Raw genomic sequence first — 230686 nt, forward strand, 5'->3', positions numbered from 1 at the left:
ATTCCGAACTCAGAAGTGAAACGTATTAGCGCCGATGGTAGTGTGGGGCTTCCCCATGTGAGAGTAGGACACTGCCAGGTCCCATTAAGAAGAACCCGCCTAACGGCGGGTTTTTTGCGTTTGGACGAAAGAAAACATAATGGGGTCAGAGTCGTGACTCTGACCCCATTATTTGTAAGCTGTCAGTATTTATAGACATTCTTATTCGATAAAAGCCTTAATAGAATCGACTTACTTTTAGCAATGTTCAGGTTTTTTGGTAAACTCTTGCGAATATCATTTTAGTCGAAGTAAATAGGACGAACTAATGGCCGTATTCGGTACAGTATTCATGCCACAAATGGCGCTTGCTACCTTTGTCAACGATAAGTGGACTGACACCGAATTTGTCAGTGCAGACAGTATTTCACTTCACCCTGGTGCACACGTGCTTCACTACTCAAGTACATGCTTTGAAGGTTTAAAAGCATTTAAGCATGAAGATGGCAGCATCAATATATTCAGAATGGATAAGAACATTGAGCGCTTTGCTCAAAGTAGCCGCCTTTTAAATTTGCCTGAAATAGATAAAGCGCAAGTTGAAAAGATGATTATCGATATTGTTGCAAAGTATGCCTCTGAGGTTCCAGAGCCTCCTGGTTCTATGTACATTCGTCCTACCCACATTGGTACAGAAGCATCTATTGGCAAGGCTGCAGCACCGTCAGCAGATTCGATGCTATACGTATTATTGTCTCCAGTGGGTGATTACTTTGCGGGCGGAGCAAAGCCGCTTCGCTTGTTACTAGACGAAACAGGGATGCGCTGTGCGCCGCATATGGGAATGGTAAAAAGTGGCGGTAATTATGCCAGTGCATTACCACCTATTCTGAAAGCCCGCGCAGAAGTTCAGGCTGATCAAATACTATTTTGTCCTAATGGTGACGTTCAAGAAACTGGTGCAGCAAACTTCTTACTTATTGACGGTGATGAGATCATTACAAAAGGCTTGGACTCTAGCTTCTTACACGGCGTAACCCGTGCAACCGTTCTGCAAATTGCTAAAGATCACGGCATGAAAGTTAGTGAGCGTGATATTACAGTTGAAGAGCTATTAGAACGCGCTGCAAAACCAAATACAGAAGCGGCGCTGTCTGGTACAGCGGCTGTGCTTACGCCAGTGGGTACTTTTATTCATAACGACAAAGAGTATCAGGTTGGAAGCGGCGAAGCTGGCCCGGTCACTATGAAACTTAGACAGGCGTTAAATGATATCCAATGGGGTAAAGCCGAAGATACCCACAACTGGCTAGTCAAAGTGCCAAACTAAACTAGTCATAATCAGATGCCCATAAAAAAGCCTGCTTAAGCAGGCTTTTTAGTATTTAAAAGGTTTACGCTTATTTCGCTTGGCCTTGTTTAGCAACTGCATCCATCATTGCTTTAATTGCATCAGCATCGCCAAGATACTCTTTAGAGATTGGCTTAAGGTTTTCATCTAGTTCGTATACTAGTGGCACACCTGTAGGGATGTTAAGACCTAATACTTCTTCGTCTGACATACCATCTAAATACTTAACAAGCGCGCGAAGGCTGTTGCCATGGGCCGCGATAATTACGCGCTTACCAGCTTGGATGTCTGGGCGAATAACGTCGTGCCAGTAAGGTAATACACGTTCGATAGTAAGTTTCAGGCTTTCACCACGTGGCAAAATATCAGCATCTACATTGTTATAACGAGCGTCGTGACCAGGGAAGTGTTCACTGTCGTCTTCAACTGCCGGAGGTGGAATATCGAAGCTACGACGCCAGATTTTCACTTGCTCTTCGCCGTGCTTAGCAGCAGTTTCCGCTTTGTCTAGACCGGTCAGAGCACCGTAGTGACGCTCGTTCAGGCGCCAGTGACGTTCAACTGGAAGGTAGTGTTGACCCATTTCTTCAAGGGCAATATTAAGCGTTTTGATTGCGCGAAGAAGTACAGACGTATATGCCTGATCAAATGTAAATCCAGCATCTTTAAGAAGCTGACCTGCGGTCTTTGCTTGTGCTACACCAGTGTCGGTCAAGTCAACGTCGTGCCAGCCCGTGAAACGATTTTCCAAGTTCCACTGACTTTCTCCATGACGAATAAGTACCAATTTATACATAGTTGGGTTACCTGCGGCGTTAAAGTGAAATAGTCTGAGATAATTCCAGAAGTTGGACGTTCAGACGTATATTTAAAAACTGCTGTTATCATCCTTGATTGGCGCTTAAAAATCCAGTTTAAGCGGTTATAAAATCGCAGGTAAGACGTGTCTTTGCCGTTCAGTTAAGAGATTTATTAAATAAACCGTGTCAGGTCTGGATGGGCAACTTTTATCCACTCTTTCATTGATGGTTCTTCAATAAAGCTAAAATCTTCAAAATCAAACCCTGGCGCGACTGTACAACCGACAAGTGAGTAGTCACCCATAGTTGTAGCCCCTTGAAAATTGCCCGCTTCAACGACTTCAACATAATCGTTGTTGCCACCACCTATACGGCGTTCCCATAACTGCTGTTTTTCAATTTGGAATAGCTGGAGTGGGGCACCTTCGTAGTGATTCCACACTTCATCGTGTAAAACGCGATGAAAGCGACTGACTTGGCCCTTAAGTAAAAGAAAATAGATATGGGTGAGTGCTGGACGACTGGCACCATGGACATAGGATGTAGTCTTATTTTCTGAACGAAAAACCTGACGATAAAAACCTCCCTCGGGATGAGGTTCTAGGTTGTATTTCTTAATAAGCGGATGGGTCATGATAACTTCGTATTGTTGTTATTGCTTTTTTACCGGTGCTCGTTTTTCAATGACTTTCTGAGCATGTATCAAGGTATTAGGCGTTTAGCGTGGTAATAAGCATACCGCTTGCAAGATTATAAGAAAACAGGGGTGTTATATATTTGTAAACGTGGGATTGTCTGATATGCAATCCGAACAAAAGCTCTTTGGGTCAGCACAGGTTAAAAGATTTTATCTGCACATTAAGTGGTATTTTTCTCACTGGCTCATTTTCGCTGCTATGAAGCACTTTCTCAGCTCATCACTTTAAAAGCAAAGAACTACGGGTAAAACGAGCATTACCGTTAACTAATCAAAGGTGAACTTTTTTTCACGTTCAGGCCGTACAAACTTACAAATAAGGCGACGGATTTAACACGTCGCTCGTTTCTTGCATTGGCAAAATTGAAACGTAGACAATATTCATGAACAGGCAAAGAAGGATGAGAGCGTATGACATATAAGTCTTTTTCGCAGCTTGAAGTAAACGGCAAAAACTTCAAGGCGGTCAATTTCGACAGTATAGGTAATCAGTATGCGCTCGACCGGCTACCTTTTTGTATCAAAATTCTTCTCGAGAACTTAATACGACATGAAGATGAAGAGTTTGTTTCTAGTGGTGATATTGAGCAAGTAGCTAAGTGGGATACTGAAAACCACGCTGATCACGAAGTATCTTTTGTTCCTGCACGAGTTATTCTTCAAGACTTTACCGGCGTTCCTGCAATAGTCGATTTAGCGGCTATGCGAGATGCAGTTAATCGCTTGGGAGGCGATGCGCAAGCAATTAACCCGCTAAACCCAGTTGAGCTGGTCATTGACCACTCCGTGATGGTTGATCATTTCGCTGAAGAGAATGCATTAGAAAAGAATACCGATATAGAGATTGAGCGCAATAAAGAGCGCTATCAGTTTCTAAAGTGGGGGCAGTCTAGTTTTGATAACTTTAAAGTTGTCCCTCCAGGTCGCGGTATCGTGCACCAAGTTAACCTTGAGTATCTGGCTCGCTGTGCGTTCACTAAAGAGCAAGATGGTGAGACCTTGGTTTATCCAGATACCCTTGTGGGTACCGATTCTCACACCACTATGATTAATGGCCTTGGCGTACTTGGCTGGGGTGTGGGTGGTATTGAAGCGGAAGCGGCAATGCTAGGTCAACCCGTTACTATGCTATTGCCGAAAGTAGTAGGCTTTAGATTGTCCGGGAAATTACCTGCTGGTGTCACTGCTACTGACATGGTGCTAACTATCACACAGCAATTGCGTGAGCACGGCGTTGTTGGAAAGTTTGTAGAGTTCTATGGACCGGGTCTTAAGCATCTTACTACGGCAGATCGCGCAACAATTGCAAACATGGCACCTGAATATGGTGCAACGTGCGGAATCTTCCCTATTGATGATGTAGCGCTAGACTACCTTCGACTCACCGGACGAGACGAGGATCAAATTGCCCTTGTTGAGGAATATGCGAAATTCAGTCACTTATGGCACGACGACCACTCAAAAGATGCGCAGTATCATGAGACCCTTGAACTAAACTTGGACGACGTTGTTCCTTCACTAGCTGGACCGAAACGCCCACAAGATCGCATTGCCCTAGATAAGGCAGCAGAAGCATTTAATGAATGGCATCGTTCGCAAATTGATGTGAAAGTACTAGATGAAGAAACCGATTTAATTGCTGAGGCTGGGCTGGGTTCCAGTGATGATGTTGATGAAGACCATGATTCTTTTGTCGAATTCAGAGGTAACAAGTTTAACTTAGAGGATGGTGCAATTGTAATCGCTGCTATCACCAGTTGTACTAACACGTCGAATCCATCAGTACTTGTTGGTGCAGGCTTACTTGCTAAGAAAGCCGCGGAAAAAGGATTAACACGCAAGCCGTGGGTTAAAACATCATTAGCGCCTGGCTCACAGGTTGTTACTCAATATCTAGAAGATGCTGGTCTTATGGACCCGTTAGAATCCCTCGGGTTTAACTTGGTGGGCTATGGCTGTACAACCTGTATCGGCAACTCTGGTCCACTACCTGATGCCATTACTGATGCTATTAGAAAGGCGAAACTTACAGTTACTTCGGTGCTATCCGGTAACCGTAACTTCGAAGGCCGTATTCACCCTGATGTAGCTGCTAACTATCTTGCATCACCGCCTTTAGTAGTCGCCTATGCGTTAGCAGGGAACATGAATATAGATATCACTAAAGAGCCTCTGGGTCAGGGAAGTGATGGCTCACCTGTTTACCTAAGAGACATTTGGCCTACTGAAGACGAAATTCAGCAATATATTGCTGAAAACGTAACGGGTGACCTATTTAAAGAAAAATATGCGGATGTGTTTAAAGGCGCCGGCGAATGGAATGAGCTAGAAGTGAGTAAAACATCTGTCTATGACTGGCCAGAGTCGACTTATATCAAGCATCCACCTTTCTTTGAAGTAATGGGTAAAGAGCCGGAAGCCTTAACAGCAATCGAAAATGCACGATGCTTAGTGAAAGTTGGTGACTCAATCACAACAGACCATATTTCACCTGCGGGGGCCATCGCAAATGATAGCCCAGCAGGAGAGTACCTTCAGGAACAAGGTGTTGAGCCTAAAGATTTCAACTCTTATGGCTCTCGCCGCGGTAACCATGAGGTTATGATGAGAGGGACGTTTGCGAACGTTCGTCTTCAAAACCAACTGGCGCCGGGTACACGAGGCAGTGCGACAACCCATTACCCGAGCGGCGACAGCATGTCTATCTTCCACGCTGCTATGCGCTATAAAGATGACGGTGTACCAGCAGTTGTCATTGGTGGTAAGGAGTACGGCACTGGCTCAAGTCGAGACTGGGCAGCTAAAGGGCCGTCTCTTATGGGCGTGAAGGCTGTGCTAGCGGAAAGCTATGAGCGTATTCACCGCTCTAACCTAATAGGAATGGGTATTCTGCCGCTTCAATTTAAATCTGGTGACAGTGCGAGTTCTTTAGAGCTTAAGGGCAATGAGTCTTTTTCTATTGATACCGTCGAACGCGGGCAGACCGAGGTTGAAGTAAAAGCTGTATCAGACGAGGGGCATACAACTACCTTTATGATGGACATCAGAATCGATACATCTAACGAATTTACTTACTTCGAAAACGGAGGAATTCTTCATTACGTTATTCGAGAGTATTTAAAACGATAAGCGTTTATAAGATTAAGGCTGCGATTAATTCGCAGCCTTTTTATTTATGGCACCCCGTAAGGGCATTTACTCACCGCCAATAATTTGGACTTGTGCTATATCAGTATCGCCTTTTAACACTTTGAAAATTGCATCTTGCACAAGGGTGCGCATACCATCTTTGGCCGCTTGTGATTTCATTTCTGAAACGCTGGCTTCTTTATATACCATTGAGCGAAGCTCTGGCGTCATCCCCAATAATTCGTGCACACCTGTTCTGCCTTTATAACCTGTGTTTCCACATTCTTCACAGCCTTTGGCTCTGTAGAGTTCAAGTGGGGCCTGAATATTCAGTTCTGACAAGTGCTCTTGGCCATATTGACGTTCAATAAACGCCATGTCTTTTTCGCTTGCAACATACTTCTCTTTACAATTGCCGCATAAGGTTCTTATAAGTCGCTGGGCCAATATCCCTACGCATGCGTCTGAGAAGTTTACCGGATCAAGACCTAAGTCAAGTAAACGAGTGATGGTTTCTGGCGCTGAGTTAGTATGCAGCGTTGAAAGTACTAAGTGACCAGTAAGTGACGCTTCAATGCCCGCGTGAGCGGTTTCCTTATCACGCATCTCACCAATAAGAATGATGTCCGGGTCTGCACGTAAGAATGCCCGAAGTGCTGCGGCAAAGTTAAAGCCAATTTTAGGGCTTACCTGAACCTGTTGCAGACCAGGTTGAGTAATTTCTACTGGGTCTTCAGCCGTCCAAATTTTCTTTTCAGGCGTATTTAGATATCCCAAAATGGCGTGAAGCGTAGTGGTTTTACCGGAACCTGTAGGACCTACAACAAGCAGGATGCCGTGTGGCTTTTTAATCATTTCTTCCAACCTTGTGCGGTTGGTGGGGGCCAAATTCATCTTGTCGATAGGCATCGCACCGCCTGATGCCAAAATACGCATTACTACACCTTCACCGGCGACGGTGGGGATAGTAGCCACACGCACTTCTACGAGTTTACCGTTCATTCTAAATGCGAGCTTGCCATCCTGCGGTACGCGTTTCTCTGCAATATTAAGATTCGACATTATCTTAATACGCGCAATCACCGCGTTATGATGCGAGTGAGGTACCTGGTTCATATCGCGGCATACGCCATCCACGCGCATGCGCACCCGAGTAGGCGCATTCTTTTCAGGGTCTATATGAATATCTGAGGCGTTTAAACGTTTAGCATCGTGCAGTATACGACTTACCAAGCGGACAACTGCTGGCGCATCGTCTGAAAGCTCATCAATCTGGTCTTCATTGTCATCGGTAGATGAGCCAATTTCATCAAGGATGTCGCTCATTTCACCAGGGCCGCCGCCACCGCTATTCTCCCCTAAATATTGAAGAATAAGGTTAGGTAAACTTACCGCGATTTCGTAGCTATCTATGCCCATAGCGCTTTCAATTTCCATTAAGAGCGCGGCATTGTTTGGCTCAGCCATTAGCACAATGGGTTTATCGTGTGCATCGGCGATAACTGCAACATAGTTTCGCTTAAGGTAAGAAACGTTTAAGCGACTTTCGTTTTCAAACCTGTGATATTTTTCCGGCAGGTAAGAAATGAACGGCACCTGATAGTGAATGGAAAGAGAGTTACCAATTTCATCTTCCGATATACGATGTTCAGATACTAACCGCTGCACTAAGGCGCGAATGTCTGGTGTGGTCGCTTGTATATCTGCAAGGGTCGCTTCTTCTAGCAAGCTTTTGTGAACTAAAAGATCAAACGGGTTATTGGTGCCGCCTAACTCGAATCTGAATTTATCACCAAGAATTAACGCTAATGCATTCCCACGCTTGAGGTCCTCTTCGGTAAACCCGCCGCTTTCCTTATTAATGATCTGAATTACACCCATTAACACCCCAGCGTTCATTATTGGTACGCAAAGAATGTTTTGAGTTCTAAAGTCATTGTCTTTATCGAATTTATCGGCAAAGCGAAGACGAGGGTGAATGCTTTGAAGTAGGGTAGGGTTGTACGGGTCATCAATGACAACAGGCTTTTGTGAAAGCGCAACGTAGCCAGCAATAGACATGGGGCTAATCGGTACTTTTATCTCTAGGGTTTCTTTACCTGTTTTAAATCTGGCGACTAGGTCTTGGTGTTGACGACGGCGTTGAAAAATACTCATGCGTGTGGCGTCAAACAAGCCAAGTATCATAGGTTCTAATAGGCTGTAGGCATCTAACAACGTAGAGTGGTTATTTAAGATGCGCTTTATTTGTGCAAATGTTTGCTGGTTATTTACTACTTCCATATTCTCGCTACTAATAATGTTGGCGCCTATTCCTTTACGCTTTTGACGCTATAAGCATGTTTTACGCTAGGGTATCAAGATATCCTGTTACCATAAAACCAACAATACTACTTATAGACAGTTACATACACTGTTATAGCGTAAAAATATGTGTATAAAAAGCAAACTGCCTCTTGCATTGCCCTCTGCTTTCTGTATAATTCGCGCCCACTGCCCGTTTAGGGTATGAAGTTTTTAGCCGCAACCTCACTGCTTTTAGGGTGGTTGCCGAAGTAACGGATTCATCATTACTGATTAGCCTGTTGCTGGCGTGCTAGAAAAAAGAACAGGGTTCCGATAGGGAACCATCGGTTTACGCACATCTTTTCTTTCCGGAATTAATGGAAGAGAAAAGGTGAATTTTTTTGTTCTTTCGATTGGAGCTTAATCGATGCCAAATCAAAGAATTCGCATTCGTTTGAAAGCGTTTGATCACAAGTTGATCGATCAGTCTACGGCTGAAATCGTTGAAACTGCGAAACGCACTGGTGCTCAGGTAAGTGGTCCTATTCCTCTACCTACTCGCAAAGAACGCTATACAGTTCTGATTTCTCCGCACGTTAACAAAGACGCGCGTGATCAATATGAAATCCGTACTCACAAGCGTTTGGTAGACATCATCGAGCCAACTGATAAAACAGTTGACGCGTTGATGCGTTTGGACTTGGCTGCTGGCGTTGATGTTCAAATCAGCCTGGGCTAATAAGAGAGGGTTATAACAATGGCGATTGGTCTAGTCGGTCGTAAAGTGGGTATGACTCGCATCTTCACTGAAGATGGTACGTCTATCCCTGTGACTGTTATTGAAGCGACCCCAAACCGCGTTACTCAGCTTCGTACTGAGGAAACTGACGGTTATCGCGCTCTTCAGGTTACTGCTGGAACTAAGAAAGCTAACCGCATCAACAAAGCTGAAGCAGGTCACTTTGCTAAAGCTGGTGTTGAAGCTGGACGCACTCTAGTAGAATTCCGCCTAGAAGAAAACGAAGGTGCCGATATTGAAGTAGGCAGTGAAATCACTGTTGAAATCTTTAACGACACTAAAAAGATTGATGTAACTGGTACATCAAAAGGTAAAGGTTTCCAAGGTGCAATCAAACGCTGGAACTTCAGTTCACAGCGTATGACACACGGTAACTCTTTGTCACACCGCGCACCTGGTTCAATTGGTCAAAACCAATCACCAGGTAAAGTATTCAAAGGCAAGAAAATGGCTGGTCAGCTTGGTAACAAGCAAGTGACTACTCAGTCTTTGGAAGTTGTACGTGTTGACGTAGAGAACGGCCTTATCCTAGTTAAAGGTGCCGTACCTGGCGCAACTGGCAACGATGTAATCGTAAAGCCAGCTGTTAAAGCGTAACGTCTGGGGAGTGAACTGATGGAATTAACATTGAAAGACGCGCAAAGCGCTCTTGAAGTATCCGAAGCGACCTTTGGACGTGAATTCAACGAAGCCCTGGTACACCAGGTAGTTGTAGCTTACGGTGCAGGCGCTCGTCAGGGTACAAAAGCGCAGAAAACTCGCGCTGAAGTTCGTGGTGGCGGTAAGAAGCCATGGCGTCAAAAAGGTACTGGCCGTGCACGTGCTGGTACAATCCGTAGCCCAATTTGGGTTGGCGGTGGCCGTGCTTTCGCAGCAAAGCCTCGTGACTTTGACCAAAAAGTTAACAAGAAAATGTATCGCGGTGCACTTAAGAGCATCTTGTCTGAACTAATCCGTCAAGACCGTTTGGTTGTTGTAGAGAAGTTCGGTGTTGACGCACCTAAGACTAAAGCTCTTATTTCTGCACTTAACGAATATGAACTAAATGATGTTCTAATCGTTACTCCAGAAGTTGATGAGAACTTGTTCCTAGCGGCGCGCAACTTGTACAAAGTTGACGTACGTGACGTAGCAGGCATCGACCCAGTGAGCTTGATTGCATTTGAAAAAGTGCTAATTACTGCTGATGCGGTTAAACAACTTGAGGAGGCGTTAGCATGAAAGAAGAACGTCTACTGAAGGTGCTAGTAGCACCTCACGTTTCAGAAAAGTCTACAATGGCTGCTGAAGCGAACAACACAGTTGTATTTAAAGTAGCTAAAGACGCGAACAAAGCTGAAATCAAAGCTGCAGTTGAAAAACTGTTTGAAGTTGAAGTTGAAGGTGTTCGTACTGTGAACGTTAAGGGTAAAACCAAGCGTCACGGCATGTCTTTCGGTAAGCGCAGCGACTGGAAAAAGGCCTACGTGGTTCTTAAAGAAGGTCAGGACATCGACTTTGTCGGTGGTGCTGAGTAAGAAGGGGATTAGAAATGCCATTATTGAAAGCTAAGCCAACTTCTGCCGGTCGTCGTCACGTTGTTCAGGTCGTAAATCCTGACCTGCACAAAGGTGCACCGTACGCACCTTTGCTTGAAAAGAACAGCAAATCTGGCGGTCGTAACAACAATGGTCGTATTACCACTCGTCACATTGGTGGTGGTCATAAGCAACACTACCGTGTAATCGACTTTAAACGCAACAAAGACGGCATTCCAGCCAAAGTTGAGCGTTTAGAATACGATCCAAACCGTTCTGCAAACATTGCACTAGTATTGTACGCAGACGGTGAACGTCGTTACATTCTGGCTCCAAAGGGTATGAAAGCAGGTGATGCAATCCAGTCTGGTTCGGGCGCTCCGATCAAGTCTGGTAACACGCTACCTATGCGTAACATCCCTGTAGGTACTGTTGTACACGCAATTGAAATGAAGCCTGGCAAGGGTGCACAAATCGCACGTTCTGCTGGTGCTTACGCTCAGATCCTAGCACGTGACGGAAACTACGTTACTCTACGTCTACGCTCTGGCGAAATGCGTAAAGTTCTTTCTGATTGCCGCGCCACCATTGGTGAAGTTGGTAATGCAGAACACATGCTTCGTTCACTAGGTAAAGCTGGTGCTACACGCTGGCGTGGTGTTCGTCCTACCGTTCGTGGTGTTGCCATGAACCCGGTTGATCACCCACACGGTGGTGGTGAAGGTCGTACATCAGGCGGTCGTCACCCAGTAACTCCTTGGGGTGTTCCTACCAAAGGTAAGAAAACCCGAAGCAACAAGCGTACTGATAAGCTTATCGTACGTCGTCGAAACAAGTAATAGCGAGGATTCACCATGCCACGTTCTCTCAAGAAAGGTCCTTTTATTGACCTTCACTTGCTGAAGAAGGTAGAGGCTGCAGTGGAAAAGAACGAACGTAAACCAATCAAAACTTGGTCTCGTCGTTCTATGATCATCCCAGATATGATTGGGTTGACCATTGCGGTCCATAACGGTCGCCAACATGTACCTGTCATTATTAGTGACGAAATGGTCGGCCACAAGTTGGGCGAATTTGCGCCAACGCGTACTTACCGCGGCCATGTCGCGGATAAGAAAGCTAAACGTTAAGGGGTAGGAAGATGGAAGCATTAGCTAAACACCGTTTTGCCCGCACGTCGGCTCAAAAGGCACGCTTGGTTGCGGATCAAATTCGCGGTTTACACGTAGAGAAAGCTTTAGAAGTTCTTGCGTACAGCCCGAAGAAAAGCGCAGCGCTAGTAAAGAAAGTTTTGGAATCTGCGATTGCTAACGCAGAGCACAACGAAGGCGCGGACATCGACGAGCTAGTCGTTGCCAAGGTTTTCGTTGACGAAGGTCCAACTATGAAACGCATCAAGCCACGTGCTAAAGGCCGTGCTGATCGTATCTTTAAGCGCAGCAGTCACATCACTGTGGTTGTAGCGGATAACTAGGAGTAGATAATGGGACAGAAGGTACATCCTACAGGTATACGCCTGGGTATCAGCAAACCATGGACTTCTACCTGGTACGCTAATACTGCAGACTATGCAGACAACCTGTATAACGATCATCAGGTACGTCAGTATCTGACTAAGCAACTTAAGAACGCTTCACTTTCTAAAATCGTGATCGAGCGTCCTGCTAAGAGCATCCGTGTGACTATTCACACTGCTCGTCCAGGCGTAGTAATCGGTAAGAAAGGTGAAGACGTAGAAAAGCTGCGTAACTACGTATCTAAGCTAGCCGGTGTGCCAGCTCAGATCAACATCGCTGAAGTACGTAAGCCAGAGCTAGATGGTCAGCTAGTAGCTGACAGCATCTCTAGCCAGCTAGAGCGTCGTGTTATGTTCCGTCGTGCTATGAAGCGCGCAGTACAAAACGCAATGCGTCTAGGCGCGAAAGGTATTAAAGTTGAAGTTAGCGGCCGTTTGGGCGGTGCAGAGATTGCACGTTCTGAATGGTATCGTGAAGGTCGCGTTCCTCTGCACACTTTCCGTGCGGACATCGATTACGCAACCTCTGAAGCGTCAACTACTTACGGTATCATCGGCGTTAAAGTATGGATCTTCAAAGGTGAAGTTCTAGGTGGTCTACCTACAACTCAAGAGCAAGCACCAGCTGCTCAACCTAAGAAGAAAGGCCGCAACGCTAAGCGAGAGGGCTAATCATGTTACAACCAAAACGCATGAAGTTCCGTAAGATGCACAAAGGCCGCAACCGCGGCTTCGCAGCGGGTAGCACTGTTGCCTTTGGTACTTACGGCCTTAAAGCAGTTGGCCGTGGTCGAATGACTGCGCGCCAAATCGAAGCAGCGCGTCGTGCTATGACTCGTCACGTTAAGCGTCAAGGTAAAATTTGGATTCGAGTTTTCCCTGACAAGCCAATTACTGAGAAGCCTCTTGAAGTGCGTCAAGGTAAAGGTAAAGGTAACGTTGAGTACTGGGTATGCCAAATTCAGCCTGGTCGTGTTCTTTACGAGATGGAAGGTGTTCCTGAAAATCTTGCACGCGAAGCGTTTGAATTGGCAGCGGCTAAACTGCCATTTAAAACAACCTTTGTAACTCGGACGGTGATGTAATGAAAGCGACTGAACTGAAAGACAAAAGCGTAGAAGAGCTGAACGCAGAGTTGATTAACCTGCTACGCGAACAGTTCAACCTACGCATGCAGCACACAACAGGTCAGCTTGAAAAAACTGATCAGTTGAGAAAAGTACGTCGTAACATCGCGCGTGTTAAAACCATTCTGACTCAAAAGGCTGATGCGTAATGACTGAGCAAAAAATTCGTACAGTACAAGGTCGTGTGGTTAGCAACAAGATGGATAAAACCATCACTGTTGTAGTTGAACGTTTTGTTAAGCACCCAATCTACGGGAAGTTCATCAAGCGCTCTACTAAGCTTCACGCCCACGACGAAAACAACGTGTGCAACCAAGGTGACGTAGTAACAGTACGTGAATGTCGCCCGCTATCTAAGAACAAATCTTGGATGCTAGTTGACGTTGTTGAAAAAGCTGGCGTTTAATCGCTAACTTTTTTCAAAGTCTTAAAAAAGCCGCTTTCGAGCGGCTTTTTTGTTTTCTTTGACCTGTCCAAAAAAGCACTCACGCTTCCTTTCACTTACGCGTACACAATCTGGTGGTAGAGCGCGGCATACTCTCTTGCCATATTCTCTATGCTGAAGTGTGTTTTCACATGCTGATGAAGTGCTTTGCCTAATGCTTTTTTTTGCTCGGGTTCCGCTATCAATGAGCTTACTGCTTGCACAAGTCCGCTGACATCTCCAGGACTTACCATCAAACCCGTTTCCTTGTGTTTTATAATTTCCGGAATTCCGCCAACGGGGGTTGATACAACAGCACATTTGCTTATCCCTGCTTGAAGAAGTATAACGCCAAGGCCTTCAGCGTAAGCGGGGTGAACCAGCGCGTCTATATTTGGCAATATGCTAGCGACGTCGTTAGTAAACCCGCACAGCTTTACGCTACTGTGCAGGTTGTACTTGTCGATTAGCGACTTATAGTGTTCTTCTTGCGAGCCCTTACCAAAAAGAAGGCAAGTTAGGTTATTGAATTGCGTTGTTAGCTCACGCATAGCGAGTATCAAATCGGCTTGCCCTTTGCGGGGGATATATTGTGCAAAATTAGCGATAACGAAGTGGTGCTGAGGAATAGTAAACTCACTCTTCAACCACTGCTGGTCAGCCGGCTGTCCGTATTCTTCCTGGTCAACGGCAGAGTGAATAACTCCTTGGTATTTTACCTTTTCGCAATGCTTTGAGACAACCTTGCGCACACCTTCCGATATGCTTATTACCGCTTCGTACTCTCGATATTTAAAGCGGGCCAATTTACTTTCAGTATTATCTACACGTCGGGTACATACTGCCGGTATTCCAGTGAATTTTGCTGCTAGTGCGCCCCAGACATCAGCGCCGCGTCTACTATGTACGTGAATCACATCGGGCTTAATACGTTTTACAGCATCAAGTAAACGCTTAAAGCCCATTAGGTCGGTATCGCCTTTGTAGTCAATAGAGAAAGTTTTACAGCGGTCAAAACTGTAATGACTGATTTCGCTGTTAGCAGCACAAACAAGCTGTTGGGTAAACCCACTGTCTTTATCTAGCGCATCGATAAGATAAGTTACTTGCTTCGCACCACCGTATAAATGCCTTCCCAATTCGATATGCAAAACGCTTATGTTGAAAGAATGCTGGTTGCTCATACTAGTGGCTTATGTATGGTTTAAGCTGATTAAAGACTTGTTCAGGTGTAACGAGCGTCATGCAGTCAAAGCGGCCATTGCATGTGGGTTTTCGTTTACACGGGGCGCAAAGCATGTCTTTAAAAAGTACATGGGTATATGCATTGTCGGTTATAGTGTAGGGTCTTGTTGAACCAAAAATGGCAATAGTAGGTTTTTTATAGCTTGTAGCTAAATGGGTAAGACCCGTATCTACGCCAACAAATGCATGGCAAAGTGATAGCACGCTCACGGACTCCTCTAAGCTAATTTTTCCTGCCAGCGAAATTACCCCGTTACACTCGAAGGTTAAGGCTTCAGCTTTTGCAGCATCACCAGGGCCTCCTAAAATGGCTATAGGTAAATTAGAATGTTTGCGTACTTTGTGAATTAAACTTTGCCAGTGTTCAGAAGGCCAATGCTTTTGAGGGCGAGTGGTAAAAGGCGCGATGGCTATAAAGGGTTGTGTTAAGCCTAAGTGACTAGTTTTCGATATCGCTGACTGCATAGCAGCGCTACTTGATCTGATGCACATTTCATAGTCTGAGCTATCATTGTTTTCAGCGCTGCAAAGTGAATATAGTGTTTTAGCGAGATGTCGATATTCGCTGCTAATTTGTTGTGATGTTGGCTTATCTAGCGCGAGAGTGAGCAATCTTTGGCTATTTTCCTTGCTCTTAAAACCTATTCGCTCTGAAGCACCACTGATGTAAGCGAAAAAGGCACTTTTCAACAGACCTTGCGCTTCAATTGCCACTTTGAAGTTCTTTTCTCTGAGCTGTTTTCTAAACGCTTTTATAGTTTTAAAAAGCGCCCAGTATTTTTTAGCCTTTAACAGCGCTCGCCATTCGGTTTTTGGCCACGCAATAACGTGGTCGACATAAGGCTGACTGCTAACTAGCGCGACATAGGGGGCTTCTACTAGCCAAGTTAATTCAACAGGTTTACCGTATTGGGAATAACTTTGCTTTATGCTAGACGGTAGGCCAGAAGCCATTACAATATCGCCAATTGCGCTAAGCCTGATAAAAAGAATTTGTTGTACGTCTTTAGGCATTAGAATAGGCTTTCAAAATTCACGTGAAGCTAACTAGCTAGCAATATCATCACAGTTTGACGACACTTTAATGACGCACATTGTATTAACGGTTATGTATGCGTTTATGTTTACCATTAAGGACAATTTATGTTTGCTGCCGAGCGTAACGGCTACAAACCCACACTTATCGAAGATATATGCCGATGGGGATATTCGCTGATATTAGTGTTCATTATTCCCTTCGCCTTTTTACAGTTGATGCTAAGAGGTACCACTAGAAACCAAGACTATAACCGCAGAAGGTTTGAACGCTTTGGGTTCGTCGCACATGCACCTAAAAAAGACGGATACTTATTTCACTGCGTTTCAGTGGGAGAGGTGGTCGCGGCTTCTTGTTTAATTAAGCGCATCATGGCCGACGAGCCCGATTGCCAAATTACGGTGACCACCACTACGCCTACGGGCTCTGCGCGGGTTCGGGCAATCTTTGGTGACAGCGTGCATCACTTTTACTTACCTTACGATCTGCATATGGCTATGGCAGGAATGCTTAAAAGAATTCAGCCCAAAGCTGTGCTAATTACCGAGGTAGAGTTATGGCCTAACCTTATCCACGCATGCTGGAAACGGGATATACCTGTAATGGTCGTTAACGCCCGTATGACCGACAGGTCTGCCAGACGTTATAAAAAGATTGGTAAGTTGTTTAACCCTATGCTCGCTAAGCTTTACCATATTTGTGCCCAAGGGCAGCGCGACTTCGCAAATTACGCGTGGCTTGGTGTGCCCGATAAAAAGCTAACACTTACTAACAACATCAAATTCGACCAAGTAGCCTCTGCTACCGCGCCGGAGCATCCTTTTTTAGGTTTGAATCGAGCAGATTACCCCATACTTGTAGCGGGGAGTACCCATGACCTTGAAGAAGAAGCGGTACTTCAAGCAGCAAAAGAGTTGTGGCAACAAAGCCCTTCCTTCAAAGTAATTATTGTTCCGCGTCACCCTGAGCGTTTCGATACGGTAGCTAAGCTTATTGAAGCTAGGTCGCTACCCTTTGTTCGAAGTTCTCAAGTGCAATCTGTACCAGAAGATACCAATGTTGTGTTACTCGATGAGATGGGAAAATTAAATGATGCCTATGCGGTGGCTTCTTTCGCCTTTGTTGGTGGCTCCATAGCTGATAGAGGGGGTCACAATGCCCTAGAGCCTGCAAGCTTTTCTATTCCAATAATAATGGGCCCTCACACTTATAATAATCCGGTTATCTGCAGTTACTTGGAAGAGTGCGGCGCCTTGGTAAAAGTGGAAAGCGGAGAAACAATATCAACAGTTCTTAATAGATGGCTCCACAACCCGAATGAGCGAGAAAACGCAGGACGAGCTGGCCGTAAAGTACTAGAGGAAAATAGCGGTGCTCTTGAGGCTACAGTTCAGTGCATACGAAAATACGTTAACTAATTGTTTTGATTGAAAAATGAACCCCTAAATGGTGCGCCTTATGCACCTAAATGGGGTTTTCTAAGAAGTAGCAGTAAAGCTAGAGCGCGTAAATTAATGTAAGGTTATGTAAATTATGGTTTTTATTAATTTGGTCTACTCTTTGCTATAAAGGCTACGACAGCGTAACGGCAGTAAAATCCAAATAAATATGCACCTTTAAAAAAGGGCACTGTGTTACGTGTTCTCCAGGGAGAGACCTCCTGCCGAGAGGCAGGAGGTTTTCTTACTTTTACTCTTCTATTTTTTGTTCAAGCTCTGGCTCAATCAAGCTGATAACACGCCAGCCAGCTTTAGGCTGAATACTGTTGCCGTTAATAAAGGTGTAGCTTTTACCTTCGGCGTTAATAGCAATAAGCGGCGTAGCCCGTTCACCATACTGCTTCGTATACTGCTCAAAGGTAAACTCTTCTGAAAGCCGGGTCGTTTTAACCGCAGATTCACGGGCAATGGCTGACGCTAAATAGCCATAGGTAACCCCCTCATCAAATAACGTAAGCTTTTTGGCATACTGTTCGCTAACTTGGTGACTAGGTCTCGTAGACTGTTCATTGTTGGTTAGCGCCCACACTTTGTCTTTACCCATAGTGTACTCAAAGTGATAAGCAATAAGCGGGTTCAATTGTTTGTAGGGCGACATTATCAATACAGTGCCAAAGGTGTTTAAATCGAGATGTCGAGCAGCATGATCGGACATAGGATTACCGAAATACACCGGAATATCCATCATGCGCGCTTCTCTAATGGCATCCCAGTTAGTATCTGCAATAGTCACGTCCAATTTTTGATTCAACATCTCACACGCAAGGGCGCGATTGAATTTGCTACCTCCAAAAATAAGGTAGCCAGTAGGCGCCGGCGCTCTAACCTTAAGAAGAGATGCAACACTGCGAGAGGTAAGACTTTGCACTACAACCGTCGCGATAATCACCATAAAGACGATAGGAACGATAATGCCTGCTCCTTCATAGCCAATTTCTTCAAGCTTAAGAGAGAACAAGGCTGAGACTGCTGCAGCAACAATACCGCGTGGGGCAATCCAACTTAGCAACGCTAACTCATTAAGCTTAAGTCCAGTACCAATGGACGATGCTAATACTGACAGGGGACGGGCTATAAACATAATAGCGGCTAGCACGACAATAGAGCCCCAGCCTACATCGATGACAGACTGTAAGTTCAGTCGCGTGGCAAGCAGTATAAATAAGCCTGAAATAAGTAAAACGCTTAGGGTTTCTTTAAATTCGAGGATGTCTTCTACATCAACATCTTTCATATTGGCCAACACCATGCCAGAGATGGTCACCGCTAGAAGGCCCGATTCATGCGCTACGTAGTTTGAGGCTGCAAATACACCTAAAATAACGGTTAACACAGCGGTGTTAAGCAGATAGTGGGGGATCCATTCTTTACGAATAGATAGGCCCAATAAATAGCCTGAGGCAAGCCCCAATACCGACCCTATACCAACGGTTTTTCCAAAGGCAATGAGCGTATGGGTGATAGCTGTTTCTTGTGACGCTACGATGAATTCGAATACCAGTACCGCTAACAAGGCCCCAATGGGATCGATAACAATACCTTCCCAACGTAAGATATTGGCTAGATTGGTTTTAGGTCGTACAGTCCTTAGCATGGGAACAATAACGGTAGGTCCAGTTACAGTAACAATTGCACCGAACAAAAAGGACAACTGCCATGAAAGGTCTAGGCTATAGTGTGCGGCTGTGGCCGCAACCACCCAGGTGACTAATACACCGATAGAGCATAGATTCCTCACCATATTGCCATGGCCCGCAATATCACCAAATTTTAGTGTCAGTGAGCCTTCGAACAGGATAATGGCAACAGAAAGAGAAACGACGGGAAACAATAAATCGCCGAATAGGTCGTCCGCATTAAGCACACCGAATACCGGGCCGACAACAATACCGACTATTAAGAGTGGCAAAATTGCAGGAAGCCTTACCTTATAAGCTAAGTACTGGCATGTTATTGACAGCAGTCCTACTGCAACGAGTGAAAGAAGCGGGTCTGACAAATTGAATCCTTATCGCGTTATTATTTATCCATCCTATATCAGCCTAATTATTTGTCATATAGAGACTTTAGGCCAAGCATTAGCTCATAGCGATATACGCTGAGGTTTGAAGTTTAGACCAATAGACCATTTTTAGCCCGCTAAATACATATTCGATGTTTAAAAGCTTTGGTACTATTACAAGAGATTACTGGTCTTTTAGGAGCGACTTTTTGAACTCTTTTTCTAAACTTGCACTTTTAATGTCAGCGCTTTTACTAGCGTCTGCATGTGCGAATCAATACCCTACCTCGGGCGCTTCGTTTAACGTTAAGAGTGTTGTGGAATTGCCTGAAGAGCTTTCGGAAACGTCGGGTTTGTTTTGTGAAATTGATAGTATGTATTCGCTTAATGACTCAGGCAACGCACCGGTAATTTACCGTATCAATTACCAAGGTGAGATAACCGAGCGGACGCGTTTACCATTGACCAATAGAGACTGGGAAGCAATAACCGCTGACGACACGTCGTTTTACATTGCAGATGTCGGAAACAATAAAGGAAAAAGAGAGAAGGTTGAAGTTCACAAAGTAAATCGCCGTAACGCAAACGATATAACTACCTTCACGCTAAAATATGCAGGCAATAATGCTTCGAGCAATATTCCTTACGCACACGATTTCGATTCAGAGGCCATGGTCAAGTATGGTAATGAACTGCTTCTGTTCTCAAAAAGCTGGAGAACGGGCATTACTCATGTTTACAAGGTCAACGAAGGGGAAGCAGAACAAACCATCAGCCCCTTTGCATCGATTGAAGGCCTACCAGGTGTAGTAACGGGCGTTGATTTCGACCGTCATCAAGGCAAGTTCGTTATCACAGGGTATAAATCAGATCCCTTTGGCAATTTCGCAACCTTTATCGCGCAAATTTCACAAGACTATACGCTTCTTGATATATGGCCATTAGAGCAATACAAGCAAGTTGAAGGTGTATGCGTGGATAACAAGGGCACCTATTGGTTTAGTGAGGAAGCAACGGAAGGACGCAAAGCTTCACTATCTAGCGCTGAAGTAACACAAAGATAAGCGAAATTCGGTCGTTATTGCTTGGTTAAGACCGTGAACAGTTCTACTGTCATTAACAGTATTCATTCTTTTTAAGTTATCTTTTAGCTGTTGTTAGTAAAATGGCTAATACCCAACTGGCCGTACTAGCGTCTATACTGAAATTGTTATCGAACAAGTTGTAGCCAACCACAATTTCAGAGGCAACCAAAATGAGACGTTTACACCAGTCCTTTTTAGCAATGTGTGTTTGCCCATGTTTATTAATGGCAGGGGCAGCTAATGCTTCCGTGGTTGAAAAGGCGCAGCAATGGCTCAACAAATATTCAGATAGCGATGATACCTTTTCTCTAACCCTCACAAAAAATAAGATTAAATTCAAAGGCTGCAAGCAGAAACAATATCAATTAGCGTTCAGCCAAAAACTAGCGCCTACGTTTAATATTGAAGCTATTGTGCACTACAATAAAGGGCTTCTTGACTATGGTGTTCTATCTCAGCGCGTCAAAAGCCACGAATTTGAAGTAGTCAGCTGGTGGGATAGAGGAGGCTACCGCCTAGGATTGAGCCACAAAGTTCGCCCTCGCCATGAAATGCGTATTCCTGTCGCCGATACGATCAGACTACCAACTAGCACAACGGCTGGGCTGTACGTTGAAGTTCCGTTTAACGAAGATAAACACTTACTTACTGTAGGAGCCTTAAGAGAGTCGTGGGAGAGTGATGGTGCGTCACTTCAACTACCATGGCGTTCAAGCCGCGATAATCAAGTTAAGTTGCAATACGCCATCACCTTCTAAATGATGGCGTATAAGGTTTTGTTACTAACCGCTTAGCGCGTAAAGTAATAGAGGCTATTTATAATTTAAACCTGCTCACTTCTAGCGAAAGTTCCTGCGCCAGTTCGTCAAGTTTGTCACTTACATTCACCAATATTTGCGTTGCATTTAAAGTTTCCTCACTAGATGCACTAATATCGTTAATGTTTCGGTTTATATCTTCAACCACAGTTGCTTGCTCTTCGGTAGCAGTCGCTACTTGTGTATTCACATCATTGATATGAGCAATCTCTTCGGCAATATCTTGAAGCAATTTATCAATCTCAGTGGTTGCGGTTACTACATCAGTAGTGCGCGCACGGCTTGATTCCATTTGCGAAACCGCAGATTTGGAGTCCTGCTGGAATTTGTCAATTTTAACCTGTATTTCATCAGTCGCTTGGGCGGCACGTTGCGCCAAAGTTCGAACCTCATCGGCAACAACCGAGAAGCCTCGACCGTGATCGCCAGCCCGCGCTGCTTCAATTGCAGCATTAAGCGCAAGTAGGTTAGTTTGCTCCGAAATACCTCTTATCGTATCAAGGATTCCGCCAATGGCTGCTGTATGTTCATCTAGCGACTGAATAACGCGTGATACATCTTGAATTTGCTCTGACAGGCCGTTTATCGCATGCACCGCACGCTGAGTAATTTCGCGGCCGTGAGCCGAGTTGGTGGTTGCCAAGTTAGCATTTTGGGCTGCATGAGTAGCAGACTGAGCCACCTCATTTACCGTGCTGCCCATCTCTGTTAATGCCGCAGCTGCCTGCAACGTCTGATCCCGTTGGCTTTTAGTAGAGCTCTCAGTTTGATGAGACTGCTTTGCTACATCCTGAGCCGATGCTTTTAATGCATGGCTTGTTTTAGCTACTTGAGAGATAGTGCCGTGAAGGTGGTCGATAAAGTTATTAAACCCTTCTACTAAGCGGGCAATTTCTTTTTGTTCAGGCATAGGAATTCGCGAGCGCAGGTCGCCTTGACCTCTGCCAAGCTGTTGGAAGACATCCGCGAGTGATTCAAGTGGTTTAGTAAGCGTTCCAGCTAGCCATATTCCGATAAATGCAAAAGCACCGGCAATTATCAACGCCCATATAATGATTTGGCGGCTACCAGCATCTAAGGATGCATAAAGTTCGTGCTCGGGTACTTGCGCTACTACGTACCAACCCGCCTTTTCCACATAGGTACTGGCAAATAACTGAGTATCGCCTGCTGAGTCGCTGGTGGCCATAGCGAAACCCTGACGATTAAGCAGTTGCCCCGCTGTGTTCGAATCACTTATTGACGCTAATTTGGCTTTGCCCAGTAACTCGGTATTGGGGTGCGCGATAATAGTGCCGCTACCGTCTACAAGAAAGACAAATCCGGTTTGCGCAATTTTAACGGCATTGATAATACCTAATAACTCATCTACCGATTTAGCGACACCCGACATACCTCTGCCGTTTACTTGCTGATAATTCGCAAACAGGCGGTAACCCTGTCCGGGTTCGTTGTACAAACTCAGCGAGATGGGTTCGCCACTATTTTTGTAAGCGAAAAACCATCCATCGAACTCATCGTTTTGAAGCACACGCAAAAAGCCATCTTGGTTCCAATATTTGTAGGTGGTTCTGTCTACAAACGAGGCTACCGTTAAATCATTAAATTCAACGATATTATTTAGATAGCCCAGTAGGCGACGTTCGCCTGCCGAATCGGCGCCAGCTGATGACCAAGCGAGAATATCCGGGTTAGAGGCAATGCTGTGTGCTACGGTAAGCATCACGCTAGCCTCTCTGTCTACGCGGTTGCCAACCTGTTTCAGTAAAGAAGGGAGCTGTAGTTCTTCCATGTTCTCTTTAACGAGATCACGGGCAATCCATTGGCTAATTGAACCTACAAGAATTGCAGCAGCCAGTACCGCTACAATAAGAGAAATAATGAGTTTTTGTTTAATACTGAAAGTCATGACTTTCGACCACGTAAGTTAATGCTGAAAATTAATTGATCAAAGTTGACGTTACATTGCAGGCACAGCGACGTCTGGCACTGAATCCTAGGCGGGTCAGTACTACTTTATGATTCTTACGCTAATGCTTTTATTATTTTTAAAGCGCAGAGAAGTTATCGACCTATTCTTTGCAAAGTTTATACTTTTTGCTAATAAAAAGGGTAAATTGATTGTGAGGCATAATTGACCAACAGGTCAACAAAAAATATTAGCCTTTACATATGTAGGGGATAAATAAAAAGGCTCTCGTATTTGTTATAACAAATACGAGAGCCTAAGCATTTCAGAAACGGATTTGGTTAGTCGCAGGCGTTAACTTAGCCTGCTGCTGCCGCCGTTTCGCTTATTCTTTATTTTCCTGAGGAATAGGGAAACCACGGTCACGCATCAATGCGTCTACCTTGGCGTCACGACCACGGAACTTGCGATATGCTTCAGCTGGATCCATTGCGTTACGTACGGCGAATAGATATTTTACTAAGCGATCGCCTACTTCTTTATCGTAGAAACCACCCGGTGCTTCCATAAAGGCTTCTGCTGCGTCAGCGGTTAGCACTTCTGCCCACATGTAACCATAATAGGCCGCTGCATAACCTTCGCCTGAGAATACGTGGCCGAAATGAGGTGAGCGGTGACGCATAACAATTTCTTCCGGCATGTCTAGCTTCTTAAGCTCTTCACGCTCAAAAGTGTCAGGGTCAATCTTGCTAGGATCGGTAGTGTGGTACTTCAGATCCATGATGGCTGAAGCCATGTACTCGGTCGTTTTAAAGCCTTCGTTGAAGGTTGAAGCCTTTTTAATTTTCTCTACCAGCTCAGCAGGAATAGGCTCACCTGTTTCGTGGTGAACCAGGTAGTTGTTGATAACCTCATCGGTAGTTAACCAACGCTCTAGCAACTGAGACTGGAACTCAGTGTAATCGCGTACACCAGAATGCGACGACGGGTATTCTACATCAGACGCCAAGAAGTGAAGTGCATGACCAAATTCGTGGAAGTAGGTTTCAGCATCATCCCACGAAATAAGTGTAGCTTCGCCATCAGCACCTTTCACGAAGTTCGAGTTGTTAGAAGACAATACGGTTTTCTTGCCATCAAAGGTAGTGTAAGAGCGGTATGTAGTTGCCCAAGCACCAGAGCGCTTACCCTGACGTGAGAATGGGTCAAGGTACCAAAGACCGATATGCTCACCGCTGTCTTTGTCAGTTACTTCCCATACTTTCACGTCTTCGTGGAAAACGGGTACTTTGCCTTCTTCAACAGGTGTGAAGTTGAAGTTGAATAAGCGACCTGCAACGTAAAACATCGCTTCGCGAAGCTTATCAAGCTGTAAGTACTGCTTTACTTCGTTTGAATCTAGGTCGTACTTCGCCTGGCGCACTTTTTCTGCATAGAAGCGGTAGTCCCATGGCGCAATAGTGATCTCTGCACCCTCTTCATCGGCAATGGCCTGCATGTCGGCCACTTCTTCTTCAACGCGAGCAATAGCGGCAGGCCATACTTTCATCATCAGATCCATGGCGTTTTCTGGGTTCTTCGCCATACGATCTTCTAAACGCCACTGTGCGTAGTTTTCGTAACCTAATAGCTCAACGCGCTCGTCACGAAGAGTTAAGATGCGTTTAATAATGTCGTTGTTATCAAACTCGTCAGCATTGTCACCGCGGTTGTAGTAAGTACGCCATACTTTCTCGCGAAGCTCTCGATTGGTGGAGTATGTTAAAAACGGGTCCATTGATGAACGCGTATTGGTAATTGCATATTTACCTTCTTCGCCGCGAGACTCGGCTGCCGCTTTTGCTGCCTTAACAAATGAGGCAGGCAAACCGTCAAGCTGGTCTTCAGTAATATAGGTAACGTAGTTTTCTTCGTCTGCTAGTACATTGTTAGAAAACTTAGTGTGTAGTGTAGCAAGCTCTTGGTTAATTTCAGCATAGCGCTTCTTCGCTTCGCCATCTAAGGTCGCGCCATTGCGTGCGAAGCTATTGTAGGTCATCCATGTTATACGCTGTTCTTCTGGCGTAAGTGAATCTAACTCGTCAGATTCATATACCGTTTTAACTCTTTCAAAAAGCTTTTCGTTTTGCGTAATTTGTGTGAAGAAAGCCGATAGTTTAGGCGACATTTCTGCCTGAATTTCGCGGAATTCAGGGCTAGACTTGTTTGAGCTCCAAATGCCGTAATAGGTGAATACGCGACCAAGTTCTGCACCTGCACGCTCCATTTCTACAATAACGTTTTCAAACGTTGGTGGCGCTTCATTATTCGCGATAGCTTCAATTTCTTTAAGATTCAATTCCATTGCTTTTTCTAGCGCAGGCTTTAAATCTTCCAAATTCATCTTATCAAAAGCAGGTACACCGCCATAGGGGCCTTTAAACTCTTGAAGCAGAACGTTATCAAACTGTGCTTGTTGAGATGCCGTTGTATTTTGCACTTCTGTGCTAGACGTTTCTGGTGCCTTTTGTTCTGAACATGCACCAAGTGCAACCACAACCGCTATCGCGGTAAGTGATGTTTTAAATTTACCCATGAGTTTTCCTGTCTGTTTTTATCTATAGGTTTTTTGACAAAAACCATCTTAAGATAATGTAAAAATAAGTTAAATGCTCTTTAACGTAATTCCTTGCAGTACAGCGGTTTGGAGGGGAAATCGTACTGGTATGCAATTCGTCGAAATTGCACAAATTTTGATTGGCTTTACGCTGGTTGGAAATTACACTGCGCGCGTTCTGAATTAGCTGTATTCCACAGCACGTAAACCACTGACTTATTTACTGTGATCACCATGTTTGAATTACTTCTTCACGGGTTTCCCGTAGCATTCGCCTTGGCCTCCTTTTGGTCCAATACTGAACGCAAATTACTGCTGCTGAATTTAGGGTTATGTATTGCTATTGGTTCTCTTTTGGCTTTTGAGCAAGCATGGGGAGGCGTCGTAGTTATTACGGTAGCAGGAATGAGTACCAGCTATCGCATAATAAAAAATAAGCTCCTGTCGCCTATTGCAACTTACATTACTTTAATCACTATGATGGTGATTGTACTGACAGTAAATAATTTAACCGGTAAAACCTCGCTGATTGAGGCTATGCCTGTGTTAACGTTTATGGCTTATCGCTTTGGTGAGCTGCATTGTAAAGAAGCAGGCCTTCGCGTGTGTATGATTATTGGCTCCATCAATTTCACTGCATACGGTGTTATTACCCAAACCTGGGGATTAGCCATTACCGAAGCGCTGTTTGCAGTATCAAACCTGTGGTATTACATGAAGCTAAGACGTGCCATGCGCATTAGCCCTGTTTAGTTTTGTGTTTAAACCAATTTAAATGTGAAAAGAGTTTAGCCGTTGAATATATAGCCACTTTGTGATTTATTTATCGTCAAAATGGAATAAAACTCACAGGGAAGACTATGCAACGCAAACCCATCGATAAAGCACTACTATTCGGTGTTCCGGCTTTTCTACTCGCACTTTTCATTCTAAACATATATGCAGACGGTGAAGTGAAACTAGCGGCTGCCATTGGTAGTATAGGGTTATGTGTTAGTTATTATTCTTTTTTAAGAAGCGGCTGTGTCAGCAGAAGGTACCCTATCGAGGATTTGATAGAGAAAGATGGCGAGTCCTTGGTCTTTCGTTATTTTCACCGTCATGACCGCCAGCCACTAAAAGTGAACGCTGACACAATTTATGCGCTTAATTATTCTAACCAATATCTAGGGGTAATTTTAGATAGGAATGGCAGAGGATTTGATTTTCACTATCCACACAAGGAAGCCGTAATAAAAGCTAGGCTTCAAGAAGTACTTGGTGAAGATGGGTTCAATAACGTGAAAAAGAATGTCTAAATAAAGCGAAAAAAGTGTAGAGCGAGAACCGACCAAATCAAAGCCCGAGAGTAATGTTACTGTCGGGCTTTTTCATTTCATTAGCGCAAAGACTTACGCGAATACCACGGTTTTGTTTCTGTGAATAATTACGCGGTCTTCTAAATGGTAGCGCACACCGTGAGCCAGTGCGGTTACTTCACAGTCTTTACCTTTGCGCACCATATCAGCTGCGCTGTCGCTATGGCTGATACGTTTAACGCTTTGCTCAATGATTGGGCCTTCATCTAAATCTTTGGTGACGTAATGACAGGTTGCGCCAATTAGTTTTACGCCGCGATCATAGGCTTGTTGATATGGCTTAGCACCGGCAAAGCTAGGTAGGAAGCTGTGGTGAATATTAATGGCTTTACCTTCCAGCTCTTGGCATAGCGTATCAGGTAAAATCTGCATGAAACGGGCAAGCACGGTCAAATCAATTTTGTATTCTTGAAGTAAGGTAGTGATTTGCGCGAACGCCGCGTCTTTGCCTAACGCCTTAAAGTCTACCCAATGGAAAGGGACTTTATACCAGTCAGCAAATTGTTTCATTTGCGGGTGGTTGCCAATAATCACTGGAATATCACAGTGCAGCTCGCCAGTATGCCAGCGATGAAGCAGGTCAACTAAACAGTGAGATTCGAGGCTCGCTAACAAAGCAACGCGCTGTTTTTTGTCTGAGTCACTGAGTTTCCAGTTCATCTGATACTCGTTAGCAAGTGGGGTGAACTCTTCAACGAAGCTTTGGTGATCTAACTTAAGCGAATCGGTACTAATTTCATGGCGCATAAAAAAGCGGCCAGTTTGTAAATCGGTATGATGGCTGGCTTCAACGATGGTTGCGTTGTGGTCGGCTAAAAATTGCGACACGCTGGCAACTAGCCCTATTTGGTCAGGGCAGTCTATAACTAATCTAAATGTTTGTTGCATGTGGGCAGTGTGAATAAAAAAACAGGCTATCTTTTTACCCGTGGCGCTAAGCGTTGTAAAGGCTATAGGCAATTTAAAACCAGCTTAAATTGCTATAACTCATAATCACACTCAGTCATTGCTCTCAGCCTTTACTTTCAGTCATCAGGGCTGCTTAGCTATGAAAGGTATTTTTTATAGCGGTACAGATGCATATAACCCAGCTTGGCAGTACATTTTCCTTATTCGCCGCTCTTTACTAGCCTCTTTTACTCATCTGTAATACCGCGGCGAAGTTTCTCTCTTACCGACATATTGTGTTTCAACGGCCAAGATTGACGAATAGGGTAGGTCACCCCCTGCGGCGTAGTCACAGATTCAAATAGGTGAAATGCTGAAATATGAACGTCTACGCTCGGGCTGTAAAGCGGTAGCGGCAATGTCGACGTAGCCTTTCTTACAAGAGTGACGTGAGGCTTATACTCTCTGCTTTCTACTTCGATTGCTGCTTTACGGGCCGCTTTTCTCGACAATTTAGCGAGTTCATTAAGTGCCTTTGGTGTTTCAGTGGGTGCAGCAAAGAGTATTTTAGGTCCATTCCATAACCCGGTAGCATTAAGAGTTAGAGAAAATGGTTCACTGACGAGCTGGTCGAGTTCATACACAAGCGCTTCGTGCTGACGGTGATTTATTTCGCCTAAAAAGCAAAGCGTGATATGAAAGTTTGCTGCTGGCACTGCATAAGGTATTGCAGGCCCCTGGCCGTTGATGTGTTCGTTACGCTTGTTGCCAGACTTACGAGTACGAGTCACCTCGCTTTTCACCCATTGACGAGGCATTACTTCAGGCAACGCCTGTTGACGCCAGCTATCTAGAGCAAGTTTTTCTGTGGCGCTAAGATCTAAACCAATAAAGCTTCGCATAGCTTTCCTCCTTTAAATTTGCCCTATCTATGTACATTAAACAGTAGTGCAGCCCACGAGTTTAAGAAGGCAGCGAACGTCCGTACGACAATAAGTTTATCATGGCGCTGCGGACGAGTTCCAAAACAAGTCGCGCGTATTGAATATTTACCAAATTTAAAAAAATAGCTGTGATGTTCGAGTGCATTGTTTACATCAGGTACACTATACCCACCAACTTATAACACCTTTATGCCCTTTATGTTACAGCCGTTTTCTCACCTACCCGCTTATGAACTTGTTACGCCGCTACAAGAAGCCGTAGCTACTAACAACATCATTATAGGGGCGCCTCCGGGGGCAGGGAAATCTACTGTACTGCCTTTGTCACTGCTGCAATCTTCGCTAAAGGGAAAAATACTGCTTATGCAGCCACGCCGGGTGGTGGTAAGAAATCTTGCTGACCACTTAGCAAAACAGTTAAACGAAAATGTGGGTGAAACAGTTGGCTATCGTATAAAGGGCGAGTCGAAGACGTCGTCAGCTACTCGGCTTGAGATAATAACCGAGGGCGTGTTAACGCGCATGATTCAGCAAGACCCAGAGCTTACCGGCGTAGATGCTATTGTCTTCGATGAATTTCATGAACGCAGTATTCATAGTGACTTTGGTTTGGCGCTGGCACTTGAAGTCCAGTCTGGGCTTCGCGATGACTTACGCCTAGTGGTGATGTCGGCAACCTTGGATATTGCGCCACTTCAAACATTGCTTAATGGGTTTAGCATACTGCCACTAGCGAACTTGGAAACGCAAGGTCGTATGTTTCCTGTTGATGTTCGCTACACCCAAGATGTGCAGGCTTATGAGTTAGTACCGAAAATCAGTAATCTCATAAAACAGGCAGTAAGTGAGCACGATGGTGATATTTTAGTGTTCCTTCCCGGCCGAGGAAGCATAAATGCTGTTGCCAGAGAAATAAAAGGGGTAGCTGAAAGTGCGGACATAGCCGTTCACATGCTTTATGGCGCTTTAGGAAAATCAGCGCAACAAGCAGCCATAGCGCCAGACCCGCAGGGCAAGCGAAAAATCATATTATCTACCAATATTGCAGAGACAAGTTTAACCATTGAAGGCGTGACAGTGGTTATTGATAGTCTGTGGGAGAACAGTGCTCAGTATCATCCTTCAAGCGATATTACCGCGCTTACCCAGCAACGTATTTCACAAGCATCTGCCACTCAAAGAGCAGGGCGAGCAGGACGGGTCATGGCCGGTACCTGCTATAGGTTATGCACTAAAAGCAGCTTCGAGCGTTTAGCTAAACACAATGCGGCGCAAATTGAAAAAGAGGATTTAAGCAGCTTCTTGCTTGATACTCTGGCGTGGGGTAGCAGCCCAGAGTCCTTGGCATTGTTGACGAAGCCTACACAAGCGCAGCAGCAGGTGGCACAACAAAAGCTTTGCCGAGTTAATGCTGTTTCAAAGGCAAACATTACCCCTTATGGAAGAGCGTTGGCCCAGTTGCCTTGTCAGCCCCATTTAGCCCATTTATTGCTAACGGCAAAAACAGGCGTAGACGGGCTAAGTGCTGATGAAAATAGCGCGCTTCGCTTTGCTGCGCCGTTTGTTGTGGCAATAAGCGAAAGCAATATTAATGTGAGTGGTGTCACAAACGTAATGGATGCTTTGCTTCATGCTAATAGCAGCACTCGCAATCAGCTAATACAACAAGCTTCTCGTTATGCGCGCTATGTGCAAAGCGAGCAGGGCAAAGCGCAGACTTTCACGCCCGACATCAATACATTAGACGAACGCGCCCTTGGCCTTTGTATCGCCATCGCATTTCCTTTGCAGGTGGGCTACAGGCGCAATGCGCCGAACGGTAATAGCGGTAACTCTGGTAATTCGAAAGCCGTAATAAAAGGGGCTGCACGAAGCAGTGCTTCTCACTCTCATATTATTGAGTACAAGTTGGCGAGTGGGAAGGGGGCTGAGCTAACCGCTACAGCCGGTAATACATTTTCCAATGAAAGCGAGAAAGATAATGAACCTTGGATAGCGGTGCTTGAGGGACAGCTAATTAAAAGCACAGTGGCAATACGCCTAGCTGAGCGTGTCCCCGAGCGCTGGTTGCGTTTAGCTTTCCCTGACGCATTTAGCGAAAAGCGTAGTGTTATTCTTAACAACGACACTGGCGTGATGGAAGCTAGAGTAAGTACGGGGTTTTATGACATAACGCTAAATAGTGCGCCAGTATCCGGTCAAGAAAAAAGCCGCGAAAAAGCGTTTTGGGATAGCGCAATGTGCGATGCTTGGTTTGCCTATCTCGATACCTTGCCGTTATCCCATTGGCCACTGTCGGATGCCGATTGGCAATGGTGGCGAAGAGTTCTGATGGCCGCAAAGCTCAATCTACCGCAAGATAAAGCTTTTGACGAACCAGATCCCTGGCCATTGTCATTAAGCGAACTGGTGCATAAGGCAAAAGACAGCCTAGTGCCTGTTTTAAAAAGCTGTAAAAGTATTAAAAACCTCAAGCAGTTACCCTGGAAGACAGCCTTAAATAATGGGTTATCTTGGCCTCAGCAAGACGCATTGGCTACGCTTTTGCCCACTCACGTGACTATTCCAACGGGCAGAGAGGCTAGCTTAGATTATCGCGACAATGGGGATGTGGTGCTGTCGGTCAAAATGCCAGAATTGTATTCGCAAAGCACTCCATTAACCTTAGCGGGTGAGCGAGTGACTGTTGTTTGCGAACTGTTGTCGCCAGCTGGTAGGCCACTGCAAACCACCAGTGATTTAGGTGCGTTTTGGCAAGGCAGCTATAAGGAAATACAAAAAGAGATGAAGGGGCGTTACCCCAAGCACTTTTGGCCGGATGATCCTGCCAATGCATTGCCGACCAGTAAGACAAAAAAACATATGTAGCCGCTACTGCGGCCATACCTCTTACTGTTTTTTAGTTGATTGTTGTGTATTTCAAACACCAGTAATTGCTTATATGCCAGTTTCTTACACAGTCTGTTTTTAACGACAGTGGTTACATATTAAAAACTAAGCTAAGTTGATGGCAGCAATTACAAACTTTTATTTAGGTAACGTTACGCTATGAAATTATCCCGTTTAGCCACAGCAGGCTTTTTGTTTGCTACATCTTTAAGCGCTCAGGCTCACGATTTTTGGTTAGAGCCAGCAAGCTACCGTTCACAAGAGCCAAGTGCTGTTGCCTTGCAGTTTAAAGTGGGCCATAAAGAAGATACCTCTCATTGGAACCTGTCCTGGGATAGGATAGTCGCGTTGCGCACTTATTCTTCTGACGGCGTGAGTGATATGGCCGCCAGCGTAGTACCTAAAACGTCAATGCTGCCCGGCATGGCTAAAACGGTCGAGCTTTCACCTGGCACTCACGTTATAGGGTTTGAGAGCTATCATGCTACTAGTGTACTAAAAGCGAAGAAATTTAATCAGTATGCAAAAGATGAAGGCTTAACTGAGATATTAAGCTATCGCGAGACGAGAGGGCAGAACGATATTGCCGGAAAAGAGCTTTATTCAAGAAAAGCGAAAACCATTGTGCAAGTGGGTGAGTCAACAACGGACAATGCGCTTAAACCCATAGGGCATACGCTAGAAATAGTGCCCCTTGAACACCCTTATAAACTTTCAGATAACACTCTATCTGTTCAGGTGTTATTCAAAGGAAAGCCCTTAAGCAATGCACTTATCGATGCAGCCTCCTTGGTTGATCACAGCGCCGAAGTGCAAGCGGTTAAAACTGACAGTGAAGGAAAGGCGACGTTTAAGCTTAATGTCGAAGGGCCTGTTATGCTAAATACGGTTTGGGGCGTACCCCTTACAAATAGCTCTGCAGCAGATTTTGAAACTTACTTTTCAAGCCTAACGTTTGAATACGTTCAGTAACCAATAAGCTGAACGTTTTTTACCTTACCGGTTACTGAAAATACCAAATGATTAATGCGCCCCTAAAAGGGCGCTGTTTTAATCAAGATTAAGAGGTAGCCTTGCTTGCAAGGTCAATGTTAAGGGCTGCCATTACTTCTAGACCTGGAAACCCATCTGCGATCATATTATTGCTAATTTGGTAGTTGCGGATACCCTCGCGAGTGGCAGGGCCAATGATGCCGTCGGGTTTACCCACATCGAAGCCTAAATTATTCAGCTTACTTTGAAGCGCAATAATGTCTTTGCGACTGTAGGCGGGGAGATCAGGTAAGGTTGCTTTAATACCAGACGCCCCAGCGATGCGGTCGGCCAATACGCCTACGGCGATGGCATAAAACTCGGAGTTGTTCCAACGCATAATAACGCGGAAGTTCTTATAAGCGATAAAGGCTGGGCCGTTATGTCCTGCAGGCACAATAACGTAAGCTGTGGTATCGTCTTCGCCCAGCGCTGAACCATCGGCTTTCTTCACGCCTTGAGCATTCCATTCGCTAAGAGGTTTTCTATTTTTATAGCCAGACTCTTGATAGTCAAAATTCTCAGGCAACTGCACTTCACGACCCCAGCGGAAGCTGCGCTCCCAACCTAGGCTTGCAAGGAAGTTTGCGGCAGAAGATAACGCATCTTCTTCACTTGCCCACAAGTTGATTTGTCCGTCGTCGTCACCGTCAATGGCGTAATGGGTATAGGCCGAAGGCATAAACTGAGTGTGGCCCATAGCGCCAGCCCACGATCCAATCATGTCCTCTTTTTGCAGCTTCTCCCGTTCCATTAGCTTCACGGCCACAAGGAACTCTTGGGTAAAGTACTTACTTCTTCGTTTATCACAAGCCAGAGTGGCAAGAGAATCAAGTACCGGCATTTTGCCTTTGTAAGAGCCAAAGTTTGTTTCTAAGCCCCAGAAAGCGAGCAGGTAGTGAGGAGGCACGCCGTACTTATCACTTAGTTTGTGCAAAAGCGCTTCGTGCTTAGCGTACATCTCTTTGCCTTTTTCAGTGCGCCAATCGGTAACGCGCTTACTAAAGTATCCTGGAAAGGTTTGTACAAATTCGGGTTGGCTTCGGTCTAGCTCTATCACACGGTCTTGGTGGACAAGACGAGGAAATACATTATCGATAGTCTGCTGGCTAACCCCTTCTTGCTTGGCTTTATCTGCAAGTACGGCGGTGCAGCTAGCAAATTGCTCATTGGCATACGCGGAGTTAATCGACGCACTAGCAATAAGCAGAGCCAAAGATGTACGCATAAATGAGGGGTAAGACTTGGTCTTCTTAGGTGAACGGTCAGAAAGAAAAGAAGACTTAAATGAAGCTAAGCGCATAGTACGATTCCTGTGTTACTTGCCAGCATGCTATCGCATTGTGACCGTGAAACGCGAGTAAAATTCACTTTTCGTAGTGCGTATAGACGTACTTTATCCCGCATCTGTAGTTAATGGGCAATAGGTGTGCATATTTGGAAACAGTTGTTGAGCGGCGGCCCGAATGGTAATGTTGATACTATTAAAACTAACGTTTTAAGCAACGTTCGTTAAATCTATATCGCAAAGCATGCGATGTCATCTTCAATGATCTTCATGGCGTTTTCACGTGGCAAAAAGACAGACACAAAACAAATCATCTTCAAAAAGTAAAGCAAGCAACAAGGATAAGAGCTCAGCCAAGCGCTCGTGGTTTTTTAAGCTGTTTTGGCGAGTCACTTTAATTGGCTTGGTCGTGCTTGGGGCTTATGCGTTTTATCTCGACGCACAAATTAAACATGCGTTTTCGGGTAACAAATGGGAAGTACCTGCGCAAATTTTCGCACGCCCGTTAGAAGTGAGTAAAGGCGAGGAGATCACGCCACAAGAAGTCATTGATGAACTGAATTTGCTGGGCTATCGCAAGGTAACCTTTGCTGACAGTAGCGGTGAGTACAGCTATCAAAACAAGGTGTTAACCGTGCAGCGCCGAGGGTTTCAGTTCCCTGAAGGCGCTGAGCCTCTTCGACATTTGGTAATAACGTGGGAAGGTGCACGCATTGGGGAAATCTATGACAAATCGCAAGGGCGCCCTTATGGTTCTGTAAAACTTGAACCTTGGTTAGTGACGCGTATGACAAGCGGTTCGCAAGAAGACCGAATGCTTGTGACCCTTGATACTATTCCTGAAATGTTACCTAAAGCGCTGACGCTGGTGGAAGATCGCAATTTTTATAACCACCATGGTGTTGCACCACTTTCAATATTGCGCGCCCTAATGGCGAATATTGCTGCTGGTCGTACGGTTCAAGGTGGCAGCACGCTGACGCAGCAGCTGGTTAAAAACATGTTTTTAACCCGAGAGCGCTCAATTGTGCGTAAGGCAAAAGAAGCTATCATGGCGGTGATCATTGACGCACGCTACAGCAAATCAGAAATAATTGAAGCTTATTTGAACGAAGTGTTTTTAGGTCAAAACGGCGACATGGCCGTGCATGGTTTTGGACTTGCCAGCTATTTCTACTTTGACCGACCAGCCAACGAGTTAAGCACGCCTGAAATAGCCACGCTTGTTGCCATTATTAAAGGCCCATCTTATTACAACCCCCGCAAATATGCCGAGCGCACAAAAGAGCGTCGTGACTTAGTGCTGCGCATGCTGTTTGATGAAAATGAAATAAGCCGTCAAGACTACGAACGCTTCGTGAATATGCCGTTAGGGCTTGCCAGTGGTGCGAGTTTAGCAAGCGGCAAACATCCTGCTTTCATGGAGCAGGTACGTCGAGAGCTTAATGAAATTTTAGCAGAGCCAAGTTTAAGAGACTCGGGCGTTAAAGTGTTTACAACATTGGATATTGTCGCCCAGCGCAGGACAGAAAAAGCACTGTCGGGCACCTTGAATGGCCTGCAAAAAGATAGAAGCGTTCCATTGCAAGGTGCCATGGTAGTCACCGACAGCGCAAGTGGTGAAGTGCGCGCGATTGTGGGCGGTAAAGACTTTGCGTTCAAAGGCTTCAATCGGGCGCTTGACGCGAAACGCCCAATAGGCTCGTTGATTAAACCTGCGGTTTACCTAACCGCATTAGAAGACCCAACACAGTTTAACTTGGCAACACCGCTTAAAGACGAACCCATTACCCTTGAAAGTCGAAATGGAAACACGTGGTCGCCGCAAAACTACGATAAAGAGTTCAGAGGTCAAGTGCCTTTACTTCAAGGGCTAGTTGAATCTTTGAACGTGCCAACAGTTAATTTAGGCATGCAGATAGGCCTAGATGCGTTAGCTGATACTATTGAGCGCTTAGGGGTTACTACTCCGGTAGATAAAGTACCGTCGTTAACCCTAGGCGCATTCGAACTTACACCGTTTAGCACTAATCAAATGTATCAAACCCTATCTAACGACGGGCGCTATATACCCCTTCATACAGTGACATCTGTAGTGACAGCGGATAACGCGTTGCTTTGGAAAAAAGCGGAGTTCTTTAGCCAGCGAACTGATGAGGCTGCTACCTATTTGCTTAATTACGCTTTGTATAAGGTAACCACAGAAGGCACTGCGAAGCGCATCGGTTGGAACTTTGGTAATGTGAATATGGCAGGTAAAACGGGAACCACAGATGACTACCGCGATAGCTGGTTTAGCGGCTTCGATAGAAACAATGTGGTTACGGTTTGGGTAGGTAACGACGATAATAAACCCGTTAACTTAACCGGTGCCGGTGGTGCGCTTCCCGTGTTCATTAATTACATGAAGTCTCAATCACCTAAATCATTATCAAGACGTTTCCCGAAAGGTCTGGGCATTGCGCATTTCGATGCAAAAACCGGGGCGGTAGTGGTTGCAGGTTGTGCGGGCAGTTTGAGCGTACCGGCTATTTTGGATGTGCTTCCTCCACCGCAGCAAGACTGCTCAGGCCGTCCTGTAGATGAAAATAGCGATAAAGATGAAAAAAGCTGGTGGGAACGGATATTTGGATAAAAAAACTCCAGTAAGAAGATAGAAAACACAATCACTTGGCTGAGATACTGTCAGTGCTTTCTATCTCCCTCTGGAGTAAAAGGCCCAGGGAAGGCAAATCTTTTAGCGGTAGTCGGTTAGGTTTCTATTTGTTTTTATTGCGTTTTCAGTGACCTTTTTGAAGGAATAGGCGCGCTGTTGAAAACACCAGCGCACTTACGGCAAACGCAATAACCGGCCCGAGTACTACCATAAATAGGGTTGCGGCGGTTAACATGTGCACTCTCCTTATGCGTCGTTATCGTCTGAGTTGGCAGGCTCAATCGGTGTAATAGTGATGTCAGCAACCAATGCATTTGCCTCTTCTACTTCTGGCTCAAACGTATGGCTTGCAGTTAATACGTCATAAGTCACGCCTAGTTCCAAGTTCTGCTTTACGTCGTGCATGGCGCTTTCAACGATAAAATCTGTATGCGAAAGAATGTTGTTCTGAGAGTCGTCAGCAAACGCTGATGCGCCCAATACGCTAGTTGCTAAAGTTAGTGCAGTGAAAGTTTTGCGACCGATAAACATAGTAATCTCCTAAAAAGTAAGTTAGACACTGCACTTGAACATACTGCGTGGCAGCTATCATGTTGCTAAAGGTTTCGATAATAAGTCGTTATCAATTAACAATTAGTTTATAGCGAGGGATGTGCCAACTCGTTAAAATTGTTTATCTCATTGAAATAATTGGGTTTTAATTTTCTTGGGGAAATGAGTGAAAAGTTTATCTATTACAAAAATACTAAAATTTAGTGCTTTTTATATGGGGGTGGTCAAAATGACTAACGCAACGTTTTTGCGAGCGTATGCTAAGGCATCTTTTGTCAGATATAGAGTTAAACAGAGGGGTAGCAGTACAGGAAGCCGCGACACCCTCGCTTAAAAGAGAAAGTGAGAAAGCAATGTAAAAAGGCTAAACAAAAAGATAAAGCATAGAGCACGGCCTTAAGACTTTTTGCCTTTAAACTTCGCGACCATTGTCACAACTAACGCAATGATCACACCAGCAGCAATACCAACAACACCATCAGCAAGTATAGACATAACCAGCGATGCGTCTGGGATCAGCGTGGTAAACCAGTCGGTAAAAATATGTAAAAAGCCTATGCTATGAGTAAGGATTCCGCCGCCCACTAAGAACATAGCCACCGTACCTACTACCGCAAGGGTTTTCATTAGCGCGGGCGCGGTAACCAGCAATGCTCTGCCGATAAATCGTTGAAGGGTGTTCATTGAACCTGTTAGTGACTTGCGAAGCATGTAAAGGCCCACATCGTCCATTTTAACTAAGCCCGCGACTAGCCCATATACGCCAAGGGTAATCGCTAAGCTTAGTGCCACTAACACGCCAATTTGCGTTGTAAGCGTGGCATCTGTCACGGTACCTAACGCGATAACAATGATTTCAGCGGAGAGTATAAAGTCCGTGCGAATAGCGCCTTTAATTTTATCTTTCTCAAAAGCTACCATGTCAACATCTTCGTGGGTGAGCGCTTCTATTCTGGCTTCTCGTGTTTTTTCTTCATCTTCATGGGGAAGATATTTGTGCAGGAGTTTTTCTGCACCTTCAAAACATAAATATAATCCGCCCAGTACCAAAAGGACGGTTATAAGTGAGGGCACAAAAGCACTGATGGCTAATGCCGCAGGAACCAATATCGCTTTATTAATAAGAGAGCCTTTTGCTACTGCCCATACAACAGGTAGCTCTCGGTCTGCTTTAACCCCTTGGACTTGGTCGGCATTTACCGCTAAATCATCTCCTAAAACCCCCGCTGTTTTTTGCGCAGCTACTTTTGACATGGTAGCGATGTCATCCATTAGCGTTGCAATATCATCAAGTAGGGCAAGTAAGTTAGCTGCGGCCACAGTGATTTTCCTTGTATTCGTTGTTATTAAGTGTGCTGTTTTTGTGTTTCACTAACATAGCAAATCGGCAATCGATAAGTAGTTGCGGCATACAAAGAATACGCGCAGGGTCTTACCTTTGGCAACTTATGAATAGTACGACTTCAGATAAAAGGTTGAAATCAGTGTGAGTAACGATAGCGAAATAAATCAAGAGACAGCACTTCCCTCACTTTCAATTCGTTCTTATACCAGAAAAGCACGCAGTCACGCTCACCCATTTTATCAGTTAGTATTGCCTGTAAATGGGCATATAGAAATAGCACAAGACGATTTTACAGGCAGCGTCGGTGTAGGGGAGGGAGTGTGTATAGCGCCATTCGAGGTACATAGTTTTAGTGCAAACGAAAATGCAAAGTTTATGGTCGCCGACTTACTTTCAGTACCGGTACAGTTGCAAGACAAACACAATCCTATTTTTCAGGTTAATACCGCCCTTCAAGCTTTCTTAAGCTTTGTCGAAGTGCAATTAACGAATTACGCGTTTTACGGACAGGATGAAATGACCGCGTTATTTCAGGTGTTACTGGCGAAAAGCGAGGTGGGCGGGGGAACAGACAAGCGGATCACCCAAGTAATAAGCCATATACATAGTGACTTAGGGGCATCGCATTCGTTGCAGTTGCTTTCAGAGATGGCCTGTATGGGAACCACACAGTTCAAAACTCGGTTTAAACAAACCACTGGTCTTAGCTTACGTGATTACCTAGTGAAGATAAGGATGGAGAAAGCCAAAGCACTGCTTAGAAACACCGATACGCCTATGTCGAGCATAGCTCAATCAACGGGGTACGAAGATGTTGCTGCATTCAGCCGCCGATTCAAAGCCTATTTCGGGCAACCACCAAAGTCTTTTAAAAGAAAGTAATCACGCCTTGCTAAAGGGGGACACTAGTCGGCTACGGACTATCGCAAAAAAGAGCATGGCAAAAATCAATACGCGCTAGTTTCGCTCTTCATCTTTGGGCAGTTTATTCACTCTCGCATCTATAAAACGTTTGTGATCGTCCATTTTGGTGCATTTTAAAGTGCCTCCGGCAAAACCGCTTAATATCGCCAAGGTTTTATTGGTCGTACTGCTACAGTTTACTTGTTTTGACGGGCGTCTATTTTCACTAGCTTGCATTTCTTGTGTACTTGGCCCGCTTAATATAGGGCTATCTTTTCGTTCTTGGAAATTCCTTGCTGCTTGCTCTGCGTCTTCAGCTACTTTTTCACTGTTGTATTTTTCAAAATAAAGCGCAGCGCCATCTTTGACCGATAAATTTAACGAACCCGCGCGACGATTTGCATCTTTTGAAAGAGTCGGCGTTGGTGGCGTAGTAATTGGCTTATTTTCTACCTGGGCTTGCTGTATTTCGGGCTCAGCAACTTTCTGCTGCTTTGCTTCAGGAATTTCAGAAATTTTAGTTTTACTATCAGGTGCTTCGGTGGATTGAGTGACATCAGACTTCAGTTCAATTTCTTGCCTTTTAGCGGAAGCATCGACTGCTTTAGTGTCTTCTAATTCGGCTTGGATTGAGGGGCGCGGAGTTGGAGGGTAGTATAGTCTGGCACTAATCTCAGGTGTTCGCTCTGAAACATTTACACGAGCTTTTTGATTATCAATACTCAATTGAGAAAGTAAGACAACCAAAATCACCCCAAATACGTGAACACCACATGAAACTAATAGCGGTCGCCACGCCGCTTTTTTGGCAACGGAGTGGTGCTCTGTACTGCGTTCTGGCGCAAAGAAAGAAGGCGTGATAGTTGTCATAGTAAACAACAGACCATTCACGCTATCGAATAGTTCCATCCTAATTTCATCGCACTTATTAGTCACCTTACCTCAGCAATTTTCTCGACCGCTTCATAATTGGGCATTTTTTAACGGGTGCACCATAAATGTGCATTATTTTTGTGCATGATCATCTTCCTTGTAAGTATATGTCTGATTTATATGAAGAAACATTTGTGGCATGGCTCTTGGTTTATCTTCCCATAGTTGGAAACACGACCATAAATCACAGAATAACCAAAACAAACTGGGAGCAACTCATGAAACTAGTCACAGCGATCATCAAGCCGTTCAAGCTAGATGATGTTCGTGAAGCCATTTCAGAAATCGGTATCGACGGCTTGACCGTGACCGAAGTGAAGGGCTTTGGACGTCAAAAAGGACACACTGAACTTTACCGTGGAGCGGAATATCAGGTGGATTTTCTACCTAAAGTCAAACTGGAAATTGCTGTTCAGGATGATCAAGTAGAGCGCCTGGTAGAAGCCATCGTTGGCGCTGCCAAAACAGGCAAAATTGGAGACGGCAAGGTGTTTGTTTACGACCTTGAGCACGCCGTTCGTATTCGAACTGGTGAGTCGGATAGCGACGCGCTGTAAGCCACAACGATATATTTGCGGAGAAAACCATAATGGAAATCACTTTTGAACTTGGGTATGCGCTAGATACCTTTTATTTTCTAATCTGCGGTGCACTGGTTATGTGGATGGCTGCAGGTTTTGCGATGCTTGAAGCTGGTCTTGTTCGAGCGAAAAACACCACAGAAATTCTAACTAAAAACGTGGCACTATTTGCAATTGCTTGCACCATGTACATGATTTGCGGCTACGGCATTATGTACGGCGGCGGCGACTGGGGTCCATTCTTAAGCGGTATTATGGGTGACGGCGCAACAGGTGTAGCTGAAGATCCAGCAACATACGCTCCTTCTGCTGACTTCTTCTTCCAAGTAGTATTTGTTGCAACAGCAATGTCTATCGTTTCTGGTGCGGTTGCTGAGCGTATGAAGCTTTGGGCATTCCTAGCATTCGCGGTTGTTATGACAGGTTTTATCTACCCAATGGAAGGTGCTTGGACGTGGGGCGGCGAAGCGGTATTCGGTATGTATACGCTTGGCGACCTAGGTTTCTCTGACTTTGCTGGCTCTGGTATTGTTCACATGGCCGGTGCGGCTGCGGCGCTTGCTGGTGTGCTTGTACTTGGTGCTCGTAAAGGCAAATACACTGCAGACGGCAAAGTAAATGCTATCCCTGGTGCTAACCTGCCGCTGGCAACATTAGGTACATTCATCCTTTGGATGGGTTGGTTTGGTTTTAACGGTGGTTCAGTACTGGCTACTGCAACTGTTGAAAGTGCAAACTCAGTAGCAATCGTATTTATGAACACGAATGCTGCAGCTGCGGGTGGTGCAATTGCTGCACTTATCGTTGCACGTATTCTATTCGGTAAAGCTGACCTAACTATGGTACTTAACGGTGCGCTTGCGGGTCTTGTTGCTATCACTGCAGAGCCATCAACGCCAACGCCTCTTCAAGCGACTCTATTTGGCGGCCTAGGCGGTATCCTAGTAGTACTTAGCATTGTTGCACTAGACAAGCTTAAGATTGACGATCCAGTGGGCGCAATTTCAGTTCACGGCGTGGTTGGTCTTCTAGGTCTAATCCTTGTACCTTTCACAAATGACGGTTCAAGCATCTCTGGTCAGCTAATTGGTGCCGCGACTATCTTTGTATGGGTATTTGTCGTGAGCCTAGTGGTATGGCTAGTGATTAAAGCGGTAATGGGTGTACGTGTGAGCGAAGAAGAAGAGTTCGACGGCGTAGACATGAGCGAGTGCGGTCTGGAAGCATACCCAGACTTTACAAGCGGCCGCTCGTAAGAGAGTCTCGATTAGGCAAATGAAATAACAATAATAATGCCTTATTACTTCGTTTAAGCCCCGCAGTTGCGGGGCTTTTTTCGTTTAAAGTCATGTACTTTTTAGTTGCTATAAGACTAAAGAAAAGGCCCTAGGCGTAATGTGACAATAACGCTACACTATGTTTTCAGGGGCTTAGGTTTTCAGGGGCTTAGGTTTTCAAGGGCTTAGGTTTTCAAGAGCTTAGGTTTTAAAGGGTTTAGGCTAGATTTATCAACGGCAACGTTTTTGTAAAAGGATAGTTATGACTGTAAGTGTGCGACTACTACCTTTGATATTGGCTTTTTTCAGTATCAATTGTTTGGGCTATGACAGAATAACGGGGCAACCCTTTGCAAGTCGCTCAGAAGTTATTGCGAAGAACGGCATGGCGGCCACTAGCCAACCATTAGCCACGCAAGTGGCTTTGGATATTTTAAAACAAGGTGGTAGCGCGGTTGACGCAGCCATTGCGGCCAACGCCATGTTGGGGTTAGTTGAGCCTACAGGTAGCGGTATTGGCGGCGACCTATTTGCCATTGTGTGGGATGCAAAAGAAGAAAAGCTGGTGGGGTTAAACGCTTCTGGCCGATCGCCGAGACAATTAACCAAAGCGGTGTTTGCCGAGCGTGGTTTGCATCAAATTCCAAAATTTGGTCCTCTGCCCGTATCTGTCCCTGGTGCTGTAGACGGTTGGTTCGCGCTACACGAGAAATTTGGCAAACTGCCTATGTCAGCGTTGCTCACGCCATCTATCAAATATGCCCGTGAAGGCTTTCCGGTTTCCGAGGTCATTGCTTACTACTGGCAGATGAATCAAGAACGAATTGGCCATTACGATGGCTTTGCTGAAACCTTTCTTATCAATGGTAAGGTACCGCAGAAGGGGGACATTTTTAAAAACCCCGGGTTAGCCGTGACCTATGAAAAGATAGCAACTGGGGGGCGTGATGCCTTTTATAAAGGGGATATCGCCCGTACTATCGATGCTTATATGAAGTCCCAAGGGGGCTTTTTGTCATACCAGGATTTGTCTTCACATACCTCTGAGTGGGTAGAGCCTGTTTCCGCTAACTATCGCGGCTACGATGTATGGGAGCTTCCGCCAAACGGACAAGGCATCGCGGCACTACAGATTCTTAATGTGCTAGAACGTTACGATATCGAAGGAATGGGGTTTAACTCAGCTGACTACATCCATACCTTTGTGGAAGCCAAAAAACTTGCCTTTGAAGACCGCGCTAAGTTCTACGCTGATCCAGATTTTAATGAGATTCCCGTCGATTGGCTGATTTCAAAAGAATATGCCGCTGAGCGGCAAAAGCTGATTGACAGCGAACGCGCTGCAAATCGTGTTGATGCGGGCATTTATGAAGGAGATACCATTTACCTTACCGTTGCTGATAAAGAGGGCAACATGGTGTCTTTGATTCAAAGCAACTACCGCGGCATGGGATCAGGAATGACACCGCCTGGACTGGGTTTTATTCTCCAAAACAGAGGTGAGATGTTTACCCTTGAAGAAGGGCACTTTAACGAATATCGCCCAGGAAAGCGTCCATTTCACACTATTATTCCTGCTTTCGTAACAAGAAACGGCAACCCCGTGATGAGCTTTGGGGTGATGGGCGGCGGGACACAGCCGCAAATGCACGCACAAATTATTGTGAATATTCTCGACTTCGGTATGAATTTACAAGAAGCGGGAGATGCGCCTCGCATACTGCACAGTGGTTCAAGTAGCCCAACTGGGGCGCTTATGACCGATGGCGGCTATGTGAGCTTAGAGTCTGGCTTTAGTGAAACCGTTCAACGAGAACTCATGGAGCGAGGGCATAAGCTGCAGCGCGTTATAGGCGCATTTGGTGGTTACCAAGCCATTGCTTGGGATGAGCAAAAAGGTGTCTATTTTGGCGCATCAGAAACGCGAAAAGATGGACAAGCAGCGGGCTATTAAGCACACTAGAGTAAATAATAAGCGATTGATTATCTGCTCAATAAAACTTAGCTTCACTTGAAAAGGTTTTTAAGTTTGAAGTAGTTGCTACAATTGATAAAAAGGTTCGCAATACAAAGCGTGACGAATGTTCGTCAGCAGCGAAGCGTCATAGTAAAACGTTAATAACAAAAAGAGCGGCAATGACACAACCACAAAAAGGTCTCTGCGCTGAGCCTAACTTACATGCACAGTATTTGTTACTGAACGTAATTGACGATGATAGCCAAGCCGTGCGCGCAAAATTGTCTCGCGTGCTGGATATTTTTGAGCACTTCGAGAATGAGCATTACGAGGCTATGGTTACAGGGGTAGTAGCCATAGGTACGGGTTATTGGGCAGAAGTCTATCCGGGTTTGATACCCGTTGAACTTGCCCCCTTTCCCGATATGCAGTGTGAAGACAGAAGTGCGCCCACCATGCCCTGTGATCTCTTTATTCAAATACGTGCTGATAGGTTAGATATCTGCCACGCCGTTGGCATTGAAGTGATGGACCTATTGCGTATTCATGTAGAGCTTGTTGAACAGATAAGAGGGTTTAGATATTTAGATGGGCGTGACCTCAATGGGTATCTTTATGGCGCGGATAACCCTCGTGGTATGAAGCGCAGAAAAGTGGGGGTTATCGGGGAAGATGACCCTGATTTTAGCGGTGGCAGCTATGTTCACGTACAGCGTTATCGCCATGATTTAAGGCGCTGGAACAGCCTCTCAAGCCGCCAGCAAGAGCAGGTTATGGGCACAACGCAAGAGCACAACTTAGTCAGTAGTGAGCAGTCAGAGTCGTCACACAATGTAAGAGCAAGTACGGTCGCCCCAGATGGCGACGAGCCAAGACTAATAAAGCAAGGCATGCCTTACGGCGATATGATATCTCAGGGGTTATTCTTTGTAAGTTGTAGTGCGAGCGCGCGGCCTTTTAAACAAATGCTGCATAGCCAGATATACGGCAACGGTGAAGGCGACTACGACCGCTGGCTAGACTTCACCAGTGCCGAAACAGGTGCTGCTTTCTTCGCACCCTCGGTGACCTTTATTCGGCAACAAGCGAAGCTTTCGGAAAACTGAGAGTGTTGAATCAATGCTGAACTTCATTAGAAGCCGGAATAACCCAGCAGGTTGTTAGTCGCTTAAAGGTGTTAAAGCGAAAAATGCTAAAGAACCAAAGCGCCGTCCCAGTCAGTAGCAAGATCTAAGTTTTTGTAGATACGGCACACATCTAAGTGGTGATGTACAAGTGAGTCATTGGGGCTTATGGCTAGGGCCGTTTCAAAGTATGCAATAGATTCGTCCCATTGCTGATTGATTCTACACGCCAGACCCGCCGCTATTTTCGTTTGCACCGCAAGCTTCTTCTCTTGTTCTTTTTCTGGCAGGTGGCTGAGAATTTCATATATCTCGATAGGCGATTTTCGTCCTTTAACTCTGACCCAGTCAAGTAAGCGGGTTCTAAGGGAGTCGTTAGGGCCGATAATTTGTAGCACCTGAGCGCTTACAATAATATCTGCTTGGTATTTAGGCGTTAGGGCTTCTAGTCGGGAGGCGATATTTACACTATCGCCTATAACCGTGGTATCCATTCTATCCTCCGAGCCAACGGTTCCCATAATGACTTGGCCGAAATGAATACCTATCCCCATATTTATGGCTTCGTAGTCGCAGTTTTTCCGGTGCCCGTTATAAATCGTTAATGCTTTACGTAAATCCAACGCTGCTTGTACCGCATCTAACGCTTTTTCTTTGGGCGTGCCGCCTTGATGGTCGAATAGCGCCATGATGCCATCGCCCATAAACTTGTCGATAAAGCCTCGGTTTTGGTGAATAGGGTCATTCATTCGCGTGAAATACGAATTTAGAAAATTCATCAGTTCTTGCGGGGTAATACGCTCAGAAAAACCTGCAAAGCCACGAATATCACAAAACATGATGGCAACATCGTTTTCAGCAGCATAGCCCAGTTCCAATGAATCTACATCGGTGGTAGCCATATGTTCAACGAACTGACGGGGTACAAATTTCTGAAAAGTTTGGGTAAGTTTTGAGGCTTCATCAGCAGCGGCCTGAAACCGGGCTTCGTCTGCAGCCTGCAGTGTTGCTTCATACTTACTCGAATTGCGGGATAGGGCTTTTCTCAGTCGATATTTGAAGCGCCTGCTTCGCCTGACATAAAGAATACTTATAACAGTGCTATAAACAGTAAGTGCAACAAGCGCGCTTATTTGCCAGTCCATTGTTAATCACACCTTTTAATTTCCTACAGAAAAACAGCAAAAATGCGGTCAATAATCATGCTGCCAAGAAAGTATAAAGGATAATTCGGCGTTAACACATTACTTTTAATTACATTTACAAAAAGTGTTAGCGCCGATTTTTAATTAACGGTAAGGGGCAATTAACTTATAGGGTTGAGAACACTTTATCTGCCGCAGTCAAAGTTTTTTCAATGACCTCAGCATCGTGTGCTTTCGAGACAAAACCTGCTTCATAGGAAGCGGGAGCCAAATAAACACCTTGTTCTAACATACCGTGATAAAACTTATTGAATTGCTCGGTATTACAGTTAATCGCCTGCTTGTAGTTAGTGACTTTCTCTACGTCTGTAAAGAATATCCCAAACATACTGCCAGCAATATTAGTAGTTAGACTAATATTGTGTTTGTCAGCTAGCGCCTGAAATCCATCGACGAGTTTTTGTGTATTCTCAAAGATAGAATCGTAAAGACCAGGCTGTTTGATTTGGGTTAACGCAGCAAGTCCTGCCGCCATAGCAACAGGGTTACCCGAAAGTGTACCGGCTTGGTAGATAGGGCCGGTTGGGGCAATATGAGTAATGATGTCGCGGCGACCACCGAAACAGCCCACAGGCATACCACCACCGATAACTTTACCCAAGCAAGTTAGGTCTGGTTTTACGTTGTAGCGTTCCTGTGCACCGCCACGAGAAACGCGGAACCCTGTCATCACTTCGTCAAATATAAGTACGCTGCCGTACTCATCACAGATAGTGCGAAGCCCTTCAAGGAAGCCTTCTACTGGGGGGATGCAGTTCATGTTGCCAGCGACTGGTTCAACAATAATACACGCAATATCATCGCCGTGAGCTGCAAAAATTTCTTTTACGCTATCTAGGTTATTGTATTCAACCGTTAGCGTGTGCTCGGCTACGTTGGCAGGGACGCCCGGAGAGCTAGGCACTCCAAGGGTTAATGCGCCAGAGCCTGCTTTCACTAAAAGTGAATCGGCATGACCGTGATAGCAGCCTTCAAACTTAACGATTTTGTTGCGGCTAGTGTAGCCGCGGGCTAGGCGAATGGCTGACATGGTGGCCTCTGTGCCAGAGTTAACCATGCGTACCATTTCCATAGATGGCACCAACTCGCTAACAAGTTCGGCCATGATCACTTCCGCTTCGGTTGGGGCACCGAATGAAAGGCCACTGTATGAAGCTTCAATCACTGCTTCGCGGATTTTTGCATTGTTATGACCTAGTACCATCGGCCCCCAAGATTGGATGTAGTCAATGTATTGCTTACCATCCGCATCCCACATATAAGCGCCATCAGCTTTGGAAATGAAGCGGGGTGTGCCGCCTACCGCTTTAAATGCGCGAACAGGTGAGTTTACGCCACCGGGAATGGTTCTTTGGGCGCGGGTAAATAGGGCTTCAGATTTTTGCATGTAATTACTTACTCTTATTGCTGTACCAAACAACATCGCGCTCATACTTGGTCAGAAGGTTTTCTACACCAAGGGTTAGCGCAAACAGGGCCATTCTTACAAGCACACCATTGTCGGTTTGCCTAAAAATAGCGAGGTTTGGATTAAGGTTTAGATCGTTATCTAATTCGTTGGCTTCCATACGTGAGTCACGAGGAAGTGGATGCATAATAACGGTCTTCGACTGAAAGTGTTTCGTGTAAATCGACTGATTTAAGCGGAACTTACCTCGGTATTTGTTCGCTTCTTCTTGAGAAGGGAAGCGCTCTTCTTGAATACGAGTTTGATAGCATATATCCGCATCCATATTTCCTTCGAGCGTATCGGTAATAGTAAGCTGGTGTCCAGCATTCTCAATGGCATCAATAACTGGCTGAGGCATAGCCAGCTCTTTCGGCGATATCAGCGTGAAGCGAATATTCTTAAACAGGCATAATAGGCGTGATAAAGAGTGTACTGTTCGACCGTATCGCAGATCGCCAATCATTGCGATATGTAATCCATCAATACCGTGACCGTTGTACTCAAGCTCACGTTTAATGGTAAATAGGTCTAAAAGTGCTTGGGTGGGGTGTTCGTTTGCGCCGTCTCCCCCATTAATTACAGGCACTCGACTACCTTCTGCAAACTCAGCGACGGAGCCGGCTGCAGGGTGTCGCATGGCTATAATATCAGAATAGCCGCTGAGCACTCGGGCGGTATCATAAAGTGATTCGCCTTTAGCAAGTGCAGAGCTCGACATGCCTGTAGTTTCTCTTACTTCGCCGCCTAAAAGATTAAAAGCGGTACCAAAGCTCACGCGGGTACGCGTACTTGGTTCGAAGAAAAGATTTCCGAGAATAGCGCCGTCTAATACGGTAGTGCGCTTTTGCCGCTTCGCATAAGGCTTCATGGAATTGGCGACTGAGAAGACTTTCTCAATGGCCTCGCGATCAAATTGATTAACCGAAAGAATGTGGTTACCGGTAAAGTCAGACATGCGCTTCTCAATCATCAACGAAAACGCCGCTAGTTTATAATACCGCTGGGGTTAAGTCATTAGCGCAAGGTTAATCTTACCTAACGTTTTTCTCGGTTTGACCAATTGGTAAAATAGCACTTGTGCTGTTTGAAATGGCTAGGATAATTTTCAGCTTTTACCACTTTGCTGCGTGCAATGAGTAAACAGCAGCAGAATTTTCTCAGCGGCACTGTCAACGTGGGCTGTGATTTCGGCGTCTTCTAGCGGAGACTGTATGCCGCATAACATCATGGTGTGGTATTCGCCTTTAAGTAGAGCGCAATAATCCACGGCTAGCTGCTGCGCATCATCAGCGCTTAAGCTACCTTGTCCAAATTTTTCTATCACTGTGCTAAGTGTGGCGAGCGACGCTTCAGGACCTGCTTGATAAAACAAGGTGGCTACGTGTGGGCTATTTACCGCTTCGGCGATAATTACGCGAAATATAGCGATAGCTTCAGGGTCTTGTAACAGGCGTACAAACTGACACCCCACTTTTTGCAAGCATTCAAACAGTGAAAGCGAGCCTAAGGAGGCGTCGATAAGCTGCTGAGTGTCGAGTTGATACGAGCGACATTTTGAAGAGATAGCGGCTTTAAACAGAGCATCTTTGCTCTCGAAATGAGAGTAAACCGTTTGTTTAGACACTCCTGAGGCCTTAGCCACGGTGTCCATTGACGTACTAGCAAACCCTTCTTTTAAAAACAAGCAAGACGCCGCGTGCAATATAAGATGATATTTCTCTTCACTTTTGGGACGGCCTTGCTTTTTGATGTTAGCCACGTACGTTCTCACTTTATTGCAGAATATTTAAATATCAAACTGGACGGTCTAGTATTTATATACTAGCATAGCACAATAAGTATGCAAATATAGCCTAAAGCACACGCCTAATTGGTTAAAGGAACTGTTATGACTGCTGCAAATACCCCATCTAAAAATGGCAAATTCACGTTACTTATTTCGATTGCCGTTTTTACAGCTGCACTGGTGGTATTACTGATGACTGCTGGTTTGGGGAATGCAACGCAAACGCCGGAGGCAAGACTACCCGTTGCGGTCTCAACAGGTACGGTCACCATTCAATCAGGCTTTGAAACGCCTATTAATGTGTTTGGTTTAGTTGAATCACCTAAGGCCACATCTTTATCTTTTGATGTCGCTGGTCAAGTTACCCGAATGCTTGTTGAAGAAGGGGATGTAGTCAGCAAAGGCGATATTCTTGCTCACCAAGATTTGCAGCGTCTAAATGCAAGGAAGCGAGAGCTACAAGCAGCGCTTGAGCGAGCAAATGCTGACCTTGCACTTGCTAAAGTTAATAGTGATAGAACCACGTCATTGGTGGAGAGAAAGCTAGAGTCAGCACAACGACTGGATGAAGCAAAAGCGAACTTAAATGTAGCGAAAGCGCAGGTTAGCGAAATGCAAGCTGCGCTCGAATCTCTCAATGTAGAGATCGCAAAAACTACGCTCGTTTCGCCTTTTGATGGTGTTGTTAATCGCCGATTTTTTGATGAAGGCAGTGTGGTGAGTGCAGGAAGCCCTGTATTTGGCATTACGAGTATCGACAACTACCAAGCGCGTTTTGCGGTACCTGCTGATGTCGTAGAGCAGTTTGATGTTAATGAACCCGTACTTGTGCGTGTTGGTGATATCGATGTTGCGGGAACGGTATCTCAGCGACTTCCAGTACGAAACGTGCAGACTCGAACCATAGATATCCTAGTCACACTTAATAGTAACGAACAGGTTCGCCCTGGCGATATGGCAATTCTGTCTGCCTTCCGCTCCCATTCTGAAACAGGCGCTTGGCTTCCTGTAAACGCGCTAAGTAATGGCCTAAGAGGCTTATGGAGGGTTTTTGTTTTATCCAGTGAGTCAAACGCCACCATAGAAGCGCGCGTTGTCGAGGTGGTGTACACAGATGGAAATAAAGCGTTCGTTCGCGGCGCGCTCAAAAATGGCGATGTCTATGTTAATGAGGGCACCCATAAATTAGCGCCGGGGCAAATGGTAGCTATACCTAGCCAACAACATGCTGGGGCGCGTTAATGAAGTCATTTAACTTCGATACTGATAAATCCTACCCCTGGTACACGCTCTTTTACCGACGGGGCCATTTGCTGGTTTTAAGTCTATTGATTTTGATTACCGCAGGGTTATCGGCTTTGGGCTCATTACCGCGAATAGAAGACCCTCGAATTGATACAAGAAATGCGCTAATTATTACCCAGTATCCTGGCGCATCAGCCGAGCGAGTTGAAGCCTTAGTCAGCGACGTACTGGAAGACAGGTTAAGGGAAATATTTGAGATTAAGGAAGTGAAATCTACCTCTCGTGCTGGGATTTCTATCATATTAATTGAAACACAGGACTGGATAGACAACACCAGTAACGAGCAGCTATTTAGCGAGATCCGCGATGCAATAGATGCTGCCGCTGAGTCATTTCCAGAAGGCGCAATGGCGCCAATATTCGATGAAAAACGCGGCGCGACTGCTTTCACCTTATTGCTTTCTGTACGTGCCGACCATTTTGATAATACACCTATTACACTTACCGCTCGTTTGGCTCAGGAACTTACCGACCGACTTCGCAATGTTAACGGTACTGAGTTAGTGCGTGTATACGGCGCACCGCAGGAAGAAATTAGTGTCAACATAGACCCTATTAAGCTTGCTGCTACAGGCCTTACATTGCAGCAGGTAAGCAATACAATCAGTCGTGCCGACCCCAAGTTGCCTGCAGGTATGTTGAATACCGAACAAAGTAACCTGCGCTTTACGGTGGGAGAGGGCTTAAATGGTGTAAACATGATAGCGTCAATTCCTCTTGTTAATGAACAGGGGCGCTATTTGAGAGTTGAAGATGTTGCGTCGGTAGAACGCAGTTACACCACCCCACGAGGTGAAATAGCCTTTTTAAATGGTGAAGAGTCTATCTTTGTAGCCGCCCGCATGCAGCCATCATTGCGTTCTGACGTGTGGACAAAAAATGCATTAGCGGTGGTAGAGCAGTTTAATAAAGATTTCAGCGGAACCTTAACCGCTACGGTGGCATTTGAGCAAAATGAATATACTGCCACGCGCCTTGCCGACCTATCGATGAATTTATTGATGGGGTGTGCGGTTGTCATGATGGTTATTCTACTTTTCATGGGGTTTCGCGCAGCATGGATTGTGGGGTTAGCACTGCCATTGTGCGCCGCTTTTGCGTTGTTTTCATTGAGCTTTTACAACGAGCAAATACACCAAATGTCAATCTTCGGCATGATCATCGCCATCGGCCTGCTTATTGATAATGCTATCGTAATTACTGATGAAATACGCATTAACTTACAAGACCCTAACCTAACGCGGGTAGGAGCTATGGCAAAAAGTGTGTCTCACTTATTTGCGCCACTTTTAGCTTCAACACTTACGACTATTCTCGGCTTTATGCCTATCTTTCTTCTTGATGGAAATATAGGTGATTTCGTAGGGCCAATAGCGATAAGCGTGGTCATGGCGCTCATTGGCTCCCTGTTTATTTCACTGACTATTATTGCCGCGCTAGCCGCACGATTTTTACCAAAGCACGACAATGCATCCCAAGGTAAAGCCGTATCCAAATCGTGGTGGAAAGTGGGTCTTCAAGCGCCGCAGTTAAGCCTAGCTTTTAAACGGCAGTTAGGTCGTTGGATAAAACAGCCCATTCTCGTGCTACCGGTTGTTGCCATACTTTGCCTGTCTGGCTTTGTGCTGTCTTCGACATTGGCCAATGTGTTCTTCCCAAGCGCAGATAGAGACCAGTTTGAAGTTTATCTGTGGACGAAAGAAGGAAGCAGCATTGACAACACTACCCACTACGTTAAAGAAATTGATGCCGCTATTCGCTCCGAGCAAGGTGTAAAGCAGGTTAGCTGGTTGGTGGGCGGCTCTGCCCCTTCGGTGTATTACAATCAAATGATGACTCGCGATAACATGCCTTATTTTGCTAATGCCGTGGTTTCTACCCACACGGTAGATGAAGCGGTAGCGCTGGTGGGTGAGTTACAACATTCTCTCGATAGCGAATATCCTGAGGTACAAATTGTAGTACGAGCATTTGGGCAAGGTCCGCCAATTGCCGCGCCGGTAGAAGTCGAAATATTTGGCCCAGATCTTAATATACTGAATGACCTAGGCGATAAAGTTCGTATGTTGATGTCACAAGTTGACGGCATATCTCAGTCCATCACCAGTATCTCTATGGGCGAGCCCGAACTTAAAATCAATGCCGATAGCGATAACTTATCTTACCTTGGCTTAACCCTTTCTGAGCTTGCTAATCAAATGCAGGTTAATTTCTCGGGGATCACCGGTGGCTCGATACTGGAGAGCACAGAAGAAATTCCGGTTAGGGTAAGGCTGGATGAGGCCTACAGACAAAACGTAACGGGTGTGGATGCTATGCCCATACCTGTAGCCGGTGACAATGCAATCTCGTGGTCACCACTGGCGGCGGTTACTAATTTAACGCTACAGCCTGCAACTAGCAGCATTACCCGTGTTGACGGAGAAAGGCTTAACCGCATTCAGGCGTTTTTACTGCCAGGCGTGCCGGCAATTGATGCCAGTAATCAGTTAAGAGACTTGCTTGAAAGCCAACTTGAACTGCCCGAGGGCTATAGAATTCACTTGGCGGGCGATGCAGATGAACAGCAGCAAGCGCTAGGCAAGCTTGCCACTTATGCGCCTGTTTTATTGGTTTTAATGATAACCACGCTCATATTGACGTTCACAAGTCTGCGTATGGCCGGTGTTATCGCACTTGTCGCGATACTTTCAGTGGGACTAGGAATGTTTAGTTTGTGGATTTCAGGCTTGCCAGTAGGATTCAACCCTTTACTTGGCTGTGCAGGGCTTATTGGTGTTGCAATTAACGGTTCGATAGTGGTCATTGCTGCAATCAATGCTAATCCCAAAGCAAAGCAAGGCGATACCAAGGCCATTGTTGAAGAAACCATGAGCTGTAGCCGGCACATACTCTCGACAACCTTTACAACGGTAGGCGGTTTAATTCCACTGTTGTTATTTAGCGAGGGGAGCTTCTGGCCGCCATTGGCTGTTGTGCTCGCAGGTGGAGTTGGTTTTTCGGTTATCTTGTCGTTAGTATTTACACCAACCATAGTGGCGGCATTTCAACGATATCGTTATAGAAACCACACATTAGTTTAATTTTGCGGTTAAACTATCCCTTTCTAATGAGCGTATTATAAGGGTGTATCAGCGTATGCGAAAACCACATCCAATATTGCGCTGGTGGCAGACTGACTGCGTGAAATGTAAACGGGTCAGACTCTATATCGTTTGGGCCATAATTATGTTGGTGGTGTACTTGTATGTCTGGCACTAGTGTTGAACCTATTTATATCCGAGCTGCGTCAAAAAGTAACGGCATCACTAGCCTGGTATTGGGCAGTGTAGGACTTTTCGTCGCAGCCTTGTGGCTGGCCTTTTTGCCAGATTGGTTGTTTTTAGCCGGTATTTTTCTGACAAGTGCGGCACTAGTGTGTTTGCTAGTGGGTTATTTTAAGGTACGCGAGCCAGACTTCAGCTTAGAAATAGCCAGAGATTACATCACCTATCGCCACCGCCTCGGCAGTTGGCGAATTCACTGGGACAACCTCCAGCGTGCAGATTGCCCACGTGTGCGCCATGGATTAGATCACGTTCCCTTAGAAACAGTCGGCTTCAAAATAAAAAGCTATACTGATTTTTTAAATACAATATCACCTAGGCTTGCTACACACTTACTGATGGAGCAGCGACCTCTGCTAATGCAAAATACCGACGAAAACTGCGCGTCGGGAAGTTGTTACGAACAATCAATGTTTGACGATAAGCAATACGTTATGGAAGACGGTACTATCATTAAAGGAATAAAAGCCATGTTAGCTCATCGTATGGTAGAGCTTCGAAAACGTCTCGGTTTTGATATTTTTATAGCCAGCTCAGAGTTAGATAGAGACGCCAGCGAATTTGCTAGGTTAATCGCTGACTGTCAGCAATCACGGAAGTTTTTCCAAAAGGAAAACGCCACGCAATAACCAGTGCTATATGCGTGGCAAATAATTTGTTATACGCTAGGCTTACTCTCCCGTAACACTTTCTCTGCTTCAGCGATAAGTGCAGGTAAATGCTCATCAACAAGTTTATGCTGGCCTAACTTGAGCGCGCTTTCAGTATCATTCGCCAAATGCTGCATGCGCGGCAAGCCAGTATAACAACATGCACCATGAAGCTTGTGTACCTCGGTCTTTAGCTCTTTATAATCTTTTTCTTCCCACAGCGTTGAAAGTAATACAATGGTTTCTGGGAGCAGCTCTATAAAGCCGTCTAACATTTCTTTCGCGGTGTCTTGGTTTTGATTGGCACGTTTTAGCGCAAGCTGCCAGTCAACTGAGGGAAGCTCTATTTCCCCTGGTTCAATGCTGTGGCACCAGGATTTAATTAGATTAATAAGTAATTCTACTTCGATAGGCTTAGGAAGATAATCATCCATACCTGATGCGAGTAATCGCTCCTGTTCTTCCTTAAATGCGTGAGCGGTGACAGCGATAATAGGCGTACCCATATTTACAGGAGATTTACGAATTTCCCTAGTTGCTTGTACACCATCCATCCCAGGCATCTGAACGTCCATTAAAATCAGGTCGAACTCTTGTGTCTGACACTGATTTACCGCATCTTGCCCGCTAATAGTTGTAATGAGTTCTACAGGTGAATGGTCAAGCCATGTATGCAGAAGTTTCAGGTTCATTTCCATGTCATCAACAGCCAATATTTTCACGTTAGGCAAACTGCTGATCTTCTCTTGCATGGCATTTTTCGCAGGCGTAGCGTGCTGGTTTACCAAGCTATCTAACTTAGTCAACGTTATTGGCATACGTATCTGAGAATGGAAGTGCTGCGATAGGCTTGGATATTGAGCGTACGGCTCGGGGCCAGAGTACCAGAGAATTCGTTTTGTGGCTGGAAACTGTACAAATCGACTTAGGTAAGTATCACGCAATGCCATTTTGCTTACCGGTACCGTTGCCATGAAGAAGTCATATTGACCGTTTAGCGTAGCTAAATAATCTAACGATTCCACTGAGGTAACCTTGGCACCTAAAATCGACAACATATTAGCGCTTGAGCGGCGTGTTGCAGGAATGGGGTCGAAAATAACAACGCTTTTCTCTTTCCAATCTTCGCTGCTCGTCAATGAATACTTTTGGCTAAGCTGATTCATACGAAGAGAAACGCTAAACGTAGAGCCCTGGCCCAGCACACTCTTAAGCGAAAGGTCTCCGTTCATCAGGCGAACGAGTTCCCTGCTAATAACAAGGCCTAATCCTGTACCTTGGTAATTTCGATTTAGTGCATCGTCTACCTGTGAAAACGCGCTGAAGAGCTTTTTCCTGTCTTGACGACTAATACCAATTCCCGTGTCTTCAACAACAATATTTAATTCGTGGATACCATGAGGAAGCGAGCGCCCGCTTGCTGAGAATGTAATGGCTCCACTAGAGGTAAACTTAAGCGCGTTACTGAGTAAGTTGTTTAGCACTTGCTTGATGCGAAATACATCGCCAATAAGTTTTTCAGGCAGCGGATTTAAGTCGAAAACGAACTCAATGCGCTTGCTGTGCGAAGATTTGGCCATAATAGTGACCATCTCTTCGAGCAGTTTATTAGGCGAAAAAGGTTGGTTGTTTATTTGAAGTTTGCCCGCTTCAATTTTTGAAAAGTCGAGTACGTCGTTAACAATCGTGAGCAAGTTTTCAGCTGCAGTATTAACGATCCGAACCTGCTCTTGTTGGTCCGTAGGTAGCAATGCGTTATTAAGTTCTTTGCTAAACCCCAATATTGCATTTAGCGGCGTGCGTATCTCATGACTCATGTTTGCAAGGAATTGAGATTTTACGTTACTGGCCTTGATGGCGTCTTTTCGCGCAATGTCTAAGCGTGCATTCTGCTCTTCAATAAGCTCAACATTATTGCGTAAATCATCAGTTGCTTGTTCTACTTCGCTTTCAAGCTGGCTTCGACTTTTCTCCATGAGTGCAAAAGAAAAAAGTCCAGCTTCTAGGAAAACGCCAACTTGGAAGCAGTAGGTAGTAAAGTCGTTAGAGGGCAGCACACCGATAAGGCTTAACATGCCAATAATGGCACCGGTAGCAAGCATACCCCATGCAAAAATAAAGTAGCGTGCAGGTCTGAAATTATTGAGGAAGGCCTCCACCCCTGCGTAGATGTAGCTCAAAATCGCTACCAGCCCTACGCCATATACCAGGTTGTTCTTCCAGATAGAGGGAAGAAGATCGACAAAGCACACGAGTCCAGTGAGTGCTTGGCACACTAATAATAAGTTTATAATAGGATGCGCAGTGGGCGAGTGCTTTTCGGTTTCTAAAAAGGTCATGGTGAACAAGCCTGAACTGATACCGATAATGACGAATATCAATTCCGAATGACCGACTAGCCAAGAGGGAATTCCTTGAGTAAATAAGAGGTGTGTATGACCGCCCCACACGAACTGCCATAAGATCACCGCTAATATGTATCCAACGTAAGCAATCAGGCTTTTCTCTTTTACGCCGAAAAATAAGGCCAAATTATAAATGGCAAGTATGAGTAAGCCACCGTAAAAAAAGCCCCAGAGCAAACTGTCCATTTGGAAATAACTGCTGTGTAAAGGCTCAGCTTGTATGCGAAGTGGAGCGATGAGACTTGATGAATGACTCTCAATGCGTATGTAAAGGTCAACGGGGTCGCTGTTAGCAAGTTCAACCCGAAAGGTAGGAACCCGAAAACGCTGCTCTTTTTGCGCCTTACCTTGATGACTTTGACTAATCACCTTTCCATTTTGTACTAAATAGAAATCAACGTTATCGAGCTGACTAAAGTTTATTGAAAATACCCAGTTCTTGTCGTTTGAAACATTGGCAACGGATGTTAGCAACCACATACCATTATTGCGAAAGCCAAAGTTAGGGTTTCCGTGAGGATGCATAAGAAAGTCGTTTCGTCTTCTTGATACATCCCCAATGGTAAGCTGGTAATCGGTTTCGAATAGAAAGTACAGCGAGTCTGATAAATCTAACGTACTTTGTTCGTCAAAAAGCTGCTCGATATGTTGAGCTTGGGAACAAGAAGGCCAGAAGCTAGCTAGCAAAATAAATAGGAAAGAAAGTGCGCGAAAGATTGCCATATTATTCTGTACTTTAACTACCGTTTAGATAAGGGTTTTATTATTTTTAGGGCGAATATTGAACGGAAACTTCAACTTTTTCTATTTAAACACTCTATTTGCAGAATAACAAAGCAAACCATTAACACATTGATAGCGTTTACATTGCAAGGCTCTTTGCTAAATAGCAAAGACGGTGAGGCATTGGCTATTTGAAAAGTGATGACAATTGTTTTCAAAGATTGCACACAAATGCGGTTTACCCCACAATAGCCTAAACGCTCGCGTGCATTCAGTAAGTAGTGCGCTACAACACAACGAGAATGGCGGCCTTTCTATTACGAGCGCATTGGTATTAATAACAAAACGAAAAAACTATCATGAGTGACGAGATCATCATTAATCGCGATGGGGTAGAGCAACTTCCTCTTCGACGTTTCACCGAAGACGCTTATCTAAACTATTCCATGTACGTCATCATGGACCGTGCTCTTCCGCATATTTCCGATGGTTTAAAGCCGGTACAGCGACGTATTATTTATGCGATGTCCGATTTAGGCTTAAGCGCGAATGCAAAATATAAAAAGTCTGCCAGAACCGTAGGTGACGTACTTGGTAAATTTCATCCACATGGTGACTCTGCCTGCTACGAAGCCATGGTGCTTATGGCGCAGCCTTTCTCATATCGCTATCCCTTGGTTGACGGTCAGGGGAACTGGGGCGCACCGGATGATCCTAAATCGTTTGCGGCCATGCGTTATACCGAAGCTAAACTTTCTCGATTCTCGGAAGTGCTGTTAAACGAGCTTGGCCAAGGCACGGTAGACTGGGTGCCCAACTTCGACGGTACGTTAGAAGAACCAAGTGTATTACCTGCCCGTTTACCGCATATTCTGCTTAACGGTGTGACAGGTATTGCAGTAGGTATGGCCACTGATATTCCACCGCACAATGTAAGAGAGTTGGCTAACGCATGCGCTATGCTGCTGGACAACAGTAAAGCTGAGCTTAGCGACGTCCTAGAACATGTTAATGGGCCAGACTACCCCACTGAAGCCGAAATTATTACGCCAAAAGCCGATATTAAAAAGCTTTACGAGACTGGGCGTGGCTCAATAAAAATGCGTGCTGTCTACGGCGAAGAGAATGGGGATGTGGTCATTACTGCTCTACCTCATCAGGCGTCTGGCGCCAAGATCCTAGAGCAAATAGCTTCGCAAATGCAGGCGAAAAAGCTGCCAATGGTAAGTGACCTTCGGGATGAGTCGGATCACGAAAATCCAACTCGCTTAGTTATTACTCCTCGTTCAAATCGCATTGACGTTACCCAATTAATGCAGCATTTGTTTGCAACTACCGACCTTGAGAAAAATTACCGCGTTAACCTGAACATGATAGGCCTAGACGGTCGCCCTCAGGTTAAAGACTTGCGTACTATTTTATCTGAGTGGTTGCAGTATCGAAAAGATACAGTGACACGACGTTTGCAGTATCGCTTAGATAAAGTATTGGCGCGTCTACATATTTTAGAAGGTTTGTTAATTGCGTTTTTAAATATCGATGAAGTTATCGAAATTATTCGTACTTATGACAAACCCAAGCCTGAGCTGATGTCGCGTTTTGGTTTAAGTGATAAACAGGCCGAAGCCATTTTAGAGCTGAAACTTCGCCATCTAGCTAAATTAGAAGAAATGAAAATTAAGGGCGAGCAGGACGAGCTAGCTGCCGAGCGTGACAAGCTACAGCAACTGCTTGGCTCAGACCGTCGCCTTAAGACCCTCATTAAAAAAGAAATCCTTGCTGACGCTGAGAAATACGGTGACGACAGGCGTTCACCTATTGTCGAGCGTAGCGAGGCTAAAGCGCTGTCTGAAAAAGAGTTAGTGCCTGCGGAATCAGTTACAGTTGTACTTTCAGAAAAAGGCTGGGCACGTTGTGCAAAAGGTCACGATATTGATGCTGAAGGGCTAAGCTATAAAGCGGGTGATGCTTATTTATCTAGCGCCGAAGGCAAAAGTAATCAGCCTGCCGTATTTATGGATAGCTCAGGGCGAACATTCTCGTGCGACGCTCACGGACTTCCCTCTGCACGAAGTCAAGGCGAGCCTTTAACCGGGCGCTTTAGTATTGTTGGTGGGGAATCCTTCCAGCACGTGATTATGGCGCAAGACGAGAGTAAGTTCTTGGTGGGGTCTGATGCGGGCTATGGCTTCGTCGGCACATTCAAAGATATGGTTAGCAAGAATAAAGCGGGTAAAGCCTACTTGTCATTGCCTACAGCAGCGAAAGTAATGAAACCAATGCCAGTGACTAACCCTGACTCTGATTGGTGTTTAAGTATTTCTAACGAAGGGCGTATGCTTATGTTCCCGCTTCGCGATTTGCCAAGTTTAGGCAAAGGAAAAGGAAATAAGCTGATCAATATTCCTTCAGCAAAATCACAGTCTCGTGAAGAGTATGTCAAAGTGCTGACCGTTGTGCCTGATGGCGCGGCCATTAAGGTTGGAGCAGGGAAGCGCAATATGACGTTAAGTGCTGAAGACCTTACCCATTATCAAGGGGAAAGGGGCCGTAGGGGGAATAAATTGCCTCGCGGTTTACAGCGGGTGGATAGCGTAGAAGTAGTGCTATCAAATAAAGACGAAGCACCTGAAGATTTGTCATAAAGTTTAAGTTGTTCTTATGCTTAGGTGAACTACACTCATTAAAGGAATGAATGAGGAATTTACATGTTAGGCATAGTTTTTACATCGTTAATCGACATGCTCGAGGAGAAGGTTTCTCCTGAGTTCGCTGATGATGTCATCATGGAAGCTGGGTTAGAGAACGACGGAGCTTATACCGCAGTGGGTTATTACCCGTTTGAACAGATGCAACGCCTGGTAGGTGTGCTGGTAGAGAGAACGGGTAAATCTGCTAACGAACTCTTATACGATTTTGGTTTTTATTTATTCGGTAAGTTAGGGGCCGTACACGGTGACGTATTAGCCAATACCAATAACATGCTAGACATGTTGGAGCACTTGGACGGCGATATCCATGTCCAGGTTAAAAAGCTTTATCCTGACGCAGACCTCCCGCGTTTTAAGGTGCTGTCACGCACAGACACCTCCATGCGCCTACAATATTACTCTGAAAGAGAGTTATATCCCCTAGCTGAGGGCTTGATGGACGCAGCAGCAGCCTATTACAACTGCAAACTTGAAAGGGAAACCCATCAACTAGAAACGCCTCACACATACGAATTTAGCATATCTCTTGTTGTTTAACGGGGGATGTAATGTCAAACGATACATCCATTGGCAAATCCGTTAATAACGACGCTTTAGCTTTAATTGAGCGTCGTTTAAAGCGAGAGCGAAATGCCAGAGAGCAAGCCGAAAGTTTGCTCAGAGAAAAGACCCAAAGCTTATATGCTACTTTGCAAAAGAGCCAGCGTGCGCAAAAGGACCTAGAACTTGCCCTTTGGGCTTCGCAAGAGTCATTTTGGAGTTGGGAGGCGCAAAGCGACATAATGGAGATTCGCTCTTTCTCTCTTCACTCACAAAGTGTATCTACGTGGTCGGGCACCTTAATTCAGCTTCTTGAACGGGTCCATGAGGACGATTTGGAAGGGCTTCAGTTTCACTGGACCATGGCACTTCACGGCAATCGCGATCGCGTTGAATTTTCCTTTCGTTTAATGCTAGAAAATAGCTACCAATGGGTAAGGTTACGCGGCCGTGTACTAGAGCGGGGTAGCGCGGGCGAAGCACTGCACATTGTGGGAACGACCAAAGATATCACCCAGCAGCGCAAAGCCGAACAATCTTTCCATTTAATGGCCTCTGCGTTCGCTAGTTCAAGAGAGCCGATGTTAGTCCTCTCTCCCGACCTTATTATTACAGAGTGTAATGATGCCTTTATCCATTTACTTGGTATGTCAGTAAAAGAGCAATGTGTAGGGGTGAATTTCAATCAAATATTTATCGCTGAGAAAGTTGATAAAGCGCAATTGGCCATCGATAAGCAAGTTCGATTTGAGTCAAAAATAAAAAACCAAAGCGGCGAAATGAAAGTGGTAGATATTTCTGTGGCTTTGTTCGAAACCTATCAACAAACCTCGACTTATTTAATCGCAACAATGCGCGACATTAGCGATAGAAAGCGCAACGAGGCCAAGCTACGTCAACTCGCCTTGCACGATGAATTGACCGGTCTTTCTAATCGTAACTCGCTACGTGAGTCTATTTCAGTGTTAGTGAAAAAAGTGCAGCCTTTTTCTCTCGTGTTTATCGACCTAGATGGGTTTAAAGCCATAAATGATAACGCGGGGCATGAAAGAGGCGATGCCGAGTTGCAGCGCATGGGAGCATTACTTACCGGTATGTTCGGCCCCATTGGTGAAGTTGGCAGGTGGGGAGGCGATGAGTTTATTGCCGTAGTACCTGACCAAAATATTGAAGAAATTGCCGAGCGCTCACAGGAACTTATCAGCCAAATTGAAGAAGACGCCATCGCTGTAAAAGGGACGGAGCTAAGGCTGTCGGCCAGTATTGGCATTGCAGAATTTCCAGATCACAGTAACAACATTGAAGGCTTAGTGCAGTGTGCCGATGCAGCAATGTATCGCGCCAAAGAGCTTGGGAAAGGGCAAACCTTTGTGTATGAACCCGGGCTTTATGAAAGCATGACGCAGCAGGTCAGTATGGTGAATGATTTACGCAAGGCCGTAGAAAACCACCTTCTTGATTTTTATATTCAGGGTAAATATGACTTAAATGGCGTTTTAAAAGGTGGTGAAGTGTTGTGCCGCTGGATCTCTGGACTGCACGGTGTCGTATCGCCAGCAGTGTTTATCCCCATAGCAGAAGAGCACAAGCTAGATAGCGCCATTGGTTTACAAGCGCTAGAGGCTGCCTGTGACTATATTTCGATAATGGAGTCGCAACAAGGCGAAGCTATTCCGCTGTCGGTAAATATTAGTGCTAACCAAATGCTCGACCCGGAATTTCCCGACCAAGCAGCCTCTATTTGCCTGGATAACAATATATCCCCAGAATTTATAGAATTAGAGCTCACTGAGTCGGTGTTTATTCGGGACGAAAAATCAGCGCTAAGAGCATTAAATGCACTTAGAGAGAGTGGGTTTAGATTGTCTTTAGATGATTTTGGCAGTGGCTTCTCATCACTTAGCTACCTGAGGAGTTTTCAGTTTGAGGTGGTCAAGGTGGATAAAAGCTTAATTCAAGGTATTCACCAAGATAGCAAAGCAAACGCGCTTTTTAATGGTCTGATAGCCATGCTAAAGAGTTTGCAAATAGATGTGGTGGCTGAAGGGGTAGAATTAGAGTCTTATCTACCTTTTATGGAGCAAGCAGATATCAAGTTAATGCAGGGTTTTTACTTTGATAAACCTATGCCTTACGACCAGTTTCTTGCTAGGCATACCACTGAGCCTAATCGTTAATGTCTTCTGTAAAGCGCAAACAAAAAAAGCCCTAACGGGCTTTTTTTAGTGACTAAGCAAGCGCGTTACTTAGCATTTGTACTTTCAAAGATTTTATCTGCTGATGCAGCAACAAAGCCTTTATAAAGTTTACCGTCAGGCATTTCATAGCGCTGTGCGAATTCATAAAAACAGCTTGGAATAGCCACAGTCTCATCGCTAAATGCTACGTCAGCACGGTCAGCCATAGTCGACGATTGGGCTAAAAATACGTCTGGACCGCCTTTGATCTCGCCGCCTGAGGTGTTTAGCACAAAGCCTGCTTCTTTAAGCAATGTATTTACGTCGGTAAGCTCGTCAGTACGGGTTAAGTGATTAACACTTACCGTAAAGTGGTTAGCACGAAAGCCCCATGCTGCCATCCACGCCGCGTATTCTGACTCGTTAAGCAGTGTGTCGTACTCTACTTTAGTCACGTCCCAATGTTTACCCGAGTACAAGAAGTTATCTGCATCCACTACAGATTCAGGCATTTGATCAACAAGCTTTTTAATAATTGTTTGAGCTGCCTCAGACAATTCATTTACACGTAGCTCGCTGATAAATACTTTTGGTTTAGTATCGTCAGGGTGCTCAAAGTGCTTTGCAGTCAGCTTTTTAGCTTCAAAGTCATAGTCGCCTTTCGCTTCATAACCCAATGCTAAGAAGTGTGCGGCAAGCTTGTCTAAGCGAGTTTTATCTAAAGCGAACGTTCTAAAAGCCACATGGTCGTTAACGATATCGTTCGTGTTTTCTTCACCTGCCAAAAGTGCATGGATTTTATGCGCTGAGGGAGTGATAGTTACGTAATCGTCCCACATGTTGCTAAACAACGTATCGATGTTGCTATGCATAATGATAGGGTCCTTTCTGTCGTCGACTATTTCTTAGTGAATAGTTCGTATAGGGTTAGTGCTTAATCGGCCGACGCACTCAGCATCGGCCTTTATATCGCTTTAAAAGCTTAGCTTACATCGACAAGCCTGGGCTTAATTTGCCCGGCATAGTGACTTTGTCTAGCTCTACGGAAGCTACTGGGTATGCACAGTAGTCAGCGGCATAAAACGCGCTTGCTCTGTGGTTACCACTATCGCCCACACCGCCAAACGGCGCAGCGCTGCTTGCACCAGTAATAGGTCTGTTCCAGTTTACGATGCCCGCACGTATACGCGCGAAGAAGTAACGATAGTCTTCTTCGTTGTCACCTAGAAGACCTGCTGACAAACCAAAGCTAGTGTTATTCGCTTCCTCAATGGCAGCGTCGAAGTCGCTGTAGCGAACTACTTTAAGTAGTGGACCAAAGTGTTCTTCGTCTGGCAGCGAAGCAAGCATGTCGGTAACGTCAATAATGCCTGGGGTAGCAAAACCTTTGCTTTCGTCTTTTTGTTCAAGGCGAACTAACACGTTACCACCAAGGTCTTCAAGTTCTTGCTGCGCTTTCACCATAAGTGCAGCGGCGTTGCTTGAGATCATAGCACCCATAAACGGCTGGTCTTCAGCATCGTAATCGCCAACTTTAATGTTTTTGGTTACTTCGATTAAGCGAGCAAGGATTGCGTCACCTTGTGCATCGGCTGGTAAGAATAGACGACGTGCACACGTACAGCGCTGACCTGAAGTTATGAAAGCAGATTGCACGATATCGTGTACTGCCGCATCAACATCAGCCACGTCTTTCACAATAAGTGGGTTGTTACCACCCATTTCAAGCGCCAAGATTTTGCCCGGGTGTCCTGCGAACTGCTCGTGAAGGATTTTTCCAGTACGAGAACTACCTGTGAAGAACAGACCATCGATGTCGTTATGCGACGCCAACGCTTTGCCTGTTTCAACCTCACCTTGTACTAGGTTAAGTACGCCCGCTGGCAGGCCAGCAGCGTCCCATAGTTTTACCATTTCTTGTGCAACCATAGGCGTCAAATCGCTTGGCTTAAACACAACAGTGTTTCCTGCAATAAGGGCCGGAACAATGTGTCCGTTTGGCAGGTGACCAGGGAAGTTGTATGGGCCGAACACAGCAACAACGCCGTGAGGCTTGTGGCGAATAAAGGCTTTACCAACAGGCATTGGATTTTCAACGTTACCCGTGCGCTCAAAGTAGGCTTTTTCAGAAATACCAATTTTGCCCATCATGGCGCCTACTTCAGTGGCGGTTTCCCACTCTGGTTTGCCCGTTTCTTTAGCCATAACTTTGGCTAGATGCGCTTTCGCTTCTTCTAGCTTAGTGCCATAAACCTTGATGATTTCTAGACGCTCTTCAACGGTTTTCATGCTCCACGCTACAAGTGCAGTTCGAGCGGCGTTAATTGCGTCATCAATTTGAGCGGCAGTCGCAGACTTACCTTCCCAAATTACTTCGTTTTTTGCAGGGTCAACTGACGTTAAGTCGTGACCTTGTCCGGCAACCCATTCACCGTTGATAAAATGTGTATGTAGCATAGTGGGTGTCCTTTTAATCTCTGAATGTAACGGGGGCAAAGCGTACGTGCTCTCCCTCTTTGACATTCAATGCAGCAGCGGCTTGGCGAGATAGCACGGCAACTTGCTTTTCTTCGCTTACCGTCATCTCGGTGGCGACTGCACGAAAATCAGATACTGATGTATTAATGATGTAGTGCGTTTGCCCTTGGGCAGCAGCGCTATCGTCAATCAAAACAGGCAATTTTAAACTCGACTGAGCCGTGCGGATGTGGCTCAAGTTTGCTTCTACCGTTGGGCCTGCGTCGAAAATGTCTACGTAGCCGCGGCAAGAAAAGCCTTCTTCTTCTAAAAGCTGAAGTGCAGGACGTGTTTTGTCGTGGACTTCGCCAATGACTTCTTGCGCTTCTTTGCTAAGCAGATTTACGTATATCGGGTACTTTGGCATAAGCTCAGCAATAAACACTTTATTACCAATGCCAGTTAAGTAGTCGGCAGTAGGAAAATCCATCGAGAAGAAGTGGGTTTCCAACCACTCCCAAAACGGTGAGCGTCCTTCTTCATCACTTACACCGCGCATTTCAGCTATGACTGTCTCTGAAAAGCGTTCACGGTGCTCCATCATGAACAAGAATCGAACCTTTGAAAGAAAGCGGCCGTTAATGCCGCCACGGGCTTGTTCGCGAAGAAACAGGGTACATATCTCAGTAACGCCGGTGTAATCATTACAAAACGTTAGAATGTCTACCGTATTGTGAATGTTCAGCTCGCGCGAGGCATGCACGACTTTGCTAAGGTGGTAATGATAGAACGCGTCATCTATACCAACAGCCGCTTCAATACCTGTTGTTCCCACTACCTGTCCGGTAGTGGTATCTTCCATTACAAACAAGTATGACTCATCGCCAGGTTCAGTTACGTTTGGCTTGTTGAACGCGGTTTCTGCACGATCGATTTTACGCTGCAGCAATTCGTCGTTGACAGGTAAAGACGTAAAGCCAATACCTGATTCAACGGCGATTTCTTTAAGCGCGTTATAGTCGGCCTTCGTGATAGGGCGAATGATATTCATGTTCGCTACTCGTGTTGTAATTATTCGGCGTTTACAACGGCAGCAACGGCGCGTTCAAAACGTGCAAGACCTTCTTTAATGTCTTCATCAGGAATAACCAGTGAAGGTGCAAAACGAATAACGTTCATGCCAGCGACAAGACACATAAGGTTCTCTTTAGTTGCAGCCATCATGAAGTCGCGTGCACGGCCTTGGTATTTCTCATTCAATGCACAACCTAACAACATGCCTTGACCACGTACTTCTTCAAATACGTTGTACTTGTCATTGATAGCGCCAAGTAATTCGCGGAAAAGGGCTTCTTTCTTAAGCACGCCTTCAAGCACTTCTGGCTGGTTTACGATATCTAACGCTTTTTCCGCAACCGCACAGGCCAGTGGGTTACCGCCGTAAGTACTACCGTGGGTACCTGGCTTAAGGTGTGCTGCAATATCATTCGTTGTTAGCATGGCGCCAATTGGGAAGCCGCCACCAAGTGACTTAGCGGTAGTTAAAATATCTGGTGTTACGCCAAGACCCATATATGCGTAAAGGTGACCGGTACGACCCACGCCCGATTGTACCTCATCGAAAATTAGCAGAGCATTGTGCTTGTCACATAGCTCACGAACGCCTTTTACGAAATCTGCATCAGGTGGAATGATTCCGCCTTCCCCTTGAAGCGGCTCCATCATTACTGCACAAGTTTTATCTGAAATTAGTGCTTCAAAGGCAGCTAGGTCATTGTAGTCGCAGTGATCAACAGCGCCTGGCTTAGGACCAAAACCATCAGAGTAAGCCGCTTGACCACCTACCGTTACGGTAAAGAAGGTACGACCATGGAAACCTTTATTAAAAGCAATGATTTGATTCTTGTCTTCACCGTGCTTATCAAGTGCCCAACGACGAGCAAGCTTAAGTGCCGCTTCGTTAGCTTCCGCACCAGAGTTGGCAAAGTAAACTTTGTCAGAGAAAGTTGCATCGTTAAGCTTTTTAGCAAGGCGAAGCGCAGGTTCGTTAGTAAATACGTTGCTTAGATGCCAAAGCTTGCTGCCTTGTTCATTAAGTGCCTTAACTAGCTCAGGATGGCAGTGACCTAAAACGTTTACTGCAATACCACCTGCAAAGTCGATGTACTCAGCTCCATCTTGATCCCATACGCGTGAACCTTCACCTCGAACAGGTACCATACCTGCTGGGTTATAGTTAGGAACCATTACATCATCAAATGTAGCGCGAGTTACGTTCATCTTTGTTACCTCTGCATTGGGCGCCAATCGCCTGCTTGTCTAATCAATGCGCACGTTTCATACGTGCTGCGTGAGTCGATAAGCACTAATTTGGCGCATAAAAACTAATCGGATTTGATTTACAGTATGCCATTTTTTTTAACATTTGTCTTCTATGCAAAGGGCTGCAGCCCTTTATTTATAAGGACTGTGGCTTAATTTGCAGGAAAAGTGAATAACTATTAACTACTGGGCTATATCATTAAGTAATAATCAATTTTTACGTTAAGAAAAGCGCCGCGTGGTGGTTTTGTGGTGCTTTAACAGAATAAAAGGGAGTAATGCGCCGTGACAAACTTGCCTGTTTACCCGTGCTGAAAACAGGCAAAGTACTGAGGTACGGCCGATATTTTTGAGTATCAGACATCAACTACGAAAAAAGTGCATAACCAATGCATGAATATCCATAAAATATTTCACGTTTAGTGCACTATTTTGCGTGATTGGTGTTCTAAATGAGTAGGGTGTAGCTAAAAGCTCTAGTAACTATCTTCATTTTTCACCAACGGAAGGGTGAAGATATCCGTGCTTTTAAGTGCCTCAAGTGCACCCGCAGGGTATTTTTGTTCAGCGAAAAGTGGTTTAACTTCTTTAATGTCGACAAGCTTTAACTGATGCAACATGCGTATTTGCGTATAAGCACGTGCTTGGTGCAGTATTTTGCTCAAGGTCTTGGCCTGCGCAGGCTGTTTATCAGCACATGCACGCATTGGCTGTGCAATTGGCAGACGGGTAAAGTGCATCCACTCCAAAATATCTGCGCTTATTGCATCAGCAAATTCTTGCTGTAAGGCAATAAGGTGGTTTGCTGATGGCGCAATTTTTAGCAAAGCCTCGTGCCGTTTTTGTTCTTTATCTTTTTGACACTCTTGCAGCAGGTGCAGCTGAATTTTATCAAACAGCTTAAAGTAAAGCCGCGTCACGGCGCAACGGCCTAAGTTACTTACCATTGCCAACACGTAGGCTTGATTTTTATTCAGGTCGCTTAATGTAGCAAGGCGCTTAGCGGTCAGCGCAATGCCCGTAGAGTACTGCGTTAGTTTTTGTTTTATCAACGGGTATGGATCGGTAATTTGAGGCATGGCACGCTTTAATATCAACGAGGGGATTAGCGTACGCAAGTTTTCGATACCTAAAAAGCTTAAAGCGGTACGTAAGGTTTCAACAACAATAATACGTCCCCGCGAGTCTTTTCGCCTAAATCTGGGCGTATTTACTACTACAATAAGTTCGTCGTAAAGCCACGGCATAGTGGCGACTATAGGCTCGAGCTTTGACACTGAGCATGCTTTGACAGATAAGGCATCTAATAGCTCACCAATGTTTTCAGGCAAGTTAAGCACTTTCTGAACGAGTTCATCGGTATAGCTGAGTTGTTCAGTAAGTTCACCAAGCAAAATCTCGTGAAGGTGGTGGCTAACCGATTCTAAATAAGAGGCTTCTGTTTTTTCCTGTAGGCGCTTGTTTTCAATTGCGACTTTTTCAACGTGAAGTAAAAGCCTACGTGCGTCACCCTGTTCTGACTGTTCGAAGCTGACTTGGCCCACCTTACGCTTTCCTAGCATTTCAAGCACGCGCTCGGGTGATACGATCATATTTTCAAATCGATCATCTATCGTCGGCGGTGTGGTTGCCCCCATGGTCATATTAAAAGCACTCCTGCTCATAACTTTTTGGTGAACGGCGATATTATCGTACATTAGGGGCCTTTATAACGTTAGCTACGGTAATGATGAAAATGTAGCTACCACTTAAAAGCACAGTTAGCACCCTGCAATGATTGATATCGCTTATGTAGTTTTCAACATAACGCTCAGTTAGCGCTTGGCTAAACTTGATTATGAAAAGTTAAACGAAAAATCAGTGAATTGCGAATTTTAACGGCCTTCAAGCGCAACCTTTTACACTATGTAGGGTATCGGCAATACACCTGTAGACTTAAACCTTTTTATGATGAAGAAAAGCTTCAAGCACGCTGTGACCGTGTTCGGTAAGTAATGATTCAGGGTGATACTGAACACCCCATATAGGGTAGCGATTATGGGAAACTGCCATAATTTCTTTTGTACCCGCCGCTGTCTCACACCAAGCATCGACGCGTAGTGATGGCGGTAAAGATTCAGGGCTTAATACTAATGAATGGTAGCGGGTTACGTTAAAGGTGTTTGGTAGCCCTTCAAATAGCCCTGTGTTGTGATGGGACAATGCTGAAACTTTACCGTGTTTTATTTCCTGGGCGCCTACCACTTCTGCACCAAAAACTTGTCCTATGGCTTGATGACCTAAGCAAACGCCCATTATGGGAATTTTACCGGCAAAATGCTCTATCGCAGATAAACTGATACCCGCTTCGTTAGGCGTGCAAGGGCCTGGCGAGATAACAAGCTGAGAAGGTGCTAAGCGCGATACATCGTCAAGATTGAGGGCGTTGTTTCGCACTACTTCAACGTCAGCACCAAGTTCTGTGAAATACCTAGCAAGGTTATGAGTGAACGAATCGAAATTATCAATTAACAGCAACACAGCAGTGTTAATCCTTGGTATATCTATAAAGCAATGGTTGTGACATGAAGCGCTTTATTAACGCTTCATGTCTTTTACGTACAGTATTTAAGTTACGGCTTTGGAATAAAACCCACTGCTTTGTAAACTTTGGCCAGTGTCTCTGCTGCGCGGGCTGATGCTTTTTCCGCACCTTGGCGCATAACGTCGTCTAAGTACGCTCTATCCGCACGAATTTCAGCGTAGCGGGTTTGGATAGGTTCAAGTAAAGATACCACGGCATCTGCAACATCGCCTTTTAAGTGACCGTACATTTTGTCGGTATATTCAGGCTCAAGCTCTTTTACCGATTTACCCGTTGCTAATGAAAGCAGGGTAAGTAAGTTAGATACCCCTGGTTTCTCGGTCGGGTTGAAGTATATATTAGCTTGTTCGTCAGAGTCGGTTACCGCGCGTTTAATCTTCTTAGCCAGCTTCTTAGGATCTTCTAACAGACCAATGAAGTTATTGGGGTTGTTGTCTGACTTAGACATTTTCTTTTCTGGTTCTTGCAGGCTCATGATACGAGCACCGAACTCTGGAATATAAGGGGCAGGTAAACGGAATACGTCGCCATATAGGTTATTCACGCGGGTAGCAATGTCCCGTGTTAACTCAAGGTGTTGCTTTTGATCTTCACCCACAGGGACTTTATCCGCTTGATAAAGCAAGATATCTGCTGCTTGAAGCACAGGGTAGCTGTACAAGCCCACATTGATGTTGTTCTCGTTTTTCGCAGACTTATCTTTAAACTGTGTCATGCGGTTTAGCTCGCCCATTTGAGCATAGCAATTTAATACCCAAGACAGCTGCGCATGTTCAGGGACATGTGATTGCAAAAATAGCGTACTCTTTTGTGGGTCAATACCGCAAGCTAGATAAAGAGAAAGGCCGTCTAGACAGGCTTCGGCAAGCTGCTTTGGATCTTGCCTTACGGTGATCGCATGCAAATCGACAATCATGTATAAGCAGTCGTGATCGTCTTGCATGGAAACCCACTGTTTAAGTGCACCCATATAGTTGCCAAGGGTAAGTTGTCCTGAAGGCTGGCAGCCACTTAATACAACGGGTTTATTACTCATTTCTATTTACCTGTAATACGTTAAATTCTGTTAAAAACTAAGCTTTAGACAACGATGAAAGTTCATCGCGCATTTGCGTAATCACATCGCTGTAATCGGGTTGGGAGAAAATGGCTGAACCAGCCACAAACATATCTGCACCAGCTTCTGCTATTGCGCGAATGTTATCGACTTTTACGCCACCGTCAATTTCAATTCGAATATCATAGCCGCTTTCTAGTACACGCTGCTTTACCGCACGTACCTTATCTAGGGTACTGGGGATAAACTTCTGGCCGCCAAAACCAGGATTCACCGACATTATAAGAATATGGTGTAGTTTATCCATAACATGATCTAGGTAGTGTAGCGGCGTAGCCGGATTAAATACCAAACCGGGTTTGCAGCCTGCATCAATAATGAGCTGAAGAGAGCGGTCTATATGTTCAGATGCTTCTGGGTGAAAGCTTATGTAGCTTGCGCCCGCGTTAGCGAATTTCTCAATAAGGTCATCTACTGGCTTTACCATAAGGTGAACATCAATCGGCGCGGTTATACCGTAATTTCTCAATGCTTCGCAAATCATTGGCCCAAACGTAAGGTTTGGCACATAGTGGTTATCCATCACATCGAAATGCACCACATCGGCGCCTGCGTCTAATACTTTTTCTACGTCTTCACCAAGTCTGGCGAAGTCGGCAGAGAGTATTGATGGGGCAATTAAAAAGGGTTTCATTACGTGTCCTTCAAGTCAAAAAACAATAAGGTGCGTTGCCACTTACGATATAAGGTTGCGAAAGTTTACCCAAAACCATGCTTTTTTACTATGTAAAGGGCACATCAAGGATGATTTGACATAAATTTAAGACAGACAACGGTAAAGCGTGTCGCTGCCCAATTTTGGTGAGGCTGCGTTTTATTGGTGCGTTTTTAAGCGGTCTTCCCACTGAGTAAATTACGGGAGTATTAAGTGTTTATTATTTAAGTTATTACATATCAATGGTTTATGATTTTTTCGGCAAGCTTTTTTAATGAACCATAAATGGGCATCAACTTTGCGTTATCCAGTCCAAAAAGAAAACACAGACAGAAAAAACGAATTACAACAAGTTTGAATTTGACTGGAGAACACACATGAAAACATCTACAAAAAGAACCCTACTTGCCGCTGCTATTTCTTCAGCGTGTCTACTAACTGCAATGCCTAGCTATGCTGAAGGCGAGTTTACTGCCAATGCTAGTGCAACCAGCAACTACATTTGGCGTGGTCTAACACAGACAACTAACGAAGCTGCTGTACAGGGCGGTATCGACTACGCACACGAAAGCGGCTTCTATGCAGGTACGTGGGCGTCTAACGTGAATTACGGTGCAGGTGACGAATATTCATACGAGCACGATATGTATTTTGGTTTTGCTGGCGAGTCTGACGGCATTGCGTATGATTTTGGTTACCTTTATTACAACTACGATGATGAAGCGAACTTCGACTTCGCAGAATTATACGGCTCGGTAGGTATGGGTGGTTTAAGCCTTACCGTTTACTTGCTAGCTCACACTGAAGCTGATGAAGGCGAAGAGCAGGACTTTGGTTTTGCGCAAGCGTCTTATACGACTGTTGGCTACACCACTGAAATTTTAAATGGCACTGAACTTGGTTTCCACGTTGGTTATCACGAAGGTGATTTCGCTGAAGCGTTTAACGGCGTAGAAGGTTACATGGACTACGGTATTTCAATCGCGAAAGACGGATTTAGCTTTGCAATTACAGGCACTGATCTTGATGATATGGGCGGTGACGACGAATATGATAACGATGCAGTTAAATTTACTGTTGCTTATTCAGTAGATTTCGAGCTTTAAAGATTAATCTAAGAGGCCTAAGGATAGGCCTCTTAACCTAAACGTTGAGTAGTAAAAGCCTAATGTATTTGCATTAGGCTTTTCAATTTAAAACGCAACTCATTTTTAACTTGTTCGTTACTTGCTTTTGATTATAATGAGATTAAATTTTAAACGAGTGTAAGGGGTATTCAGGATGAAAGTTCTTCCTTTTTTTGCGATTTGCGGAGCCGTCGCCCTAGTTAGCGTGGCCGTTACAAACCCGCCAAGCTCACGCTCGTCTGTTTGTGAATTTCAGCCTGTTACCGAGTTTAATCCAAAGCTTCCTGCAAGCCACATTCAAAACCAATGCGCCCGTCATCAAGAGGGAGTTGAAGAGGTTAGCTGGCTGTCATGGATAGCAGGAAAATCACCGTCCTTTCAATTTCACTTTTTAGATTTACTAGAGTTGCTTCACAGCGACGATGGTAATCGGGATTTCACTTCACCTTCAAACGACTCTTAAGGGGATATTATGCAATCTGGTACTGGTTTTTGGTCAGTTCTAGGTAGTGTAGTGGCAAGTTTGTTTGGTGTTCAAAGCCATAAAAATTATGAACGTGACTTTACTAAAGGTACCTTTATCAGCTTTGCTGTTATAGGCGTTATTTTAGTCGTGGTATTTGTCGTATCACTCTTCATGTTTGTAAAGTGGTATACAGGCTACGGCTGATAACCCCCTCACACTGAGTAAAAGCGCTTCATCGCTTCAAATCGTTGTTTTTTTTAAGCTTTTATCTCGCAATAACTATTTAGCAGAAGAGGGCTGAGCTACTTTTTTCTTGCGTGTTTTTCGCTTGGGAACAACTTTCACGGGAGGGAAATAAGCCAATATTTCATCTACTGGCTGTCGCTTCGCACCATTTTGACTAATCGAGCGTTTAACTGACAGCATGCTAAAGTCTGCACCTTGATATAAAGCACGAGTTAGCGGTAAATCGTGGTTCGATATCAAAACCGGTATACCGCGTTTTTTAGAAGCTCGGGTGGCCAATTCTGCCAGTTTTTCTTGGGACTCTTGCCCAAAACTTCGCGCCGCATAACTGGTGAAGGCTGCTGTCTTGCTAATAGGTGCGTATGGAGGATCGCAATAAATAACATTGCCTCGCCTAGCCCTTGAAAAAACCTTCTCAAACGGTAGGCAGGTAAAAGTGGCCTTTTGTGATTTTTCAGAAAACACAAACATTTCGTCTTCTGGAAAGTAGGGCTTTTTGTACCGGCCAAAAGGCACATTAAAACGACCTTGAAGACTATATCGACACAAACCGTTGTAGCCGTGGCGGTTCAAATAGAGAAAAAGAATAGCGCGATAGTATTCGTCTTGCGTGCCGTTGAACTCTTCACGCAGGTCATAGTACATCTTCTCTTCATTGCGGCTCCCGTCAAAAAACGCACGCGCATCGTTAATAAGCGCATCGGGTTGGGCTTTTAAGAAGTTGTATAAGTTAATGAGGTCAGGGTTGATGTCATTAAGCAGGTAGCGTTTGTATTGCGTATTCAGAAATACAGATCCAGCACCAACAAACGGTTCTATGAGTTTGTTAGCTTGCGGTAATCTGGCCTGAATGTGCTCAACCAAGCTGTATTTGCCACCGGCCCACTTTAAAAAGGCACGGTTCTTTTTCTGCATCATGCTTAAACGTTACTACCTAGACGGAATGAAGACGGTGGTTTTTCCTTGCGCCGCCGTTCCAAGGGAAAGGGTCGTCTTTATACTTTTATGCTGATCAGTATCAGATATCACCACGCTAAAGGTAGATTGTAACTTTCATCAGTAAAACGGACAACCAACAAGTGTCGCAAGAGTGGAATTTAGCTAAATTATCAGAACTAGTTAGGCGTTTCTCACTTCGAAATGGCCTAATTTTGCGCTGTTTCTATTTCAGCTAGGATCTGACTACCTCGTTTTATAAACGCATTTTGTTTGCCAGGATATTCAGGTAAGGCTGCGCGAGTTTTCTGTGCTTGCGATAGTGAGGGGTAAACTTCTCGGAACACAACCACAAACCAATCGCCGCCGTAGCGTTCAGTTTTATAAATGCGGGTTTGCTCTACAAGATTGTTTTCACGCAAGAACGCATTGAGCACCGATTCGCTTTTCATCGCTAGCATTTGAATGGCGTAATCGTTAGCGTCAATCCATTGGTTTGCCTGCAGTGATGTTTGGTTTACATTCTCGTTGCTTAGCGCCGTATCAGTGCTTTGCGTGTTCGTTAGTGCTGTTTGTGTATTCTCTGCAGCCGTTTGCTCAGTACTTTCACCTCGACTAGCCTCGACAGAGGAAGAGTTACTGCTTTGCGCCCTTGAAGTAATACTACTATTATCGCCTTCTGTTTCAGACAAAGAACCTGCATCAGGTAATGATGATACTGCGCTTTCCCAGTCGGTAATTAGCGAATCATTGTCTGCTATTTCGTTTTCCACTGGCTTATCAAGGGTTGATTGACCGGTTAGCTCAGGTGCTGCACTTGGTGTCGAGACAATTTCCACATTACCAGTTTGTGCGCTAACGTCACTTTGCATTTCAGCAGCGGTGACTTCTCTGCTTTTTTCTTCGTCAGCAGTAAGCCTTTCGTCATCATTGCCGTCAGCAATTAGCTTGTTATAGGCTGACCCCGGTTCAACCTGAGTTTGATTAGATTCAAGAGATTGCTGGCTAATAGGAGAGAAAATTGATGCGAGCTTTTCACCGTACTGCCAATAAATAAGGCCAGAGAATGTGGCTAGAAACACCAGAGCTACACCAGCATAAAACCATTTTGTTTTTAGCGGGTTAGTAAATGTCTTAGTATTTTCACGTTGTCTATTCTCTAAATGGGCCTGAAACGCTTCTCTTCGGGAAGCTATCATTTTATCGAGATCTGACTCGTAATTAGGCTGCTCGCTAATCACAGACTGGCTGCTAATAATAAGCGGTGTTTCAGTATTTTTAGCTGGAAGCCATTGTTTAGCGCGCTCAGCCCATGCGTTATTTGCAAATAAAAGCACATTTAAATGCTGTTTGTTTCCAGCAAATCGACTTTGTAATACCAAATCCCACAGCTCTTGTAACAGTGCATCAGGAAGGTTATGGGCTTGGGTGATAGCAATTAGAATTGGGCCTTCGTGGCTATTCAAATCGGAAAGTAACTCATTGAGGGGACGAACAAAGCTTCCCACTACTTGACCGAGCAGCTGCCGACAAAGCTGTCTACGATAGTCAGAAGGGTCCATATTATCTTGCGCGGTCAAATACGCAATTTCGGTATCGTCGTGCTGTTGAAAGACAAAGGCTTCAAGGGTTTTTTGTTGTTGAGCAATAGACTCACCGCTGACAAAGATCAGCTGAGAGGAATAGTTAACCAGATATTCCAAACGTTCATGCAGTTCACTTTGCATGGGAGTTTGCCCTTATTCAACGTTGCTTTAAAACTCGTCTAGCAACGCACCTTGTTATTAGTTCCCAAGTCTGGGGAATAATGAAAGAGCACGCTGCCTGTTTGTCGTGAACGCGATTGATTAAGAGAGAATGTCAGTAAGGATGGCGTCGGTGACGTCTTTAGTAACAACCGCTTTGCCAATGCCTTGAGGAAGTACAAATCGAATACTGCCGGCTTCCACTTTCTTATCGCGTTTCATGTGCTTAACATAGTCGTCTTTCGTCATGCTACTAGGCCCTGCAATAGGCAGTGAGAAAGCTTCAAATAGCGCTGTCACGCGTCGTGTTTCTGACGCTTCAAACCATGTTAATGCTTCAGCAGCTTTACAAGCAATTATAGTACCAGCGGCTACCGCTTCGCCGTGTAGCCAGTTACCATAGCCTTGTTCAGCTTCAATAGCATGACCAAACGTGTGGCCTAAGTTAAGAATGGCGCGTAAACCACCTTCCCGTTCGTCTTTCGCAACCACATCTGCTTTTATTTCGCAGCAGCGAGAGATGGCGTAGGTAAGGATTTCAGTATCAAGAGACGTAAGTGCGTTAACGTTTTCTTCAAGCCACGTAAAAAACGGTGCATCGTAGATAATGCCGTATTTAATAACTTCTGCCATACCAGCAGCAAATTCTCTCGGGGGTAGTGTTGCCAGCGAGTCGGTATCGATAGCAACATAAACAGGTTGGTAGAACGCACCAATCATGTTTTTACCTAGAGGGTGGTTTACCGCTGTTTTCCCGCCTACCGAGGAATCAACTTGGGAAAGCAGGGTAGTGGGCACTTGAATAAAAGGTACACCGCGTTGGTAAGTCGCTGCAACGAAGCCTGTGAGGTCTCCTATCACACCACCGCCAAGGGCAATAAGCGTTGTATCTCTTGCTGCATTAAGCTCGAGAAGACGGGTCATGACCACTTCGAACTGTTCTAAATTCTTATACTGTTCGCCGTCGGGCAGAATAATGGTTTCAACTTGAACGTCACCACATGCTGCTTTAGCGGTTTCTAAGTAAAGGGGCGCAACGGTCTCGTTTGTTACGATAACCGCCAGCGGGCCTTTTATGTAGGCACTAAAAAGGCCGGGTTGCGAAAGCAGCCCAGCCTCTATCTGTATAGGATAGCTACGTTCTCCAAGTTCCACAGTTAAGGTTGACATTGGCGTAGCACCTCCTATTACATATTTAATTTATAGACCGATTTTACTGATAATTTGATTTGCTACAGCACGCGCACTTTGGTCGTCTGTATCAACAATGTAATCAGCTACTTCTTCGTAAAGCGGGTTGCGCATTTCTGCAAGATCGCGAAGAACTTGTTCTGGATCTTCGTTTTGTAGCAAAGGACGACGTTTGTCGCGTTGTGTACGTGCAACTTGCTTATCGATTGTGGTTTGAAGGTAAACAACAATGCCGCGAGCAGATAAACGATTACGCACCGCTTTAGTTACAATAGAACCGCCGCCAGTGGCAAGTACAATACCTTGCTTATCTGTCAAATCGTTAATGACGTTCTCTTCACGATTGCGGAAACCGTCTTCGCCTTCTAAGTCGAAGATCCAAGCGATATCTGCACCTGTACGGCGCTCAATTTCCTGATCCGAATCAAAAAAATCTAGGTGAAGTTCGTCTGCCAGATGTCTACCGATGGTACTTTTGCCAGCACCCATTGGGCCAACTAAAAAGATATTACGTTTTTCAGCCATATTTGCTTATATCACAACTTAATCATGTTAGGGGCAGTGCACTGTTGCCTTACCAGCCTACCCATTGACTCGTGCCTATTTAGTGTCCAATAAGCACCACTCCTTAAACCTCGCTTAAATTTCGAGGCGGGGATTATCTCAGTTTCATGCAAGGCGATGCAAGTTTTGTTACTAACAAATAGCGTATACCTGTAAATTTAGTTACAAAAAAAGCCTTAAAACAAAAAAAGCGCATTAAAATGCGCGTTTTTTGGGAGGTGAAATTTTACTTATGGCCTTTCAGTTACAATTTTAGGTGTAACAAAGATAAGTAGCTCTCGCTTCTGTTGAAGCTGCGAGGTATTTCTAAATAAAGCGCCTATAAAAGGTAAATCACCAAATAAAGGTACCTTTGATACGCCGTCCGAACTGGTCTGTTGGAAAATTCCGCCAAGTACGATAGTTTCACCATTTTCTACCAATACCTGGGTTTTGATTTCCTGGGTATCTATGGCTACCGCATCACCGGTTGATGTAGACACAGTCTCACCGCGCGTGTCTTGGGTTACCACTAAATCCAAAATTATGCGATTGTCTGGCGTAATGTGCGGAGTAACTTTAAGCGATAGCACGGCCTTTTTGAATTCTACCGATGTTGCACCGCTCGACGTCGCTTGAACGTAAGGAATTTCCGTACCTTGTTCAATATACGCTTCGTGCTGATTAGCCACGGTAATACGAGGGCTTGCAATAATCTCACCCTTGTTCTCTGATTCCAACGCAGAAAGTTCGAGATCGAGAATGGTACCGTCTACCAAACTTGCAATTTGAAAGCCAATACTTCCCGCTGCGCTGGTCACTGGAAGGTTCACATTAAGACGGTTATCAATGCTAGGCACCACGCCTCCGGCAATGGTATCGGCCGCTTCAAGGGTGCCTGATACGCCGTTATCATCCTGGCGGTCGCTGAAGCCCCACCGAACGCCTAACTGCTCGTCAACATCATCAAGTACAGTAACCATGCGACTCTCTATCAGCACTTGCTTCACGGGAATATCTAAAGCATTGATGGTTTTTCTAGCTTCATCAATAGACGCTAAGGTATCGCGAATAAGTAATGTATTGGTTCGTTCATCCACGGTAACGCCGCCACGATCGGAAAGGATTCCACCTTCGGTAGATTTCAATATAGTGGCTAACGCTGTAGCTTTAGCATAGTTGACCGAAATATTTACCGTATGTAGTGGGGCTAAATCCGACACTTGTTTCTTAGACTGAAGCGCTTGTGTTTCTCGTGCAGACAATTCTTCGGCAGGCGCGATTAATAAAATGTTGCCTTCTAAGCGTTTGTCTAAGCCTTTAACGCGTAAAATCATATCTAGCGCCTGGTCCCACGGCACGCCAGATAAGCTAATAGTGACGTTGCCTGATACGGTGTCAGTCGTTACAAGGTTAAAACCGTTTACCTGCGCGATAATTTGTAGAACCTGCCTTACAGGAACATCTTGAAAGTCTAATGAAATCGGGTCGCCTGTGTATTGTTTCTCTGCGCCCAACGCTTCTTGTTGCTCGATGTCCATCGGCGAAATTGCTACGCGCAGTACACTGTCTTTTACCGTATTTTTAACGGTAACTTGGCCAGAGTAGTTAATCTCAATACGTGCATCATTTTCATCTTCAAAGGTTTCGATGGTTGAAACAACAGTGCCAAAATCGGCCACGCTAAGTTCAACGAGCTGATCTTCAGCTAAAGCGGTATTGGTGAGCGTAAGAGACACTTTTCCCTGCGATTCAATAAGCTGTACTTTTGGGGCTGTACCAACGAACTCCACCAAGGTTACTGCCGTACTATTGGGCGCTTGGGTAAAGTCTATATTCGTAACCGTAGTAGTGGGAGCCGTTTCATTTTGCTTTGCGTTGGGATCTACCAGTAGGGGCTCTTGTGCTTTGACGGGGTGAGATACCAAAAAAGTAAATGAGAATATTGCAGCGACAGCAAAAGCCAGCCAATACCATCTAGGTGCTCTTCGAGTGAGAGACTTATTAAAAATGTATCGTTCGGCCATGCTTACTCTCCCGCCTTCGATGCTGTAGTCATTGTTGTTGTTTTCCTTTGCCAGCAGCCTGCACCATCAGGTAATAATTGTTCAATAGTAATTGAGTCGGTGCTAATTTGCATAATTTTGCCATAAAACAGCCCGATACGACTCCCTACTTTAGCTTTATGTAACGCGCCATCGTTGCTTTTTAATAATGCCCACTTTTCCCCCTTAACGGCAAAGTTGCCAGCAAGTGCAAGGGCATCTACACCATAAGCCTCCAATGCTTCCTTAGTGCGTTGAAAGTTGGGTTGTAGACAGTTTTCTACCCTTGCTTTAGCTACCGGCGCCGTATTTTTTCGCGGACGGTCGAAAGGGCTTCTAAGCGTACTTGCAGTATAGCTAAATGGAGGGTGTGTTTTGAATTCTGGGTAGGGTTCTATTTGAGGCTGTGCGCGCTCCTTAACACTTTGTGTGTAGGCCTGAAGATCGTCAAGCTTAGGCGAACAGCCTGTTATAAGTAATACGATTAAAAGAGATAAAAGCGAACGAATCATTGTTCATCTCCTTCAATATCTGAAGCATTTTCAGAGCGATAGGTTTTAGCTTGTAATTTAAGAGATAAACCGCCTACTTCGCGCTTAATATCAAAGTCGTGTAGCGTAACAATACGAGGTAAGTCGGCTACTTTAGACACGAATTCGCCGAAGTTATGATAACCTCCGCTTACTTCCATTTCGATAGGAAGCTCGGTGTAGAATTCCTTTGGTACTTCTTGTTGCCAGTTAAGGAGTTCAAACGTTAGCCCAGCTGACGTACCCACGTACGTGATGTCATCAAGCAGGCCTGGCGTTTCGTTACTGGTTGGCAGACTTTTCAGCATGGAAGAGAAGTCTTCTTTTATCTTTGCAAGTTGTTCCTCATACGCTTCTAAATTAGCCGCAATGCGATATTTAGCCTCAAACTGCAGTTTCAGCTCTTGCTCCTTTAGCTCGGCGGCATCCATAATCGGTAGTTTAGGGCTTACCAAGGTGTAGTAGCTTATTGCACCTACCAATATGGCAAGAAACGCAGCGACAACTATGCGGACTTCGTTCGGCCAAATTGCGATTTGTTCAAAGTCGAGTTCGTTGAGTTCTTTTAGTTTCGAGACATCAAACTTCATGATTCCTTCGCCTCACTACTTACGATTTCTAAGGGAGCAACGTTCGGGTTTATCGAAAACGTAAGCGTAAAGTTGCTAATCGCTCTAGCCGCGCTGCTGTCAGATTTTATGGTAGAAAGCTCTGCGCCCACGAATACTTTTGAATTATCTAGTGCGCGCATAAAATCTGATAAGCGGTTGTTTGAGTCGCTAATCCCTTCTATCGTGATGATGTTATTGGTTCTTGTCATAGATTCGAAAGCCACACCTTGGGGGACCAGCTTGGCAAGCTCATCAAATACAATAGGGGCCACGTTACGGTTTGCTTGTAGTTGCTCAATGAGTGCCATACGCTGCTCAACCGCACTCTTTCTTTCTTTTACTTTTTTAATCTCACCAATTTGCGCATCAAGCACGGCTATTTCACGTTCAAGGTATTGGTTACGCGAGTTTTGATTATTAATCTGCTGGTCGATAGCTTGACCAATAAACCAAAAAATTAAGCCCACAATAGCAGCAACCGCAACTAGGCCTGCCAAGTATTGTTGCTTTTGATGTTGGCGCTGCTTTTCTCGCCAAGGCAGTAAATTTACATGTGCCATGGCGTGAAGCTCCGGCTCGCCAGACCCGCTGCTATTGCAAGCTGAGGTGCAATTTTACTAAGTCGTGCAGTATCTAGTTTTGGGTTTATAGTCATATTACTAAATGGGTTGAAGCAATCTACTTCAAGGCCTAAGTCTTGTTTCAGAATGTCTACCAGTGGTTCGATGGTCGCTGCGCCACCACTTAACAGAATTTTCTTTGGTCGCTCAGCATGCAAGGTGCTCATGTACATCTGAAGAGCGCGGTTAATATTCTGCTGAAGGTTAGCTGCAAAAATGGGAAGGGTGTCTTCTACCCAATTGCCTGAAAGCGTCCCGTCTAGTAACTGACGCTCTGCCACCTCTCTTTCGACCATATGGATGGCACTAATATCATTGATCAGTTGGTTAAGCCCAAATGCATGCTCTTTCGTGTAAATCACATCACCGTTTTTAATCACGCATATTTGAAGCAACGAGGCGCCCACATTTATGCAGCAAAGCGGTTCATCTTCAGCTTGCGGAGCGTGGAAAAAATCCAATGCATTACCGATAGCGTAATTTTCCATATCGACAATTTTAGGCTCGAAGTTAGCCTCTCTTGCTAGCAACAACCTACTGTCGACGAGATCTTTATGAGCGGCCGTTAATAAAACATTGACCTTACCAGTGTGAGTCGCGCTTGGCCCCATTTCTTCAAAATCTAAATAGACCTCCTCAAGGGGGTAGGGAATAAGACTATCTGCTTCTATCTCAATTTGATTTTCAAGGTCGTAATCGTTTTGCTCAGGTTCCATATAGACTATTTTGCTAATAACAGACGTTCCCGCTACTGCTACATTCGCCAGCTTTAACTTTGTTTTTAACGATTTACGGATTTTTTTCAGCGCAACGCTAACCGATTCATAATCTTTAATATCTCGCTCTGAAAAAGCGATCTTTGAGATGGGTTCGCAGGCATACCCTTGAAGGACGAACCCGTCTTTTGATTGTTCTAGCCACACCGCTTTTATTTGACGCGTGCCTATGTCTAAGCCCACAATGGGCGGCAGCTTTTTTTTGAACAGCGATTTCATTTACAAGTGTCCAGTTTCAAAGGTAGTTGCTCTAAAGTACAATATTACTCTATTAGTATTGTGCGTATGGTTCTACAGATAACACATACGTATAGAATATACGTCATTTCAACAAAATGTCTTGGTATCCGTTACAGTGAAGTACATTAAACCACTTTTTTTATTTAGCTTTCTATCAGGCCTTCTTGGTTTTGCAGCACTGGTAGGTATTTACTTTTATATCAAACCTGACCTACCAAGTGTTACTGTACTTAAGGATGTACAACTGCAAACCCCTATGCAGATATACACTAAAGATGGAAAACTTATTTCACAATATGGAGTTAAACGGCGGATCCCGGTAAAACTTGAGGAAGTTCCGCAAGAATTAATTGACGCCATACTGGCTACTGAAGATAGCCGCTTCTACGAACATCACGGCATTGACCCCATTGGTATTGTACGTGCTGCAGTAAGTCTAGTACTTACGGGCGAAAAGCGTCAGGGCGCAAGTACATTAACTATGCAGCTAGCAAGAGGGTTCTTTCTGAGCCGTGAAAAGACCTACGTTCGAAAAATAAAAGAAATTTTCATTGCGCTGCATATGGAGCAAGAACTTTCCAAACAAGAAATATTAGAGCTGTATCTAAACAAAATTGAGTTAGGGCACAGGGCGTTTGGATTTGGTGCTGCTGCTCAGGTGTATTATGGCAAACCGCTAGACGAACTTTCTTTAGCGCAAATTGCCACTATTGCTGGTCTGCCCAAAGCCCCCTCGGTACTTAACCCTGTAAGCGGCCCAGAGCGTTCGGTTGAGCGTCGACGTGTTGTACTTCTTCGAATGTTAGATGAAGAATACATAACTAAAGCCCAGTTCGATGAAGCGGCTAATGCGCCGGTTACAGCTAAGAAACACGGAGCCGAGATAGAAGTTGATGCGCCATATTTAGCAGATACCATTTACAATGAAATGGTCGAAATTTATGGGAAAGAAGAAGCGGAAACGGGCGGTTACCAAGTTTACGCTACAGCAACGTCTGACCTGCAACTTGCGGCACAACGCGCAGTGGTGAGAAACCTTCATGATTACGATGAGCGTCATGGGTATAAAGGCCCGTTGGGGTACTTATGGGATATCCCTAAGCAAGAAGGTAAAGATGACGTCATTCCCCAGCTTTCCTTAAGCTTTGACGTAAGTAATAAAACAACACGAGAAGGGTGGGACAACGAATCACTCATGCGTGTGCTTGAAGAAATTCCTCATATCAAACCCTTATTACCGTCTGTAGTTACAAAGGTAAATGATCAGTCAATCGATGTGCTTGCCGTTGATGGAAGAACCATTACGGTAGAGTGGGACGGCCTCGATTGGGCTAGACGCTACATTACGGATTTTAGGCAGGGTAGTGACCCTAAAACCGCCTCAGATGTAACCCAAGAAGGCGCAGTAATTTATATCAGGCAGCAAGAAGGGCAGTGGCGTATTTCGCAAATTCCAGAAGTAAGCGGTGCCTTTATTGCGCTTAATCCTCAAAATGGCGCTGTTGAAGCTGTAGTTGGCGGCTATAGCTTTTACCAAAGTCAATTTAATAGGGCGACCCAGGCAAAACGACAGGTGGGTTCGAATATTAAGCCTTTTGTTTATTCAGCAGCAATAGACAGTGGTTACACACTTGCGTCAATTATAAACGATGCGCCTATAAACCAATGGAATGCCGCTACCGGCGTCGCTTGGCGACCGCAAAACTCACCGGCAGAGTACGATGGCCCAATAAGAATGCGCAAAGCCTTGGGCAAATCTAAAAACGTGGTATCGGTACGTTTACTACGTGGTGTTGGTCTAAGAGAAACGGCAGATTATTTAACCCGATTTGGTTTCAATAAAGACGACATTCCATTAGATGAAACCGTATCTCTAGGTTCGAGTTCACACACCCCACTTGAAGTCGTAAGAGGTATGTCGGTCATCGCGAACGGCGGTTACTTAGTAAACCCTCATTTCATTAGCAAAGTACTTGATGAAAACGGCGATGAACTTTGGAAAGCAAACCCTGTGTGGGCATGTAATCGTTGCGAAAACCAAAGCGAGCAAGAAATGCTGCCTGAAGACGAAGAAGCGGATATTGAAGCCTTGCTAGCCGCTGAGTTAAACCAAGATATCTTACTAGGTGACGCCGACCTTGATGAAAACACTGAAAAAGCGATAGCGCCTCAGGTCATTACGGCTCAAAATGCCTTCTTAGTTTCAGAGATGATGCGTACGGCTGTTCGAGCAAATGGAAATTGGAGCAAAAAGACCTATTGGTTAGGCACAGGTTGGCGTGCTCGAAATATTCTGCAGCGCACCGATATTGCTGGTAAAACAGGCACAACGAACGATTCACGAGATACCTGGTTCAGTGGTTTCCATAAAGATTTGGTGGCAACGACCTGGGTTGGGTTTGACAATATGGGCCGTCAACTGGGACGTGCCACACGTAATCAAAATTTGATTAATAAGGACCCTGAGAAGTTCAACTGGATTGGTAACGCTTTGATTGGTATCGAAGATGGCGCGAAAGCGGCGGAGCCTGCATGGATAAGATTTATGCAGCACGCCCTTGAAAATAAACCGCATACGCCTATGCCCGTACCAGAGAATATAGTGCGTGTTCGCATTGATCGTACCAGTGGAAAGTTGACCAGACGTACAGACCATACGACACTATTCGAATATTTCCTGCAAGGTACGGAACCAACCACTTACGTTCGCGATGACGAAGTGTTAGATCCAGCCACGCAGGACAAGACAACTGCGCCAGAGCCAGAAGAAATATTCTAATTATAAAAAAGCACGCTGTGTGCGTGCTGCTTTAGGCGAAGGCGATGTATTTGCCCTGAACTCATTATCGGAAAACCAATGTCAGAAGATTCACAGCGATATCTTTATATTCCTCATGCCGGCCCATCTTTGCTGGAAACCCCCCTACTGAATAAAGGCAGTGCGTTCACAGCACGTGAGCGTGCGGCCTTTAACTTAACTGGTCTAGTGCCTCCACGGTATGAAACGATTGAAGAGCAGGTTGAGCGTGCTTATATGCAATACAGCAGCTTTGACGAAGCACTAAACAAGCATATTTATCTGCGCGCTATTCAAGATAACAATGAAACCTTGTTTTATCGTCTGATTCAAAAGCACATTGATGAAATGATGCCTATCATCTACACCCCAACTGTAGGTGATGCATGCGAACAGTTTTCTGACATTTATCGCAGTTCACGCGGCTTGTTTGTGTCTTATGAAGAACGTCATCAGCTAGATGACATCGTTCGCAATGCGACAAAGCGCAAAGTGAAAGTGATTGTTGTGACTGACGGTGAGCGCATTCTAGGCTTGGGTGACCAAGGTATAGGTGGTATGGGCATTCCTATCGGAAAGCTATCGCTTTACACCGCTTGCGGGGGAATTAGCCCTGCGTATACTTTACCAGTGATGTTAGATGTAGGAACTAACAACGAAAAACTGCTTAATGACCCTATGTACATGGGCGCGCGCCACCCGCGTATAGGGCAGGAAGAGTACGACGAATTTGTTGATATGTTCATCAATGCGGTGAAGCGACGCTGGCCTGACGTGATGATTCAATTTGAAGATTTTGCACAGCCAAATGCTATGCCGCTATTAAACCGCTATCGCAACGACGTGTGCTGTTTTAACGACGATATTCAAGGCACCGCTGCAGTTACTCTTGGCACTATTCTGGCGGCGTGTAAAACCAAGCAGCAAAAGCTAAGAGACATGAAAGTTGTGTTCGTTGGGGCGGGCTCTGCGGGCTGTGGTATTGCTGAAATGCTAATTCAGCAAATGGTATTTGAAGGCCTTACTGACGAACAAGCGCGTAAGCAAGTGTTTATGATTGACCGTTTTGGTTTGGTAACTGAAGGCATGGAAGGTTTGCGCGACTTTCAACAAAAACTTCAGCAGAAGAATGCCGATTTGGCAGATTGGACATTCAGCGGTGACTACGCCTCTTTGTTAGATGTGATGCACTGCGCGAAACCAGACGTACTTATTGGTGTTTCAGGTCAGCCAGGCCTATTCACTGAGCAAGTTATCCGTGCCATGAAGCAAGGTTGCGAACTGCCGATTATTTTCCCGTTAAGCAACCCTTCTCGCCAGGTTGAAGCGCGTCCAGAGCAAGTAATTGAATGGACCGAAGGTGAGGTTATTATTGCAACCGGTAGCCCGTTTAAGCCTGTTGAGTACAATGGCAATGTCATCCCTATTGCTCAGTGTAATAACTCTTATATTTTCCCTGGTATTGGTCTTGGTGTTGTTGCATCAAAAGCGAAGTTAATTAGCGATGAAATGCTAATGGCAGCAAGTAATGCTCTGGCGGCAGCGTCGCCATTAGTCAACACCGGTCAAGGTTCATTATTGCCACCACTTGCAGCTATCGCGGAAATTAGCCGTGAGATCGCTTTTGAAGTAGGAAAAGTAGCGATGGAGCAGGGGCTAGCCTTGGAAATGTCTGACGACGCACTGCGCGCCAGCATTGAGCGAAACTTCTGGAAAGCTGAATATCGCCCTTATAAGCGGGTAAGCATTTAATCTGCACAAAACTTTAAAAAAGCAGGTGAAACCTGCTTTTTTGTGCCTATAAATTAGGTTTTCTCCATTACTTTTCTATCATTAACAGAAATAACCAAACGTAATTTGTTTGCTTTTTATCCACCTCGCGAAGTAATCGTTAACCAATGTAAAATGGTGTTGCTTATGCGCAACATTTCCTTCATCCCTCCCACTTCTTTTATTGCCTTGTTATTATTAAATTGTTGATATTTATAGTTTAATTTTAATTGGCACAATGATTGATAAACCTCTTGTCAGTTACAAAAAGGAGCAAGAGGTGTTATTGATGACAAAGTTAAAAAACAAGGTAAGTCCTTTCTGCACACGAGTTATTAAGCGCTCATTCTCTACGTCGTTAGTTATGGCAGCTCTTGCAACACTGTCCGCTTGTGATGCAACTAATGTTGATGTTGTAGCACATGATGTAAAGGCTACGGAAAAAGCTATCGAACCTGCTTCGAAAAGCCCTGTTGATGAACAAAGTGAAATGTTTGTTTACTTGGATGAATCCGACCTAATTGACGCCTACTACAAGGTTAAGTAACTCGAAATTATACGTTTACATGCTATCGATATAGCCACCGTTTCTGCTGTTAAATCTTATCGGTGGGTATCGATTAGTACCAGTTTGCGGGCAATGGACTGCTCGCCTTTTATTGTTAAAGCCGTGCTTTGTATCTCTGCAAAGTGCGGCTTTTTTTATGTCAGTAACCGTATATCCCCGTTTATTAGTCGACAGTGATGAGCTATAAGTCTTTAAAAGCTGTTCTTAATAGCTATGTATTGCAGTAACTTAATAAATAAAGAAACTATAAGGATTTGCTATGTCGACAGAAGATAACTACACACCGCCAGAAGTTTGGACCCAAGCTGAAGATGATGGTAACAAGTGGGCAAGTATTAATCGTCCTGTGTCTGGCGCTACCCACGAAAAGGATCGTCCGATTGGCGAACATGGTTTGCAGCTTTACTCGTTAGCCACGCCTAACGGTCAGAAAGTGACTATCATGCTAGAAGAGCTGTTGGCAGCAGGTGTAAGTGAAGCAGAGTACGACGCTTGGCTTATAAATATTGGTGAGGGCGAGCAGTTTTCTTCAGGGTTTGTTGACGTAAACCCCAACAGTAAAATTCCGGCAATGGTCGATACTACAACGTCACCAGAAACCAAGCTTTTTGAATCCGGTTCAATTTTGGTTTACCTGGCAGAAAAGTTCGGTAAGTTCATACCGCAAGACGCCCATGCTAAAGCCGAGTGTTTCAACTGGCTATTTTGGCAGGTAGGCTCGGCGCCTTACTTAGGTGGCGGCTTCGGGCACTTCTATAGCTATGCACCTTACCCAATGGAATATCCTATCAATCGCTTTACTATGGAAACTAAGCGCCAGCTAGACGTGCTAGATAAGCACTTAGCAAATAATGAGTTTATGACGGGAAGTGAATACAGCATTGCAGATATGGCTATATGGCCATGGTACGGCAATTTAGTGCTTGGCAACCTATACGACGCAGCAACGTTTCTTCAAGTACACGAGTACACCAACTTGGTACGATGGGCTGAACAGCTAGAGCAACGAGAAGGCGTCAAACGAGGTCGTATTGTCAACAAAACCTGGGGCGATGACGGCCAGCTAGCAAACCGCCACAGCGCAAAAGATATCGACGACGCCCTCGCCAACACCTAAATAATGGGGTCAGAGTCCGGACTCTGACCCCAATTTTTAAATGAGCTCTGCCACACTTTTAAGATAAGCTTGTTGAAGTGGTGTGAAATCCCACTCATTCAGGGCCTCATTAAATTCAAAGTTGCCCACACGGCCTCGCCAGCGTTCGTTAGGCGCTGCAGACCAGTTTTTCATATACACTAACTTTCCATGCAGGCAGTGTAACACTTCAAGTTTTGGTGCTTCTGCCGCACTGTAAGTTACATGTTCAAAGACAATAGCGCCTTCTTCACAGTCTTGGTCAAAAAATACAAAACCCCGGTACCCTCCCTTTTCGGTAATGGTAATGAGTGATGCATATTCTTTACTCTCGGACACTTTTCTCAGCGCCGGCAAATAGCCATCAACTCGCTTAATTTGAAGCCCTTTTGATTTGTGATGCCATTGCCAACCTGAACTGCCCATAAAAGTTAACTCGTTGTTTTTATTGTTAATACGCCAAAGCGTTTCAAAGGTATTCCAAGACGCAAAGGCAATGATGCACAACATTATAAAACCGGTGATGAATATGAGTGGCTTTGTCATGGTGCAAGCCCTTATTCGTTTGCGAATATTTAGTTTCTTATTTACGAAAAAAGCACACGTCTAGACTTTTATTGCAAAAAAGTAATTCGCTCTGTTCTATCCCTTTATAGCTTCTGTCGAACTCAGATAGTCTACACGTGGGCTGAATAATCCATAGAATCTGTAAACTTCACCAGCTTTTAAGATGCCAAACAATAGCGACAAATAGCTTCAGCTATTCCCAGTCATACAAAGCTCGCCGGTGCTTACCTTCGTCATACGAAGCTCCAATAGCAAAAACGGATATGTAAAAACTTCCATCTGATAACGAGTGTTTTAGCGTGATTTAAAAACACGATTATCATTATCTATTTTGTTTACTTTAATTGTTTAGATGAATCGGCGATTATCTTTTTAAACGAAAAAGGTGATTAACAAAAACGTTGTTGGTTACTTATGTTATGCCCAGTTTTGGCGAGACAATTAGTAAAGCTAAAAAGAGGGCGAGAAAAGAACTAGAAGGAATTCGCAATGAGTAAGTGTCCATTTTCAGGTACAGCTATAAACCCTACCACGCTAACGTCTAGCAATGGTGCGCCCGTTGCCAATGACAATCAAAGTCGAACCGCGGGTCCTCGCGGCCCCGTTACTTTCGACAACCATTATTTGTTCGAGAAGCTTGCGCACTTTAACCGCGAGCGAATTCCAGAGCGCGTAGTTCACGCCAGAGGCAGCGCAGCATATGGTACGTTTACGCTAACTAAAAGTTTGTCTGATTATACTATTGCCGACTTCTTGCAAAAAGAAGGGCAAAAGACCGATGTGTTCTTGCGATTTTCTACGGTAGGTGGTGGTCAAGATTCAAGTGATTACGCCCGTGACCCACGTGGTTTTTCTGTGAAGTTTTACACCGAACAGGGTAACTGGGATATGGTGGGGAACAACACGCCCGTATTCTTCTTGCGAGACGGCATTAAGTTCCCTGACTTCATACACAGCCAGAAGAAGAACCCACGTACTAACTTGCCAGATCCGCAGGCGGTATATGAGTTTTGGGCAAACAACCCTCAGTCATTACATCAATCAACAATTTTGATGTCTGACCGCGGTATTCCGCTTTCCTATCGCCACGTGAATGGCTATAGCTCACATACTTTAAGCTTTTGGAATAACGCAGGTGAGCGCTATTGGGTGAAATGGCACTTTAAAACTAATCAAGGTATTAAAACACTCACTAACGAAGAAGCAGCGAAAATGCCTGCCTTTGGTGCGCAACAAGACCTTGTTGAAAGTATTGATAACGGTGATTTTCCAACGTGGACAGTAAACGTGCAGATCATGACCGAAGAGGAAGCTCGTAATTATCATATCAACCCGTTTGACTTGACCAAAGTATGGCCGCACAGCGACTTCCCATTAATTGAAGTAGGACAGTTGGAGTTGAACCGCAATGTTGATAACTACTTTGCAGAAACTGAGCAAGCAGCGTTCGCGCCGAGCAATTTGGTACCGGGTATTGGTGCGTCGCCAGACAGAATGCTTCAAGCACGATTAATTGGATATCAAGATGCGCACAGATACCGCATTGGTGCAAACTACAACCAGATACCGGTAAACGCACCACGTTGTCCAGTACACAATTATCAGCGAGATGGCGCTTTTGCAGGGATCAACCCAGCGCTTGCGGGAGGTGGAGCAAACTTCTATCCGAATAATCGAGCGCGAATTGGTGAGCCTGCTGAAATGTCAGAGGTACAAGAGCCACCGATGCCATTAGAGCAAGATGCATGGTTAGACATTTATGATAACCGTGATGAAGACAACTACTCTCAGGCAGGTGATCTGTACCGCATTATGAGTGAAGATCAAAAGCAGCAGTTAGTAAACAATATCGCTGATGGTTTAAGCCAAGCGACTCAAGATGTTCAAGAAGCCATGTTCGTTCAATACGACTTAGCAGATAGTGACTACGGGGCTCGTGTTAGAAAGGCGGTAGCCAGCAGATAAAGTAAATGGGGTCAGAGTTAATTTTGGAAAATGTACTCTGACCCCGTTTTGTTACTGGGTCGCGACTAGGGCGTAAACGTGTAAGCGAATGGCCTGAAGTGCGCGTTCTTTCCAATTGTTCCAAGTAATGCGGTTGCTAATTTCGTGCTGGTTTAAGGTAATGTACCCGTGATTTAGCGCCCAAACCTGCATAGCCACATCTTGCTTTTCTTCGACAGACAAATCTTTTTTAATCAGCGCCGCGGTAAGCTTAGTTAGCGTGATAAACGCTTTTTCACCTGCCTCGATAGCTTCATCCGATGGCGTATAGTCTTTCAAATTAGAAGCAAAAATTAGTCGATAATGAGCCGCGTGAGTTTCTGAAAACGTTAAAATACGCTCGCAGCCATTAATCACTTTTTCCGCCGCAGTATTGCCATCCGCCGCCAACATTTCACGCTCTACCAATCCAAAACCTTCAATATAGAGCGCATCTAGGATGCCCTGCTTACCTTTAAAATGGCTATAAATGCCGATAGTAGACATACCAGCGCCTTCGGCTATAGCACGCACGCTCAGCGCATTTGTACCGCCTTTTAAAAACAGTGCTGAAGCAGCATCTAAGATCTTTTGTCGGGTATCTTTTTTCATTTACACATCATTTACATGTTGCGCAATATAACACCGTTATGTAGAGTGGGTTAATAACGCTGTTATATCTCTTGGTTTAACACTTAACCTGCCTGCCCGCAGGTTATTCATAAGGACACTATATATGAAAACTGAGCAATTAACCTGCGATTATTTGATTGTAGGCGCTGGCGCGGTAGGGATGGCATTCGCCGATGTACTGCTCCACGAAACAAACGCCAACATTTTGATTGTAGATAAAAATGCGAAGCCCGGCGGGCATTGGAACTACGCTTACCCCTTCGTCACCCTACACCAGCCTTCAGCGTTCTATGGTGTGTGCTCAAAAGAGCTTAATCGGGGCGTAATCGACAAGTGCGGAATGAATGAAGGCCTAATGGGGTTAGCTTCAGGGCAAGAAGTTAGCGCGTATTTCGATGCGGTCATGAATGAAACCTTTTTACCTTCAAGTCGTGTGCAGTATTACCCGCTTTGCGAATACAAAGGAAATAAACAGTTTGTATCAACCTTAAATGGCAAGCACTATAACGTCACCGTGAACAAGAAAATTGTTGATGCCACTTATTTAAATACCAATATTCCACTTACCCATACTCCAAGCTTTACTCGCGACAACGATGTTGCATTTACGCCTGTTAATACCGTGGTTGAAAATATCGAAGGCTTTGATAACTACGTGGTGGTCGGTGGTGGTAAAACAGGTATTGATACCTGCCTATGGCTGCTCGAAAACCATGTGGCCCCAAATAACATCCATTGGGTGGTATCGCGAGATGCGTGGTTACTTAACCGTAAAAATACCCAACCCTTGGATGACTTCTTCTTCGACTCTATTGGGGCGCAAGCGAATCAGATGGAAGCTATTGCTGCGTCAACTTCCATTGAAGATATGTTCGACAAATTGGAAGAGCGCGGTGTTTTACTGCGCATTGATAAGGAAGTAAGACCGAGTATGTTCCACGGCGCAACGGTGAGCGAATTGGAGCTAAAAGCTTTACAAACGCTTCCGTCTATCGTTAGGGAAGGTCGGGTTAAGCATATCAGCCGCGATAAACTCCAATTTGAAAATACAACATGGAGTATGCCGGATAACGCCCTTGTTATTGATTGTTCTGCCTCAGCGTTGACTAATTTAGAGATGAAAGCGGTGTTTGATGGCGACACCATCACCCCTCAAACAGTGCGTGCCTATCAACCTGTTTTTAGTGCGGCTCTTATTGCCCACGTTGAGGCTGCCTACAGCGATGAACAACAAAAGCAGATGCTGACACAAGTGGTCCCGCTGCCTAATCGGGACGTCGATTGGTTGCCAATGACAGCCGCCATGTTACGAAATATGCAGATTTGGGGTGAAGATTCAGCGCTTAAAGCGTGGATCTACCATTGTCGGCTGGATGGCTTTTCAAAAATAGTACACGGCGTGGCAAAAGACGATATGCAAAAAATGCAGGTATTAGGGCGTTTGAAAGAAGCTGCGGTACCTGCCATGCAAAAGCTGATGACCTACATACACAGCTTAAAAGCGAGCGGGCAACTTTAAGAGGTTATAAATAACGATGAAACAGTTTCAAATAGACAAAACGAACCCAAACCGCTTTCGGATAATGCAAACAGCTGATAGCCCTGATAGCACGAAGATAGAGGGAGCTGGAAAGGCGAAAAGCCTAGTAATCAAAATTGAAAGGTTCGCGTTTACTGCTAATAACCTGACCTATTATATGGTGGGTGACAAGCTTGGTTATTGGCAGTTTTTTCCACCTGTTAATACAAGTAGTAACGAAAACTGGGGCGTTATTCCTGTATGGGGCGTGGGTCAAGTAATTAGCTCTGAAAACGATGCAGTAGAAGTTCGGAGTCGTTTTCTTGGCTATTTTCCGCCTGCTGAATATTTGGTGATGGGTAATACCACAATTAATGGCAGTAACCTTATTGACTGCAGTCCTCATCGCTTGAAGTTGCCGCAAGGTTATAACGTCTATCGTCCACTACCGGCTCAAAGGAGCGATGCTAACGCTGAAGTAAACACTAAGCAGCACGAGCAAGAAAACTTTCAGATGTTGCTGTGGCCGCTATATGCAACGTCTTACTGTTTATTAGAAGTAGTCGATGCTATACCTGAGTCAAAAAGACAACAGTTATTAGTGCTAAGTGCTTCAAGCAAAACCAGTTTAGGGCTTGCTTTTGCGTTAAAAGAAGCCGGTATTAGCGCGATAGGCGTCACCTCTGAAAAGCGTGTTGCATCCCTAGAAGCATTGGGTGTATACAGCGCCGTTATTAGCTATGAACAACTGGAAATACTGCAACTGAAAAGCACTGTTGTGGTCGACATGTCCGGTAACGCTCAGGTCAAAGAGTCAATTAGACATAGACTTGGTGCGCACCTAACCAGATACATCAACGTTGGGCTTACTCATTGGCAGGATGTTAAGGCCACAAGCGATGAAGAGTTCTTCTTTGCGCCTGCTCATATACAGCAGCGCATGTCTGAGATTGGAGCTGCTGAGTACCAAAAGTTGAGTAGCGGGTTTGTATCAAAAGCCATTGCGTGGAGCGCCGGTTGGTTGAACGTTAAAGAGCGTGAAGGGTTGAGCGCATTACAAGATGACTTTAGCCAGCATCAACAAGGTCAGATTCCTTCAAATGAAGGAAGAATATACACACTTGTTTAGCGTGTAACCGAAGCACACGTTCTAAGTTCGAGCGCATTGATAAAAGCGCTCGGTCAAAGGCAATATCAAACGTATTGATTAAAGTAATCGGTGACTTTAGGCCATAAGTGCTGACATTTTCGTGAGAAAAACTTCATGTGGCCTATTTCTTTTACGTTATGAGCCTGCGGGTCGAGTTCCTCCACCTCGGCTTCCATATTGGGGAAAACGCTAATCATATCATGGACGTTGTGAATATTAGCAATGTCATCGTCATTGGCGAGTAACCACTTAGAAGGAATTTGAATAGTGTCGTAATGGTGCTGGTTAACATCACTGCCAAACCCTGTTTTTACGTAGCCTTTGCCGTTACACCATTTTTGCCATTGGCGTGCTACTTTTTTAGGTAGTGGTTCTCCCATGCCTACCCACTGTGATTTCGTATGGCCGAACAGTAAATTACTTACTGGGATATAGAAATTCATAAAGAAATGCGCTTTTAGCAAATAGCTTTTACGCATGTTTCGCAAGCTTCCTGATGAACTACCAAAGTTACAAAAAGCAGTGAGGTCGTGTACGTTATGCATCAAACCCAGTAGTTGACCACCTGCGCTATGGCCAACAAGAAAATAGGGTACATTAGGGAAATGAATCTTTAGTGCCTCTAGCACCGCCGGCATATCTTGTTCACCCCAGGTTACTAGTGATGCATCGCTTTGTTTAACGCTACCCTTTACCGACTCGCCAATACCTCGGTTATCGAACGTGATAACGCCAAACCCTTGCTCGCATAAATAAGTGGCAAATGCGCTGTAAAACTGACGTTTAATACCCGTAGCAGGACCAATCATTATGGCTGCTTTTGCAGGGCTGACTGGAGAGAAAAGGGAAGCTGCAAGCGGAGTACTATCAGCACAGGCAACAGTGATATCTTTAACACTCGTATTCTTTTGGGTGTCTTGTTGCTTTATTTTGCTCGACATGGAAAATCTCGAAAACTCATCTGGTCTAACCAGTAAACCTTCTGCACCAATAAAATGCAATATCCTAACTATTTATTTTGTTGATAGTTAGTGCTGAGTAATGAGTGAAGTGCAAGGAGAACGCAAATGCTATCGCTTAGCTGGGATAAGTAAGCGATAGCATTAACGTTTTTAAATAGATAGGTCTCACACCGTAAGGGTAAACACTTTAGAATTACGCTGGAAATTATACAGCTCTTTTTTCACGGCAGGTAAAGCACTAATGTCTGCGGGCTCAAACCCTTGTTCTAGGAACCAGTGCGCTGTTACCGTTGTTAATACAAATATGCTGTTAATACCAGCTTCTTTAGCACGCGTTCGTACTTCATCTAGAATCCGTTCGCCACGGTTTTTGCCGCGATAATCTTGGTGGGTCGCCACGCAAGCTAGTTCGGCACAGCCATCTTCTGGGTACAAATATAAAGCGGCGCAGGCGATGATCATGCCATCACGCACGATTACAATAAATTGGTTAATCTCACTTTCTAAACGCTCACGAGAACGCTTCACTAACACCCCGCTTTCTTCTAGCGGTTTTATTAGCTTTAAGATCCCGCCCACATCTTCGATGGTCGCTGCACGTAATTGCTCGTAATGGTGTTCCATAACTAGCGAGCCCGTTCCGTCGCGGGTAAACAATTCTTGAAGTAAAGCACCGTCCTTTTCAAAGCTGATACAGTGAGCGCGAGGCACACCGGCAGCTACGCTGGTGGTAAGGGCGCTTAACACCGTATCTTCCGTGGTAATGTCGCCCGCCATCATCAACTGTTCTAGCTGAGGACGTTCAATGGTGCGAAGTAAACGACCTTCGCGGTTGTATACGCCATCATAGTTTGAAAATACGATAAGTTTGTCAGCTTTAAGGGCGATAGCTGCCTGTGTAGCTACATCTTCATGGGATAAGTTAAATACTTCACCTGTTGATGAATAGCCCATAGGCGATAGCAGCACAATCGAGCCATCGTTAAGATGGTCGTTAATGCCAGTAGTATCAATACGACGCACTAAACCGGTGTTTTCAAAGTCTATACCGCCACGTACGCCCATAGGTTTGGCCACTACCAAGTTGCCCGAGCACACCCGTATTTGTGCACCATGCATGGGGGAGTTTGGAAGCCCCATAGTAAGTAGGGCTTCTACCTGTGAACGAACCGAACCTGCGGCGTCTTTTACACATTCAAGGGTTTGCTTATCGGTAATGCGCACGCCGTTTTCGAAACGGCCTTCTATACTGCGTAACGCAACACGCTGGTCTATTTGCGGTCTGGCGCCGTGCACCACTACCACACGTACGCCAAGGCTGTTCAATAGAGCGATATCTTGAATTATGTTGGGAAAATTAGGATGTTCAATGGCTTCGCCACCGAACATCAGTACAAAGGTCTTTCCCTGATGAGCATTAATGTATGGCAGTGAACTGCGAAACAGTTTTATGCCATCTTGCTGCGCTAGTACCATCTAAGTAGTTCCTTACCGCTACCCTTGCTTATCCAAGTCTTCCAGCTCTTGATACAGTGCTTTTGTCACGGTTTCTTTGCTGGTGCCGCCCAAGATATTGCGTTGATTAACGCCGTACTCTAGCTGTAGTACCGGGTATACGTCGTCTTCAATTTTATCGCAAATCGCCTGCATGTCGCTTAGCGGTAAATCTTCAATCGCACAGCCTTTATCTATGGCCTGAAGCACGACACGGCCCGCGATATCGTGGCCTGTTCTAAACGGTACCCCTTTGCCTACCAAGTAGTCGGCAAGCTCGGTTGCGTTAGAAAAGCCTTGAGTCGCCGCAGTACGACAGCGTTCTTCATTAAGCTGCAGTGAGTCGAGCACTTCGCTGGCAATGCATAAACAAATATGCCACTGATTTACCGTATCGATAGCGCCTTCTTTGTCTTCTTGCATATCTTTGTTATATGCAAGTGGAAGACCCTTCATGGTAACCAAAAGTGCTTGTAACGAGCCAAATACTCGGCCGCATTTGCCACGCATTAACTCTAGTGCATCTGGGTTCTTTTTCTGCGGCATAAGCGACGAACCAGAAGTTACGCTATCGCCCAACTGCAAGAAACCTGCTTCGCCAGAGTTATAGAAAATCATATCTTCAGCAAGACGCGATAAGTGCATCATGCTGGTGCTGGCCACAAACAAAAGTTCAAGAACGAAGTCTCTGTCCGATACGGCATCAAGGCTATTTAGGCAGGGAGAGTCGAAGCCTAACTCTTCTGCAATAGCGTGGCGGTCTACAGGAAACGTGGTACCTGCCAATGCGCCAGAGCCTAAAGGGCACTGATTCATGCGCACTTTAAGGTCGTCTAACCGGCTTAAGTCACGCTTTAGCATTTCGACGTAAGCTAAGCACCAGTGTGCGAAATGAATAGGCTGTGCACGCTGTAAGTGAGTGTAACCTGGAATAATGGCTTCTTGATGACGGCTTGCGGCATTTAGAAGTGATTTAATAACACCTAAAACATCAGCGCGAAGTGAGGCAATATGTTCTCGTACCCACAGGCGAAAGTCGGTAGCCACCTGGTCGTTACGGCTACGACCTGTGTGTAGTTTACGACCAATATCGCCAAGCTTTTCAATAAGCGCAGCTTCTACAAAGCTGTGAATATCTTCTTCGCTCGATGCGTTAAAGTCTAACTCTCCTGCATCGGCTTTCGCTTTTAACTCGCTAAGTGCTGCTTCAAGCTGGGCTTGTTCGTCAGCAGTTAGTACGCCTGCCTTTTGCAGCGCACGAGACCAGCTGATAGAGCCTTGAATATCTTGGCTTGCCATGACTTGGTCAAACGGCAGCGAGTCGTTAACCTGTTTAAACATACTACTTGCACCGGATTCAAACCGGCCACCCCACAACGCCATGCGATGCTCCTTAAATACTGTTTGTTGCCTTTGCTACCCGCGCGTAGCTGTTAAAAGCTACGCGCGGTATACAATTAACCTTGATTTTTTAGTGCTTCAATACGACTTGAAAGACTGAATAGGCGGATAAAGCCCTCAGCGTGCTTCTGGTCGTAAACATCGTCTGCACCAAAGGTAGCAAAGTCTTCAGAGTAAAGGCTGTTGGGCGATTTACGCTGGGTAACAGTAGCTTGGCCTTTATAAAGCTTAACCACTATCTCGCCTGTCACTTTCTTAGCGAAAGAAGCAGCGCCTGCAAGTAGCGCATCGTTAAGGGCAGTAAACCAACGGCCATCGTACATAACGTGTGAGAACTCAAGGCCAATTTGCTCGCGGTATTTAAGCGCCGCTTTGTCTAGCACCATGGTTTCAAGCGCTTTATACGCTTTAAGTAATACAGTGCCGCCAGGCGTTTCATAACAGCCACGAGACTTCATGCCTACAAGGCGGTTTTCAACAATGTCGATACGTCCAACACCGTGCGCTGCTGCGACTGTGTTTAGCTTAACAAGTGCTTGATAAGGCGATAATGCTTCACCATCAACGTGGGTCAGTTTACCTTCGTCAAAAGACAGGGTGACGCGCTCAGGCGTGTCTGGTGCATCTTCTGGGTCAACCGTCATGGTCCACACTTGCTTGGTAGGCTCTTGCCATGGGTCTTCAAGCTCGCCGCCTTCGTGTGAAATGTGCCATGCGTTTGCATCACGGCTGTAAATTTTTGTCGCTGACGCTGTTGTCGCAATATTACGTTCAGCTAGGTAAGCAAGTAAGTCTTCACGGCTTACCATGTCCCATTCACGCCACGGCGCGATAACGGTAAGATCAGGGGCTAGGGCGGCAAAGGTGCTTTCAAAACGCACCTGGTCGTTACCTTTACCGGTGCAACCGTGACATAGGGCGTCGGCACCTACTTTACGGGCAATCTCAACTTGCGCTTTTGCGATTACCGGGCGCGCCATTGACGTACCAAGTAAATATTCACCTTCGTATACCGCACCTGTCGTGATAGTAGGGAAGATATATTCGCTTACGAACTCTTCTTTCAAATCAACAATGTGGCACTCGCTTGCGCCAGATGCGATAGCTTTTTCATGAAGGCCTTCTAGCTCTTCATCACCTTGGCCCACATCTGCCGCAAATGCTACAACTTCACAGCCATAGTTTTCTTTGAGCCATGGAATGATGGCTGATGTATCAAGCCCGCCTGAATAGGCCAGCACGATTTTTTTTACGTTTTGCATCTATGTAATCCTTTTAAGCGTCTTTTCAGGCGCCTGCTTAGGCGTTAAGTAATTGAGTAAGAATGGCGTTTTGGCCATGCATTCTATTTTCAGCTTGCTGCATTAAGAGCGACTTGTCGCTATCAATTAACGAGCCTGTAATTTCTAGGTCGCGATGGGCAGGCTGGCAGTGCATAACATAGCTAGCACCCGTTGCCTCCATCAGTTTTTCATTTACCTGATAAGGCATGAACTTTTCTTTGATCACCTCAAGTGGAGTATCGTCACCCATTGAAAGCCATGTATCTGCATAGATAACGTCTGCGCCGTTAGCGGCACTAAGGTCTGTGCTTTCAACAATCGATACGCCCGTTTTCTCGGCAATTGCTTTGGCCTGCGCCACAATTTCAGGGGCCGCTTCGTGGCCTTCTGGTGTTACTACCACTTGGTTGCAACCTAAAAGTGCACCAACAATTAATAGTGAATGGGTCACATTATTGCCATCGCCTACATATGCCATGGTAAGACCTTCGGTCTTGCCAAAGCGTTCAAACATAGTGAGGTAATCGGCAAGGCCCTGACATGGGTGGTATTTATCGCACAATGCGTTAACTACTGGCACTTTTGCTGCCTTAGCAAAGGTCTCTAGGGTTTCGTGAGAAAACACGCGAGCGACAATAGCGTCAGCCCAGCAGGCTAGGTTAGCTGCTGTATCCACTGCATCTTCTCGACCTGCTAATTTGCCCGACTGTGCATCTAAGTACACCATATGACCGCCAAGCTTATTAATACCAATATCAAAGCTTACGCGGGTTCGCAAAGACGGTTTTTCAAACAGGGCAACAATTGATTTCCCCGCTAGCACATTACTGTAACTTGCTGGTGCTTGTTTAATTTCTACAGCCAATTGCAGCAAGTTTTTCATTGCGTCTGGTGTCCAGTCTGCAAAAGTAAGTAGGTCCTGTTTCATTGTACTTCTCCGGCATTGCCTTTTGTTGCGTCGGTGTGGTGTAAGTCAGCGTTTGTCGACTCTGAGTTTGCCAGCGCTGCGGGCAGAATTTGTGTGCCCGTTTTCTTATTTAAAATATCGTTGATATCAGCAGCCCAGCTTGCGATGTAAACCGCGCGATCTAGGCTTTCTGCAGACGCAAGTGCCGCATCTACTTTTACTTTCATTCCGTCTGTGATCACGCCTTCCTCAGCGTACTTTGAAATACTTGCAGCGTTAAGTTCGCTAATTAGCACTTTGTCGCCGTCTAGTACACCTTCAACATTAGAAAGTAATAAAAGTTCCGCGTTAAGAAGTTCAGCAATAACCGTGGCTGCTTGATCAGCATTTACATTCAGTAATCTACCTTGGGGGCTTGAACCAATAGAGCTAATTACGGGAAGTGTAGACTGCGCTAGTACGCTTTTTAGGAAAGAAGCATCAGCTGTTGAAGGTACACCTACCGCACCATATTGATCAGCTAGTGGTTCGCATACCACCATATTTCCATCTAGCAGAGATAAACCAACTGGCGTAATACCCGTGGCAAGTGCCGCTGCACAAAGCTGTTTGTTCGCAGAGCCTGCAAGTGCGCCACAGATATAAGGCATGTGCTCATCGGGCGTAACGCGAAGGCCATCAATTTTCGTACTTTGAAGACCTAGGCTTGCCATTAGGGTCTCAACCAACGGGCCGCCACCGTGCACGACCACTACGGGGCGTATGGCTTGAACTTCTTTTACGCTTAAAAATAAGCGTGTCATTGCTGCTGCATCGTCAAGCAATGCACCACCAACTTTAATTACGATAGGTGAAACACTCATAGTACTAACCCTGTTTCTACTGGTTGTTTCGTCATTATGTTTAGGCACTGTATAGCTTGAGAAGCAGCGCCTTTCATTACGTTATCTATAGCCGCTGTTACTACAGCGTATCCAGATGTTTCGTCCAGCTTCCAGTGAAGATCAACAAATGGAGTATGAGCAACGTCGTCAATTTTTGGAAAACTCTTGCGCAAACGCACAATGGGTTTATCAGCATAGGCGTCAGTGTACGCTTGTTCAAGCTGCTCGCTGGTGGTACCAGCTTTAACCTTCACGGTGACCGTTGCCAAGATACCTCTTTTGAAGTTGCCAAGGTGCGGCGTGAAGATAACGGGCGTGCCTAAATACGCTTCAATTTCAGGCGTATGACGATGACCTAACACGCCATATGCTTGAAGGCTGACCTCAAAAAAGCTGGTGGTTAAACTGGCTTTTCTACCCGCACCCGATACGCCGGAAACTGCGTTAATTACAGGGCGTACATTTGCATCAAGCAAGTTATTTTCAGCAAGTGGTTTAAGTGCACTAAGACTGGCCGTCGGGTAGCAACCCGGAACAGCAATTACATCTGCGCTGGCAATCTTTGCTTCGTGCCACTCGGCAAGACCGTAAACGGCTTGGGTTAGGCTTTCCTTTTGCGTATGAGGGAAGCCATAAAACTGTTCGAAAACTTGGGTGTCTTTCAACCTAAAAGCGCCTGATAAATCAAGTACCTTTGCTTTACCTGAAGATAGAACAGGCATCCAGTCGTGGCTTGCTTCATGAGGCGTTGCCAGAAAAATAAAATCAACACCGTTAGCCATCTCTTTCAGGGCAGCATCTGAGATAGGCGTGAGCGTAGCGTTGACATGGGCCAAGTTGCCGTGAAGCTGTGCGATATTTTTACCCGCATCGCTACTTTTCTCAGATACATAAGTACCCGCTAACTCAAGTTTTGGATGTTGATTAACCAACTGAACAAGTTGTGCACCTGTGTAACCACTGGCACCAATAATTGAAACGCTATACATAATTTAAAAATTCAATAAAAGGAGAAAAAAATCACTTTTTACCTTTGTAAACTGGTTGGGCGAATATCCTTGCCTAACCGCGACCACATTACAAAGGTAAAAAGTGTGCTACTGAATAAGCATAGATGTGCACACGCATCGTCGTGCGCTATGCATGGTGTAGCCAGCCAGGGGAGAGATAAACTCTTTATCGTTGCTAGTGGTTGAACCAACAACGCGAGTTGGTTGTGTCATCATCAATTCCTATAAAGTTACAACCCGAATTTAGGGGTTGGATGCTTTAACCGTGGACTAGTGTATCTAATTTGAATGGTTATGCAATAAAAATGTATAAATATTTTGACCTATCTTTATGCTGTTTAGCCTGTAACAAGATACTTAATAATATATTTATAGTTGTGACAGTAAGTTGACAACAAGACCAATAGAACTGAATATTTATATTTGGCGGCTAATAAGTAGTAGTTGTACTTATTTATGGCAGCGTTGCTGCTCAATAAGTTGAGAATTTAGTCTGTTTTTGCGAAGGAAAACGGGCCCTAATTGTAAAGCGCAAGTAGCGCATCAAATCAGACAGTAATAAGTGATAGGTTGCTATAGACCTAAGCAGAAGACTGTAAAAATAGGTTGTTGGGATTAAACTCGGAAAATAAAATGAGCAAACTTACTTTAGCGCTGGTTGCGCACGATCATAAGAAGCCCGAATTGCTAGCATGGGTAAAACAGCATATTGACGTGCTTAAGCAGTGTAATTTGGTGGGGACAGGAACAACGGGCGGCCTAATTGCCAGCGAAACAGGGCTAGAAGTTACACGTTATAAAAGTGGCCCGCTTGGTGGCGACCAGCAAATAGGCGCGTTGATCGCAGAAAACAAGCTAGACGCGCTATTTTTCTTTTGGGACCCTTTAAATCCAGCGCCCCATGACCCCGACGTAAAAGCGCTATTGCGGCTGTGCTCAGTGTGGAACGTACCAGTAGCCTGCACACCAGCCACGGCAGATTTAGTGATCACATCACCGCTCTTCCTATCTCCTGAATACAAGCCAGTTAAACCTAACTTCTAAGGCTTTAAGGTACACACTATTGTCGCTACGTGCGTTTGTTCAAAATAGAGGCTTTAATTTAAGCCTCGTTGAACGAATTGGTAAGTAGCGTCCGCGGCCTTATTGGCTATTCCCACCTTTATATCAGTAGTCTCGATAGACGTTGAGGCTAGTGCATTGTCATCCGAAACCAGTGAAGCACTATTTGTGTTGATCTCGTTAAGCGACGATGACACTAGAGCTTGGCCCATTGACCATAGGTTATTTGAAATACTTTGCCCAGTAACGTTTTCAACGGCTAAGTCTACAGCGTTATACATAAGGCCACCTACGCCCCCATATAAAAAGCTACCAGCCAAACTTGCCGCGGCAGCAGTGTGGCTAGAAGTAGTTGCCTCGTAAATATCAGAAACTATAGGCAGGTGGTTTGCAATATTTAAAACATCAAAGCCATCTTTAAGGTTAAGCCCGTCATCACCAAATGCGTTTGTGTATAGGGTGTCGAATAAAGTTGGGCTGGCTTCATTTTGATTAATACTAGTATTGTTGATGTCAGAAGTTGCGCTGGTAGTAGCAGTATTAGTGGTGTCGCTATTGGAGGATAACGCTTGAAATATATTGTTTTGCAATGCAGTTAATAGCGTACCTTGCATAGCGACTATAGCATCATCTGAAAGTGCATTGCTCATGTTTGTCAGTGGTGAGAGTGCATCTGCTGCAAGGCTTGCAGCACTGATAGCCTCTTCTTTATCTGCAATAGTATCCGCACTAATATCCGCAACAATATCCGATGTACCCACTGGTTCATTCATCTGGTTCTGTTGGTCAAGTAATAATGAGAAAATAGACGGCAAAGACTCGCCGCTTTTTGCCGCTTCATTATCTGACGTTGTTGAAGAATTTGTCGAATCCGTAGCTTTACTGTCATTGAAACCTGACGCTAAATCAAGTTTTGATAACAGTGCATTGAAGCCAGTTCCAACAGAGCTGGTGGTTGTGTTTTCTAAGGCCATAACATCCCCTTACCCGCAGGCATATATTTGATTTGTAAAGGTTTTGCAAATAGAGAAAGTGAACGAGATTTCTTCTGATTTGTTCGTTTAAACTTGCTCCTGTCAGGTCATGGATGGCACTTAAATTACACACTGCATAAAAAATAATACTGAGCAATGTCATGAAAGTTCGATGCCATATACACACACTTATCGCAATCTTTACACTTGGGGGTTGCGCCCAAACAATTACTGAAGAAGAGCAGGTGGTTCAAAACAGCCCTACTAACCCCAATGTGTCGCAACGGGCAGTTAGCCAAGTAGAAGACGAACCGAAACCTGGTCATCCGCGCTATTCACCACCCAGAGCGCAGCCCACACCCACTTTACATGTGCCTACCGGGTCTTTATTTAACCCTGAGCAATCAATAGGGCTTTATGAGCGTCATGCGAACTTTAAAGTAGGGGATATGATATTGGTTAAGCTCGACGAGCAGACCCAATCAGAGAAGTCTCTTGATTTTAATACCGACAAAAATACTTCGTTCGATTTGGCGCCCGTCACATTGAAACTAGGTGGTATTCGTGTTGAAGGCGACGATGTTGAAGTAGAGCATGAGCAAGACAGCGAATTTGCTAGCTCAGCTCAAACCAAACAATCAAATTCAATGAGTGGCAGCATTACTGTATATGTAACCGGTATAACCCCTGCTGGTAATTTACTTGTTACCGGAGAAAAGTGGATAACCATGAACAGGGGAAAAGAATACATTCGCTTTTCCGGAGAAGTACGTAAAAAGGACGTTGATGAAAGTAACACAGTATTGTCATCTAAAGTCGGTAACGCATTAATTGAATACAGCGGTACAGGTGATCTACAGGAAAATCAGCAGCCTACAGTAATCGGTAAACTGTTTTCAATTTTTGGTTAGTGACGAGAATTACATGTACAAGAGCCGATTACGTAAAACGCTTACTGGGTTAGTTTTATTCTCTTCATTAATCGTAATTAAGCAGCCTTGCGCTCAATGGGTACAAGGCGAATCTACTGTAGCCCTCGCAGGGGCAGAGTTAAGCGATATAAGAACCAGTGCCATACAAAACGCTATCGCAGATGCGGCTTTTCATAGTGGCAGCACGATATCAGCGCAAGATATTATGGTAGATGGTTTACTGCTTTCTAGTAAGGCAGAAATTCGCTCTCAGGGAAGAATACAGCGAGTAGAAATTATAAGTGAAACACTTAAAGACGACCTGCTTACTGTAGTGGTGAACGTTAATATTACGCCTCTGTTTAACTGTACTAATAATGGATTAGCCCATCGGATACTAGTAACAGAGTTTTCTTTAGCTTCACCGCAGCAAGCCGCTACCGGTATGCTTTATTCATTTGGTAGTCATGTATCTCAACGTTTTACACAGCAGCTCAATGGGCTTTATAGCGGCAATAGTGTTAGCCAGATTCCCGTTTCCCTCATTAACGTAAATACTTGGCTAACGTCTAGTCTCTCTGATGTCGATTTGACGGCGATGTCCACGTACCTTCGAAATGAGTATGGTCAGCAATTTGTGGTATTTGGGTTTGTTAAAGACATTTCGCTTTTTGAACAAGTGTCACAAGCAACGTCGGTATTTGAAAGCGATAGTACAGCACTTCGCAGAAACTTTACTGTTCAGGTTTACGTACTCGATACGTTTAAAGCAAAAGTTATTTTCAACGATAGCTATCACAGTGAAGCGGACTGGCCGTTCTCTCAACACGATTCTGTAGACAGTAACAATAGCCTTCTGTGGCGAAGTGATTTTGGTCGAATGGTGCTAAACACTATACACGCTGCCATTACCGATATTCATGCGTCATTACAGTGCGAAACAACCTATGCGCAAGTTATAGATATATCGCCGGACTATATTGCAATCGACCTGGGTAAAAATAGCGGTTTGATGGCAGGAGATAAATTTTCACTCGTAAAGCAACGGGCATTACCCACCCTAGGGTTATCAAGAAAATCCGGTTTATTTTCCAGTAACACCCTTACTTTAGAAGTATTTGAAGTGGCTGACGAGGTTAGCTTGCTTAAGGCTGAGCGAGGTAGTGATAGCGTACATCTTGGTGATTTTGTGACGCCACTAACCTTATCCGCAACACAAAAGTTGTCTGAGGCTCAGCCATAAAAAAGGCTGGCCGAAGCCAGCACTTTTTACGGTGGGTAAGGTGGGTAAAAAGGGTAAAAAAGGCTAAGCGTTAAGGCTTAAATAGCTCGTGTAGCTTACGTTCTTCTTCGCGCAGAGCTGCTAGTTGCGCTTGCTGCTCTGATGTTAGGACTTGAAACATGGCCTGATGCTGTCTAGCTTTTTCCACGCCGGCATTAACAAGGCTATCTTTGTATTGAGCGATAAGCGCGTCCCAAGCCTCTTCAGAGAAAGACTGGCTTTGAATTAAATCTCGCTGGGCGTCTTTAAAATTGCGTAGCGTCTCTCTATTTGTTTTCGATGTCTCTTTGAACGACTCGCGAAGCTCAGCAAGGCTTTCTATTTGTGCGTCGGTTAATTCAATGCCTTCGAACAAAAACTCCCTAGGCTTGGGTTTAGGACCTTTGCCCTCACCATCCATTCGTTTGGCAAAGTGTGCTTCTTGTTTTTTGAAAGCATCATGATGTTTCTGTCTATCTACTTCTCTTTTAGCGTCTCGAGCTAACAGAATTGCTTGCTGTTCTTCATTCAGCACCTTGTAGATGTCGTGGCGCAGTTGAGCAAAGGCAAAATGCTTTGCTTCGCGCTCTTCAATCTGGGTTTGGATAAAAGCGCTGAACTGGGCATCAGTGGCGGTAGCAAAATCTAAGTTAGGTTTTTGAATATCACCAAATTCAGGTCGAGGGTTAGCGTCTTTAAATGCGCTTACGAGTGTTTTTATTTCTTCGCGCTGCGCGTCACTTAAGCTGATGCCGCGAAGATGTTTAACAATTTCTTTTACCGGTTCGTGGTGACGCATACCAGGCCCGGCAGGATGCGCAAGTGCGAGGCCACCTAAGCCAATTGCTGCTACTGTTACACTAGCAATTAATAACTTTTTCATTGTCGTCTCCTTTTTTTCGGACATGCTAACTCTAGCGTGCGCGTCTAAAAAAGCAGTCAACGCAGTGTAAAGCTTATGTAAAGGTAATGCCGATTTGTGATTGTAAAGGTCTGAAAAGATATAGTACGCGTTTTGTCAGTGTTGTTTGTAAGCTTAAGGCGAGGCACCCCGAAAGCGTAGGTTGAGTTTTATCTAATTTACAGGCATTTTCATGAATCTAGCAGTTAAAGAGTTTAATACCATGAGTACAGATTTTCACTTGCAGTCTATCCTCGTTATTGATGATGACCTAGAGCTGACAGAAATGCTTTCCACGTATCTATCGGGTATGGGTTATCAGGTGCAAGTGCGCAACGATGGCGAAGAGGGGCTATCCGAAGCAGTGTCTGGGCGTCATTACGATCTGATATTGCTTGATGTGATGATGCCTAAAATGGATGGGTTTGACGTATTGAAAAAGCTTCGAGCAAGTCACAGTACCCCTGTGCTTATGCTTACCGCGAGAGGCGATGATTACGACCGCATCTTAGGCCTCGAGATGGGAGCCGATGACTATCTACCTAAGCCCTTTAATCATAGGGAACTCGTGGCGCGAATAAAAGCTATAGTGCGCCGACATAATTTGTCGTCTACCGGCGGAGCTGTTGAACAAGACTTATTCGTTAACGGGATCTTTTTAAGTCCTAGCAGTCAGCTGGCTAAAGTGGACGATGTCGAACTAACGCTTACCACAACGGAATTTTTAATTCTGCGACTGTTAATGCTCAATGCTGCTCAACGCGTTACGAAAGAAGAAATAAGCTTAAAGATACTGGGTAAGCCACTTCAGGCTTTTGATAGAAGTATTGATATGCACGTGAGTAACTTGCGCAAGAAAATCAGTGTAGTGGCCAGAGATGAAAAAATTAAAACCATCCGTGGTGTAGGGTATATGTTACTTGTTGGAAGCCACTAATGGTAAACCTGTTACGCAGTATAAGCCCAACCCGGGCCATTATGGGCCGATTGTTTCTTTGGTTTTGGGCAACATTTCTCGTAACCGCACTGTTGGCTATTTGGGGCAGTCGCCTTTTCTTTGAAGATCTTGAAATCGTGCCAATAAAGCCACGTGAAGTATCTGCCCTTAATCAAGTGGTGGAGAGCATTCAAAACGACCGTTTTCAAGATGCGCCATTACGCGGTGCGCTAGACCGCCATTCCAGAGCGGGAAGAGGTCGAGTGGTGGCTGTCGATACTACTGATAATCGTGTTATTTCAGGTGGTGGGCCACCGCTTCGTAATGAGGATCGAGAAGATTTACTCCGCTTAATGAGCCAAACATCACCCATAGCGGTTAAGCGAGGGGCGTTTAAAATTCTGGGCCCGGTTTTCTTTGAGCGCAACGGCACCCGATTTGCGCTTTTTTCAGTAAGATTGGAAATGCCTGAAAAGCAAACTCCTCCCGTCTTGCTGTTTCTTAGCATCGCATTGATCACCACCATATTATTGAGCTGGCTGTTTGCGAAATCACTCACTAACCCCATATTGCGAATCCAAAGCTCAGTGAAACGCATAGCAAACGGTGATTGGCAGGCGCGAGTAGGCAGAGCGGCTAAGCGTCAGGACGAGCTAGGGCAGCTTTCGCGCGACTTTAATAAAATGGCTGAGCAATTGGAGTCGATGTGGGGATCGCAAAAGCGATTGCTAGCCGATGTATCCCACGAACTTCGCTCACCGCTCGCGCGTTTGCAAATGGCGCTTGGTCTCGCCTATCAACAAAATGTAGATCCTGAAACGCTATCTCGGGTCGAGCGAGAGGCTGATCGCATGGAAGCGCTGGTAAGTCAGTTGCTTACACTAAGCCGTGCTGAAGCTGGCGAAGCAACGAAGGAAGAGCAATTGCTATCGCTAGTGCTCAACGATGTCTTTACCGATGCGAATTTTGAGGCAGCAAATAAAAACAAGCAGCTTAAAATTGATGACATTCCCACAAAGCGTGTAGTTGTCGACAGTATGATGCTCTGTCGCGCGGTTGAGAATGTTCTGCGCAATGCTATACGACATAGCGAGTTCTTAACCCATGTTTCTTTTAGCGAAGATGCGAAGCAATGGTGCATTCATATTACAGATGACGGTGAGGGACTGACTGTAGAGGAGTGCGAACGTATATTTTCACCTTTTTACCGCGCTACGCTTGCCAGAGAGCGAGAGTCAGGAGGTGTTGGGCTAGGTTTATCCATTGCAAAAGCGGCGGTTGAGTTGCATCATGGGCGCATTATCGCTGAACCTGTTGAGCGCGGTGGGCTGCGAGTAACTCTGTCATTCCCGAAGTAGTAACCTATACTTTGACAGTAGTATGTAGCTTCACAACGAGCGCAAATTGACCGTTATAGGGTATTTATGAACTGGACGTTCACGTCGGAAGAGAATTTAGCCAGCACCTTTGCCACTCACATCAACCCGTTTTGGCAGGAAAGTGTTACTGAAAGCCACTTCACCGGCAAAGATGATATAAAGGTGCGCTACGCCTACTGCATTCCTGAAACGCCGCGAGCAACTATCGTTATTTGTTCTGGGCGTATAGAGTCTTACTTAAAATACAAAGAATTTATTTACGACCTCTATCAAAATGGCTTTGCGGTTTTTATTCTTGATCACCGAGGGCAAGGCCTGTCAGACAGAATGACACGGGATCCCCAACACGGCTATGTTGCGCATTTCGATGACTATGTAGACGATTTCGTTGCCTTCGTTGAGTCTATCGTTAAGCCTATGCAACAAGGCCCTTTGTTGTTGGTTTGTCATTCGATGGGCGGCGCTATTGGTGCGCTTACGCTATTGCGTTTACCTAACTTATTTTCTAAAGCCGTGTTGGCTTCCCCCATGTTCGGGATTAAACCTTCATTGCCCAATTGGTTGGCGAACGGTTTAATTCGCACTGGTCTTGCGGTTAATAGAATGAAAAAAGCTGATGCAGGCTACTTTTTTGGGCAAACCCCGTATATCGCGTTTCCTTTTTCTTTGAATAAGCTTACCCATAGCAAATCCCGCTACTCGTTGTTTCGTGAGCTTTATGATGAAGAGCAAGATATCCAGCTTGGGGGCGTAACGACTGAGTGGTTGGCCGCAGCCCATCAGGCCATGAATAGAATTGAAACTAGTGCGGGGGCAATCACTACCCCTTCACTAGTTTTAAGCGCAGACGATGACGCCATAATAGATAATAAGCGCCAACGGCGGGTGGCACACCTAATGCCAAATGCTGAGCTCGAAATTATAACAAGGGCTTATCATGAATTATTCACCGAGTCAGACGACATTCGTGAGCGCTCACTTTCCCGAATTCTCGACTTCCTGACTGCAGAGTAGTGGTTGAATAAGAGTAGGTGATGAATTTCCGTGTTTCGTTGTAGAATACGTCGGTTATTAACAGTGAAGGTCGTTTAAAAACATGCTTGATGTCGTACTTTATCAGCCAGAGATCCCGCCAAATACGGGAAATATTATCCGTCTATGCGCAAACAGTGGGTTCACACTACATTTAATCGAGCCTTTAGGTTTTGAGTGGGACGACAAGCGAGTACGACGTGCAGGTTTAGATTATCATGAATTTGCTCACGTTAAGCGCCATGCAAACTTAGAAGCCTACCTTGAAGACGCGAAGCCGAAGCGAGTATTCGCTTGTACAACAAAAGGCAAAGCGTTTCATAGTGATGTATCGTATCAAAAAGGCGATGCACTCATATTTGGCCCTGAAACTCGCGGCTTACCGGACGATTATATTCAATCTTTACCTCCAGAACAGCGCATTCGCATTCCCATGTTGCCAGACAGTCGCAGTATGAACCTATCCAATGCGGTATCTGTGTTTGTTTATGAAAGCTGGCGTCAGTTTGGCTACGAAGGTGCCCGATAGTAGAAAGTAGGCGAAAGCTGCCTCAAGATACACCTGTTAAAAACGCCCTGTAACAAGGGCTTTTTTTATGCCTAATGTAAAGACAGTGTAAAGCCCCTTAAAGTCAGTTTTCGTTCAGCTTCGCTCATTAGTATAGCCATTGAATAGACACAAATGAGTTAGGAGTAGCATTATGAAACGCATAACACTAAGTATCATTACCGGCGTTTGTTTACTAGTGGCCGGGCAGGCTAGCGCGCACTCAGTCCATCATTCTCATGGAAAAAGAGCCAAAACTGAAACAGTAACTGTTATCTCGCAGCCCGTCCGTTCTTTGGTTGACGTAGTCATTAGCGTGCCTGAGATTGGGGTATTCGTTAACGTGTTACCGAGCGCACATAGGGTTGAGGTTGTTGATAACCACCGCTATTACGTTGCGAATAACCACTACTATCGCAAACATGGAAACCACTATGTGGTCGTAGAGTCACCCTATAAAAACGCGAAAAAAGCTAAACGCTATAAACGCAGCCAATATAGCTACCAAGGCGACAAGAAAGTTATTGTAGTAAGGGAAGGGCGTTAATTATTGGGTCATGAATGATAAGGTCGTCAGCAAGAATTAAAGCGAAGCGTAATGAGAAATTACGCTTCGTTTTTCAAATCTCGACCAAGCAAGGCTAACGCCGCCTCTTTAGGCGATTTTCCGTGATAAAGTACAGCGTATATCTGTTCGCAAATAGGCATTTCTACACCCACTTTTTTAGATAATACATGTACTTCTTCTGTATTGCGGTAACCTTCAACAACCTGACCAATTTCTTCAATGGCAACATCTACACTCTTTCCTTGGCCCAATGCCAAGCCGAAGCGTCGATTGCGCGACTGATTGTCAGTACAGGTTAATACTAAATCGCCAAGGCCTGCCATACCCATGAACGTCTCTGGATTGGCACCTAGCTTTACGCCCAAACGGGTAAGCTCTGCCAAGCCTCGGGTAATAAGGGCCGTACGCGCGTTTGCGCCAAAGCCTAGACCATCTGCTAAGCCCGCGCCTATAGCGATAACGTTTTTAACTGCGCCACCCAACTGCACACCAGTAAAATCTGAGTTTTTGTATACCCGAAAAGACTTTGCGCAATGAAGCTTTGCTGCAAACTCGTCACTTAAGGTATCGTCGGTAGAAGACAATGAAATTGCAGTAGGTAATCCCGCTACCATTTCTTTAGCGAAAGTAGGTCCGGATAAAACTGCTAAGGGATAATCTGTCCCTAGAATTTCTTCCGCCACATCGCGAAGCAAGCGCCCAGTCTTAGGTTCAAGCCCTTTAGTCGCCCAAATGATGCGTTGATGCGGTTTAAGCAATGGCTTCAAGCTTTGAAGCATAGCGGCAAATGCGTGACTAGGAACCACTACCAAGATGTCTCGGCTGGCAGCAACGACTTCTTCTAAGTTGGCATTTACAATAAGTGAATCGGGAAAAGTTGCGCCAGGAAGATATCGGCTGTTTTCTCGGTTCGCTTCCATTTCAGCAATGTGCTTTTCATCACGACCCCAAAGCAGTGTTGGGTTACCATTTCTGGCAAGACAAAAAGCAAGGGCGGTGCCATACGACCCCGCCCCCAATACTGACACTGAAACCGACTCAGAAACCGAACTCGACTTCATGTTCACCTGCTCCATGGTCACCTAATTAGGCGTCCATTTTAGGCGCTTCGCCTTGCGCTTGTTGTGCACGTTTTTGCACATAAGCCGCAAAGATAGCGTCAAAGTTAACAGGTGCAAGGTTAAGTGGAGGGAAGGTACCACGGTTAACCAAGTTAGAAATAGTCTCACGCGCATATGGGAAAAGCATGTTCGGGCAGAACGAGCCTAGCGTGTGCGCTTTGTTTTGATCTGGCATTTCGCCGATAGCAAAAATACCTGCCTGTTGAACTTCACAAAGGAAGGCTGTTTCTTCACCTAGCGTTGCAGTAACGGTAACTGAAAGTACAACTTCAAACGTATTTTCTTCTAGCTTGTTAGTGCTAGTGTCGATGTCTAGTTTAATTTCTGGCTTCCACTCTTTAGTGAAAATAGCCGGTGCGTTTGGCGATTCAAAAGAAATATCTTTTGTGTAGATACGCTGAATATTGAACTGAGCACCTTGTTGCGCTTGTGCGCCTGCTGCTTCACCTGGGTTTGTCTGATTTTCGTCAGCCATGGTATTTCCTATTTAATTGTCGTTTTAATTTAATGTAGTGCGTTGCCGTATGCGCTGACGCTTACGCTAAACCCAGCATTGGGTTTAGTTTGCTTTGTGCTTCCAAAGCCATCATATCGTCACAGCCACCAACGTGCTGATCGTCAATGAAAATTTGTGGGACAGTCCAGCCGCCATTTGCGCGTTCAATCATTTCGTCACGTAGCTCAGGCTTAACGTCTATTGGGTATTCGATAAATTCTACACCTTTTTGCGTTAACAGTGCTTTTGCACGGTGGCAGTAAGGGCAATGCCCCTTGGTGTAAAGTTCTACTTTGCTCATAAAGGTTACCTGTTATTTAGAAACGGGAAGGCTGGCACTTTGCCACGCGTTCATTCCGCCTTTTAATACATTCACATTCGCGAAGCCGTCTTTTAGCATCGCATTTGCTGTACCACGAGCCTGATTACCCATAGCGCATACTACGATAATGGGTTTGTCTTTGCTGTTTTCAAGTTTCTTGAAGTTTTTCTCACGCACTTCTTCAGGTTTAATTTGTCTGGCTCCTAAAATGTGGCCAGCTTTAAACTCTTTTGCAGGTCGTGTGTCTAACACTATCGCATCATCTTTATTAATTAAAAGCGTTGCTTCGTGTGTGCTTAATTCTTTTACCGAAGATGTCCATGTACTGATATAGCTAAATATCAACATGGCAATCAGCGCAACCCAAATACCAGCAAGAATAATATTGTTGCTAGCAAATTCTATTAGTTGATCCATTACCTCTAACCCTGTCTACAGACCATGAAAAGAGTGCAAAGTATATAGAAAAATGGGCGAGAAACCAGCTTACCTTTCAGTTAGCTAAGAGACTTTAACCATGCTTTGATCTTAAATACTTTAGATGATTGATATTACGGATAAATTGCACTGGGCATATGGGAAGCCGTCAGATACACTGGATGTTGTTATTAATAGTGGTGGTGAAATACAGCTGGTCAGGCAGTTATCACCATTGCAAAAGTAGAGGTTTTAAGCGCACGTTATGTCAGCACGTTCATTTCTTTCAGTTATCGGATGCATAGTAGCTCTGGCTGTTATGCCAATTGGAAGTGATGCGTTAGCCCAAGACAGCGAAGCTAGTGCGCAAAGAGAAAAGTTAGCAAAGCTGCAGGCTGAACTGCGTGCAAGGCAGCAAGTGCTCGAAAACAATAAAGCCAGCGCAGAAGAGCTAAAAGCTGTGCTAAAGGCGTCAGAGCTTGATATAGCGAAAGTAGCAAAAGCGTTATCTACCACTGAACAAACGCTTACAAGCGTTAAGCAAGAAGAAGCTACGCTAAAAGAAGAGCAAGATGCATTGAAAGTTGCTATTCGCAAACAGCAATCTTTACTGGCAAGTCAACTCAAAAGTGCCTTCATGGCTGGTCACTACGACTACGCTAAGATGCTTTTTTATCAAGATGATGCGCGTACTTTTGAGCGTGTTATTACCTACTATCAATACGTGGCGAAAGCGCGCCAAAAAGAAATCGAAAGTTTTAGAAGTAATGTTGCAAGACTTGAAGACGTTACCGCCGAACTCAGTGAAAAAGCATTGTCGCTAGTCGCGCTTAAAGAGGAGCAGGAAGGCCAGCGGGCAGTGCTTATCACCCGGCAAGCCGACCGCAAAGCTACGCTAAAGAAAATAAATAAAACCATTGCTTCAGAAAACCAGCGAATTGCGTCTTTGCAGGCCGATGAGAAAGCGCTAAAAGGCGCTATAGAGGCAGCCCGCATTGCAGCAGAGCGGGCCGCGCGTGCCGCTGAGTTCAGCATGAATGGACTTGCTAAGCAAAAGGGTAAACTTCCCGCACCTGTGAAAGGCAAAATACGTCATTTGTTTGGTAGTCGCCGCCAAGGGCAGATTTCTTGGAAAGGTATTGTAATTGATGGTGCTGAGGGCGATCCAGTTAACAGCATTGCGCCCGGACGAGTATTGTATGCCGACTGGCTGCGTGGTTTTGGTTTGGTTGCCATCATCGACCATGGCGAGGGTTATATGAGTGTCTATGGACACAATCAAGCATTGCTGAAACAGTCGGGTGATGAGGTTCGGCAAGGGGAACGCATTGCTCTTGTGGGTCGAAGCGGTGGTCAGGAATATCCTAATCTTTACTTTGAAATTCGCCACAAAGGCAAGGCGCTAAACCCGAAAGCTTGGCTGGATTAAACCGTTAAAGTCACGATAAAATTTAGGCAGTAACTTCAAATGTTGCTGTATCGGGCAGTGGACGTTGAGGTTTACCTTCACCTAAACCAGCGAGTTCGCCGATTTGTTTTGCGTCAAAACCCGCACTGCTAAGTGCACTTTCTAATGCTTTTCCAGGCTCGATGCCTTCGCTTTTCAATTGTTCAACAATAGATGTTGCGTCTTCACTGGTTAGTGAATCAGCGTCATATTGCTCTAAAATGGATTGCAAAGTCTGTGTTTGCTCGTCAGTAAGTGATGTTTGCTGCCCTTTTGGTGGCGGTGGTGGAGAACTTGGTCTTAGTTGTTGTGCTGTCGAAGAGTCATTAATACCTGAAATCATAGTGAAGCCTTAAATGATGAGTAGTTGTTTACCATAAAGTATCGACCTCTCTCTGATATTTTTAGTGTGTAGCGCTAGATTTACGTAATATTTACTTCCCTTTACAAAAGCTGTTTATGACTTACCTGTAGTAAGACAGTAATAAAACTCCTAGTTTTGTTGAAAGTGCGCTTGTTGTTGGTATGCTTAACCTTAAAGTGAATTCATTCACACAGTGCGCTTAATAATAATGATGAAAAACGGATGTGATCTAGATGCTTTTGCGTCTGCTAATGCCTTGTATAATCTTTGTTTTATGCGGGCTAATTAGCCCTAAAGTAAACGCAAAGTCAGACATAATAATAATATTAGATGACCTGGGATACAGGCCGTCCGATGTCGCTGCTTTTTCTCTCCCAAAAGAAATCACATTCTCCATACTTCCACAAACTCCATTGGCAGCTGAAATTGCGCACCGTGCTAAGCAAGAGGGCAGGGCGGTTATGCTTCATATGCCTATGCAAGCCCAAAATGGTAAAAACATGGGGCCGCTGGGGTTAACCACGGATATGTTTGCCGGAGCTATTACTTATAATCTGCGCAAAGCGATGAAAAGTGTGCCAAACGCAGTAGGTGTAAACAACCACATGGGCAGTGCCTTTACCGGTCAGCAAGAAGGAATGGAAGCGCTGTTAAAAGAGGTAAAGCGCCAAGGTCTCTTCTTTGTAGATAGCAGAACTACTGTGCTAACTAAAGGTGAAGAAATTGCGCAGCGTTTGGGTGTACCCAGTACAAGCAGGCAAATATTTCTCGACCACAAACTAGAGCCGTCGTTCTTGTTGAAGCAGTTTAATCATATGAAACGCATCGCTCAAAAGAATGGGCACGTTGTAGTGATTGGTCACCCTCATCCTGAAACGGTCGAGTTCTTGAAAACCCATTTACCCTCTCTTGAAAAAGAGGGTTTTACCCTTACTTCCGTAGCCGACTATTTTTCTTACGCACCTAAAGTGGCTAAACAGTTTGGTAAAGAACGGAGCCAAACAGCTCAGCTTACTCGTACAGGTGTAAACAAAACAGGCTTTGAAATAAGTGAGCAGGATAGGTTTGTTAGCAGTGAGTTTGTGCAGAGTTCCTCATATAAAGAGATAACTGAATTCAAAGAGAATACTGAATCTAAAGAGGTTACGGAACGCTCGACTACGGCGCCTAACGAGTAAAATCCTCGCCTTTTTTCTTACTTAATTAGTCTATTTTCATCTCAATAAGATCAAAATTTAATGTGGGAACGTTTCTCATTTTCGTGAGTCTGTTATAATATAACGTCTCTGGCGAATAATTCGCGTATACATTTTCAAGCACGGTGGTAATTAGAGTAATGACTCCAATTGACGAGAATCCAACAAAACTAGACAAACTTGGCATCTGGGTGTCGAGCTTGTGTGCGCTGCATTGCCTTGCGCTACCTGTTTTGGTGCCTCTGTTACCGCTTATCGGTTCTAGCTTTTTTGCCCAAGTATGGTTTGAAAGAACTATTTTGACGTTCTCACTGATTGTTGGGGCGGTAGCCTTGATTAGCGGTGCCATTCGCTACCACGGCAAATATTACCCGCTGGCACTACTGTTTACTGGTGGCGCAATTTACTGGCATAAAGATATTTTTGGGCATCATTACGAACCATTTACTATTGCGGTAGGGGCAGGGTTAATTGTAGCGGGTCACTGGATCAATATGCGCCTGTGTCGACAGTGTAAGTGCTGCAAAAACACAGTGTTTTCAGACCATCTATCTACTGAATTTAAGTAGCTAGTAAAACAGAGTTTTAAGAAACGAGCCAATGGCTCGTTTTTTTGTATCTGGTGTTTTTAAAAGAACATAGCCTCAAGAAAATACGTGATCTAATCAGATAGTGTATTAAATGCTACATTTGGCAGATTAGTAAATATGCCGGTTACCCCCCACTCTTTAAGCATTAGCATATCTCTAGGTTCGTCCACTGTATAAACGAAAACATCAAAGCCTTCCTGCAGCGCAGTTTGTACGAACAGCTTATTAACCGCGTCTAGCGCAATATTTACCGAGTAAGCACTAAGGGCTCTTGCGCTTGCCGTGCAGTCTAGTTCATAGCTTGCGGTTAAAGCGCCAAGTTTTACTTCCGGCCACAGGTGTGCAATCGCTTTAAGCCAATGGTGATTAAATGAAGAGATAAGTAGCTTGTTAACATTAACGCCGCTTTGCTGCACCGCCGCTCTAACATCTTTTACCCAGCTATCTACGTCATGCAAGTGCTTAATTTCAATGTTGCACCACTTATCATTTGGAACGCATTGAAGAGTTTCTGAAAGAGAGGGGATGCGCTCTCCATCACCAATGTCCATTTGTTTGAGGGATTGCCACGGCGTATCTAACAAATAACCTGTCTCGCGGGCTCTACGTGTAAGGGTTCTATCGTGAAAAACAATAATGCCGCTTTCGTGTTGATAAGTATCAAACTCAATGCCGTCGGCATCTTGCTCGAAGGCCAATTTAAACGCTTTTAGTGTATTTTCTGGGGCGGCTTTACTGGCGCCTCGGTGGGCAAAAATTAGCATCGACATTCCTTCCTTAAATTTCAGCGCGAATGTTACTTATCGTTCGCGCTGTGTAACTTATGGGTGTTAAGCGTTTCATAGACTGACGCCGACGTTATAAGAATGCCGCCTAGCAATGCGCTTAAACCGGGCTTTTCATTAAGCAAAATTATGGCAAGAAAGACACCGTAAAGCGGCTGCATGCAGGCAATAAGTGAGAATGTCTTTGCCCGCAAGTGACGTAGACTCGCCGCAATTAAAGCATGGGGAAGCGCGGTAAATACTGTGCCTAAAAGCAACAGCATTAGCCAAGAGCTCGTTGACGCCGAAGCTATTTCCGCACTGCCTACCGGCAACATCAGAATGCTGATAACCAAGGTCTGCCACGCCATGGCCTGTGCACCCGTATAGTGCTTAAAATGCTTACGGTGAATTAGGTTTCTAAATGAATACAAGATGGCAGAAGCAATACCGATGAGCACCCCAAGGGTAACGTCATTTTCCAACGATGTTTCAGGCACAATTAAATAAACACCAATGACTACGGTTAACGTAGATACAATGTCCTGCCACACCAGCCTAACCCGTTCGAAAAAAGGTTCAATAAGCACTGTGATAACGGGAAATGTGAATAGCGCAATCATGCCCACAGATACGCCAGCATATTGCATTGCGGCAAAATAGGTAACCCAATGTAGCGCCATTAAAAGCCCTAGACCAAGAGCGACGCCATAATCTTTTCTGGAATTTAGCTTTATTTTTTTTCCGGCCAGTTTCAAAAATGCCAGCAGGGCGATGCAAGCAAATACTGAACGCACCAAGGTAATGTCACTGGCACTAAGTGGTACAAGCCTAGAGAAAAGGGCTGTACCACCTAACAAAATGACCGTGAGATGAAGCGAAATCAGGCTTTTTTTAACAGCATCCATAAACTAGCTGTCAGCGCCCTCAGATGGTGTTTCTTTTTTTGTATCACCTGCATCGTCATCGAACTCATCGCTACTTTGCTCAGGCTCAGACGAAGCAAGGTCTTGGGAAACTATCTCTTGTGAAGATAGTTTTGAAGCCATAGGCTCACCTAGGCGAGTAACCATACCTGGGGCAATATCTTCAAAGTTGATCATGTCTTTTTCAAAACATACCACAATGGTAGAGCCCAGTTTGAATCGGCCAAGTTCGGCACCTTTTTCAAGGAAAACAGACGCTTCTGTGTCTTTTTCATATGACCAGTGCTGAACGTTTTTACCTGCAGGTGGCGTAACTGTGCCTGCCCAAACGGTCTCAATACTGGCCACAATAGTTGCGCCTACTAATACCATAGCCATTTTGCCTACAGGCGTATCAAACAGCGCCACTACACGTTCGTTACGTGCAAATAGCCCAGGTATATTTTGTGCCGTAAGCGGATTTACTGAAAACAATTCGCCTGGCACATACAGCATATCAGTTAATGTGCCCTCAACTGGCATATGAATTCTGTGATAATCGCGTGGGGCAAGGTAAATAGTAGCAAATTTACCATTTTTAAATGGTGCTGCTACTTCAGGCTTTCCGCCTAACAAGGTAGTTAAGCTAAAGTCGTGACCTTTGGCTTGGAAGATACTGTCGCTATGAATATCGCCAAACTGACTTACCGTACCGTCAACGGCGTGGATCAGTAGGTCCTCGTTTTCATCGATGGTACGTGCTTCAGGTTTAAGAGGGCGCGTGAAAAACTTATTGAAGCTTCGGTAATGCTCGGGCTTTTCATGCAGCGCTTCAGTCATATCAACATTGTATTGTTTGATAAACAGCTTGATGAAAAAGGTGGTCACGCTACCCATTTCCGCTTCTGCAAGTTTGCCCACAAGGCGTGAAAGCAGATGCTTGGGTGTAACGTATTGTAAATTAACTTTAAGCCAATCTAACACAAAATATCTCCGTTTCTTTTATGCAAGCAATAACGCATTGCATAGATAGCGTTATTGTATAGTAAGTTGTGGTAGTAAGAGTAACTTTAGGGTTATGAGTGCTTACACAAAAGCATAAGCACATGGTTCACACTGCAACATTTTCTTTACTGGTTTAGTCTCGCTACTCAATGCCAGCAAGTTCAATGTCAGTAATAAATGATGTGCTTTTCAGACGCTTCTGCAGGTTCGGCGTTTCAGCAACGTCAAAACCCTAGGGCAGTTGCTATGCCCCAGGTGGCTGACTATGGCTAGGACGCTGCTCTTCCATAGTCGTCAAAATTCTATGGTAGCTATCGAAGCGTTCAGCGCTAATTTTTCCTTCTTCTACAGCTTCTCTTAATAAGCAGCCGGGATCATTTAAGTGCTTGCAGTCTCTGAATTTGCAGCCGCCCAAATAATCTCTGAACTCAATAAAACCCCATGTAATTCTCTCGGTAGGAATATGCCACAGGCCAAATTCACGTACCCCTGGAGAATCAATTAAATCACCCCCAGCCGGTAAATGAAGCAGTTTAGCCGCTGTGGTTGTGTGTTGCCCCAGTCCTGAGTTATCTGAAATGTCACCCGTTAACTCATCCGCGTCTGGCAAAACTTGGTTAATAAGGCTCGATTTACCAACGCCCGACTGCCCTACGAAAACGCTGATATTATCGTTAAGGTATTCATTTAGTTTGCTAATGCCTTCACCGGTTTTACAACTGGTAAATAGCACTTCATAGCCTAAATTTTCGTACGTTTTAAGCTGCTCTGTAACAGTTGTGCGTTCCTCTTCACTGAGCAGCTCTACTTTATTAAGAACGATAAGCGGCGTGATACCAATGTCTTCACAGGCTACGAGATAGCGGTCGATAATATTCAGTGAAAGAGTAGGTAATATAGCGCTGACCACAATGATTCGGTCGATGTTTGCCGCAATGGGCTTAATGCCGTCGTAATAATCTGGGCGTGTAAGTACAGAATGCCTGTCTTTTACTATTTCAATAACACCCCTTACACCCGACTCAGCTTCATCTCCTTTGCTGAAAAACACCTTGTCTCCGCATACTACAGAGTCAACGGTTCGGCGAATGTGACAGCGGGATACGTCGCCACTGGCATCTTCAACGTCAGCGTGCTTACCGAAACGGCCAATCACAGTGCCACTTTCTAACGTGCTTTCATCTAGGTTGGCTGCGCCTTTAGTGGCGTGCTTTTCACGCAAGCGTTTGCTTCTGTTAGCTGCAACTTGTCGTTTCTGTCGTTGTGTAAGTTTTGGTTTTTTCGCCACGATTCTTTTCTAGTTTCACGTATACTATATCAATAATACCGTTTGTAGGGCATGGTTGCCATGCCTGTAGCGCAAAGAGGAAAGTAATGAGTAAACACGACAGTAACCTTGTTTGGATAGACATGGAAATGACAGGGTTAGATCCTGAAACCTGTGTAGTAATGGAAATTGCTACCATTGTCACTGATGCACAGCTTAATATTTTGGCAGAAGGCCCAGTGATTGCAGTACATCAAAGCGATGACGTGTTAGACAATATGGACGAGTGGTGCACACGCGTTCACGGAGAAAGCGGATTAACTGCGCGCTGCCGAGAAAGTAAAATAAGTGTAGAAGAGGCGACTGCACAAACCATTGCCTTTTTAGAGCAATGGGTAGATGCAGGTAAATCGCCACTGTGTGGAAACACCATTGGGCAAGACAGACGCTTTATGGTTAAGTACATGCCCGAGCTTGAAGCTTACTTCCACTATAGAAATATTGATGTAAGTACAATAAAAGAGCTAACGCGCCGCTGGAAGCCTGAAATATTAGATGGTTTTGAAAAGAAAGGCGTACACTTAGCCTTAGATGATATTCGCGAGTCTATTGAAGAAATGCGCTATTATCGAGAGAAAGTGTTTACGATTTAAGCATTCGAACATCGAGGTGCAAAAAAAGTAGAATTAAAGGTTGCGTTACCCCAAAATTTTTGTAAAATGCGCACCACTTCAAACGAAGTACCTCTTTTGTTGCGGGAATAGCTCAGTTGGTAGAGCACGACCTTGCCAAGGTCGGGGTCGCGAGTTCGAATCTCGTTTCCCGCTCCAAATTTTAATCTAGGTCTCTAGATTGCCTATAAGATGCACAGCATCGACTCTATGCGGGAATAGCTCAGTTGGTAGAGCACGACCTTGCCAAGGTCGGGGTCGCGAGTTCGAATCTCGTTTCCCGCTCCAAATTTTCAAACATCACAAACATCACGAAAATTTAAACATTTGCAGATGTATCAATGCGACCCCTTGAAGGGCCCGCGACCGAGTGTCGGCCATTGCCTCGCAACGAGTTCAAATCTGTTTCCCGCTCTAGACTTTTTCTTCAGTATTCATATCTCACAATCGCAGTTACTTTGTAAGTGAAAGCTATCTGAACTTTCTAATTTGTTAATGCTCAACTACTAGGTGCTTTTATGGATGGATGCATTAATGGTAGAGCCAAGGATTGATAGATATGAACTTGAGAGGAGCTGCTTCGCTCAAGTACGCCTGCCTAGTGCTTCTACTCTTCGTGCGCTTTTACTTTCACTTGGTATCAATGGGAGTTTGTTACTCGCGTTGGCATTTACCACAGAAAACCAGTCTGTAAGTAAGCAACACTTTACACCCGTATTATTAAAAGCAGTATTAGTAATGCCAACGACTGCCCCTCAAAAGACCGACATTGATTCACAACCAGTGAATGAGACTAGAACATAGCATTATTCTCTGGCTCTGGATATTAATTCTAACGCCTTTGCATCAAAATGGTGCACTCATTGTTAGGTTGTAGATTAAAGTCTATAACCAATTGAAGTGTAAATTAAAAAATCATTGCTTTATGAGTTCTTATACAGTGCGCCTGCCTCTTCTTGTGTCATTTTTTGAGATTAATTGCACTTTAAATGAATAAATACCCGTTTTGATCTGGCTTTTACCTGTTTTTATATTAGAATGCGCGCAAATTCCGGCACGTATTCTGCTGAGCCATAAGTTCTAGACCCTTTTCAGTGAATAGTAACGATAGATAAGAGTAAGGCGACCAAGAGCGAGCCGGTACGCATAATTACCCAATTTACGCTAGAAACACTCAATCAGAAGGACTCTGTTATTCCAATGGAATGGGCTAGTGACTTTTTAGTAATGTCCATTTAAAGAGAGAGAACATGCAGAATAAAAGTGCTCCTTTCCATATTTCTGCCGTAGCAGGCGCAGTATTAGCTGCTTGCTCAAGCCAAGGCGCATACGCCCAAACGGTTGCAGTAGACGAAAAACAAATTGAAAAAGTAGAAGTAACCGCAACGCGCAGAAGTGGCACCCTTCAGGAAGTGCCTATTAATATTTCTGCACTAACATCTGACGTGTTAGACCAACAGAATATTGAAGATCTTGACGGCGTAGCCCGTTGGGTTCCTGGTCTTACTGTGACAGATCAGGGCGGGAGAAACGACTCTCCAATTATCGTACGTGGTCTGAATACTAATTCATCAGGACCTGGTTCAAATGGCGGCACGGTAGCCACTTATTTTGGTGACATTCCTCTTTTCCTAAACATGCGTCTTGTTGACGTGGATCGGGTTGAAGTTCTTATTGGTCCGCAAGGTACGCTTTATGGAGCCGGTACTTTAGGTGGCGCTATACGCTACCTTCCGAAGAAAGTTGACCTAGAGTTTATGTCTGGTGAAGTAACGGGTGATGTATTCAGCATCAGCGAAAGCGATTCTCTAGGCGGAGAAAGCAGCATTGTCTTTAATGCACCTATTATTGATGGTGAATTAGCGGTACGTGCGTCACTAAACTATTTCAATAACCCTGGCTTCCTTGACTACAACTATGTAGTAAAAGAAGGCGGTGTATCGCTGCCTGACCCAGACTGGTCTAACGAAGAAGAAGTAAATAGCAACTTAAAACAGGTTGAAGATGCCAATGGCGAAGACACGCTAACCGGTCGTATCGCAGTGCGTTGGGCGCCAAACGAATGGTTTGACAGCACTTTGACTTACTTCTATCAAAAGCAAGACGTTGAAGGCCGTTCTATTACTCACTACGACTCACTTTCTTCTGAAAATCCTTTGAGCGAAGTTATTGGTGAGTATGAGTCAGCGTATCGTTATGAAGAGCCTCGCGAGAAAGAAGACGAACTTTTGAGTTTAGAAATGAGTGCCGACCTGGGCTTTGCGGAATTAGTGTCTGCGACGGGTTTATCTAACTTTAATGCAAACGGTCAGCGTGACCAAACCGACTTGCTGATTCGCTTAGACTATAGCTATGAAGAATTTCCAGCATTTTCTGCTTACACCGAAGAAGAATCTGAACGCGAAGTCTTTACACAAGAGCTTCGCTTAGTTTCGCAAACTGGCGGCCCTCTATCTTGGATAGTAGGTGGTTTTTATTACGACTTAGACAGTGAAGGCAGCAGTAAGGAATTCACGCCTAATTTTGATGTGTATGCTATCGAAGTGTGGGGCGTAGAGGGTAACTACCGTCCTGACTCGCTTGAATACTTTTCAGTAGACGAAAGCGAAGTGACTGAAAAAGCACTATTCGGCGAACTTACTTACGAGTTAACAAGAGACTGGGACGTAACATTAGGTCTGCGCGCATACCAATATGATGTCTATTCTCGTTCGGCAGTAGATTTACCGCTTTATAATTCTGTATTTGAAAGTCGAGCGTCTGATTCTATTGTACTAGATTATGGTGAGACAGAAGCTGATGATAGCGGCACGTTATTTAAGTTCAACACTAGCTATCAATTTACAGCTAGTACTATGGGTTATTTGACCATCAGTGAAGGCTTTAGAATTGGTGGCGCGAATAGCGTCGGTGCTTGCCCTGATAATGTTGACGATCTGAATAACCAAATAGTTTGTGCTACTCCTGAAGAGCAACTCTATGAGGCTGACACTACAACTAACTACGAGCTAGGCGTTAAAACCAGTTTCTTTAGAAATAAGCTTCAATTAAATACCGCGCTATTCTATGTTGACTGGCAGGACCCGCAGGTATCTGGGGCTACAATCAATGGTCAGCAGCCTATTATTGTTAACGCAGAGGGTGCAGAGTCGAAAGGGGCTGAGTTCTCGGTGCGTGGTATTATTGGCGACAATATAACGACTTATGCAACATATGCCTACACAAAAGCTGAGTTAACAGCCGACGCACCTTTCTTATTCGGCGTGTTCGATGATCAAGGTACAGAGCTTCAAGATTTCTACGATGGTAAAGAGGGTGATCGTTTACCAGGAACGGCAGAGCATCAGTTTTCATTCGGCATTACATACAGCCAAGAAGTATTTGACGACAAAATGCTAAACGTAAACTACGGTATCACTGCACAAAGTGATGTGTACACTACTGTTGGTCTACGTCAAGATGGTGAAGCGCTTCCTGGTTATGCAGTAAGTAATCTGAACGCCACTATTTCAGATGAAGACTGGTCGGTAACGCTATATATCGACAACTTATTTGATAAGTATGCGTTTACTTCAACACGTCGTAACGTAGGTGATATTGGTTTAGGTCAATTCAACGATACCCTAGAACCAAACGGTACCGAGTTACAGCGAAACTATGGTCACTATGTGTTAACACCGCGTACTGTAGGATTGATGTTTAAGTATCAATTTGGCATGTAGTATAGTTACTGCTACACGATACAATATAAGGGCGCTTACGCTTAACGTGTAAGCGCCTTTTTCGTATTAGAACGGTTTTAAAAAAAGCTAAAAATGAATACAAGTCAAACTCGTTTAGATGAGGCCCTAAGTTTTTTATCACAACGTGACTATCAGCAAGCGCATCGCTGTTGTGTAGAAGTAATTCAACAATTCGGGCCGCATGCTCACGCCTATTTTTTACTTGGCATAATTCATATTGAAATTGGCCAAATAGAAAAAGCAATCGCCTTGTTAAATAAATCTAACGAGATAGAAAACCGCCCCGTTACTTTTGCCTACCTAGCCAAATGTTTTGCGTTAAGGGGCGACATGCAGCAAGCACTAGAGCGAGTAGAGCAAGCTCCAGTGGAAAGCCTTTCTCGTGCACTCGATTTAGATACGGTTGGCGTTTCACTGTCTCGAGTCGGCCTACATGAAAAGGCTATCGCTTATTTTGAAAAAGCACTTACGCTAGCGCCAGCGAATCCGCAATACCTTTACAACTATGCTGTCAGCTGCAAGTTTGCGGGGAAGTTTGAGCTAGCCAGAAAACACTTTGAAAAGGCCATAAATAGCGAACCTCATTTTTTTCAGGCTCATTTTGCCTTGTCTGATCTTGGCGGTGTTTCAGCTGAAAATAATCATCTAGCGCGACTTGAACCCCTAGTTGAAAGGGTAGAGAAAAATTCTGATGCGCGTCTTCATATAGGGCATGCGCTTGCCAAGGAGTATGAAGCTATAGGTGATTACAGGTGTGCCTTCGAAGCGCTAAACCATGCGAAAGCACCCCAAAAGGCACGTAGCGAAAGGACACTGAAAGATTATCAGGCAATATTCAGTACTCTTCATAGTAATTTGCAGGCACAGGTAAACTCCGATTACTTTTCTGATAGTGCTTCTCAAAGTGACGCGCCTCTTTTTATAGTAGGTATGCCGCGTAGCGGTACGACGCTGGTAGAACGCATATTAAGTCATCACTCGTTGGTAGCGTCTGGAGGAGAACTACAAGACTTTGGCGTGGCTGTTAAAGAGGTAACTCAAACCAGCAGCCAACTGGTGCTCGATAAGCATACAATAGAAAGGGCATATGAATGCGATCTTTCCAAGGTTGGAGAACGCTATCTTCAGCGCACGTCATTCTTGCGACAAGATTCAAAGCACCTAGTCGACAAACTGCCGTTTAACTTTTTCTATATTGACCTAATAAGGCAGGCTCTACCAAACGCCAAAATAGTGTGCTTACTAAGAGATCCTATGGATACTTGCGTGGGTAATTTTAGACAATTGTTTTCTATCCATAGCCCTTATTACGCCTATGCTTACGACCTTGATGTCATAGGACAGCTGTATCAAAGCTTCGAAAAGTGGGTGAGAAAATTTGCTGAAACTTACCCAGATGCTATTCGCCTGCAGTCATATGAGCAACTTGCTCAGCGTCCAGAAACCGAAATTAAAGAGCTATTGGCGTTTTGCAATTTGCCTTGGGAAGAACAATGTTTGCACGTTGAAAACAATAAGCTTCCTGTATCAACAGCAAGTAAGGTTCAAGTAAGAGAGCCAATAAATACTCGTTCAATAGGTCGCTGGAAACGCTACGCGTTACAAACCGAAGCTTTGCAAAAGTCATTGGGTATTATTTAATAGAAAAATCGTAGATTCGTTTGCAACCTTTAAACGTAACGATTATGTTAACGCTATATTTACTGGTCTAACCAGATTGCATGGATTGCATAAGAGCCGAAGTATCGGCACCGCTTTCTGCAATAGCACTTTATAGAAAATGAGCGTGAACAATTATGTCAAAGAATTACGTATTAAATACTTATAACAAATTTATGAAGCTGCCCTTTGGCAAAAAGCTGTTTAGCTGGTATTCAGCCCGCAGAGCGCCTTATTTCTCAACAGTTTCCCCCCTTATTACAGACATTGAACCTAACTACTGTGAAGTGCTCATTAAAAAGCGCAAAGGGGTAGAAAATCATATCGGCACGGTTCATGTCATTGCTATTTGTAATGGTTTAGAAATGGCTATGGGCTTTATGTGTGAAGCATCAATTCCTAAAAACCTTAGGTGGATCCCAAAGGGTATGGAAGTGAAATATCCTGCAAAAGCAGACTCAGATATTCGTTGTGTTGCCGAAGTGCCAGCTGATGCGTGGAAGCCGGGTGATTTACCTATTTCTGTTAAAGCGTATAACGCCGAAGGGACCGTGGTCGTAGATGGTACTATTACTGTTTGGGTAAGCGAAAAACGCTAAACAATAACGTGCTATTTGAAGGTCGCTTTTGCGGCCTTTTTTTATGCCTAGTCACAGTTGCAATATTAAGTTTTTACGACATGCCTATTTCTAATTGACAGCATTCAAAAACACATCTAAGAATAGACTGGTAAGCGATTAAGGCGCTATATCGGAAGTCTATTTCATTCAACTTTTAAGTGGCAGCCCTCCTTTTAAGCAACACGAGGGGCCGCAATGAAAGAGGTTAAGATGTCTGTAATCACAAAAGAACAAGTCACAAGAAAACCCTTCGCAGATAAGAAGAACTATCCCTACGGCTTCGCACGCTCTGGTGATTTTTCAATTAATGAAAGCAAACTTCTACAAACTCATGGAAGTTTGTTTGCCGCTTTAGTTGACGGAAAGATCACACCAGAAAACGACGAAGAGCAAGCTTATTTGGAGTCGGCACTTGGGCACCGTGAACCCGCTACACCACAGGAAAAAGCGTGGTTAAAATACCAAGCGCGAATTAATAGACCGAAAACTGCAAGCATTTATGGCTCTAAGCGCCCGGCTGCAGAAGAAGTTGACGATGATGAAGATATAAGCGATAACAGTGACATTGATATTGATCTAGACGATTAAGCTTATGCCTTTATGCACGTTAGTGGATAAAGGCGCATCGTTCTCATTCTTAAACTTTATTGTTCACACTGTTAATTTTGTGTAAAAAAATATCCTATTTTCTGTCAAAATAAACCTTCAGTCGAAATGTCCATCCTATTTATTGCGAATATTGGGATATATATCTCACTTTTACGCAATTTGGTGTTTTATCTTCCTATTACCTTAGTTATAGTCGGGGCATCGTCAACGTACGCTGACAAACCCCCCAACCCATTACAGGAGAAAAGCACTGTGAAAATGATGTCGGGCGCAGCCATGGTGGTTGAAGCGCTAAAAGATGTAGGAGTGACACACGTGTTCGGTTACCCAGGTGGTGCCGTATTAGACATTTATGATGCGTTATTTGCGCAAGATGATGTCAAACACGTCCTCGTACGTCATGAACAGGCAGCCGCCCATATGGCGGATGGTTATGCACGTTCAACTGGCAAAACCGGCACAGTGCTCGTCACATCAGGTCCAGGCGCTACGAATACTATTACAGGTATTGCTACTGCGTACATGGACTCTATCCCGATGGTAATTTTATCGGGACAGGTGCCTTCCAAGCACATTGGTGAAGACGCATTCCAAGAAACTGACATGGTAGGGTGCTCGCGTCCTATCGTTAAGCACAGCTTCTTGGTAAAGCGCGCGGTTGATATTCCAGAAGCGATTGCTAAAGCCTATTATATCGCTAACACTGGCCGTCCTGGTCCGGTGGTTGTAGATTTGCCAAAAGATATTGTTAACGTAGCGGAAGAGCACCCTTATGTGTATCCAACTGACGTTACCATGCGCTCTTATAACCCTACCGAAAAGGGCCACCCCAAGCAGGTTAAGAAAGCGGTTGAGTCGCTACTTAAAGCAGAACGTCCGGTACTCTATGTAGGTGGTGGTGCAGTAGCGTGCGACGCATCAGAAAAAGTTATTGAATTAGCTGAGAAGCTAAATGCTCCGGTAACTTGTACGCTAATGGGCCTTGGTGCTATGCCGGGTACACACAAGCAATTTATCGGCATGCTAGGTATGCACGGTACGCTTGAAGCGAACAAGACCATGCATAACGCCGACTGCATCATTGCGCTAGGAGCACGTTTTGATGACCGTGTTACCAATAACGTTGATAAATTCTGCCCTCATGCAGACATTATCCATGTTGATATCGACCCAGCATCAATTTCTAAGACCGTCAATGCGCATATTCCTGTGGTAGGTTCGGTAGATAAAGTACTTGATCAAATTTTAAGTCAGGTAAATAAGAAAGATTTATCTGGGCAAAGCGAAAAGCTAGCCGATTGGTGGCAGCAGATAGAAACATGGCGTGCTCGTGAGTGTTTAAACTACACGCAAGGCGAAGAAGTTATTAAGCCACAGCGCGTTATCGAAGCACTGTACAAACACACCGACGGTAAAGCCTATGTAAGTTCTGACGTAGGTCAGCACCAAATGTTTGCTGCGCTTTATTACCCTTATGACAAACCGCGTCAGTGGATCAACTCAGGTGGTCTTGGCACTATGGGCTTTGGTTTGCCTGCGGCGATGGGCGTACAGTTTGCCCACCCAGGCTCAACGTCTGTGGTAGTAACCGGTGATGGCAGTATTCAAATGAATATTCAAGAGCTATCTACCTGCTTGCAGTACAACCTGCCTATTAAGATTATTTCATTGAATAACCGTGCGTTAGGTATGGTTCGTCAATGGCAGGATATGATTTATAAAGGGCGACACTCACACTCGTATATGGATTCAATGCCTGACTTTGTGAAGTTAGCAGAAGCTTACGGACATGTGGGCATTAAAGTAGACAAGCTCGAAGAGCTAGATGCAGCAATGGAGAAATGTTTCAGCTACACAGATCGCTTAGTGTTTATGGACATAGCAGTAGACCAAAACGAACACGTATATCCAATGCAAATTAAGTTTGGCGCAATGGATGACATGCGCTTAAGCAAGACGGAGCGAACCTGATGAAACGTATTATCTCTGTATTAATGGAAAACGCCCCCGGCGCACTATCTCGTATCGTTGGTGTATTCTCACAACGTGGTTACAACGTTGACTCACTGTGTGTGGCACCAACCGACGACGCGAGCCTTTCACGTCTAACGATTATCACGCACGGCGATGATAAGGTTATCGAGCAAATTACTAAGCAAGTGAACAAGCTTATTGATGTGCTAAAAGTGGTAGACCTTACTGAAGGTACCCACATTGAGCGCGAGCTTATGCTGATTAAAGTTGCGACTCGCACAGAGTCGGTACGTGCTGAAGTGAAGCGGAACTCTGATATCTTCCGTGCGCGTATTGTGGATGTGAACGTAAACAATTACACCATCGAAATTACGGGCACTACAGATAAGCTAGATGCATTTGCCACGACTATGGGGCAGTGTGCTGAAATTATCGAATCATCGCGCACCGGCGTGTGTGGGCTTGCTCGAGGTGATAGGGCGCTTCGTCCTTAAATTGAGTTGCGTAAACATCGACTCAATACTTCATAGTTAATAAACGAAAAAGGGCCCTTGCGCCCTTTTTCTTGTTAAGGAGCAACGTAGTGCGATGCAAAGTTTGTCGTGTAGGTTTAGCTATTCAAACGTGCCTTTGACCAACGCTTCGCCTTGCTTAACCAGCTGCCTGCCTTTAGCGATAACATGCACAATGTCCAGCGTTGCCTTATCGCATAGCACTATGTCAGCATCACAGCCAACCTCTATTTTTCCTTTGTGATGCAACTTGAGCCTTTTGGCTGGCGTACTACTGACAACGGCAATAGCGTTTTCTAGCGATACGTTGTGTTGTAAAACCAGAGCTTTAAATGCGTCAAATAAACTGCTTACTTTTCCCACTTCTAAGCCTACAAGCAGGCCATTATCATCAAAAACGGGAAGGCTAGCGTTGCCGTCTGAACTCATGCTTAAACAACTTGCAGGTACACCCTGATTTAAGCAGTAGGCAACGGCCTCTGCAGCGGGTATTTCGCCCTCTTCAATAAATTGCTCGTTGGTGCTGGTGGTCATATCAATAACACCGCCTTTCTGTGTCCAAGCGATTCCTGCATCTAATAAACTTTGGTTTCTATTGATGTGAGTTGGATAGAACTGGCTTGCCGGAATATCCGTGTTATCAACTACGTCGTGCAATACAGAAAGTTGGCGCTCTCCGTCGCCAGTATGAATGTAAACAATACCTGCTTTGCCAGAAATCATGCCGCCAGTTCGTGCTTGTGCTGCAACCTCTGCAAGAGCCTGGACAGTCGGTTCGGCAGCTCTATGATCGGCAATTGCGACTTCTCCGACCCCAATCATACAGTCGATTAGCACAACGTCATCAGTAACGTTGCCTGTAATGGTGCGAGCCGGAAGGTGGTAGGAGCCGGTGTAACAATACGCACTGATCCCCTCAATGTTTAGGCCTTTTGTCTTAGCCACTAAATCAGGAAGTGTTCGCGTAGTTGCATCGGTACCTAATGCACCAATAACAGTTGTTACGCCATGTAAACTAGCATCAGTCAGCGACATTTGCGGCGTACGTGTGTGAAAACCACCCTCGCCACCGCCACCAGAAATATGCACCAGACTGTCAACAAGGCCAGGCAGCGCAATCAAATTACTGCCGTCGATAATGTTTAAAGAAGGCGAATGCATCGAAATGTTAGGGGCAATATGTGCAACAGTATTGTTGGCGATTAAAATGTCTACTGTGCCTTGTGGTGAAGGTGAGTAGCACTCTATATTTTTGATAAGCGTTAGCATTTAAGAGAAACCTATTAGAACGGCGGTGATAACAGTAAGCGACGCAAGTGTGAAGAGGCCGGCGCAAAATTTTGCGATGAATTTTACCCATGTTGTCCAACTTACGCCAGCCACACCTAAACAGCCTATCAGCGAAGCAGAAGTTGGAATAATTAAGTTAGTTAGGCCATCGCCTAACTGAAAGGCTAGTACCGCAACTTGGCGAGTCACGCCCACAAGATCTGATAGCGGCGCCATTAGAGGCATAGTGATCGCAGCCTGTCCTGATCCAGAGGCAATAAAAAAATTGAAGATGCTTTGAAACAACAGCATGAGCCAAGCGCTCATTACAGAACCGGTTTGCGCTAATGTATTACCAGTGTGATGCAGCAAGGTGTTTAGCACAGAAGGTGAAGTCACCTCGTCACCGCCAAGCACTAATACAATGCCTTTGGCCATACCTACAATGAGGGCGGCAGGCAGCAGCGATTGTGCACCGCTAACAAACGCCGCACTGATATCGTTCATGCGCATACGGCCACCAACCCATGCAATGGCACCAATCAGAATTCCCATACAAAAAAACTGTGAGGCAATTTGAGGAATATAGTAAGCATGAACAATTACTCCCCACATTACCCAGTAAATACAAGCAAAAAAGGCGATCAGAATAAGTTTGTCGGTAACGGAAAAATGCGGCTCAGTGAACTCATTTGTTGATGCGGTAGATGACGTGAACTCTAAAGAAGACGCCTGTTTGCTTACTGAAGCTGCACCGTTAAATGCTTGGTTACTATTTTTTAGCTGCTTTGCATAACGCAAAGTGAAGATTAAGCCAAAAACGGTAAACATAGCCCATATGGCCAGGCGAAAATATTGGCCCGACATTAACGGCACATCAGCAATGCCTTGTGCTATAGCAACAGAGAAAGGGTTCATCCAGCTTGTAGCGAAGCCGATTTGCGTAGCCACATAAGTGACAAGCACTGCCATGATGCCGTTATAGCCCATGGCTGTCATTAGCGGCACTAGCACAATACAAAATGCAATGGCTTCCTCACCCATTCCAAATACCGCCCCACCTAATGAGAACAGCAAAAATAAAGCAGGGAGCAAGAGATTATCGGCGTGCTGGTAGCGCTTGATCAACGCCATAATACCGTTGTTGATTGCACCTGTTTGCATCACAATGCCAAAGGCGCCACCAACAATTAGAATAAAAGCGATAACACCAACTGCGGCGCCCCATTTGTCGCCGGAAACCATACCGTCAAACGCATAGTTGGCTATGCCTGTTGTGTTGCCAGTGCCATCGAATAACACAAAACCATGGCTTTCTTCTACATATCTGAAGCTATCGGCATCAAGTACGGTTTTCACGTTACCGTCTGATGTAGTGATACTTTTAGTGTCAAAGGTGCCTGCTGGCACAAGCCAAGCCACTAGCCCTGCAAGCAGTATTACAAAAAATAAGATTACGAATGCATCAGGCATTCGCGATGTTGAAGGTGAATGTTGCAACCTTACCTCCGAAAATGAAGAGGGCTTAACGCCCTCTGTTATCACTTAGTGAAAATAGTAACTAAACGCAAGCGTGTAGCGCGTGCCAAATGGGTCATGGTTAAAGGCATCAAAACCTCTACCAGAGCCATAAGCCGTAGGGGCATCTCGGTCAAATACGTTGTCGACAGTAAGGCGCAAGTCAGCATTCTCAAAGTAATAGCCCGCGCTGAGTGTTACGGTAGTCCAGCTGCTTACATCGCGGGTACCATCTTCATCTTCAATGGCGCCCAACTCGATTAACTCATCAATTTCTCTGCTGCGTAAACGAATAATATCGTCGTCATAGCTGCCAGTATAGAAAACGTAAGCACCTACGTACCAATCCTCTTGAACATAGAAAAGTTCAGCTGTAGCAACAGTTTCAGGATAAAGGAAAGTGCCCGCTAGTGATTCAATTTCATCAGAACCTGGTCTATTGCGGTCGTAGGTCAGGTAGTGAGTGCCAGAAAACCCTAGCTCCAACGTGCCGCTATCTAACTGAAAGTCATGGTCTATGTCCCAGTCGATACCTTCGAGTTCTTGAGTGCCCGTATTATCAAGCAATAAAATATGATCTCTAAATAGCGGTAACTCAGCAAAGCGGGGGTCGTCAAATTCAACCCAAGCATCTAGGATTTCAGTTAAGTTAGCGCCATCATCTTCAATGGTATTCCCTGCGCTATCGGTAACTAAACATAGGTCTTCCAAGTAAGAAATGCCAACCTCTCCCTCATCCAATACACCGCAATGGCGAAGTGAAGCATCGGTAATGGCACGGTCTAGAACCCCCGTCATGTTGGTATCGACAATGTCTTCGTGATCGAAGGTCCAGTAATCAACCGTAATCGTGGTGTTGTCAGTTGGGCTATAGGCAAAGCCAAATGAGTACGTTTCAGACTCTTCAGCGCGCAGCGCTGGGTTACCAAGTTCAAGTACGTTATTGCCGCGAACGCTACCTTGCCCCTCGCAATACAAATCTGCAACGGCGTCGTTCGCTGAACAGTCGAAAGACGCGCGAGTCGTTCGCAGCTGCACGCCTGCTTGAGTCAAAGAAGGCGCACGGAACGCTGTAGACCACGAGCCGCGCAGTACTAAGTCATCAATAGGGCGGTAGGTGAAGCCCACTTTTGGATTAAACGTGCTGCCAAAATCATTGTAGTCGTCAAAACGACCCGCAAGACTAATATCAAACTGATCGGTAATAGGAACAAAGAGTTCAGTAAAGACGCCCATCTGATTTCTGTCTGCCGCTGAGGCACTTGAACCGAATCCAAAAACATCGACAAGAAAGCTATTTTCCGCTCTCGCTTGTGAGTCTAAAGACGGCAAGTCAGTGATTTCTTCCCGTCTGAGTTCAACCCCAGCAGCTAGCAACACAGCATTGCCATTCCACTGCGCTATTTCACCGTTAATTTTGGCATCTAGGCCGAATATTTCGCTGGTTCCATCACGAGTGGGGCGTGCTTGTGTTAGGCCCAAGATAGCGTCATTTTGCGTATCGCCTACTAGGAAAGGGTTATAGGCAGGTAACAGCGCGCCGCTGCCACAGCTTAAAATATCGTTTGTGCTGTCATACTGCGCAGTCTCAACGGTATCACAGAGCTCTCCGTGAACGGCGGCTGTATATAGATAGCGGTTGTAGATACCTTGTGTTGCAATCTGTTCAGACTCACTACGAGAGTAAAGGGCGCCAGCCTCCCATTCCCACTCACCAAAGTACCCCTGTAAAGACGAAACTAGGCGAATGGCGTCAGTTTCTATTTCGACGGTACGTGGGGATACAAATCTAGCATCGTATTGAAGACCGTCAAGTTCACGACCTGCAACAGTATCAAAGGAGCCTATGAACAAGTTGTCAATAATTGCGTTACGCGCGTCGTCCTCAAGTACGTTAAGAGCATCGAGTTCTATCCATGCTCCTTCTTCATCGTTTACCTGATTAATCGGTGATGGTGTAGAGAACGACGTTGATTTGGTATGCGAGGCAAGAAGATCTGTCCGCCACGTAATGTCGTTACCTTGATAGGTATAGGTGAAGCCTCCTGACAAGGTTTCTAGCGGCGTTTCGAAATAGTCATCTTCATTGGCATAATATGCACAAATTTCCTCATCTAGCTCCGTTATTGTAAGCTCATCAGGACAGTTAGGTGCAGGCATTTCATAGCGGTCTAGTGTGCTATCAAAGTAAATGTTGGGCTGCCCTTTAGAAAGATATGAGTAACTACTTTCCAAAATAGGATCGCGGGTTTGCGAAAAATCGGTAGCGCGGATCGCTTTTCTGTCGAAGTAGTCGAAGAACGCCGTTAAATTACTGCCGTTATCAAAATTTTTACCCCACAGCATTTGAACATTGAAGGCACCATGATCATTGCCGTTGGTAGTATTCTCGTAATTAGTTTGAAGCTCTAGCCCTTCATAATCGTTTTTAAGAATATAGTTAATAACACCAGCAACGGCGTCTGCACCATAAATCGCCGATGCACCCGTTGCTAGCACTTCTACACGCTCTACCGCAGAGGCGGGAATACTATTGATATCAACAAAATTCTCAGTACCAGAAGCAAATGAACTTGCTGCAATTCTGCGTCCGTTCACAAGCGTTAATGTTGAAGAGGGCCCAATGCCTCGAAGGGACGCTGCCGCTTGACCGGGTGGTGTAGAGGTAGACGTCGCCCCACTTTGGGTAGTGTCAAATGTACCAACGCCGCCACGGGTTTGCGTCACCGTGCGCATTAGCTCTGAAATGGTAGATGCGCCTGTGCGTGCAATATCTTCTGAAGTGAGAATAGTTAGCGGCTGCGCACCTTCCATATCCGCACCGCGTATATTACTGCCGGTGACCTGAATGCGCTCTACAACTTCTTCCTCGCTTGCTTCCTGAACTGATACTGCTTGCGCCGATACAGATTGGGAAAATACAGCGCCAGATATACAAAGCGATAGGTAGCTTAGCGTGCCAACAGACACACCTATTTTGTGAAGTAACGTCGATTTTTTCATTATTGTGATCCCCATAACGCGCACGGTCTAATGCCGCTTTTTGCGCGATTCAACACTTGTTTAGATAAAAATTTGCTGCAAGGCGCAGCGTGACCGCTTCAATGAATTGAAGGGCGCAGGAGCTACTCGTCGAACCATTCCGACAAGTAAAAGTTTTGATAGCGATAGTTGCCTAGGTTGGCAGCTTTCTTAAGCATTTATAAAAACCAGTGTTGTGACGAATTATGCACTTCGTCTGAATCAAATACTGTTATACGGCGTGAACTTTACCGTTGACATTAATAATTAGTTAACACTACGGTGAATAAAAGTCAATCAATTAAATGTTCCGTTGGTTTTAATGAAAGTTATTTTTTTGCGCGCAAATTTTTACTGTTTTAAGAGTAGTTTGAAAACACTGGTGTCATTGCTTTTATGTGTTTATCTTTCTGTATTTTCGGTGTTTTGTTTCTCGGCGCCTAATCTTGTTTTGGCGGGAGGGGCATTGAAAACATGTTCGAGTATGTCAACGAAAAACTGCAGTTCGTCGTCAAACTTTGCGTCTGGGAAAGCGGAAATTTTGTACGAAATAAATCAGCAATCACTGCGTAGATATCAGGGTTTGGCGACCAAACACTCACAAAACAACGATTTTTTATATTCAAAATTAGTGAATGTATATTCATCTGAAGGTGGGCGGTTATATACAAAAAATGCGCTGCTAGATGCCCTCAATGATGCCGGGTTATCGAACAGCGATATTCGCTCCCTTTCTGATACTGACTACTTTATTTTGTTGGACTCCTTAGAAGCGCAGCAAGTAGACGAGCAAGGTAATCGATTACAAGAGCAAGTGTCGTTGGCAGATACAAAAGCTGGGGCGTCAGTTGATATCTATAACGCGTTTATTGAGGCTGCACATGCTAAACGACAGGCTAAAATTGCGAAAAAGGGGAACGCCGATACAAGCGCTCGAACGCTCATCGGTATTGTAACGGCATCGTCACGCGACCCATTTGAAGCGGTAGACTTCTACACAGGTGTTTTCCAGCAACCTAACGTAGAAGTGGTTTGGCTTCCATTAACTCCTGCTTTTCAGCAGGCCGTTTATGTTAAAAGTCTGGGAGGTCAAGGCTGTAACAATCTAGCGTTTTTCAGAGCGCAGCATTCTCTATTTGATAAAGAGAGGCTATATCCGGAGCGTACAAGTAAACAGCGTTCATGGTGTGAAGATAACCAGTTGGCTATGAATACACTGTCTAGCCTCGACGGTCTTTTTTTTAACGGCGGAGACCAAAGCAAAACCCTTGCTGCGCTAAGTACTCCGACAGGAAACCCCAGCGACTTTCTTATTGAACTGCGTGACCTCTGGCGAGACGATCAGCTAGTAGTAGGGGGGACCAGTGCAGGAACAGCAGTACAGGCTGGTGGATACAACAATCGTCGACCTGTTCCCATGTTAACAAGCGGAAATTCGATGGGCGTCTTATCCGGTGGTGTGTATGGCGTCGCTCCCACATCACAACGCTGTGAGGACAGCGCTCAATGTGAAAATCAATTAACAGATGGCGCAATGACTATTAACCCTGCTGGCGGTTTAGGACTTTTCAATTTTGGCTTACTTGATACTCACTTTTCAGAACGTGATCGCGAAGTCCGTCTGATCGCTGCCACAGCATCAAGCGGCCAATCGTTTGGCTTCGGTGTCGATGAAACTACGGCGTTGATGGTCGACGCAAAAGCGCCCTTTGAAAATGTGTCTTTCACTGTATTGGGCGAAGGCGGGGTGTTTATTGTAGATATGAGCAAAGGTAAAGAAGATATCACTCATTCTCGCAATGGCTCCAAACGCATAATTGCAGGTGAGGCGAGTTACTTACCAGCTAAGACTTCCGGACAAATAACATCGGGTGAGCTGAAACTCACAATTGAATCATCGGAAAAGCCTGCTTCTTTCAAACGCAACGAGCAGGGAAAGTGGCGACAGGAATCGGGCAACCTTTGTCGTTCTAAAGGCATGATTCGCTGGCAAAATGGTGGGAATATACACGTGTTGCAGCCTTCAGAGGCCTCGCGCTTTCACAAACTGCGTTACTGTGCTTATAGCAAGGTTCCGTTTGTAATTTACGATTAGGTTGTGTTTAAGTATCTCGCCCATAATAGGCTTCTACGCGCAAAGCTAAGCCATAAGAGGTTTTAAAATCCTCTTCACGTAGCCACAACACGAAGGGCTCTACTTCAAAGAAAAGCCAATCGCGTAACATATTGTTACGCCATCTAAACCCGCCGTAAATTTCTTCTACGCGATAGTTAGGTTGGCTCAGCCCCTCCACCATTAAGTGGGGAATAACGGCGTTATGTTGATCTACTGAAAACAAATGATGTACTTCGTGGCGCCACAACCAGTCATTTGTATTGTCTCGAAAATAAAAGCGGTTGTTTTGACGAATGAGATGTTTTTTGCTCATCTCGTATTGAACTGCCCACCCAAGTTCAGCCCCTAATCGGTCACGGGTGTAATAGTAAAGTTCGGCGTCGTATAGCATGGCCCACTGCTTGGAAAAGGCGAAGGCGTCTTTGTATCGCGTCATGGCATAGAGTTGGTCTCGGCGTCCTGCGCCAATTCTATACGAATAATGTGAATCTTGTTCTGGGCGAAACCTTAATGCAATAGTCGTCCTATCTCGGTCATTATTTCCGGTATCTCTTGCTGCCCGTATTGTATTGTTCTGCGTTTCGTCTTCATTGTCACTCAATAGTAAATCAACGCGCTCTTTTAAAGCCGGCAAACGAACACGAATACGAAAGCGTAAGTCAGTATCTGTAAGCATACTGCTTCTTGGCTCCCATGAGAGTTGAATACGGCCTTCCGCTCTTGCTTCTTTGCGTCCGGAAGTAATTGGAAGGCTGTCGCTCATAAACAAGCCATCGAGCTGTTTTACCGTAAAGTCCATAGTGTCAGTAAAACTGCGCTGCCAAATATCAAACCACTGTTCATCGTCTTGCACCTGTGCGGCAGACAGTATGTCATTTTCCGAATTGACAGAATTTGTAGTAAGGGCATGCGTAGGTTTAATAGCGTCGTGGTAAGCAGCGCTTCTACTGGTCGTGTTTACGGGTTGATTCAACGTGTGTGGAGTATTATTCAGCGTAGAAGGGGCAGAGAGCAACAAATGACAATAGACAATGGTAAGACACAGCATTGCTCACTAACTCCTTGTAAAAATTAGAATAGTTGAATGTATTTACTATTCGCTTTTAAGATATACAGAGAATGTATTGTCGATGCTAAAACGTCAATCTTTATTCATTCGAGTAAATATTCAGGTGAAAGCATTGGCGGGCAATGGCATACTGTGTACAACGATGTAATGGAGATTATTTTTATGGGTGGTATTAGTATTTGGCAGTTGCTGATCGTACTGGTTATCGTAGTGCTATTATTTGGTACAAAACGACTTAAAGGTATCGGCACTGACTTAGGCGGCGCAATCAAAGGCTTCAAAAAAGCAGTGAGCGAAGAAGACAAAGACGCCGACTTTGAGCAAAAGAAGCAAGTTGAAGAAAAGTCAGCGGCTGAGCCTGTTTCGACAAAAACACAGAGCGACGTTAAAGAAAAATCCTGATGTTTGATATCGGCTTTTGGGAGCTATTGGTAGTAGGCGTTTTGGCACTCCTTATTTTAGGGCCCGAACGACTGCCAGGTGCCATGCGCTCTACTATAAATACAATTCGCAGCGTGCGTAATGTAGCAACGGGCTTTAAGCAAGAAGTTGAGCATCAGCTGCGTGTGCATGAGTTGCATGAAAACTTGAAAAAAGCAGAGCAGCAAGGCCTTAAAGATCTTTCACCTGAACTTGAACAAAGTGTCGATGAGCTAAAAAAAGCCGCCGAGTCGGTTCAAGAACCATATAAAAAGCAATAGATGTCTGACGCTAACAATCTCATTTCTCATTTAATTGAATTACGCAGCCGTATTCTCAAAGCGCTTTTGAGCGTGCTGATCGTATTTGTGTGTCTTGCCGCTTTCGCACAAGACCTTTACCAGCTGTTAGCAATGCCATTACTTGCAACACTACCTGAAAACTCAAGTATGATTGCAACCGATGTGGCATCGCCCTTTTTCGCGCCTTTTAAACTTACCTTGGTGCTCTCGTTTTTCATTGCTATCCCCTATGTGCTTTATCAAGTGTGGGGCTTTGTTGCGCCGGGCTTATACCGAAATGAAAAACGCCTTGTTGCGCCTCTGCTTTTATCAAGTACCTTACTATTTTATGCCGGTATGGCCTTTGCCTATTTCGTTGTATTCCCTATTGCGTTCGCATTTTTCACCAGTGTGGCGCCTGAAGGAGTAACGGTAAGTACAGATATATCGAGTTACTTAAATTTCGTATTGAAACTGTTCTTCGCATTTGGGGTCTCATTCGAGATACCCATAGCTATTATTCTGATGTGTTGGACTGGCGTGACTGATGCTAAGTCGCTAAGAGCTAAACGTCCGTATGTGGTTGTAGGTGCGTTTGTAGTTGGCATGTTACTGACGCCACCAGATATTATCTCTCAGACTTTGTTAGCAATACCAATGTGGTTGCTATTCGAAGTCGGCGTTATTGTGGGTGGTTTCTACGCAGGTAAAAAGCCAAGTGACGACGAGTCAGAAGAAGTCACTGACAATACATAAAAGTTAAAAAGAGCAAGGAATAAGAATGAAAACTCGACTGATATCTATTGCCACATTATTGTGTGCTTTTGGAGCGCTTAACGTTCACGCCGAGACTGTAGCTGATGCTATGGAAAAATGCCGGAACACAGACAACAGCTTAAAGCGTTTAATTTGTTACGACAATATTGCGAAATCACTGAATCAATATGATGGCGCAGATGCATCTGTAAGCCAATTACAAGCGTACAAATCGCAGACGGTTGCTAAACCAAGATTGCAAGCTGAACCGAATACACGTCCTGCCGTAAGCAAACCTGCTACCGCAGCAGAGCCTGAAAACGACTTCGGTTTAGAACATAAACGTGATTTATCTGCTGAAGCCTCTGAGATTTCACTCACTATCGCATCGTTTAAAGACTCTCTTCGAGGTAAAAAGATTATTACGTTTAGCGATGGCTCAGTTTGGAAGCAGAGCGATAGCGCTTACTTGAAGATTGAAGAAGGTCAGCAAGTATCAATTGAAAGAGGTCTGTTAGGGTCATTCTATTTAAGCGTAGAAGGTGTTAACAAGCGCATGAAAGTAAAACGCGTTAAATAAATGTCTTGGTTCGACGCAGGCGTCAATCTGCTTGATAAGCGTTTTGACGCCGAAGAAGTCATACAACGTGCACAAGATGCCGATGTTGATAAACTGTGTGTCATTACCACTCATCCCAACGAGTGGGATACCGCGGTAGCGCTTTACGAAAAGTACCCTGATCAGTGCTGTTTCACCATTGGTGTACATCCTCATAATGCAAAAGATGTCACTGAAAGCGACTATGAGCGTTTACGTGAGCTCGCTCAACATAAAGGGTGTGTGGCTGTAGGTGAGTGCGGGTTAGACTTTAACCGTAACTTTTCACCTCAGGACGTTCAATTAGCGGTTTTTGAAGCGCAGTTAAAGTTAGCTACGTCATTGAACTTACCTGTGTACTTACATGAAAGAGATGCCTTTAACGAGCAGATTGGCTTGTTAACCCAATATATGCCGAGCTTAAAAGGGGGAATTGCCCACTGCTTTACTGGCACAACTGAACAAGTAAAAGCGTATTTGTCGTTAGGCCTTTATATTGGTATTACAGGATGGGTATGTGACGATAAGCGCGGTGCTGACTTACGTGATGCCGTAAAGCATATCCCGCTGAATAAGCTTATTCTTGAAACTGATGCCCCATATCTATTTCCAAAAACACTTCGTCCGCGAAAACGTAATAATGAGCCCGCTTTTTTGCCCCATATAGCTCAGCAATTAGGTGAATATCTTCAAGTTGACACTGATAAATTGCGTATTAGCAGTTATGCTAATAGCTGTGAGTTATTTTCTCTCAGCTAAACACGGGTTTATATGCAGACAAATCTAAAAGCGATCCGCAAGTATGATGCGGGTCTCATTCTTATTACAGCCCTTGCCGTTGTGACATTTGTCTTAGTTCTGCTTAACCTTTCACCAGCCACAAGCCTCTCCCCTCGGTTTTCACAGTTAACCTATCTCAAAGAAACTCAAGGGATGAAACTTGATTTTAATAGTGTTGTGCAAACCTCTGCTAGTGAATGGTCTCAAGTCTCGTCTCCAGTGAATTTAGGAATGGACACAAATGTGCACTGGCTTTCAATGGTGGTCGAGCCTACTCAAAGCAACCAAAGCCGGTTTCTTTTACATATAGACTATCCGCTGTTAGATAACTTGGATGTAGCTGTATATAGCCAAGTGGGTACTAAACCCATAGTGTCTTACTCTGGCGGCGACGGACAAAGCTTTGAAGATAGACCCATTGCGCACGTCAAACCCTTATTCCCCTTACCTGACAGTGCGCAATCTCTGCGCATTATTATTAAACTGCAAACATCGGGCAGCATACGCCTTCCCATTCGTATTTGGGAAGAGACAGAGTTTATAGAATACACATCAACGAGAAACTTGGTGTTAGGCATCTTCTTCGGCGTTCTGCTAGCAATGGGGGTGAGTAATGCCTTTTTAACTGTCACAACCAAAAACGTGTCTTTTTTGTTTTACTCGGGTTATGTAATCAACCTGGCGTTCACTTTAATTACGCTTCATGGCTATGGCTTTTCTTATATTTGGTCTTCGAGCACCTGGTTTCAGAGTAAGGCGATTATCGTATTTGCAAACGCTACCATTATGTTTGCCGCGTTATTTACGCGTAGCCTTCTGCCTATTAAAAATTACAGCAATAAACTGGATAACGTGACCAAAGCGATTAGTTGGATTTGCGGCCTGAGTATTGTTGCAGGTCTTGTTCTGCCTTATTGGCTAATGATAAAAGCATTTCTTTTATTGCTAAGCCTAGTGGTTATTTTTACTCTGTCTCTGGGCGTATGGCTTTCTCTTAAAGGAGAGGTGGTAGCTCGCTACTTTACTATTGCATGGGGCTTCCTACTAATTAGCGGGCTGAGTGCAAGTTTAGATAATGTAAATATTATTCAGCTACCTATATCATCGAATAACTTGCTGATTATCGGGGGGACGGTTGAAGCCCTTATTTTGGCGCTAATCTTAGCGATTAATTACAGCCACAGTCGTGACGACCTAATTAATGCTCAGCAGTTTGCCCTTGAACAAGAAAAGCAGGCGAATACCGCTAAGGAAAATTTGTTGGAAGTGCAAAAGCGCTACCAAGATGATCTTGAATATAAAGTTCAGGAGCGAACGCTCGAGTTAGAGATAACACTGCGTGAGCTTTCCGATGTGAATCAAGAGCTAGAAAGGCTTAACGCAATAGACCCGCTTACAGGGGCCCATAACCGCCGCCACTTTGATAAACGATTGCGGTCGGAGGGAAGGCGCAGCCGCCGTGAGCAAACGCCTTTATCACTGATCATTGTTGACGTGGATCACTTTAAAAAAATTAACGACGAATATGGACACGACGGTGGAGATGCGTGCTTAATTCACGTGACAAATGTCTTTCAAAAACTCATCCATCGCCCAACAGATGATTTGTGTCGCATAGGTGGTGAAGAGTTCGCCATTATATTGCCTAATACCGATTTAAGCGGCGCGTACCACGTTGCTGAGAATATCCGACATAGCTTAGAAAACAGTCCACTTGAATACGAGGGACAAGTAATTAAGCTAACCGCCAGCGCAGGTGTTTCTACAACCATTATCGCGGATGAAGAGCACGCGCAAAGTTTATTTAAATATGCTGATGACTGCCTGTACGAAGCGAAAGCTTCAGGGCGAAACACAGTAATACACAAACATTTACAGGAAAAACTATGACGTCTTCACCTTTCCCTCTCCGTCGTATGCGTAGACTACGTGCCAAAGATGCGTTAAGAGGGCTTGTGGCAGAGCACAGGCTAACTACGGATGATTTAATCTACCCCGTCTTTGTGTTGCCTGGTGATAACGCGAGGGAAGCCGTACCCTCTATGCCTGGTGTTGAAAGACTTTCTATTGATTTGCTAGTGCAAGAAACGGCGAAATGGGTAGAGCTGGGCATTAGAACGATTGCACTTTTCCCTGTAACACCTATGTCGCTTAAAACCGAATGCGCCAGTGAAGCATTTAATCCTGACGGCCTTGCTCAACAAGCTATGAGGGCGCTTAAAAAGGCGTTCCCTGAAGTCATGCTGATGTCTGATATTGCATTAGACCCTTTCACGTCTCATGGACAAGATGGTCTTTTAGATGAAACGGGTTATGTGATGAACGACGAAACCGTTGAGGTTCTCATCAAGCAAGCTTTGTCACATGCCGAAGCTGGTGCTGACATTGTTGCGCCTTCTGACATGATGGATGGCCGCATTGGCAGCATTCGTAAGGCACTTGAAGAAGCAGGCCATATCAATACATGTATTATGGCTTACTCGGCAAAATACGCCTCGGCTTACTATGGTCCATTTCGCGATGCAGTCGGCTCTGCTGCAAACATCAAAGGTGGTAACAAGAAAACCTATCAAATGGACCCTGCGAACACTGATGAGGCGCTTCATGAAATTGCCCTTGATATAGAAGAGGGCGCGGACATGGTAATGGTGAAGCCCGGCATGCCCTATTTAGATGTAGTACGACGCTGCAAAGATGAATTTAAAGTGCCAACGTTTGCCTACCAAGTAAGTGGCGAGTACGCTATGCATCAAGCTGCCTTTGCTAACGGCTGGCTCAACGAAGAGGCGGTAATTTTAGAGTCTTTACTTGCATTTAAACGCGCTGGGGCAGATGGCATCTTAACCTATTTTGCACCTAAAGTTGCGGAGCTTTTAGCAAAGCAAAATGGTCAATAGACATTAAAATTAAGTGATATCAAACTGCGTATTCCAACAAAAAGCCGTGCTTAGCACGGCTTTTTTAAGTATAGAATGTTGATGTGAGTATTTACTTACACACAAGCTCACACCCAGCTTTATGCTGTAGCCAGCACTCGTTAGCTAACTCAGCATTAATTAAAGGGTGAGACTTTAACCAGTTTTCGGGGAAAGTAAGTGTCCACTTACTATCATCACATTGTAGCGAAACTTCGGGAATATGTTTGTTTTGGCGGCGTAGACATAAAACTACCGCTATGCGTAGTACTCGAAGCATGCCTTTTAACATAGGGCGATAGTCTTCGTGGTACTTGTCAAAAATGTCTGCATCAATCGTTAAACGATGCTGCGCAACAAGGTCGCGAATTGCTGATCGCTGCAAGCGCGTAAACCCCGGTAAATCAATATGACTTAAAATATATTCACCGTGTTCGTGATGGCGTTTATATTCAATATGAAGACCAATTTCATGCAACTGTGCAGCGGCCCCTAAAATAGTTTCCGTATCTAGATGGCAAATATTTTGTTGAGCACAAAGCTGGTGGCATAAAGCTAGCGCCACGTGGCGAACAGAGTTAGCGTGGTTTTTATCAACGTGATAACGCTGCTTTGCTTGGTTGAGCGTTTGTTGGCGTCTATCGTTTTCAGTAACGTTATCTAACATCCCGTAGATAAGCCCTTCGCGCAATGCCCCGCCAGAAATATTCATATGCTTGATATTCAGCGCTTCAAACAAGCTGATAAGAATCGCCAACCCAGAAGGAAAAATAGCTTTTCTATTATCTTCTAATCCGTCGATATCAAGGCTTTTAATATTGCCGCATTCGATACACTGCTTTTCCAAGTGATACAGATAATCTAAGCGAATGGCATCGCTGATACCCTGTGCTACCAAAATCTCGGTAATCGCCTGCGGCGTCCCCGACGCACCTAAGCAATTCTCCCAGTCGAAACATAAAAAAGCGCTTGATACATCATCAATCAGTGCATGGGCCGCTTTTTTAGCATTTTCGAAGTTGTCTTGGGTTATGGTGCCGCCTGTAAAATAACGCTCCATAAAAGTCACACAGCCCATATCCAAACTTTTCAAATGAATAGGTTGCATGTCGTTACCGATAATAATTTCGGTGCTTGCACCACCAATATCAATGACAAGGCTGTTACCTTGGTTAGCTGATGTATAGGCTACGCCTAGGTAAATTTGTCGCGCTTCTTCCTCGCCGCTTATCACATTGAGCTTGTGATTAAGGATCTCTTCAGCTTTGCGAATGAAAACATGAGCGTTGGTCGCAAGGCGTAGGGTAGCAGTAGCGACTATCTTAATATTGGATGAAGGGATATCTTGCAGGCGTTCCGAGAAAACTTGCAGGCATTGCCAGCCGCGCTCCATGCTTACATCATCAAGTGCTAAGTTATCGTCTAAGCCAGCGGCTAAACGAACTTTTTGCTTAATTTTCCCTATTATTTGCACGCTGCCGTTAACAACGTGCACAATCACCATATGAAAGCTGTTAGAGCCCAAGTCCACGGCGGCATAATACTCGCCGTAAGTTTGTGCGTCGTGCTGGAGTTCTGCCTGCATAAAATCTCGTTTCTTATTGACTACCCTTGCGCCTTATTATTGCGCTCTGCTGTTTCGGTTTTGAGGCTTACCTCGGCCTCTACCGTTACCACGGCGAGAAGAGTTGCGGTTGTTAGGCGTACGTCTTCTGCGTGGCTTAGGTGGCGTCACATCGTCAAGTAAGGCACTGCGGTCATAATCGGTAACCGGAATTGCCTTTTGAATGTATTGCTCGATAGCCGGTAAGTTCAGTGCGTATTTCTCACATGCAAAACTAATCGCAACGCCGCTTTGACCTGCGCGACCAGTACGACCAATTCGGTGCACATAGTCTTCCGCATCATCAGGAAGGTCATAGTTAAATACGTGAGTAACCGCGTCGATATGAAGACCTCGTGCTGCAACGTCAGTTGCAACCAGAATATCAAGGTTACCCTTGGTAAAGCCTTCTAATATCCCCAGGCGTTTTTTCTGCGGTACATCACCGCTTAGTAAGCCTACGCGATGTCCATCAGCGGTAAGCCAGTCAGTGACTTTTTCACAGCTATTTTTAGTGTTGGCAAAAACAATCGCTTTTTCTGGCCACTCTTCTTCAAGTAACGTAAGAAGAAGCAACATTTTGTCATCGTCAGACGGGTAAAATAACTCTTGTGAAACGCGAGTCGCCGTGGTTTGCTCTGGAGCAACCTGAACATGAGTTGGGTTATTCATATGCTCATAGGCAAGTTCTTGTACGCGATAGCTTAGCGTAGCTGAAAACAGCATGCTTAGGCGGTCGCTTGCCGGTGGCATACGGCGGAATAAAAAGCGGATATCTTTAATAAAGCCTAAATCGAACATGCGATCGGCTTCATCAAGTACGGCAACCTGAATATTATTCAGAGTAAACACATTCTGTTTATAGTAATCAAGAATGCGTCCTGTCGTACCAATTATAATATCCACCCCTTCTTCCAAAGTTTCACGTTGACTTTGGTAACCTTCGCCCCCATAAATCAAACCAAGCGACAATCCAGTATGCTCACTAAGTAGTTTGGCGTCGTTATAGATTTGAACGGCGAGCTCTCTGGTCGGCGCCATAATAATTGCGCGAGGGCCATTTGATTTGCTGTTATCTGCATTTTCTGCTTTGCTTAGCAAATAGTGAAATGTAGCCACCAAAAAGGCAATGGTTTTACCTGTTCCCGTTTGAGCCTGCCCTGCAATGTCGTGACCTTCCAATAATGGAGGCAGTGCAAGTGCTTGAATTGGTGTACAATGTGAAAAATTAGCTGCCGTTAAGGCGTCAACAACCTTGCCGTTAATCGGCAGGTCGGAAAAATGAGTATCAGTTAAGTGAGTAGGCATAGCTTATAGCTTATCAGTGCTTGCATTAAAAAACAGTTTCTATATAACACTTATGGTCGGGCTGAGACAAATCAGCGACAGACCAATAATGGAGAAAAGAATGAGCGACAAAATTATCCAGTTATCTGACGATAAATTCGAAGCAGATGTTATCAATGCTGAAGGTCCTGTACTGGTTGACTTCTGGGCCGAATGGTGTGGCCCGTGTAAAATGATCGCACCAATCTTAGAAGAAGTTGCGACCGAGTTTGAAGGCAAGTTAACAGTTGGCAAGTTGAATGTCGATGAAAATAACGAAACTCCACCTAAATATGGTATTCGTGGTATTCCTACATTGCTACTTTTCAAAAATGGTAACGTTGCTGCTACTAAAGTTGGCGCGCTATCAAAAGCTCAATTAACAGAATTTCTAAACGAAAATCTGTAATTGAAACAAAATAAAAAACCGGTGCGAATAAAGCGCCGGTTTTTATTTGCATCACAGGTACTTACTAATTGTTTTAGAAAAGGGCATATCAATTTATTTAACATTTCGGTGGTAAAACGCTGGACGTTGATTAAATATAGTGCTAACTTTTCCTCAGCGCTCATCCGAGCAGCATTCTGCTTACGCCCACATCCGGGTGATATCAAATCTAAACTAGAACAGAGTGACTTTAAGTCCTGTAAGCGAAGTTCAAGCACAAAGACCCACCAGTATGAATTTAACTGAATTAAAGAACAAACCAATAAGCGAGTTGGTTAACCTGGCCGAGGAAATGGGCCTGGAAAACATGGCGCGCGCCAGAAAACAAGACATCATTTTCTCAATCCTAAAGACACACGCAAAAAGCGGTGAAGATATCTTTGGTGATGGGGTACTAGAAATTTTACAGGACGGTTTCGGCTTCTTACGCTCAGCTGACTCTTCGTATCTTGCAGGGCCGGACGATATCTATGTATCGCCAAGCCAAATCCGACGCTTCAACTTGCGTACAGGTGATACAATTGCTGGAAAAATTCGTCCACCAAAAGACAGTGAACGATATTTCGCTCTGCTTAAAATTCGCGAAGTTAACTTCGACAAGCCTGAAAATTCACGTAACAAAATCCTTTTCGAAAACCTTACACCGCTTCACGCAGCAGACCGCTTGCGTATGGAACGCGGCAACGGTTCAACGGAAGATATCACGGCTCGTGTACTCGATTTAGCATCGCCAATCGGTAAAGGTCAGCGTGGCCTTATCGTTGCACCACCTAAAGCCGGTAAAACCCTTCTTCTTCAAAACATTGCTCAGTCAATTGCTGCTAACCACCCAGATTGTGAGTTAATGGTATTGCTTATCGACGAGCGTCCAGAAGAAGTAACCGAGATGCACCGCCTTGTTCAGGGTGAAGTTGTTGCATCGACCTTTGATGAACCTGCAAGCCGTCACGTACAAGTGGCAGAAATGGTAATCGAAAAAGCGAAGCGTCTTGTAGAGCATAAAAAAGACGTGGTTATCCTGCTTGACTCAATCACAAGATTGGCGCGAGCGTATAACACGGTAATTCCTTCATCAGGTAAAGTACTTACCGGTGGTGTTGACGCAAACGCACTACATAAGCCTAAGCGCTTCTTCGGTGCTGCACGTAACGTTGAAGAAGGCGGAAGCTTAACCATTATCGCAACAGCGCTAATTGATACCGGCTCTAAGATGGATGAAGTTATCTACGAAGAGTTTAAAGGTACAGGTAACATGGAACTTCACCTTAACCGCAAGATTGCGGAAAAACGTGTATTCCCAGCTATCGACTTTAACCGCTCAGGTACCCGTCGTGAAGAGCTACTTACTGCGCAAGACGAACTACAGAAAATGTGGATCCTTCGCAAAATTGTTCACGAAATGTCTGAAATTGATGCCATGGACTTCCTTATCAGTAAGCTGTCGATGACCAAGACTAACGATGAGTTCTTTGACGCAATGCGTAGACAAAAGAGCTAATCGCGACTTAGCAATAAGTTGATATATACATTAAGGCGCCTCATGGCGCCTTTTTGTTTTCCAGGTTAGTTTGTTTCCCAAATTAGTCAGTGGCTTACCTTATACTTCCGTCTAATATTCACGGCTGCACGAATGGGGTATTTTCAAATGCCTGCTAATTCTTTGCTGCAATTGCAGAAGCATTAGTGTGTTCTCCTTTAAGATGATTTACTCTGTCTAAAAACATCAAAGGAAATAAAAGATATGAATCGGAAGTTGCTGTCACTTGTATTTGCCGGCCTAGCCTCTTTTACAGCTAGCGCTAACCCCATTAACGTTGATGAACTGGCTAACAAAGTAGAGCCAGACGTTATTAAATGGCGCCATCATTTTCATGAGTTTCCAGAACTGTCTAACCGCGAGTTCAAAACCGCTGAGTATGTGGCTGATTACCTTAAAAGCCTAGGCTTACAAGTTCAAACTGGTGTAGCTAAAACCGGGGTGGTAGCAATATTAGACTCTGGCAAGCCTGGCCCTGTTGTTGCCCTACGAGCAGATATGGATGGGCTTCCGGTCAAAGAGCAAAACGACCTAGCATATCGCTCTACGCAAGTAGGCGAATATAATGGTAAAGAAGTGCCAGTGATGCATGCCTGCGGTCACGATACGCATATGGCTATGCTAATGGGTGCCGCAAAAATCCTTACTGAAATAAAGGGTGAATTAAAGGGTAAAGTGAAATTTATCTTTCAGCCTGCAGAAGAGGGTGCCCCCGCTGGAGAAAAAGGCGGTGCTGAAGTTATGGTGGCAGAAGGCGTATTAAAGAATCCTGACGTCGACGCTATTTTTGGTTTGCATATTAATGCCAACACTGATGTGGGCAAAGTGCGCTATAACGCCGGTGGCACTATGGCCGCAGTAGATCCGTTCAAAATTGTTATTCACGGAAAGCAAGCGCATGGCGCTTATCCGTGGAAAAGCGTAGACCCAGTAGTTACTGCTGCGCAAATGATAATGTCTATTCAAACCATTGTAAGTCGTGAATTAAAACTGATTGACGATGCGGCAGTGGTATCGATTGGCTCAATCCATGGTGGTAATCGCTCTAACATCATTCCAAATGAAGTCGAAATGGTAGGCACTATCCGTACTCTTAACGAAGCCGCTCGCGATCATATTTACGAGTCACTTCCACGTAAAGTAAAAGCGATTGCAGAGAGTATGGGGGCAGAGGCAGAACTCACGCTACCACTAGATTACTATTACCCAATTACGTATAACGACCCAGAGCTTACAAAAGCCATGCTACCTACCATGCAGCGTACCGCTGGCGTCGAAAACACATTGCTTTCTAAGCCGGTAACCGGGGCTGAAGACTTTTCATTTTTCCAGGAGCAAGTTCCAGGCTTATACGTTTGGGTAGGCGGTAAGCCGCTAGATGTATCAGAAGAAGACAGCCCTGCTCATCACACGCCAGAGTTCTACGTTGATGATGAGGGAATGAAGCTGGGTGTGAAGCTACTTACTAACTTTACTTTAGATTATATGGCGCAACACTAACACTGGCGGCTGGAGACATGTGTTGAAAATTGGTAGTAATTCGTTTTCCATTTCATGGTCTCTGGCCTTCCAAGCATTAATTGTATGTGTGTTGGGTGCAAGTTTAAATGCCCTCTCTCCGCCTTTTGACAGCACTGGAATAGCTGCATTTGGTATAGGAGCGGCAGTTTACGCCTCCCTTCGCTTTTCCCCTTTTTTTTCAATTCCCATTGGACTGCTAATCAGTCTTCCACTTTGGCTAAACGAAGGCAGCATTGTAGGCAAAGAAAGTCTCACTCTTTTGCCAATAGTACTTAGCTTTTTCGGCTATGATAAATCGCTAAAGCAAGTGATTAAAGTAGGCGCAGGCTTCTGGTCTATCGTCTTTTTACCCATTTTGCTGTTAGAACACTCTCTGTTCGATGATGGCAACGTGAACATGGTGTTCTCTGGTGTTTTAGTTACTTGGGTCAGTGGTGTATTTGGTTTGATCATCGGCCATTTCGCTTACTTAGCTATTTATGGCCTGAAGCGGCAAACTTCTTACAAATCCGAGCGGGTCACGCTTCACTTTCTCTTTGGGTATTTTTTCTCTGGATGCTTTTTTGTTGCTTCTATGGCGGTGATATATCTGTCAGTCAGCTTGTTTCAGCATCAACAAGAGCGGCAAATTTACAGTTATATGGCCCAGCGAGTTAAAGTGCTGGAGTTCCAGCTTTCAAACTTTTTACGTCATCATCAAAATGCTATTACCGCTACAGCGAAAGTACTTTCTAATAGTGGTTCGGAAAAAAATGCCGAAAACATCGCAGCCAAAAATCTACAAATTGTGGCTTCTCATAACCCTGAATTTTTAACCTTTCTGGTAGCCAATGAAGATGGTGATATTACGCATGCCTATCCACCAAGCATGTTGGACAAAGCAAAACAAAATGGGCGGCCCAATGTGTCTTATCGGCCTTATTTTTATGAAGTTATGCAAAGTGGCGTGCCATTTTTATCTAACGTTTTTCAAGGCCGTGGCTTTGGTAACGACCCAATTGTCGCGCTATCTGCGCCTATATTAAATAGCAATGGGGCGCCTAAAGGTATTGTAGAAGGGTCATTATCTCTGAAGAGCTTTCATGCTATTGATAGCCTTAGTCTCGGTGGATTCTCGATGTTAATCGAAGATCAAAAGGGTGAGGTAATTTACGCCTCAGAGGCGTTAGCGTTAAAGCCGTTAACTAAAGCACCGTTTTATTCATGTGAGCCCAAATGTTCCATTGAAGTTGATGATGGTCCTCAAGGTAAGACGTGGCTTAGATTTACCAAGAACATTTCTTTTGCCAATTGGAAGGTTAGCTATTATTTCGACAAACGGCTTTTGATGGCATCAATGAGTAGTTATCTACTCAAAGATTTACTTTTATTGCTGGCTTTATCTGCGTTCGGGACCTTTACAGGCTATGTAGTAGCGAAAATGGTAGGAGCACCCATTCGCCGTCTCGTTCGCTATATTGCAGACTTCGAACCTACACGGCAACAAGGAAAAAAAGCGCCGCAAAGAGCGCTCCACATTCAAGAACTATCGTTACTAAGCGATGAGTTTATGCGCTTAGAAACCCGCTTGTCAGGTGCCTTTGATGAGCTTAAGAAAGCGAGAGAAATAGAGCAGGGGCTAAACGTAGAGCTTAATGAGTTAAACCAGTCCTTGGAAAAGCGCATAGAGGAAAAGACTGAGCATTTAGCACAAGCGTTAAAAGAAGCTGAAGCTGCTAACGTTGCCAAAACGCAATTTCTCGCCAATATGAGTCACGAGATAAGAACGCCAATGAACGGTATCGTTGGTTCTTGCGAATTGATGTTAGACAACGACCTTCCTGAACATATCGCAGTGAGAGCAAAAACGATTTCTCGTTCAGCTACTAATTTATTGATTATTTTAGACAGTATTTTGGATTGGTCGAAAATTGAATCAGGCAAAATGCTCAGTGATATCCAGCGCTGTGACATTCGTGAATTGCTTGAAGCTTCCTGTGAACTTTATCGCCATACGGCGCAGGTTAAGGGATACGACATTGCGCTTCATATTGGTGACCATGTACCCCATGCCTTAAACATTGATGCTGGAAAAGTAGCTCAGGTTATTAATAACCTTCTTAGTAACGCGATTAAATTTACCAATGAAGGTCAAGTTTCGGTTGACGTTGATTACGCGCACCAAGGGCTTAAAGTTTCGATACGGGATAGCGGCATCGGTATCGCTCCTGAAAAAATACACCTTATCTTTGAAAAGTTTGAACAAGCTGACACCTCAACCACCCGCCACTTTGGAGGAACCGGTCTAGGCTTGGCCATATCCAAAGGACTGGTTGAGTTGCTCGGCGGCGAACTCTACGTTGAAAGTGAATTGGGTAAGGGAACTAATTTTACCTTCCATATTCCGGCCACGACGAGTAATAGTGATAAGCAGGAGCAACGTAAGACCTCAGCAACACTCCCCACTGGTCTTCGCGTACTTCTTGCAGAAGATAATGATATAAACGCTGATATCGTGATGGATATGCTTAAATCAGCGAACATCAAATGTATTCGAACTAAGAATGGCAGAGATGCCGTTCAGGCAGAGAAAAAACATGATTTCGATCTAGTTTTAATGGACTGTCAGATGCCCATAATGGATGGATTAGCTGCATCCACACTTATCCGCAAAGAAGGTCGAAATAAAACTAAGATTAAAATTATAGCGCTAACGGCGAACGCATTTGTCGAAGATAAAAATGCCTGCTTAGAAGCAGGCATGAATGCGCATTTAAGTAAGCCTATACGCAAGCAAGTGCTATTTGACTGTATTGCCCGTGAGCTTGCTAGCGTTTGAGGCTACGTCAGTGTCATCACTCGGTGCATCACTTACCAGGCGCAATACAATGTAGCCCAAGCACGCAGACACGAGAGAGCCCGCTAAAATTCCGACCCGCTCATCAAAGATTTGATTAATCCCGGTTTGTTCAAAAGCAAGGCCTCCTATAAACAGACTCATGGTAAAACCAACGCCGCAAAGCAGCGCACAGCCATAAATATGCTTGAAGTTCAGGTCATCAGGTAACTTTGCTAGTTTCAGCTTTACCATTAAATAGCAAAACCCAAATACACCTATTTGTTTTCCCACAACCAAGCCAAGGAAAATGCCAAAGGTTACAGGGTGAAAAATTCCTTCTGGGCTAATATTGCCAAAACTAATGCCCGCATTAGCAAAGGCGAACAGAGGCAAAATGGCAAAACTTACAGAACCATTTAAACCGTGCTCAAGTCGAGTTACTGGAGAGTATGACGGGTCTTTTTGATCTCGCATGGGAATAAAACTAGCCAGTACCACACCGGCTAACGTCGCGTGCACACCCGACTTCAGCATAGCTACCCATAAAATGAGGCCTACAAAAACATAGGCTGGAATATCCACCACATTTCGCTTGTTCATTTGCCACAACAACAGTAGGCAGCCAGCAGCAATGTACAGCGCACCTGCGGTAATGTGCTCGGTGTAGAACAAAGCAATAATTACAATAGCGCCAATGTCGTCGATGATGGCTAGCGTAACTAAAAACACTTTTAGGCTAGTAGGTACTCTACTACCAAGTAGCGCCAAAATACCCAACGCAAAGGCAATGTCTGTGGCAGCGGGAATGGCCCACCCTGCAATCGCCACTGGGTTATCCCAGTTTATACCTACATAGATTAATGCTGGCAGTGCCATACCGCCCACGGCACCAGCAGCAGGTAGAATAATATCTTTAGGGTTTGCTAGCTCACCTTCACAAACTTCCCGTTTAAGCTCTAGGCCTACGTGAAAGAAAAAAACTGCCATCAAGCCATCGTTAATCCATAGCAGCAATGGTTTATCAATAGCCCACGACCCAGCGGATATTTGAACTGGCATGCTGATTAAATGGTCGTAAAGGGTATCTAATGGGGAATTGGCAATAATGAGTGCGAGTATTGTCGCTGCCATCAGCAAAATACCGGGAGCAGCCTCGCGGTTTAAGAAATCAGAGACCACGTCCTGCACTTCTTCTATGACTTCGTCAAGTACGTCGGGTTCATGCTTATCTGTCATCAATAACCTCTTGCGCCATTTAACTACTAACACCGCAAAGCTTATAACGTAGCGGTTGCTAATCCGTGTTATACGGCAGTTTTTCTTCACAAATTAATTATAGTTAATACGGGTTATTAGGTTTAGATAGATCACCGGTCAAGGTAGAGTGCTTTTATTCGCTCGTACTCTATAGCACTATATTTCACGCCATTTACGGTGGGATTTTGAACGGTTTTAAGCTACAATCGCGGCCTTTCCAAGGTTGTCCATTTTACCTACTCCGAGGATCTCTAGATGGCAAAAGTCGCGATTGTAATGGGTTCAACTTCAGACTGGCCTACCATGCAGCAGGCCGCAAAAATGCTGAAGTCGTTTGGTGTTGAATTTGAAGCGAAGGTGGTGTCGGCACATCGTACACCTAACTTGCTAGTAGAGTTTGCTGAAGGCGCTGCCGATGAAGGTTTTAGCGCAATAATTGCTGGCGCGGGCGGCGCAGCACACTTGCCGGGAATGATTGCCGCACACACCCATCTGCCGGTGTTTGGTTGCCCGGTGAAATCAAAAGCGCTCAACGGGTTAGATTCATTGCTTTCTATCGTTCAAATGCCGAAAGGCGTAGCAGTAGGCACATTAGCCATTGGTGAAGCTGGTGCAGCAAATGCAGGTCTACTGGCGGCGCAAGTCGTTGCGCTGCAAGAGAAGAGTGTGCGAGAAGCTGTTATCGCTTTTAGAAAGTCTCAGACTGAGACCGTACTTGCTTCAAGTAACACATTGGAGCTAGATGAATGAGAGTAGTTGTTTACGGCGCAGGCCAACTTGCTCAAATGATGTACTTAGCGGGAAGCCCGTTAGGTATTGAGGTTCAAGCTGTGGACGTAAACAACGATACCGTTGTACATCCAGTTAGCAAAACCCCACTCGATACACCACTAGCGCAAGCGCTAGAAGACGCCGATGCGTTAACGGTAGAGTTTGAGCATGTACCTGAAAGATTGCTTGAAGAAGCGGCTAAAACTAACAAGTTGATGCCAAATATCGACAGTATTCTAGTTGGTGCCGACCGCGTACGCGAGAAAAAGCTTCTCGAAAGCATGAAGGTTGCAAACTGTGATCACCAGATAGTGACCGACCTTGCTCAGTTAGATGATTGCGTAAAACAGCTTGGTAGCAAACTTATTCTTAAAGCGAGCCGCGATGGCTACGACGGTTACGGACAGTGGCGTTTAAGTGATGAAGCTGATTTGCCAGCGCTAAGAAGCTCGCTACAAGGCTTGGACTTAGAAAACGTGCCATTAGTGGTAGAAAAAATGGTGGCATTCGATAGAGAGCTGTCGTTAATCGGTGTACGCAATGCTAATGGCGACGTGAGAACCTATCCACTTGCTGAAAATCTGCATCACCAAGGTCAGCTTCATGTGTCGGTCGCGCCTGCGACTCGTGTAGATGACGCTCTTCAGGCTCAAGCTCACGATATTTTCGTGAAACTAGCTGAGGGTATGGACTACATAGGCGTGCTGGCAGTGGAGTTATTCCAAGTTGGCGATAAACTGCTTGTCAATGAACTTGCGCCGCGTGTACATAACTCTGGGCATTGGAGCCAGTCAGGCGCTGTCACCAGTCAATTTGAGAACCACTTGCGTGCTGTTTGCGGCTTGCCTCTTGGCGATACGTCAGCCATAGGGCCAAGTGCAATGGTTAACATTATTGGTTGCAGCAGCTTTTCTCGAGACCTGCTAAGTATTGATGGAAGTCACCTGCATTGGTACGGAAAGTCTGTGCGTGAAAAACGCAAAATGGGGCACATTAATGTCACCACTAATAGTTATGAGAGTTTAGGTGAAAAGCTCATGGCATTGAGCAAATATTTACCACTTGAGTACTTCCCGAAATTAGTTGGTGAAGCAACGCGATTAAAAGGTTGACACCCACGCGTTTATCGCTAGAATACGCATCCGCTGTCTAGGCAGCGGTTTTTAAAGTGTGCCGACTTAGCTCAGTTGGTAGAGCAACTGACTTGTAATCAGTAGGTCGCCAGTTCGATTCCGGCAGTCGGCACCATTTCTCTTTTTTCCTATGCCAAACTTACGTACACTTGCTTACGAATACTCATTCGGAGCAGACTGTATGTCACTTTTTTCCAAATCACTTAAACCGTTAGTTATCGTTACTGGCTTATTTTCTTTAAGCTTGTCTGGGACTATTTCTGCCCATGGCAATGATCATAATAACCACCACAAGCCAAAAGAGCAGCATAAGCACATCAGTAAGCAAACTGACGTTATGGTGATGAATGGTTACGCCAGAGCAACCTTTGCCTTGGCAAAAACCGGCGCAGTGTACTTTACTCTACATAATCAAAGTAAACACGACAAAACGCTGATATCTGTTTCAGTACCCCAAGATATAGCAAGTGAAGCGCAAATTCACACAACGGTGATGCAAGAAGACATCATGAAAATGCGTGAGCTAACTGAAGGCGTCAAAGTAGAAGCGGGCGAGATGGTCTCTTTTGAATCAGGTGGCCGTCACATCATGTTGATGGGGCTGACTAAGGGATTGGAAGAGGGCAGTGAAGTAGTGCTAACCCTCACATTTAGCGATGCAAGCGAGCTGAAGGTTTCGCTACCGGTTAAAAAAGAAGCGGGCGAAGGTCACCATCACCACCATTAATACAGCATGAGGCAGAATGGATAAAGTCATCGATTAATACGATGAAAGCAATTAACTAAACCGTTAATCTAAATCAATATTTCTGTAGTACTATTAACTTATATTATCAAGACCTAGATTTTTGATGGCCAAGAAACTGGTTGAACGAAAATCTCAAAAAGGGTTTCAACGTTAAGGAGTGTGACATGAGCAAGATTGATATTGGTATTTCTGAAAGCGATCGTAACGCAGTAGCAGAAGGCCTGAAAAAGCTATTGGCCGATTCTTACACTTTGTACCTTCAAACGCATAACTTCCACTGGAATGTAGAAGGGCCGCAGTTCCGTGAATTGCATCTTATGTTTGAAGAACACTACACAGAGCTTGCGGAAGCGGTAGATGAAATTGCAGAACGTATTCGTACTTTAGGTGTTTCAGCACCGGGCACATATAAGTCGTTCGCTGAGCTTAGCTCAATTGAAGAAGTTGAAGGTGTGCCTGAGGCCACGGAAATGGTTCGCTTACTGACTCATGGTCATGAGCAAGTAGTGAAAACGTGTCGCGAATCATTAAAGCTAGCGCAAGATGCTGACGATGAATCATCTGCAGCGCTGATTGGCGATCGTATGCGCGTTCACGAAAAAACAGCGTGGATGCTTCGCGCAACGCTTCCAAAATAAATACCGCGCGGTGGTGAAGGGGGTTAGTTTCGTTTAGTCGGCAAGCCAACTTTATCGCATTAGCGAGTAGAACTATCACAAAGGGTACAGCGGCGCTGTACCCTTTTTTGTATACTGCTATAACTTAAAAAATAAAAGAAGAAGTCTGTGCCACCAAACACAGCTTCTGTAAAAGAGGCTTCTAACGATGAAACCAGCAGTTATTTCCAAACCTGTAAGCATACTAGCGCGTTCAGTAGTATGTGCGATGGCGCTAGCAGTAAGTCAATTTGCCCTAGCTCATGGCGATCACAAGCATGACGAAGACCATGAAATCACCGACAGCGATATAACCGTAACCACGTTTGCTGAAGGTTTAGTACATCCATGGGGCATGGTGTTTTTACCTGATGGCGACTTGCTGGTAACCGAACGAGCGGGTGGTATCCAACGTTTGTCTAAAGACGGTAAATTGTCAGGGCGCCTAAATAACGTACCAGAAGTGGTCGCGCAGAACCAAGGTGGTATGTTAGACATTACCATCGACCCAGACTTTGCCAGCAACAACACAATTTATTTCTGTTACAGCAAAGCGAGTGAGACAGAAGGCAAACCTGGCAGTAGCAGTAGTGTTGCAAAAGCCACGCTTACTGATTCGGGCCTTGAAAATGTTGAAGTTATTTTTAGTGCCGACTCTATTGTCGATAACGGCTTTCACTTTGGCTGTCGTTTAGCGTTCGATGCTAAAAAGCACTTGTACGTGACTATGGGCGATCGCTATAAGTACATGAAAGAGGCGCAAAACACCAATAACCACTTCGGCAAAATTGTACGCATAAACCGTGACGGCAGCGCAGTAGAAGATAACCCTTTCACCGATGGCAATGCCCCTGAAATATTCAGCTATGGTCACCGCAACGTGCAAGGCGTCACTATACACCCTGAAACTGGCGTAGTCTGGGCAATGGAACACGGCCCCAAAGGCGGTGATGAAATTAATATCCTAGAGCGCGGTGCGAACTACGGTTGGCCAGAGATTACTTATGGCGTTGACTACAGCGGCGATATTATCAGCGATAAAACTCATATGGATGGTATGAAGCAACCTTGGTTGTACTGGAACCCGTCCATTGCACCAAGCGGCCTAACCTTCTATCAAGGCGACATGTTTAAAGAGTGGAACGGCGACATATTAGTGGGTTCTTTAAAATTTACCCACCTTCGTCGTATCAAGGTAGAGGATGGAAAGCCTAGTGAGCAGTTTGAATATGTTCGCGACAATCACGACCGCATCCGCGACGTAGAAGTGGGGCCAGATGGTGCCATTTACTTACTGACCGACGCCCCTAATGGCAAAGTAGTGAAGCTGACCAAATAAGGTCGATGATAAAAAAGGTAGGCGCCATTTCATTCACTAAAGGGCGCCTTTTTTCTTAAAAAGAACTGTGGGTTTAAAACGATTTATTCGCTGTCGTTGTCTTTCTTGTAGCGCTCAAACCACGCCACAATATTTCCCACTTTTTGAATCAAGCGAGATGGACGGCTTGCTATACCGTGTGATGCACCTGGAATTCGTACCATCGCCGCATCCACACCTTGCAGTTTCAGCGCTTGGTAGTATTGCTCGGTTTCACTGATGGGGGTGCGGTGATCGGCTTCGCCCGTTAGCAACATGGTTGGCGTAACCACGTTGCCCACTAAGCTCAAAGGACTGCGTTGCCAGAGTTTATCCGCAATATTCCATGGCATATCAGCCATCCAATATTGGCTAAAGTAAGGATATGCATCAGCCGTCAACGAAAAGCTCATCCAGTTGATAACGGGTTTCGCCACTACTGCCGCACTAAAGCGATCAGTTTTACCAATGGACCAGGCGGTAAGTGTACCGCCGCCTGAGCCACCAGTAATAAACAAGTTCTCTGAATCTACATAGCCTTGGCCAACAACCGCATCTACCACGTCCATCAAGTCGTTGTAGTCTTCTGACGGATAGTTATGGTGGATCAAATTACCAAAGTCTTCACCGTAAGAGCTACTGCCCCTTGGGTTAGCCCACACCACGACATAACCTTGCGCCGCCATTAGCTGAATTTCCATAGCAAAATGAGGGCCGTAGGCAGCATGAGGACCGCCGTGAATTTCTAATATCAGCGGGTATTTCTTGCTGCTATCGAACCCTGGGGGCAATGCAATCCATGCGTCGATAGGTAACTCGTCAATACTTGATACGACGGAAAGGTCTTGCACCTCTGCCAAGGTCTTATGGCCAAGTGCGTCGTTATTTAAATCGGTAAGCTGTGTGTCGTCTTTACCTTTTCTGTAAAGCGCCAAGTCACCAGGCCTAGTGCGGCTGGCAGTGGTATAAACGATGTCACCTTTGTCACTAACTGCAAAGTCGCCCGACGTGTAAGGGCGCCCAAATGCCTGACCGCCAATACTCACGTCGATAGTTTTTACATCACCTTTAAGGTTCACTGTAGCAAGCTTAGTCTCCCCATGATCAAGGTAAGAGAAAACTAATCCGCGACTGTCTTTACGCCACGTGAACTTACCTAAGCTTCTATCTAACGATGTAGTTAAGCGAGTGATATCACCACTTTTAAGCTCTAGTACAACAATGTCACCGTTTTGGTATGAAAGCTTTCTGTCGTTGAGCTGAGTAAACGCAAGGTACTTTCCGTCGGGGCTTAAGGTTGGTCTGCCTTCAGGGCCTTCCATATCGGTAACTTGTTCAACTGCCGCTGTGCTTACGTTCACTTTGTAGATATCGCCAGACAATGGGTGTAGCGCATAGTCTTCTCGCTGCGGTGTGGCGAAATAAATCCAATCATTGTTTCTAGAAAAGGCAAGGGTACCGCCGCTTGGAAATTTCCCCGTTGTTAACTGTCGCGGCGTGCCGCCTTCGACAGGCAAAACAAAAATCTGGTCGAAGCCTTCACGCAAGTAGCCTCTGCCGTCACCTCTATACTGCACCGCATCAATATAGGTGCCTTGGTCAGCCCACTTTGCTCCTTTTGGCTTGCTCGGCATTCCTGTAAACAGTGGCTTTTGCTTTTCTTCGGTAAACTGAGTAAAGGCTAAAGTCTTGCTGTCATGAGACCAGGTTAACTGGCGAGGTGTCTCGCTGGTATTGGTTAAACGCACAGACTGCATAGTGTCTAAGTAATAAAGATGGATTTGTGCGCGGCCGTTGACCGCTTTTGTATACGCCACCATTTTACCGTTGGGCGACAAGGTAGCCTGTGACAAGTTTTCGTCTACTCCAATAAACGGGCGATGTTCACCGGATTTAATGTTTACCTGCCACAATCGGCTTTGTCTTCCGTCAGTCATGATATCCATGCTTTGACGAGAATAAATAACCGTTTCCTTATCGAGGAATTGAGGGTTAGTGACAAACTCTAAGTTAAAGGTATCTTCATACGTTAGCGCATTTACGCTACCTGAATCAGATTGAGAGTTTTGCAATGCACTAGCTTGGCTCATGCCTAAAACCAACAGTGATAACGCTGTCGAGGTAGCTAATAAACCTTGTTGTATAGGGCGAAGGGGGAAACGAGACACAAACATGTTTGTTCCTTTTGTTATTCTTTTTGCGTTAAGCGCGATAGGCGGCGTTTTTCAAGATAATGTGTTCGCAGTCGTGCTCTTAACGTTAATGCTAGGGTTAATTTAGTAAACTGCGAACCTTATTCTCAACCATATCGCTTTCGTTTCCATTATGTAAAGGGTGTGCGGTGAAGGGGGTGGATTGTCCGTTAAAAATGCGTATTGCTGCATATATGGCAGCATATTACGCAATGTATAACAATGGGAGCGCTAACAGCGGGTGTTATCGTTATTATCGCACGGGTAGCCCTTGTGTAACTTTCATGAGCCTTATTCGCCTTTAAGACTAATTTTGCCCACCAGAATATCTTTAAACATGACCCAATCGCCCATCAAACTATAAAGGGGGTGTTTAAATGTAGCGGGACGATTTTTCTCAAAAAAGAAATGTCCTACCCATGCAAAGCCGTAACCTACTAGCGGTATAAACCACAGTAGCGACCAGCTCGCCATATATATTGCCAGCGCTATAACGCTAAGTACTAGCCAAGAGCCGATAAAATGAAGCGTGCGGCATGTGCCGTCTTTATGCTCATTTAAATATAATGGGTAAAACTCTTTGAACGAAGCAAACTGAGTGTCTGTGCTGGTTTGTGTAGTCATAAAACCTTCTTAGCCAAATCTTATAGAAATTAGCTGGCTTAATAATAAAGTATCTCAATAGAGAAATTTTACACTACATTAACATTCCTTGAAGGTAGAGATTGTCGTGAAAGCGACAAAGGCGAAATGACCGCTTTTACAAAAAAAGGGTATGCCGCTCGTTTCGGAGCTAAAGATAACTCCCCTTAGCCTTGTAATTTTACAGCGCCTGCCCCATATTCCTCCCAATACAAGAAATTAAAGGCCTGCGTTATGGAAAATCTCGTTGCAAATAGCCAAGCAACCATCGTGGATATTACGGTAGAAAACTTTCAGCAAATTATTGTAGAAGCATCGCAAGAAAAACTAGTGCTTATCGATTTTTGGGCTGATTGGTGCGAACCCTGTAAAGACCTAATGCCCATATTAGAAAAGCTGGCAGGTGAATATAGCCAGCATCTGATATTGGCCAAAGTAGACTGCGAAGCACAGCAAGAAGTGGCTGCTCAGTTTGGTATTAGAAGCCTACCAACGGTAATGGTGGTGCAAAATGGTCAGCCCGTCGATGGCTTTGCAGGTGTACAACCTGAGCAGCAAATTCGTGAAATGCTGGATAAATATTTGCCAAACCCAGAAGATGATCTACTTGCCACTGCAGGCAAGGCGATCCAACAAGGGGATTACGCAGAAGCACTGCCAGCGGCAAAAGAAGCCTTAACGCTTAACCCTGATAACGTAAACGCTAAGTACATGCTTATTGATTGCTACGTTGAGACTGGCTCTATCGATGCAGCTAAAGCTTTGCTTGAAGAGATTAAGCTGGTAGATCAAGACTCTCGCTATAAGAGTTTGGCGGGCAAAATTGAACTTGCAGAACAAGCGGCAGATACGCCTGAAATACGCCAGCTTCAAGCGGCAGTAGAAGCGAACCCTGATGACCTGCAGCTTAAGGTTGACTTAGCTGTACAGTTGCAGCAAGCGAACAAAGCACAAGATGCCCTAGAGCTTCTTTATACTGTATTAAAGAAAGAGCTTGGCTTTGGCGATGCCAGAAAGTTAATGATGGATATGATGAACGCACTCGCTGACGGCGACCCGCTTAAGTCAGAGTATCGTCGTAAAGTCTATAGCTTGTTGTACTAAGCCTATTCGGGTTTTAGCGTTCACCGTAACGCTAAAACCATCGCCTTGGGCTAGAAAACTAGCAAATAGGTGAAAACCCTTCTTTATGCAGCCAGTTAAGTGCCTCGAAGTATTTTTCAAAATACTCCCGTTCATAGTTGCTCGTTTCAAAATCACGTTGGTTTGATGGATGGGTGCGTTCCAGCTGAGCACGCTTGACCATTCCGCTATCTAACACATACGCTGAGCGACTAAGCCCTTTCGAAATATTCACCTTTATTGCATCTGCTAAACGGGTCTGACATTCCGGCGTAGATAATACCCAACGGCGTCCGTCCATTAAGGCTGCCCAAGGCTTATTGTCGAACCTATCAATAAGCGCATGCATTTCCTCTATAAAAAATTCTGTTGTTTTAAGGTTCCACGCTCCGGTAGCAAACACTTCAAGAACGTTACCTGAGACATCCAATGAATAATTTCCGTATTTAGGGAAACGCATAAAGTACCTTTAATGTGTGTCTGCGTGGAACAGATGGAGCTTGCTAACTAGACTTACAAAATTAACTCACCTCTATAGGGTATAGCAGAGTTTTTCAGTTTTGCAGTGGGCGTATGTATATAAGAAATAACATTAAGCGCAACGATTTGGGCAAAACTATTTACACCTATTTTGTAAATAAATGTTTTGCTGTAGGCGCAGGTTCATGCGAAGTATGCTGAAGTTTGATAGGGTTTAAGCGGTTTTTATTTTAGGCAATAAAGCATGGCATATCAGCAGTTTTATACAGGATTTCTCAACGCTAACAAAGGTAAACAGCATTATGCGTGTCACAGCCATTATTTTTGGCCAGACTGTACGCGCGAGGCAATGCTTGATTATTGGGATGACAGCGCTAAATACGTAGACGAAAAGTGGGGGTATTTTTTCCAAACTTTAGTACCGGAACTGCAGCAGCGTATTAGCAAAATACTGAATACTGGCGCGCCTCAGCAAATCGTTTTTGCGCCAAATACTCATGAATTGCTTTATCGTATTATGAGCTGCATAGATAGTGCTGCCCCTTATAAAGTGGTGTCGACAGACAGCGAGTTTCACAGTTTTCAGCGCCAAGCGAGTAGACTAGAAGAACAGGGTGCAATAGAACTTATTACCGTACCTAGCAAGCCTTATCATACTTTTGCTTCACGCTTTAAGGCGGCTATTGCTGAATACAATCCTGAGCTAGTTTTCTTTAGTCAGGTCTTTTTCAATTCTGGTTATGTGGTAAACGACGTTTCAGATATTGTAAATAGCGTGACTAACGACAATACCCTTGTTGTAGTTGATGGCTATCACGGCTTTATGGCAAAGCCTACTGACCTTGCCGATATTGCTCATCGTATATTCTATCTTTCGGGTAGTTACAAATACGCGCAGGCGGGAGAGGGGGCGTGCTTTGCTCACGTACCGTTGGGCTGTAAGCTAAGACCCACGTATACCGGCTGGTTTGCCGAATTTGGCGAGTTAGACAAACCCCGCGAGACGGGCGGCAAAAATGACGTTCAATATAGTTTAGATGGTATGCGCTTTGCCGGTGCCACTATGGATTTTACGGCGCTCTACAGGTTAAGAGCTGTACTTCGCATGTTTGAAGAAAATAGTTTAGATGTTGCCGCGATAAATGATTACGTAATGCGCATGCAGCGAACATTTTTAAAAAAGCTTGCTGGCTGCAATCATCCGTTACTCAATGAAAAGCACTTAGCCGTTAACAATGAAATGAATCGGGGGCATTTCCTTACCTTTGAATTAGATAATGCGGATGTGACAAAAGCCCTTGCTTCAAAGCTTAAAGCACATCATATTCTTACTGACTTCAGAGGTAACCGGTTACGCTTTGGTTTTGGCCTATACCATACTCCCGAATACATTGATTTACGTGCGCTTTCGGAAATACCTTAAAAGGTGTTAGTTCGTTACAGGAAAGGCAGTACAAGGTGTCGCGAAAAACGTGGCGAACTCATTAACAGCGCAGTTATCAACGACATGCCCATTAAAAGCATGCTCTTTAAGATCACAGTACTTTCACGGCTTTAAGGATAAATTTATGGAGTGGCTATTACCCGCTTTCGCTTTGGTACTTATAATCGAGGGAATAGGACCGCTGCTTTTTCCGAATAAATGGCGTAATTATTTGCTTCAAATTAGTCAGCAACCGAGTAATCAATTGCGTCAAATTGGCGGTACCCTTGTGATAATTGGCGCGCTACTGCTTTTTTATTTCAGTTAATGTAGGAAGAAGCTGTTTTGTGAGCTGCGCAGTCCAAGGTTGACCGCCTGTACAGGTTTTGCGCTAGCTAAACTTTAGAATGCTATAAAAATTAGCGCTTTAGGAAATATGTTTTATAAAACAATATGCCAAGCCTTATTTTAAAAAGCTGCCGGCGACGGTTGGGCATCTTTATGTTTTCAAAAATAAAAATCAAATAGTCGTATTTTTGTTCGAAAAAGAGATGATCCTTGCCCTAGAATTTTGTAGAATCCCCGCCTAATTTTCTTACACATATGATTCATGGCAAAGAACGTTGTGGTACTCGGCACTCAATGGGGTGACGAGGGTAAAGGCAAGGTCGTAGACCTACTCACTGATCGCGCAAAATATGTTGTTCGCTACCAAGGCGGACACAATGCAGGTCACACTCTAGTAATCGACGGTGAAAAAACCGTACTTCACTTAATTCCATCAGGCATCCTACGCGATAATGTTACCTGTATTATTGGTAACGGTGTCGTGCTTAGCCCAGACGCACTAATGAAAGAAATGACTATGCTTGAAGAGCGTGGCGTTCCAGTGCGCGAGCGATTAAAGATTAGTGAAGCTTGTCCGCTTATTCTTCCTTATCACATTGCACTTGACGTAGCGCGCGAAAAAGCCCGTGGCGCAAAAGCAATTGGTACAACGGGTCGTGGTATCGGTCCTGCTTATGAAGATAAGGTAGCTCGTCGCGGTTTACGCGTAGGCGACTTATTCAACGCCGAAGACTTCGCTGCAAAGCTGAAAGAAGTACTAGATGTGCATAACTTCACACTTACGCAATACTATGGCGAAGAAGCAGTAGACTTCGATGAAACCTTAAAAGGTGCAATGGAAGTTGCTGACATTCTTAAAGCAATGGTCGTTGATGTAACTGACGAACTAGACAAGGCACACAATGCTGGCTTGCCTATTATGTTTGAAGGTGCCCAAGGCACACTTCTAGACATCGACCACGGCACGTATCCTTATGTTACGTCGTCAAACACTACCGTTGGTGGTGTCGCAACGGGTGCTGGCTTTGGCCCACTTAAGTTAGATTACGTATTGGGTATCGTAAAAGCATACACCACGCGTGTAGGCTCAGGCCCTTTCCCTACTGAGCTAGATTGTGAAGTAGGTCAACACTTAGGTGTTAAAGGCCACGAGTTTGGTGCAACTACAGGGCGTAAGCGCCGTACTGGTTGGTTCGACGCAGTTGCAATGAAGCGCGCAGTACAAATTAACTCTATTACCGGGTTCTGCTTAACGAAGCTTGACGTACTAGACGGTCTTGAAAGCCTTCAAATTTGTGTTGGCTACAAAGATGCAGACGGTAATGTGAAAGACGTTCCACCTATGGCCGCTGACGGTTACGAAAAAGTAACGCCAGTATATGAAGAAATGCCAGGTTGGACAGACAACACCTTTGGTGTAACTGAGTTTGAAGCCCTTCCACAAGCGGCGAAAAACTACATTAAGCGTCTTGAAGAGCTAACAGGTGTGCCGGTTGATATTGTGTCAACAGGCCCTGACAGAAACGAAACTATCGTTTTGCGCAGCCCTTACGACGCGTAATAGCGCTACATTAAATACGTTTAAAAGCCCGGTGTTTACTGGGCTTTTTTGTTGCTAACAAACTTTACCTCTTTTTCACTTGCCTCTATCACGCCTCATTTTTCGGCGCCTGCATTTCACGCATAAAAAATTTACTTGTACCCTTTAATATTTAGTCGCATTAAACATTAATTAACAATTTAGTTGCGTTGTCTTAGAACATCCCTATTAATATAAGATAGTATCAGTTAATTATTACGCTGCTTTACCCGTCAACAATATCAAAGAGAGTCATCGAATTGTTGCAGTGGGTGTTATGCTATCGGAGCCTTCTTATGCCAAATAGACCTTCTCTTCACGCAGTGGAAACTGGCGTGTGTTTCGTTGACGTTGTTCACAAGCTTAACGACAGTTTCGATACAGGGAAAACCCAGTCCTTGGAGTGGCGTAAAAGCCAGTTAAAGGCATTAGAAACTTTACTGAAAGACAACCAGCACGACATTTTGCAGGCCCTTAAAAATGATCTGGGCAAATGTAAGACCGAAGCCATGGTGGCGGAACAAGGGTTTCTGCTTTCTGATATTAAGCATACGCTTAAGCATTTGGACAAATGGGCAAAACCGCGCAAAGTATCTACGCCTATGGTGGCGTGGCCAGGTAAGAGCTTTCGCAAGCCTGAGCCGCTTGGCACCGTGCTTATTATCGGAGCGTGGAATTACCCGCTTCAGTTACTACTAGCTCCTTACATTGCTGCCATCGCAGCGGGCAACTGTGCGGTATTGAAACCCTCTGAACTAGCACAAGAAACATCGTCGCTGGTGGCTAAGCTTATCCCTCAATATATGGATAATTCATGTGTTGCCATAGTAGAAGGCGGTAAAGATGAAGCGACGGCGCTGCTTGCCTGCAAATGGGACCATATTTTTTACACCGGTGGTGAAGTGGTGGGCAAAATTGTCATGAGCGCCGCGGCCAAACATTTAACGCCTGTAACCCTTGAACTTGGCGGTAAAAGCCCCTGTTTTGTTGATAAAAACACAAATCTTGCCGTAACCGCACGTCGTTTAGTGTGGGGTAAATGGATGAATGCGGGCCAAACCTGTATTGCCCCTGACTATGTCATTGTAGAAAAGGGCTTTGAGCAAAAGCTTATTGATGCGGTTAAAAAAGAGCTGAAAAAGCAATACGGCAAAGCGCCTTTATCGTCACGAGATTACGGCAATATAGTCAATCATCGACACTTAAAGCGTCTTGAAAGTTACCTCGAAAACGTCAATGTGGTGTATGGCGGCGAGCTAGATGAGTCTCGTCCAGCCATGGCGCCCACCCTTGTACTAGAGCCATCGCTAGATAGCCCGCTAATGAAAGAAGAGATCTTCGGCCCTATCCTACCTATCATCACTGTCGACAACATGGAGGCGGGCATTAAGTTTGTGAACAGCAGGCCTAAGCCACTTGCCCTTTATGCATTTGGTGATAAGGACGATGTGCTTGATAATATTATCAGCAAAACCAGTTCAGGCAGTGTGTGTACTAATGACACTATGCTGTTTATGACTAATCCTGAGTTGCCGTTTGGTGGCGTAGGAAATAGCGGCATGGGTAACTATCATGGCCAAGCAGGTTTTGATACATTCAGTCATATCAAAACGGTAATGAAACGTTCATTCGCCCTCGACGTATTCTTTCGTTATGCGCCGTTTTCTAAGTTTAAGCTATCGTTGCTTAAGAAGTTTTTATAACAGGAGTTTTCATGGTTCAGCCTTTTCACCTTGCCATTCCGGTCACTAATTTAACTGACGCAGAAGCGTTCTACGGTGAATTGTTGGGCTGTGAAAAGGGCCGCAGTGACACCCAGTGGATAGACTGGAACTTCTTCGGCCATCAGCTAGTGACCCACTGTGTAGAAGCTATGCCGTCACCGCCTGCCTACAACGGGGTAGACAATCACGCAGTGCCGGTGCCGCACTTCGGCGTTGTGCTAACCATGGACGATTGGCAAGCACTAGCAAGTAAATTAGAGGCTGCCAATACCGAGTTTGTTATCGCACCTTATATTCGCTTTAAAGGAAAGCCCGGCGAACAAGCCACTATGTTTTTTAAAGACCCTTTCGGCAACGCGTTAGAGTTCAAAGCGTTCGCAGATATTTCTCAGCTTTTCGCTTCATAATAATTGGTGTCAGCTGCTCTTTGCGCATAAACTCATCATCAGGTTTTTGGTTTTATTATCAAAAGGCTATAACATCAGAAAACAATAACCGAGTAAATCGATAAAGAGAGTGGTTTTGAATAAAGCATTAGTGCTGGTAGACGTACAAAACGTGTATTACACCTGCCGTCAGGCGTACAAACGTAACTTTAATTACAACCAGTTTTGGCGTGAACTTAGCGACAACCTTGATATAACCCATGCTTTTGCATACGCCATAGACAGGGGAGACAGCAAGCAGCGAGAATTTCAGAACATTCTTCGTGCTATTGGGTTTGAAGTAAAGTTAAAGCCTTTCATTCAACGCGCCGACGGCTCGGCAAAAGGCGATTGGGATGTAGGTATAACGGTAGATGCACTTGAACATGCCGATGATGTTGATGAGATCATTCTGGTGTCTGGCGACGGTGATTTCGATATTCTAGTAAATGCCCTTAAAGAAAAAGGGAAAACCGTAACGGTTTACGGCGTTCCCGCATTAACGGCTGAAAGTATTCAAAAAGTGGCGTCTAAGTACGTGCCTATCGACACCACGCTGTTGCTGTAGTTTTCTGCTTGTGCCTTGTTCAACGCTGAACTAATAACGCTGAACTAATAACGCTGAGCCCCTCAAAGTTCCACTAAGGGTGCTCAGCTAATGTGGCTCAACTGTTGGCGCTCAGCTAACAGCCCTGTGCTAATACGGTAGTACTAAGACGGCTGTACTAAGACGGTAGTACTAAGACGGTTGTGCTAATACGGTTGTACTAGGCTTTTACCCCGGCCGCTTTTCTCAGACGCGGCTTCCACACCCTCTTTAGTACGTTTAATTAAATGCACATCACCAAATCGACGGTTATCAATGGTATAGCCCATGGCTTTAAGCTCATTCACAGTTGCCTCTGTAAATCCGTCGTGCATACGAATAGTGTCTTTTGGCAGTAGTTGGTGATGGAAACGTGGTGAATTCACGGCTTCTTCGGCACTCATGTCGTAAAGTAGGGCATTCAAAAGTGATTGAGCAACTGACGAGATGATAGTGGTGCCGCCCGGCGAACCTGTTACCAGAACTACTTGGTCGTTTTTAGTAACCAGTGTGGGTGTCATAGAAGATAGCATGCGCTTATAGGGCTCAATCGCATTTGCTTCACCACCTACAGCGCCAAAAAAGTTTGGCACACCAGGTTTAGCGCTAAAGTCGTCCATTTCATCGTTCAACAAGAAGCCGGCGCCAGTCACAACAACGCCACTACCAAAAGTAAGGTTGATGGTTGTGGTATTAGCAACAGCGTTACCCCATCTATCCATAATCGAGAAGTGAGTAGTATCTTCGCTCTCTTTCAAGCCCGGCTTAACGCTTGGCGTATCAGAAATGCTGGCAGGCTGAATATCTGCTGCGCGTTCGATAATGTAGTTAGCGTCAGTGAGCGCTTTTACCGGAACACTAACAAAGTCAGGATCGCCCATGTATTCAGCGCGATCGGCAAACACACGCTTGCCTATTTCAGACATAACGTGAATATATTCAGTGCTGTTTTGCGCAGGCAAATCGTGGTTTGCATCATAGGCTTCTAGCATGCCAATCCATTGCGCTACGGCAACACCACCCGAACTTGGAGGGGGTGCGGTCACCAGCTCATAACCTTGCCAGTTTAGGTGAAGAGGTTTACGCCACACGGCTTTGTAAGCTTGCAAATCTTTGTAGGTAATAAGGCCGCCATTTTGCTGCATAAAATCAACAATATGTTTTGCTACATCGCCTTTATAAAAGCCGTCTTTGCCCTGCTGCTGGATAGCTTTAAGTGTTTTTGCTAGCTCAGGCTGCTTAAAAGTAGCGCCCGCTTTTGCATCTGCAAAGTATTCACTGAAATTGTTGTCGATGCCTTTTTCTTGGGTGCGCGAAATATAGCGGGCAATGTTGTTTGCTAATTTTTCATGCACCACAAAGCCCTGTTCAGCCAAATCAACGGCTGGTGCGAGTAGACGCTCCCAATCCAATGTGCCGTATTTTTTATGCGCGGCCCACATACCTGCAACGGTACCAGGAATGCCAGACGCTTTAGCCCCAAACAAAGACTCATACGGTTTTACATCACCTTGCTCGTCAAGATACATATCGCGGTGAGCTTTTTCAGGCGCCATTTCACGGTAATCAAGAAAGTCGGTACTATCTTCAAACTTTATTGTCATAAAGCCACCGCCGCCAACGTTACCCGCCTCTGGCAATGTTACGGCTAAAACAAACTGAGCAGTAATAGCCGCATCAATAGCGTTGCCGCCTTCCTTAAGTACCTGCATCGCAGCATCGGCGCTATAGCTGTCAGGCATGGCAACGGCCGGCTGACTTAAGCCTACGGCATTTTCTCCAACAGTATTAACAGTGTCGTTTGGCGAATGTGAACATGCTGCCATTACTGAAATAAATGCCACTATCATCGAGATAAACCCGATGTTTGCTATCCGTCTTTTCATTTAAAAACTCCTTGCTACAGATATTGCTAACACCTTGATATTAGCAATCGGCTACCAACAAACGTTAGTCACGTGTTTAGCCAAGCATGACTAAGCTTGCAACAAAATAGGCAATAAGCGTAAGTGCGCCGGCAAATAGTGCGTAAGGGAACTGGGTTTTAACGTGCGTTAATACGTCAGTACCCGCAGCTAGCGAAGATACGGCTGTGGTATCGGAAATAGGCGAACAGTGATCGCCAAATATACCGCCACCCAATATAGCGCCAATAACCAAAGAAGGAGGCAACCCTAAACTCTGAATTAGTGGTACACCAATAGGTATAAGGATGGCGAACGTACCCCATGACGTGCCTGTGGTAAACGACATGATCCCGCCGGCAATAAACAACATGGGGACAATCAGCACCATTGGAAGGTATTCACCCACTATTCCTGCCACGAATACGCCTGTTCCTAGCACCTTAAGGCTATTGCCTAAGGTTAATGAAAGTAACACTATGGTAACTAGGGGGAGTAGTTCACCCATCCCTTTAAAACCGATGTCTACCGCTTCTTTATGAGTAAAACGTTTATGGACGAGAAGCAGACCGTAGGCAATAGCAGTGGCAAGAGCCGTAGCATAAAGAACTGATTTACTGCCGCTGCCTTCAGACAAAACGCCGTTACCTGTCCAGAACATGAAGCCAACCATACTCAATACCATCACTAGCAGCGGAACCAGCATAAATCGCGCTTTAGTGGCAGGCTCAGTCGTGTGATTTACCTCAACATGAGACAGTGCTTTTTCTTCTTCAGCCATAGGGCCGTGCACTTTATCAGCCGAAATTGTATAAGCCACAATAAGTAAGGTGAAAATAGCGTAAAAGTTAAAAAATACGCTGCCCCATAAAATGGAAGCTGACGAAGCGGGTAGTTCGTAGGCATCTAGCAGGCTGAGTATAAAAGCGCCCCAGCCGTTTAATAAAATCAAAATACAAACTGGCGCGCTGGTGGAATCAATGATGTAAGCTAAACGTGCGCGGCTCATGTTGAAACGATCAAATAACCCTCGGGCGAATATACCAGCAGTAAGCACGCTCAAATTCGATTCTATGAATACGGCAATACCAGTAAACATGGTTAAACCGCCTACTTGTTTGCGGCTTTTCGCTACGCCCTTGTTGACAAGAAAGTTAACGGTTGCCGTTACGCCACCAGAATCACGAATAAAAGCCAGTAATGCGCCGACTAGAACAGAGAAAATAAGCACCCGCGTGTTACCTGGACTAGCAGCCGTATCAACCACACGCTCTATGGCATTAATAGGGGCCATGTAGCTAGTTGCGATATCAGCATTGACCAAAATTAAGGCTTCAGCAGACAGTACGGCCAGCGCCAATGCTAAGATAACTTCTTTTTTCCAAAAAACGACGGCAATAGCCACAAGAGGGGGGATGACTGACATCCAATCCATACTTCTTTCCAAACTTAAATTTATGTGTGCTTAGGACCTGCTGCTTTAGATTGTTTACCTAAGTTCAGCGTGCCCTACAGGTATGTCTTTTCACGTCGCATATTATATAAACTAACGCGTAAGAGAAGGAGTGAATACAGTTCAAAGTTGGCGAACATGCTTCTCTCATTTATGCTAGCGTACCGTATTGTGCTCTGTGTTACCAAGGATTAGATAAACATTGTTATTCCAGCAAGTTATTTGTAAAAAGCGTGCTTCTGTATTGGGCTTAAGTCATTTTCTTTCAGGCATTTTAGTTTTATTTAGTGTCGGCATTTTTGCTGCTAGCGCAACGGCAAACTCATTAAGCGTTGACGCATCAAATCCGGGTGCCGTAAATACAGCGTTGCCCAAAATTAATACCAAGAAGGTCAGCGCTAAAGAGGCTGGCGATGACGGGGCTAGTGAGGAATTGACTAGCGCGAAAACGATTAGCGGCGAAGCTATCAGTGCAGTAAGGAACATGCTTGGGCAAAAGATCATTTTAGATTTTCGCTATTTCTGTGAAGACGGTACGCCATCATCGCGCTGCCGTACGCCTATGACCGAAATTCCTCCTTCGCTTTTGAGTGTGCTCAGTACACACAATATAGGTGGCGTTATTTTGTTTTCGGAAAACATTCAAAATGCCGAGCAGTTAATTACGCTTAATCACACCATGCAGCGACATATGGTAAGTGCAGGTAGGCAACCGCTATTTATTGCTGTAGACCAAGAAGGAGGAAGAGTAGCGAGATTGCCTTCAGATATGCTTTCGCCGTTTGCAGGTAACATGGCTATCGGTGCTACCTTTCATCAGCGAGGACATGCCTTTGCCCAAAGCGTGGCATCGCATATAGGGCAAACGCTGTTACCTTTAGGGGTTAATACTAATTTTGCGCCGTCGGTGGATGTAAACAGTGAGCCAAAGAACCCCGTTATAAACATACGCAGTTTTTCTGAAAAACCAGAGCAGGTGGCGGCACTCGGACAGGCATTTGTAAGTGCAATGCAAAGTACGGGAGTCTTGGCCGCTATTAAACACTTTCCAGGTCACGGTGATACCCATGTGGACAGCCACAGTGGCTTACCGAAAGTCACCCATACCAAAGCTCAGGCTATGTCGGGGGATATTCTTCCTTTTGCTAATATCATAAACAGTGCAACCCCGCCTGCAATGGTTATGAGCGCACACATTCAATATCCGTCGTTAGATGATACTGAAATTGCAGATAAAAATGGCAAGCTACAAATTGTTCCCGCTACCTTGTCGAAAAAGATCTTAACCGACATGCTTCGCAAGCAGCTAGGGTATAAAGGCCTGGTCGTTACAGATGCTTTAGATATGGCTGGTATTACTCAGTTCTTCTCGCACGAAGAAGCACTCGTTCGCGCATTTAGTGCGGGAGCGGATATTGCGCTCATGCCTTTCACCATAAGAAATAAAACAGATATCAACGCATTCTCAAAGCTTTTAGATAATGTGGCAGTAAGACTTGTAAATAAGTCATCAGATTCATCCTTAGAAAGCGCTTTCTTAGTGTCTTCTCATAACCGCATTCTTAGAGTAAAACAACAGTTTACTTTAAAAAAATTCGTTTCCAAGCCTGTGTCTTGGTGGCTTAATGAAGCAAAAGAAAACACATCGATTGATAACCCTAACAGTCTAAAAAATAAAGGAATTCAAATTGAGAAAGGGCTTTCCAAGGCTTCGGTTTCGGTGCTGTTTGGAAAGGGGAAACTTCCGGTAACATCAACGCGTTGGCTTGCGCTAATGCCTGATGCCGCAAGGTGTTTAGCCTTTGAAAGTGCACTGATACGAGCAAGTTCAAAGAGTACTAATAAGCCCCTAGAATTTGCTTGTTTACCCTTGACGGCATTGCCAAAAAAACAGCTTGCTATGATGCTTTTGAAACAGGCAGAAGTGCTAGTGGTGGGTAATATTAGTCCGCTTCACGCGAACTATGAGTTAGGTGGGCTTGATCTACCTGAACATGTGAAGCAGCGCGCAAGTGAAACTGATGTGATGGCATTTAGCAAAATGATTATGACTGCTGCGAAAACACAGAACAAAACCGTGGTTTTTGCTCCGCTACGTATGCCGTATGATGCAAATGACCTCAAAAATGTGGCAGACATCGCTATTGCGACATTTAGTTATGCAATAAGCATAGACAGTCAAGGTGATAAGGAAGGTAACAAAGTTACCAGCTATAGTCTGAACACACTGGCTGATGTTTTAGTTGGTAATTCAGTTGCTGAAGGTCGTGCACCAGTCTCGTTGGAGTAGCTTTCACTATACCTAAAAGCGCCAGTTTGACCGACAATGTGAAAGGCTAGTTTAAAGGTGCTTCTTTAGACAACCTTAAAGGAAAACATGTGAATACAGAAAACTTATCAGGTACTACGCGAGCATCACTAATGGACTCTGTGTTAAGTGCGTTCGTTACATTTGTTCCTTTACTTGTTGCTATAGCACTTGTTGTAAGTACACTCATTACTCTACATTACCTTTTGCTTGCTAAACAGAGCCACCTTACCAGCGAACAGAAACTGCCTCGTCAAGTTGGCATGTTAGTACTTACTATTATTGGAGCAGTTGTTATAGCTATGACTCTTCCAGTAAGTGAAAGTACGCGAAATCAAGTTATAGCACTTATCGGTGTACTCATTTCTGGTGTCATTGCATTTTCATCTACCACTATGGTGGGTAATTTGATGGCAGGAATAGTACTTCGGGTAAACCGCCCCTTTAGGGTCGGTGACTTCATAAAAGTAGAAGGTTATAGCGGGCGCGTTACTGAAATGGGGTTGCTTGATGTTGAAATTCAAACCGAGAGCAGAGAACTAATTGCTTTCGCCAACACGCTTATGGTGAATTCGCCTGTCTCCGTCACGCGTGCTTCTGGTGCAATTGTTAGCGTGGATATTAGCTTAGGCTATGATATTCACCACAGCGTTATTGAAAAGCATCTACTTGCTGCTGCTGAAAATGCAAAGCTGGCAGAGCCTTTTGTACAGGTCATGGGGCTAGGCGATTTCTCTGTAAGCTATCGTATTTCCGGGTTACTAACCGAAGTAAAGAGCTTGCTGAGCGCTCGCTCAAGGCTGCATAAAGCTGTACTTGATGCCTTGCACAATTCTGATATTGAAATTGTTTCGCCTAGTTTCATGAACCAGCGTCCTCAGGCCGATGGTTTGAAAATGATTGCTAAATCGCCCAGCCAAACCACCAAAGAAGAAGCGTCTCCAGAAGATGTGATTTTTGACAAGGCTGAAGAGGCGGAGCAGAAAGAAAAGAATAAAGAAATGCTGATGCAGACCATTGCCGATATTGATGCAAAAATCGCAGAGGCTGAAAGTGAAAATAGAGATGAGCTAAAGCAACAAAAAGCCACAGCAGAAGCTAGACTTGCAACACTAGTAAAAACTAAAACAGAGGAAGGTTAGTTTTTACTAACTTTTTTAGGCTTATGATATAAGTCCTAAAAGCAGAGTAAGTGTTTACTTTCACCTTTACCCATCCAAAGGTTAATAGCAGTTCCTCTCCATTTTGTCTTTCTACCAGTTCGTTAAATTGGCAAGCCTACATGAGTTATTCTTGACGTCGTTCGGTGTCTTCATAAAGTAGATATGGCTTTCTTTTTTCTCTGAACGCACTCAAACTTTTTTGCCAGCTGTGGCGAATCTCAGCAGATGTTTTCCCGGTTCGGATTTGCTTTCGTAGTGCATCAGTACCCGCTAATTTATCGAAAAATTCTGGGCGGGTGAAAAATGTTTCTGTAGAACTTCCACTGGCGGTGGCAATACGGTTGTCTTCAGAAAAGCGAGAATAGGCATCAATCAAGGTTTCTATTTCTAATCCACTAATTGGTGAACCTTCTCGATTCTGTAACTTAAGGCTTGAGTTTTCCAAGTCCATATATTCAGCGTCGATAAGATCTGCGCGGGTAAAAACGTGTGCATTTAGTACGGTGTTTTCATGTTTAGGGTGGGGCGCTGCACTATTTGCTTTTACCGGTATTTGGTTTTCACCAAATGCAATATTAGGGTGACCAATAAGCTGAAATGGAAAATCAGTGCCACGGCCAATGCTCACATCGGTTCCCTCGAAAAAGCATAGCGTGGGGTATAGCTGGATAGATAAATCGTTTGGTAAGTTAGGGCTAGGTGCCACCGGCAGGGAATAATGCGCAGTGCGTTTATAATCTTCTACCGGCACTACGGTAAGTTTTGCTTGGTTGTAGTTAGTTGCCTCAATATCTAACCAGCGCTCTCCAACGATCATTTGAGCAAGTTCACCTAATGTCATGCCGTGCAAAACGGGAATAGGATGCATGCCAATAAACGATGAAAATGCGGGCTTTAGCACTGGGCCGTCGACATATCGGCCATTAGGGTTTGGTCTATCTAGCACCACAACCTGAATGCCTTGGGCAAAAGCGGCTTCCATTACATAGTGCAACGTACTTAAGTATGTGTAGAAACGTACGCCTACATCCTGAATATCGAAAACAATTACGTCGGTATTTTCCAGCATAGCCGGCGTGGGCTTTTTAGTTGCCCCGTAAAGCGAATGAATGGGTAAACCTGTTTTAGCATCAATATCGCTATTTACCTTTTCACCTGCGCCTTTATCCCCTCTAAATCCGTGCTCGGGTGACATAATGCTTACTAGGTCAATGTTACGTTGCAATAGGGCATCTACCAAATGCTGATAGGGTTGGTTTTCTTTTATCGGTCCTGAATGCCCAGTTATCTGGTTATTTCTAACCAAATCATCTCTAACCAAATCATTTCTAACTAAAGAGCTTTGGTTCACCACCAAACTAACTCGCTTACCTTCTAACAAAGGGAGGTATCTTGAATAGCGTTCAGCACCTACAGCAAGTTGATTGGCGTTTAAGCCTTCATTAGTCAGCCCACGTTGGTTTGCTTTTAAACTGTCACTATCGGTTGTATATACATGTGTAGATAAGCTGTTTTGCGCACATGAGGTCAAGAAGAAAAAACTGACCAACAAGATAAACGCGATGATTAATACGCTCTTTGTATAACGTGTAATAGTTGTGCTCATAGTGGCTAAACCTGAACCCCTTATTGCAATCTCTTATTGCAGAGAAGCACCTTAGCTATTTGCTTTCTTCAACGGCTTTACGTAAGTAGCCATCGTTAGCACTTAGCTGTGCGGCTGCCTGCTCTGCAGTTTGCCCTGTTAATACCATTAAAATGGCAACTTTTGCTTTGTTGTTGCATGCGCTAAGTGCTGCTAAAGCGGCATCTTCACTACAGTCGGTAGCCTGCATAACAATGCGAAGGGCACGAGCTTTTAGTTTTTCATTAGTAGCATTCACATCTACCATCAAATTTTGGTAGGTTTTCCCCAGCTTAATCATAGCGCTGGTGCTAATCATATTAAGTATAAGCTTTTGTGCCGTACCCGACTTCATGCGTGTGCTGCCGGTAAGTGCTTCAGGGCCGACAACGGGGCATATGGCCGTGTCAGCATTCTCAAAAATAGCAGCGTTAGGGCTACAAGCAATAGCGCCGGTAAAGCAGCCAAGTGAATGGGCATATTCCAATGCTCCACTTACATAGGGTGTGCGACCGCTAGCTGATATACCTATAACTGTATCGTTCTGCGTTAGTAATAAACTTTCAAGGTCAGTTCGACCTGCATTAAAATCGTCCTCTGCGCCTTCAACTGCGTGCTGAACGGCCTTCTCTCCGCCGGCTATGACACCCACAACCAATTCATCGGGTACACTAAAGGTAGGGCGACACTCAACTGCGTCAAGAATGCCCAACCTACCGCTAGTACCTGCACCGATATAAATAAGCCTTCCGCCGTTTTTAATGCTAATAGTTGCGGCATCAACCGCTTTTGCTATTTGGGGTATTTGAAGTGCTACCGCGTTTGCGACTTTAGCGTCCTCGTTGTTAAGGCGGGTAAGAATGCCTTGGGTACTTAACGTGTCTATATCCAAGGTATTGGGATTTCTGCCTTCTGAGACAACTTTATTCAGTGATTTAGCTAATTCATTCACGGTGGGAACATTATCTACCGCGTTGTTTTTAATACGAGTGATAGCGTGCGAATCTGAAGTAGAAGGGTTGTGCGAAGACATGAGAAACCTTGAAGCGACGAAATGATTATAATAAGCGAGCGCAAAGCATAACGGTATTTTAAGCCATAAGAAACCTTGCGTTAGACAGTCGGTTTTTCAATATTAATCCTGCGCCCTTGATGCGCTTCTCGTGGTACACTTCGGCTTTATATGTTTCCCCATTAAACATTTAAGGAACGTGTTTTTCAGTGAGCCGACAAACGCAAGCAATTATTCATGCTGACGCCATTTTACATAATTTTAAAGCCTTTGCCGCTTTAGCACCATCTAGCCAATCTATGGCGGTGGTAAAAGCCGATGCCTATGGTCATGGAGCCGTAAATGTGGCGCGTATTCTTCAGCATGTTTCTTCGCGTTTTGCTGTCGCTATTATCGAAGAAGCTATTGCCCTTCGCGATGCGGGAATTACCGCGCCAATTGTTGTTTTAGAAGGGGCTCATCAGGCAAAAGAGTGCCAAATGGCGTTTCAGCATAACTGTATTTTGGTTATGCATTGTGAAGAACAGCTTGCATGGTTAGAAAAATGCCCTGAACAACAACGCCCCCACATTTGGTTGAAAGTAGATAGCGGTATGCATCGCTTAGGCTTTGCGCTTTCCGATATCGAAGAGATTGCTGCTAAATACAACCACTTACTCAGCGAGCAAACAGTGATTGCTACACACTTTGCGTGCGCTGACGATATAAACAATAACTTTACTATCACGCAAATCGAAGCGTTTAATCAAATAGCAAATAAATTGGGCTTACCTACGAGCGTGGCTAACTCTCCGGCTACGGTAAATTGGCCGGCAAGTCGAAATGCGTGGAACCGGTTGGGAGTGGGCGTTTACGGTGGTGCGGTTTCAACCTCGCAAAACATAGATGTTGAAATGTATCCAGCCATGACCCTTCGTTCAAGCGTACTGGCTGTGCGAACTATACCCGCAGGCGAGGGGGTCGGGTACGGGCAAACCTGGGTGGCGAATAAACCCAGCAAAATTGCAACCGTAGGTATTGGTTATGCCGACGGCTATCCAAGGCACTGCAAAAACGGTACGCCAGTCATGGTTAGGGGGAAGCGCGCGTATTTGGCAGGCCGCGTATCTATGGACATGGTCACCATTGATGTGACGCATATCGACAACGTAGCTGTGGGCGATGAAGTAGAGCTTTGGGGAAAGAATGTATCTATTCAGGAAGTTGCAGCCAATGCAGACACTATCGACTACGAATTAATGACGCGAGTTTCTCAGCGAGTACCGCGCATTGTGAAATACCTTTAGTTTTCAACACTGTGCCAGTTTGAGCAATCTTTATATAAGTTTTAATAAAGCACTATTCATTAAAAGAATGAGACTTTTACCCCTAATTTGGGCTTTACTGTTGTGGCTTAGTTATGGGATTGCGGCGAATATTTCGCCTCCAACTGTTCTGAGCATCAACTCATAAGTGAGGTTTGTATGCGTACTTCGTTTTCTCGTCCGAGAGTGAATCGTGGAGTAGTTAGTCGACCGTCAAGACCTGTTCAAAAGAAACAATAGGTTTGTTGTAGGCGTCAAGGAATACAAATAAAAGATACATTAAAGCCGGTTAGGTTTGCCTAACCGGGCTTTCTATTAACTACTTATATGAACGGTTAAGTACTTTCAGCTTGCCGGTATCTGTTTACACGCTTAAGCCTTTAAACGTAAAACCTTAGGCGCTGACTACCAACTTAGCCGTTTTGGGCGCGAAGCTCGCTGTCTATGCTGCTGTGCTCATTGCTATCCACACGCTTCGCGTCAGCCTTTTTTGATTCTATTTTAGCCTTGTCTGAACTGTCTTCTCCGGGTGCCGGGAAGTAACGCTCTGGTCTATGGTTAAGCGAAATTACCATATTTAAACAAAACGCCGCGAGAATCGAGATAAGCACTAATGGCCAGGAAATAAAAAACAGCGCGCTAAGCAATATGCAGCTATCAACAGTTAACTGGAAAGTCCCAGCTCTGATATTAAAGCGTTGCTGTAAGTAGAAGGCCATAATACCAACGCCGCCTAGGCTAGAGCTGTGACGGAACATCATCAGCATGCCTACACCAATTAAAATTCCGCCAAATACCGCTGCGAAAAACGGGTTAACGTGGCTGATATCTACAAATGCCGGAATTTGCTCGGTTAATACCGAAACAGTGGTTACAGAGATAAACGTATTGATGGTGAAACGTTTACTAATTTGCGTCCACGCTAGGGTATAGAAAGGTAGGTTAATCAAAAAGAATAACAAGCCGAAGTCCATGTCGAAAGCATAGGTACCTAATAGCGCAAGACCTGCTGCGCCACCTACCATTAGATCTTGCGACTGGAACAAATATACGCCAAAAGCAACAAACAAGCCGGCGCTTATCAGGGCGAAAACATCCTCGATGACACTGTGTTTTGTTTTTTGCATAAAAAAGAGTTTGCGTTAAGAAGACACAGCGTAATTATACGTTTACAGCACATTCGGTGACAGCAAGATGAAAAGTTAACTCAGCATGATAAAAGTAAGAAGGTAAGTTTGCCTTTACGACTTTTAGCGCTTCGGTGAATAAGGTGTTGCGGCGATGTAAACGTTGCACCAAGGTGGTTCAGCTTTATGGCCACAAGAGCTTAATGCGTTCCTAATATTTGAAGGTTGAATGATTATTCTACAATAGAGAACACCACAATATCTTGCTTATTAAATTCTACACTGCACTTCATGATACCTAAGTGCAGTGGACTATATGCTTCAATCTTGCTGCCATTTGCTACAAACTCAGTATCCCACAACAATAAGTCTGCGGTGCCAAGCTGGCGTTCAACGCTTTTTTTCGACACCCCTGGCGTAAAGTTGTCGCAAAGAATAATGACCTCACGTCTTGCTTCAATCCAGTAAAAGGTAGTGGTGATCAACAGTGCTATCGCCGCTATTGCAACAACATCTGCAATAATTGAGCGTTTCATGGCCTGCACGTTTTACTTCTCCTCTACGTCTTTACTGTGGGTGATTAAAGCTTGTGATACAGAATGCGCTATAAGCAAGGTGCACTTGTATAAAGTGCTATTCAGTGGTTTGGATCAAATCCCACTTATTGCCGAACTTATCTTTAAAGATGGCTACCGTACCATAAACTTCTTCACGGGGAGTTTCTAAAAAAACCACACCTTTACTTTGCATTTCGTTAAAGTCGCGCCAAAAGTCATCGGTATTTAAAATTAAAAATACTTTGTCTGCGGCTTGGTTACCAATAAGCGCTAATTCAACGTCGTTTTTAGCTTGCGCTAGCAGTAAGCTGGCTGAACTGTCTGGCGGCGTTACTAACACAAAGCGCGAGTCTTCTCCGGTTGCTTTATCTTCAGTTAAGGTGAAATTTAAAATCGTTGTGAAGTACTCAATTGCGTTGTCGTAGTCGTCTACAAAGAAGGTAATCGCCGAAAGGTGTTGTGTCATAAATGTGGTTCAGTTCAAAATGGTTAAGTGAACTTGGCATACTACCTAAAAGCTCACCGAGCTGAAATGCGGGTTATCAGTTATTGCATGAAGTTGAGCGATTTCATTAAGGGCAATGTTTTCTACATTGCCGTTAATGCGCATTTGTATACATTCTGTTGGCGCGTCATTGCGTTTATCTATAACTGTATTTAATGCCTTACCGTTTTTTAGTTCCCCACTTTTTAATACGGCGCTTACCTCAAGTTTATACATGCAGGCTATTTCTATGTAGTCATAAAGCTGACAGGCTATATTCACAGACTTTCCTATAATTGCTTTTAAAGTGTTGCTCAAATTTTAGATAAACCCTGACGTTCACGGCAAAAAACTCTTTATTTACCGTACGTTCATTCCACTTCACTTTAAACATTCAGCTGCCAATGTTTAAATGCCGCTGCCTATCGGGGCGGCGAAGTTTCTCAACTCAATTCACAGAAGTCTGACCTTAACAAATGATCTTTTTTTAAGGTTTGCTCAGTATTGTAAGTACTAAGGATTTATTTTGGTGCACGAAATTCCTAAGCGCTTAAACGCCCCTTTACTCGTTAGAGGCAATTTTTAGCAAAGGGTTCCCGCCGAAAATTCAATACAGGAACAGTAATGAACAAGCTACTATCCGCATTTTCTTTAGTTTCAATTGCTACATGCGCTTCGAGCGGCGTAAAAGCCGACGAACTCCCCTTTAATTTAAGCGGTCACGTAAGGGTTAATTACGGACATCAAGATTGGCAAATTCCCGAGTTTAGAGATGGTTTTGAGTTCGAATCATTCAAGCTTGGCGTATCCGGCGAGTCGGACCAGTTTAGCTATAAAGCAGAGTACCGCTGGTACGAGAACACTGATTTTGATACCGTTCGCTTCGCTGATCTTACTTATCATTTTGACGATAAAACCGAAATTACCGCAGGTATAACGCAAACCCCGTTTGGTCTACAGCCCTTTGCCAGCAACAACTTTTGGTTTTCAGTTAACTACTATCTTGGCTTCGAAGATGACTACGATGCTGGTGTCAAAATTAATCACGATTGGGGCAAATGGGATTTTCAAGCCGCTTACTTTATGAACGATGAGTACAATGACGCAGCTGAGTTTGGTCGTTACTCATTTGATGTAGCAGATGACGGGGAATACCGAAATAAAGAAGACGGGCAGTACAATCTACGTGCTAACTACTCAGCGAATTTTATTCGCGGTGCGACTACCGATATCGGCGTGTCGTATCAGTACGGTAACATTTTAAACTTAGATACATTAGACGATGGTGATATGAATGCTTATGCCGTTCATATGCGTCATACCCAAGGTGACGTAAAAGTTGAGCTACAGTATATCGACTATGAATACGATTTGGCTGCACCTGAAGGGCAAGCTGACGACCGTATAGCGCTATCGTCTTTTACCTTTCCATTTCTGGCGGCTGCTGACGGCAAAACTTATTCAGCGAACCTTGTATACTCGGTGCCCTATAAGTTTACGCATATAGAGTCACTTACCTGCTATTCAGAATACAGTGTTGCCAAAGGCGAAGGGAATGAAGGGAAAAACTCTTCTCAGTGGATAAATGGCTGTAGCTTTGGCTGGGATAAATTGTTTGTATATGTAGATAGTATCCAAGGCAAAAATATGTGGTTTTCAGGCGGCCCTGGCGTAGGGCTAGACTTAGGCGGTAGACAAGAAACTACCCACCGGTTGAACATAAACCTTGGTATTTACTTCTAATTAATAACAGGACTTTGACATGCGATTACTACTTATAGCGACATTGATACTAGCGCTAATTCCAATGCAAAGTTTTGCCCATTCATGGATGAAACTGCGCATAGCAACCACAGAATATGCGCCTTACACGTCAACCGACATGCAGCACGAAGGTTACATAAACCATATTATCGCCGATGCGTTCAAAGAGACGGGCGTTGTAGTGGAGTTTGTATCTTTACCGTGGGAAGAAGCCTTAGAAGCAACCTTAAAAGGTGAATACGATGCGGTTTCTTACGGCAACTTTGTACGTTCTCGAGAAAGCGAGTTTTTTCACAGTAACCCAATAAGTGCAGAGAGCCTGGTGTTTTATGTTAACGCCGAAAAAGGCCCCGATAGTTGGCGTGACCTTAGCGATATGCAAGGTCTAAAAATGGGGATCACAGAAGGGTATTTATATAACGATGAGCTTGCTGCTTTCATTAAAGGTAACGAAAGCGTAGAGGAGCGCAAGACTGATAAAGCGAACCTAGAAGCGCTAATAAACGGTGATATCGATGTTTTCCCCATTGATGAACTTACCGGTTGGTATTTGCTACAGCGAGACTTCAATAGTGGCGACCGTCGTGATGTTATGCCTATTAAACCTTTTATCTCTACGGTAACCACGCATTTGTTAGTGCCTAAAGGGCAAGGCGATAGCCAGCTTATTTTGTCCTTATTCAATAAAGGACTAGAAGAGCTAACGTTGGAAGGTAAACTAACTCGCTTCAAGCGACTGCTAAAAGAAGGTTATTATCAGCACCCGCAAAAGAAGGTAAATTTCGACCGACGCTAACACACAACCGTGTTCTAAACGCGTGCTGATCCACGACTTTTCAAATTGAAAAAAGGTTGCGAACCAAACGCGGCTCGCAACCTTTTTTCATGCTGCTTTCTCATCACTTAGTGTCTTTTCTGCTGATTACTAAACTGATATGGTTAACGACTATTTTCTAATGCCCATTTAGAGGTTGCCTTGTCGTACTCAGCTGAAACATCCTTCCTTGCCCGCGTTATCGCCTTACTAAAATTACTCGGTCCTGGGGTGCTTATGGCAACGGCGGCGGTAGGTGGAAGCCATTTGGTGGCCTCAACTCAGGCGGGCGCAAAATTCGGATGGCAGTTAGCGCTTCTCATATTGGTGGTAAACCTACTCAAATACCCGTTTTTCAGGGCAGGCGTAAGTTACACCATCAGCACGAAGCAAACCCTACAGCAAGGTTATCTAGGAATGGGTAAGCAGTATTTAGCCATTGCCTTGTGCCTAAATACTATCGCATCGGTGGTCAATGCTGCGGCACTGTTACTGTTTGCAGCAAGTTTACTGTCGTATTTTATTCCATTTGATATAGCTATAGCGGTGTCTGCCTCAGTAGTTTTAGCGCTTATATTACTTATTTTACTCGCAGGGCATTTTGAAGGGCTCGACAACATTGCCAAAGGCATAATGGGTGTGCTTGTGGTGGCAACCATCGCAGTGTTTATCGTTGCACTTAGTAATTATACTGCGCCAATGGTGCCTGCCGAAGAGCAGCCTTCGCCGTGGACGCTCGCCACGCTCGGTTTCTTAGTGGTAACGATGGGTTGGATGCCTGCACCTATTGAAATATCCTCTATTACTTCTCTTTGGTTAAAGCGTCAGTGCAAAGGTCAAGCGGTGACGCCGAAGTCGGCCCTTTTTGATTTCAACTTGGGCTATGCGTTAACGGTATTGCTTGCCCTGTTATTTTTAGGGCTGGGAGCATTAATTCTGTATGGCAGCGGCACAGAGCTCAGCACTAGTGGTATTGGCTTCTCTCATCAGCTTATAAGCATGTACTCGTCAACCATCGGAGAGTGGGCGCATCTGCTTATTGCGATAGTGGCGTTTCTATGTATTTTCGGCTCGGCGCTAACGGTATATGACGGCTACGCGCGAGTGGTTGCCGAAGCAATTGCGCTATTGTTTAACAAGGATAAAGCCGCCCGAAATACACTTGTGACACCAGTATTGCTTTTCATGGCAATATTCAGCTTTATCATTGTACTCTTTTTCAAGTCTGCTCTATTGGCCATGCTAGGCTTTGCGATGACGTTAGCTTTTGTAACCACGCCTATGTTTGCTTGGCTTAATCATAAGCTGGTGGCACAAACTAAGCTGCACCCTGATGCCGCGCCTAATAAGGTAGTAAAGTTACTTAGTTTGCTAGGCCTAATTTACCTGTTTGGGTTTCTTTTGGTATTTGTTTGGTGGAAGTGGTTTAGCTAACGGCTTACCCCAGAACATAGCCTCACTCGCCCCCACCTTTGACAGCCGGTTACTGCTATTGCTAGCCGGCCCACTTCCGCAATTTAATACGAATCTTTTGAAAGCGCCTAAAGGCATGAGAGCCCTCGGTTAGTGCTTTATTTCTTCAAGCAGTAGTAAATTAGTTTAATTACTTATACCAATCCGCATAGATAATTGCCCACTCAGAAGGCGCTGGCAAGCTTTCTAGCGAAGCGTGGGAATGCAGGAATGGCTGTTCCCTTTCAAATTCCCAGAATGAAGCTAGGAAGCTTGCCAGACCTTCCCGAAGGGCGAGTTTAAAATGTCCGTACTCTTTGTTGTGTCACCTTGATGTAGAGCCACTATACCTTCGGTAACACGCCGCGATTACGAACATTTTAAATCTCGCTGAGTGGGTAATTATCTATGCGGATTGGTATTATATCCAAGTATTCATTTAAGACTCATCTATACTAAAAGCGACGCTGCTAAAGGAGTGGGCTATTCGGTGCGTAAAGTAAAATTATTTCCAACACTACATTCAGGTAAATACATAAGCTTTGTATTGCTTTGCTTCGTGTGTATGACAATGTGGGGATGCACAAAAGATGAGCCGAAATCCATACAATGGAACAATGCCTATGATATTGAAAGGGAGCTTCACCTTCTAGGGCAGCAGGATGACCCGAGAGAAATTTATAAGCGTTTGCAGGGCATTAAACAGCAAGCATCGCTTCAGCTATCCCAGCTTCGCAAGACAGGGCAGCACGACCCACTATTTACCGAATGGCTAGAGTCATTAAGAATAAGTTTGTCGCTAGCGCCACTGTATAGCAACACAATCGAAACCTGTGACGTGTGGCAAAATGCAATGGAAGAAGCATGGGGCATTCAAACTATTGAGTTTAACGAACGAGCTAAACTCGTGTGGCGGGTAATGGTCGCTACCTGCAACGCACGAGTTCGCTCTTTGTAAACCGCTAGGTTTTACTGAGTGTAAACAGGGCGAGCAGCAGTTAGCGTAGCAACCTTATCTTTAACTTGCTGAATAAGATTATTGTCGTTAGGTTCTGATAACACATCGCAAATCCAGTTAGCTAACTGGGCACAATCGTCTTCGCTAAAATTACGAGAAGTCACCGCTGGCGTACCTATCCGAATGCCACTTGTAACAAAAGGCGACTGTGGGTCGTTAGGCACAGTATTCTTATTAACAGTAATATTCACACTATTTAAGATAGCGTCTGCCTCTTTACCCGTCATTCCCTTACTAACCAGACTTAGTAAAAACATGTGGTTGTCAGTTCCGTTAGATACCACATCAAATCCACGCTTCATAAAAACGTCTGCCATAGCGCGTGCATTGGTAACCACTTGCTTTTGATACGCTTTAAATTCGGCTGTCATGGCTTCTTTAAACGCAACAGCTTTAGCCGCGATAACGTGCATCAGTGGGCCGCCTTGAATCCCCGGGAAAATAAGTGAGTTAAACTTCTTTTCAAGTTCAGGGTTTGACTTACACATAATGAGCCCGCCGCGAGGGCCACGTAGTGTTTTGTGGGTAGTGGTAGTAACCACGTGCGCGGCGTTAACTGGAGAGGGATAGACACCCGCAGCCACAAGACCTGCAACGTGTGCCATATCTACCAGCAAATACGCGCCTACACTATCAGCGATGTCTCTAAACTTTTGCCAATCGACAGCGCGAGAATAAGCTGAAAACCCTGCCACGATCATCTTTGGATTATGCTCTTTAGCTAAGGCTTGTACTTGGTCGTAGTCAATCTCACCGGTTTCGGTGTTTAGCCCATATTGAATAGCGTTGTATAGCTTGCCTGAAAAATTAGGTTTTGCGCCATGGGTTAGGTGACCGCCATGATCAAGACTTAACCCGAGTATGGTATCACCAGGGCTTAGTAGTGCCATGTAAACCGCAGTATTCGCTTGCGAACCAGAATGGGGCTGAACATTAACATAATCAGCTTCAAACAGGGCTTTGGCTCTGTCGATAGCAAGCTGTTCAACTTTATCCACGGCTTCACAGCCGCCGTAGTAGCGCTTACCCGGATAGCCTTCCGCATACTTATTCGTTAGCTGACTACCCTGCGCCTGCATAACGGCTTTGCTTGTGTAGTTCTCTGAAGCAATTAGTTCAATGTGATGTTTTTGGCGCTCGTCTTCTTGCGCAATAAATTCGGCGATATCTGGGTCTTGCTGGTTAAGGTTTTGGTTTAGCGTATTCATACTGCCTCCTAATTTTCATTGTTGTGTATTCGATACTAGAAGTGCAAAATGAATAAATAAAATTAATAAAAAATATGGCATTATAATTTTATTAAATGCCTGTAGCTGTACTTTTGGCACAGCACAGCACAGCACGTTTGTGTTCGTCTGTAATAGAGCGGCTAACAGAGTGAGCCTTTAAAGTCCACTAGTGAAAGGTCAGTGTATAGTTGACGCTATAAAGAAGGTGTAAAGCAAAGTAATGAAGAACTTGTCCATAGATTTCCTACGCTCGTTCGTGCTTATTGCACAGACGGGAAGCTATACACAGTGCGCCGAGCAGCTGCAACGTACTCAACCTGCTATTAGCCTACAAATAAAAAAGCTAGAAGAAATGATTGGGGAGAAGTTATTTTCTCGCGACAAAAATCGTTTAGCGCTTACTGGCGCTGGTAGTCGCTTGTTGTCATATGGTGAGAAAATAGTAGCCCTTAATGACCAAGCTATGGCTGAGTTCGGTAAGCCTCAGGTGACTGGAAATATTAAGTTAGGCATTCCCAGTGAATTTAGCACCACGCTTATGCCTAAAATTATTCGACGGTTCACACAAACTTACCCGGAAATATCGCTGGAAGTGCATTGTGCGCTAAGCAAAGATTTGTTGAGCGAACCGCTGAAAAGCCAGTTCGACTTAATTTTGTCATTACAGGAAACACCAGATCCACAGCAGGATGGCTTCATCATCTCAGATCAACTGGTATGGGTAGGCAGTCAGCGCTTTGTTAACAGTGTGCCTGCTAAGCTCCCTATTATTGCAGCCCCCTCACCGTGTATTTATCGCAAACGCGCCACTAACCTTTTATCCGCAATCAAAAAGCCGTGGCAGGTGGTATACACCATTGCAGATTTAAACGGTATTCAAACTGCTATTAATGAAGGGCTAGGTATTACAGTACTGGCAAAAAGCTCAGTACCGTCAGGATTACACATTTTATCTAATTCAGAAAACTTGCCCGAACTTGGACATGTAGGCGTTTGCTTAGTTAACCCTCAGAAAGTGTCATCTAAAGCGATTAGCCTGCTCACTGAAACCATTACTAATGAGGTCGCTAACTTCTAAAGTGTTATTTAGCTAGTGCGCCCTATGCGCTAAATGATAAGCGCGCTAAAAGATAAGCGCGCTAAGAGGTGAGGGGTTTTAAAAAAGTGCTGACTATGCCTTTTTAACAAACTGCGCGGTAAGCATCATCTCACCTGCACCATCTACTTTACAATCTAGCTGGTGGTCTTTGGCATCTTTCACATGACGGATAACCGCTTTGGTACCAATTTTAAGTACCAGCGAACTGCCTTTTACTTTCAAATCTTTTGCTAACGTTATCTTGTCACCGGCAACTAACGGCGTACCGTTATAATCTTTTGCAGAGACTTCTTCTTCAACATCGTTCGGGTTCCACTCGTGTCCACATTCGGGGCAAATAAGTAGAGACTGGTCTTCGTATACATATTCTGATTGGCAATGCGGGCAAGGAGGTAACGACATGTGGAATTCTCTTAAAATACTAAATTAAAGCGCTCGGGTCATAAAGTGGCTGTTGGGATCGATTGAATAACTGCCAAATGGACCGCAATCAACAAAACCAAACTTTTTGTATAGGGTTCTGGCCGCTAAAAAGTAGTCTTGCGTTCCTGTTTCTAAACTTACCGAACTAAATCCTTTCATTTTCGCATGTTCTAGGGCAAAAAGTAATAACTGAGACGCCACACCACATCCTCTGAAGGGCTGTGCCGTTCGCATAGATTTTAGCTCTGCGCTATGTGTATCAAGGGTTTTAATGGCGACACAACCAGCAAGCTGTTGCTGCTTCCAACCACTAAAAAAAGTAATGTTGGGTGCCTTTAGTGCATTAACGTCTAATGCGTGCACGCTCTCAGGTGGCGACGTTGCATACATATCTGACAAATGCTCTTCTAAAAGCGCTAGCACTTCTCCTCCGGTGAGATCGTCAATAATAATCTTCATGTGCTTTGGCCTTTAGGTATATTCTGAGTAGACGGCGGTACAAGCCTGTTTGTTAAGTGCTTAAGGGTTTAGTCATGTTAAAAAAGCGGTCGTCTTCACTTTTAGCGACAAATCCCACTTTTTTATAAAGCGAAACTGCAGGGCTAACTTTGAATACTCGTAGTTCAAGCGAGTTAGTATTGGCCCCTAACGCAAGTCTTTCGGCTTCTTCAATGGCAGCACGACCTATGCCTTTGTTTTGTGCACTCGGTATAACTTGGAGATCGCGCAATATACAGGTGTTATCTTCAAACTGTAGGCGCATAACACCCACTGTTTGGTTGTCTAATTGAATGTCGTAGTTGACTAGTGCAGCCGTAACCTCTAACACTTTTTCAGTATTCCACTCGGGAGCGAATTTTGCGTAATATTCTTGCATGTTCGCAAAGGTAAATTCGGCTGCTCGCTGAAGGTTTGTAGTTCGAAAGAAAGTAATTTTCATAGTTATAACTACACCTCAAATTTCTCTTTTACTACAAACTCAAACATAACGATAAACATCGGTATATCCTCCAGTCGCTATTCGCAAGCCATTGCGGCTTGTTTCTTACACTTTGAAATAGATTCTGCCTCTGTATTACCACCCATGCAGAAATCTAACCTCAATAGCTTTTCTTCGCGGGTCGGAGATTTGCTTTTAGCCAATGTCCACTCCCAATCTTGAATAACTTTCGTTACCGGTTTAGAAATAACCTTTTTAGGTACTGAACTTATAAGCTCAATGCTTTCGGTCAAGCCATTTTCGTCCACTATTACCTTAAATACTCCGCAGCCAACAATGCCTTTTCTTGCTAATTCAACGGGGTAGCGTGGCATAAATTGCTTTTCTCTCAACCAAGTGGTTTCAGTAATTGTTGGCTTTAGATGTGTCAACTCCACAGAAGCATAATTAACTGCTGCGAGTGTGCCAGTAGATAAAAAATAGATGACGAAGAGTAAATTCTTATAGTTCATACAACCTTCCTTAGTGGGTTCAAAAAACATTCGCATAAAAAACTCAAATACGGCTTCTATGGACGGAGCGATGGGGCGAAGTCTAATGTAGCGTGTCAGTTTACGAAGAGACTTTATTGTTACGTGCGTGCATTGTCAGACCCACAGACAAATGTTTCTTCACCCAGATGGTAGACATTATTGATAGCTACGTATGTGCCAGAAATAACACCTGATATGGGGAGTAGTACAAGGCCACTAATTGAATAGAAGGTATTGGTATCCTCAAATCCATTAATAACTTTAAGGGTTTTGCGGTCCGACGATATCTCACACTTGTTCACTTTTGCCGTATCGGTTTCTGGAACGACTACACAAGCACTAAGCAAAGGCATGCTTAAAATTAAAAACGCGAGTAATTTCATAAAATAATTCCTTTTATCTTTCGTCGCACAGATTAGCACATATTTTCGCCTAGCCTACAAAGAGGGCGAACTAAGTTTTTTGTTATACGTGCATCATTGAGCCAACACATAAAAGTATAAAAGCGCAAAGAAAATATTTACTACTCACTGAGTTGACGCTTACATTTTGTTTGAACCAAGCCTTCACTGGCATGGTTAACATATACGGCGATAACAACAATCCGCATAATAAACATAAGACGCCCAATGTCATGGTGATAGAACCGAAGTTCAGTGTCTTAGTGTTTTGGTAAGCGACTGCTTCTATAAGAATTACGGCTGCCATAGCTACTTTTATCAAAATTGCAGCCCTTTGGACTTTAATTGCTTCGTATTCCATTGCGAATAAATCCTAATAGTACTTATAACATCCACTAAGGGGCAGTTATGTATAGATTGAAGATCTCTTAACCATCTAACATAGTGCGATGAATTGAGACTATAGGATCTTCCTTATACAGCTAATGCCCCGCAGAACTGATTTGATATGTAGCCTTCTATCCTTGAGTGTATTTTTGTTCGCAAGAAACAACCGCAGCGCATAAGCCGCTAACAACTAGAAAGCAAATAGTAGCGGAAAATGTGCCTATGCTAACAAATAAACAAGTTTCTCTGACTCTAGGGTCGACAACAAAAGCTGCGCCCCATAGTAGAACAGTAAAAAAAGAGAATATATAAGCGAAAATACCAAGAGCTCTAGCTGCGAATAAAAGAGTGGGTAGGTTTACAGTTTGTATCGTTTGGTAAGGGTAAAGTTTCATAAAAAGTCCTTCTACATAATGCAAAGCTTCATAGCCACATAGCGTTTAAATAACGGGCGTAGGCGTGTGGGGCATAATGGGGAAACCGCCCCACGAGTACATTTCCCCGCTTGCGAAACGAGTGTGTCGATTGCTTTATTTCGGTGCATTCATGAAATGACCGTTTTCTTCTACATCTTTCTTAAGAACCAAAACAATTAAAAATATTAGCGATAGGGGCGGGATAAAAGCCGTGAAAAAACCAATTACGGAGGTTACGACAGGTGTGGTGGTTTTACGCTTTCCGAGATAATAGCCAGCTACAGTCATGAGTATTGCTAAAACGATTATGATTTGACCGAAAAGTGTCGCGTTGATATTCATAAATAATTCCTTCTACTTGTGATAATTTTGGTAGCACATTACTTTCCAAAAACGGGCGCAGACTTGTGGGCTGTAATGCGAAGCAGGCCACGTATCTGCGTCCCAGCGAACGCTGTGAGCAAATTACAGCGCTTGTAATATGCCCTTTGATTCGTTACCCAGTAACTTTGCTTTGTTTTAGTTCTTGAGACTTCTCAGCGAACCCTTTGTTAACACCTTCAACAAATCCCCCTGCGGAGAGAGATAAGAAAAGACAAAATGAGCCAAGTAACATCATATTCCGGTTATTTTTCCTATAGCCGAAACTGATAAAATAAACAAAAAAGATAAAGAGAATAACTTCAAAATAAAACATCATAATTCCTTTTTTTGCAAATGATGTGATGGGCACATTACTTCATCGCCTTTTCTCGTGCTTTGATTCTTTGAGCCAAATGCGGTGGCAAAGACGAGATTACTTCTTTTTTATCACTGCTATTTTTAATGCATAAAACAATGCCGGCAATGGGAGGCAAAAATAATCCAAAGAAGAACCAGAGCCAAGCATTCCTGCCCGTCTCTTGAGCCCAGTATGCTCAAAAAATACCAAATAAGAAACTGACCATGCCCTGAGTTGCAAAATTATGTTCCATTTAAATAGGCTCCCTTTCTTAAATAATGAAAATGATTTTTGGGGTTAACCAAGAAGTACCTAACTTTTAAATAACGGGTATAGGTATGTGGGGCATAATAGCGAAGCCTTCCCAGATGTATGCGCCCCAGCGAACCTGCGAACGGCTTAATGTGATTGTTATGCGCTATTGACTTACAACGCGCAAGTACCATAATTAGGTATATATTGGTACTTGGAGAAACCAGATGGCTAAAAACACCAGCATTACCCTTGGAGACCATTTTGATGGCTTTATTGCTAGCCAAATTCAAACTGGTCGGTATGGTTCAGCAAGCGAGGTGATTCGTTCAGCTCTTCGCTTGCTAGAAACACAGGAAACCAAATTAAACACTCTGCGTCAATTACTTGTAGCAGGTGAAGAAAGCGGCGAAGCTGAATACGACCTTGAGCATCTGATATCAGAACTAGACGGTGAATTAAAAGAGTGAAACCGGTTAAGTTAACCGTACTAGCAAAATCAGATCTCAAAGATATTGCATGGTTTACTCAAAGGAAATGGGGCCGACAACAGCGTAATGTATATCTTAAACAATTCGACGATTCATTTTGGATGTTGTCAGAAAATCCTGATATTGGTAAAAGCTGCGACGAAATAAGAGATGGATACAGAAAATTTCCTCAAGGTAGCCATGTTATTTTCTACAAACAAACGGGCAGTCAGGAAATTCTGATCATAAGAATCCTTCATAAAAGTATGGATGTAAATCCTGTACGCTTTGGCGCATAGACACAATGACTCCCTGTAAAAGTGCTAGCCCCCGCATTTTCGTGGGTTAACTTTTCAGCCAGAGCCATAATTAGTTTGTTCAATACTAAATCAATTTGGAGGCTAGCATGAACAAACATAGCATGATTTTTATAGGGTTGGATACGCATAAAGAGTTTCATGAGGTTGCTTATTGTGAAGAACAGCGAGGTGCAACCCCGGTTCATTATGGGCGTATTCCCTCATCTAAGGTCAGTGTCAAAAAGCTGCTCCGCCAGTTTGAATCTAAATACCCTGGTGCAACACTTCACGTTGTTTACGAAGCAGGGCCATGTGGTTATTGGATTTATCGTCTCATTACCAGTCTTGGGCATTGTTGCTATGTAGTGGCTCCGTCTCTTATTCCCAAAAAGCCAGGAGAGCGAATTAAAACCGACCGCCGAGATGCGCTTAAACTCGTTAGGTCGCTAAAGTCTGAAGACCTTACACCCATCTATGTGCCCGAACCGGAAGATGAAGCTGTGCGGGATTTATCTCGAGCTCGAGAAGCCGCAATGAAGGATTTAAAAGAAGCAAAGTATCAACTCAAAGCCTTATTACTTCGCAACAACATACGTTATGAAGGCACTGCCAACTGGTCGAAGAAGCATCTGCGCTGGCTCACCGAACTTATTTTACCTCATCCAGCCCAGCAAATTGTCTTGCAGGAACAACTGCAAACCATTGAGGAACGTATCCTGCGACTGGAAAGGCTCGACAATGAGTTAACCCACCATGTACATCAATGGCGTTATTATCCAGTAGTGAAAGCCGTTCAGGCGATGCGAGGCGTTCGATTGCTCGTTGCTGTTGGTGTGGTGGCAGAGCTCGGTGATTTACACCGCTTCGACCATCCCAGAAAGCTCATGGCTTATCTGGGCTTAGTTCCCAGTGAACAATCATCAGGTGGAAAGCGACAATTAGGCGCCATTACTAAAGCGGGAAATGGAAGAGAAAGGCGTTTACTGATTGAAGGTGCACACAGCTATCGTTATCCGGCCAATGTCTCTACCGAATTACAGTTAAGGCAGGAAGGCTTACCTAAAGACATCGTTGATATTGCCTGGAAAGCGCAATTGCGTTTGTGCAAACGCTATCAGCGCATGAGTAAAAAGGGAAAACACTACAACTTAATCATTACCGCAATAGCTAGAGAAATGGCGGCATACATCTGGGCTATTGCAAAGGAAGTGGTACTTACACCGGTTAACCCAAAACTAAGACTGAGCCGAGTACCTGCATGATAAACGAGTTTGAGCTAACGCATTCGGATCAGGCCGCGGAATGTGGCACAACCTACGAGGGCGTTATGATGGCAATCACTTAATCGTGATTGACCCACGAGCATAGACTGATGAGAAGGTGCTACGGCGGAACACGTAAGGTCAGCTCTGCTTATTTAATGAATAAGTAATCTACGAATACCAGCATACCAACCGACGACATTACTGCCTCATCCGGTGCGTTAGCTCATTTATTTTAATTGAGAAACAAAGCTAATTATGGACTGAAAGAATGTCAGGGATGCACTCGCTCAGGGTTGACAAAGGGAGTCATACCAACGCCCGCATAAATGGCGCATAAAAGCTTGGCTATACTAAGCGAAGAATGAGCGCAGCCAAGCTTTTTGCGTCCACCCTTAATGCGTTTGTTATGTGCTTTTTTTACGAAGGATCTCTTTCAGTTGCTCGATCAGTAATGGTGGCTGCGTTTTATGAAGCATTGCATGACAATTAGGGCATACGGGTACCAAATCTTTGGTTGGATTTAACTTGTACTCTTTCTTAATATCAGACAGGGGCACCAGATGATGGACGTGGATGAACTCTTTACCCAATTCACCATATTTTTCTTCAAAGTCAAATTCACAAACTTGGCAAGAATAACCATATTTAGCTATACACTTACGTCTAGCCTCAGAGTTTCTTTCATAAATATTCACAGAAACTTTTTTTGTAGCACCTTCCTTGTAAATCTCTGGATATTGCACCTCTTCGGGGGGTAAAGCAATGCGCTCAGGTGTAGCTACGTACCAATTTGAACTCACGTTAAAGACACGCTTAACCGTTAGTTCTGGTTTGAAGGATTTGATTTGAGGTTTGCCATCTTCAGTTTGAGCATATTCCATCGGGAAAGTTTTTAATAAATAACCTTCTTCCTCAACTAAACGGATGTGCTCTCGGGACTGCTTACTTCCAGGGCCATTCCAGTCTTCACTAAAAATTAACCCGTCAGCGTTAGCGTCCCACTCCCCGAAAATGATGAATTTTTCTTCTACATTGATGAATGACCAACTCCATTGCCAATTAGCACACGTTGCACCAACAGATTCAATAAACTTCTTTCGACTAATTTTTGCCATGCTGGAAACTCCTTATTGCCGACAAAAGCACATAACTTTTAAATAAGGGGCGCAGGCATGTGGGGCATAATGGCGAAGCCGCCCCGCATGTATGCGTCCCAGCGAACGCAGTGAGTGACTTGATTTTTTTGTTATGTGCGTCCCTAAAATTACCTAGAATTTGCATTTAATCTGATACTCCTTTTCTCCAGTTTTCCATTTTGCTGACTAAACCTGGATAGCGCCAGTCCATGATATAGATAAAAGGCGATAAAAAAAGAACAACCAAACCCAATAACAACAAAGATTCTCTAATAGAGCTGATACCCAATTGGTTAATTTTGGTTTGAATAATAGATAGGAAGAGCAGCATGCCGAAAATAAAAGGTAGCATTAAAAGATAATGCTTAATCAAATTAGAAACTGTTCTTTGTTTAGCTATATGGCGAGTTTGAAGCCTGCAATGAAACTCTACAGTTAACGCATTTAGGATAGTTGCAATTACTGCTATTAAGGCTAATTCAAACAATTAAAATATCCATATCGTAGAAGCACATAACAATTTAGTGTAAGGAAAAAATCCTTTATGCAAGGCGGATAATTTCCATATATCACATTTATAGTTTTCTTACTTTCGCACGTAAATACCCTTTCATCAATAACCTACACTTAGTATCTGAAAATACTGCACTTAAGTACGGAATCTTTCCTTTTTATTTTACGGTCGCATCAAAAACCGTAATTCTGTATTTATTTACAGTAATTAAAATCAAAAAAATGAAATCAATGTTCATGCAAATGGTGATAGAGCATATGCACAACCGTCGCTATGCGAAGCGTTCGATTGAACTCTATAGTAAATGGATAATTAGCTTTATTCGCTTCAACAACAATAGGCACCCATCTGAAATGGGAGACCAAGAAGTTGAAGTGTTTCTGTCTCACCTAGTTAACGCTAAAAACGTAGCTCCAGCTACTCAGGCTAGCGCGCTAAATGCACTGGCGTTCTTGTATCGCGATATATTAGAACGTCCACTTTCTTGCGAACTCAACTTTGTTTTAAGTCGTCGGCAAGCCAAGCTTCCAGTTGCATTAACGCAGGAAGAGGTCGTTTCTCTTTTCGAGCAAATCCCTGCCAACTTAAAATTGCCCATATCTTTACTTTACGGAAGTGGGCTGCGACTAATGGAAGCGGTTAGACTACGAGTTAAAGATATTGATTTTGACTACAACGCTATTCGCATATGGGATGGGAAAGGCGGTAAGCATCGCATTGTAACCTTGGCTGCGGAACTAAAACCGGGTCTTACACGACAAATCGCTATGGTAGAAAGCTTCTTGGCGGCTGATTTAGAAAATCCTAAATACGCAGGCGTTTATCTACCTCACCGATTACGTTTGAAATACAAAAACGCGCCCAGAGAGTTAGGATGGCAGTATTTATTTCCATCTTCTATTGTCTGTCGATCCTGAAAACAAAAAAGTGCGAAGGCATCATATTGATGAATCGAATATACAAAAAGCAATTCGAAACACGGCTAAAACCTGCGACATCAAGAAAAAAGTAACGCCTCACACGCTGCGCCACTCTTTTGCAACGCACTTACTGCAATCAGGGGCTGATATTAGAACGGTGCAAACACAGTTAGGGCATTCAGATGTGAAAACTACGCAAATTTACACCCACGTGCTTCAGCAAGGTGCGCAGGGTGTGGTAAGTCCTTTATCTCGTGTTTTGAAGTAATCTGAAGGGTAATTAAAACCAACAAAAAAGGGCCCGAAGGCCCTTTTCAAAATTTAGCTTTAAACGCTCTTATATAAACGCTTATACGCGCTCAAATACGGTAGCGATACCTTGGCCTAAACCAATACACATAGTCGCTAAACCTAGGCTTACGTCTTGCGATTCCATTAGGTTGATAAGCGTACCCGAGATACGTGAACCAGAACAACCTAGTGGGTGACCAAGTGCAATCGCACCACCGTTAAGGTTAATCTTAGTATCTAGGTGGTCCATCCAACCTAGTTGCTTAATGCACGATAGTGCCTGCGCCGCGAACGCTTCGTTAAACTCAGCAAGTTCAATATCGTCCATAGTAAGGCCAGCACGCTTAAGGGCTTTCTGTGTTGCTGGAACTGGACCGTAGCCCATAATTGCCGCATCACAACCAGCCACAGCCATTGCGCGAATTTTCGCACGTGGCGTTAGGCCAAGCTCTTTCGCACGGTCTGCCGACATAAGCAGCATACCAGATGCTCCGTCAGACAGCGCAGAAGACGTACCCGCAGTAACGGTTCCGTTTACTGGGTCAAACACTGGGCGAAGCGCCGCCATGCTCTCAGCTGTGCTTTCTGGGCGTACTACTTCATCGTAGTCAATTAGCTTTAATACGCCGTTTGCATCGTGACCTTCAACAGGCACAATCTCGTTAGCCCAGCGGCCTTCAAGGTGTGCTTTGTGCGCTAGCTGGTGTGAGCGCGCACCAAATGCATCTTGTTGCTCACGAGTAATACCGTTTTGGCGGCCAAGCAGCTCAGCTGTCATACCCATCATACCCGACGCTTTTGCTGTGTATTTAGCAAGGCCTGGGTGGAAGTCGATGTTGTAGTTCATCGGTACGTGACCCATGTGTTCAACACCACCAATCATGTAAATGTCACCACGGCCGCTCATGATACCGCTTGTTGCATCGTGAAGGGCCTGCATTGATGAACCACATAAACGGTTAACCGTTACCGCGCCTGTTGTGCGTGGAATTTGTGTGAGTAGTTGCGCGTTACGTGCAACGTTGAAGCCTTGTTCTTTAGTTTGCTGAACACAGCCCCAAATGATGTCTTCAATTTCCGCTGGGTTTACGCCAGGGTTACGCTCTAGTAGCGCGGTCATTAGCGCTGCAGATAGGTCTTCTGCACGCACATTTCTGAAAACACCGTTTTTTGAACGACCCATAGGGGTACGTACGCAATCGATTACGACCACTTCTTTCATTAGATTTTCCTCCGGGTCTTATGCGAAATAGGATTTACCAGCAGCGGCCATTTCACGAACGCCATCTGAAATCTGATAAATTGGACCAAGTTCAGCGTACTTATCTGCCATAGCAACAAAGTTCGCCAAGCCAATGGTTTCAATCCAACGGAAAATACCACCGCGGAATGGAGGGAAACCTAAGCCGTAAAGTAGCGCCATATCTGCTTCAGCTGCGCTATCTACAATGCCTTCTTCCAGGCAGCGAATTGCTTCGTTTGCCATAGGGATCATAAGGCGTGCAATAATGTCGTCAGCTTCAAAGTCTGTCTTCTCAGCTACGTGTGGCGCCATTAGTGCGTATGCTTCTTCAGCAGGTGTTTTCTTAGGCTTACCGCGCTTATCAACACCGTAGTTGTAGAAACCTTTACCGTTCTTCTGACCTAAACGCTCTTCTTTGTAGAACAAGGTTACAGGGTCGTTGTCTAGGCGAGCCATACGCTCTGGAATACCCGCAGCCATTACATCTGCTGCGTGATCGCCAGTGTCGATACCTACAACGTCCATTAGGTACGCTGGGCCCATAGGCCAGCCGAAGATTTTTTCCATTACTTTATCAACTGCAACAAAGTCTGCGCCGTCGATAAGTAGCTTACTGAAGCCGGCAAAGTATGGGAACAATACGCGGTTTACCAAGAACCCTGGGCAGTCGTTAACCACAATAGGGGTTTTACCCATTTTAAGGGTTGCCGCTACTACTGCATTGATGGTTTCTTCAGAGGTTTTTTCGCCACGAATAATTTCAACAAGCGGCATGCGGTGCACTGGGTTAAAGAAGTGCATACCACAGAAGCGTTCTGGCTTGTCTAGGCTTTCAGCTAGCTGGTTAATAGAGATAGTTGAAGTGTTTGAACAGATAATAGCGTCATCTGCTACATTGTCTTCTACTTCTTTAAGTACAATACCTTTTACCTTCGGGTTTTCTACAACCGCTTCAATGACAAGGTCTGCATCTTTAAGTGTGCTGTACTCAAGGGTAGGCGTAATAGCGTTAAGTGTTTGCGCCATTTTAGTCGCGTCTACTTTACCGCGCTGCATACCTTTGCCAAGAATTTTCGCTGCTTCTGAAAGGCCAAGGTCTAGTGCACCTTGATTAATGTCTTTCATGATTACCGGCGTGCCTTTCACAGCGCTTTGGTATGCAATACCGCCACCCATGATGCCCGCACCTAGTACAGCGTTAAGCTTAGACTGCTTAGTGGCTGCTTTCGCCTGCTTTTTACCTTTGCCTTTAACTAGCTGGTCGGCTAGGAAAATACCAATTTGCGCTTTCGCTGCGTCGGTTTTCGCAAGGGCTACAAAGCCTTCGTTCTCAAGCTTAAGTGCACCTTCACGGTCTAGGCCCGCTGCTTTTTGAACAGTCTCAACCATTTTGTGAGGAGCTGGGTAATGTTTGCCAGCTTGTGCAAATACCATAGCTTGAGCAGTAGAGAAACTCATCATGGCTTCGTTTTTGTTTAACTGTAGCGGGGCTTTCTTAACTGCACGACGTGCTTGCCAATCAAACTTACCGTCAGCGGCGTCTTTCACCATTGAAAGCGCGCCTTCAACTAGCGCCTCTGGTGCTACAACTGCATCAACTGCACCTTCAGCAAGGGCTTTCGCGCCTTTTCTGTCGCGGCCAGTGGTCATCCACTCAAGGGCATTGTCTGCACCAATAAGGCGAGGTAGACGAACCGTACCACCAAAACCAGGCATAAGGCCTAGCTTAACTTCTGGCAAACCAATTGAAGCGGTGGTGTCAGCAATACGCATGTCACACGCCAATGCCATCTCACAGCCACCACCTAGCGCGAAGCCGTTAACTGCAGCAATGGTAGGGAAAGGTAGGTCTTCGAAGCGGTCGAATACTTGTGACGTATTGGCAACCCACTGTAGTACTTCGGCATCGTCCATAGCGAAAAGGCCAGTGAACTCAGTGATATCAGCACCTACGATAAATGCAGGTTTTGCACTGCGTACTACTAAGCCTTTTACATCGCCTTTAGCAAGTAGGGCTTGAGTTGCTTCATCAAGTTCGCTCACGGTTTGGCGGTCGAACTTGTTTACTGAACCTTCGGCGTCGAATACCAGCTCAGCAAAGCCGTCATCTAACAGGCTGACGGAAAGACTTTTGCCTGTGTATATCATTATCATCTCCTTCGGCATTGGCCAGGATGTTAGTGAAGTAATCCAACTAATTTGTAGGGTCGTATGCATTCACTAACGCGTTAGGGTGGCTAGATTCTTTACAAAGCCACACAAAATTTCAACAAAAAATCAAACAAGCGTTTCAATTTGTCTAAGGTAGTGGTCCGATGACTTAAATTCAAGTCTAAATATCGAATTCACACTTCATTTCGGTATTGGTGGTTGTATAATGAGCGTTATTGGCCCAAAGCGCCAATCCAGCAAAAGAATAATCTACAATCATGTCAACTATGTTTGTAAAGCATAGCTAACGACAGCTGGCACAACATCTTCTTTGGCACGGAGCCAGGCTGAAATTTTCCCTTTGTTTATAAAACAAATGTAGTGGGTCAGTCGTAATGCTGCTTTATCAGCAACATTTTACAATCAGCTCGATTAGGCAAAGTTGCCAGCGCTCATAAGCGTTCGAGTGTAGAGCAGGGTAGGAGTTCTATTGTGTCTGGTTTTAATTTTAGTTCGAGGTTAGGTCAGCGCTCGCTGACAAAAAACAATAAATTACTCGCCACGCTAGTGGGGGCGCTAGTTTGCTCGCTTTCTTCAGTTTTTTCTATCAGCGCATGGGCTGCACAGCCGTTAACGCTACCCAATGATATTTTCGAAAGCGATCGTGCCCGCTATTTAGAAGTTGAAAAGAAGCTACTTACTTACTCGAAACACCGCCTTCAACACCTTGATAACGACATTTATGAGTTAGCGCATTATCCACTTTATCCGTACCTGCTACGGCTTAAACTAGAGCGCACCATGTCAATCAAAACAAAGCGCGAAGTTAGTCAGTTTTTGGACGACTTTAACGGTCAGCCAGTAAGCTACGGGGTGCGCTACAAGTGGCTCAACTACTTAGCTAAAAAAGATTACCGCAGCACCTTTCTAGAAAATTATCGCCCCGGTATGGGCGCGCGGCTTACCTGTGTTGCGCTTAATTACCGTTTAAAAGAAGGTGAAAGCGAACAAGATATTCTCCATGAAGTGGATGCGCTTTGGCTTCATGGTCAGTCCCAGCCTGACGAATGCGATCCGCTTTTTGCGAAGTGGAAAAAAGCAGGCATGATGACGCCAGACATGGTGATAAAACGCATTGAAATTGCGGCAAAAGAAGACAACCGAAGTATTATCTCTTACCTAAAACGCCAACTTCCCAGCGATAAGCAATACATTGCAGACGCATGGTTATCGGTAACCCGCGACACCAGCCGCGTTAATAAAACCGCGCTTTTCCCACTTAAAAATACTTCGTATGAAGCTGAGGTAATAGTGTGGGCAATAGAAAAACTAGCCTGGCGAAACCCTGATTTAGCGGGCAAGGTATTTAACCGCTACAACGATAAGATCGTGTTTTCCAAAGCCCAGCAACACGTTATGCGAAGAGCAATAGCGCTTAGCTACACACTAGACCGCCTTCCCCAAGCCCATCAGTGGCTAGAACTAGCTGATGTTAACGGCGCCAGTGATGATGTAAAGCTATGGCACGTTTCTCATTTGTTGCGCATGAAGAAATGGCAGGAGGTGATTGATGTTATTGATAACGCCCCGGTTAACCTGCAGCAAGAAGAAAATTTCCGTTACTGGAAAGCTCGTGCCTTAGAAGCGCTTGGTCAAACTATGCAGGCAACTGTGTTGTATAAAGAACTTGCGCAAGAGCGACATTATTATGGCTTTATGGCCAGTGCACATGTAGGCGAAATTCCATCGCTTGCGCATACGCCAGCGCCAAGAGACACGGCAGCTATAGCCAGTGTAGCGAAAACCCCCGCTACCATGCGCGCTGTAGAATTTTTCAGGTTAGACAGAACCACAGAAGCGCGCCGTGAGTGGTTCTATTTACTGTCACATTTACCCAAATCAAAAGTAACCGATGCGGGCATTTTGGCGTACGAGTGGGGTTTATACGACCAAGCAATTACCAGCTTCGCAAGAAGCGGCTATTGGGACGATGTTGAGCGCCGGTTCCCACTAGCGTTTAGCGATGTATTTAGCGAAAAATCGCAGGCCTATAGCATTTCGAAGTCACTGGCTATGGCTATTGCACGTCGCGAAAGCTCGTTTAGAAGTGACGCTATCTCGCCTGTTGGAGCGGCAGGTTTAATGCAGCTAATGCCAGGAACAGCGCGTTACGTGGCAAAAGAGAAAGTAAGTAGAAACAAGCTGTTTAAAGTCGATGACAACGTTGATTATGGTGTGCAGTACCTTCGTTACTTAATGGACAAGCTCAATAATAACCCGGTGCTGGTTTCTGCCTCTTACAACGCGGGATGGCGTAAAGTGTTGGAATGGCTGCCTGCTGATGAAGCGCTTCCGGTCGATATCTGGATTGAGAATATCCCTTATAAAGAAACTCGCGCCTACGTAAAAGCGGTAATGGCGTACCAGCATATCTACGACCACCAGTTAGGTGGAAACGAGAATATCTTCCCTCAACTTACCCAAGATATGATCCCATCGGCTGATGCGGTCAGTACACATCCGGTAACAGGCACACTGCAACTAGCGCCACGATAGCGATGTAAGGGGGGCGTACCCAGGTACACAGGGTTTACCTTGTGCGGCGGCGAGCTCTAGCGACTTACCGTAAACCACAGCGCAATGGTCGGGGTCAGCATGCACGTCATGTTGGCCTCGTGATACACTAGTGGCTAATGTGTTCCATCTAACGACTAAAAAGATAAGAGGGGCTATGTCGCAACATAAAGCAACCTACCAACAGCATATCGAAGAGCTTCAAGCTCGTACTCGCGAAGCATTACAGCGAGAAGGACTTGACGGGCTAGTGATTCACTCGGGGCAGGGCAAGCGCCTTTTCTTAGACGATAATCACTACCCATTCAAGGTAAACCCGCAGTTCAAAGCATGGGTGCCAGTTATTGATAACCCTAACTGTTGGCTGGTGGTGAACGGTGTAGACAAGCCTACGCTTATTTTCTATCGTCCCGAAGACTTCTGGCATAAGGTGCCGCCAGAGCCAAATGATTTCTGGACTGACAGCTTCGACATTAAATTGCTTCAACAGGCCGATGCAGTAGAGAAATTCCTGCCTTATGACAAAAGCCGTTTGGCTTATGTAGGCGAATATATTGAAGTGGCAAAAGCGCTGGGCTTTGATAACGTAAACCCAGACCGCGTGTTACATTATTTGCACTATCAACGTGCTTATAAAACCGATTACGAGCTAGATTGTATGCGCGAAGCTAACAAGTTAGCGGTAGCAGGTCATAAGGCCGCTGAGCAAGCCTTCCGTGAAGGAAAAAGCGAGTTTGATATTAACCTTGCTTATGCAACGGCAAGCCGACAAGGCGATAACGATGTGCCTTACACCAGTATTGTGGCACTTAACGAGCATGCTTCAATTCTTCACTATATGCAGTGCGATACAGTAGCGCCAAAAGAATCACGTTCTTTTCTGATTGATGCAGGTGCGAATTATCATGGCTATGCGGCAGATATTACGCGTACTTATGCTCAAGACGGTGTTCAGAACTCAGCAATGTTCCGCGACCTTATTCAGGCGGTAGATAAGGTAACGCTGACCTTGGTTGATTCGTTGAAACCTGGCGTAGCTTACACAGACATTCACTTGCTAGCCCATGACGGCATTGCACAAATTCTTCACGATACCGGCATGGTGAATTTAACGCCGCCAGAAATCGTAGAAATGGGGATTACGCGCACGTTCTTCCCACACGGCATTGGTCACTTCTTAGGCCTTCAGGTGCACGACGTAGGTGGACTTGTAAACGACGATCGCGGTACGCCTAAGCCTGCTCCTGACGATCATCCATTCTTGCGCTGTACGCGTATGGTTGAAGCCCGTCAGGTTTTCACTATTGAACCTGGCTTGTACTTCATCGAAAGCTTGCTTCGAGACCTAAAAGCGACGCCTGCGTCTAAATACATTAACTGGGATACAATTGATGCATACAAGCCGTTTGGCGGTATTCGTATTGAAGACAATATTATTGTGCATCGCGATAAGAACGAGAATATGACTCGAGATTTAGATTTAAATTAATCGGGCTTTTTTGAGCATAGCTAATAGCTAACACAACCCATCATCATGAATGCAAAGAGCAGCCTTAGGCTGCTCTTTTTTGTTACGCGTTTAGAAAAAGGCTCTGAAATTTAAATTATTCTGGCAATCTGAAACGGAACAGCCATTCCTGCATTCCCACGCTTCGCTATGAAGCTTGCGAGCGCCTTCTGAATGGGCAATTATCTATGCGGATTGGAATTACTTGTAAACCAATGGTGCTGTGTGAAGTAATTAATAAATAAACATGTACTGACAAAAGCGAGAAAGGAGTCTTTATGTCACAAGGCGATATTGTAGGTTTATTGGTAATGGCAACGGTAGCTGGCCTTGCCATGCCCGCGGGCGCTATTTTAGCGACGTACCAAGGTATTCAACCTAAGTGGTTAGAAAAAGAGTTACGTCACGGCATTTTAGCACTTGGGGCAGGGGCGCTTATTTCGGCGGTAGGTCTTGTGCTTGTGCCAGAAGGGATAAAAGACGTATCGGTATTTGCTGCCATATTGTGTTTTATTGGTGGCGCCTTAGCTTTTATGGCCCTTGATATTTATTTAGCGAAAAAGAAAACCGCAGGCAGCCAGTTAGCCGCTATGCTCAGTGACTTTGTGCCAGAGTCTATCGCCCTTGGTACCACGGCAGCTTTAGGCGGAGGTACCATGCTATTAGGCCTATTGATTGCGGTTCAAAATTTACCTGAAGGGTTTAACGCCTACAGAGAGATGTTGCCCAAAAACAAACAGCGCAGCAATAAACTTATTGTTATCTTTGTTCTGATGGCGTTACTCGGGCCCTTATTCAGTTTGCTAGGCTTTTACTACTTAGCCCAGTTCCCAGTGGTCATGAGTGGGATTATGCTGTTTGCTGCGGGTGGTATTCTTTATTCAGTGTTCCAGGATATAGCACCGCAAATCCGTATGGAAAACCATTGGCTACCACCCCTAGGCGGTATTCTTGGCTTCTTAGTAGGGCTTGTAGGTTTTATGCTTGAAGGTTAGCGTTTCAATAAGTAGTTAGTTTTAGTAATTGGTTAACGCCAATAAAAAAGGCGTGTTGCTTACAACACGCCTACTCATATCACTTATCGACAATTGTTTATTTATCGCTAGTTAGCTCGTACGCTCAATTGAAATATGCGCCAGCGCAATAAGCGCTTCTTTGTATTCAGAATCTTCTACAGCATTTAGACTATCAATGGCCATTTGCACTTCTTTTTGGGCACATTCTCGTGTGTAGTCCAAAGCGCCGGTTTCTTCCATAATACCTTGAATACGGGTTAAATGTGGCAGGCCATTGCTTTGCTCAATGGCTTCTTGAATGAGTGCTTTATCGTCATCATTCTTTGCGTGCCACATAGCGTACAGTAATGGCAGGGTAGGTTTACCCTCAGCTAAGTCATCACCGGCATTTTTACCCATTTCTTCGCTGTCAGCCATGTAGTCAAGAATATCATCAGCAAGCTGAAAGGCTGTGCCTAAGTGCTTACCATATTCTTGCATAGCATGTTCAATATGCTCGTTTTGGTCAGTTAAAACAGCCGCTAACTGTGTTGCTGCTTCAAACAGACGGGCCGTTTTACCGTAGATAACGTCAAAGTAGCGCGCTTCGGTAGTGCTGGCATCGTTACAATTCATCAACTGCAACACTTCGCCTTCTGCTATTTGGTTCGTGGCTTCCGACAATATTTCCATAACGCGCATGCGTTTTAGGCTTACCATCATTTGGAAAGAGCGGGTGTAAAGAAAGTCACCTACTAATACCGAGGCCTGATTACCAAAGATAGCATTCGCAGTCTCCCGACCTCTGCGCATGGTCGACTCGTCAACCACATCGTCGTGCAACAGTGTCGCGGTATGAATGAATTCTACAATGGCTGCAAGGGTGTGATGGTCGTTGTTACCTATGCCCATTGCCCGCGCACTTAACACGGTAAGTAGGGGGCGTAAGCGTTTGCCGCCACTGTTTACAATATAAAAGCCAAGCTGATTAATAAGCGCAACATCAGAATCGACTTGTTGTTGAATCAGCTGGTTAACCGCCTGCATATCATCATTAGACAGGGCGCGGATTTGATCTATATCCATAGGCATGGCAATAAATACTTACTCTTACGTCTTGGGCAATGGTTGCTGGCGATTGTACCTTAATCATTTGTACTATCCACCAAATTGTCTTAAAAAATGACGGCTTAACGTATTTACGTGTAATTTCTTAATTACGCTTAAACTCGTTTTAGAAATTGCATAAAAGCATTTTTCATCAGAGTTTCTCAATTCTTTGGAATATTGTTTTTCCAATAGTATCTAATTTACAGTATTCGCTTACTTGAGCCTTGCCCATTAATACTTCCGTATACAATTTCTTATAATTATAGGCACTCTTAATTGTTTTTCCTTCCAAAGGGCGATTTTTTAACATTTTATGTTTGAATAGCAATACGCTCCACTGGTTACTAAAACGAGCAATTAAGCGAGCTATTTAGCCGAGCAATTAAACCGGATGATCGTTTACGTAAATTCATGGATCCTGTATCAAGCAAAAGGGGAGCGTAACGATCTAAACTTGCGATCCAATAGGTAATCGGAAAGTAAAACTACAAAAAGTAGCACTATGACCTACTAGCGAGTAGGGACACAATTCATCTCGTAAGAAACAATCTTTTATCCTTTAACCGATTGTGCCGATCTATTCGGGATCTCGTTTGGGCGATCGCAAATAGCCTCTATTGGATCGTTAAATTTTTCCTAGATCGCTAATGGCTTCTTTGACCGCTAATGGCTTAATCAGATCGCCAGTTGCTTTCGCGGATCGCTAGCGGCTCAAGTCCAACCGCCAGCGGCCTTTATCAATTCGCTGTAGTTATGCTCGCACTTTTCGCCAAAATTTTTGGAAATAGGCTAGGTTTCCATAGTTAGCGATCCTACTTTTCTGCTGATTTCTCGAAATAATTTGTGAAATTTTAATAGTTTCTGAGCATTTGAAGCTGCATCAAATAAGCAATTGAGGCATAATTCGCCCCATGTTGGAAAAATAATCATTTTTTCTGCGAATCGGGCTTGTGATTTACGGATGTTTCACGTACAATTCGCGCCCTGTTTTTTGAATTGAAGCGTCAGTGGACGCAGAGCGGAGTTAACTATGTACGCGGTTTTCCAAAGTGGCGGTAAACAACACCGTGTGGCCGAAGGCCAAACCGTTCGTCTTGAAAAAATCGAAGTAGCCCCAGGCGAAACGGTTGAATTTGACAAAGTTTTAATGGTAAGCAACGGTGACGACGTAAAAATCGGCACACCAATCGTTGCTGGTGGTAAGGTGACTGCTGAGGTTGTTACACACGGTCGTGGCGATAAAGTAAAAATCGTTAAGTTCCGTCGTCGTAAGCACTCTCGTAAGCAAGCGGGTCACCGTCAGTGGTTCACAGAAGTGAAAATCACTGGTATCAACGCATAATAGGAGCACGAACACATGGCACACAAAAAAGCTGGTGGTAGTACCAAAAACGGTCGTGATTCAGAGAGTAAACGCCTAGGTGTTAAGCGCTTTGGTGGCGAATCTGTTCTTGCTGGTAACATCATTGTTCGTCAACGTGGTACTCGTTTCCACGCTGGTGACAACATGGGTATCGGTAAAGACCACACGTTGTTTGCACTAAAAGACGGTAAAGTTCAGTTCGACGTTAAAGGACCGAAGAACCGTAAATTTGTAAGCATCGTAGCTGAGTAAGCGCGAAAGCTTCTCGCCGAACAGGCTTAGAAAAACCCCGCGCAAGCGGGGTTTTTTGTTTTGTGAAACCTTTCTTTCTTTTACTGTTCTTATTTGTAGCGTGTAAATTCTAGAACGAATTAACGCTAGGCAAGGTTTTACTTCTCGTTTTTTAGAATGCTGACCAGACACAAAAGCGCCCATGGGTAATTTGGTGTAAACTTAGTATTCGCATTAAAAAGTTAACAACCCACGGCATTACAGCCCGGAGTGATAAATGAAATTTGTAGATGAAGCTGAAATTCGCGTTGAAGCCGGTGACGGTGGCAACGGTACCATTGGCTTTAGAAGGGAAAAATACGTACCTAAAGGTGGCCCAGACGGTGGCGACGGTGGTGACGGCGGCAGCGTATACTTACAAGCCGATGAAAACCTAAATACATTGATCGATTATCGCTTCGAACGTTTTCATCGCGCTGAACGCGGTCAAAACGGTCAAGGTAGTAATTGTATCGGTAAGAAAGGTCAAGACCTTACCGTGATGGTACCCGTGGGTACACGCGCCACTGATAGCGATACTGGTGAAGTATTGGGTGACTTAACTCGTCATGGTCAAAAACTAAAAGTGGCACAAGGCGGTTTTCACGGTTTAGGTAATGCTCGCTTTAAAAGCAGTACTAACCGTGCCCCACGTCAAAAGACTAATGGTACGCCTGGTGAAATTCGCAACCTTAAGCTAGAGCTTATGCTTCTAGCAGATGTGGGCTTACTCGGTATGCCTAACGCGGGTAAATCAACTTTTATCCGCTCTGTATCGGCAGCTAAGCCTAAAGTGGCTGACTACCCGTTTACTACGCTAGTGCCTAACTTAGGTGTGGTTCGCCAAGACTCACAGCGTAGCTTCGTTGTCGCTGATATTCCTGGTTTGATTGAAGGTGCAGCCGATGGGGCAGGTTTAGGTATACGCTTCTTAAAGCACTTAGAGCGCTGCCGTATCTTGCTTCACGTGGTAGATATCTTCCCTGTTGATGAAACCGATCCTGCCGAAAATGCTAAAGCGATTATTGAAGAGCTTGAAAAATACAGCCCTAAATTGGCTGAAAAGCCACGTTGGTTAGTATTTAACAAAGTTGATTTGCTGCTTGAAGAAGAAGCTGAAGAGCGCTGCCAGCACGTTATTGATGCGTTAGAGTGGGATGGCCCAGTTTATCAAATCTCTGCGTTCCAGAAGATGAACTTAGATCCGCTCTGTAACGACATTATGGACTTCATTGAAACTCTTCCAGCAGAAATAGAAGAGGAAGAAGAGAAGAAAGAAGTGGAATTTAAGTGGGACACTTACCACAAGAATACGCTTGAGGCTCACGATGAATTCGAAGATGGTTTAGGTGACGATCTCGATGACGACGACTGGGACGAAGACGATTACGACGTGGAAGTTGAGTATCGTCGTTGAGAAACAATCGCTGAGAAACAGTCGTTGAGAAACAGTCGCTGACTAACAGCCATTCGGAAGCACTGGTCGAAGATAGATTCTGTGAGTTAGTGATTTAAACAGTCACTAGCAATCAACTCACAAAACATTAAGCTCGTACATTTGCCAAAGCAAAGTGCGAGCTTTTTTGTAAGGTGAACACCATTTCTACACCGCAAATCGCAGCGGTATTTCGTTGTTTACAATATTGTTAGAAGCTTCTATTACTGTGTGGGCTCTGTCTACTATGGCATTTCTGTGATGGCTAAGTCTCAAATGAAAATAAATATCTTCAAGTAAACTGGTCAAACTCATAATTTTAGTCGTCATAGCGCTGTTTTCGCCACCATCAACTTCAAGAAGTATGACGGCGATATCAAATGCACAACCAAGATAGGGAATCGCTTCACTTAACTGACCACTTTGCATAAGCATAGTGCCCTGCATTTCGTCCCGTGCCATTACGTGTAGCGCTTGCTCTGGATTGTTGTAAACCCAGTCTGCATGTTTAGGGCATAAATAATTTATAAGCATGGTAGCTACCTCCTAACTCTACACTAAATTACTTTTACAACGCATGCAAATGATAATTGTTATTGTTTGCTTTAAGGTGTTGGCGCATTTCCTATCTGATGTTGATATACTTTGCCTTGAAGAATTAGAACTTAGTCTGAAGGTGTAAAAAATGAAAATAGCGATGATTGCTGCTATGGCAAAAAACAGAATTATCGGTGCAGACAATGATATGCCGTGGCATTTACCCGCTGACTTGAAGCATTTTAAAGCTATCACCTTAGGCAAGGCAGTTATCATGGGGCGAAAAACTTACGATTCAATTGGCAAAGCACTTCCTGGTAGGCCAAATATCGTCATTACCACTAATGCTGACTACAGCTTATCTGACGCTACCGTGGTCGACTCGCCGGAATCAGCATTTGAGGTCGCAAAAGCGCTAAGTAACGATAGTGGAGAGAATGACGAGGTAATGATTATTGGTGGCGGTACTATCTACCAGTCATTTTTAGATAGAGCGGATACCCTGTACCTTACGTATATTGATCTTTCAGTAGAGGGAGATACCCAGTTCCCAGATTATGAGGCAGCAGCAAGTTGGACTGAAGTATCGCGAGAAACACATAGCGCCGATGAAAAGAATGCGCATGATTATACTTTTGTGACGCTTGAAAGGAACTAATATAGCCAGAACGAGAAGAAGCTTGCTAGGTTACTTTGAATTTAAAATAAAAAAATGCCAGTGTTGAAACGCTCGTTTAAGAGCGTCACAACACTGGCATTTTAGCATTACTCTGCAATATGAGTAGTAGCTACTTCATTTGGTCGAACAAGTTCTCTAATGAAAGACCTTGATGACCCAGCATATCGCGAAGACGGCGAAGTGCTTCTACTTGAATTTGACGAACACGCTCACGTGTTAAGCCAATTTCTGCACCTACATCTTCAAGGGTTGAAGGCTCATATCCCATAAGACCAAAACGGCGAGCGAGTACCTCGCGCTGCTTAGGATTTAGCTCTTCAAGCCAAGTTACGATATTACTCTTGATATCAGAGTCTTGTAAGCTCTCTTCAGGGCTAAACTCTTTCTCATCAGCAATAATATCAAGCAGTGCTTTGTCATTTTCTCCGCCAATAGGTGTATCGACAGAGGTAATGCGTTCATTTAAACGAAGCATCTTTGTTACATCTTCCACTGGCTTATCAAGCGCCGCCGCAATTTCTTCTGCAGTTGGCTCATGGTCAAGCTTTTGTGAAAGTTCACGAGAGGCACGTAGATAAACGTTTAGCTCTTTCACTACGTGGATTGGCAAACGAATAGTACGCGTTTGATTCATAATAGCGCGTTCGATAGTTTGGCGAATCCACCAGGTTGCATACGTTGAAAAGCGGAATCCGCGTTCAGGATCAAACTTTTCTACGGCACGGATTAGACCCAAGTTACCTTCTTCAATTAAATCGAGAAGTGCTAATCCACGGTTGTTATAACGGCGAGCAATCTTTACGACAAGGCGAAGGTTGCTAACAATCATACGTTTGCGAGAGGCTTCGCAGCCTTTCAGTGAGCGGCGCGCAAAATAAACTTCTTCTTCTGCGGTTAGCAGTGGTGAAAAACCAATCTCGCCTAGATAAAGCTGTGTAGCATCTAGGTTTTTAGGTTGGTCATCCTGACTGAAAATGGCATCGTCATTTTCTAGTTCAGCGTCGTTTGTTAAGGTTTCGTCTGCTTTCATATCAGCTGGCATATCGATGACATCTAAGTCATCTTGCGGTTTTGATTCCAAGGCTTTATTTGACTTACCCATCATGAATCTCCTGCTACAAGGTTTACCTTATGACGTTTCTCCTTTGTCTTTTTTTATTGTTATTTATTTTTATTATTTTAATACTGGCAGGTATTTCATCGGGTCTAATGATTTCCCTCTATACCTAACTTCAAAGTGAAGTTTTACCGAATTTGTTCCGCTATCACCCATGGTTGCAATCTGCTGGCCCGCTGACACCCATTCTCGTTCTTTAACTAAAATAGTGTCGTTATAGGCGTAAGCACTTAAGAAAGTATCGGTGTGTTTGATAATAACTAACTTACCGTAACCTCTTAAGGCACTCCCTGAGTAAACAACTTTTCCATCTGCTGCTGCGACGACTTTACTGCCTTTGGCACCAGCGATATCAATTCCTTTGTTGCCTGACTCTGACTTACTGAAGGTACCAACTAACTTACCTTCTGCAGGCCAAACCCACTTTTGTACTTTGCCTGGGAAGCTCGTTGGCGTTTGTTCTTTGACGCTTTGTGACGGCTTCTTGACAGTCGTAACTTTTTGTGGCTTAACAACTTTTTCACTTTCACGATACGCTGGTGGCGATGGGCGGTCAACCAAACTTTTGTCTACATTTGAGGTGGTCGGAGTTGTTGACCGTTTGGTCTTCGCCTTAGGTTTTACGGGGGCTACGGCTACATTTGAGGGTGGTGTAACCTTTAAGATTTGACCAGGAAAAATGGTGTAAGGGGCTGATAACTGGTTGTATTTTGCTAAATCGCGATAGTCGTTTCCGGTGTACCAAGCTACTGCGTAAAGTGTATCGCCTCGTTGTACTTTATAGGTTTTTTTTGTGTACTCTTCGCTTCCATCTGAAACTTGACTATTTAATAAAACAACGGGGGCAGGAGCACTTCTTCCTGCGCATCCCCCGATAAGTACACAAAAATATAACAAAAAACCTATATAAAAAAGAGGCTTATGCATATCATCGCAGCAGTAAATAGGCGACTACTGCAAGGATGACAACTGCCCACCCAAGCACTTCTACGTACTGTCTTAGCTTTTGCTCCATTGCGGCTCCTCCCCAGCGCATAAGAGCTGCAACTAAGAAAAATCGCGCGCCGCGCCCAATGGCGGATGCAAGCACAAAGGGAAGAAAAGCCATCTGTAAAAAACCGGCACTAACGGTGAAGATCTTATAAGGAATGGGTGAGAAACCCGCTAAGAAGACTACCCATACACCATAATCTTTAAACCACTGCATTGCAGTTTCAATTTTATGGGTATACCCCCAGCTTTCTATAAGCGGAGCTAGCCAAGCATCAAACGCGAAGTAACCAAGCCAGTAGCCAGCAATACCACCCAAAATAGAGGCAATGGTTGTAATTAGAGCAAACTGCCATGCCTTATTAGGCTGCGACAAGGCCATTGGTGCAAGCATCACGTCAGGGGGAATGGGGAAGAAAACTGACTCTGAGAAGCTTAACCCACCTAAATATTTAGTTGCGTGGCGATGCCTCGCCCAGCGTAACGCCATGTCATAACACGGCTCAAAAAGCTTCACATTAGCTCTCCTGCTACAAGAGGAACAAATCGAACCGATTCAATGGTCGACGTTTTTAGTTCCCCTTCAATCCTATCAATACACAGCAACGATTGTTGTTCGTTACCCACGGGAATTATAAGTCGCCCACCTTCTTTTAGCTGATCGCACAAGTCTTGCGGAAGGCTAGCAGCGGCAGCGGTAACAATAATGGCGTCATATGGGCCTTTTGACGCCCAGCCTTTCCAACCATCGCCGTGTTTCATTGCAATATTGTGAAGGTCGAGTTGATTCATTCGACGCTTCGCTTGAAACTGCAATGATTTAATACGTTCTACACTAAAAACTTTCGCAAAAAGCTGTGCAAGAATAGCCGTTTGATAACCTGAGCCTGTACCTATCTCCAGCACTTTTTCAGGTTTGTTGGGGCTATCAAGCAATAGCTCTGTCATTTTCGCAACGATATAAGGCTGCGAAATTGTCTGGCCTTGGCCTATAGGCAATGCCGTATTTTGATAAGCCTTATGTTTTAGCGCATCGGGCAAGAAGCTCTCCCGCGGCGTACCAGCAATGGCGTTTAATACTGCTTGTGAACGTATTCCCTCGTTATAAAGCAGTTGTGCTAACGCGTCTCCTTTTCTAGAAGCTCTCATGATGTTGCGTACTTTCCTTTATTTTTATTCACAGCTACGCGAGGTTAAATCTGTTGCGCGCCACACTTTTTTATCAATACTGTTAAACCCGGTTAATGGGGGATAAGGTCTCCACGCACTCTCTAAGGACCGAGGTTGCAAAGCAGCCGCTTGGAAGCGCAAACGAGATAGTAAATGTATCACCCTTACTCTGCCATTCAAGCTGCGAAGGCCAAATTTTTATCGCTCGGCGCTCTTGTTCGAACCCGCATTGACTTAGAAAATCGATAACTTCGCTATTTTGCGCAGCAACGGACTGTTCCAAAGCTAAGGAATCTGCTTGCGTAACAAGTGTACCTTTACCCCAAAGCGGCGCTGAAGGACACACGTCTTTGGCAGCAAAGCGACGTTGAGCATCTTGTTGCTGTTCTGAACCTTCAGCACCTTCGTTGATGAAAAAGCTATTAGACCCGGAAAGCACCAGTGCATCGCCATGGTTTACTTTATCAAACGTGCCTTTTTCAAGGCGCGTAGAAAGCATTTCATTGAACAGCCAGCTGCGCAGAGCTGAAAGCGCCATAGAGCGTTTGTTACGATGCCTAATGGTTTCGCCATTGACCATGCGTTCGGCCATTACCAGGTTTCCGCCACGCTGCACTTCACCCATATCATTTAAGCGCATTACCCCAAAGCGTTGCTCGCCGTAGTAATTAGGTACCCCGTGTGCTGCTATTTCTTGCAAACGCTCTTCAATAGCTTCTGGGTGCAATACCTGACGCAAGGTAATAGTAAAGTGGTTGCCTTTAAGCTGACCGGTACGCAGCTTTTTGTTGTGGCGCATTTGTTTGAGTACTTTAACGCCTTCCAGTTCGAAATTGCTAAAATCGAAATCTGGTTTGCCTGGGGCGTGTATGCCAAACCACTGTTGTGTTACTGCGTATTTATCTTTACGACCAGCATATGTAATTTGGCGTAGTGGCAAGTTAACGAAGCGCGCAAGTTGTTCCGCTACAAATGCGGTATTTGTGTTGGTTTTTTCAATAAACACAAACTGGTGCTCACCTTCACCGCAGGGCGTATAGCCTAAATCTTCAACAACTTGAAAGTCGTCGGCTTGGAATTTAAATATGCCAGTAGATACAGGCTTTGTGAAATAGTACTGCCAGTGATCAGTGTTTAAGGGCTTCATAGTTTTTCCAATAGCACGACAGCGTGAGAGGCAATGCCTTCTTTGCGGCCGGTATAACCGAGTTTTTCCGTCGTCGTAGCTTTTACATTAATGTCGTCAAGCGCGACATTACAGTCTTTGGCTATAACCTCGCGCATAGCAGAAATATGCGGTGCCATTTTAGGCGCTTGCGCCACAATGGTCATATCAGCATTACTTAGCTTGTAGCCTTTTTGTTTTACTACATTCACAACGTGACGTAACAGTACGCGACTGTCTGCACCTGCATAGGCATCGTCTGTATCCGGGAAATGATTGCCGATATCACCAAGTGCTGCTGCACCTAGCATTGCATCGCAAAGTGCGTGAAGCAATACGTCGCCATCAGAATGTGCCACTAGGCCTTGTTCGTAGTCGATGCGCACGCCACCTATGGTGATGGGACCTTCGCCGCCAAATTTGTGTACATCGAAACCGTGTCCTATTCGCATTATAAGTTTGCCTTTTGATCTTGTGCGCTATGGCTTTGTAGGTTGTTGCCTTGCGCGCTAAATTTTTGCTTAAGATAGAATTCTGCCAAAGGAAGGTCGGCTGGGTGAGTTATTTTTATATTTGCTGGGCTTCCATTAACCATAGCTACCTTGTAGCCAGCAAGTTCCATAGCCGACGCCTCGTCAGTAATCGCTGCGCCTTTTGCTAAACCGTCCTGAAGGGCCTGCTTTAAAAGTGTTGCGGGAAAGAACTGTGGCGTTAGTGCGTGCCATAGGCCGTCTCTGTCCTCGGTGTGAGAAATGATACTGGTATCGGTATTGGTATCAAGCGCAACTCGCTTCATGGTATCTCTAACAGGCGTTGCCAGAATACCGCCGGCAACCGACTTATTGTCTATTAAGGCGATAAGCGCCGAAATATCACTCTTTTCAATACAGGGGCGAGCTGCATCGTGCACCAAAGCCCAGTCATGCTCTCCTAAAGACATGATACCATTGAGTACGCTGTCTGCCCGTTCCTTGCCACCGTCTACCACGTGAATCGGTTTTTCCCGCAGTCCATAGGTATCGAAATATGCGTCGCCTGGGCTAATGGCCACTACAACCTCGTTAACTAATGGGTGGGTTAACAAGGCGTCTATAGTGTGTTCAAGAATGGTTTTACCGTTCAAGGTAAGGTACTGTTTGGGGCGGTCGGCTTTCATACGGCTGCCAACTCCGGCTGCGGGGATAACCGCAACAACGCGGGGCGATGTCATTTTATTCACTTAGCATCTGCGGGCAAAATACGGTAAAAGGTTTCTCCCTTTTTAATCAAACCGAGTTCATTTCGCGCTCTTTCTTCAATGGCTTCTAAACCAATTTTTAAATCGCTGATATCAGCTTTAAGTAACGCATTGCGTTGAGCAAGGTTCGCGTTTTGAAGGGCTTGTGTATGAACTTCTTGTTTTCGGTTGAAGTAATCGGGAATGCTATTTTTTCCAAACCATAGCCTGTATTGCAATAGACCAAGAAGTACTATTAATACGATGGGAAGCCATTTACCTTGTAACACAGATTCACCTGACAGTATGGTTAAGCGGAAAAAAAGCAGAGGCGCTGTGCCTCTGCTGTGTTGTATTATGCCGCGAAGAAGCGCCGAGTCAAAGGTGCATTATTCACCCTGACCAAATTTACCCTTCAATTTGTCAAACAGTTTGCTTTTTTGCTGTTCAACAACGTTGTTAAGCTGAGCTTGAAGTAGTTCCTGAAGGGCTGCACTGTCGCCTTGGGCTGCGCTTAGCATACTGTTAACGTCAACGAGCTCACCAGACAGTAGTGATTGCTCGCTACTTATCATGCTATTGAGCTTATTGTTTAATTCATCAAGTTTGTCTTTCTGGCTGTCAGTTAGCTGGGAAAGCGCCGCCTTAGCTAACTTATTATCAAGGTCAGACTTGATATTAAAGCCAGGATCCGAAAGGGTACCATCAAGCAGCATAGTCATGTTCAAGCTGGTTAGTGTTTGCAATGCCTGAGCGATAGCACTGGTAATATCGCTAGTACCCGTTGCTTCCATGACAAGTTGCTGTAGATCAACTTCGCCGGTACCGGTAAGCATGTTATCTGTGACTTTCATCGACCCGTTTGTTTTCATTAGCGCAGATTTGAGCACGGCATTAAGCGTTTCATTGCCGCTAAAAGAAATGTCAGTCATATTCACGCCGGCTAGCTCCCAAACTTGGCTAGCATCAACACCTTCACCATCAATCCAAAACTCACCGCTAGAGGTAAACGACTTTAGTAAATCGCCAGCCGCTTCAATAGTAAAGGTGGTTGGGTTACCAAATACCTCGTGAACGTTAGTGATATTGTTCCATTTGCTGGTGATAGATTCATTTTGCAATAGTACAGAGACATTAGCCTCTTTCACTAAAATTGACGGCACTTCAGTAGGCGCTTCACTTTTTTCTTCACCTTGAATAAGCGGCATAACAATTTGCATTGCGGCCATTAAATACTCAGTATATTCCGCCGCTTTATCACCAAATACAAAATAAGTCACTTGAGAAAGGGCGGCTTGATCGCCTGCAATCACCCCTTTTAGTAACGCGTAATCTTCTTGTGGTGCTTTTTTTAGTGCTTCAACACTTTCACTTAAAGCTTGTTTTGCATCGCTAGCCTTTTCAGTGAAGTTGCTGATAAGCGCGCGGTCTGCCTGCATCTCTTCTTTCAGTTTATCGAATGCTGACTTGGCTTGAACCAACGCTTGAGGATCTTTGTAATCCGTTTCTTTTAGCTCAGCGACCTGTGTTTTGTAGTACTCAATGCGCGATTTATCAGGCAAAGATTCATAGTCGTCTTTCAAACCTTTGCCATAGGTTTCGTAAGCAGCCTTTGCTTTTTCAACGGCTGCTGTGGTTTTCAGCGGGTTGCGTGCAAGAAGCTCATCAACCGTAGGTACGGCCTCTTTGGCTTTTGCTTTAATTTCGTCAAACGATAGAGAGCGTTCTGGGACGCGATACACTTCACCTTCAGACTCACGCTCAGTATCAAACTGTACTTTAAGTAGGTTTAGGTTATTAACAATAACCTGATCATCAAGCAGTGGCTTTAACTCTACGTCCGCATTCGCTTCACCCACAAAAACTTGGTTGTGAGATGGCTTGGTTGGGTTGGTTAGCGCGATGCCTTTCAGCGTAACGGTAGTGGGGAAAAGAGAATGGTCGAACTCGTCGATGTTCACTTCTGCGCCGTATGACTCACCTAATTTTGACTCAAGAATAGATTTTATAATGGTGTTGGCGAACAAAAAGTACACCAAGAATAACAACACAAAAAAACCGGCAACCCATGTTAAAATAGGCTTCCCCTTAGAACCACTACTCATATTCAACTCCTTGATTTGATACGCGTCTAACGTTACAAGCGCTTAAGCCATTGCCAAATTGCGATAGCACAGCCGATAACCTAGAAGAAATCGGCACTCGGCCACTTAATGTGATTCTGAGTGTAATGCACTCAGGCATTTTGTTCCACAGGCAGAGCTTGTCGCTGATGGTTTAAGAGCGTCTAAATGCTACAAAGTTTCGTTATTAGTATCGAAAACAATCGCATTTAAAGTTTGAGTTAAAGCAAGGAAGGATATAAAGAAAGGTGTAAGCGGCCTGAACACGCGCGAATTGCTTCACGGGTTCTTTAGGCCGCGGTCGTTAAGAAGTTTACAGCTTAAAACGGTTAGCTATATCCATAATTGCCAGACAACTGCTTTTTAGTGCTTGGCTTGCAGCTGCCAGTTCATCTGCTGTTTTCAAGCTACTATCTGCAGCCCCCGATAATGCATTTATTCGCATATTCGCTTCAGTGGCGGCTTCTGCTTGCTGTTCAGTAGCCCGGGCAATTTCACTGCTCATATCCGCAATTTCCGTCATTAGGCGGTCAGCTTCCTGAAGGTTTTGGTTTGCTTGAATCGCGTTGTCTACTGTTGTGGCTGACGCAGCCTGACTGACTTTCACCGCATCTACTGCGCTTTTGGCATTAGTCTGTAGCTTTTCTATCATAGCTTGAATTTCATCGGTACTTTGTCCAGTTCGACTTGCCAAGGTGCGAACTTCATCTGCTACTACGGCGAAGCCCCTTCCTTGTTCACCGGCCCGAGCAGCTTCAATCGCAGCATTTAGGGCGAGTAAGTTGGTTTGTTCCGCAATGCCTCGAATTACGTCAAGCACAGCGCCGATACTGTCTGTTTGCGCAGCTAGTTCGGTCACTACGTTGCTTACGCTTTCTATATCAGAGGTTAGCGAACGGATATCTTGTACCGTACTGTCTACTACAGCTGCACCGTTTTGAACGTTCCCTCGGGCACTACTGGTACTCTTCTCGGCAGAATCCGCATTGCTGCTGACATCGTTAATCTGCGTTGTCATTTCTTCCATTGCTGCGGCAACTTGGAGCATATTCTCGTTTTGTGTCTGCGCTTGTGCATTACTATTTTGGCTGGATGACTCTACGAGTTCAGCTTGCTGGGTAAGAGAGCTAATATTTTCGCGAATACCCAGTAAAGACTGACGCATTTTATCGGTATACTCGTTAAAGTAGCGGGCTAACCGAGTAACTTCGTCTTGCCCAGTTTCAGGAAGAGAGCGAGTCAGGTCGCCTTCTCCCTGAGAAATATCCTTCATCCGTTCAGACACTTCTTGGACTGGTTTTACAATGCTTCCACCTATTACATAGACCAGCAGTACAACCAATACAATGCTCACTAGGCAAAATACCAAGATTAGATTGCGAAGGTGTGCGAACTCTTCTTCAAGGTTTGTAAGGTAGATCCCAGAACCTACAGTCCAGCCCCATGGTTTAAATTCTTTTACATAAGAAATCTTGTCAGTAGGAGTTTCTTCGCCGGGAAGGGGCCACACGTAATCGACAAAGCCGTCACCTTGCGCTTTGACTTTCTGCGCCATTTCTATAAAGAAGGCTTTGCCGTTTCCGTCTTTAAACGTTTTTAGGTCTTTACCGTCGAGCGCCGGCTTGATGGGATGCATAACCATAGAAGGGGTTTGGTCTTGGATCCAAAAGTAATTGCTGCCGTCATATCGCAGCGCTTTTACCGCTGCTAGCGCTTGTTGTTTAGCCGTAGCCTCATCTACGTCGGTACGCGCTTCGAAGCTGGCGAGCATAGTGTGAACTACTTCAACTAAGTGTTGGTTTTCGTCATAGGACTTTTGCTTTAAAGCTTCATAGTGCCTGTTTAAGACAACAGCGGTTAGCAATACAAACAGCAGAGTAATTAGGGCAACAATAATGCCCAGTCGTTGAATTAAGCTAAATTTTCGTAACCACATTGGCAATACCTAATTATTATTTTGTTTTTTTATAGTGTAGTCGGTTTTTAGTTAGCCGCTTTTTATTGCGATTAAAAATGCATCATTTTCAACAAGCTTTTACTACGACCTTTGGCGCAGTGAGTTAACGGACTGATTAACTAAAGCTGGAGGAGCTTTGAAAGGGTGGTATATGTCATCTAACGCACTGAATACGTAGCTTGACAGAGAAAATGAAAAACTTTGATTATGGGGTCTTGGCAGAGCATTTTTGTGTGCTACTATCGGCCCAAATTTGGCTCCATCGTGATCTTCATCCAAAAGTATGAAGTTAAAAGAAGAACGATAGGTCAACGCAGGGTTACGACTTTGCTTGTTATTTAGCCGCTTCCATGTAACCGTGGGCAGTCATACACGGCGGGAACGCTTTTTGTTACAGCTATTTCTATGAAAGGGTTGCAATGCTCATTAACGACACACTTCATACAACTTCACCCCTACGCCAGCGTATAAGAGACTACTATCGCATTAGTGAGTCGGTGGCTGTGGATCAAATTCTTCCTATTGCCGAGGTTAACCCGCGTGCACGAAGTCGTGCATGGGAGCGCGCTCGCAAGATGGTACTTCAAATTCGTCGTGAACAAGAAGGTCACGGTGGCGTTGACGCGTTATTGAATGAATACTCGCTATCTACTGCAGAAGGTGTGGTATTGATGTGCTTGGCTGAAGCCCTGCTGCGTGTTCCAGATAAAGCCACTCAAGATGAGCTTATTCGTGACAAGTTGTCTCAAGGCCAATGGACGCCGCACTTAGGCAATTCAGAATCTTTGTTTGTTAATGCGTCTGCCTGGGGCCTATTGTTCACCGGTAACATGGTGAACTATGCCGACAAGCGCAAGAAAGAACAGTTTGGTTTATTAAAACAAACCCTTGGCCGCTTAGGTGAGCCGGTTATTCGCCGTGCAATGAACATTGCCATGCGCGTTATGGGCCGTCAGTTCGTTATGGGTGAAACCATTGAAGATGCGGTGGATCGCGCCAAAGAGAAAGAAACCAAAGGATATGTGTATTCTTACGATATGCTTGGTGAAGGCGCACGTACCATGCATGATGCTGAGCGTTACTACGATGCATACGTGAAAGCCATTAAAGTTATCGGTAAAGCGGCCAATGGTCGTGGGCCTAAGCGTTCACCGGGTATTTCGGTAAAACTCTCTGCTATTCATCCGCGCTTTGAATTTTCTCATCGCGAACGCGCCATGGAAGAAATACCGCCGCGTTTAAAAGCGCTGTGTATGATGGCGAAGGAATACGACATTGGTTTAACGGTAGATGCGGAAGAAGCCGACCGTCTTGAGCTTTCTTTAGACATCATCGAAGCAGTATTTCGCGACGAAGACTTAAACGGTTGGACGGGCTTTGGCTTGGCGGTGCAGGCTTACCAAAAGCGTGCAATCCACGTTATAGAGCACTTACGTGAACTTACCCTAGAGGTAGGTCGCCCGCTAATGGTGCGTTTGGTTAAAGGCGCATATTGGGATACTGAGATTAAGCTAACCCAACAGGCGGGTCTTGAAGAGTTCCCTGTGTTTACCCGTAAGTCTTCAACCGACGTGTCATACCACGCTTGTGCGAACCGCTTACTTGAGTACCGCGATACCATCTATCCGCAGTTTGCTACGCATAATGCTTACACAGCATCTGTTATTGTTGAGCTTGCTGGCGATGACAAAGAAGGCTTCGAGTTCCAGTGCCTGCACGGTATGGGCGATACGCTTTATGACCAGGTGGTAACCGAAGATAAAATTCAGTGTCGCGTGTACGCGCCAGTTGGTGAACACGAAGACCTCTTGGCCTACTTGGTGCGCCGTCTTCTTGAAAATGGTGCGAACTCTTCATTCGTGAATGCCATTGTTGATGATGAAAAGCCAGTTGAAGCCTTGCTTGAAGATCCTGTAGAGAAAACGCAGCGCTTGAAAGTGCGTTATAACAAGTTAATTAAAACGCCACGTGGGCTGTATGCGCCAGAGCGCGACAACTCGCGCGGTTTAGACCTTACCGACACTAATGCGGTAACAGCACTTAAACATGAACTTGAACGCTGGCAGGATTACTACAAAGCGAAAGGCGACATTCCTGCAGGCGCTACACCTGTTGTAAACCCTCTAGATCACAATGATATTGTGGGCTACCACCACTACGCAACGCCCGACGAAATGCGTAAAGCGTTAGATGACACTGATGCAGGTTTTGATGCCTGGTCTAAGCGTGATGTGAGCGAACGTGCAGAGATCCTGAATCGTACGGCAGATGCGCTTGAGCGCCATATGGCTGAGCTTATTGCCATTTGTATGCGCGAAGCGGGTAAAGTTGCGCAAGACAGCATTGATGAAGTACGTGAAGCGGTAGACTTCTGTCGCTATTATGCAGTGCGCGCTGAAGAGCTTGCTGAAGACCAGCGCTTAAAGCCTCGTGGCGTAGTACTTTGTATTAGCCCATGGAACTTCCCATTGGCCATATTCCTTGGACAGGTTACAGCGGCATTAGCAACGGGCAATACGGTTATTGCTAAACCTGCTGAGCAAACCAGCATTGTTGCACAGCGTGCGATCGACATTATGCACTCAGTAGGTTTACCGGAAGATGCATTAAAGCTTATCGTATCGCCGGGTAAAGAAGTGGGTGAAACCTTATTGCCTGATGAGCGAATTAAAGCGGTAATGTTTACGGGCTCAACGCAAACGGGTACGTTGATTTCACAAGTGCTTGCAGAGCGCGGAGGCGAACAGGTACCGCTTATTGCAGAAACGGGCGGTCAAAACTGTATGATTGTCGATTCGACGGCACTGCCAGAGCAGGTTGTTGACGATGTCATTCGCTCAGGCTTCCAGAGTGCTGGTCAGCGCTGTTCTGCGCTTCGTGTGCTCTATGTACAGGAAGAGATTGCAGATGATCTTACTGAAATGCTTATTGGTGCAATGAAGGAGTTAACCGTAGGCGACCCCACGCAGCTAGCAACCGATGTGGGCCCTGTTATCGATGAGAAGGCACTTAAAAGCCTAACAGACCATCAAAAAGCAATGGAAGATAAAGCAAAGCTACTTTATCGCTCATCATTGCCTGAGCAATTCGAAAACGGTACCTTCTTCCCACCGACTTTGTATGAAATCAAGAACATTGATGTGTTGGAAAAGGAAGTATTCGGTCCAGTGGTTCATATTGTGCGCTTTAAGTCGAAAGACCTTGATGGCGTACTAGAGCAAATTAACGGCACGGGCTATGGCTTAACAATGGGTGTTCACTCGCGCATTGAAGAACGTGCTAACGAAATTGCAGCAAAAAGTCGCGCAGGTAACGTTTATATTAACCGCGATATCATTGGCGCTATCGTTGGTGTTCAGCCGTTTGGTGGCCGTGGGCTATCTGGTACGGGTCCAAAAGCAGGTGGTCCTAACTATTTGTCTCGCTTGATGATGGAGCGTGCTACGCCTAAGCCTTCACATATTGACGATGTAGACGGTACTGATACTGCGCTTGTAGGTGATGAAAAGATTGCCGAGCGTGCTCACGTTATGATGGATAGAGCAAAGGCAGTGGAAGTGCAGTGGCGTCATACGCCGTTGAACGACCGGATCTCTATGGTACGCCAACTTCTAGCGAAAATTGCGAAAGTAGACATTGTTGACGAGCTAGCCGACGACTTAAACCGTACGCTTGCGACGGCGCGTCAGCAGCTGATCAGCGTTGAGCGCAAGTTAGCAAAACCACAAGTTCTGCCGGGGCCAACAGGTGAGTCGAACAAACTTTACCTAGAGCCGCGCGGTATCTTGGTATGTTTTGCCGATAAAGAAGTAACCTTTGAATATTGGTTACTCTCTGTTGTAACAGCACTTTCAACCGGCAACCCAGTAGTGTCAGTTGTGTCTGAAATCTTCTATGATGAAGCCGTAGAAATTCAGAACAAATTTGAATCGACAGGCGCACCAAAAGGCTTATTCCAAGTAGCGCGCCTTGCCCACTTAGATACCCTGTTGATGGATGAAGATTTATCGGGTGTTG

The 230686-nt window shown here is 44.8% G+C and carries 204 protein-coding genes, 3 tRNA genes, 1 rRNA gene and 1 pseudogene (1 of these 209 cut by a window edge); 109 read left to right on the plus strand and 100 right to left on the minus strand.

Translation table 11 applies throughout. The features are described 5' to 3' along the window. Both rrf and ACXAGK_RS00010 read left to right on the plus strand, forming a co-directional pair. Positions 1-80 (plus strand): 5S ribosomal RNA (gene rrf / locus ACXAGK_RS00005); the annotation flags it as partial. A gap of 227 nt (positions 81-307) precedes the next feature. Beyond that, positions 308-1309 (plus strand): branched-chain amino acid aminotransferase, encoded by a 1002-nt coding sequence (locus ACXAGK_RS00010; RefSeq protein WP_461853190.1) that lies wholly within the window; start codon positions 308-310, stop codon positions 1307-1309. A 70-nt stretch (positions 1310-1379) separates the two neighbouring features. Here the strand turns inward: ACXAGK_RS00010 and gpmA are convergent, their stop codons facing one another. Together gpmA and ACXAGK_RS00020 are read right to left on the minus strand one after the other, a co-directional pair. Further along, a complete protein-coding gene (gene gpmA, locus ACXAGK_RS00015; RefSeq protein ID WP_474809166.1) occupies positions 1380-2126 on the minus strand; it encodes a 2,3-diphosphoglycerate-dependent phosphoglycerate mutase in 747 nt (248 codons plus the stop codon). Between the two features lie 176 nt (positions 2127-2302). Beyond that, entirely contained in the window at positions 2303-2764 is a 462-nt protein-coding gene (locus ACXAGK_RS00020; protein ID WP_474853242.1) for a cupin domain-containing protein, read from the minus strand. 474 nt (positions 2765-3238) lie between these two features. Between ACXAGK_RS00020 and acnA the strand changes: the two genes are divergently transcribed. Continuing rightward, positions 3239-5956: an aconitate hydratase AcnA gene (acnA, locus tag ACXAGK_RS00025; protein ID WP_474853244.1), complete on the plus strand. Its 2718-nt coding sequence runs from the start codon at positions 3239-3241 to the stop codon at positions 5954-5956. 66 nt (positions 5957-6022) lie between these two features. Here acnA and ACXAGK_RS00030 read toward each other — a convergent pair whose 3' ends face one another. Further along, entirely contained in the window at positions 6023-8239 is a 2217-nt protein-coding gene (locus ACXAGK_RS00030; RefSeq protein WP_474853246.1) for a GspE/PulE family protein, read from the minus strand. 430 nt (positions 8240-8669) lie between these two features. On the opposite strand from ACXAGK_RS00030, the gene rpsJ reads away from it, so the two are divergent. Genes rpsJ through rpsQ form a run of 11 tightly spaced genes read left to right on the plus strand, consistent with a single transcriptional unit; the run spans position 8670 to position 13607 of the window. Then, positions 8670-8981: a 30S ribosomal protein S10 gene (gene rpsJ, locus ACXAGK_RS00035; RefSeq protein ID WP_010179497.1), complete on the plus strand. Its 312-nt coding sequence runs from the start codon at positions 8670-8672 to the stop codon at positions 8979-8981. A gap of 18 nt (positions 8982-8999) precedes the next feature. Beyond that, entirely contained in the window at positions 9000-9638 is a 639-nt protein-coding gene (gene rplC / locus ACXAGK_RS00040; protein ID WP_014947975.1) for a 50S ribosomal protein L3, read from the plus strand. An 18-nt stretch (positions 9639-9656) separates the two neighbouring features. Next, a complete protein-coding gene (rplD, locus tag ACXAGK_RS00045) occupies positions 9657-10262 on the plus strand; it encodes a 50S ribosomal protein L4 (RefSeq protein ID WP_118490523.1) in 606 nt (201 codons plus the stop codon). Further along, positions 10259-10558 (plus strand): 50S ribosomal protein L23, encoded by a 300-nt coding sequence (gene rplW, locus ACXAGK_RS00050; RefSeq protein ID WP_012516959.1) that lies wholly within the window; start codon positions 10259-10261, stop codon positions 10556-10558. Before rplD ends, rplW begins: the two co-directional genes overlap by 4 nt. A gap of 14 nt (positions 10559-10572) precedes the next feature. Further along, on the plus strand, positions 10573-11397 hold the full coding sequence (rplB, locus tag ACXAGK_RS00055) for a 50S ribosomal protein L2 (RefSeq protein WP_474853248.1): 825 nt from the start codon (positions 10573-10575) through the stop codon (positions 11395-11397). A gap of 15 nt (positions 11398-11412) precedes the next feature. Beyond that, positions 11413-11688: a 30S ribosomal protein S19 gene (gene rpsS / locus ACXAGK_RS00060; protein ID WP_012516961.1), complete on the plus strand. Its 276-nt coding sequence runs from the start codon at positions 11413-11415 to the stop codon at positions 11686-11688. Between the two features lie 11 nt (positions 11689-11699). Continuing rightward, complete coding sequence (gene rplV, locus ACXAGK_RS00065; RefSeq protein WP_012516962.1) at positions 11700-12032, plus strand: 50S ribosomal protein L22; 333 nt, start codon at positions 11700-11702, stop codon at positions 12030-12032. Positions 12033-12041: 9 nt separating this feature from the next. Then, positions 12042-12746: a 30S ribosomal protein S3 gene (gene rpsC / locus ACXAGK_RS00070; protein WP_014947978.1), complete on the plus strand. Its 705-nt coding sequence runs from the start codon at positions 12042-12044 to the stop codon at positions 12744-12746. Between the two features lie 2 nt (positions 12747-12748). Next, positions 12749-13159: a 50S ribosomal protein L16 gene (rplP, locus tag ACXAGK_RS00075; RefSeq protein ID WP_012516964.1), complete on the plus strand. Its 411-nt coding sequence runs from the start codon at positions 12749-12751 to the stop codon at positions 13157-13159. Continuing rightward, on the plus strand, positions 13159-13350 hold the full coding sequence (gene rpmC / locus ACXAGK_RS00080; protein ID WP_012516965.1) for a 50S ribosomal protein L29: 192 nt from the start codon (positions 13159-13161) through the stop codon (positions 13348-13350). The genes rplP and rpmC overlap by 1 nt, the downstream gene beginning before the upstream one ends. Then, positions 13350-13607, plus strand: coding sequence for a 30S ribosomal protein S17 (rpsQ, locus tag ACXAGK_RS00085; protein WP_012516966.1), 258 nt, complete (start codon positions 13350-13352; stop codon positions 13605-13607). Before rpmC ends, rpsQ begins: the two co-directional genes overlap by 1 nt. Before the next feature lie 95 nt (positions 13608-13702). On the opposite strand, the gene ACXAGK_RS00090 is transcribed toward rpsQ, so the two are convergent. Further along, the gene (locus ACXAGK_RS00090) at positions 13703-14809 is read right to left on the minus strand and encodes a glycosyltransferase family 4 protein (RefSeq protein ID WP_474853250.1); all 1107 of its coding nucleotides are present in this window, start codon (positions 14807-14809) and stop codon (positions 13703-13705) included. Position 14810: 1 nt separating this feature from the next. After that, entirely contained in the window at positions 14811-15884 is a 1074-nt protein-coding gene (locus ACXAGK_RS00095) for a glycosyltransferase family 9 protein (protein WP_474853252.1), read from the minus strand. Between the two features lie 129 nt (positions 15885-16013). On the opposite strand from ACXAGK_RS00095, the gene ACXAGK_RS00100 reads away from it, so the two are divergent. Next, entirely contained in the window at positions 16014-17324 is a 1311-nt protein-coding gene (locus ACXAGK_RS00100; RefSeq protein ID WP_474853254.1) for a 3-deoxy-D-manno-octulosonic acid transferase, read from the plus strand. Positions 17325-17595: 271 nt separating this feature from the next. Here the strand turns inward: ACXAGK_RS00100 and ACXAGK_RS00105 are convergent, their stop codons facing one another. Next, complete coding sequence (locus tag ACXAGK_RS00105; RefSeq protein WP_474853256.1) at positions 17596-19404, minus strand: cation:proton antiporter; 1809 nt, start codon at positions 19402-19404, stop codon at positions 17596-17598. 212 nt (positions 19405-19616) lie between these two features. Between ACXAGK_RS00105 and ACXAGK_RS00110 the strand changes: the two genes are divergently transcribed. Next, on the plus strand, positions 19617-20471 hold the full coding sequence (locus ACXAGK_RS00110; RefSeq protein WP_474853258.1) for a hypothetical protein: 855 nt from the start codon (positions 19617-19619) through the stop codon (positions 20469-20471). A gap of 191 nt (positions 20472-20662) precedes the next feature. Next, a complete protein-coding gene (locus ACXAGK_RS00115) occupies positions 20663-21250 on the plus strand; it encodes a hypothetical protein (RefSeq protein ID WP_474853260.1) in 588 nt (195 codons plus the stop codon). A 58-nt stretch (positions 21251-21308) separates the two neighbouring features. Here the strand turns inward: ACXAGK_RS00115 and ACXAGK_RS00120 are convergent, their stop codons facing one another. Both ACXAGK_RS00120 and ACXAGK_RS00125 read right to left on the minus strand, forming a co-directional pair. After that, positions 21309-23219, minus strand: coding sequence for a methyl-accepting chemotaxis protein (locus tag ACXAGK_RS00120; protein ID WP_474853262.1), 1911 nt, complete (start codon positions 23217-23219; stop codon positions 21309-21311). 385 nt (positions 23220-23604) lie between these two features. After that, positions 23605-25794: a M3 family metallopeptidase gene (locus tag ACXAGK_RS00125; RefSeq protein WP_474853264.1), complete on the minus strand. Its 2190-nt coding sequence runs from the start codon at positions 25792-25794 to the stop codon at positions 23605-23607. A gap of 255 nt (positions 25795-26049) precedes the next feature. Here ACXAGK_RS00125 and ACXAGK_RS00130 point away from each other — a divergent pair, with 255 nt between their 5' ends. Continuing rightward, positions 26050-26568 carry a YgjV family protein gene (locus ACXAGK_RS00130; protein WP_474853265.1) on the plus strand — a complete coding sequence of 173 codons (519 nt, stop codon included), beginning with the start codon at positions 26050-26052 and terminating at the stop codon, positions 26566-26568. A gap of 107 nt (positions 26569-26675) precedes the next feature. After that, complete coding sequence (locus ACXAGK_RS00135; protein ID WP_474853267.1) at positions 26676-27113, plus strand: hypothetical protein; 438 nt, start codon at positions 26676-26678, stop codon at positions 27111-27113. Between the two features lie 93 nt (positions 27114-27206). On the opposite strand, the gene purU is transcribed toward ACXAGK_RS00135, so the two are convergent. Beyond that, positions 27207-28061 (minus strand): formyltetrahydrofolate deformylase, encoded by an 855-nt coding sequence (gene purU, locus ACXAGK_RS00140; RefSeq protein ID WP_474853269.1) that lies wholly within the window; start codon positions 28059-28061, stop codon positions 27207-27209. Between the two features lie 248 nt (positions 28062-28309). Next, positions 28310-28963: an RNA 2',3'-cyclic phosphodiesterase gene (gene thpR, locus ACXAGK_RS00145; protein WP_474853271.1), complete on the minus strand. Its 654-nt coding sequence runs from the start codon at positions 28961-28963 to the stop codon at positions 28310-28312. 186 nt (positions 28964-29149) lie between these two features. On the opposite strand from thpR, the gene ACXAGK_RS00150 reads away from it, so the two are divergent. Both ACXAGK_RS00150 and ACXAGK_RS00155 read left to right on the plus strand, forming a co-directional pair. After that, a complete protein-coding gene (locus tag ACXAGK_RS00150) occupies positions 29150-31873 on the plus strand; it encodes an ATP-dependent RNA helicase (protein ID WP_474853273.1) in 2724 nt (907 codons plus the stop codon). 180 nt (positions 31874-32053) lie between these two features. Further along, a complete protein-coding gene (locus tag ACXAGK_RS00155) occupies positions 32054-32866 on the plus strand; it encodes a DUF4198 domain-containing protein (protein ID WP_474853275.1) in 813 nt (270 codons plus the stop codon). Between the two features lie 88 nt (positions 32867-32954). Here the strand turns inward: ACXAGK_RS00155 and ACXAGK_RS00160 are convergent, their stop codons facing one another. Beyond that, positions 32955-34229 (minus strand): lytic murein transglycosylase, encoded by a 1275-nt coding sequence (locus tag ACXAGK_RS00160; RefSeq protein ID WP_474853276.1) that lies wholly within the window; start codon positions 34227-34229, stop codon positions 32955-32957. 268 nt (positions 34230-34497) lie between these two features. Between ACXAGK_RS00160 and mrcB the strand changes: the two genes are divergently transcribed. Further along, positions 34498-36849 carry a penicillin-binding protein 1B gene (mrcB, locus tag ACXAGK_RS00165; protein WP_474853278.1) on the plus strand — a complete coding sequence of 784 codons (2352 nt, stop codon included), beginning with the start codon at positions 34498-34500 and terminating at the stop codon, positions 36847-36849. Positions 36850-37116: 267 nt separating this feature from the next. Here the strand turns inward: mrcB and ACXAGK_RS00170 are convergent, their stop codons facing one another. After that, entirely contained in the window at positions 37117-37401 is a 285-nt protein-coding gene (locus ACXAGK_RS00170; protein ID WP_474853280.1) for a hypothetical protein, read from the minus strand. Positions 37402-37818: 417 nt separating this feature from the next. After that, positions 37819-38742 (minus strand): DUF808 domain-containing protein, encoded by a 924-nt coding sequence (locus ACXAGK_RS00175; protein ID WP_474853282.1) that lies wholly within the window; start codon positions 38740-38742, stop codon positions 37819-37821. Positions 38743-38908: 166 nt separating this feature from the next. On the opposite strand from ACXAGK_RS00175, the gene ACXAGK_RS00180 reads away from it, so the two are divergent. Then, complete coding sequence (locus tag ACXAGK_RS00180) at positions 38909-39649, plus strand: helix-turn-helix domain-containing protein (RefSeq protein WP_474853284.1); 741 nt, start codon at positions 38909-38911, stop codon at positions 39647-39649. 75 nt (positions 39650-39724) lie between these two features. Here ACXAGK_RS00180 and ACXAGK_RS00185 read toward each other — a convergent pair whose 3' ends face one another. Beyond that, on the minus strand, positions 39725-40579 hold the full coding sequence (locus tag ACXAGK_RS00185; protein WP_474853286.1) for a hypothetical protein: 855 nt from the start codon (positions 40577-40579) through the stop codon (positions 39725-39727). Between the two features lie 242 nt (positions 40580-40821). Between ACXAGK_RS00185 and glnK the strand changes: the two genes are divergently transcribed. The 4 genes from glnK to ACXAGK_RS00205 all read left to right on the plus strand — a co-directional run bounded on the left by glnK (position 40822) and on the right by ACXAGK_RS00205 (position 45524). Beyond that, entirely contained in the window at positions 40822-41160 is a 339-nt protein-coding gene (gene glnK / locus ACXAGK_RS00190) for a P-II family nitrogen regulator (RefSeq protein WP_012516988.1), read from the plus strand. A gap of 32 nt (positions 41161-41192) precedes the next feature. Beyond that, positions 41193-42440 (plus strand): ammonium transporter, encoded by a 1248-nt coding sequence (locus ACXAGK_RS00195; RefSeq protein ID WP_118490503.1) that lies wholly within the window; start codon positions 41193-41195, stop codon positions 42438-42440. 283 nt (positions 42441-42723) lie between these two features. Next, entirely contained in the window at positions 42724-44415 is a 1692-nt protein-coding gene (gene ggt, locus ACXAGK_RS00200) for a gamma-glutamyltransferase (RefSeq protein WP_474853289.1), read from the plus strand. A gap of 182 nt (positions 44416-44597) precedes the next feature. Beyond that, positions 44598-45524 (plus strand): Dyp-type peroxidase, encoded by a 927-nt coding sequence (locus ACXAGK_RS00205; RefSeq protein ID WP_474809115.1) that lies wholly within the window; start codon positions 44598-44600, stop codon positions 45522-45524. An 86-nt stretch (positions 45525-45610) separates the two neighbouring features. Here ACXAGK_RS00205 and ACXAGK_RS00210 read toward each other — a convergent pair whose 3' ends face one another. The 4 genes from ACXAGK_RS00210 to ACXAGK_RS00225 form a co-directional block, all read right to left on the minus strand. Beyond that, a complete protein-coding gene (locus ACXAGK_RS00210; RefSeq protein WP_474809113.1) occupies positions 45611-46687 on the minus strand; it encodes an adenylate/guanylate cyclase domain-containing protein in 1077 nt (358 codons plus the stop codon). A 166-nt stretch (positions 46688-46853) separates the two neighbouring features. Then, positions 46854-48134 carry a glutamate-1-semialdehyde 2,1-aminomutase gene (gene hemL / locus ACXAGK_RS00215; protein WP_474853291.1) on the minus strand — a complete coding sequence of 427 codons (1281 nt, stop codon included), beginning with the start codon at positions 48132-48134 and terminating at the stop codon, positions 46854-46856. 4 nt (positions 48135-48138) lie between these two features. After that, positions 48139-49152, minus strand: coding sequence for an aspartate carbamoyltransferase (locus ACXAGK_RS00220; RefSeq protein ID WP_474809341.1), 1014 nt, complete (start codon positions 49150-49152; stop codon positions 48139-48141). Between the two features lie 150 nt (positions 49153-49302). Continuing rightward, on the minus strand, positions 49303-49956 hold the full coding sequence (locus ACXAGK_RS00225) for a TetR/AcrR family transcriptional regulator (RefSeq protein WP_474853294.1): 654 nt from the start codon (positions 49954-49956) through the stop codon (positions 49303-49305). Between the two features lie 129 nt (positions 49957-50085). Here ACXAGK_RS00225 and ACXAGK_RS00230 point away from each other — a divergent pair, with 129 nt between their 5' ends. The 3 genes from ACXAGK_RS00230 (at position 50086) to ACXAGK_RS00240 (ending at position 55243) form a co-directional block, all read left to right on the plus strand. Then, positions 50086-51225 carry an efflux RND transporter periplasmic adaptor subunit gene (locus ACXAGK_RS00230; protein WP_474853296.1) on the plus strand — a complete coding sequence of 380 codons (1140 nt, stop codon included), beginning with the start codon at positions 50086-50088 and terminating at the stop codon, positions 51223-51225. Continuing rightward, a complete protein-coding gene (locus tag ACXAGK_RS00235; RefSeq protein WP_474853298.1) occupies positions 51225-54371 on the plus strand; it encodes an efflux RND transporter permease subunit in 3147 nt (1048 codons plus the stop codon). The genes ACXAGK_RS00230 and ACXAGK_RS00235 overlap by 1 nt, the downstream gene beginning before the upstream one ends. Before the next feature lie 164 nt (positions 54372-54535). Next, a complete protein-coding gene (locus ACXAGK_RS00240) occupies positions 54536-55243 on the plus strand; it encodes a DUF2982 domain-containing protein (protein WP_474853300.1) in 708 nt (235 codons plus the stop codon). A gap of 29 nt (positions 55244-55272) precedes the next feature. Here ACXAGK_RS00240 and ACXAGK_RS00245 read toward each other — a convergent pair whose 3' ends face one another. Beyond that, positions 55273-58392: a hybrid sensor histidine kinase/response regulator gene (locus tag ACXAGK_RS00245; protein ID WP_474853302.1), complete on the minus strand. Its 3120-nt coding sequence runs from the start codon at positions 58390-58392 to the stop codon at positions 55273-55275. 359 nt (positions 58393-58751) lie between these two features. Here ACXAGK_RS00245 and parC point away from each other — a divergent pair, with 359 nt between their 5' ends. From parC to ACXAGK_RS00260, 3 genes are all read left to right on the plus strand, one after another. After that, a complete protein-coding gene (gene parC, locus ACXAGK_RS00250) occupies positions 58752-61037 on the plus strand; it encodes a DNA topoisomerase IV subunit A (RefSeq protein ID WP_474853304.1) in 2286 nt (761 codons plus the stop codon). 63 nt (positions 61038-61100) lie between these two features. Next, positions 61101-61640 (plus strand): heme NO-binding domain-containing protein, encoded by a 540-nt coding sequence (locus ACXAGK_RS00255; RefSeq protein WP_474853306.1) that lies wholly within the window; start codon positions 61101-61103, stop codon positions 61638-61640. A gap of 11 nt (positions 61641-61651) precedes the next feature. After that, positions 61652-63820, plus strand: coding sequence for a putative bifunctional diguanylate cyclase/phosphodiesterase (locus tag ACXAGK_RS00260; RefSeq protein ID WP_474853308.1), 2169 nt, complete (start codon positions 61652-61654; stop codon positions 63818-63820). Between the two features lie 65 nt (positions 63821-63885). On the opposite strand, the gene ACXAGK_RS00265 is transcribed toward ACXAGK_RS00260, so the two are convergent. The 8 genes from ACXAGK_RS00265 to rpe form a co-directional block, all read right to left on the minus strand. Continuing rightward, the gene (locus ACXAGK_RS00265; RefSeq protein WP_474853310.1) at positions 63886-64692 is read right to left on the minus strand and encodes a 2-oxoadipate dioxygenase/decarboxylase family protein; all 807 of its coding nucleotides are present in this window, start codon (positions 64690-64692) and stop codon (positions 63886-63888) included. Positions 64693-64807: 115 nt separating this feature from the next. After that, positions 64808-66277 carry a succinylglutamate-semialdehyde dehydrogenase gene (astD, locus tag ACXAGK_RS00270; RefSeq protein WP_474853312.1) on the minus strand — a complete coding sequence of 490 codons (1470 nt, stop codon included), beginning with the start codon at positions 66275-66277 and terminating at the stop codon, positions 64808-64810. A gap of 13 nt (positions 66278-66290) precedes the next feature. Next, positions 66291-67328 carry an arginine N-succinyltransferase gene (gene astA / locus ACXAGK_RS00275; protein ID WP_474809096.1) on the minus strand — a complete coding sequence of 346 codons (1038 nt, stop codon included), beginning with the start codon at positions 67326-67328 and terminating at the stop codon, positions 66291-66293. Positions 67329-67348: 20 nt separating this feature from the next. Then, entirely contained in the window at positions 67349-68557 is a 1209-nt protein-coding gene (locus ACXAGK_RS00280; RefSeq protein WP_179982152.1) for an aspartate aminotransferase family protein, read from the minus strand. Between the two features lie 518 nt (positions 68558-69075). Continuing rightward, on the minus strand, positions 69076-70242 hold the full coding sequence (locus ACXAGK_RS00285; RefSeq protein WP_474809339.1) for an HDOD domain-containing protein: 1167 nt from the start codon (positions 70240-70242) through the stop codon (positions 69076-69078). Between the two features lie 292 nt (positions 70243-70534). Beyond that, complete coding sequence (locus tag ACXAGK_RS00290; RefSeq protein WP_474853314.1) at positions 70535-71119, minus strand: anthranilate synthase component II; 585 nt, start codon at positions 71117-71119, stop codon at positions 70535-70537. Between the two features lie 92 nt (positions 71120-71211). Further along, positions 71212-72219: a tryptophan--tRNA ligase gene (trpS, locus tag ACXAGK_RS00295; RefSeq protein WP_474853316.1), complete on the minus strand. Its 1008-nt coding sequence runs from the start codon at positions 72217-72219 to the stop codon at positions 71212-71214. Between the two features lie 37 nt (positions 72220-72256). Further along, on the minus strand, positions 72257-72934 hold the full coding sequence (gene rpe, locus ACXAGK_RS00300) for a ribulose-phosphate 3-epimerase (protein ID WP_474853318.1): 678 nt from the start codon (positions 72932-72934) through the stop codon (positions 72257-72259). A gap of 398 nt (positions 72935-73332) precedes the next feature. Here rpe and ACXAGK_RS00305 point away from each other — a divergent pair, with 398 nt between their 5' ends. From ACXAGK_RS00305 to ACXAGK_RS00315, 3 genes are all read left to right on the plus strand, one after another. Then, positions 73333-74061, plus strand: a complete 729-nt coding sequence (locus ACXAGK_RS00305; protein ID WP_474853320.1) for a TorF family putative porin — start codon at positions 73333-73335, stop codon at positions 74059-74061. A 175-nt stretch (positions 74062-74236) separates the two neighbouring features. Next, positions 74237-74545 carry a hypothetical protein gene (locus ACXAGK_RS00310; RefSeq protein ID WP_039217648.1) on the plus strand — a complete coding sequence of 103 codons (309 nt, stop codon included), beginning with the start codon at positions 74237-74239 and terminating at the stop codon, positions 74543-74545. A 9-nt stretch (positions 74546-74554) separates the two neighbouring features. Beyond that, positions 74555-74752 (plus strand): DUF2970 domain-containing protein, encoded by a 198-nt coding sequence (locus tag ACXAGK_RS00315; RefSeq protein ID WP_474809090.1) that lies wholly within the window; start codon positions 74555-74557, stop codon positions 74750-74752. Positions 74753-74827: 75 nt separating this feature from the next. Here the strand turns inward: ACXAGK_RS00315 and ACXAGK_RS00320 are convergent, their stop codons facing one another. The 9 genes from ACXAGK_RS00320 to pilM all read right to left on the minus strand — a co-directional run bounded on the left by ACXAGK_RS00320 (position 74828) and on the right by pilM (position 84010). Next, positions 74828-75712: a Dam family site-specific DNA-(adenine-N6)-methyltransferase gene (locus tag ACXAGK_RS00320; RefSeq protein WP_474853322.1), complete on the minus strand. Its 885-nt coding sequence runs from the start codon at positions 75710-75712 to the stop codon at positions 74828-74830. A gap of 227 nt (positions 75713-75939) precedes the next feature. After that, on the minus strand, positions 75940-77457 hold the full coding sequence (locus ACXAGK_RS00325; RefSeq protein ID WP_474853324.1) for an SPOR domain-containing protein: 1518 nt from the start codon (positions 77455-77457) through the stop codon (positions 75940-75942). 120 nt (positions 77458-77577) lie between these two features. Continuing rightward, on the minus strand, positions 77578-78645 hold the full coding sequence (aroB, locus tag ACXAGK_RS00330) for a 3-dehydroquinate synthase (RefSeq protein ID WP_474853326.1): 1068 nt from the start codon (positions 78643-78645) through the stop codon (positions 77578-77580). 30 nt (positions 78646-78675) lie between these two features. Beyond that, positions 78676-79191 carry a shikimate kinase AroK gene (gene aroK, locus ACXAGK_RS00335; RefSeq protein WP_118490478.1) on the minus strand — a complete coding sequence of 172 codons (516 nt, stop codon included), beginning with the start codon at positions 79189-79191 and terminating at the stop codon, positions 78676-78678. A 269-nt stretch (positions 79192-79460) separates the two neighbouring features. Further along, the gene (locus ACXAGK_RS00340; protein WP_474853328.1) at positions 79461-81236 is read right to left on the minus strand and encodes a type IV pilus secretin PilQ; all 1776 of its coding nucleotides are present in this window, start codon (positions 81234-81236) and stop codon (positions 79461-79463) included. A 2-nt stretch (positions 81237-81238) separates the two neighbouring features. Then, positions 81239-81766: a pilus assembly protein PilP gene (locus ACXAGK_RS00345; RefSeq protein ID WP_474853330.1), complete on the minus strand. Its 528-nt coding sequence runs from the start codon at positions 81764-81766 to the stop codon at positions 81239-81241. Continuing rightward, complete coding sequence (locus tag ACXAGK_RS00350; protein ID WP_474853332.1) at positions 81763-82374, minus strand: type IV pilus inner membrane component PilO; 612 nt, start codon at positions 82372-82374, stop codon at positions 81763-81765. The genes ACXAGK_RS00345 and ACXAGK_RS00350 overlap by 4 nt, the downstream gene beginning before the upstream one ends. Then, entirely contained in the window at positions 82371-82955 is a 585-nt protein-coding gene (locus ACXAGK_RS00355) for a PilN domain-containing protein (protein ID WP_474853334.1), read from the minus strand. Before ACXAGK_RS00355 ends, ACXAGK_RS00350 begins: the two co-directional genes overlap by 4 nt. Next, positions 82943-84010: a type IV pilus assembly protein PilM gene (pilM, locus tag ACXAGK_RS00360; RefSeq protein ID WP_474853336.1), complete on the minus strand. Its 1068-nt coding sequence runs from the start codon at positions 84008-84010 to the stop codon at positions 82943-82945. Before pilM ends, ACXAGK_RS00355 begins: the two co-directional genes overlap by 13 nt. 136 nt (positions 84011-84146) lie before the next feature. On the opposite strand from pilM, the gene ACXAGK_RS00365 reads away from it, so the two are divergent. From ACXAGK_RS00365 to yghU, 4 genes are all read left to right on the plus strand, one after another. Continuing rightward, positions 84147-86810, plus strand: a complete 2664-nt coding sequence (locus ACXAGK_RS00365; RefSeq protein ID WP_474853338.1) for a penicillin-binding protein 1A — start codon at positions 84147-84149, stop codon at positions 86808-86810. A gap of 78 nt (positions 86811-86888) precedes the next feature. Then, positions 86889-88580 (plus strand): NAD-dependent malic enzyme, encoded by a 1692-nt coding sequence (locus ACXAGK_RS00370; protein ID WP_474809073.1) that lies wholly within the window; start codon positions 86889-86891, stop codon positions 88578-88580. 307 nt (positions 88581-88887) lie between these two features. Further along, positions 88888-89145 carry a hypothetical protein gene (locus tag ACXAGK_RS00375; RefSeq protein ID WP_474853340.1) on the plus strand — a complete coding sequence of 86 codons (258 nt, stop codon included), beginning with the start codon at positions 88888-88890 and terminating at the stop codon, positions 89143-89145. 280 nt (positions 89146-89425) lie between these two features. Continuing rightward, on the plus strand, positions 89426-90283 hold the full coding sequence (yghU, locus tag ACXAGK_RS00380; protein ID WP_474853342.1) for a glutathione-dependent disulfide-bond oxidoreductase: 858 nt from the start codon (positions 89426-89428) through the stop codon (positions 90281-90283). A gap of 36 nt (positions 90284-90319) precedes the next feature. Here yghU and ACXAGK_RS00385 read toward each other — a convergent pair whose 3' ends face one another. Continuing rightward, positions 90320-90847 carry a hypothetical protein gene (locus ACXAGK_RS00385; RefSeq protein ID WP_474853344.1) on the minus strand — a complete coding sequence of 176 codons (528 nt, stop codon included), beginning with the start codon at positions 90845-90847 and terminating at the stop codon, positions 90320-90322. 510 nt (positions 90848-91357) lie between these two features. Here ACXAGK_RS00385 and ACXAGK_RS00390 point away from each other — a divergent pair. After that, positions 91358-92833 (plus strand): catalase, encoded by a 1476-nt coding sequence (locus tag ACXAGK_RS00390; protein ID WP_474853346.1) that lies wholly within the window; start codon positions 91358-91360, stop codon positions 92831-92833. Positions 92834-92884: 51 nt separating this feature from the next. Here the strand turns inward: ACXAGK_RS00390 and ACXAGK_RS00395 are convergent, their stop codons facing one another. Then, entirely contained in the window at positions 92885-93463 is a 579-nt protein-coding gene (locus ACXAGK_RS00395; protein WP_141151490.1) for a TetR/AcrR family transcriptional regulator, read from the minus strand. Positions 93464-93587: 124 nt separating this feature from the next. On the opposite strand from ACXAGK_RS00395, the gene ACXAGK_RS00400 reads away from it, so the two are divergent. Together ACXAGK_RS00400 and ACXAGK_RS00405 are read left to right on the plus strand one after the other, a co-directional pair. Further along, positions 93588-95003, plus strand: a complete 1416-nt coding sequence (locus ACXAGK_RS00400) for an NAD(P)-binding protein (protein ID WP_474853348.1) — start codon at positions 93588-93590, stop codon at positions 95001-95003. A 16-nt stretch (positions 95004-95019) separates the two neighbouring features. Next, complete coding sequence (locus ACXAGK_RS00405; RefSeq protein ID WP_474853350.1) at positions 95020-96132, plus strand: DUF2855 family protein; 1113 nt, start codon at positions 95020-95022, stop codon at positions 96130-96132. Positions 96133-96197: 65 nt separating this feature from the next. Here ACXAGK_RS00405 and ACXAGK_RS00410 read toward each other — a convergent pair whose 3' ends face one another. From ACXAGK_RS00410 to ACXAGK_RS00445, 8 genes are all read right to left on the minus strand, one after another. After that, positions 96198-97094: an alpha/beta hydrolase family protein gene (locus ACXAGK_RS00410; protein ID WP_474853351.1), complete on the minus strand. Its 897-nt coding sequence runs from the start codon at positions 97092-97094 to the stop codon at positions 96198-96200. A 186-nt stretch (positions 97095-97280) separates the two neighbouring features. Then, positions 97281-98591 carry an amino-acid N-acetyltransferase gene (gene argA / locus ACXAGK_RS00415; RefSeq protein ID WP_474853353.1) on the minus strand — a complete coding sequence of 437 codons (1311 nt, stop codon included), beginning with the start codon at positions 98589-98591 and terminating at the stop codon, positions 97281-97283. Positions 98592-98609: 18 nt separating this feature from the next. Next, positions 98610-99992: an argininosuccinate lyase gene (gene argH, locus ACXAGK_RS00420; RefSeq protein ID WP_118490460.1), complete on the minus strand. Its 1383-nt coding sequence runs from the start codon at positions 99990-99992 to the stop codon at positions 98610-98612. A gap of 74 nt (positions 99993-100066) precedes the next feature. Further along, positions 100067-101272, minus strand: a complete 1206-nt coding sequence (locus ACXAGK_RS00425) for an argininosuccinate synthase (RefSeq protein WP_334050339.1) — start codon at positions 101270-101272, stop codon at positions 100067-100069. Between the two features lie 37 nt (positions 101273-101309). Continuing rightward, positions 101310-102221, minus strand: coding sequence for an ornithine carbamoyltransferase (locus ACXAGK_RS00430; protein ID WP_474853356.1), 912 nt, complete (start codon positions 102219-102221; stop codon positions 101310-101312). Then, the gene (gene argB, locus ACXAGK_RS00435) at positions 102218-103063 is read right to left on the minus strand and encodes an acetylglutamate kinase (protein ID WP_474853358.1); all 846 of its coding nucleotides are present in this window, start codon (positions 103061-103063) and stop codon (positions 102218-102220) included. The genes ACXAGK_RS00430 and argB overlap by 4 nt, the downstream gene beginning before the upstream one ends. Further along, positions 103060-104073, minus strand: coding sequence for an N-acetyl-gamma-glutamyl-phosphate reductase (gene argC, locus ACXAGK_RS00440; protein WP_474853359.1), 1014 nt, complete (start codon positions 104071-104073; stop codon positions 103060-103062). The genes argB and argC overlap by 4 nt, the downstream gene beginning before the upstream one ends. Before the next feature lie 108 nt (positions 104074-104181). Beyond that, positions 104182-104307, minus strand: a complete 126-nt coding sequence (locus tag ACXAGK_RS00445; RefSeq protein ID WP_259462663.1) for a hypothetical protein — start codon at positions 104305-104307, stop codon at positions 104182-104184. Between the two features lie 420 nt (positions 104308-104727). On the opposite strand from ACXAGK_RS00445, the gene ACXAGK_RS00450 reads away from it, so the two are divergent. Further along, positions 104728-105138, plus strand: a complete 411-nt coding sequence (locus tag ACXAGK_RS00450) for a methylglyoxal synthase (protein ID WP_474853361.1) — start codon at positions 104728-104730, stop codon at positions 105136-105138. A 53-nt stretch (positions 105139-105191) separates the two neighbouring features. Here ACXAGK_RS00450 and ACXAGK_RS00455 read toward each other — a convergent pair whose 3' ends face one another. Next, positions 105192-106130 (minus strand): hypothetical protein, encoded by a 939-nt coding sequence (locus ACXAGK_RS00455; RefSeq protein WP_474853363.1) that lies wholly within the window; start codon positions 106128-106130, stop codon positions 105192-105194. 161 nt (positions 106131-106291) lie between these two features. On the opposite strand from ACXAGK_RS00455, the gene ACXAGK_RS00460 reads away from it, so the two are divergent. Both ACXAGK_RS00460 and ACXAGK_RS00465 read left to right on the plus strand, forming a co-directional pair. Further along, on the plus strand, positions 106292-107041 hold the full coding sequence (locus tag ACXAGK_RS00460; RefSeq protein ID WP_474853365.1) for a flagellar basal body L-ring protein FlgH: 750 nt from the start codon (positions 106292-106294) through the stop codon (positions 107039-107041). 13 nt (positions 107042-107054) lie between these two features. Further along, on the plus strand, positions 107055-108284 hold the full coding sequence (locus ACXAGK_RS00465; RefSeq protein WP_474853367.1) for a flagellar assembly protein T N-terminal domain-containing protein: 1230 nt from the start codon (positions 107055-107057) through the stop codon (positions 108282-108284). Between the two features lie 70 nt (positions 108285-108354). On the opposite strand, the gene ACXAGK_RS00470 is transcribed toward ACXAGK_RS00465, so the two are convergent. Beyond that, a complete protein-coding gene (locus tag ACXAGK_RS00470; RefSeq protein WP_474853369.1) occupies positions 108355-109185 on the minus strand; it encodes a Spy/CpxP family protein refolding chaperone in 831 nt (276 codons plus the stop codon). Positions 109186-109396: 211 nt separating this feature from the next. Between ACXAGK_RS00470 and ACXAGK_RS00475 the strand changes: the two genes are divergently transcribed. From ACXAGK_RS00475 to ACXAGK_RS00495, 5 genes are all read left to right on the plus strand, one after another. Beyond that, positions 109397-110140 carry a response regulator gene (locus ACXAGK_RS00475; protein WP_474853370.1) on the plus strand — a complete coding sequence of 248 codons (744 nt, stop codon included), beginning with the start codon at positions 109397-109399 and terminating at the stop codon, positions 110138-110140. Continuing rightward, on the plus strand, positions 110140-111498 hold the full coding sequence (locus tag ACXAGK_RS00480) for an ATP-binding protein (protein WP_474853372.1): 1359 nt from the start codon (positions 110140-110142) through the stop codon (positions 111496-111498). Before ACXAGK_RS00475 ends, ACXAGK_RS00480 begins: the two co-directional genes overlap by 1 nt. A gap of 66 nt (positions 111499-111564) precedes the next feature. Next, positions 111565-112533 carry an alpha/beta fold hydrolase gene (locus ACXAGK_RS00485; RefSeq protein ID WP_474853374.1) on the plus strand — a complete coding sequence of 323 codons (969 nt, stop codon included), beginning with the start codon at positions 111565-111567 and terminating at the stop codon, positions 112531-112533. A gap of 82 nt (positions 112534-112615) precedes the next feature. After that, positions 112616-113080, plus strand: a complete 465-nt coding sequence (trmL, locus tag ACXAGK_RS00490) for a tRNA (uridine(34)/cytosine(34)/5-carboxymethylaminomethyluridine(34)-2'-O)-methyltransferase TrmL (protein ID WP_474853376.1) — start codon at positions 112616-112618, stop codon at positions 113078-113080. Positions 113081-113252: 172 nt separating this feature from the next. Next, positions 113253-113645, plus strand: a complete 393-nt coding sequence (locus tag ACXAGK_RS00495) for an NAD(FAD)-dependent dehydrogenase (RefSeq protein ID WP_474853378.1) — start codon at positions 113253-113255, stop codon at positions 113643-113645. A 59-nt stretch (positions 113646-113704) separates the two neighbouring features. Here the strand turns inward: ACXAGK_RS00495 and gpsA are convergent, their stop codons facing one another. From gpsA to ACXAGK_RS00515, 4 genes are all read right to left on the minus strand, one after another. Further along, positions 113705-114742 carry an NAD(P)H-dependent glycerol-3-phosphate dehydrogenase gene (gene gpsA / locus ACXAGK_RS00500; protein ID WP_474853380.1) on the minus strand — a complete coding sequence of 346 codons (1038 nt, stop codon included), beginning with the start codon at positions 114740-114742 and terminating at the stop codon, positions 113705-113707. A 10-nt stretch (positions 114743-114752) separates the two neighbouring features. Then, entirely contained in the window at positions 114753-115262 is a 510-nt protein-coding gene (gene secB / locus ACXAGK_RS00505; protein ID WP_269918203.1) for a protein-export chaperone SecB, read from the minus strand. A gap of 61 nt (positions 115263-115323) precedes the next feature. Further along, the gene (gene grxC, locus ACXAGK_RS00510; RefSeq protein WP_014948069.1) at positions 115324-115584 is read right to left on the minus strand and encodes a glutaredoxin 3; all 261 of its coding nucleotides are present in this window, start codon (positions 115582-115584) and stop codon (positions 115324-115326) included. A gap of 12 nt (positions 115585-115596) precedes the next feature. Beyond that, on the minus strand, positions 115597-116022 hold the full coding sequence (locus ACXAGK_RS00515) for a rhodanese-like domain-containing protein (RefSeq protein ID WP_179982192.1): 426 nt from the start codon (positions 116020-116022) through the stop codon (positions 115597-115599). A 265-nt stretch (positions 116023-116287) separates the two neighbouring features. Between ACXAGK_RS00515 and ACXAGK_RS00520 the strand changes: the two genes are divergently transcribed. Then, positions 116288-117451 (plus strand): murein hydrolase activator EnvC family protein, encoded by a 1164-nt coding sequence (locus ACXAGK_RS00520; protein WP_474853383.1) that lies wholly within the window; start codon positions 116288-116290, stop codon positions 117449-117451. A 22-nt stretch (positions 117452-117473) separates the two neighbouring features. On the opposite strand, the gene ACXAGK_RS00525 is transcribed toward ACXAGK_RS00520, so the two are convergent. Next, on the minus strand, positions 117474-117812 hold the full coding sequence (locus tag ACXAGK_RS00525) for a hypothetical protein (RefSeq protein WP_474853385.1): 339 nt from the start codon (positions 117810-117812) through the stop codon (positions 117474-117476). A gap of 272 nt (positions 117813-118084) precedes the next feature. On the opposite strand from ACXAGK_RS00525, the gene ACXAGK_RS00530 reads away from it, so the two are divergent. Both ACXAGK_RS00530 and ACXAGK_RS00535 read left to right on the plus strand, forming a co-directional pair. Further along, on the plus strand, positions 118085-119011 hold the full coding sequence (locus ACXAGK_RS00530; protein WP_474854452.1) for a divergent polysaccharide deacetylase family protein: 927 nt from the start codon (positions 118085-118087) through the stop codon (positions 119009-119011). Positions 119012-119169: 158 nt separating this feature from the next. Beyond that, on the plus strand, positions 119170-119598 hold the full coding sequence (locus ACXAGK_RS00535) for a MerC domain-containing protein (RefSeq protein WP_474809026.1): 429 nt from the start codon (positions 119170-119172) through the stop codon (positions 119596-119598). A gap of 92 nt (positions 119599-119690) precedes the next feature. On the opposite strand, the gene ACXAGK_RS00540 is transcribed toward ACXAGK_RS00535, so the two are convergent. The 4 genes from ACXAGK_RS00540 to rsgA all read right to left on the minus strand — a co-directional run bounded on the left by ACXAGK_RS00540 (position 119691) and on the right by rsgA (position 123581). Continuing rightward, positions 119691-120383 carry a glycerophosphodiester phosphodiesterase gene (locus ACXAGK_RS00540; protein ID WP_474853387.1) on the minus strand — a complete coding sequence of 231 codons (693 nt, stop codon included), beginning with the start codon at positions 120381-120383 and terminating at the stop codon, positions 119691-119693. Positions 120384-120415: 32 nt separating this feature from the next. Continuing rightward, complete coding sequence (locus ACXAGK_RS00545; protein ID WP_474853389.1) at positions 120416-121291, minus strand: DMT family transporter; 876 nt, start codon at positions 121289-121291, stop codon at positions 120416-120418. A 3-nt stretch (positions 121292-121294) separates the two neighbouring features. Beyond that, a complete protein-coding gene (gene asd, locus ACXAGK_RS00550) occupies positions 121295-122272 on the minus strand; it encodes an archaetidylserine decarboxylase (RefSeq protein ID WP_474853391.1) in 978 nt (325 codons plus the stop codon). A gap of 265 nt (positions 122273-122537) precedes the next feature. Further along, positions 122538-123581, minus strand: a complete 1044-nt coding sequence (gene rsgA / locus ACXAGK_RS00555; protein ID WP_474853393.1) for a small ribosomal subunit biogenesis GTPase RsgA — start codon at positions 123579-123581, stop codon at positions 122538-122540. A gap of 86 nt (positions 123582-123667) precedes the next feature. Here rsgA and orn point away from each other — a divergent pair, with 86 nt between their 5' ends. From orn to ilvN, 10 genes are all read left to right on the plus strand, one after another. Beyond that, positions 123668-124213: an oligoribonuclease gene (gene orn / locus ACXAGK_RS00560; RefSeq protein WP_474853395.1), complete on the plus strand. Its 546-nt coding sequence runs from the start codon at positions 123668-123670 to the stop codon at positions 124211-124213. Between the two features lie 101 nt (positions 124214-124314). Further along, a tRNA-Gly gene (locus tag ACXAGK_RS00565) sits at positions 124315-124390 on the plus strand. Between the two features lie 53 nt (positions 124391-124443). Then, positions 124444-124519: transfer RNA gene (locus ACXAGK_RS00570), tRNA-Gly, on the plus strand. 234 nt (positions 124520-124753) lie between these two features. After that, the gene (locus tag ACXAGK_RS00575; RefSeq protein ID WP_474853397.1) at positions 124754-125035 is read left to right on the plus strand and encodes a hypothetical protein; all 282 of its coding nucleotides are present in this window, start codon (positions 124754-124756) and stop codon (positions 125033-125035) included. 446 nt (positions 125036-125481) lie between these two features. After that, entirely contained in the window at positions 125482-127953 is a 2472-nt protein-coding gene (locus ACXAGK_RS00580; RefSeq protein ID WP_474853399.1) for a TonB-dependent receptor, read from the plus strand. A gap of 93 nt (positions 127954-128046) precedes the next feature. Beyond that, positions 128047-129615, plus strand: a complete 1569-nt coding sequence (locus tag ACXAGK_RS00585) for a sulfotransferase (RefSeq protein ID WP_474853401.1) — start codon at positions 128047-128049, stop codon at positions 129613-129615. A gap of 155 nt (positions 129616-129770) precedes the next feature. Then, positions 129771-130232, plus strand: coding sequence for a hotdog fold domain-containing protein (locus ACXAGK_RS00590; protein ID WP_474853403.1), 462 nt, complete (start codon positions 129771-129773; stop codon positions 130230-130232). 216 nt (positions 130233-130448) lie between these two features. Further along, the gene (locus tag ACXAGK_RS00595) at positions 130449-130841 is read left to right on the plus strand and encodes a MaoP family protein (protein ID WP_474809012.1); all 393 of its coding nucleotides are present in this window, start codon (positions 130449-130451) and stop codon (positions 130839-130841) included. Between the two features lie 273 nt (positions 130842-131114). Further along, a complete protein-coding gene (locus ACXAGK_RS00600) occupies positions 131115-132833 on the plus strand; it encodes an acetolactate synthase 3 large subunit (RefSeq protein ID WP_474853405.1) in 1719 nt (572 codons plus the stop codon). Further along, positions 132833-133330, plus strand: coding sequence for an acetolactate synthase small subunit (ilvN, locus tag ACXAGK_RS00605; RefSeq protein WP_014975513.1), 498 nt, complete (start codon positions 132833-132835; stop codon positions 133328-133330). The genes ACXAGK_RS00600 and ilvN overlap by 1 nt, the downstream gene beginning before the upstream one ends. A gap of 120 nt (positions 133331-133450) precedes the next feature. On the opposite strand, the gene iadA is transcribed toward ilvN, so the two are convergent. The 3 genes from iadA to ACXAGK_RS00620 are packed head-to-tail and all read right to left on the minus strand — an operon-like array spanning position 133451 to position 139138. After that, positions 133451-134617 (minus strand): beta-aspartyl-peptidase, encoded by a 1167-nt coding sequence (iadA, locus tag ACXAGK_RS00610; protein ID WP_474853407.1) that lies wholly within the window; start codon positions 134615-134617, stop codon positions 133451-133453. Then, positions 134618-136117 (minus strand): putative basic amino acid antiporter YfcC, encoded by a 1500-nt coding sequence (gene yfcC / locus ACXAGK_RS00615; RefSeq protein ID WP_474853409.1) that lies wholly within the window; start codon positions 136115-136117, stop codon positions 134618-134620. 45 nt (positions 136118-136162) lie between these two features. Then, positions 136163-139138, minus strand: a complete 2976-nt coding sequence (locus ACXAGK_RS00620; RefSeq protein WP_474853411.1) for a TonB-dependent receptor domain-containing protein — start codon at positions 139136-139138, stop codon at positions 136163-136165. A gap of 502 nt (positions 139139-139640) precedes the next feature. On the opposite strand from ACXAGK_RS00620, the gene ACXAGK_RS00625 reads away from it, so the two are divergent. After that, positions 139641-141251 carry a cyanophycinase gene (locus ACXAGK_RS00625; protein WP_474853413.1) on the plus strand — a complete coding sequence of 537 codons (1611 nt, stop codon included), beginning with the start codon at positions 139641-139643 and terminating at the stop codon, positions 141249-141251. Positions 141252-141258: 7 nt separating this feature from the next. Here ACXAGK_RS00625 and ACXAGK_RS00630 read toward each other — a convergent pair whose 3' ends face one another. Next, positions 141259-142320: a hypothetical protein gene (locus ACXAGK_RS00630; protein ID WP_474853415.1), complete on the minus strand. Its 1062-nt coding sequence runs from the start codon at positions 142318-142320 to the stop codon at positions 141259-141261. Between the two features lie 177 nt (positions 142321-142497). Here ACXAGK_RS00630 and tatA point away from each other — a divergent pair, with 177 nt between their 5' ends. The 7 genes from tatA to hemB are packed head-to-tail and all read left to right on the plus strand — an operon-like array spanning position 142498 to position 148073. Next, positions 142498-142743 carry a Sec-independent protein translocase subunit TatA gene (gene tatA, locus ACXAGK_RS00635; protein ID WP_232091269.1) on the plus strand — a complete coding sequence of 82 codons (246 nt, stop codon included), beginning with the start codon at positions 142498-142500 and terminating at the stop codon, positions 142741-142743. Next, complete coding sequence (tatB, locus tag ACXAGK_RS00640; protein WP_012517066.1) at positions 142743-143042, plus strand: Sec-independent protein translocase protein TatB; 300 nt, start codon at positions 142743-142745, stop codon at positions 143040-143042. Before tatA ends, tatB begins: the two co-directional genes overlap by 1 nt. After that, positions 143043-143798, plus strand: a complete 756-nt coding sequence (gene tatC, locus ACXAGK_RS00645) for a twin-arginine translocase subunit TatC (RefSeq protein WP_474808999.1) — start codon at positions 143043-143045, stop codon at positions 143796-143798. A gap of 25 nt (positions 143799-143823) precedes the next feature. After that, complete coding sequence (locus tag ACXAGK_RS00650) at positions 143824-144378, plus strand: hypothetical protein (RefSeq protein ID WP_474853416.1); 555 nt, start codon at positions 143824-143826, stop codon at positions 144376-144378. Next, positions 144379-145155 (plus strand): TatD family hydrolase, encoded by a 777-nt coding sequence (locus ACXAGK_RS00655; protein WP_474853417.1) that lies wholly within the window; start codon positions 144379-144381, stop codon positions 145153-145155. It abuts the gene before it with no gap. A gap of 12 nt (positions 145156-145167) precedes the next feature. Continuing rightward, positions 145168-147066, plus strand: coding sequence for a sensor domain-containing diguanylate cyclase (locus tag ACXAGK_RS00660; protein WP_474853419.1), 1899 nt, complete (start codon positions 145168-145170; stop codon positions 147064-147066). Continuing rightward, complete coding sequence (gene hemB, locus ACXAGK_RS00665; RefSeq protein WP_474853421.1) at positions 147063-148073, plus strand: porphobilinogen synthase; 1011 nt, start codon at positions 147063-147065, stop codon at positions 148071-148073. Before ACXAGK_RS00660 ends, hemB begins: the two co-directional genes overlap by 4 nt. A gap of 91 nt (positions 148074-148164) precedes the next feature. On the opposite strand, the gene ACXAGK_RS00670 is transcribed toward hemB, so the two are convergent. Next, a complete protein-coding gene (locus ACXAGK_RS00670) occupies positions 148165-149676 on the minus strand; it encodes a Ppx/GppA phosphatase family protein (RefSeq protein ID WP_474853423.1) in 1512 nt (503 codons plus the stop codon). Positions 149677-149712: 36 nt separating this feature from the next. Then, complete coding sequence (gene rhlB / locus ACXAGK_RS00675; protein WP_474853425.1) at positions 149713-151002, minus strand: ATP-dependent RNA helicase RhlB; 1290 nt, start codon at positions 151000-151002, stop codon at positions 149713-149715. Positions 151003-151102: 100 nt separating this feature from the next. Here rhlB and trxA (ACXAGK_RS00680) point away from each other — a divergent pair, with 100 nt between their 5' ends. From trxA (ACXAGK_RS00680) to ACXAGK_RS00695, 4 genes are all read left to right on the plus strand, one after another. After that, a complete protein-coding gene (trxA, locus tag ACXAGK_RS00680; RefSeq protein ID WP_118490421.1) occupies positions 151103-151429 on the plus strand; it encodes a thioredoxin TrxA in 327 nt (108 codons plus the stop codon). 271 nt (positions 151430-151700) lie between these two features. Further along, complete coding sequence (gene rho / locus ACXAGK_RS00685; RefSeq protein ID WP_014948094.1) at positions 151701-152966, plus strand: transcription termination factor Rho; 1266 nt, start codon at positions 151701-151703, stop codon at positions 152964-152966. A 243-nt stretch (positions 152967-153209) separates the two neighbouring features. Continuing rightward, positions 153210-154505, plus strand: a complete 1296-nt coding sequence (locus tag ACXAGK_RS00690) for an amidohydrolase (protein WP_474853427.1) — start codon at positions 153210-153212, stop codon at positions 154503-154505. A 19-nt stretch (positions 154506-154524) separates the two neighbouring features. Continuing rightward, positions 154525-157344, plus strand: a complete 2820-nt coding sequence (locus ACXAGK_RS00695) for a hybrid sensor histidine kinase/response regulator (protein ID WP_474853429.1) — start codon at positions 154525-154527, stop codon at positions 157342-157344. On the opposite strand, the gene nhaA is transcribed toward ACXAGK_RS00695, so the two are convergent. Further along, positions 157306-158580: a Na+/H+ antiporter NhaA gene (gene nhaA, locus ACXAGK_RS00700; RefSeq protein ID WP_474833957.1), complete on the minus strand. Its 1275-nt coding sequence runs from the start codon at positions 158578-158580 to the stop codon at positions 157306-157308. The two genes, ACXAGK_RS00695 and nhaA, sit on opposite strands and share 39 nt — an antisense overlap. A gap of 276 nt (positions 158581-158856) precedes the next feature. On the opposite strand from nhaA, the gene purE reads away from it, so the two are divergent. The 6 genes from purE (at position 158857) to ACXAGK_RS00730 (ending at position 163248) form a co-directional block, all read left to right on the plus strand. Then, entirely contained in the window at positions 158857-159351 is a 495-nt protein-coding gene (purE, locus tag ACXAGK_RS00705; RefSeq protein ID WP_474808984.1) for a 5-(carboxyamino)imidazole ribonucleotide mutase, read from the plus strand. Next, positions 159348-160484: a 5-(carboxyamino)imidazole ribonucleotide synthase gene (locus ACXAGK_RS00710; RefSeq protein ID WP_474808983.1), complete on the plus strand. Its 1137-nt coding sequence runs from the start codon at positions 159348-159350 to the stop codon at positions 160482-160484. Before purE ends, ACXAGK_RS00710 begins: the two co-directional genes overlap by 4 nt. A 60-nt stretch (positions 160485-160544) precedes the next feature. Beyond that, a tRNA-Thr gene (locus tag ACXAGK_RS00715) sits at positions 160545-160620 on the plus strand. Positions 160621-160686: 66 nt separating this feature from the next. Further along, positions 160687-161232: a copper chaperone PCu(A)C gene (locus tag ACXAGK_RS00720; protein WP_474853431.1), complete on the plus strand. Its 546-nt coding sequence runs from the start codon at positions 160687-160689 to the stop codon at positions 161230-161232. Positions 161233-161417: 185 nt separating this feature from the next. Next, on the plus strand, positions 161418-161891 hold the full coding sequence (locus ACXAGK_RS00725) for a Dps family protein (RefSeq protein WP_136783517.1): 474 nt from the start codon (positions 161418-161420) through the stop codon (positions 161889-161891). A gap of 187 nt (positions 161892-162078) precedes the next feature. Next, complete coding sequence (locus ACXAGK_RS00730) at positions 162079-163248, plus strand: PQQ-dependent sugar dehydrogenase (protein ID WP_474853434.1); 1170 nt, start codon at positions 162079-162081, stop codon at positions 163246-163248. A gap of 83 nt (positions 163249-163331) precedes the next feature. On the opposite strand, the gene ACXAGK_RS00735 is transcribed toward ACXAGK_RS00730, so the two are convergent. Beyond that, positions 163332-165440 (minus strand): S9 family peptidase, encoded by a 2109-nt coding sequence (locus ACXAGK_RS00735; RefSeq protein WP_474853436.1) that lies wholly within the window; start codon positions 165438-165440, stop codon positions 163332-163334. Between the two features lie 309 nt (positions 165441-165749). Then, entirely contained in the window at positions 165750-166082 is a 333-nt protein-coding gene (locus ACXAGK_RS00740) for an Mpo1-like protein (protein WP_474853438.1), read from the minus strand. 252 nt (positions 166083-166334) lie between these two features. On the opposite strand from ACXAGK_RS00740, the gene trxA (ACXAGK_RS00745) reads away from it, so the two are divergent. After that, positions 166335-167204 (plus strand): thioredoxin, encoded by an 870-nt coding sequence (gene trxA, locus ACXAGK_RS00745; protein ID WP_461853283.1) that lies wholly within the window; start codon positions 166335-166337, stop codon positions 167202-167204. Between the two features lie 58 nt (positions 167205-167262). Here the strand turns inward: trxA (ACXAGK_RS00745) and ACXAGK_RS00750 are convergent, their stop codons facing one another. Further along, complete coding sequence (locus tag ACXAGK_RS00750; RefSeq protein WP_474853440.1) at positions 167263-167682, minus strand: hypothetical protein; 420 nt, start codon at positions 167680-167682, stop codon at positions 167263-167265. Between the two features lie 264 nt (positions 167683-167946). Between ACXAGK_RS00750 and ACXAGK_RS00755 the strand changes: the two genes are divergently transcribed. The 6 genes from ACXAGK_RS00755 to ACXAGK_RS00780 all read left to right on the plus strand — a co-directional run bounded on the left by ACXAGK_RS00755 (position 167947) and on the right by ACXAGK_RS00780 (position 173769). Beyond that, the gene (locus ACXAGK_RS00755) at positions 167947-169125 is read left to right on the plus strand and encodes an aminotransferase class V-fold PLP-dependent enzyme (protein WP_474853442.1); all 1179 of its coding nucleotides are present in this window, start codon (positions 167947-167949) and stop codon (positions 169123-169125) included. Between the two features lie 145 nt (positions 169126-169270). Further along, positions 169271-169453 (plus strand): DUF2065 domain-containing protein, encoded by a 183-nt coding sequence (locus ACXAGK_RS00760; RefSeq protein ID WP_071816877.1) that lies wholly within the window; start codon positions 169271-169273, stop codon positions 169451-169453. A 282-nt stretch (positions 169454-169735) separates the two neighbouring features. After that, a complete protein-coding gene (locus ACXAGK_RS00765; protein ID WP_025256721.1) occupies positions 169736-171034 on the plus strand; it encodes an adenylosuccinate synthase in 1299 nt (432 codons plus the stop codon). Positions 171035-171348: 314 nt separating this feature from the next. Further along, complete coding sequence (locus ACXAGK_RS00770; protein ID WP_474853445.1) at positions 171349-172755, plus strand: aldehyde dehydrogenase family protein; 1407 nt, start codon at positions 171349-171351, stop codon at positions 172753-172755. A gap of 11 nt (positions 172756-172766) precedes the next feature. Further along, a complete protein-coding gene (locus ACXAGK_RS00775) occupies positions 172767-173183 on the plus strand; it encodes a VOC family protein (protein ID WP_474853447.1) in 417 nt (138 codons plus the stop codon). Positions 173184-173298: 115 nt separating this feature from the next. Beyond that, the gene (locus ACXAGK_RS00780) at positions 173299-173769 is read left to right on the plus strand and encodes a LabA-like NYN domain-containing protein (RefSeq protein WP_474853449.1); all 471 of its coding nucleotides are present in this window, start codon (positions 173299-173301) and stop codon (positions 173767-173769) included. 185 nt (positions 173770-173954) lie between these two features. On the opposite strand, the gene ggt (ACXAGK_RS00785) is transcribed toward ACXAGK_RS00780, so the two are convergent. Then, on the minus strand, positions 173955-175673 hold the full coding sequence (gene ggt / locus ACXAGK_RS00785; RefSeq protein WP_474853451.1) for a gamma-glutamyltransferase: 1719 nt from the start codon (positions 175671-175673) through the stop codon (positions 173955-173957). Between the two features lie 76 nt (positions 175674-175749). Then, positions 175750-177126 (minus strand): Na+/H+ antiporter NhaC family protein, encoded by a 1377-nt coding sequence (locus ACXAGK_RS00790; protein ID WP_474808962.1) that lies wholly within the window; start codon positions 177124-177126, stop codon positions 175750-175752. A 220-nt stretch (positions 177127-177346) separates the two neighbouring features. Here ACXAGK_RS00790 and ACXAGK_RS00795 point away from each other — a divergent pair, with 220 nt between their 5' ends. Together ACXAGK_RS00795 and ACXAGK_RS00800 are read left to right on the plus strand one after the other, a co-directional pair. Continuing rightward, positions 177347-179434, plus strand: coding sequence for a glycoside hydrolase family 3 N-terminal domain-containing protein (locus tag ACXAGK_RS00795; RefSeq protein WP_474853454.1), 2088 nt, complete (start codon positions 177347-177349; stop codon positions 179432-179434). 89 nt (positions 179435-179523) lie between these two features. Next, positions 179524-180594 (plus strand): mechanosensitive ion channel family protein, encoded by a 1071-nt coding sequence (locus ACXAGK_RS00800; protein WP_474808958.1) that lies wholly within the window; start codon positions 179524-179526, stop codon positions 180592-180594. Positions 180595-180739: 145 nt separating this feature from the next. Here ACXAGK_RS00800 and ACXAGK_RS00805 read toward each other — a convergent pair whose 3' ends face one another. Both ACXAGK_RS00805 and murQ read right to left on the minus strand, forming a co-directional pair. Next, positions 180740-182221: an exo-beta-N-acetylmuramidase NamZ family protein gene (locus ACXAGK_RS00805; protein ID WP_474853456.1), complete on the minus strand. Its 1482-nt coding sequence runs from the start codon at positions 182219-182221 to the stop codon at positions 180740-180742. Positions 182222-182276: 55 nt separating this feature from the next. After that, positions 182277-183272: an N-acetylmuramic acid 6-phosphate etherase gene (murQ, locus tag ACXAGK_RS00810; protein ID WP_474853458.1), complete on the minus strand. Its 996-nt coding sequence runs from the start codon at positions 183270-183272 to the stop codon at positions 182277-182279. Between the two features lie 188 nt (positions 183273-183460). Here murQ and alr point away from each other — a divergent pair, with 188 nt between their 5' ends. Continuing rightward, the gene (alr, locus tag ACXAGK_RS00815; protein WP_474853460.1) at positions 183461-184537 is read left to right on the plus strand and encodes an alanine racemase; all 1077 of its coding nucleotides are present in this window, start codon (positions 183461-183463) and stop codon (positions 184535-184537) included. A 431-nt stretch (positions 184538-184968) separates the two neighbouring features. Here the strand turns inward: alr and ACXAGK_RS00820 are convergent, their stop codons facing one another. From ACXAGK_RS00820 to ACXAGK_RS00835, 4 genes are all read right to left on the minus strand, one after another. Continuing rightward, positions 184969-185682, minus strand: coding sequence for a YitT family protein (locus tag ACXAGK_RS00820; RefSeq protein ID WP_474853462.1), 714 nt, complete (start codon positions 185680-185682; stop codon positions 184969-184971). A 233-nt stretch (positions 185683-185915) separates the two neighbouring features. Next, positions 185916-186227, minus strand: a complete 312-nt coding sequence (locus ACXAGK_RS00825) for a hypothetical protein (RefSeq protein WP_118490392.1) — start codon at positions 186225-186227, stop codon at positions 185916-185918. An 88-nt stretch (positions 186228-186315) separates the two neighbouring features. Continuing rightward, positions 186316-186705, minus strand: coding sequence for a VOC family protein (locus tag ACXAGK_RS00830; RefSeq protein WP_474853464.1), 390 nt, complete (start codon positions 186703-186705; stop codon positions 186316-186318). A gap of 45 nt (positions 186706-186750) precedes the next feature. Further along, positions 186751-187005: a Rho-binding antiterminator gene (locus ACXAGK_RS00835; protein ID WP_239636104.1), complete on the minus strand. Its 255-nt coding sequence runs from the start codon at positions 187003-187005 to the stop codon at positions 186751-186753. Positions 187006-187347: 342 nt separating this feature from the next. On the opposite strand from ACXAGK_RS00835, the gene ACXAGK_RS00840 reads away from it, so the two are divergent. From ACXAGK_RS00840 to ACXAGK_RS00855, 4 genes are all read left to right on the plus strand, one after another. Further along, positions 187348-188466, plus strand: a complete 1119-nt coding sequence (locus ACXAGK_RS00840; protein WP_474808947.1) for a hypothetical protein — start codon at positions 187348-187350, stop codon at positions 188464-188466. 19 nt (positions 188467-188485) lie between these two features. After that, entirely contained in the window at positions 188486-189283 is a 798-nt protein-coding gene (locus ACXAGK_RS00845) for a substrate-binding periplasmic protein (RefSeq protein WP_474808945.1), read from the plus strand. A gap of 180 nt (positions 189284-189463) precedes the next feature. Further along, the gene (locus tag ACXAGK_RS00850) at positions 189464-190735 is read left to right on the plus strand and encodes an NRAMP family divalent metal transporter (protein WP_474853466.1); all 1272 of its coding nucleotides are present in this window, start codon (positions 189464-189466) and stop codon (positions 190733-190735) included. Positions 190736-191243: 508 nt separating this feature from the next. Further along, the gene (locus ACXAGK_RS00855) at positions 191244-191711 is read left to right on the plus strand and encodes a hypothetical protein (protein ID WP_474853468.1); all 468 of its coding nucleotides are present in this window, start codon (positions 191244-191246) and stop codon (positions 191709-191711) included. A gap of 11 nt (positions 191712-191722) precedes the next feature. Here the strand turns inward: ACXAGK_RS00855 and glyA are convergent, their stop codons facing one another. After that, positions 191723-192979, minus strand: coding sequence for a serine hydroxymethyltransferase (glyA, locus tag ACXAGK_RS00860; RefSeq protein WP_474853470.1), 1257 nt, complete (start codon positions 192977-192979; stop codon positions 191723-191725). 241 nt (positions 192980-193220) lie between these two features. On the opposite strand from glyA, the gene ACXAGK_RS00865 reads away from it, so the two are divergent. Then, positions 193221-194078: a LysR family transcriptional regulator gene (locus ACXAGK_RS00865; RefSeq protein ID WP_474808937.1), complete on the plus strand. Its 858-nt coding sequence runs from the start codon at positions 193221-193223 to the stop codon at positions 194076-194078. A 93-nt stretch (positions 194079-194171) separates the two neighbouring features. Here the strand turns inward: ACXAGK_RS00865 and ACXAGK_RS00870 are convergent, their stop codons facing one another. The 8 genes from ACXAGK_RS00870 to ACXAGK_RS00905 form a co-directional block, all read right to left on the minus strand. Then, positions 194172-194501, minus strand: coding sequence for a zinc ribbon domain-containing protein YjdM (locus ACXAGK_RS00870; RefSeq protein ID WP_474808935.1), 330 nt, complete (start codon positions 194499-194501; stop codon positions 194172-194174). 24 nt (positions 194502-194525) lie between these two features. After that, positions 194526-194981, minus strand: coding sequence for a GNAT family N-acetyltransferase (locus ACXAGK_RS00875; RefSeq protein WP_474853472.1), 456 nt, complete (start codon positions 194979-194981; stop codon positions 194526-194528). Between the two features lie 52 nt (positions 194982-195033). Continuing rightward, on the minus strand, positions 195034-195462 hold the full coding sequence (locus ACXAGK_RS00880; protein WP_474853474.1) for a GNAT family N-acetyltransferase: 429 nt from the start codon (positions 195460-195462) through the stop codon (positions 195034-195036). 77 nt (positions 195463-195539) lie between these two features. Next, positions 195540-195974, minus strand: a complete 435-nt coding sequence (locus ACXAGK_RS00885; RefSeq protein ID WP_474853476.1) for an energy transducer TonB — start codon at positions 195972-195974, stop codon at positions 195540-195542. A gap of 119 nt (positions 195975-196093) precedes the next feature. Beyond that, positions 196094-196378, minus strand: coding sequence for a hypothetical protein (locus ACXAGK_RS00890; protein ID WP_474853478.1), 285 nt, complete (start codon positions 196376-196378; stop codon positions 196094-196096). An 82-nt stretch (positions 196379-196460) separates the two neighbouring features. Beyond that, positions 196461-196757: a hypothetical protein gene (locus ACXAGK_RS00895; protein WP_474853480.1), complete on the minus strand. Its 297-nt coding sequence runs from the start codon at positions 196755-196757 to the stop codon at positions 196461-196463. 556 nt (positions 196758-197313) lie between these two features. Continuing rightward, a complete protein-coding gene (locus ACXAGK_RS00900) occupies positions 197314-197541 on the minus strand; it encodes a hypothetical protein (RefSeq protein ID WP_474853482.1) in 228 nt (75 codons plus the stop codon). Positions 197542-197695: 154 nt separating this feature from the next. Continuing rightward, complete coding sequence (locus ACXAGK_RS00905) at positions 197696-197932, minus strand: hypothetical protein (RefSeq protein WP_474853484.1); 237 nt, start codon at positions 197930-197932, stop codon at positions 197696-197698. Between the two features lie 467 nt (positions 197933-198399). Between ACXAGK_RS00905 and ACXAGK_RS00910 the strand changes: the two genes are divergently transcribed. From ACXAGK_RS00910 to ACXAGK_RS00920, 3 genes are all read left to right on the plus strand, one after another. After that, positions 198400-198642 (plus strand): type II toxin-antitoxin system ParD family antitoxin, encoded by a 243-nt coding sequence (locus ACXAGK_RS00910; RefSeq protein WP_014978218.1) that lies wholly within the window; start codon positions 198400-198402, stop codon positions 198640-198642. Then, positions 198639-198941 (plus strand): type II toxin-antitoxin system RelE/ParE family toxin, encoded by a 303-nt coding sequence (locus ACXAGK_RS00915; RefSeq protein WP_474853486.1) that lies wholly within the window; start codon positions 198639-198641, stop codon positions 198939-198941. Before ACXAGK_RS00910 ends, ACXAGK_RS00915 begins: the two co-directional genes overlap by 4 nt. A 107-nt stretch (positions 198942-199048) precedes the next feature. Then, positions 199049-200203 carry an IS110 family RNA-guided transposase gene (locus tag ACXAGK_RS00920; RefSeq protein ID WP_474853488.1) on the plus strand — a complete coding sequence of 385 codons (1155 nt, stop codon included), beginning with the start codon at positions 199049-199051 and terminating at the stop codon, positions 200201-200203. Positions 200204-200610: 407 nt separating this feature from the next. Here ACXAGK_RS00920 and ACXAGK_RS00925 read toward each other — a convergent pair whose 3' ends face one another. Both ACXAGK_RS00925 and ACXAGK_RS00930 read right to left on the minus strand, forming a co-directional pair. Next, positions 200611-201321 carry an HNH endonuclease gene (locus ACXAGK_RS00925; protein WP_474853490.1) on the minus strand — a complete coding sequence of 237 codons (711 nt, stop codon included), beginning with the start codon at positions 201319-201321 and terminating at the stop codon, positions 200611-200613. Between the two features lie 166 nt (positions 201322-201487). Then, positions 201488-201829 (minus strand): hypothetical protein, encoded by a 342-nt coding sequence (locus tag ACXAGK_RS00930; RefSeq protein ID WP_156085913.1) that lies wholly within the window; start codon positions 201827-201829, stop codon positions 201488-201490. A gap of 248 nt (positions 201830-202077) precedes the next feature. Here ACXAGK_RS00930 and ACXAGK_RS00935 point away from each other — a divergent pair. Then, a pseudogene (locus tag ACXAGK_RS00935) lies at positions 202078-203044 on the plus strand (integron integrase). A gap of 81 nt (positions 203045-203125) precedes the next feature. Here ACXAGK_RS00935 and fadA read toward each other — a convergent pair. Next, the gene (fadA, locus tag ACXAGK_RS00940) at positions 203126-204289 is read right to left on the minus strand and encodes an acetyl-CoA C-acyltransferase FadA (protein ID WP_024015658.1); all 1164 of its coding nucleotides are present in this window, start codon (positions 204287-204289) and stop codon (positions 203126-203128) included. A gap of 18 nt (positions 204290-204307) precedes the next feature. After that, positions 204308-206458, minus strand: coding sequence for a fatty acid oxidation complex subunit alpha FadB (fadB, locus tag ACXAGK_RS00945; RefSeq protein ID WP_474853491.1), 2151 nt, complete (start codon positions 206456-206458; stop codon positions 204308-204310). 495 nt (positions 206459-206953) lie between these two features. Here fadB and ACXAGK_RS00950 point away from each other — a divergent pair, with 495 nt between their 5' ends. From ACXAGK_RS00950 to ACXAGK_RS00960, 3 genes are all read left to right on the plus strand, one after another. Next, complete coding sequence (locus ACXAGK_RS00950) at positions 206954-209017, plus strand: transglycosylase SLT domain-containing protein (RefSeq protein ID WP_474853493.1); 2064 nt, start codon at positions 206954-206956, stop codon at positions 209015-209017. A gap of 175 nt (positions 209018-209192) precedes the next feature. Then, a complete protein-coding gene (pepQ, locus tag ACXAGK_RS00955; RefSeq protein WP_474853495.1) occupies positions 209193-210524 on the plus strand; it encodes a Xaa-Pro dipeptidase in 1332 nt (443 codons plus the stop codon). 296 nt (positions 210525-210820) lie between these two features. Beyond that, positions 210821-211537, plus strand: coding sequence for a ZIP family metal transporter (locus ACXAGK_RS00960; protein ID WP_269917156.1), 717 nt, complete (start codon positions 210821-210823; stop codon positions 211535-211537). Between the two features lie 111 nt (positions 211538-211648). On the opposite strand, the gene ispB is transcribed toward ACXAGK_RS00960, so the two are convergent. Beyond that, positions 211649-212623 (minus strand): octaprenyl diphosphate synthase, encoded by a 975-nt coding sequence (gene ispB / locus ACXAGK_RS00965; RefSeq protein ID WP_179982283.1) that lies wholly within the window; start codon positions 212621-212623, stop codon positions 211649-211651. Between the two features lie 1054 nt (positions 212624-213677). Between ispB and rplU the strand changes: the two genes are divergently transcribed. The 3 genes from rplU to cgtA all read left to right on the plus strand — a co-directional run bounded on the left by rplU (position 213678) and on the right by cgtA (position 215697). Continuing rightward, positions 213678-213989, plus strand: a complete 312-nt coding sequence (gene rplU, locus ACXAGK_RS00970; RefSeq protein ID WP_012517169.1) for a 50S ribosomal protein L21 — start codon at positions 213678-213680, stop codon at positions 213987-213989. Between the two features lie 15 nt (positions 213990-214004). Continuing rightward, the gene (gene rpmA, locus ACXAGK_RS00975) at positions 214005-214262 is read left to right on the plus strand and encodes a 50S ribosomal protein L27 (protein ID WP_012517170.1); all 258 of its coding nucleotides are present in this window, start codon (positions 214005-214007) and stop codon (positions 214260-214262) included. Positions 214263-214518: 256 nt separating this feature from the next. Then, complete coding sequence (gene cgtA / locus ACXAGK_RS00980) at positions 214519-215697, plus strand: Obg family GTPase CgtA (RefSeq protein WP_474853498.1); 1179 nt, start codon at positions 214519-214521, stop codon at positions 215695-215697. Positions 215698-215883: 186 nt separating this feature from the next. On the opposite strand, the gene ACXAGK_RS00985 is transcribed toward cgtA, so the two are convergent. Continuing rightward, on the minus strand, positions 215884-216249 hold the full coding sequence (locus ACXAGK_RS00985) for a hypothetical protein (protein ID WP_474853500.1): 366 nt from the start codon (positions 216247-216249) through the stop codon (positions 215884-215886). 163 nt (positions 216250-216412) lie between these two features. On the opposite strand from ACXAGK_RS00985, the gene folA reads away from it, so the two are divergent. Continuing rightward, positions 216413-216910 (plus strand): type 3 dihydrofolate reductase, encoded by a 498-nt coding sequence (folA, locus tag ACXAGK_RS00990; RefSeq protein ID WP_474854454.1) that lies wholly within the window; start codon positions 216413-216415, stop codon positions 216908-216910. 130 nt (positions 216911-217040) lie between these two features. Here folA and rpoS read toward each other — a convergent pair whose 3' ends face one another. From rpoS to ACXAGK_RS01040, 10 genes are all read right to left on the minus strand, one after another. Continuing rightward, on the minus strand, positions 217041-218033 hold the full coding sequence (gene rpoS, locus ACXAGK_RS00995) for an RNA polymerase sigma factor RpoS (RefSeq protein WP_118490355.1): 993 nt from the start codon (positions 218031-218033) through the stop codon (positions 217041-217043). A gap of 72 nt (positions 218034-218105) precedes the next feature. After that, positions 218106-218975 (minus strand): peptidoglycan DD-metalloendopeptidase family protein, encoded by an 870-nt coding sequence (locus ACXAGK_RS01000; RefSeq protein ID WP_474808880.1) that lies wholly within the window; start codon positions 218973-218975, stop codon positions 218106-218108. A gap of 1 nt (position 218976) precedes the next feature. Further along, positions 218977-219555, minus strand: coding sequence for a YqaA family protein (locus ACXAGK_RS01005; RefSeq protein ID WP_474808878.1), 579 nt, complete (start codon positions 219553-219555; stop codon positions 218977-218979). Further along, on the minus strand, positions 219552-220187 hold the full coding sequence (locus tag ACXAGK_RS01010) for a protein-L-isoaspartate(D-aspartate) O-methyltransferase (protein WP_014948160.1): 636 nt from the start codon (positions 220185-220187) through the stop codon (positions 219552-219554). Before ACXAGK_RS01010 ends, ACXAGK_RS01005 begins: the two co-directional genes overlap by 4 nt. Positions 220188-220269: 82 nt before the next feature. Then, positions 220270-221355, minus strand: coding sequence for a tRNA pseudouridine(13) synthase TruD (gene truD, locus ACXAGK_RS01015; protein ID WP_474808876.1), 1086 nt, complete (start codon positions 221353-221355; stop codon positions 220270-220272). Then, entirely contained in the window at positions 221352-221825 is a 474-nt protein-coding gene (gene ispF / locus ACXAGK_RS01020) for a 2-C-methyl-D-erythritol 2,4-cyclodiphosphate synthase (RefSeq protein ID WP_474853503.1), read from the minus strand. The genes truD and ispF overlap by 4 nt, the downstream gene beginning before the upstream one ends. Beyond that, entirely contained in the window at positions 221825-222583 is a 759-nt protein-coding gene (gene ispD, locus ACXAGK_RS01025) for a 2-C-methyl-D-erythritol 4-phosphate cytidylyltransferase (RefSeq protein ID WP_474808872.1), read from the minus strand. Before ispD ends, ispF begins: the two co-directional genes overlap by 1 nt. A gap of 5 nt (positions 222584-222588) precedes the next feature. Further along, positions 222589-222879: a cell division protein FtsB gene (gene ftsB, locus ACXAGK_RS01030; RefSeq protein WP_179982290.1), complete on the minus strand. Its 291-nt coding sequence runs from the start codon at positions 222877-222879 to the stop codon at positions 222589-222591. 99 nt (positions 222880-222978) lie between these two features. After that, positions 222979-224694, minus strand: coding sequence for a TIGR03545 family protein (locus ACXAGK_RS01035; RefSeq protein WP_474853505.1), 1716 nt, complete (start codon positions 224692-224694; stop codon positions 222979-222981). 331 nt (positions 224695-225025) lie between these two features. Continuing rightward, positions 225026-226648: a methyl-accepting chemotaxis protein gene (locus tag ACXAGK_RS01040; protein WP_474853506.1), complete on the minus strand. Its 1623-nt coding sequence runs from the start codon at positions 226646-226648 to the stop codon at positions 225026-225028. Between the two features lie 440 nt (positions 226649-227088). On the opposite strand from ACXAGK_RS01040, the gene putA reads away from it, so the two are divergent. Further along, positions 227089-230686, plus strand: partial view of a bifunctional proline dehydrogenase/L-glutamate gamma-semialdehyde dehydrogenase PutA gene (putA, locus tag ACXAGK_RS01045; protein WP_474853508.1) — the 5' portion only. 200 nt of this gene lie beyond the right edge of the window; 3598 of the gene's 3798 nt are visible here — the first part of the coding sequence; it begins with the start codon at positions 227089-227091; the stop codon falls past the right edge of the window.

This window comes from Alteromonas sp. ABM1_013, assembly GCF_056160505.1.

Excerpts from the sequence above, each read along its gene's own strand:
- ACXAGK_RS00010 (WP_461853190.1), top strand. The coding sequence starts at position 308 with ATGGCCGTATTCGGTACAGTATTCATGCCACAAATGGCGCTTGCTACC.
- gpmA (WP_474809166.1), bottom strand. The coding sequence starts at position 2,126 with ATGTATAAATTGGTACTTATTCGTCATGGAGAAAGTCAGTGGAACTTG.
- ACXAGK_RS00020 (WP_474853242.1), bottom strand. The coding sequence starts at position 2,764 with ATGACCCATCCGCTTATTAAGAAATACAACCTAGAACCTCATCCCGAG.
- acnA (WP_474853244.1), top strand. The coding sequence starts at position 3,239 with ATGACATATAAGTCTTTTTCGCAGCTTGAAGTAAACGGCAAAAACTTC.
- ACXAGK_RS00030 (WP_474853246.1), bottom strand. The coding sequence starts at position 8,239 with ATGGAAGTAGTAAATAACCAGCAAACATTTGCACAAATAAAGCGCATC.
- rpsJ (WP_010179497.1), top strand. The coding sequence starts at position 8,670 with ATGCCAAATCAAAGAATTCGCATTCGTTTGAAAGCGTTTGATCACAAG.
- rplC (WP_014947975.1), top strand. The coding sequence starts at position 9,000 with ATGGCGATTGGTCTAGTCGGTCGTAAAGTGGGTATGACTCGCATCTTC.
- rplD (WP_118490523.1), top strand. The coding sequence starts at position 9,657 with ATGGAATTAACATTGAAAGACGCGCAAAGCGCTCTTGAAGTATCCGAA.
- rplW (WP_012516959.1), top strand. The coding sequence starts at position 10,259 with ATGAAAGAAGAACGTCTACTGAAGGTGCTAGTAGCACCTCACGTTTCA.
- rplB (WP_474853248.1), top strand. The coding sequence starts at position 10,573 with ATGCCATTATTGAAAGCTAAGCCAACTTCTGCCGGTCGTCGTCACGTT.
- rpsS (WP_012516961.1), top strand. The coding sequence starts at position 11,413 with ATGCCACGTTCTCTCAAGAAAGGTCCTTTTATTGACCTTCACTTGCTG.
- rplV (WP_012516962.1), top strand. The coding sequence starts at position 11,700 with ATGGAAGCATTAGCTAAACACCGTTTTGCCCGCACGTCGGCTCAAAAG.
- rpsC (WP_014947978.1), top strand. The coding sequence starts at position 12,042 with ATGGGACAGAAGGTACATCCTACAGGTATACGCCTGGGTATCAGCAAA.
- rplP (WP_012516964.1), top strand. The coding sequence starts at position 12,749 with ATGTTACAACCAAAACGCATGAAGTTCCGTAAGATGCACAAAGGCCGC.
- rpmC (WP_012516965.1), top strand. The coding sequence starts at position 13,159 with ATGAAAGCGACTGAACTGAAAGACAAAAGCGTAGAAGAGCTGAACGCA.
- rpsQ (WP_012516966.1), top strand. The coding sequence starts at position 13,350 with ATGACTGAGCAAAAAATTCGTACAGTACAAGGTCGTGTGGTTAGCAAC.
- ACXAGK_RS00090 (WP_474853250.1), bottom strand. The coding sequence starts at position 14,809 with ATGAGCAACCAGCATTCTTTCAACATAAGCGTTTTGCATATCGAATTG.
- ACXAGK_RS00095 (WP_474853252.1), bottom strand. The coding sequence starts at position 15,884 with ATGCCTAAAGACGTACAACAAATTCTTTTTATCAGGCTTAGCGCAATT.
- ACXAGK_RS00100 (WP_474853254.1), top strand. The coding sequence starts at position 16,014 with ATGTTTGCTGCCGAGCGTAACGGCTACAAACCCACACTTATCGAAGAT.
- ACXAGK_RS00115 (WP_474853260.1), top strand. The coding sequence starts at position 20,663 with ATGAGACGTTTACACCAGTCCTTTTTAGCAATGTGTGTTTGCCCATGT.
- ACXAGK_RS00120 (WP_474853262.1), bottom strand. The coding sequence starts at position 23,219 with ATGACTTTCAGTATTAAACAAAAACTCATTATTTCTCTTATTGTAGCG.
- ACXAGK_RS00125 (WP_474853264.1), bottom strand. The coding sequence starts at position 25,794 with ATGGGTAAATTTAAAACATCACTTACCGCGATAGCGGTTGTGGTTGCA.
- ACXAGK_RS00130 (WP_474853265.1), top strand. The coding sequence starts at position 26,050 with ATGTTTGAATTACTTCTTCACGGGTTTCCCGTAGCATTCGCCTTGGCC.
- ACXAGK_RS00135 (WP_474853267.1), top strand. The coding sequence starts at position 26,676 with ATGCAACGCAAACCCATCGATAAAGCACTACTATTCGGTGTTCCGGCT.
- purU (WP_474853269.1), bottom strand. The coding sequence starts at position 28,061 with ATGCAACAAACATTTAGATTAGTTATAGACTGCCCTGACCAAATAGGG.
- thpR (WP_474853271.1), bottom strand. The coding sequence starts at position 28,963 with ATGCGAAGCTTTATTGGTTTAGATCTTAGCGCCACAGAAAAACTTGCT.
- ACXAGK_RS00155 (WP_474853275.1), top strand. The coding sequence starts at position 32,054 with ATGAAATTATCCCGTTTAGCCACAGCAGGCTTTTTGTTTGCTACATCT.
- ACXAGK_RS00160 (WP_474853276.1), bottom strand. The coding sequence starts at position 34,229 with ATGCGCTTAGCTTCATTTAAGTCTTCTTTTCTTTCTGACCGTTCACCT.
- ACXAGK_RS00170 (WP_474853280.1), bottom strand. The coding sequence starts at position 37,401 with ATGTTTATCGGTCGCAAAACTTTCACTGCACTAACTTTAGCAACTAGC.
- ACXAGK_RS00185 (WP_474853286.1), bottom strand. The coding sequence starts at position 40,579 with ATGGAACTATTCGATAGCGTGAATGGTCTGTTGTTTACTATGACAACT.
- glnK (WP_012516988.1), top strand. The coding sequence starts at position 40,822 with ATGAAACTAGTCACAGCGATCATCAAGCCGTTCAAGCTAGATGATGTT.
- ACXAGK_RS00195 (WP_118490503.1), top strand. The coding sequence starts at position 41,193 with ATGGAAATCACTTTTGAACTTGGGTATGCGCTAGATACCTTTTATTTT.
- ggt (WP_474853289.1), top strand. The coding sequence starts at position 42,724 with ATGACTGTAAGTGTGCGACTACTACCTTTGATATTGGCTTTTTTCAGT.
- ACXAGK_RS00205 (WP_474809115.1), top strand. The coding sequence starts at position 44,598 with ATGACACAACCACAAAAAGGTCTCTGCGCTGAGCCTAACTTACATGCA.
- ACXAGK_RS00210 (WP_474809113.1), bottom strand. The coding sequence starts at position 46,687 with ATGGACTGGCAAATAAGCGCGCTTGTTGCACTTACTGTTTATAGCACT.
- hemL (WP_474853291.1), bottom strand. The coding sequence starts at position 48,134 with ATGCAAAAATCTGAAGCCCTATTTACCCGCGCCCAAAGAACCATTCCC.
- ACXAGK_RS00220 (WP_474809341.1), bottom strand. The coding sequence starts at position 49,152 with ATGTCTGACTTTACCGGTAACCACATTCTTTCGGTTAATCAATTTGAT.
- ACXAGK_RS00230 (WP_474853296.1), top strand. The coding sequence starts at position 50,086 with ATGACTGCTGCAAATACCCCATCTAAAAATGGCAAATTCACGTTACTT.
- ACXAGK_RS00235 (WP_474853298.1), top strand. The coding sequence starts at position 51,225 with ATGAAGTCATTTAACTTCGATACTGATAAATCCTACCCCTGGTACACG.
- ACXAGK_RS00240 (WP_474853300.1), top strand. The coding sequence starts at position 54,536 with ATGTCTGGCACTAGTGTTGAACCTATTTATATCCGAGCTGCGTCAAAA.
- ACXAGK_RS00245 (WP_474853302.1), bottom strand. The coding sequence starts at position 58,392 with ATGGCAATCTTTCGCGCACTTTCTTTCCTATTTATTTTGCTAGCTAGC.
- parC (WP_474853304.1), top strand. The coding sequence starts at position 58,752 with ATGAGTGACGAGATCATCATTAATCGCGATGGGGTAGAGCAACTTCCT.
- ACXAGK_RS00255 (WP_474853306.1), top strand. The coding sequence starts at position 61,101 with ATGTTAGGCATAGTTTTTACATCGTTAATCGACATGCTCGAGGAGAAG.
- ACXAGK_RS00260 (WP_474853308.1), top strand. The coding sequence starts at position 61,652 with ATGTCAAACGATACATCCATTGGCAAATCCGTTAATAACGACGCTTTA.
- ACXAGK_RS00265 (WP_474853310.1), bottom strand. The coding sequence starts at position 64,692 with ATGCATAGCAACATCGATACGTTGTTTAGCAACATGTGGGACGATTAC.
- astD (WP_474853312.1), bottom strand. The coding sequence starts at position 66,277 with ATGCTACATACACATTTTATCAACGGTGAATGGGTTGCCGGACAAGGT.
- astA (WP_474809096.1), bottom strand. The coding sequence starts at position 67,328 with ATGAATATCATTCGCCCTATCACGAAGGCCGACTATAACGCGCTTAAA.
- ACXAGK_RS00280 (WP_179982152.1), bottom strand. The coding sequence starts at position 68,557 with ATGAACGTAACTCGCGCTACATTTGATGATGTAATGGTTCCTAACTAT.
- ACXAGK_RS00285 (WP_474809339.1), bottom strand. The coding sequence starts at position 70,242 with ATGACCATGGGGGCAACCACACCGCCGACGATAGATGATCGATTTGAA.
- trpS (WP_474853316.1), bottom strand. The coding sequence starts at position 72,219 with ATGAGTAATAAACCCGTTGTATTAAGTGGCTGCCAGCCTTCAGGACAA.
- rpe (WP_474853318.1), bottom strand. The coding sequence starts at position 72,934 with ATGAAACCCTTTTTAATTGCCCCATCAATACTCTCTGCCGACTTCGCC.
- ACXAGK_RS00305 (WP_474853320.1), top strand. The coding sequence starts at position 73,333 with ATGAAAACATCTACAAAAAGAACCCTACTTGCCGCTGCTATTTCTTCA.
- ACXAGK_RS00310 (WP_039217648.1), top strand. The coding sequence starts at position 74,237 with ATGAAAGTTCTTCCTTTTTTTGCGATTTGCGGAGCCGTCGCCCTAGTT.
- ACXAGK_RS00315 (WP_474809090.1), top strand. The coding sequence starts at position 74,555 with ATGCAATCTGGTACTGGTTTTTGGTCAGTTCTAGGTAGTGTAGTGGCA.
- ACXAGK_RS00320 (WP_474853322.1), bottom strand. The coding sequence starts at position 75,712 with ATGATGCAGAAAAAGAACCGTGCCTTTTTAAAGTGGGCCGGTGGCAAA.
- ACXAGK_RS00325 (WP_474853324.1), bottom strand. The coding sequence starts at position 77,457 with ATGCAAAGTGAACTGCATGAACGTTTGGAATATCTGGTTAACTATTCC.
- aroB (WP_474853326.1), bottom strand. The coding sequence starts at position 78,645 with ATGTCAACCTTAACTGTGGAACTTGGAGAACGTAGCTATCCTATACAG.
- aroK (WP_118490478.1), bottom strand. The coding sequence starts at position 79,191 with ATGGCTGAAAAACGTAATATCTTTTTAGTTGGCCCAATGGGTGCTGGC.
- ACXAGK_RS00340 (WP_474853328.1), bottom strand. The coding sequence starts at position 81,236 with ATGGCCGAACGATACATTTTTAATAAGTCTCTCACTCGAAGAGCACCT.
- ACXAGK_RS00345 (WP_474853330.1), bottom strand. The coding sequence starts at position 81,766 with ATGATTCGTTCGCTTTTATCTCTTTTAATCGTATTACTTATAACAGGC.
- ACXAGK_RS00350 (WP_474853332.1), bottom strand. The coding sequence starts at position 82,374 with ATGAAGTTTGATGTCTCGAAACTAAAAGAACTCAACGAACTCGACTTT.
- ACXAGK_RS00355 (WP_474853334.1), bottom strand. The coding sequence starts at position 82,955 with ATGGCACATGTAAATTTACTGCCTTGGCGAGAAAAGCAGCGCCAACAT.
- pilM (WP_474853336.1), bottom strand. The coding sequence starts at position 84,010 with ATGAAATCGCTGTTCAAAAAAAAGCTGCCGCCCATTGTGGGCTTAGAC.
- ACXAGK_RS00370 (WP_474809073.1), top strand. The coding sequence starts at position 86,889 with ATGTCAGAAGATTCACAGCGATATCTTTATATTCCTCATGCCGGCCCA.
- ACXAGK_RS00375 (WP_474853340.1), top strand. The coding sequence starts at position 88,888 with ATGACAAAGTTAAAAAACAAGGTAAGTCCTTTCTGCACACGAGTTATT.
- yghU (WP_474853342.1), top strand. The coding sequence starts at position 89,426 with ATGTCGACAGAAGATAACTACACACCGCCAGAAGTTTGGACCCAAGCT.
- ACXAGK_RS00385 (WP_474853344.1), bottom strand. The coding sequence starts at position 90,847 with ATGACAAAGCCACTCATATTCATCACCGGTTTTATAATGTTGTGCATC.
- ACXAGK_RS00390 (WP_474853346.1), top strand. The coding sequence starts at position 91,358 with ATGAGTAAGTGTCCATTTTCAGGTACAGCTATAAACCCTACCACGCTA.
- ACXAGK_RS00395 (WP_141151490.1), bottom strand. The coding sequence starts at position 93,463 with ATGAAAAAAGATACCCGACAAAAGATCTTAGATGCTGCTTCAGCACTG.
- ACXAGK_RS00400 (WP_474853348.1), top strand. The coding sequence starts at position 93,588 with ATGAAAACTGAGCAATTAACCTGCGATTATTTGATTGTAGGCGCTGGC.
- ACXAGK_RS00405 (WP_474853350.1), top strand. The coding sequence starts at position 95,020 with ATGAAACAGTTTCAAATAGACAAAACGAACCCAAACCGCTTTCGGATA.
- ACXAGK_RS00410 (WP_474853351.1), bottom strand. The coding sequence starts at position 97,094 with ATGTCGAGCAAAATAAAGCAACAAGACACCCAAAAGAATACGAGTGTT.
- argA (WP_474853353.1), bottom strand. The coding sequence starts at position 98,591 with ATGGTACTAGCGCAGCAAGATGGCATAAAACTGTTTCGCAGTTCACTG.
- argH (WP_118490460.1), bottom strand. The coding sequence starts at position 99,992 with ATGGCGTTGTGGGGTGGCCGGTTTGAATCCGGTGCAAGTAGTATGTTT.
- ACXAGK_RS00425 (WP_334050339.1), bottom strand. The coding sequence starts at position 101,272 with ATGCAAAACGTAAAAAAAATCGTGCTGGCCTATTCAGGCGGGCTTGAT.
- ACXAGK_RS00430 (WP_474853356.1), bottom strand. The coding sequence starts at position 102,221 with ATGAAACAGGACCTACTTACTTTTGCAGACTGGACACCAGACGCAATG.
- argB (WP_474853358.1), bottom strand. The coding sequence starts at position 103,063 with ATGAGTGTTTCACCTATCGTAATTAAAGTTGGTGGTGCATTGCTTGAC.
- argC (WP_474853359.1), bottom strand. The coding sequence starts at position 104,073 with ATGTATAGCGTTTCAATTATTGGTGCCAGTGGTTACACAGGTGCACAA.
- ACXAGK_RS00445 (WP_259462663.1), bottom strand. The coding sequence starts at position 104,307 with ATGACACAACCAACTCGCGTTGTTGGTTCAACCACTAGCAACGATAAA.
- ACXAGK_RS00450 (WP_474853361.1), top strand. The coding sequence starts at position 104,728 with ATGAGCAAACTTACTTTAGCGCTGGTTGCGCACGATCATAAGAAGCCC.
- ACXAGK_RS00455 (WP_474853363.1), bottom strand. The coding sequence starts at position 106,130 with ATGGCCTTAGAAAACACAACCACCAGCTCTGTTGGAACTGGCTTCAAT.
- ACXAGK_RS00460 (WP_474853365.1), top strand. The coding sequence starts at position 106,292 with ATGAAAGTTCGATGCCATATACACACACTTATCGCAATCTTTACACTT.
- ACXAGK_RS00465 (WP_474853367.1), top strand. The coding sequence starts at position 107,055 with ATGTACAAGAGCCGATTACGTAAAACGCTTACTGGGTTAGTTTTATTC.
- ACXAGK_RS00470 (WP_474853369.1), bottom strand. The coding sequence starts at position 109,185 with ATGAAAAAGTTATTAATTGCTAGTGTAACAGTAGCAGCAATTGGCTTA.
- ACXAGK_RS00475 (WP_474853370.1), top strand. The coding sequence starts at position 109,397 with ATGAATCTAGCAGTTAAAGAGTTTAATACCATGAGTACAGATTTTCAC.
- ACXAGK_RS00480 (WP_474853372.1), top strand. The coding sequence starts at position 110,140 with ATGGTAAACCTGTTACGCAGTATAAGCCCAACCCGGGCCATTATGGGC.
- ACXAGK_RS00485 (WP_474853374.1), top strand. The coding sequence starts at position 111,565 with ATGAACTGGACGTTCACGTCGGAAGAGAATTTAGCCAGCACCTTTGCC.
- trmL (WP_474853376.1), top strand. The coding sequence starts at position 112,616 with ATGCTTGATGTCGTACTTTATCAGCCAGAGATCCCGCCAAATACGGGA.
- ACXAGK_RS00495 (WP_474853378.1), top strand. The coding sequence starts at position 113,253 with ATGAAACGCATAACACTAAGTATCATTACCGGCGTTTGTTTACTAGTG.
- gpsA (WP_474853380.1), bottom strand. The coding sequence starts at position 114,742 with ATGGAGCAGGTGAACATGAAGTCGAGTTCGGTTTCTGAGTCGGTTTCA.
- secB (WP_269918203.1), bottom strand. The coding sequence starts at position 115,262 with ATGGCTGACGAAAATCAGACAAACCCAGGTGAAGCAGCAGGCGCACAA.
- grxC (WP_014948069.1), bottom strand. The coding sequence starts at position 115,584 with ATGAGCAAAGTAGAACTTTACACCAAGGGGCATTGCCCTTACTGCCAC.
- ACXAGK_RS00515 (WP_179982192.1), bottom strand. The coding sequence starts at position 116,022 with ATGGATCAACTAATAGAATTTGCTAGCAACAATATTATTCTTGCTGGT.
- ACXAGK_RS00520 (WP_474853383.1), top strand. The coding sequence starts at position 116,288 with ATGTCAGCACGTTCATTTCTTTCAGTTATCGGATGCATAGTAGCTCTG.
- ACXAGK_RS00525 (WP_474853385.1), bottom strand. The coding sequence starts at position 117,812 with ATGATTTCAGGTATTAATGACTCTTCGACAGCACAACAACTAAGACCA.
- ACXAGK_RS00530 (WP_474854452.1), top strand. The coding sequence starts at position 118,085 with ATGCCTTGTATAATCTTTGTTTTATGCGGGCTAATTAGCCCTAAAGTA.
- ACXAGK_RS00535 (WP_474809026.1), top strand. The coding sequence starts at position 119,170 with ATGACTCCAATTGACGAGAATCCAACAAAACTAGACAAACTTGGCATC.
- ACXAGK_RS00540 (WP_474853387.1), bottom strand. The coding sequence starts at position 120,383 with ATGCTAATTTTTGCCCACCGAGGCGCCAGTAAAGCCGCCCCAGAAAAT.
- ACXAGK_RS00545 (WP_474853389.1), bottom strand. The coding sequence starts at position 121,291 with ATGGATGCTGTTAAAAAAAGCCTGATTTCGCTTCATCTCACGGTCATT.
- orn (WP_474853395.1), top strand. The coding sequence starts at position 123,668 with ATGAGTAAACACGACAGTAACCTTGTTTGGATAGACATGGAAATGACA.
- ACXAGK_RS00575 (WP_474853397.1), top strand. The coding sequence starts at position 124,754 with ATGGATGCATTAATGGTAGAGCCAAGGATTGATAGATATGAACTTGAG.
- ACXAGK_RS00580 (WP_474853399.1), top strand. The coding sequence starts at position 125,482 with ATGCAGAATAAAAGTGCTCCTTTCCATATTTCTGCCGTAGCAGGCGCA.
- ACXAGK_RS00585 (WP_474853401.1), top strand. The coding sequence starts at position 128,047 with ATGAATACAAGTCAAACTCGTTTAGATGAGGCCCTAAGTTTTTTATCA.
- ACXAGK_RS00590 (WP_474853403.1), top strand. The coding sequence starts at position 129,771 with ATGTCAAAGAATTACGTATTAAATACTTATAACAAATTTATGAAGCTG.
- ACXAGK_RS00595 (WP_474809012.1), top strand. The coding sequence starts at position 130,449 with ATGAAAGAGGTTAAGATGTCTGTAATCACAAAAGAACAAGTCACAAGA.
- ilvN (WP_014975513.1), top strand. The coding sequence starts at position 132,833 with ATGAAACGTATTATCTCTGTATTAATGGAAAACGCCCCCGGCGCACTA.
- iadA (WP_474853407.1), bottom strand. The coding sequence starts at position 134,617 with ATGCTAACGCTTATCAAAAATATAGAGTGCTACTCACCTTCACCACAA.
- ACXAGK_RS00620 (WP_474853411.1), bottom strand. The coding sequence starts at position 139,138 with ATGAAAAAATCGACGTTACTTCACAAAATAGGTGTGTCTGTTGGCACG.
- ACXAGK_RS00625 (WP_474853413.1), top strand. The coding sequence starts at position 139,641 with ATGTCAACGAAAAACTGCAGTTCGTCGTCAAACTTTGCGTCTGGGAAA.
- ACXAGK_RS00630 (WP_474853415.1), bottom strand. The coding sequence starts at position 142,320 with ATGCTGTGTCTTACCATTGTCTATTGTCATTTGTTGCTCTCTGCCCCT.
- tatB (WP_012517066.1), top strand. The coding sequence starts at position 142,743 with ATGTTTGATATCGGCTTTTGGGAGCTATTGGTAGTAGGCGTTTTGGCA.
- tatC (WP_474808999.1), top strand. The coding sequence starts at position 143,043 with ATGTCTGACGCTAACAATCTCATTTCTCATTTAATTGAATTACGCAGC.
- ACXAGK_RS00650 (WP_474853416.1), top strand. The coding sequence starts at position 143,824 with ATGAAAACTCGACTGATATCTATTGCCACATTATTGTGTGCTTTTGGA.
- ACXAGK_RS00655 (WP_474853417.1), top strand. The coding sequence starts at position 144,379 with ATGTCTTGGTTCGACGCAGGCGTCAATCTGCTTGATAAGCGTTTTGAC.
- ACXAGK_RS00660 (WP_474853419.1), top strand. The coding sequence starts at position 145,168 with ATGCAGACAAATCTAAAAGCGATCCGCAAGTATGATGCGGGTCTCATT.
- hemB (WP_474853421.1), top strand. The coding sequence starts at position 147,063 with ATGACGTCTTCACCTTTCCCTCTCCGTCGTATGCGTAGACTACGTGCC.
- ACXAGK_RS00670 (WP_474853423.1), bottom strand. The coding sequence starts at position 149,676 with ATGCAGGCAGAACTCCAGCACGACGCACAAACTTACGGCGAGTATTAT.
- rhlB (WP_474853425.1), bottom strand. The coding sequence starts at position 151,002 with ATGCCTACTCACTTAACTGATACTCATTTTTCCGACCTGCCGATTAAC.
- trxA (WP_118490421.1), top strand. The coding sequence starts at position 151,103 with ATGAGCGACAAAATTATCCAGTTATCTGACGATAAATTCGAAGCAGAT.
- rho (WP_014948094.1), top strand. The coding sequence starts at position 151,701 with ATGAATTTAACTGAATTAAAGAACAAACCAATAAGCGAGTTGGTTAAC.
- ACXAGK_RS00690 (WP_474853427.1), top strand. The coding sequence starts at position 153,210 with ATGAATCGGAAGTTGCTGTCACTTGTATTTGCCGGCCTAGCCTCTTTT.
- nhaA (WP_474833957.1), bottom strand. The coding sequence starts at position 158,580 with ATGACAGATAAGCATGAACCCGACGTACTTGACGAAGTCATAGAAGAA.
- purE (WP_474808984.1), top strand. The coding sequence starts at position 158,857 with ATGGCAAAAGTCGCGATTGTAATGGGTTCAACTTCAGACTGGCCTACC.
- ACXAGK_RS00710 (WP_474808983.1), top strand. The coding sequence starts at position 159,348 with ATGAGAGTAGTTGTTTACGGCGCAGGCCAACTTGCTCAAATGATGTAC.
- ACXAGK_RS00720 (WP_474853431.1), top strand. The coding sequence starts at position 160,687 with ATGTCACTTTTTTCCAAATCACTTAAACCGTTAGTTATCGTTACTGGC.
- ACXAGK_RS00725 (WP_136783517.1), top strand. The coding sequence starts at position 161,418 with ATGAGCAAGATTGATATTGGTATTTCTGAAAGCGATCGTAACGCAGTA.
- ACXAGK_RS00730 (WP_474853434.1), top strand. The coding sequence starts at position 162,079 with ATGAAACCAGCAGTTATTTCCAAACCTGTAAGCATACTAGCGCGTTCA.
- ACXAGK_RS00735 (WP_474853436.1), bottom strand. The coding sequence starts at position 165,440 with ATGTTTGTGTCTCGTTTCCCCCTTCGCCCTATACAACAAGGTTTATTA.
- ACXAGK_RS00740 (WP_474853438.1), bottom strand. The coding sequence starts at position 166,082 with ATGACTACACAAACCAGCACAGACACTCAGTTTGCTTCGTTCAAAGAG.
- trxA (WP_461853283.1), top strand. The coding sequence starts at position 166,335 with ATGGAAAATCTCGTTGCAAATAGCCAAGCAACCATCGTGGATATTACG.
- ACXAGK_RS00750 (WP_474853440.1), bottom strand. The coding sequence starts at position 167,682 with ATGCGTTTCCCTAAATACGGAAATTATTCATTGGATGTCTCAGGTAAC.
- ACXAGK_RS00755 (WP_474853442.1), top strand. The coding sequence starts at position 167,947 with ATGGCATATCAGCAGTTTTATACAGGATTTCTCAACGCTAACAAAGGT.
- ACXAGK_RS00760 (WP_071816877.1), top strand. The coding sequence starts at position 169,271 with ATGGAGTGGCTATTACCCGCTTTCGCTTTGGTACTTATAATCGAGGGA.
- ACXAGK_RS00765 (WP_025256721.1), top strand. The coding sequence starts at position 169,736 with ATGGCAAAGAACGTTGTGGTACTCGGCACTCAATGGGGTGACGAGGGT.
- ACXAGK_RS00770 (WP_474853445.1), top strand. The coding sequence starts at position 171,349 with ATGCCAAATAGACCTTCTCTTCACGCAGTGGAAACTGGCGTGTGTTTC.
- ACXAGK_RS00775 (WP_474853447.1), top strand. The coding sequence starts at position 172,767 with ATGGTTCAGCCTTTTCACCTTGCCATTCCGGTCACTAATTTAACTGAC.
- ggt (WP_474853451.1), bottom strand. The coding sequence starts at position 175,673 with ATGAAAAGACGGATAGCAAACATCGGGTTTATCTCGATGATAGTGGCA.
- ACXAGK_RS00790 (WP_474808962.1), bottom strand. The coding sequence starts at position 177,126 with ATGGATTGGATGTCAGTCATCCCCCCTCTTGTGGCTATTGCCGTCGTT.
- ACXAGK_RS00805 (WP_474853456.1), bottom strand. The coding sequence starts at position 182,221 with ATGAGCACAACTATTACACGTTATACAAAGAGCGTATTAATCATCGCG.
- murQ (WP_474853458.1), bottom strand. The coding sequence starts at position 183,272 with ATGTCTTCGCACAACCCTTCTACTTCAGATTCGCACGCTATCACTCGT.
- ACXAGK_RS00820 (WP_474853462.1), bottom strand. The coding sequence starts at position 185,682 with ATGCAAAAAACAAAACACAGTGTCATCGAGGATGTTTTCGCCCTGATA.
- ACXAGK_RS00830 (WP_474853464.1), bottom strand. The coding sequence starts at position 186,705 with ATGACACAACACCTTTCGGCGATTACCTTCTTTGTAGACGACTACGAC.
- ACXAGK_RS00840 (WP_474808947.1), top strand. The coding sequence starts at position 187,348 with ATGAACAAGCTACTATCCGCATTTTCTTTAGTTTCAATTGCTACATGC.
- ACXAGK_RS00845 (WP_474808945.1), top strand. The coding sequence starts at position 188,486 with ATGCGATTACTACTTATAGCGACATTGATACTAGCGCTAATTCCAATG.
- glyA (WP_474853470.1), bottom strand. The coding sequence starts at position 192,979 with ATGAATACGCTAAACCAAAACCTTAACCAGCAAGACCCAGATATCGCC.
- ACXAGK_RS00865 (WP_474808937.1), top strand. The coding sequence starts at position 193,221 with ATGAAGAACTTGTCCATAGATTTCCTACGCTCGTTCGTGCTTATTGCA.
- ACXAGK_RS00870 (WP_474808935.1), bottom strand. The coding sequence starts at position 194,501 with ATGTCGTTACCTCCTTGCCCGCATTGCCAATCAGAATATGTATACGAA.
- ACXAGK_RS00875 (WP_474853472.1), bottom strand. The coding sequence starts at position 194,981 with ATGAAGATTATTATTGACGATCTCACCGGAGGAGAAGTGCTAGCGCTT.
- ACXAGK_RS00880 (WP_474853474.1), bottom strand. The coding sequence starts at position 195,462 with ATGAAAATTACTTTCTTTCGAACTACAAACCTTCAGCGAGCAGCCGAA.
- ACXAGK_RS00885 (WP_474853476.1), bottom strand. The coding sequence starts at position 195,974 with ATGAACTATAAGAATTTACTCTTCGTCATCTATTTTTTATCTACTGGC.
- ACXAGK_RS00890 (WP_474853478.1), bottom strand. The coding sequence starts at position 196,378 with ATGAAATTACTCGCGTTTTTAATTTTAAGCATGCCTTTGCTTAGTGCT.
- ACXAGK_RS00895 (WP_474853480.1), bottom strand. The coding sequence starts at position 196,757 with ATGGAATACGAAGCAATTAAAGTCCAAAGGGCTGCAATTTTGATAAAA.
- ACXAGK_RS00900 (WP_474853482.1), bottom strand. The coding sequence starts at position 197,541 with ATGAATATCAACGCGACACTTTTCGGTCAAATCATAATCGTTTTAGCA.
- ACXAGK_RS00910 (WP_014978218.1), top strand. The coding sequence starts at position 198,400 with ATGGCTAAAAACACCAGCATTACCCTTGGAGACCATTTTGATGGCTTT.
- ACXAGK_RS00920 (WP_474853488.1), top strand. The coding sequence starts at position 199,049 with ATGAACAAACATAGCATGATTTTTATAGGGTTGGATACGCATAAAGAG.
- ACXAGK_RS00925 (WP_474853490.1), bottom strand. The coding sequence starts at position 201,321 with ATGGCAAAAATTAGTCGAAAGAAGTTTATTGAATCTGTTGGTGCAACG.
- fadA (WP_024015658.1), bottom strand. The coding sequence starts at position 204,289 with ATGAAAGAAGTGGTCGTAATCGATTGCGTACGTACCCCTATGGGTCGT.
- fadB (WP_474853491.1), bottom strand. The coding sequence starts at position 206,458 with ATGATATACACAGGCAAAAGTCTTTCCGTCAGCCTGTTAGATGACGGC.
- pepQ (WP_474853495.1), top strand. The coding sequence starts at position 209,193 with ATGTCGCAACATAAAGCAACCTACCAACAGCATATCGAAGAGCTTCAA.
- ACXAGK_RS00960 (WP_269917156.1), top strand. The coding sequence starts at position 210,821 with ATGTCACAAGGCGATATTGTAGGTTTATTGGTAATGGCAACGGTAGCT.
- ispB (WP_179982283.1), bottom strand. The coding sequence starts at position 212,623 with ATGGATATAGATCAAATCCGCGCCCTGTCTAATGATGATATGCAGGCG.
- rplU (WP_012517169.1), top strand. The coding sequence starts at position 213,678 with ATGTACGCGGTTTTCCAAAGTGGCGGTAAACAACACCGTGTGGCCGAA.
- rpmA (WP_012517170.1), top strand. The coding sequence starts at position 214,005 with ATGGCACACAAAAAAGCTGGTGGTAGTACCAAAAACGGTCGTGATTCA.
- cgtA (WP_474853498.1), top strand. The coding sequence starts at position 214,519 with ATGAAATTTGTAGATGAAGCTGAAATTCGCGTTGAAGCCGGTGACGGT.
- ACXAGK_RS00985 (WP_474853500.1), bottom strand. The coding sequence starts at position 216,249 with ATGCTTATAAATTATTTATGCCCTAAACATGCAGACTGGGTTTACAAC.
- folA (WP_474854454.1), top strand. The coding sequence starts at position 216,413 with ATGATTGCTGCTATGGCAAAAAACAGAATTATCGGTGCAGACAATGAT.
- rpoS (WP_118490355.1), bottom strand. The coding sequence starts at position 218,033 with ATGGGTAAGTCAAATAAAGCCTTGGAATCAAAACCGCAAGATGACTTA.
- ACXAGK_RS01000 (WP_474808880.1), bottom strand. The coding sequence starts at position 218,975 with ATGCATAAGCCTCTTTTTTATATAGGTTTTTTGTTATATTTTTGTGTA.
- ACXAGK_RS01010 (WP_014948160.1), bottom strand. The coding sequence starts at position 220,187 with ATGAGAGCTTCTAGAAAAGGAGACGCGTTAGCACAACTGCTTTATAAC.
- truD (WP_474808876.1), bottom strand. The coding sequence starts at position 221,355 with ATGAAGCCCTTAAACACTGATCACTGGCAGTACTATTTCACAAAGCCT.
- ispF (WP_474853503.1), bottom strand. The coding sequence starts at position 221,825 with ATGCGAATAGGACACGGTTTCGATGTACACAAATTTGGCGGCGAAGGT.
- ispD (WP_474808872.1), bottom strand. The coding sequence starts at position 222,583 with ATGACATCGCCCCGCGTTGTTGCGGTTATCCCCGCAGCCGGAGTTGGC.
- ACXAGK_RS01035 (WP_474853505.1), bottom strand. The coding sequence starts at position 224,694 with ATGAGTAGTGGTTCTAAGGGGAAGCCTATTTTAACATGGGTTGCCGGT.
- ACXAGK_RS01040 (WP_474853506.1), bottom strand. The coding sequence starts at position 226,648 with ATGTGGTTACGAAAATTTAGCTTAATTCAACGACTGGGCATTATTGTT.